This is a genomic window from Lichenicola sp. GTC18331 (genome assembly GCF_055386855.1).
Genome location: NZ_AP045015.1, coordinates 2,283,439 through 2,514,124, shown reverse-complemented (window position 1 = coordinate 2,514,124; position 230,686 = coordinate 2,283,439). Strand labels below are relative to the sequence as shown.

General features: G+C 66.8%; 198 protein-coding genes, 5 tRNA genes and 1 pseudogene (1 of these 204 cut by a window edge). 98 read left to right on the top strand and 106 right to left on the bottom strand.

Features of this window, described 5'->3' with window-relative positions; genetic code table 11:
* The 3 genes from ligD to ACZ5BM_RS11480 form a co-directional block, all read left to right on the top strand.
* A protein-coding gene (gene ligD, locus ACZ5BM_RS11490; protein WP_498908121.1) for a DNA ligase-like domain-containing protein crosses the window boundary here: on the top strand, positions 1-1,506 show its 3' portion. The gene continues 1,044 nt to the left of window position 1, outside the view; 1,506 of the gene's 2,550 nt are visible here — the last part of the coding sequence; its start codon lies beyond the left edge, outside the window; the stop codon is at positions 1,504-1,506.
* Positions 1,499-2,395, top strand: a complete 897-nt coding sequence (gene ku / locus ACZ5BM_RS11485) for a Ku protein (protein WP_498908120.1) — start codon at positions 1,499-1,501, stop codon at positions 2,393-2,395. The genes ligD and ku overlap by 8 nt, the downstream gene beginning before the upstream one ends.
* Before the next feature lie 78 nt (positions 2,396-2,473).
* A complete protein-coding gene (locus ACZ5BM_RS11480) occupies positions 2,474-4,063 on the top strand; it encodes a carboxylesterase/lipase family protein (protein WP_498908118.1) in 1,590 nt (529 codons plus the stop codon).
* 11 nt (positions 4,064-4,074) lie between these two features.
* On the opposite strand, the gene ACZ5BM_RS11475 is transcribed toward ACZ5BM_RS11480, so the two are convergent.
* The 3 genes from ACZ5BM_RS11475 to ACZ5BM_RS11465 form a co-directional block, all read right to left on the bottom strand.
* Positions 4,075-4,272: a sugar phosphate isomerase family gene (locus tag ACZ5BM_RS11475; RefSeq protein ID WP_498908117.1), complete on the bottom strand. Its 198-nt coding sequence runs from the start codon at positions 4,270-4,272 to the stop codon at positions 4,075-4,077.
* Between the two features lie 61 nt (positions 4,273-4,333).
* Entirely contained in the window at positions 4,334-4,855 is a 522-nt protein-coding gene (locus tag ACZ5BM_RS11470) for a MarR family winged helix-turn-helix transcriptional regulator (protein WP_498908115.1), read from the bottom strand.
* Positions 4,856-4,885: 30 nt separating this feature from the next.
* The gene (locus ACZ5BM_RS11465) at positions 4,886-6,157 is read right to left on the bottom strand and encodes an amidase (protein ID WP_498908114.1); all 1,272 of its coding nucleotides are present in this window, start codon (positions 6,155-6,157) and stop codon (positions 4,886-4,888) included.
* A 272-nt stretch (positions 6,158-6,429) separates the two neighbouring features.
* On the opposite strand from ACZ5BM_RS11465, the gene ACZ5BM_RS11460 reads away from it, so the two are divergent.
* The 13 genes from ACZ5BM_RS11460 to ACZ5BM_RS11400 all read left to right on the top strand — a co-directional run bounded on the left by ACZ5BM_RS11460 (position 6,430) and on the right by ACZ5BM_RS11400 (position 17,929).
* The gene (locus tag ACZ5BM_RS11460) at positions 6,430-7,689 is read left to right on the top strand and encodes an aromatic ring-hydroxylating oxygenase subunit alpha (RefSeq protein ID WP_498908112.1); all 1,260 of its coding nucleotides are present in this window, start codon (positions 6,430-6,432) and stop codon (positions 7,687-7,689) included.
* A gap of 15 nt (positions 7,690-7,704) precedes the next feature.
* Positions 7,705-8,190, top strand: coding sequence for an aromatic-ring-hydroxylating dioxygenase subunit beta (locus tag ACZ5BM_RS11455; RefSeq protein WP_498908111.1), 486 nt, complete (start codon positions 7,705-7,707; stop codon positions 8,188-8,190).
* A 23-nt stretch (positions 8,191-8,213) separates the two neighbouring features.
* Positions 8,214-9,167 (top strand): PDR/VanB family oxidoreductase, encoded by a 954-nt coding sequence (locus ACZ5BM_RS11450; RefSeq protein ID WP_498908109.1) that lies wholly within the window; start codon positions 8,214-8,216, stop codon positions 9,165-9,167.
* Positions 9,167-9,376 (top strand): hypothetical protein, encoded by a 210-nt coding sequence (locus tag ACZ5BM_RS11445; protein ID WP_498908108.1) that lies wholly within the window; start codon positions 9,167-9,169, stop codon positions 9,374-9,376. Before ACZ5BM_RS11450 ends, ACZ5BM_RS11445 begins: the two co-directional genes overlap by 1 nt.
* Positions 9,377-9,398: 22 nt before the next feature.
* The gene (locus ACZ5BM_RS11440) at positions 9,399-10,565 is read left to right on the top strand and encodes an acyl-CoA dehydrogenase family protein (protein WP_498908106.1); all 1,167 of its coding nucleotides are present in this window, start codon (positions 9,399-9,401) and stop codon (positions 10,563-10,565) included.
* A 2-nt stretch (positions 10,566-10,567) separates the two neighbouring features.
* Entirely contained in the window at positions 10,568-11,320 is a 753-nt protein-coding gene (locus ACZ5BM_RS11435; protein WP_498908104.1) for an SDR family NAD(P)-dependent oxidoreductase, read from the top strand.
* Positions 11,321-11,345: 25 nt separating this feature from the next.
* Complete coding sequence (locus ACZ5BM_RS11430; protein WP_498908103.1) at positions 11,346-11,873, top strand: PNPOx family protein; 528 nt, start codon at positions 11,346-11,348, stop codon at positions 11,871-11,873.
* Positions 11,870-12,463, top strand: coding sequence for a nuclear transport factor 2 family protein (locus ACZ5BM_RS11425; protein WP_498908102.1), 594 nt, complete (start codon positions 11,870-11,872; stop codon positions 12,461-12,463). Before ACZ5BM_RS11430 ends, ACZ5BM_RS11425 begins: the two co-directional genes overlap by 4 nt.
* The gene (locus tag ACZ5BM_RS11420; protein WP_498908101.1) at positions 12,460-12,855 is read left to right on the top strand and encodes a DUF4440 domain-containing protein; all 396 of its coding nucleotides are present in this window, start codon (positions 12,460-12,462) and stop codon (positions 12,853-12,855) included. Before ACZ5BM_RS11425 ends, ACZ5BM_RS11420 begins: the two co-directional genes overlap by 4 nt.
* A 24-nt stretch (positions 12,856-12,879) precedes the next feature.
* Positions 12,880-13,842 carry a ketopantoate reductase family protein gene (locus ACZ5BM_RS11415; RefSeq protein ID WP_498908100.1) on the top strand — a complete coding sequence of 321 codons (963 nt, stop codon included), beginning with the start codon at positions 12,880-12,882 and terminating at the stop codon, positions 13,840-13,842.
* Positions 13,832-14,596, top strand: coding sequence for a class II aldolase/adducin head domain-containing protein (locus ACZ5BM_RS11410; RefSeq protein WP_498908098.1), 765 nt, complete (start codon positions 13,832-13,834; stop codon positions 14,594-14,596). The genes ACZ5BM_RS11415 and ACZ5BM_RS11410 overlap by 11 nt, the downstream gene beginning before the upstream one ends.
* A gap of 400 nt (positions 14,597-14,996) precedes the next feature.
* Positions 14,997-16,358: an MFS transporter gene (locus ACZ5BM_RS11405; RefSeq protein WP_498908097.1), complete on the top strand. Its 1,362-nt coding sequence runs from the start codon at positions 14,997-14,999 to the stop codon at positions 16,356-16,358.
* Positions 16,359-16,417: 59 nt separating this feature from the next.
* A complete protein-coding gene (locus ACZ5BM_RS11400) occupies positions 16,418-17,929 on the top strand; it encodes a carbohydrate porin (RefSeq protein ID WP_498908096.1) in 1,512 nt (503 codons plus the stop codon).
* Positions 17,930-18,282: 353 nt separating this feature from the next.
* Here ACZ5BM_RS11400 and ACZ5BM_RS11395 read toward each other — a convergent pair whose 3' ends face one another.
* Both ACZ5BM_RS11395 and ACZ5BM_RS11390 read right to left on the bottom strand, forming a co-directional pair.
* Complete coding sequence (locus tag ACZ5BM_RS11395; RefSeq protein WP_498908094.1) at positions 18,283-18,876, bottom strand: SDR family NAD(P)-dependent oxidoreductase; 594 nt, start codon at positions 18,874-18,876, stop codon at positions 18,283-18,285.
* A 169-nt stretch (positions 18,877-19,045) separates the two neighbouring features.
* Complete coding sequence (locus ACZ5BM_RS11390; RefSeq protein WP_498908093.1) at positions 19,046-20,032, bottom strand: SDR family NAD(P)-dependent oxidoreductase; 987 nt, start codon at positions 20,030-20,032, stop codon at positions 19,046-19,048.
* Between the two features lie 180 nt (positions 20,033-20,212).
* Here ACZ5BM_RS11390 and ACZ5BM_RS11385 point away from each other — a divergent pair, with 180 nt between their 5' ends.
* Positions 20,213-20,698 (top strand): TetR/AcrR family transcriptional regulator, encoded by a 486-nt coding sequence (locus ACZ5BM_RS11385; RefSeq protein WP_498908092.1) that lies wholly within the window; start codon positions 20,213-20,215, stop codon positions 20,696-20,698.
* A 191-nt stretch (positions 20,699-20,889) separates the two neighbouring features.
* Here the strand turns inward: ACZ5BM_RS11385 and ACZ5BM_RS11380 are convergent.
* The 9 genes and pseudogenes from ACZ5BM_RS11380 to ACZ5BM_RS11340 form a co-directional block, all read right to left on the bottom strand.
* Positions 20,890-21,069, bottom strand: a pseudogene (locus ACZ5BM_RS11380) (Arm DNA-binding domain-containing protein); the annotation flags it as partial.
* A gap of 168 nt (positions 21,070-21,237) precedes the next feature.
* Positions 21,238-21,327: transfer RNA gene (locus ACZ5BM_RS11375), tRNA-Ser, on the bottom strand.
* A gap of 74 nt (positions 21,328-21,401) precedes the next feature.
* Entirely contained in the window at positions 21,402-23,204 is a 1,803-nt protein-coding gene (gene lepA, locus ACZ5BM_RS11370) for an elongation factor 4 (RefSeq protein WP_498908090.1), read from the bottom strand.
* Between the two features lie 236 nt (positions 23,205-23,440).
* Positions 23,441-23,722, bottom strand: coding sequence for a hypothetical protein (locus ACZ5BM_RS11365; RefSeq protein WP_498908088.1), 282 nt, complete (start codon positions 23,720-23,722; stop codon positions 23,441-23,443).
* Positions 23,723-23,915: 193 nt separating this feature from the next.
* Positions 23,916-24,146, bottom strand: coding sequence for a hypothetical protein (locus ACZ5BM_RS11360; protein ID WP_498908086.1), 231 nt, complete (start codon positions 24,144-24,146; stop codon positions 23,916-23,918).
* Positions 24,143-25,147: a hypothetical protein gene (locus ACZ5BM_RS11355; protein WP_498908084.1), complete on the bottom strand. Its 1,005-nt coding sequence runs from the start codon at positions 25,145-25,147 to the stop codon at positions 24,143-24,145. The genes ACZ5BM_RS11360 and ACZ5BM_RS11355 overlap by 4 nt, the downstream gene beginning before the upstream one ends.
* A gap of 6 nt (positions 25,148-25,153) precedes the next feature.
* Positions 25,154-25,306, bottom strand: coding sequence for a hypothetical protein (locus ACZ5BM_RS11350; protein ID WP_498908082.1), 153 nt, complete (start codon positions 25,304-25,306; stop codon positions 25,154-25,156).
* 108 nt (positions 25,307-25,414) lie between these two features.
* Complete coding sequence (locus ACZ5BM_RS11345) at positions 25,415-27,436, bottom strand: DNA/RNA helicase domain-containing protein (RefSeq protein WP_498908080.1); 2,022 nt, start codon at positions 27,434-27,436, stop codon at positions 25,415-25,417.
* 1 nt (position 27,437) lies between these two features.
* Positions 27,438-28,736, bottom strand: coding sequence for a restriction endonuclease (locus ACZ5BM_RS11340; RefSeq protein ID WP_498908079.1), 1,299 nt, complete (start codon positions 28,734-28,736; stop codon positions 27,438-27,440).
* A gap of 209 nt (positions 28,737-28,945) precedes the next feature.
* On the opposite strand from ACZ5BM_RS11340, the gene hpnA reads away from it, so the two are divergent.
* From hpnA to ACZ5BM_RS11290, 10 genes are all read left to right on the top strand, one after another.
* Positions 28,946-29,938: an NAD-dependent epimerase/dehydratase family protein gene (gene hpnA / locus ACZ5BM_RS11335; RefSeq protein WP_498908077.1), complete on the top strand. Its 993-nt coding sequence runs from the start codon at positions 28,946-28,948 to the stop codon at positions 29,936-29,938.
* Positions 29,939-29,943: 5 nt separating this feature from the next.
* Positions 29,944-31,107, top strand: coding sequence for a glycosyltransferase (locus ACZ5BM_RS11330; RefSeq protein ID WP_498908075.1), 1,164 nt, complete (start codon positions 29,944-29,946; stop codon positions 31,105-31,107).
* Entirely contained in the window at positions 31,104-32,003 is a 900-nt protein-coding gene (gene hpnC, locus ACZ5BM_RS11325) for a squalene synthase HpnC (protein WP_498908073.1), read from the top strand. The genes ACZ5BM_RS11330 and hpnC overlap by 4 nt, the downstream gene beginning before the upstream one ends.
* On the top strand, positions 32,003-32,863 hold the full coding sequence (gene hpnD, locus ACZ5BM_RS11320; RefSeq protein ID WP_498908072.1) for an isoprenoid biosynthesis enzyme family protein: 861 nt from the start codon (positions 32,003-32,005) through the stop codon (positions 32,861-32,863). Before hpnC ends, hpnD begins: the two co-directional genes overlap by 1 nt.
* Positions 32,860-34,185, top strand: coding sequence for a hydroxysqualene dehydroxylase (gene hpnE, locus ACZ5BM_RS11315; protein WP_498908071.1), 1,326 nt, complete (start codon positions 32,860-32,862; stop codon positions 34,183-34,185). Before hpnD ends, hpnE begins: the two co-directional genes overlap by 4 nt.
* Before the next feature lie 101 nt (positions 34,186-34,286).
* Positions 34,287-36,254 (top strand): terpene cyclase/mutase family protein, encoded by a 1,968-nt coding sequence (gene shc, locus ACZ5BM_RS11310; protein WP_498908070.1) that lies wholly within the window; start codon positions 34,287-34,289, stop codon positions 36,252-36,254.
* 16 nt (positions 36,255-36,270) lie between these two features.
* Complete coding sequence (locus ACZ5BM_RS11305; protein WP_498908069.1) at positions 36,271-36,927, top strand: nucleoside phosphorylase-I family protein; 657 nt, start codon at positions 36,271-36,273, stop codon at positions 36,925-36,927.
* Between the two features lie 51 nt (positions 36,928-36,978).
* Positions 36,979-38,331: a discoidin domain-containing protein gene (locus tag ACZ5BM_RS11300; RefSeq protein WP_498908068.1), complete on the top strand. Its 1,353-nt coding sequence runs from the start codon at positions 36,979-36,981 to the stop codon at positions 38,329-38,331.
* A gap of 63 nt (positions 38,332-38,394) precedes the next feature.
* Complete coding sequence (locus tag ACZ5BM_RS11295) at positions 38,395-39,684, top strand: glycosyltransferase family 61 protein (RefSeq protein ID WP_498908067.1); 1,290 nt, start codon at positions 38,395-38,397, stop codon at positions 39,682-39,684.
* A 67-nt stretch (positions 39,685-39,751) separates the two neighbouring features.
* Positions 39,752-42,298 (top strand): glycosyltransferase, encoded by a 2,547-nt coding sequence (locus ACZ5BM_RS11290; RefSeq protein WP_498908066.1) that lies wholly within the window; start codon positions 39,752-39,754, stop codon positions 42,296-42,298.
* 42 nt (positions 42,299-42,340) lie between these two features.
* Here ACZ5BM_RS11290 and ACZ5BM_RS11285 read toward each other — a convergent pair whose 3' ends face one another.
* From ACZ5BM_RS11285 to pdxA, 9 genes are all read right to left on the bottom strand, one after another.
* Positions 42,341-42,616 (bottom strand): putative quinol monooxygenase, encoded by a 276-nt coding sequence (locus ACZ5BM_RS11285; protein ID WP_498908065.1) that lies wholly within the window; start codon positions 42,614-42,616, stop codon positions 42,341-42,343.
* A gap of 29 nt (positions 42,617-42,645) precedes the next feature.
* Positions 42,646-44,427, bottom strand: a complete 1,782-nt coding sequence (locus ACZ5BM_RS11280) for an alpha-glucosidase/alpha-galactosidase (RefSeq protein WP_498908063.1) — start codon at positions 44,425-44,427, stop codon at positions 42,646-42,648.
* Positions 44,424-47,426, bottom strand: coding sequence for a glycosyltransferase (locus tag ACZ5BM_RS11275; RefSeq protein WP_498908061.1), 3,003 nt, complete (start codon positions 47,424-47,426; stop codon positions 44,424-44,426). The genes ACZ5BM_RS11280 and ACZ5BM_RS11275 overlap by 4 nt, the downstream gene beginning before the upstream one ends.
* A gap of 75 nt (positions 47,427-47,501) precedes the next feature.
* Positions 47,502-48,701, bottom strand: coding sequence for an acyltransferase family protein (locus ACZ5BM_RS11270; protein ID WP_498908059.1), 1,200 nt, complete (start codon positions 48,699-48,701; stop codon positions 47,502-47,504).
* The gene (locus ACZ5BM_RS11265; RefSeq protein WP_498908057.1) at positions 48,698-50,026 is read right to left on the bottom strand and encodes a glycosyltransferase family protein; all 1,329 of its coding nucleotides are present in this window, start codon (positions 50,024-50,026) and stop codon (positions 48,698-48,700) included. The genes ACZ5BM_RS11270 and ACZ5BM_RS11265 overlap by 4 nt, the downstream gene beginning before the upstream one ends.
* Positions 50,023-51,882 carry a glycosyltransferase family protein gene (locus ACZ5BM_RS11260; RefSeq protein ID WP_498908056.1) on the bottom strand — a complete coding sequence of 620 codons (1,860 nt, stop codon included), beginning with the start codon at positions 51,880-51,882 and terminating at the stop codon, positions 50,023-50,025. Before ACZ5BM_RS11260 ends, ACZ5BM_RS11265 begins: the two co-directional genes overlap by 4 nt.
* 179 nt (positions 51,883-52,061) lie before the next feature.
* A complete protein-coding gene (locus ACZ5BM_RS11255; protein WP_498908055.1) occupies positions 52,062-53,042 on the bottom strand; it encodes an aldo/keto reductase in 981 nt (326 codons plus the stop codon).
* Between the two features lie 17 nt (positions 53,043-53,059).
* Positions 53,060-53,773: a pyridoxine 5'-phosphate synthase gene (locus ACZ5BM_RS11250; RefSeq protein WP_498908054.1), complete on the bottom strand. Its 714-nt coding sequence runs from the start codon at positions 53,771-53,773 to the stop codon at positions 53,060-53,062.
* Positions 53,770-54,717, bottom strand: a complete 948-nt coding sequence (pdxA, locus tag ACZ5BM_RS11245; protein WP_498908053.1) for a 4-hydroxythreonine-4-phosphate dehydrogenase PdxA — start codon at positions 54,715-54,717, stop codon at positions 53,770-53,772. The genes ACZ5BM_RS11250 and pdxA overlap by 4 nt, the downstream gene beginning before the upstream one ends.
* Before the next feature lie 95 nt (positions 54,718-54,812).
* Between pdxA and ACZ5BM_RS11240 the strand changes: the two genes are divergently transcribed.
* The gene (locus tag ACZ5BM_RS11240; RefSeq protein WP_498908052.1) at positions 54,813-55,301 is read left to right on the top strand and encodes a GFA family protein; all 489 of its coding nucleotides are present in this window, start codon (positions 54,813-54,815) and stop codon (positions 55,299-55,301) included.
* A gap of 71 nt (positions 55,302-55,372) precedes the next feature.
* On the opposite strand, the gene lpdA is transcribed toward ACZ5BM_RS11240, so the two are convergent.
* The 5 genes from lpdA to zapE all read right to left on the bottom strand — a co-directional run bounded on the left by lpdA (position 55,373) and on the right by zapE (position 64,041).
* Positions 55,373-57,121, bottom strand: a complete 1,749-nt coding sequence (gene lpdA, locus ACZ5BM_RS11235; protein ID WP_498908050.1) for a dihydrolipoyl dehydrogenase — start codon at positions 57,119-57,121, stop codon at positions 55,373-55,375.
* 72 nt (positions 57,122-57,193) lie between these two features.
* Entirely contained in the window at positions 57,194-58,441 is a 1,248-nt protein-coding gene (odhB, locus tag ACZ5BM_RS11230; protein ID WP_498908049.1) for a 2-oxoglutarate dehydrogenase complex dihydrolipoyllysine-residue succinyltransferase, read from the bottom strand.
* Between the two features lie 89 nt (positions 58,442-58,530).
* Positions 58,531-61,473 carry a 2-oxoglutarate dehydrogenase family protein gene (locus ACZ5BM_RS11225; RefSeq protein ID WP_498908047.1) on the bottom strand — a complete coding sequence of 981 codons (2,943 nt, stop codon included), beginning with the start codon at positions 61,471-61,473 and terminating at the stop codon, positions 58,531-58,533.
* Between the two features lie 335 nt (positions 61,474-61,808).
* On the bottom strand, positions 61,809-62,762 hold the full coding sequence (gene mdh, locus ACZ5BM_RS11220) for a malate dehydrogenase (protein WP_498908045.1): 954 nt from the start codon (positions 62,760-62,762) through the stop codon (positions 61,809-61,811).
* 145 nt (positions 62,763-62,907) lie between these two features.
* Positions 62,908-64,041 carry a cell division protein ZapE gene (zapE, locus tag ACZ5BM_RS11215; protein ID WP_498908043.1) on the bottom strand — a complete coding sequence of 378 codons (1,134 nt, stop codon included), beginning with the start codon at positions 64,039-64,041 and terminating at the stop codon, positions 62,908-62,910.
* Positions 64,042-64,224: 183 nt separating this feature from the next.
* Here zapE and ACZ5BM_RS11210 point away from each other — a divergent pair, with 183 nt between their 5' ends.
* The gene (locus ACZ5BM_RS11210; protein WP_498908041.1) at positions 64,225-64,506 is read left to right on the top strand and encodes a hypothetical protein; all 282 of its coding nucleotides are present in this window, start codon (positions 64,225-64,227) and stop codon (positions 64,504-64,506) included.
* Positions 64,507-64,579: 73 nt separating this feature from the next.
* Entirely contained in the window at positions 64,580-65,212 is a 633-nt protein-coding gene (locus ACZ5BM_RS11205; protein ID WP_498908039.1) for a 2OG-Fe(II) oxygenase family protein, read from the top strand.
* 36 nt (positions 65,213-65,248) lie between these two features.
* On the opposite strand, the gene zwf is transcribed toward ACZ5BM_RS11205, so the two are convergent.
* Positions 65,249-66,793, bottom strand: coding sequence for a glucose-6-phosphate dehydrogenase (gene zwf / locus ACZ5BM_RS11200; RefSeq protein ID WP_498908038.1), 1,545 nt, complete (start codon positions 66,791-66,793; stop codon positions 65,249-65,251).
* A gap of 230 nt (positions 66,794-67,023) precedes the next feature.
* Between zwf and ACZ5BM_RS11195 the strand changes: the two genes are divergently transcribed.
* The gene (locus ACZ5BM_RS11195; RefSeq protein WP_498908036.1) at positions 67,024-68,412 is read left to right on the top strand and encodes a GntP family permease; all 1,389 of its coding nucleotides are present in this window, start codon (positions 67,024-67,026) and stop codon (positions 68,410-68,412) included.
* A gap of 157 nt (positions 68,413-68,569) precedes the next feature.
* Here ACZ5BM_RS11195 and ACZ5BM_RS11190 read toward each other — a convergent pair whose 3' ends face one another.
* From ACZ5BM_RS11190 to ACZ5BM_RS11170, 5 genes are all read right to left on the bottom strand, one after another.
* Positions 68,570-69,058 (bottom strand): hypothetical protein, encoded by a 489-nt coding sequence (locus ACZ5BM_RS11190; protein WP_498908035.1) that lies wholly within the window; start codon positions 69,056-69,058, stop codon positions 68,570-68,572.
* Between the two features lie 5 nt (positions 69,059-69,063).
* Complete coding sequence (locus tag ACZ5BM_RS11185) at positions 69,064-69,936, bottom strand: hypothetical protein (protein WP_498908033.1); 873 nt, start codon at positions 69,934-69,936, stop codon at positions 69,064-69,066.
* Positions 69,937-70,064: 128 nt separating this feature from the next.
* Positions 70,065-70,373 (bottom strand): BrnA antitoxin family protein, encoded by a 309-nt coding sequence (locus ACZ5BM_RS11180; RefSeq protein ID WP_498908031.1) that lies wholly within the window; start codon positions 70,371-70,373, stop codon positions 70,065-70,067.
* Complete coding sequence (locus tag ACZ5BM_RS11175) at positions 70,355-70,618, bottom strand: BrnT family toxin (RefSeq protein ID WP_498908029.1); 264 nt, start codon at positions 70,616-70,618, stop codon at positions 70,355-70,357. The genes ACZ5BM_RS11180 and ACZ5BM_RS11175 overlap by 19 nt, the downstream gene beginning before the upstream one ends.
* Positions 70,619-70,698: 80 nt before the next feature.
* A complete protein-coding gene (locus tag ACZ5BM_RS11170) occupies positions 70,699-71,502 on the bottom strand; it encodes a helix-turn-helix domain-containing protein (RefSeq protein ID WP_498908027.1) in 804 nt (267 codons plus the stop codon).
* Positions 71,503-71,611: 109 nt separating this feature from the next.
* On the opposite strand from ACZ5BM_RS11170, the gene ACZ5BM_RS11165 reads away from it, so the two are divergent.
* The gene (locus ACZ5BM_RS11165) at positions 71,612-71,887 is read left to right on the top strand and encodes a hypothetical protein (protein ID WP_498908025.1); all 276 of its coding nucleotides are present in this window, start codon (positions 71,612-71,614) and stop codon (positions 71,885-71,887) included.
* Between the two features lie 70 nt (positions 71,888-71,957).
* Positions 71,958-72,140 (top strand): hypothetical protein, encoded by a 183-nt coding sequence (locus ACZ5BM_RS11160; RefSeq protein WP_498908023.1) that lies wholly within the window; start codon positions 71,958-71,960, stop codon positions 72,138-72,140.
* A gap of 38 nt (positions 72,141-72,178) precedes the next feature.
* On the opposite strand, the gene ACZ5BM_RS11155 is transcribed toward ACZ5BM_RS11160, so the two are convergent.
* Positions 72,179-74,374: a glycoside hydrolase family 15 protein gene (locus ACZ5BM_RS11155; protein ID WP_498908022.1), complete on the bottom strand. Its 2,196-nt coding sequence runs from the start codon at positions 74,372-74,374 to the stop codon at positions 72,179-72,181.
* A 262-nt stretch (positions 74,375-74,636) separates the two neighbouring features.
* Here ACZ5BM_RS11155 and ACZ5BM_RS11150 point away from each other — a divergent pair, with 262 nt between their 5' ends.
* From ACZ5BM_RS11150 to ACZ5BM_RS11115, 8 genes are all read left to right on the top strand, one after another.
* On the top strand, positions 74,637-75,668 hold the full coding sequence (locus ACZ5BM_RS11150; protein WP_498908021.1) for an aspartate-semialdehyde dehydrogenase: 1,032 nt from the start codon (positions 74,637-74,639) through the stop codon (positions 75,666-75,668).
* Positions 75,669-75,778: 110 nt separating this feature from the next.
* Positions 75,779-76,057 (top strand): hypothetical protein, encoded by a 279-nt coding sequence (locus ACZ5BM_RS11145; RefSeq protein WP_498908020.1) that lies wholly within the window; start codon positions 75,779-75,781, stop codon positions 76,055-76,057.
* The gene (locus tag ACZ5BM_RS11140) at positions 76,054-77,172 is read left to right on the top strand and encodes a hypothetical protein (protein ID WP_498908018.1); all 1,119 of its coding nucleotides are present in this window, start codon (positions 76,054-76,056) and stop codon (positions 77,170-77,172) included. The genes ACZ5BM_RS11145 and ACZ5BM_RS11140 overlap by 4 nt, the downstream gene beginning before the upstream one ends.
* A gap of 133 nt (positions 77,173-77,305) precedes the next feature.
* Positions 77,306-77,788 carry a succinate dehydrogenase, cytochrome b556 subunit gene (gene sdhC / locus ACZ5BM_RS11135; protein ID WP_498908017.1) on the top strand — a complete coding sequence of 161 codons (483 nt, stop codon included), beginning with the start codon at positions 77,306-77,308 and terminating at the stop codon, positions 77,786-77,788.
* A gap of 5 nt (positions 77,789-77,793) precedes the next feature.
* Entirely contained in the window at positions 77,794-78,222 is a 429-nt protein-coding gene (gene sdhD / locus ACZ5BM_RS11130; protein WP_498908016.1) for a succinate dehydrogenase, hydrophobic membrane anchor protein, read from the top strand.
* A 40-nt stretch (positions 78,223-78,262) separates the two neighbouring features.
* Positions 78,263-80,074 carry a succinate dehydrogenase flavoprotein subunit gene (gene sdhA / locus ACZ5BM_RS11125; RefSeq protein ID WP_498908015.1) on the top strand — a complete coding sequence of 604 codons (1,812 nt, stop codon included), beginning with the start codon at positions 78,263-78,265 and terminating at the stop codon, positions 80,072-80,074.
* A gap of 115 nt (positions 80,075-80,189) precedes the next feature.
* Positions 80,190-80,972 (top strand): succinate dehydrogenase iron-sulfur subunit, encoded by a 783-nt coding sequence (locus ACZ5BM_RS11120; RefSeq protein WP_498908014.1) that lies wholly within the window; start codon positions 80,190-80,192, stop codon positions 80,970-80,972.
* Between the two features lie 13 nt (positions 80,973-80,985).
* Positions 80,986-81,648, top strand: a complete 663-nt coding sequence (locus tag ACZ5BM_RS11115) for a protein-tyrosine phosphatase family protein (RefSeq protein WP_498908013.1) — start codon at positions 80,986-80,988, stop codon at positions 81,646-81,648.
* Positions 81,649-81,657: 9 nt separating this feature from the next.
* On the opposite strand, the gene ACZ5BM_RS11110 is transcribed toward ACZ5BM_RS11115, so the two are convergent.
* From ACZ5BM_RS11110 to ACZ5BM_RS11090, 5 genes are all read right to left on the bottom strand, one after another.
* Positions 81,658-82,149, bottom strand: coding sequence for a helix-turn-helix domain-containing protein (locus ACZ5BM_RS11110; RefSeq protein WP_498908012.1), 492 nt, complete (start codon positions 82,147-82,149; stop codon positions 81,658-81,660).
* 92 nt (positions 82,150-82,241) lie between these two features.
* The gene (gene lnt / locus ACZ5BM_RS11105) at positions 82,242-83,762 is read right to left on the bottom strand and encodes an apolipoprotein N-acyltransferase (protein ID WP_498908011.1); all 1,521 of its coding nucleotides are present in this window, start codon (positions 83,760-83,762) and stop codon (positions 82,242-82,244) included.
* Between the two features lie 13 nt (positions 83,763-83,775).
* On the bottom strand, positions 83,776-84,591 hold the full coding sequence (locus ACZ5BM_RS11100) for a GNAT family N-acetyltransferase (RefSeq protein WP_498911597.1): 816 nt from the start codon (positions 84,589-84,591) through the stop codon (positions 83,776-83,778).
* 29 nt (positions 84,592-84,620) lie between these two features.
* Entirely contained in the window at positions 84,621-85,154 is a 534-nt protein-coding gene (locus ACZ5BM_RS11095) for a Fur family transcriptional regulator (protein ID WP_498908010.1), read from the bottom strand.
* A 133-nt stretch (positions 85,155-85,287) separates the two neighbouring features.
* Positions 85,288-85,722, bottom strand: coding sequence for a Ros/MucR family transcriptional regulator (locus ACZ5BM_RS11090; protein WP_498908009.1), 435 nt, complete (start codon positions 85,720-85,722; stop codon positions 85,288-85,290).
* A gap of 124 nt (positions 85,723-85,846) precedes the next feature.
* Between ACZ5BM_RS11090 and ACZ5BM_RS11085 the strand changes: the two genes are divergently transcribed.
* Entirely contained in the window at positions 85,847-86,092 is a 246-nt protein-coding gene (locus tag ACZ5BM_RS11085) for a sulfurtransferase TusA family protein (RefSeq protein WP_498908008.1), read from the top strand.
* Here ACZ5BM_RS11085 and ACZ5BM_RS11080 read toward each other — a convergent pair.
* Genes ACZ5BM_RS11080 through ACZ5BM_RS11065 form a run of 4 tightly spaced genes read right to left on the bottom strand, consistent with a single transcriptional unit; the run spans position 86,079 to position 88,353 of the window.
* On the bottom strand, positions 86,079-86,522 hold the full coding sequence (locus ACZ5BM_RS11080) for a GNAT family protein (RefSeq protein ID WP_498908006.1): 444 nt from the start codon (positions 86,520-86,522) through the stop codon (positions 86,079-86,081). The genes ACZ5BM_RS11085 and ACZ5BM_RS11080 overlap by 14 nt on opposite strands.
* Positions 86,519-87,172, bottom strand: a complete 654-nt coding sequence (locus ACZ5BM_RS11075; protein ID WP_498908004.1) for a tRNA threonylcarbamoyladenosine biosynthesis protein TsaB — start codon at positions 87,170-87,172, stop codon at positions 86,519-86,521. The genes ACZ5BM_RS11080 and ACZ5BM_RS11075 overlap by 4 nt, the downstream gene beginning before the upstream one ends.
* Before the next feature lie 7 nt (positions 87,173-87,179).
* Entirely contained in the window at positions 87,180-87,758 is a 579-nt protein-coding gene (locus ACZ5BM_RS11070) for a nitroreductase family protein (RefSeq protein ID WP_498908003.1), read from the bottom strand.
* Between the two features lie 31 nt (positions 87,759-87,789).
* Positions 87,790-88,353 carry a NifU family protein gene (locus ACZ5BM_RS11065; RefSeq protein WP_498908001.1) on the bottom strand — a complete coding sequence of 188 codons (564 nt, stop codon included), beginning with the start codon at positions 88,351-88,353 and terminating at the stop codon, positions 87,790-87,792.
* 231 nt (positions 88,354-88,584) lie between these two features.
* On the opposite strand from ACZ5BM_RS11065, the gene ACZ5BM_RS11060 reads away from it, so the two are divergent.
* Positions 88,585-89,577, top strand: a complete 993-nt coding sequence (locus ACZ5BM_RS11060) for a YncE family protein (RefSeq protein ID WP_498907999.1) — start codon at positions 88,585-88,587, stop codon at positions 89,575-89,577.
* A gap of 97 nt (positions 89,578-89,674) precedes the next feature.
* Here the strand turns inward: ACZ5BM_RS11060 and ACZ5BM_RS11055 are convergent, their stop codons facing one another.
* The 11 genes from ACZ5BM_RS11055 to ACZ5BM_RS11005 form a co-directional block, all read right to left on the bottom strand.
* Positions 89,675-92,479, bottom strand: a complete 2,805-nt coding sequence (locus tag ACZ5BM_RS11055) for a TonB-dependent receptor (RefSeq protein ID WP_498907997.1) — start codon at positions 92,477-92,479, stop codon at positions 89,675-89,677.
* Between the two features lie 156 nt (positions 92,480-92,635).
* Positions 92,636-93,967, bottom strand: coding sequence for a two-component system sensor histidine kinase family protein (locus ACZ5BM_RS11050; RefSeq protein ID WP_498907995.1), 1,332 nt, complete (start codon positions 93,965-93,967; stop codon positions 92,636-92,638).
* Between the two features lie 8 nt (positions 93,968-93,975).
* Positions 93,976-94,710: a response regulator transcription factor gene (locus ACZ5BM_RS11045; protein WP_498907994.1), complete on the bottom strand. Its 735-nt coding sequence runs from the start codon at positions 94,708-94,710 to the stop codon at positions 93,976-93,978.
* Between the two features lie 88 nt (positions 94,711-94,798).
* On the bottom strand, positions 94,799-96,013 hold the full coding sequence (locus ACZ5BM_RS11040; protein ID WP_498907992.1) for a hypothetical protein: 1,215 nt from the start codon (positions 96,011-96,013) through the stop codon (positions 94,799-94,801).
* A gap of 3 nt (positions 96,014-96,016) precedes the next feature.
* Positions 96,017-96,454 carry an ExbD/TolR family protein gene (locus ACZ5BM_RS11035; RefSeq protein WP_498907990.1) on the bottom strand — a complete coding sequence of 146 codons (438 nt, stop codon included), beginning with the start codon at positions 96,452-96,454 and terminating at the stop codon, positions 96,017-96,019.
* A gap of 118 nt (positions 96,455-96,572) precedes the next feature.
* Positions 96,573-97,004: an ExbD/TolR family protein gene (locus tag ACZ5BM_RS11030; protein WP_498907988.1), complete on the bottom strand. Its 432-nt coding sequence runs from the start codon at positions 97,002-97,004 to the stop codon at positions 96,573-96,575.
* Between the two features lie 3 nt (positions 97,005-97,007).
* Positions 97,008-98,084, bottom strand: a complete 1,077-nt coding sequence (locus ACZ5BM_RS11025; protein ID WP_498911595.1) for a MotA/TolQ/ExbB proton channel family protein — start codon at positions 98,082-98,084, stop codon at positions 97,008-97,010.
* A 92-nt stretch (positions 98,085-98,176) separates the two neighbouring features.
* Complete coding sequence (locus ACZ5BM_RS11020) at positions 98,177-98,827, bottom strand: energy transducer TonB (protein ID WP_498907987.1); 651 nt, start codon at positions 98,825-98,827, stop codon at positions 98,177-98,179.
* 346 nt (positions 98,828-99,173) lie between these two features.
* Complete coding sequence (locus ACZ5BM_RS11015; RefSeq protein ID WP_498907985.1) at positions 99,174-100,991, bottom strand: glycosyltransferase family protein; 1,818 nt, start codon at positions 100,989-100,991, stop codon at positions 99,174-99,176.
* A 42-nt stretch (positions 100,992-101,033) separates the two neighbouring features.
* A protein-coding gene (gene prfB, locus ACZ5BM_RS11010; RefSeq protein WP_498907984.1) for a peptide chain release factor 2 occupies positions 101,034-102,165 on the bottom strand; the annotation gives its coding sequence in 2 pieces (ribosomal slippage) (positions 101,034-102,095 and positions 102,097-102,165; 1,131 coding nt in all).
* A gap of 41 nt (positions 102,166-102,206) precedes the next feature.
* Positions 102,207-104,999 (bottom strand): penicillin-binding protein 1A, encoded by a 2,793-nt coding sequence (locus ACZ5BM_RS11005; RefSeq protein ID WP_498907983.1) that lies wholly within the window; start codon positions 104,997-104,999, stop codon positions 102,207-102,209.
* A 148-nt stretch (positions 105,000-105,147) separates the two neighbouring features.
* Between ACZ5BM_RS11005 and ACZ5BM_RS11000 the strand changes: the two genes are divergently transcribed.
* From ACZ5BM_RS11000 to ACZ5BM_RS10985, 4 genes are all read left to right on the top strand, one after another.
* A complete protein-coding gene (locus tag ACZ5BM_RS11000; RefSeq protein ID WP_498907981.1) occupies positions 105,148-105,945 on the top strand; it encodes a Rossmann-fold NAD(P)-binding domain-containing protein in 798 nt (265 codons plus the stop codon).
* A 68-nt stretch (positions 105,946-106,013) separates the two neighbouring features.
* Positions 106,014-106,778: a TonB family protein gene (locus tag ACZ5BM_RS10995; protein ID WP_498907980.1), complete on the top strand. Its 765-nt coding sequence runs from the start codon at positions 106,014-106,016 to the stop codon at positions 106,776-106,778.
* Between the two features lie 57 nt (positions 106,779-106,835).
* On the top strand, positions 106,836-107,372 hold the full coding sequence (locus tag ACZ5BM_RS10990) for an MmcB family DNA repair protein (RefSeq protein ID WP_498907979.1): 537 nt from the start codon (positions 106,836-106,838) through the stop codon (positions 107,370-107,372).
* 84 nt (positions 107,373-107,456) lie between these two features.
* A complete protein-coding gene (locus ACZ5BM_RS10985) occupies positions 107,457-108,260 on the top strand; it encodes an inositol monophosphatase family protein (protein ID WP_498907977.1) in 804 nt (267 codons plus the stop codon).
* Positions 108,261-108,266: 6 nt separating this feature from the next.
* On the opposite strand, the gene ACZ5BM_RS10980 is transcribed toward ACZ5BM_RS10985, so the two are convergent.
* The gene (locus tag ACZ5BM_RS10980; RefSeq protein WP_498907976.1) at positions 108,267-109,331 is read right to left on the bottom strand and encodes an LLM class oxidoreductase; all 1,065 of its coding nucleotides are present in this window, start codon (positions 109,329-109,331) and stop codon (positions 108,267-108,269) included.
* Positions 109,332-109,425: 94 nt separating this feature from the next.
* Here ACZ5BM_RS10980 and ACZ5BM_RS10975 point away from each other — a divergent pair, with 94 nt between their 5' ends.
* Positions 109,426-110,502 carry a Gfo/Idh/MocA family protein gene (locus ACZ5BM_RS10975; protein ID WP_498907975.1) on the top strand — a complete coding sequence of 359 codons (1,077 nt, stop codon included), beginning with the start codon at positions 109,426-109,428 and terminating at the stop codon, positions 110,500-110,502.
* Between the two features lie 7 nt (positions 110,503-110,509).
* On the opposite strand, the gene ACZ5BM_RS10970 is transcribed toward ACZ5BM_RS10975, so the two are convergent.
* Positions 110,510-111,694 (bottom strand): MFS transporter, encoded by a 1,185-nt coding sequence (locus tag ACZ5BM_RS10970; protein WP_498907974.1) that lies wholly within the window; start codon positions 111,692-111,694, stop codon positions 110,510-110,512.
* Positions 111,695-111,752: 58 nt separating this feature from the next.
* Positions 111,753-113,993, bottom strand: coding sequence for a TonB-dependent receptor (locus tag ACZ5BM_RS10965; RefSeq protein WP_498907973.1), 2,241 nt, complete (start codon positions 113,991-113,993; stop codon positions 111,753-111,755).
* A gap of 195 nt (positions 113,994-114,188) precedes the next feature.
* Between ACZ5BM_RS10965 and ACZ5BM_RS10960 the strand changes: the two genes are divergently transcribed.
* From ACZ5BM_RS10960 to ACZ5BM_RS10945, 4 genes are all read left to right on the top strand, one after another.
* On the top strand, positions 114,189-115,043 hold the full coding sequence (locus tag ACZ5BM_RS10960) for a lipid-binding SYLF domain-containing protein (protein ID WP_498907972.1): 855 nt from the start codon (positions 114,189-114,191) through the stop codon (positions 115,041-115,043).
* Positions 115,044-115,061: 18 nt separating this feature from the next.
* Positions 115,062-116,279 (top strand): MFS transporter, encoded by a 1,218-nt coding sequence (locus tag ACZ5BM_RS10955; protein WP_498907971.1) that lies wholly within the window; start codon positions 115,062-115,064, stop codon positions 116,277-116,279.
* Between the two features lie 70 nt (positions 116,280-116,349).
* Positions 116,350-118,044, top strand: a complete 1,695-nt coding sequence (locus ACZ5BM_RS10950; RefSeq protein ID WP_498907969.1) for a methyl-accepting chemotaxis protein — start codon at positions 116,350-116,352, stop codon at positions 118,042-118,044.
* A gap of 2 nt (positions 118,045-118,046) precedes the next feature.
* On the top strand, positions 118,047-118,979 hold the full coding sequence (locus tag ACZ5BM_RS10945) for a type 1 periplasmic-binding domain-containing protein (RefSeq protein ID WP_498907968.1): 933 nt from the start codon (positions 118,047-118,049) through the stop codon (positions 118,977-118,979).
* A gap of 69 nt (positions 118,980-119,048) precedes the next feature.
* Here the strand turns inward: ACZ5BM_RS10945 and ACZ5BM_RS10940 are convergent, their stop codons facing one another.
* Both ACZ5BM_RS10940 and ACZ5BM_RS10935 read right to left on the bottom strand, forming a co-directional pair.
* Positions 119,049-120,371 carry an ammonium transporter gene (locus ACZ5BM_RS10940; RefSeq protein ID WP_498911594.1) on the bottom strand — a complete coding sequence of 441 codons (1,323 nt, stop codon included), beginning with the start codon at positions 120,369-120,371 and terminating at the stop codon, positions 119,049-119,051.
* Positions 120,372-120,430: 59 nt separating this feature from the next.
* Positions 120,431-120,769, bottom strand: coding sequence for a P-II family nitrogen regulator (locus tag ACZ5BM_RS10935; protein WP_498907967.1), 339 nt, complete (start codon positions 120,767-120,769; stop codon positions 120,431-120,433).
* 238 nt (positions 120,770-121,007) lie between these two features.
* On the opposite strand from ACZ5BM_RS10935, the gene ACZ5BM_RS10930 reads away from it, so the two are divergent.
* Positions 121,008-122,267, top strand: a complete 1,260-nt coding sequence (locus tag ACZ5BM_RS10930) for a UbiH/UbiF/VisC/COQ6 family ubiquinone biosynthesis hydroxylase (RefSeq protein ID WP_498907966.1) — start codon at positions 121,008-121,010, stop codon at positions 122,265-122,267.
* Between the two features lie 146 nt (positions 122,268-122,413).
* Positions 122,414-123,175 carry a serine O-acetyltransferase gene (gene cysE / locus ACZ5BM_RS10925; RefSeq protein WP_498911592.1) on the top strand — a complete coding sequence of 254 codons (762 nt, stop codon included), beginning with the start codon at positions 122,414-122,416 and terminating at the stop codon, positions 123,173-123,175.
* A 145-nt stretch (positions 123,176-123,320) separates the two neighbouring features.
* Here the strand turns inward: cysE and ACZ5BM_RS10920 are convergent, their stop codons facing one another.
* The gene (locus tag ACZ5BM_RS10920; RefSeq protein ID WP_498907965.1) at positions 123,321-124,415 is read right to left on the bottom strand and encodes a Gfo/Idh/MocA family protein; all 1,095 of its coding nucleotides are present in this window, start codon (positions 124,413-124,415) and stop codon (positions 123,321-123,323) included.
* 82 nt (positions 124,416-124,497) lie between these two features.
* Here ACZ5BM_RS10920 and ACZ5BM_RS10915 point away from each other — a divergent pair, with 82 nt between their 5' ends.
* From ACZ5BM_RS10915 to ACZ5BM_RS10905, 3 genes are read left to right on the top strand one after another with little or no spacing between them, the layout of a single operon-like run.
* On the top strand, positions 124,498-125,418 hold the full coding sequence (locus tag ACZ5BM_RS10915; protein ID WP_498907964.1) for a LysR family transcriptional regulator: 921 nt from the start codon (positions 124,498-124,500) through the stop codon (positions 125,416-125,418).
* Positions 125,419-125,465: 47 nt separating this feature from the next.
* Complete coding sequence (locus ACZ5BM_RS10910) at positions 125,466-126,407, top strand: NAD(P)/FAD-dependent oxidoreductase (RefSeq protein WP_498907963.1); 942 nt, start codon at positions 125,466-125,468, stop codon at positions 126,405-126,407.
* Positions 126,407-126,595, top strand: a complete 189-nt coding sequence (locus tag ACZ5BM_RS10905) for a DUF2256 domain-containing protein (RefSeq protein WP_498907962.1) — start codon at positions 126,407-126,409, stop codon at positions 126,593-126,595. Before ACZ5BM_RS10910 ends, ACZ5BM_RS10905 begins: the two co-directional genes overlap by 1 nt.
* A 54-nt stretch (positions 126,596-126,649) precedes the next feature.
* On the opposite strand, the gene ACZ5BM_RS10900 is transcribed toward ACZ5BM_RS10905, so the two are convergent.
* Positions 126,650-127,552 carry a TrmH family RNA methyltransferase gene (locus ACZ5BM_RS10900; RefSeq protein WP_498907961.1) on the bottom strand — a complete coding sequence of 301 codons (903 nt, stop codon included), beginning with the start codon at positions 127,550-127,552 and terminating at the stop codon, positions 126,650-126,652.
* 78 nt (positions 127,553-127,630) lie between these two features.
* On the opposite strand from ACZ5BM_RS10900, the gene ACZ5BM_RS10895 reads away from it, so the two are divergent.
* Positions 127,631-127,716 (top strand) — tRNA-Tyr (locus ACZ5BM_RS10895).
* A 152-nt stretch (positions 127,717-127,868) separates the two neighbouring features.
* Here ACZ5BM_RS10895 and ACZ5BM_RS10890 read toward each other — a convergent pair.
* Entirely contained in the window at positions 127,869-128,093 is a 225-nt protein-coding gene (locus tag ACZ5BM_RS10890; protein WP_498907960.1) for a hypothetical protein, read from the bottom strand.
* Between the two features lie 9 nt (positions 128,094-128,102).
* The gene (locus ACZ5BM_RS10885) at positions 128,103-128,780 is read right to left on the bottom strand and encodes a prohibitin family protein (protein WP_498907959.1); all 678 of its coding nucleotides are present in this window, start codon (positions 128,778-128,780) and stop codon (positions 128,103-128,105) included.
* 251 nt (positions 128,781-129,031) lie between these two features.
* Here ACZ5BM_RS10885 and ACZ5BM_RS10880 point away from each other — a divergent pair, with 251 nt between their 5' ends.
* Positions 129,032-130,108 (top strand): branched-chain amino acid transaminase, encoded by a 1,077-nt coding sequence (locus tag ACZ5BM_RS10880; protein ID WP_498907958.1) that lies wholly within the window; start codon positions 129,032-129,034, stop codon positions 130,106-130,108.
* Between the two features lie 43 nt (positions 130,109-130,151).
* Here the strand turns inward: ACZ5BM_RS10880 and ACZ5BM_RS10875 are convergent, their stop codons facing one another.
* Both ACZ5BM_RS10875 and ACZ5BM_RS10870 read right to left on the bottom strand, forming a co-directional pair.
* Positions 130,152-130,313: a hypothetical protein gene (locus ACZ5BM_RS10875; RefSeq protein WP_498907956.1), complete on the bottom strand. Its 162-nt coding sequence runs from the start codon at positions 130,311-130,313 to the stop codon at positions 130,152-130,154.
* Positions 130,314-130,374: 61 nt separating this feature from the next.
* Positions 130,375-130,448: transfer RNA gene (locus tag ACZ5BM_RS10870), tRNA-Gly, on the bottom strand.
* A 166-nt stretch (positions 130,449-130,614) separates the two neighbouring features.
* Between ACZ5BM_RS10870 and ACZ5BM_RS10865 the strand changes: the two genes are divergently transcribed.
* The 4 genes from ACZ5BM_RS10865 (at position 130,615) to ACZ5BM_RS10850 (ending at position 133,608) form a co-directional block, all read left to right on the top strand.
* Positions 130,615-130,691 (top strand) — tRNA-Trp (locus ACZ5BM_RS10865).
* 86 nt (positions 130,692-130,777) lie between these two features.
* Entirely contained in the window at positions 130,778-130,972 is a 195-nt protein-coding gene (gene secE / locus ACZ5BM_RS10860; RefSeq protein WP_422864578.1) for a preprotein translocase subunit SecE, read from the top strand.
* 36 nt (positions 130,973-131,008) lie between these two features.
* On the top strand, positions 131,009-131,539 hold the full coding sequence (gene nusG, locus ACZ5BM_RS10855; protein ID WP_422864577.1) for a transcription termination/antitermination protein NusG: 531 nt from the start codon (positions 131,009-131,011) through the stop codon (positions 131,537-131,539).
* 278 nt (positions 131,540-131,817) lie between these two features.
* Positions 131,818-133,608: a hypothetical protein gene (locus ACZ5BM_RS10850; RefSeq protein ID WP_498907954.1), complete on the top strand. Its 1,791-nt coding sequence runs from the start codon at positions 131,818-131,820 to the stop codon at positions 133,606-133,608.
* 576 nt (positions 133,609-134,184) lie between these two features.
* Here ACZ5BM_RS10850 and ypfJ read toward each other — a convergent pair.
* The gene (gene ypfJ / locus ACZ5BM_RS10845) at positions 134,185-135,093 is read right to left on the bottom strand and encodes a neutral zinc metallopeptidase (RefSeq protein WP_498907953.1); all 909 of its coding nucleotides are present in this window, start codon (positions 135,091-135,093) and stop codon (positions 134,185-134,187) included.
* A gap of 276 nt (positions 135,094-135,369) precedes the next feature.
* On the opposite strand from ypfJ, the gene ACZ5BM_RS10840 reads away from it, so the two are divergent.
* Complete coding sequence (locus tag ACZ5BM_RS10840) at positions 135,370-137,064, top strand: thiamine pyrophosphate-binding protein (protein WP_498907952.1); 1,695 nt, start codon at positions 135,370-135,372, stop codon at positions 137,062-137,064.
* Between the two features lie 18 nt (positions 137,065-137,082).
* On the opposite strand, the gene ACZ5BM_RS10835 is transcribed toward ACZ5BM_RS10840, so the two are convergent.
* Positions 137,083-141,186, bottom strand: a complete 4,104-nt coding sequence (locus ACZ5BM_RS10835) for a PAS domain S-box protein (RefSeq protein WP_498907950.1) — start codon at positions 141,184-141,186, stop codon at positions 137,083-137,085.
* A 5-nt stretch (positions 141,187-141,191) separates the two neighbouring features.
* Positions 141,192-141,386: a type II toxin-antitoxin system ParD family antitoxin gene (locus ACZ5BM_RS10830; RefSeq protein ID WP_498907949.1), complete on the bottom strand. Its 195-nt coding sequence runs from the start codon at positions 141,384-141,386 to the stop codon at positions 141,192-141,194.
* A 224-nt stretch (positions 141,387-141,610) separates the two neighbouring features.
* Between ACZ5BM_RS10830 and ACZ5BM_RS10825 the strand changes: the two genes are divergently transcribed.
* Positions 141,611-142,867, top strand: a complete 1,257-nt coding sequence (locus ACZ5BM_RS10825; protein ID WP_498907948.1) for an MFS transporter — start codon at positions 141,611-141,613, stop codon at positions 142,865-142,867.
* A gap of 34 nt (positions 142,868-142,901) precedes the next feature.
* Here ACZ5BM_RS10825 and ACZ5BM_RS10820 read toward each other — a convergent pair whose 3' ends face one another.
* The 3 genes from ACZ5BM_RS10820 to ACZ5BM_RS10810 form a co-directional block, all read right to left on the bottom strand.
* Positions 142,902-143,573: a PqiC family protein gene (locus ACZ5BM_RS10820; RefSeq protein WP_498907947.1), complete on the bottom strand. Its 672-nt coding sequence runs from the start codon at positions 143,571-143,573 to the stop codon at positions 142,902-142,904.
* Positions 143,574-143,581: 8 nt separating this feature from the next.
* On the bottom strand, positions 143,582-145,243 hold the full coding sequence (locus ACZ5BM_RS10815) for a PqiB family protein (RefSeq protein WP_498911590.1): 1,662 nt from the start codon (positions 145,241-145,243) through the stop codon (positions 143,582-143,584).
* An 89-nt stretch (positions 145,244-145,332) separates the two neighbouring features.
* Positions 145,333-146,790, bottom strand: coding sequence for a paraquat-inducible protein A (locus tag ACZ5BM_RS10810; protein ID WP_498907946.1), 1,458 nt, complete (start codon positions 146,788-146,790; stop codon positions 145,333-145,335).
* Between the two features lie 80 nt (positions 146,791-146,870).
* On the opposite strand from ACZ5BM_RS10810, the gene ACZ5BM_RS10805 reads away from it, so the two are divergent.
* Positions 146,871-146,945, top strand: a tRNA-Thr gene (locus tag ACZ5BM_RS10805).
* Between the two features lie 25 nt (positions 146,946-146,970).
* On the opposite strand, the gene hrcA is transcribed toward ACZ5BM_RS10805, so the two are convergent.
* A complete protein-coding gene (hrcA, locus tag ACZ5BM_RS10800) occupies positions 146,971-148,023 on the bottom strand; it encodes an HrcA family transcriptional regulator (protein WP_498907944.1) in 1,053 nt (350 codons plus the stop codon).
* A 145-nt stretch (positions 148,024-148,168) separates the two neighbouring features.
* On the opposite strand from hrcA, the gene rph reads away from it, so the two are divergent.
* The 3 genes from rph to ACZ5BM_RS10785 all read left to right on the top strand — a co-directional run bounded on the left by rph (position 148,169) and on the right by ACZ5BM_RS10785 (position 150,094).
* Positions 148,169-148,888: a ribonuclease PH gene (gene rph, locus ACZ5BM_RS10795; protein ID WP_498911588.1), complete on the top strand. Its 720-nt coding sequence runs from the start codon at positions 148,169-148,171 to the stop codon at positions 148,886-148,888.
* A 4-nt stretch (positions 148,889-148,892) separates the two neighbouring features.
* Positions 148,893-149,504 (top strand): non-canonical purine NTP pyrophosphatase, encoded by a 612-nt coding sequence (rdgB, locus tag ACZ5BM_RS10790; RefSeq protein WP_498907943.1) that lies wholly within the window; start codon positions 148,893-148,895, stop codon positions 149,502-149,504.
* An 89-nt stretch (positions 149,505-149,593) separates the two neighbouring features.
* Positions 149,594-150,094, top strand: a complete 501-nt coding sequence (locus tag ACZ5BM_RS10785; protein ID WP_498907942.1) for a hypothetical protein — start codon at positions 149,594-149,596, stop codon at positions 150,092-150,094.
* A gap of 73 nt (positions 150,095-150,167) precedes the next feature.
* Here the strand turns inward: ACZ5BM_RS10785 and ACZ5BM_RS10780 are convergent, their stop codons facing one another.
* The 4 genes from ACZ5BM_RS10780 to truB all read right to left on the bottom strand — a co-directional run bounded on the left by ACZ5BM_RS10780 (position 150,168) and on the right by truB (position 155,410).
* Positions 150,168-151,580: an NAD(P)H-dependent flavin oxidoreductase gene (locus tag ACZ5BM_RS10780; RefSeq protein WP_498907941.1), complete on the bottom strand. Its 1,413-nt coding sequence runs from the start codon at positions 151,578-151,580 to the stop codon at positions 150,168-150,170.
* Positions 151,581-151,777: 197 nt separating this feature from the next.
* Complete coding sequence (gene pnp / locus ACZ5BM_RS10775) at positions 151,778-153,970, bottom strand: polyribonucleotide nucleotidyltransferase (protein ID WP_498907940.1); 2,193 nt, start codon at positions 153,968-153,970, stop codon at positions 151,778-151,780.
* Positions 153,971-154,197: 227 nt separating this feature from the next.
* Positions 154,198-154,467 carry a 30S ribosomal protein S15 gene (rpsO, locus tag ACZ5BM_RS10770; RefSeq protein WP_422864064.1) on the bottom strand — a complete coding sequence of 90 codons (270 nt, stop codon included), beginning with the start codon at positions 154,465-154,467 and terminating at the stop codon, positions 154,198-154,200.
* Between the two features lie 22 nt (positions 154,468-154,489).
* Positions 154,490-155,410: a tRNA pseudouridine synthase B gene (truB, locus tag ACZ5BM_RS10765; RefSeq protein ID WP_498907939.1), complete on the bottom strand. Its 921-nt coding sequence runs from the start codon at positions 155,408-155,410 to the stop codon at positions 154,490-154,492.
* 340 nt (positions 155,411-155,750) lie between these two features.
* Here truB and ACZ5BM_RS10760 point away from each other — a divergent pair, with 340 nt between their 5' ends.
* Positions 155,751-156,794 (top strand): hypothetical protein, encoded by a 1,044-nt coding sequence (locus ACZ5BM_RS10760; RefSeq protein WP_498907937.1) that lies wholly within the window; start codon positions 155,751-155,753, stop codon positions 156,792-156,794.
* Between the two features lies 1 nt (position 156,795).
* On the top strand, positions 156,796-157,536 hold the full coding sequence (locus tag ACZ5BM_RS10755; RefSeq protein WP_498907936.1) for an ATP-binding cassette domain-containing protein: 741 nt from the start codon (positions 156,796-156,798) through the stop codon (positions 157,534-157,536).
* On the opposite strand, the gene ACZ5BM_RS10750 is transcribed toward ACZ5BM_RS10755, so the two are convergent.
* Positions 157,537-158,592 (bottom strand): saccharopine dehydrogenase family protein, encoded by a 1,056-nt coding sequence (locus tag ACZ5BM_RS10750; RefSeq protein WP_498907935.1) that lies wholly within the window; start codon positions 158,590-158,592, stop codon positions 157,537-157,539.
* A gap of 219 nt (positions 158,593-158,811) precedes the next feature.
* On the opposite strand from ACZ5BM_RS10750, the gene ACZ5BM_RS10745 reads away from it, so the two are divergent.
* Entirely contained in the window at positions 158,812-160,308 is a 1,497-nt protein-coding gene (locus ACZ5BM_RS10745; protein WP_498907934.1) for a peptide MFS transporter, read from the top strand.
* 287 nt (positions 160,309-160,595) lie between these two features.
* Here the strand turns inward: ACZ5BM_RS10745 and rbfA are convergent, their stop codons facing one another.
* The 5 genes from rbfA to rimP all read right to left on the bottom strand — a co-directional run bounded on the left by rbfA (position 160,596) and on the right by rimP (position 166,823).
* Positions 160,596-161,057 (bottom strand): ribosome-binding factor A, encoded by a 462-nt coding sequence (rbfA, locus tag ACZ5BM_RS10740; RefSeq protein ID WP_498907933.1) that lies wholly within the window; start codon positions 161,055-161,057, stop codon positions 160,596-160,598.
* Positions 161,054-163,789 (bottom strand): translation initiation factor IF-2, encoded by a 2,736-nt coding sequence (infB, locus tag ACZ5BM_RS10735; protein WP_498907931.1) that lies wholly within the window; start codon positions 163,787-163,789, stop codon positions 161,054-161,056. Before infB ends, rbfA begins: the two co-directional genes overlap by 4 nt.
* Positions 163,786-164,535 carry an RNA-binding protein gene (locus tag ACZ5BM_RS10730; protein WP_498907929.1) on the bottom strand — a complete coding sequence of 250 codons (750 nt, stop codon included), beginning with the start codon at positions 164,533-164,535 and terminating at the stop codon, positions 163,786-163,788. The genes infB and ACZ5BM_RS10730 overlap by 4 nt, the downstream gene beginning before the upstream one ends.
* Positions 164,480-166,069: a transcription termination/antitermination protein NusA gene (gene nusA, locus ACZ5BM_RS10725; RefSeq protein WP_498907928.1), complete on the bottom strand. Its 1,590-nt coding sequence runs from the start codon at positions 166,067-166,069 to the stop codon at positions 164,480-164,482. Before nusA ends, ACZ5BM_RS10730 begins: the two co-directional genes overlap by 56 nt.
* 67 nt (positions 166,070-166,136) lie before the next feature.
* Positions 166,137-166,823, bottom strand: coding sequence for a ribosome maturation factor RimP (gene rimP, locus ACZ5BM_RS10720; RefSeq protein WP_498911586.1), 687 nt, complete (start codon positions 166,821-166,823; stop codon positions 166,137-166,139).
* 320 nt (positions 166,824-167,143) lie between these two features.
* Here rimP and ACZ5BM_RS10715 point away from each other — a divergent pair, with 320 nt between their 5' ends.
* From ACZ5BM_RS10715 to ACZ5BM_RS10675, 9 genes are all read left to right on the top strand, one after another.
* Positions 167,144-167,992, top strand: a complete 849-nt coding sequence (locus tag ACZ5BM_RS10715; protein ID WP_498907927.1) for a DeoR/GlpR family DNA-binding transcription regulator — start codon at positions 167,144-167,146, stop codon at positions 167,990-167,992.
* On the top strand, positions 167,992-168,456 hold the full coding sequence (gene derI / locus ACZ5BM_RS10710; RefSeq protein ID WP_498907925.1) for an RpiB/LacA/LacB family sugar-phosphate isomerase: 465 nt from the start codon (positions 167,992-167,994) through the stop codon (positions 168,454-168,456). Before ACZ5BM_RS10715 ends, derI begins: the two co-directional genes overlap by 1 nt.
* 41 nt (positions 168,457-168,497) lie before the next feature.
* Complete coding sequence (locus tag ACZ5BM_RS10705; RefSeq protein ID WP_498907924.1) at positions 168,498-169,430, top strand: type 1 periplasmic-binding domain-containing protein; 933 nt, start codon at positions 168,498-168,500, stop codon at positions 169,428-169,430.
* 79 nt (positions 169,431-169,509) lie between these two features.
* On the top strand, positions 169,510-171,012 hold the full coding sequence (locus tag ACZ5BM_RS10700; RefSeq protein ID WP_498907923.1) for a sugar ABC transporter ATP-binding protein: 1,503 nt from the start codon (positions 169,510-169,512) through the stop codon (positions 171,010-171,012).
* Positions 171,002-172,018 carry an ABC transporter permease gene (locus tag ACZ5BM_RS10695; protein ID WP_498907922.1) on the top strand — a complete coding sequence of 339 codons (1,017 nt, stop codon included), beginning with the start codon at positions 171,002-171,004 and terminating at the stop codon, positions 172,016-172,018. Before ACZ5BM_RS10700 ends, ACZ5BM_RS10695 begins: the two co-directional genes overlap by 11 nt.
* A gap of 34 nt (positions 172,019-172,052) precedes the next feature.
* Positions 172,053-173,777 carry a dihydroxyacetone kinase family protein gene (locus ACZ5BM_RS10690; protein WP_498907921.1) on the top strand — a complete coding sequence of 575 codons (1,725 nt, stop codon included), beginning with the start codon at positions 172,053-172,055 and terminating at the stop codon, positions 173,775-173,777.
* The gene (locus tag ACZ5BM_RS10685) at positions 173,774-174,550 is read left to right on the top strand and encodes a triose-phosphate isomerase family protein (RefSeq protein WP_498907920.1); all 777 of its coding nucleotides are present in this window, start codon (positions 173,774-173,776) and stop codon (positions 174,548-174,550) included. The genes ACZ5BM_RS10690 and ACZ5BM_RS10685 overlap by 4 nt, the downstream gene beginning before the upstream one ends.
* A 71-nt stretch (positions 174,551-174,621) precedes the next feature.
* Positions 174,622-176,004, top strand: a complete 1,383-nt coding sequence (locus ACZ5BM_RS10680) for an NAD-dependent succinate-semialdehyde dehydrogenase (protein WP_498907919.1) — start codon at positions 174,622-174,624, stop codon at positions 176,002-176,004.
* 4 nt (positions 176,005-176,008) lie between these two features.
* Complete coding sequence (locus tag ACZ5BM_RS10675) at positions 176,009-176,434, top strand: VOC family protein (protein WP_498907918.1); 426 nt, start codon at positions 176,009-176,011, stop codon at positions 176,432-176,434.
* 479 nt (positions 176,435-176,913) lie between these two features.
* Here ACZ5BM_RS10675 and ACZ5BM_RS10670 read toward each other — a convergent pair whose 3' ends face one another.
* Positions 176,914-178,416, bottom strand: coding sequence for an ABC transporter substrate-binding protein/permease (locus ACZ5BM_RS10670; protein WP_498907916.1), 1,503 nt, complete (start codon positions 178,414-178,416; stop codon positions 176,914-176,916).
* Entirely contained in the window at positions 178,416-179,183 is a 768-nt protein-coding gene (locus tag ACZ5BM_RS10665; RefSeq protein WP_498907915.1) for an amino acid ABC transporter ATP-binding protein, read from the bottom strand. The genes ACZ5BM_RS10670 and ACZ5BM_RS10665 overlap by 1 nt, the downstream gene beginning before the upstream one ends.
* A 403-nt stretch (positions 179,184-179,586) precedes the next feature.
* On the opposite strand from ACZ5BM_RS10665, the gene ACZ5BM_RS10660 reads away from it, so the two are divergent.
* Positions 179,587-181,851 (top strand): glutaminase family protein, encoded by a 2,265-nt coding sequence (locus ACZ5BM_RS10660; protein ID WP_498907914.1) that lies wholly within the window; start codon positions 179,587-179,589, stop codon positions 181,849-181,851.
* Between the two features lie 141 nt (positions 181,852-181,992).
* Here the strand turns inward: ACZ5BM_RS10660 and zigA are convergent, their stop codons facing one another.
* Together zigA and ACZ5BM_RS10650 are read right to left on the bottom strand one after the other, a co-directional pair.
* Entirely contained in the window at positions 181,993-183,183 is a 1,191-nt protein-coding gene (zigA, locus tag ACZ5BM_RS10655) for a zinc metallochaperone GTPase ZigA (RefSeq protein WP_498911584.1), read from the bottom strand.
* Positions 183,184-183,200: 17 nt separating this feature from the next.
* Complete coding sequence (locus tag ACZ5BM_RS10650) at positions 183,201-183,821, bottom strand: hypothetical protein (RefSeq protein WP_498907913.1); 621 nt, start codon at positions 183,819-183,821, stop codon at positions 183,201-183,203.
* 224 nt (positions 183,822-184,045) lie between these two features.
* Here ACZ5BM_RS10650 and ACZ5BM_RS10645 point away from each other — a divergent pair, with 224 nt between their 5' ends.
* The gene (locus ACZ5BM_RS10645) at positions 184,046-185,809 is read left to right on the top strand and encodes a M24 family metallopeptidase (protein ID WP_498907911.1); all 1,764 of its coding nucleotides are present in this window, start codon (positions 184,046-184,048) and stop codon (positions 185,807-185,809) included.
* A 2-nt stretch (positions 185,810-185,811) separates the two neighbouring features.
* Positions 185,812-187,182, top strand: coding sequence for an MFS transporter (locus tag ACZ5BM_RS10640; RefSeq protein ID WP_498907910.1), 1,371 nt, complete (start codon positions 185,812-185,814; stop codon positions 187,180-187,182).
* Positions 187,183-187,185: 3 nt separating this feature from the next.
* On the opposite strand, the gene ACZ5BM_RS10635 is transcribed toward ACZ5BM_RS10640, so the two are convergent.
* The 5 genes from ACZ5BM_RS10635 to ACZ5BM_RS10615 form a co-directional block, all read right to left on the bottom strand.
* Positions 187,186-187,611 carry a YidB family protein gene (locus ACZ5BM_RS10635; RefSeq protein ID WP_498907909.1) on the bottom strand — a complete coding sequence of 142 codons (426 nt, stop codon included), beginning with the start codon at positions 187,609-187,611 and terminating at the stop codon, positions 187,186-187,188.
* 149 nt (positions 187,612-187,760) lie between these two features.
* Entirely contained in the window at positions 187,761-189,080 is a 1,320-nt protein-coding gene (locus ACZ5BM_RS10630; RefSeq protein WP_498907908.1) for an ABC transporter substrate-binding protein, read from the bottom strand.
* Positions 189,081-189,134: 54 nt separating this feature from the next.
* Positions 189,135-189,929 carry a sugar alcohol dehydrogenase gene (locus ACZ5BM_RS10625; protein ID WP_498907907.1) on the bottom strand — a complete coding sequence of 265 codons (795 nt, stop codon included), beginning with the start codon at positions 189,927-189,929 and terminating at the stop codon, positions 189,135-189,137.
* Between the two features lie 30 nt (positions 189,930-189,959).
* Positions 189,960-191,222 (bottom strand): D-tagatose-bisphosphate aldolase, class II, non-catalytic subunit, encoded by a 1,263-nt coding sequence (locus tag ACZ5BM_RS10620; RefSeq protein WP_498907906.1) that lies wholly within the window; start codon positions 191,220-191,222, stop codon positions 189,960-189,962.
* 13 nt (positions 191,223-191,235) lie between these two features.
* Positions 191,236-192,339, bottom strand: coding sequence for a tagatose kinase (locus tag ACZ5BM_RS10615; protein WP_498907905.1), 1,104 nt, complete (start codon positions 192,337-192,339; stop codon positions 191,236-191,238).
* A gap of 17 nt (positions 192,340-192,356) precedes the next feature.
* On the opposite strand from ACZ5BM_RS10615, the gene ACZ5BM_RS10610 reads away from it, so the two are divergent.
* On the top strand, positions 192,357-193,361 hold the full coding sequence (locus ACZ5BM_RS10610; RefSeq protein ID WP_498907904.1) for a LacI family DNA-binding transcriptional regulator: 1,005 nt from the start codon (positions 192,357-192,359) through the stop codon (positions 193,359-193,361).
* 77 nt (positions 193,362-193,438) lie between these two features.
* On the top strand, positions 193,439-193,969 hold the full coding sequence (locus ACZ5BM_RS10605) for a cupin domain-containing protein (protein WP_498907903.1): 531 nt from the start codon (positions 193,439-193,441) through the stop codon (positions 193,967-193,969).
* A gap of 89 nt (positions 193,970-194,058) precedes the next feature.
* Here the strand turns inward: ACZ5BM_RS10605 and acnA are convergent, their stop codons facing one another.
* Positions 194,059-196,752, bottom strand: a complete 2,694-nt coding sequence (gene acnA, locus ACZ5BM_RS10600; protein ID WP_498907902.1) for an aconitate hydratase — start codon at positions 196,750-196,752, stop codon at positions 194,059-194,061.
* Positions 196,753-196,956: 204 nt separating this feature from the next.
* Here acnA and ccmA point away from each other — a divergent pair, with 204 nt between their 5' ends.
* From ccmA to ACZ5BM_RS10585, 3 genes are all read left to right on the top strand, one after another.
* Positions 196,957-197,547, top strand: a complete 591-nt coding sequence (gene ccmA, locus ACZ5BM_RS10595) for a heme ABC exporter ATP-binding protein CcmA (protein WP_498911582.1) — start codon at positions 196,957-196,959, stop codon at positions 197,545-197,547.
* A complete protein-coding gene (gene ccmB, locus ACZ5BM_RS10590) occupies positions 197,544-198,227 on the top strand; it encodes a heme exporter protein CcmB (protein WP_498907900.1) in 684 nt (227 codons plus the stop codon). Before ccmA ends, ccmB begins: the two co-directional genes overlap by 4 nt.
* A 246-nt stretch (positions 198,228-198,473) precedes the next feature.
* On the top strand, positions 198,474-198,905 hold the full coding sequence (locus tag ACZ5BM_RS10585; RefSeq protein WP_498907899.1) for a CBS domain-containing protein: 432 nt from the start codon (positions 198,474-198,476) through the stop codon (positions 198,903-198,905).
* Between the two features lie 56 nt (positions 198,906-198,961).
* Here ACZ5BM_RS10585 and hpnH read toward each other — a convergent pair whose 3' ends face one another.
* Positions 198,962-200,101, bottom strand: a complete 1,140-nt coding sequence (gene hpnH, locus ACZ5BM_RS10580; RefSeq protein ID WP_498911580.1) for an adenosyl-hopene transferase HpnH — start codon at positions 200,099-200,101, stop codon at positions 198,962-198,964.
* 373 nt (positions 200,102-200,474) lie between these two features.
* Between hpnH and dxs the strand changes: the two genes are divergently transcribed.
* The 5 genes from dxs to hpnK all read left to right on the top strand — a co-directional run bounded on the left by dxs (position 200,475) and on the right by hpnK (position 206,952).
* Complete coding sequence (dxs, locus tag ACZ5BM_RS10575; RefSeq protein WP_498907897.1) at positions 200,475-202,490, top strand: 1-deoxy-D-xylulose-5-phosphate synthase; 2,016 nt, start codon at positions 200,475-200,477, stop codon at positions 202,488-202,490.
* 4 nt (positions 202,491-202,494) lie between these two features.
* On the top strand, positions 202,495-203,163 hold the full coding sequence (locus tag ACZ5BM_RS10570; protein ID WP_498907896.1) for an ABC transporter substrate-binding protein: 669 nt from the start codon (positions 202,495-202,497) through the stop codon (positions 203,161-203,163).
* A 103-nt stretch (positions 203,164-203,266) separates the two neighbouring features.
* Positions 203,267-204,502 carry a bacteriohopanetetrol glucosamine biosynthesis glycosyltransferase HpnI gene (hpnI, locus tag ACZ5BM_RS10565; protein WP_498911578.1) on the top strand — a complete coding sequence of 412 codons (1,236 nt, stop codon included), beginning with the start codon at positions 203,267-203,269 and terminating at the stop codon, positions 204,500-204,502.
* A 135-nt stretch (positions 204,503-204,637) separates the two neighbouring features.
* Entirely contained in the window at positions 204,638-206,062 is a 1,425-nt protein-coding gene (gene hpnJ / locus ACZ5BM_RS10560) for a hopanoid biosynthesis associated radical SAM protein HpnJ (RefSeq protein ID WP_498907895.1), read from the top strand.
* 47 nt (positions 206,063-206,109) lie between these two features.
* A complete protein-coding gene (gene hpnK / locus ACZ5BM_RS10555) occupies positions 206,110-206,952 on the top strand; it encodes a hopanoid biosynthesis-associated protein HpnK (protein ID WP_498911576.1) in 843 nt (280 codons plus the stop codon).
* A gap of 85 nt (positions 206,953-207,037) precedes the next feature.
* Here the strand turns inward: hpnK and ACZ5BM_RS10550 are convergent, their stop codons facing one another.
* The 5 genes from ACZ5BM_RS10550 to addB form a co-directional block, all read right to left on the bottom strand.
* Positions 207,038-208,159: a hypothetical protein gene (locus tag ACZ5BM_RS10550; RefSeq protein WP_498907894.1), complete on the bottom strand. Its 1,122-nt coding sequence runs from the start codon at positions 208,157-208,159 to the stop codon at positions 207,038-207,040.
* 117 nt (positions 208,160-208,276) lie between these two features.
* Positions 208,277-208,609, bottom strand: a complete 333-nt coding sequence (gene trxA / locus ACZ5BM_RS10545; protein WP_498907892.1) for a thioredoxin family protein — start codon at positions 208,607-208,609, stop codon at positions 208,277-208,279.
* Between the two features lie 26 nt (positions 208,610-208,635).
* A complete protein-coding gene (addA, locus tag ACZ5BM_RS10540; protein WP_498907891.1) occupies positions 208,636-212,340 on the bottom strand; it encodes a double-strand break repair helicase AddA in 3,705 nt (1,234 codons plus the stop codon).
* A 65-nt stretch (positions 212,341-212,405) separates the two neighbouring features.
* Positions 212,406-214,226 (bottom strand): S53 family peptidase, encoded by a 1,821-nt coding sequence (locus ACZ5BM_RS10535; RefSeq protein ID WP_498907890.1) that lies wholly within the window; start codon positions 214,224-214,226, stop codon positions 212,406-212,408.
* A gap of 203 nt (positions 214,227-214,429) precedes the next feature.
* The gene (gene addB, locus ACZ5BM_RS10530) at positions 214,430-217,411 is read right to left on the bottom strand and encodes a double-strand break repair protein AddB (RefSeq protein ID WP_498907888.1); all 2,982 of its coding nucleotides are present in this window, start codon (positions 217,409-217,411) and stop codon (positions 214,430-214,432) included.
* A gap of 221 nt (positions 217,412-217,632) precedes the next feature.
* On the opposite strand from addB, the gene ACZ5BM_RS10525 reads away from it, so the two are divergent.
* A complete protein-coding gene (locus ACZ5BM_RS10525) occupies positions 217,633-218,652 on the top strand; it encodes a catalase family protein (protein WP_498907887.1) in 1,020 nt (339 codons plus the stop codon).
* A 5-nt stretch (positions 218,653-218,657) separates the two neighbouring features.
* On the opposite strand, the gene ACZ5BM_RS10520 is transcribed toward ACZ5BM_RS10525, so the two are convergent.
* Together ACZ5BM_RS10520 and tsaE are read right to left on the bottom strand one after the other, a co-directional pair.
* A complete protein-coding gene (locus ACZ5BM_RS10520; protein WP_498907886.1) occupies positions 218,658-219,425 on the bottom strand; it encodes a nucleotidyltransferase family protein in 768 nt (255 codons plus the stop codon).
* Complete coding sequence (gene tsaE / locus ACZ5BM_RS10515) at positions 219,422-219,898, bottom strand: tRNA (adenosine(37)-N6)-threonylcarbamoyltransferase complex ATPase subunit type 1 TsaE (protein WP_498907884.1); 477 nt, start codon at positions 219,896-219,898, stop codon at positions 219,422-219,424. Before tsaE ends, ACZ5BM_RS10520 begins: the two co-directional genes overlap by 4 nt.
* A gap of 60 nt (positions 219,899-219,958) precedes the next feature.
* Between tsaE and ACZ5BM_RS10510 the strand changes: the two genes are divergently transcribed.
* Genes ACZ5BM_RS10510 through ACZ5BM_RS10500 form a run of 3 tightly spaced genes read left to right on the top strand, consistent with a single transcriptional unit; the run spans position 219,959 to position 223,366 of the window.
* The gene (locus ACZ5BM_RS10510; protein ID WP_498907882.1) at positions 219,959-220,996 is read left to right on the top strand and encodes an NAD(P)/FAD-dependent oxidoreductase; all 1,038 of its coding nucleotides are present in this window, start codon (positions 219,959-219,961) and stop codon (positions 220,994-220,996) included.
* Positions 220,993-222,102, top strand: coding sequence for an alanine racemase (gene alr, locus ACZ5BM_RS10505; RefSeq protein ID WP_498907881.1), 1,110 nt, complete (start codon positions 220,993-220,995; stop codon positions 222,100-222,102). The genes ACZ5BM_RS10510 and alr overlap by 4 nt, the downstream gene beginning before the upstream one ends.
* 4 nt (positions 222,103-222,106) lie before the next feature.
* On the top strand, positions 222,107-223,366 hold the full coding sequence (locus ACZ5BM_RS10500; RefSeq protein ID WP_498907878.1) for a D-amino acid dehydrogenase: 1,260 nt from the start codon (positions 222,107-222,109) through the stop codon (positions 223,364-223,366).
* Positions 223,367-223,375: 9 nt separating this feature from the next.
* Here the strand turns inward: ACZ5BM_RS10500 and ACZ5BM_RS10495 are convergent, their stop codons facing one another.
* The 5 genes from ACZ5BM_RS10495 to ACZ5BM_RS10475 form a co-directional block, all read right to left on the bottom strand.
* Positions 223,376-225,328, bottom strand: a complete 1,953-nt coding sequence (locus tag ACZ5BM_RS10495) for a hypothetical protein (protein ID WP_498907876.1) — start codon at positions 225,326-225,328, stop codon at positions 223,376-223,378.
* 141 nt (positions 225,329-225,469) lie between these two features.
* Positions 225,470-227,656, bottom strand: a complete 2,187-nt coding sequence (locus ACZ5BM_RS10490) for a glycosyl hydrolase family 28-related protein (protein ID WP_498907874.1) — start codon at positions 227,654-227,656, stop codon at positions 225,470-225,472.
* A 114-nt stretch (positions 227,657-227,770) separates the two neighbouring features.
* Complete coding sequence (locus tag ACZ5BM_RS10485) at positions 227,771-228,211, bottom strand: hypothetical protein (RefSeq protein WP_498907872.1); 441 nt, start codon at positions 228,209-228,211, stop codon at positions 227,771-227,773.
* The gene (gene pyk, locus ACZ5BM_RS10480) at positions 228,208-229,644 is read right to left on the bottom strand and encodes a pyruvate kinase (RefSeq protein WP_498907870.1); all 1,437 of its coding nucleotides are present in this window, start codon (positions 229,642-229,644) and stop codon (positions 228,208-228,210) included. Before pyk ends, ACZ5BM_RS10485 begins: the two co-directional genes overlap by 4 nt.
* 47 nt (positions 229,645-229,691) lie before the next feature.
* Positions 229,692-230,660: an SH3 domain-containing protein gene (locus ACZ5BM_RS10475; RefSeq protein WP_498907868.1), complete on the bottom strand. Its 969-nt coding sequence runs from the start codon at positions 230,658-230,660 to the stop codon at positions 229,692-229,694.
* Positions 230,661-230,686: the final 26 nt, after the last annotated feature.

Sequence of the window (230,686 nt, the reverse complement as noted above, 5' to 3'; positions counted from 1 at the left end):
AAGACGCTTCTGCGCTTCAGCGAGCATTTCGAGCAGACGGCGTCACGTGTGCAAAAAGAAGCCTGCGCGATCGGTCTCGAAGGCATCATCTGCAAGCGGGAAGACGCGCCTTATCGCGCCGGGCGCGGCGATGACTGGGTGAAGGTGAAATGCGAGAACCGCGAGGAATTCGTGGTGATCGGCTACACGCCGCCGAAAGGATCGCGTCGCGGTCTGGGCGCGCTGCAACTCGGTTTCCACGATCCGGACGGCGCTCTGCGTTTCGTCGGCGGCTGCGGCACGGGATTCTCCGGTCGCGTTCTGATCGATCTGTCGAAACGTCTCAAATCACTCCGGACGGAACAGCCTCCTTCCCTGCTCGGCACGGAAGCCCCGCCGCGCGGCACGATCCGGACCAGGCCGGAGCTGGTGGCGGAGATCCGCTTCGCAGGGTTCACCGGCGGCGGCATGCTGCGCCATGCCGCTTTCCTGGGTTTGCGCGAGGACAAGCCGGCTGCCGAGGTGGTGCGCGCCGCGCCGGAGGTGGAACAAGACCGGCGAGAACTCGATACCGAACGGCCTTGCTCCCCGGTCGTGGTGGCCAGAAGCAAAGTGCGAGAAACACACACGTTCGACGGACAGCGCCTCACGCACCAGGATCGTGCGCTATGGCCGAAGACCGAAACCGGGCCGGCCATCACCAAACGCGATCTGGCCCTCTACTGGCAGGCCGTCGCGCCATACGCCGCGCCCGAGATCGTCGGCCGGCCGCTCGCCTTCGTGCGCTGCCCGGACGGGATCGAAGGGGAGCATTTCTTCCAGAAACATCTCGGCCGCGGCATGCCGGACGCGTTGCGCGAGGGCGAAGCGGATGGCGCGCCGTTCGTCGCGATGCAGGATGATACCGGTTTCGTCGCGGCGGCCCAGATCGCCGCGGTCGAACTGCACGCATGGGGTGCCGGCGGCGACGATCCGTTGCATGCCGACCGTCTGGTGTTCGACCTCGACCCCGGCGAGGGTATCGGTGCGAAAGAGATCGTCGCTGCGGCGAAAGACGTCCGCGCACGATTGAAGACTCTGGGACTGACCGCGTTCTGCCGCACATCCGGCGGCAAGGGCCTGCATGTGGTCACGCCGATCCGCACGACGGCCGATTGGGATACGGTGCGCGTCTGGTGCCGGCGTTTCGCGGAACGGATGGAACAGGACGAACCTGCTCTCTATGTCGCCACCACACGCAAGAAGGATCGCAAGGGCCGCATCCTGGTGGACTGGCTTCGCAATGGTCTCGGCAGCACCGCCGTGTGTTCGTTCTCACCGCGCGCCCGCCCCGGCGCCGGTGTCGCGACGCCGCTGCACTGGCGTGAACTGAAGCCCGGCATGCGCTTCGACGCGCATACGATCCGGACGGTGCCGGAGCGACTGGAACGGCAGAAAACCAATCCCTGGGCGGATTTCGACGCATCGAGACGTGATCTTCCGAGGCTCGGTGAGTCGTCCAACACGAGGACACGCAAACATGGCTGAACGACCGATCTGGCGCGGACAGCTTCGTCTGGCACTCGTTTCCTGCCCCGTGGCCCTCTACAGCGTCCGACAGCCGAGCGAGTCGTTGCATTTCCACTTCATCAATCCCGAGACCGGCAATCGCGTGCGGATGGTGACGCAGGATTCGGAAACGGACGAGGAGCTGTCGCGCCGCTCGCTGCGACGCGGCTTCGAGTTCAAGAAGGATCATTACGTCCTGCTGGACGACGACGATTTCGAGCGCGCCCGCATCGACAGCTCCTCCGTGCTGACGGTCGAGAAATTCGTTCCCGGCGACGCGATCGACCCGGTCTATTACGACAACTCCTATTACCTGGTCCCGGACGGCACCGAGAAGAACCAGGCAGACGACGTGTTCGTTGTGCTTCGCGCCGCGATCGCAAAGACGGGACGCACCGCTCTGTCTCGCCTCGTCATCGCTCGGCGGGAGCGCGCCGTGGCGCTGATGCCGCTGGGCAGGGGCATCGTCCTGCACACGCTGCACGACATGCGCGAGATCGCAGCGCCGGACACGCTGTTCGACGCGATCCCCGACGACACGCCGGACAAGGAGATGGTGGCGCTCGCGGTGAAGCTGATCGATCGCCAGACCGCGACATTCGATCCGGCCGACATGGAAGACCGCTACGAGGCGCGTTTGCGCGACGTGATCGAGGCCAAGCTGAAAGGCGAGGATCTCAGCCTGCCGGACGAGGAGGAAGACCGCGGCAACGTGGTCGACCTGATGGCGGCTCTGCGCCAGAGCCTGGGCGACAAAAAAGGCGGCAAAGCGAAGAAGGCCGGGAAGGCGAAATCGCCCGCAAGCGCCGGACGGACCGGCGCTTCGCGCAAAACCAAAACCGCATCGTCCCGCCGCAGATCCGCCTGAGCGGCTTCGTTACACTTCGCTCCAGACAGTACGGGCGAACCCGGCCATCAAGGCCCGGCCACCGTCGATGGAGTTCCGATGCGCGTGCCGACATCGGCGAGACCGGCCTGTTTCTCGTTCGTCCTAGTCGTCCCGCTCGCAATGGCGCCGCTCTCGGCGCACGCGACGCCGGTCGAGACCAGCGAAGGTCCGGTCACCGGTGCCGATGATGGCACGGTAACGCGGTTTCTCGGCGTTCCGTTCGCGGCGCCCCCGGTCGGAGCGCTCCGCTTCGCACCGCCCGCCCCGCCCGCGGCGCATCGGGCCGTCGTTTCCGCCACACGCTACGGCGCGGCCTGCCCCCAGACCGCGTCGCTGGGAACGCCGAGCACGAACGAAGATTGCCTGACCCTCAACCTGTTCCGGCCGGACCGGCCCGGACCGGCGCACAGACCGGTTCTGGTGTTCCTCTACGGTGGCAGTTTCCGGTTCGGCGCCAGCGCGCCAGGCCGCTCCCCTGCAGGACCGGATTACGACGGGGGCCGGCTGGCCACAGGCGCCGATGCCATCGTGGTGACGGTGAACTACCGGCTTGGCGTTCTGGGCTTCCTCGCCTCGCCGCTGCTGGACCGCGCCGACCCCCGACGCGTTTCCGGCAATTACGGCCTGCTGGACCAGCAGGCCGCCTTGCGCTGGGTGCGTGCCAATGCGGCCGCGTTCGGTGGCGACCCGAATCGGGTGACGCTGTTCGGCCAATCCGCCGGGGCGCTGTCGGTGGTGGAACAGATGGTATCGCCAGCGGCGCGCGGCTTGTTCCAGGCCGTCGCGCTCGAAAGTCCCGGCGCGCTGCCATCGGAATCGCTCGATCGCGCCGAACGCCGGGACGCGCCGATCCTGGACGAGACCGGCTGCCGGCACGCCGACGACACGCTGGCCTGTCTGCGCGCGGCACCGGTCGACACGCTGCTGAAGAGCGGCGTGCCGGTCGGCCCCGTGGTGGACGGCGCGGTGATTCCGATCGCACCGGCCACGGCGCTGGAAACGGGTGCGTTCGCGGCGGTCCCGACCGTTCTGCTGACCGATCGCGACGAAGGAACCTTCTTCATCGCCGACGGCGTGAACCGGCTGGGACATGCGCTGACGGCAATGGAGTACGCGGCCACGCTGCGCGCGGCGTTCGGCGATGCCGATGCGCAGCTGATCGCACGGCGCTACCCGGCGACGACGAACGCATCGCCGGGGCAGACCCTGGCCGCCGTGTTGACGGATGAGTTCTTTGCCTGCCCGGCCCTGGCGTTACGCGCAAATCTGGCGCCGCACGCTCCGGTGCTGCAGGCCGAATTCCGCCAGAACGACCCGGTGCGCGATTTTCCGGTGCCGATGGCGCGCGGCATCGCCCCCGGCGATCCGCATACCGCAGAACTCGCCTCCGTCTTCGGACAGGACGGCGCCGGCCATGCCCTGTCCGAACCGTCCGAACGGCTGCTGTCGGATGCGATGATCGGCAGCCTCGGCGCCCTCGCGCGCAGCGCGGGCGCCGCGATCCCGCCCGGAAACGTGCTACCGTCCGGCACGGTGCTGTCGCTCCGGACGCCTGTAAGCCTGTCCGACGATTTCGCGTCGGTGCATCGATGCGCATTCTGGCAACAATCCGGCATCCCGCCGAAACTGCTGGATACGTTGCAATAGGAGTGGATGCCTCACACGAGATGGAGTTCGCGGGCGGACCGCATCAGATCCTCGCGGAAGGCGGGATGCGCCAGGCCGACCAGCGCATGCACCCGCTCGGTGGAGGACAGGCCCTTCAGGTTCGCGACGCCGTATTCCGTCACCACGTGGTGCGTATCGATGCGCGGCGTGGTGACCGGCCCGTCGAGACGCGGCACGATCCGGGACACGGTGCCCTTCTAGGCGGTGGATACAGGCCCGGTCGCCACGACGAGCCTCACGCCTGGACAGCTACAGAAGCATATTGCCGTGAATATGCCGCATCAGATCGACGACGAACGCGACCTCGCTATCGTCGACGCCATCCAGCGCCTGCTCGAAGATCACCGCCACAGTGTCCTGCACTTCGGCCAAACGGCGCTCGCCCTCATCGCTCAGCGCGAGTTCGGTCACGCGCGCGTCGGAGGTGGACCCGGTCGCCAGCAGCAAGCCCTCGTCCACCATCCGCTTCACCAGTTTGGTGGTCGTGGGCAGACGCATCACCGCGGTTTCCGCGAGCTTGCTGATCGGAATGTTCGGCGTCGTGCGAACCAGATTCAACACCCGCCAGCGCGCCATATCCAGCCCGCGCTTCTTCAGATGGCCGTCCATGCGTTGGCTGTACTGGCCCAGAACCCGCGCGATATGGAAGAAGGGCGACTGGTCCGGATCGAAATCCGGACTGGCCGGATTGGAACGCCGCAGCGACCCGCCACGCCTGATGCGCATTCTCGTGCCCGCTCTCGCCAGCACCCGTTCGCCGTCCAATGCCATGCGATTCAACCCTGCGCCAAGGTGCCGGACTCAGCCACCGGCTCCGATGCTCGCATGCAGCCTCGGGCGCGGCAAACGCGGCATCACCCCTTCGATCCAGGCGCAATGGTCGAGCAGAAGCTGATCCTCGCCCAGTCGCCCCAGGAACTGAGTGCCGATCGGCAGACGCGCGGTTCCGATCATGCCGGGCAAGGTCACGCTCGGCAGACGCAGCAGCGTCCAGAGCCGAGAAAAGATCGGATCGCCCGTCGCCTCCAGCCCGACCGGCGCCACGCCCACGGCCGCCGGCGCCATCAGCACGTCCACCTGATCGAACACCGCATCGATCCTCGCCCGTAGACGCTCCGCCTGACGCAACGCCTGACGATAACTATCGAACCCGATCCCGCACCCTGTCGCGATCAACGCGCGGATCGGCTCGCTCAACAGCGCATCGTGCTCGGCCGCCTCCCAGGCCAGTGCCTGCGCCGCCTCGAACGACATGATCAGCCTGTGCAACTCCGCACCCTCGGTGAACGCAGCAAGGTCGATCGGCACGATTTCGGTATGCGCCCCCAGCAGCGCACCGGCCGCGTCCAGCGCCGCGCGCATGTCGGCATCCCCCTGCTCCCACCACGGCGTCCGGCAGACTCCGATCCGGCCCGGTCGCCGGGGCGACAAGACCGGCTCCGACGCCACCGGCCGGCTCAACACCGCATCCGCCGCAGCGGCATCGCCCACCGAACCGGCGATCACCCCCAGCGTGTCGAAGGACGGTGCCAGCCCCTTGATCCCCGCCAGACCGTAGCGCCCGAAACTCGGCTTGAATCCGACGACGCCGCAGAACGACGCCGGCCGCGTCAACGACGCCGCCGTCTGCGACGCCAGCGCTAAATCCACCACCCCCGCTGCCACCGCCGCCGCGCTACCGCTCGACGACCCGCCAGGCGTGCGCGCCGGATCGAACGGGTTCACCGTCGGCCCGGGCCGGAAGAACGCGAATTCGGTCGTGTGCGTCTTCCCCAGGGAAACCGCCCCGGCCTGTCGCAGCAGCATCACGCAGGCCGCATCGGCCGTCGCCCAGTTGTCCGCGTAGATCTCTGAGCCATGGCGGGTCGGATAGGCCGCCGTATCAATGATATCCTTGATGCCGATCGTCAGTCCGGACAAAGGCCCGCGGGCAGCGGCGGCTTCCGCGCGGGCAAGGACCGGATCGTGAGCGACGAAGGCGCGCAGATGCGGCTCCAAACGCGTGAGCGTCTCGATCGACGCCTCCACCGCCTCGCTCGGGGTGCGCGATAGCCGGTTGCTGTGCGCCAACATCGTATCTCCGTCAGGTTTGCCGATTTGCATGCCGGTTTTATTGAAGTGTCAACATATGCGGGTCGAGTTAGGCCTGACGTCTCGCAGTTTGCACATGTTTTGGTCATTTTCGCGGGCATACGCCCGTTCTGCGATCTTTTTATCCGGTGCCATTCGGCAATAGGCCGGAATGGCCCATTTTTCGGGCTTGAACCAAAATTCTTACTTGAACTTTCAAGTTTCCTGGTCTTCCCTCTCCCCAACACCGCCGGACCAGCCGTCGAGGGATGACAATGAACCACTTCTCACCTGCCGCCGAGACGCCGCTCGTACAAGCCGATCGCGCCTCCTCGACGCTCTACACCGACCCCGCCATCTTCGACGCCGAAATGACCCGCATCTTCGAAAAGACCTGGGTCTGGGTCGCGCATGACAGCGAGATTCCCAAGGCCGGCGACTTCAAGACCGCACAAATCGGCCAGCAACCGGTGATCGTGGTGCGCGACCGCAAGGGTGTCGTGCACGTCCATCTCAATCGTTGCCGCCACCGCGCCGCGACCGTGTGCGAGTTGCCCAAGGGAAAGACCAACAGCTTCGTCTGCCCCTATCACGGCTGGGCCTACGGGCTCGACGGTTCGCTGCGCGGCGTCCCGTATGAAGGCGGCTACGCGGAGGGTCTCGACAAGCCCGAACTCTCGCTCCGCACCCTGCGCACCGAGCAGTACAACGGACTGATCTTCGCCACCTTCGATCGCGAGATCGAACCGTTGGAAGACTTCCTCGGCCCGGCCAAGGTCTGGATCGACCTGTTCATGAAGCAGGGGGCCGGCTACCCCATCACCACGCTCGGCGAACACAAATTCCGCTTTCCCGGCAACTGGAAAATCCAGCTCGAGAACACAACCGACGCCTACCATTTCCCGCTGGTGCACAAATCCTTCCTCACCGCCGCTGACGGCGAAACCGAGGAGCAATGGGACATCATGCGCAAGGGCGGCTATGTCGAGGATCTCGGCAACGGCCACTCGGTGATGGTGATGATGCCGGAACTGGTCGATCTGGAAGAGAATCTCGACGCGCCGATCCCCGAGCGCTTTGCAGAACTCGCCGCCGAACTCGGCAAGAACCTTCCCGACGAGCAGGTCCGGCGCATCGTCCGCGCCGTCGGCGGCTGCGGCTTCAACCTCAACCTGTTTCCCAATCTCGGATGCTCCGCCGCCTTCTTTCGCGTTCTCCGCCCCATCTCCGTGAACGAGACCGAAGTGCGTCACGTCGCTCTCGGCATGCAGGGCGGTCCCGACAGCGCCAATCGCGCCCGTCTGCGTCTGCACGAATTCTTCCAGGGCCCGATGGGTTTCGGCAGCCCCGACGACGCCGAAGTGTGGGATCGCGTGCAACACGGCGCCGGCGGCGGCGACGATCTCGCCATCATGCTCAACCGCGGCCTGTCCGACGAGATCACGACGGAGGACGGACACCGTCGCGGCGATGTCAGCGCCGAAACCGGTATGCGTGCGGCCTATGCACAATGGCAGCGGATGATGGGCGCCTGAACCATGGACATGATCATGCAAACCAGCTCCATCACGCTGGACGAAGCGGTTCGGTTCGCCTGGCACGAGGCCGATCTGCTCGACCACGCCGCTTATGACGAATGGCTGGCGCTCTGGGCCGAGGGATCGCACTACGTCGTGCCGATCGAGCCCGGCGTCGAGGATTTCGCCAACACGCTCAACTACGCCTATGACGATGCCGCCATGCGCATCAAGCGCGTGGAGCGCCTCACCAGCGGACAATCGGTCTCCGCGTCGCCCGTCGCGATCACCATCCGCTCGCAGTCGCGCTTCCGCATGCTCGACAGCGATTCGCAAAGCTGCTCCTTCCGCTGCGCGCAGATCATCACGGAGATGCGCCGCGGGCGCGAACGCACCTATACGGGCAACGTCTCGTATCGCCTGCGTCGCGGACCGAACGGGCATCTGCTGATCGCCGAGAAGGTCATCCGACTCATCAACGCCACCGAGGCGCTGATGGGCATCGGCTACATCCTATGAACGCCCTCCACACGATCCCGGCCATGTCCATGCTCGATCTCCACATCGCGCGTCTTGAAAAGCAGGCCGACAACATCGTGGTGCTGGATCTGTGCCGCCCCGATGGCGGGCCGCTGCCGCCGTTCGAAGCCGGCGCGCATGTGGATCTGCATCTCGCGGATGGATTCGTGCGGCAATACTCCCTGTGCGGCGCGCCGTCCGATCGGTCGCGCTATCGCATCGGCGTGCTGCTCGATCCCAACACGCGCGGCGGCTCGCAACGCGTGCATCGCGACCTTCTTCCCGGCAAAGCCGTGCGCGTCGGCCTGCCGCGCAACCTGTTCCCCCTCGCCCCCGACGCCACCCAGTCGTTCCTGATCGGCGGCGGCATCGGCATCACGCCGATCCTCGCCATGGCGCATCAGCTTGATGCGGCCGGGCAGAACTTCGCGCTGCACTACTGCGCCCGCACGCGCGGCAGCGCCGCCTTTCTCGGAGAACTGGCCGATTCCACCTTCGTCGATCGCGTTTCGCTACATTTCGACAACGAGGGCGAACAGGATCGCTTTTCCGTCGAACGCGCTCTGCCGCCGCCGAAACCCGGCGCGCATCTCTATGTCTGCGGCCCTACCGGTTTCATGGACTGGGTCATCGCGGAGGCGAAACGTGCAGGCTACATCGACGCGCAGATCCATCGGGAGTATTTCAGCGCCGAAATCGACACCGCCGGCGACGCGTTCGAGATCGTGCTCGCGAACTCGAACCGGGTCATCACGGTACCTGACGGCAAGAGCATCGTCGCAGCCCTGGCCGAGATCGGCACCAAGATCGACGTCTCCTGCGAACAAGGCGTGTGCGGAACCTGCCTCTGCACCGTGCTGGACGGCATCCCCGATCATCGCGACACCTACCTCACCGACGAGGAAAAGGAAGCGAACGACCAGATGCTGCTCTGCTGCTCGCGATCGAAAACACCCCGACTGGTTCTCGATCTCTGATGCAGCCGGTGCGAACCGAACTGGGCCGCTCTTACCTCTATGCCGGGCGGCAGGTGGTGGTGATCCAGCAATGGCGTGATCCCTACGGCACGCCCATGATTCGCGTGCGCACGACGGATGACGAGCCGGAGGGCGAGGAAGGCCTTGCCGAACACGTCTTCCTGCACGGCGCCGCACCGCTCGACCTGCCGCCTTTTCTTCCCGAATGACCCTCCAGACGCGAGGACCATCATGAACCATTTCCGGACCGATCCCGCCGCACACCAGATCGATGCCGATCGCGACGCAGCCCTCGACGCCTTGCTGCCCGAGATCCGCGCGCGCGCTTCGGAATTCGCCCGCATCGGCCACGTCCCGCGCGACATGGTGGAGAAACTAAAGCGCGTCGGCACCTATCGCGCCCTGGTGCCGCGCATGTTCGGCGGCGAGGAATGGTCGCCGGCACGCTTCTGTCGGCTGATCGAGACGCTTTCCACCGCTGACGGCTCCGTGGGCTGGGTCGCCAGCTTCGGCGTTTCGCCGACCTATCTCGCCGCCCTGCCGCTCGCCACGCAACAGGCGATGTACGCGGAAAGCGTCGATCTCGTCTTTGCCGGCGCACTGTTTCCGCTGCAACCGGCAGAGAAGACCGAAACCGGACTGCGCATCTCCGGACGCTGGCCGTTCGCCAGCGGCTGCAAGGGCGCGGCACGGATCGGCGTCGGCGTGACCGTCGCGGACGACCGGACCGGCGGACTGCCGCGCGTGGCGGTGATGCCAGCGGAAGCGGCCGAGATCCACGACAACTGGGACGTGCTCGGCCTGCGCGGCACCGGAAGCCACGATCTGGTGGTCAACGACGTCGCGGTCGACGATGCCTGGACCTTCGTGCGCGGCGCCAGGGCGCTCGTCGACGCCCCGCTCTACCGCTACCCCTCCATGATCCTCGCCGCCCAGGTGCTGGCGGTGGTCGGGCTCGGCGTCGCACGCGGCGCGCTGGACGATTTCGTCGCCAATGCCGCGCGTCAGGTCTCCATCACCGGCGCGCCGGGCCTGGTCGAGCGGGCGCATGTGCTGTCCGCGATCGGCGAATGCGAGGCCGCGCTGCGTGCCGCACGCCTGCTGTTCTATGCCGGTATCGACGATCTCTGGATCGAGCTGGAAGCCGGACGCGAGCCGGACCGCAAGCTGCTCGCCCTGTCCCGTCTCGGCGCCACGCAGGCGGCGCGCGAAGCCGCGCGCGTGGTCCGCATCCTGTTCGAGATCTCCGGCACCGCGGCGATCCGCAACGGACACCGCCTCAACACCGCCCTCACCGACAGCCTCGTGGTCAGCCAGCACGCCTTTCTCGGCGAGGCCACGCTGCAGAACACCGGCCGCGTGCTGCTCGGCCAACCCACGCCGCCGGGATTCATCTGATCATGGCGACGGACTCTCCTCAGGTCGCGATCGTCACCGGCGGCGGCGGCGGACTGGGCGCCGTGATCGTGCGCGCGCTGCATGCGGCCGGATACCGCGTCGCGAGCGCCGATCGCGATCGTGACGCCGCCGACGCACTGGCGAAATCCCTCGATCCTTCGGGTGATACCGCGATCGGCCTGTCGCTCGACGTGCGCGAGAAACACGCCTTCGACGCCGCGCTCGAACAGTTGGTCGCGCGCTGGGGCAGCGTCCAGGTGCTGGTCAACAACGCAGCGCTCACCGTCGCGCGCCCGGTGCTCGAGATCACCCCCGAAGAATTCGACGACGTCATCGCCGTCAATCTGCGCGGGACCTTTCTCGGCTCGCAGGTGTTCGGCACCCATTTCCGCGATCGCGGCTATGGGCGCATCGTCAATCTGGCCTCGCTCGCAGGCCAGAATGGCGGCACCGCCACCGGGGCGCATTACGCCGCGTCCAAGGGCGGCATCCTGACGCTCACCAAGGTGTTCGCGCGCGATCTCGCGCCGTTCGGCGTCACGGTGAACGCGATCGCCCCCGGCCCGCTCGATCTGCCGATGATCCACCGCACCTTGTCGCCGGAACGGATCGAGGCGGTCAGCAAGACCATCCCGGTCGGCCATATCGGCGAGGCCGGCTTCATCGGCGATCTCGTGGTGCAACTCGCCTCGCCGGCCGCCAGCTTCACCACGGGCGCCACATGGGACGTCAATGGCGGCCTCTTCATGCGCTGAACGCGCTTCGATCGGAACAACGCGAATGACCAGCGTCGCCTTCGACACCGTGGACCGCAACAGCTTCCGGCAGGGCATGGCCCGGCTCGCCGCGTCCGTCACCGTGATCACCACGGACGGACCGGCCGGGCGGCACGGCCTCACCGCCACCGCCACATGCAGCGTCACCGACACGCCGCCGACCCTGCTCGTCTGCGTCAACCGCAATGCCGGCGCGCACGACGTCATCCTCCGCAACGGCGTGCTCTGCGTGAACCTGCTGTCGGACGCGCACGAATCCCTGTCCGGCCATTTCGGCGGCGGCCGTCTGCCGCTGGAAGAACGCTTCGCCGGCGGCGAATGGACCACGCTCAGCACCGGCGCTCCGGCGCTGGAAGACGCGGCGGTCAGCTTCGATTGCGCCGTCTCTCGCAGTGCCGAGATCGGCACGCACACCGTCATCTTCTGCGAGGTCCGCGCCATGCGTCTGCGCGCCGCATCCCCGGTGCTGGTCTATGGCGACCGCGCCTATCACCGCGTCGGCGGCACGCCCGCCCTGGAGCTCGCGCCATGAGCGAAACCGACGCGCTGCTCCGCCGCATCGCGGCGCTGGAAGACAGGCTCGCCGTGCAGGAGGCCGAAGCCGACATACGCCGCATCCAGGCGCGCTACATGTGGCTGTGCGACACGCCCTGCCCGGAACACGGCGTCGACGACGACGAGGAGCGCATCGATCGGATCCTGTCGCTCTACACCGAGGATGCGGTGTGGGAAGGCGTCGGCGCCGCCTACACGAACCAGTTCGGGCGCGCCGTCGGCCATGACGCGATCCGCGCCCATTTCCAGCGCTTCTGGAACGAGAACCGCACGCCGCGCATGCTGCTCAACGTGCATTACCTCACCTCCGAGCAGATCACGGTGCAGGGCGACGAGGCGGAAGGGCAATGGGTGCACTGCCAGCCCTGGGTGTTCGACGACGGCTCCGCGCTGCTGCGTTCCAGCCGTCTCAACAACGCCTTCCGGCGCACCGGAAACGGCTGGCGCATCTCCCGCACACGCACGGAAAACCTCTTCACCGCGCCGCTGGCCGACGGCGCGCTCGGCACGCCGCCGCTGCGCTCCGTGCTGATGCAGCCCGACCCCGCACAAAGGACGACGCCATGAGCGATCCCGCTTTCCTTCGCGACGCGCTCGCCGCGTCCCCCGCCCTGCACGTGGTGCTGGAAGACTGGTTCAACGCCCGCGGCAGCGAGGATCCCGAGACGGTGCTGCGCTTCTTCGATCCCGGCTTCCGGATCGTCTCGCCGGCGGGCAAGGTGATGCATCGCGAAACCTTCGCCGCCGCCCTGCCCGCCCTTCGCGGCTCGCGCCCCGGCCTGGTGATGCGCATCACCGATTGCGAAGTGCTGCATGCCGGCACGGACGACGCCCTCGTCACCTATATCGAGCAGCAGGTGCAGGGCGACAGCGAAACGCGCAGGCGCAGCACCGTTCTGCTGGTGCAGGCCGCGCACGGGCTGGTCTGGAAACACCTGCAGGAGACCTGGGTTGGCTGAGGCCACCGCCGACCGGCATCGCGCATGACGGCACGGATCGCCCTGATCGGCGCCGGCGCGGTCGGCTGCGCGCTGGCAGGCATCCTGGCCCGCGGCGGCGTCGCCGTCACGCTGGTGGCGCGCGGCAACACGCTGGAGGCGCTCCGGCAAGACGGCCTCGTGCTCGAACAGGCGGATGGTCGCGGCGGCGTGTTTCCGGTGGAGGCCATGCCGCACCTTCCGGACACGCCGTTCGATCTGATCGTCCTGGCCCTGAAAGCGCAGGATCTGCCGTCCATCGCACCGCTCCTGGCCGGCCGGCCGGAGCCGGTGCTGCCGGTGGTGAACGGCGTGCCGTTCTGGTTTTCGCACGGCGGCGACGCGATGGATCCGGACGGCGCGCTCGCCCGCGCCCTGCCGCGCGACCGCATCCTCGGCTGCGCCTCCTTCATGATGGCCAGCACGGTCGGCCCCGGCCGGGTGCGCTGCGACGGCACCCCGAAACTGCGCCTGGGCGCCGTGACGCCGGCGCTGACGGAGCGGGCCGCACGGATCGCCGCGATCCTGCGCGGAGCCGGGCTGGCGGTCGATCTGCTCGACGATCCGGCCGAGGCGGTCTGGGGCAAGCTCATCGTCAACGCCGCCACCAACCCGCTTTCCGTGATCGCCGGGGCCACGCTGCGGGACATGCACCGCTCGCCCCATCTCTGCCTCTGCGTCGAGACGGTGGCGGAAGAGATGACGCGGCTCGGCCGCGCCGCTGGCCTGGCACTCGCGAGGGAGCCGGAGAACTGCGCACGCGCGCTTGCCGCCGCAGGCGACCATCTCACCTCGATGAAACAGGATTTCGACGCCGGACGGCCGCTCGAGATCGAGGCGATCTGTTCCGCCCCCCTTCGGATGGCCGAAGCGCTCGGCGTCGCGATGCCGGCCTCGGCCGCCCTGTTCGCTCTCACAATTCACCTGGCAGACAACCGCACGCAAGCGAGACGCCCCCATGGATCATGATCATCCCGACGCGGAAGAAGCGCGGCTGCGCACCCAGCTCGCCGAGTTCTATCATCTGGTGGATTTCTTCGGCTGGACGGAGTCCGTGTTCAACCACATCTCCGTCCGCCTCCCGGGCGAGGAGAAGCGCTATCTCGTGAATCCGTTCGGCCTGAACTACAACGAGGTGACGCCGGAGAACCTTCTGGTCGTCAACGCCAACGGCAAGATCGTCGGCAATCCGGAAAACAAACCCAACCCGGCCGGCTTCGCCCTGCACGGCGCGATCCACGCCGCACGCGACGACATCCACTGCATCGTCCACACCCACACCAACCCGGTCTGTGCGGTGGCGATGAAGAAGACCGGCTTCAGCCACGACAACTTCTATGGCGCGCAGCTCTTCGGCCGCGTCGGCTATCATGATTTCGAAGGCATCACCCTCTACGACGACGAGCGCCCGCGCATGATCGCCAGCCTCGGCGACAAGCACGTCCTGGTGCTGCGCAACCACGGCATCGCCGTCGGCGAATCCGACATTCCGCGCACGTTCATGCTGCTCTGGATCGCGCAGCGCGCGGCGGAGCTCCAGTGCCAGTCAGGCATGATCCCGGGCGAGGACGTGATCCTGTCCGACGAGATCCGCAGCGCCTGCGTGCGCGACGCCGCCCGGATCACGCGCGACGCCAAGGCGGCGGAACTGATGTTCCGCGCGGAAACGCGGCGGATGCGCAAAGCGCGTGGCCCGCTCTGGCCCGGAGACGTCGCGGACTGATCGTCCACCATCCGTCCCGGACTTTCTCGCCAGGGGGCGAGCGGACTCCCGTCCGCTCGCCCCTTCCGCATGTCCACGACAACGATGTTTTAACGAAACGACACGAAGTCGCCGTGCTCGACAACGATGATTGCGAATCGTCATCCCAGGATTCTTGTTTTCGCACAGACGACATTCCCGCTTCGCCATCGCCCGATCGGTTCGGCTGACCGTTTCCGCAGCAACGAAGCAGAGGCTGATCAATCCGCGATCAATTCCTGTCTGAACACCGCATTTAAGGGTGAATTTTCAACGGATTTTTCGTGCAACATCGTTGTTCCTGTGGCTGAGTCCGAGTGCTGAACAGAAACGAAGCAGAACCCGCGCTTCGGTCCGTCAACTCGCACGCAGGCGACGCAACATGCAGAATTCCCTTTCCCAGCCTCTGGAACCGGGCACGGTTTCGTTCGCGGCCACGCACACGCAGAACGCGACGCATCCCGCGTCCAGACGCTGGATCGCGGTCTGCCTGTTCCTGTGCGCCTATATCTTCTCCTATCTCGACCGGCAGGTGCTGTCGCTGCTGATCGGCCCGGTGCGCGCCACCTTCCATGTCAGCGACACGCAGTTCGGCCTACTCAACGGCCTCGCCTTCGCGCTGTTCTACGCCACGCTCGGCCTGCCGATCTCCGCATTGAGCGATCGCGCACCGCGTCAGATGGTGATCGCGGGCGGCATCGCAGTCTGGAGCCTGGCGACGATCGCCTGCGGTCTGGCCCAGAGCTTTCCCGAATTGTTCGCAGCACGAGTCTGCGTCGGTGCCGGTGAGGCGGTGCTCCTGCCGGCGGTCTATTCCTATATTGCCGACCTGTTTCCGCCCCGGAAACTCGGACGCGCGCTGGCCGTGTTCTCCATGGGCTCGTTCTTCGGCACCGGCATCGCCTTTCTGCTCGGCGGATGGGCCATCTCCGTCGCATCCCGCCTCGGCGACACGCGCGCGCTCGGTCTCGTGCTGCATCCGTGGCAACTCTGCTTCTGCATCATCGGCCTGCCCGGTCTTCTGCTCGCCCTGGTGATCCTGGGATCGGTGCGCGAAGTGCCGCATCGCACGATGCCGCGCACGGGACATGCGGTGCCGAGCCTGAAACAGGTTCTCGGCATGATCGCGGAACGACGCGGCGTATTCGCTCCGCATCTGCTCGGCTTCAGCCTGCTCGCGATGAGCGTGTTCGGCGTGCTGAGCTGGTCGCCCGCCTTTCTCGCCCGCCATTTCCATCTCGCGCCCCGCGAGGTCGGTCTGCTGCTGGGCGCCCTGGTCGGCGTGTTCGGCAGCGCCGGCATCGCCGCCAGCGGCGTGCTGATCGACGCGCTCGCCGCACGCGGCCATCGCGATGCACCGTTCAAGGCCGCCTATCTCGGCGCGACCGGCTCCTTCCTGCCCATCGTCCTGTTTCCCGCCGCGGGCTCCGTGACCCAGATCTCCGCGCTGATCGCGATCGCCGTGTTCTTCACCGCCTTCGCCCTGCCCACCTCGGTCACCATCATGCAGATCGCCTCCCCGGCCGCGATGCGCTCGCGCGTCTCGGCGATCTTCCTCTTCTGCAACTCGCTCGCCGGCCTCGCCCTGGGCTCGTTCCTGATCGGCGTCCTGAACGACCACCTGTTCCGCGGACCGGCCGGCGTCGGCGCGTCGCTGGCGGTGGTCGCGGGCACCGCCACCGCGCTCGGCGTCCTGGTCCTGTCCAGAGGGGCTCCGGCCTTCCGGCGGATCGCCGCCGATTAAGTTTCACCATGACAGTTAATGCCGAGACCTCGCGACACCCGCATCGAACAGGATCACGCGTGAACCACCCCCATCCCCAGGCCCGGCGCGGTTTCTCCCTCCGTTTCATCCTTCTGGCCGGCCTCGCCGTCCTGCCCGCCACCGCCCGCGCCCAGATTCCGATCGCCGCCGCCACCCCGATGCAGCGCGTCACCGTGATGGGCTCGACGCTGCCGGCATCGGAAGGATCGGCCATTCCCGGCCAGACGCCGAACACCATCTCGCCACGCATCGCGCCTGGCGTGATCGCGCCGTCGCGGGAAGCGGAACACCCGACCAACGGTCTGCTGACCGCCGTCACCCGGCCGCTCGCCGATCGCGGCATCACCTTCAAGGGGCTGGTGCTCGACGCCTTCGTGGACAATCTCAGCGCCGGCAGCGATATCGGACAGCGCCTGAACAACGGCATCGCCATGCTCGATACCGATATCGACACGGAGCGTCTGCTCGGCCTGCGCGGCGGCGCCTTCCACATGGAAGAAAGCCTGTTCTTCCTGCGCAACAACGAGAACATCTCGCCGCAGATCGGTGACAACACGCTGGGCTATCAACCGCCGCATCTGTTCCGCGGCAATTATCTCTCCGTACTGACCTACGAACAGAAACTGTTCGGCCATGTCGATACAGAGGTCGGCCGCTCCAACCTGACGCGCTATTTCCTGGTGCCGAATTGCGACCAGATGCTGACGTGCTTCAAGGACTCCATCGCCCTGAACGCCGGCATCAGCACGCCGATCTTCTCGTCCTGGATGGGCCGCGCGGCATTCACACTGGCGAACGGCGTGTTTTTCCAGTTCGGCGCGCAGGAATCGAACGCGAAGCTGATCCATACCGATGGCTGGCGCTGGGACACGCACAACGCCACCGGCGCGGTCGGCATGGGCGAGATCGGCTACAAGCGCGGGTTCGACAAGACGGCCTATCCGTCCACCTTCGAATTCGCCGGATACTACAACTCGTCCACCATCACCGATCCGCTCCTGACCGTGCGCGGCACCTCCCGCGTCGCCAATCCGCGCCTTCGTCCAGCGACCGAAACCGGCGTGTCGGGCGTTTTCCTGACCGGTCAGCAATATGTCTGGCGCAAGGATGGCGGCCGCACGCGCAATCCGCACGGCACGGCGGTCGCCGTCTATGGCGGTGCCGGTTCCGGCTTCGAGACCTACGACGCGATCAAGGCAGAAGCCTATCTCGGCGCGAAGATCCAGGCGCCGTTCGCGGGTCATCCGAACGACACCTACAACATGCAGATCCATTGGAGCACACTGGGCAGCCGGCAGAAGCGTTTCCTGGCGGAATCCAGCCAGGCGGCCGGTTACGGTTATCGGGTGCCGAGCGACGCCAAGATGGTGTTCGATCTGCACAGCCACACCTTCGTGCTGCCGTCGATCGCGCTGGAACCGAGCGTCCAGTACATCGTCAATCCCAACAACTACTATGCGCCACGCGCCCGGCCCTCTCGCGACGGGTTCGAGATCGGCATGACCGCCATCATCTATCTGCGGCCGCTGCTCGGCCTGGCGCATCCCTGAGCCGATCACCTGACACGACCGGGAATCCCCGGAAGCGTTCCGCGCGAACCGATGCGGGACGCCTCCGACCGTCTCGCGGTGTCGCAGGCGAACGGCGTTCGGTGGCCATCCATGCGTGGCCGCATCGGGATGCACACACGCGAGCCCCCTGGCCGGAGGTTTCTCCGCGATCGTCTGCCGATGACATCCGATCGCGAGAATGGACACCGCTTTTCGCTGCGATCACTCCACCTGGATCTGTCGATCCGCCGGCACACGCATCGCAGCCGCTTGTTTCCAGCCAGTGGAAACAAGCGAATCGCATAGGCGATCGGACGCGCATCGAAAGCCTTGCCGCCACAGCGCGCCGGGCGTCACGCCGTGACGTTGGCGCTGTCGCCGCCGGTGACGGCAAGGCTGGTACCCGAGACCATGGCCGCCGCGTCGGACGCGAGAAACACCACGGCAGGCGCGATCGCATCGGGTTCGAGCCACGGCACGCCGAGCGGGAGCTTGGCCGCCAAAGCCGCCGCGGCGGTCTTCTCGTCTTCGGTCTCGTTGCCGCTCGGCTGTTTGCCGCCGGCTTCGATCGCCTGCGCATAGCGGTCCTCATGCCGCGTCAGCGCCGTGTTGATCAGGCCGGGAATGACGGCGTTGACGGTGATCCTGTGTTTGCCGAGTTCCAGCGCGGCGGATTTCATCAGGCCGAGGATACCCCATTTCGAGGCGGAGTAGCTCGAACCGTTCAACGTCCCATGCTGCCCCTGCGTGGACGACGTGACGATGATCCGTCCGCCGCCGCGTTCGACCAGGAAGGGCGCCACGACGCGTATCATCCTCGCCGTGCCGTTCAGATTGATGTCGATCTGATCGTGCCAGTCCGCATGGCCCATTTCGAGGATCGGCTTGAACGCCTGGATCCCGGCATTCGCGAACAGGATGTCGATTCCGTCCGTCGTCTCCGACATGGTGGTGCGCGCGCTCAGCGCACGCCGGCCCGCTCCTCGTTACAGCGGCGGTCTCGGCGCGCGCCCGCTTCTGTTTCTGCGCCGACGGCTCAGCGACCGGATGTTCGATCGACTGATCGATCTTGCGTTCCGTGAACGGACATCGTGACGCGGTGCCGCCGTCATGCCTCTACCGTGTCGTGTCCAGCGTCACGCCCGAAAGGCGCGCGCAAAGAAGCGTCAGCGCGTCGGCCGTGCCGGGGTCAAGCGCATAGGGCCGAACGCCGACGCCGATCCGTTCCCGCGACGGCTCGTCAGTGACCACCGAGGCGACGTGGCAGTCCTCGCAATAGTGGCCGCCGACCTCGTCCGGCGGCGCGATCAGAGCCCATGCCGTCGTCGCGGTTCCTTGCGCGATGGATTTCATGCGGAAGGGCGGCTTTCCCTGAGAAGCGAGTTGCGCGTTGATCGCGGCGAGACGGGCTGCCAGCTCGCCTCCGGCCAGATGTCGTGAGAGTTCGGTGTTGATCCCGCCCGGATGAACGGCCACTGCCCTGATGCCCCGTCCGCGCAACGCCGTATCGAACGCGACGGCCAGCAAGACGTCGCCCGTCTTGGAGCGTCCGTAGGCAACCCAGGGATCATAGGGTGAGCGTTCGAAGTTCGGATCCTCAAGATCGAAGGCCGCGTAACGGTGTCCTGAGGACGAAAGCAGTACGATGCGGCCTCCGTCCTGGATGGACGGCGCAAGACGGGCGATCAGTGCGTAGTGACCCAGGACGTTTGTTCCGAACTGTCGTTCGTGACCGTCGGCAGTGTGTTCGAATGGGCATGCCATGACGCCGGCATTGGCGATGATCGCATCGAACGGCTGTCTCATGTCCAGCAACTGGTCCGAGGCGGAGGCGACCGAGGCGAGGTCGGCAAGGTCGAGCTCGACAAGCGTCAGCTGGCCGCCGCCGGTCGCAGCGGCCTGGCGCACGACGATGCAAGCCGTTTCCGCCTTTCCGAGATCGCGCGCGGTGCCGATCACGTGCGCACCGCGGGCAACCAGCGCCCGCGCCGTTTCCACACCGAGCCCGGCCGATACGCCCGTCACGACGATCCGTTTTCCGGACAGGTCGCGATCCGCAAGAACCTCGTCCGCGGTGGAGAATTCATCGAAAATGCGTGTCATGGCGAAACTCCCGTGCTGGCGCTCCGAGCATGGTCGGCGTATTCGGAGGGCGCCTCCATTTACTAAGTGGAGGATACCTCCGCTTGCAAGGGGAGAAGGGTTATTTCTTCACATTCGCGCCCGCGCCGGGCGGACGCCGTACGGAACCGTGCCCACCTGCTGTCGGTCGCCAGGTCCGCCGTGCTGGCGGGCGATATCGGCATCAGCCTGGAAGAGGTCGCCCGCCGCGCCGGGGTGGGAATCGGGACGCTCTACCGGCAATTCGCAAACCGCCAGGAGCTGCTCGAAGCACTCTACCGCGAAGAGGTCGGAACATTGGTGGAGTTGGAGACGACCCTGACGGCATCGGCGACGCCGGAAAGAGCACTTCGGGAATGGCTGTTGGCATTCGTGGATGTCCTTATGGCCAAGCGGATCATCGGGCCGGCGCTCACTGCGATCATCGGCCCGGAGACTTCGCTGCCGGCGTCCGGCGACACGCTCAAGGAAGCGATACGACGACTGACCGCGCGCGCAGCCTCCGCAGGCAGCTTCGATCCGTCGCTCGACCCGGTGGATCTCCTGCGCGCCCTTTCGGGTACGATCGGCATCGCGGTCGACGATCGTGCTTCCGAGCGCGCCCGGCGCATGGTCGACGTGCTTCTGGCCGGTGTGCGTCCGCCATAGGGAGCGCCGTTTCCGCATCGTGGAAAACCTCGGCCGGCTCCCTTCTCGCATCGGTGCGGGGCGATCAGGTTATGCCAGTCCCGCGCAACGGTCTCGAACCGGTTCTCCGGATTGGCGCTCATGGCGCGCCGCGCCTGTTTCACGGTGGCCGGGTCGTGGCCCTGCCGGAGTTGATCTCGCGCGTCGTCGCGGGCGTTCCTCGCCGCCGACAGGCTCACCGCTGGATAGGTGCCGAACGAGAGCAGTTTCTCTTTGCCGTGGAGCACGTAGCGCATGCGCCAGGGCTTCGACCCGGTCGGCTTCACAAGGACGTGCAGCCCACCACCGTCCGCCCGCTTGTATGGTGCTTGTGCCGGCTCCAGCCGCTGCACCTGAGGGGCGGTCAGCACGATACCCCACCCCGGGTTTCAGCACCTCGCATGACACCCCGCAATCGTTCCCGCTTGGTTCGATGCGGTTCGGATCGGAAAGCCCAATACGGGGAAAGCCAGCAGGCGCAAGAACGCGCGGTCTGGTTCGGAGAGGTTCTGAAAGGGGGTTGGCGGACAGGGTGGGATTCGAACCCACGGTACGCTTTCACGCACACACGCTTTCCAAGCGTGCGCCTTAAGCCGCTCGGCCACCTGTCCAGCCTTCGCATGAGCCGCACGCGGCGGCTCAGGGCGGCGGACCATAGCAAGGTCCGCCGCCAAATCAAGAGGGCTCAGTCCATCTTCAAGGCGGCGAGGAAGGCCGTCTGCGGAATCTCCACCTTGCCGAACTGCCGCATGCGCTTCTTGCCTTCCTTCTGCTTCTCCAGAAGCTTGCGCTTGCGGCTGATGTCGCCGCCGTAGCACTTGGCGGTCACGTCCTTGCTCATCGCCCCGATGGTCTCGCGCGCGATCACCCGGCCGCCGATCGCCGCCTGCACCGCGATCTTGAACAGCTGCCGGGGGATCAGATCCTTCAGCTTGCCGCAGATCGCACGGCCACGCGCTTCGGCCGCCGAGCGGTGCGCCACGAAGGACAGGGCGTCGACGGGCTCCTGGTTCACCAGGATGGAGATGCGCACGAGATCGCTCTCCTCGTAGCCGTCCATTTGGTAGTCGAACGAGGCGTAGCCGCGGCTCACCGATTTCAGGCGGTCGTAGAAATCGAACACCACCTCGTTCAAAGGCAGGCGATACACCGCCATCGCCCGGCCGCCGACATAGGTCAGGTCGGTCTGCTGCCCGCGACGCTCGGAACACAAGGTCAGGATCGAGCCGAGATAATCGTCCGGCACCATGATCGTCGCCTTGATCCAGGGCTCCTCGATCCGGTCGATATGCACAGGGTCCGGCATGTCGGCCGGGTTGTGCAGCTCCTCCATCTCGCCGTTGGTCTTGTAGAGGCGATAGACCACCGACGGCGCGGTCGCGATCAGGTTCAGGTCGAACTCGCGCGACAGGCGCTCCTGGATGATCTCCAGATGCAGCAGCCCCAGGAAGCCGCAGCGGAAGCCGAATCCCAGAGCCGCCGAGGTCTCCGCCTCGAAATGGAACGAGGCGTCGTTCAGCCGCAGCTTGCCCAGGCTCTCGCGCAACTTCTCGAAATCGTCCGCATCGATCGGGAACAGCCCGCACCACACCACGGGCACGGAGGGCTTGAACCCGGCCAAAGGCTCGGTCGCGGGGCGGCGGTCCTCGGTGATGGTGTCGCCCACGTTGCAGTCGGCCACCGTCTTCATCGCCGCGGTGATGTAGCCCATCTCGCCCGGGCCGAGTTCCTCGACCGGCCGCATGGCGGGGCTGAACACGCCCACCTGCTCGACATTGTGCACCGAGCCCTTGGCCATCATGCGGATCTTGGCGTGGCGCTTCAGACGCCCTTCCTTGATCCGAACCAGGATCACCACGCCGAGATAGGCATCGTACCAGCTATCCACCAGCAGCGCCTTCAGCGGCGCATCGGCATCGCCCACAGGCGGCGGCAGGCGCGTCACCAGCGCTTCCAGAACCCCCTCGATGTTGAGCCCGGTCTTGGCCGAGATCATCACCGCGTCGTCCGCCGGAATGCCGACCACGTCCTCGATCTGCTGCTTCACTCGGTCCGGCTCGGCCGCCGGCAGGTCCACCTTGTTCAGGATCGGCACGATCTCGTGGTTCGCGTCCAGCGCCTGATACACGTTGGCCAGGGTCTGCGCTTCCACGCCCTGCGACGCGTCCACCACCAGCAGCGACCCCTCGCAGGCCGCGAGCGACCGACTCACCTCGTAGGCGAAATCGACGTGGCCCGGCGTGTCCATCAGGTTCAGCACGTAGGTCTTGCCGTCCTTGGCCGGGTAGCTCAGCCGAACGGTCTGCGCCTTGATGGTGATGCCCCGCTCCCGCTCGATATCCATGTTATCAAGCACTTGGTTGGTCATCTCGCGCTCGGACAGCGCGCCGCAGGCCTGGATCAGCCGGTCGGCCAGGGTGGACTTGCCATGGTCGATATGGGCGATGATCGAGAAGTTGCGGATGGACGAGAGCGGCGTGTCGGTCATGCTGCTGCTTTACGGGAATGCGGGAGAAATGTCAGCCGTGCGCGCGAGGCACCGCATACGCCTCATGGAAGAGGGAAGCGGCCCCCGCCCTACCCCTGCCCAGCGATCGTTCACACAAACTCCACGCGACACTCGGCAAGCGGCATCTCGACGCCGTCGTTCCGCTTGAACACCGCACCCTCGATCGTCGCCAGCGTCCCGCCAAGCGCCTGCGCGCCTTGCGTGATCTGCTTCTCCTACCCGTCGAGATCGCCGTGATACCCCCAGCAGAAGAATGACTGACCGTCCGGGGTCGTGATCAGGCAACCGTATTCGGACGCTCCTCCGTGAGTCAGGAGCGGGGGATCAATCTTCCTGCTCACCTTTCTGAATTGATCGGGTGTCGGCGCGATTTTGCTGTCTTGGAGGTAGACGACTTTCACGCCTTCAACGTCGACCGTTCCGGGTATGGTGCGATTGTCGGTTCTTTCTATGGGTCCACCATATATCCGCCCGAGCTCGTCCAGGTAGTCTGCCATCTCTTCCCCTACTCCACTCGAGTTATAAAAAAACGAAATTTTGTAATGCCAGACCTTTTGAAAACTTCTGTGTATTGTTCAGCAAACTCAATGCTGTTCGTATGATAAATAACACCACCCGGAAAACCAGCAGGGTATTTTTTTGTCTGTTGTAGCATCGTTACTTCTTCTTTTTATGCCCAGGATTTGCTACTCACCGGACTGGCCGGATCCTGATCGAAGTTGCCCAATCATTAACGAATTTCGCCTCTATCGCCGTCCTTTTGCCACCCACGAGCATCACATCGTCGGCAGTACCATTGACCCACTTCCCATCGACAAAGACTTCGTACTGACGATCTGCCAGCGGAGCTCCCTTGTTCAGCCCGCGAATGCCTGCCTCATAGCTATTCGCCAGATCGCCGGATGGCTTCGTGCCAGTCACGGCAACCGCCTTTGTCGTCTCGAACGTCGTGCAGCTGCGGCAAGACGCTCTCCCTCCGCACCGACCTCGGCGGCGTGCACGACGTCCGCCGTCGCCGTCAGTCCCTTGATCTCGGGGGCTGCAACCATTTGCGCCGCCCCGACGACCGCTTCGCCCGCCTCGCCGCCGATGAACTCCGGCAGTCTCCCCGCCGCCTCGGCAGACCGGGCCTCGGTGACCAGCTGTTCGGCCCGGCCTTTCATCCCGTCGCCGATTGCCATCGCGGTGCCGACCGGATGCTGAACGGCGTTAGACACGGCATCCGCACCCCTGCGAGCCATCGTCACGGCATAGGCATTCGCCTGCGCGACCAGCGGATCGCCGGAACCATTCCTGGCAAGGTGGTAGAAATAACGGCCGGCGTCCCGGAGCGCATGCGCCGTTCCCGTGACGATCTGCTCCAGCGCGGCGGAGGAACTTTCCTCTTCGGCGTTTAGGTCGCGCCTCACGAAGCGCACGGCGTTTCCCAAAGGCGTACCGTTCGCGGGCTGCTCCGTTCGGTTTGTCGTGCCGCCGGCAATCGGCGCAATGGCCGGAGGTGCGACCGACGCCACCACGCCGGACGGCGGAGATACAGGACCGCTCTGTCTGGAACCGGTTGCCGCCGTCGACTGGCCGCGCGGCGCATGATCCAGCGACGCCGTGAACGCGCCGATATCCCCGCCCGGCGGCATGGCGCCCACGCCCGAGGCGCGCCAGCAGGGCGGCGGGAACGGCTTGCGCCGCACCGGGCGCGCCGCCGTCGCAGGCTCGTGGGCACGGGCCGAATCCGGGTGGCCGGGCGGCACCAGCCCGTGCTGCAACGCCATCGCCGCCGTGACCGTGATCGTGGTCTCGAACGGCATCGAGATCGTGTCAGGCGACAGCGGATCGGGCCCGTGCAGGGGTTCCGACGGCAATGCCACAGCGTGCGCCGCACTGGCGGCGAGATAATCGGCGTAGGCCGGGTGGTCCGGGTGCACCGGCTCTTAGCCGACGCCGGTCAGGAGCGCGAAGCTGACGGTCAGATCGGCCTGGAACTCGCTCGAGAGGTCGTCGAAGCGTGGCGTCCGGGGCGGTGGCGGCGGTTCGGATCCGTCCAGCAGCCGCGCCGTGCCGTGAAACACTGCCGGCAAACGCACCTGGCCCGCCGACGATCCGAACCGACCCAATCCGACATGCCGCCTCCACACAGGGGGCGGCATCATAGGATGTCCCAACGCGACCGATGCGGTGTCGATACGATCCCCTCAGCGGGCGAGCCAGGATGGCTCCGGTTCGCGTGGTTGAACGCTTTCCGCGTCCAGCTCCGTCACGCCGCACGCCCGCAGGAAGTCGGCAACGGCGTCGAACCGTTTCGGATCGCGCGTCGGATCGGCCGCGTCGCCGTGTGGCACCCAGATCAGCGTGTCGAACCGCGCACGCGTCAGGAGAACGCGGTAGGTGTTCAGCCGCCAGGCGATCTTGTCCGGATCGCGCGCTGTCTGCCAACGCGTGCCGCGGAAGGAGCGCACCTCCCAGCCGTTGGCGCCGTGTACGAGATCGCCGTCCCAGCACAACCCGACCTGGTCCAGTTCGAGTCCCTGCACGGAGAACTGCGTCGCCACCAGTTCCAGTGCGTCGGACGCGCGCACGTCGCGGTCGCGGACCCAACTGTCCAGAAACCAACGCGCCACCGCGTCCGCATCCATGTGCGGAACCTCGCAACCAAGCCCTTCTGCGCGCAGACGACGCGCACCGGCGCTGGCGACCAGTCCGGCGCGATGCCGGTTTCCGGCCCGCCGGCGCAGACCGGCGCGCAACGCGGCCAGATCGCGGGTGAGATGGAACGGCACTGGTCCTGCGGTCTGAATCACCGCGCGCGCACCATCGGCGTCGCCGCGCAGGACGCAATCCACCCAACGTGGCGCTGCATCATGTCGAAGCGTACGCACCGGCACATCCAGATGCAGGGAAGGCTCGATCTCAAGCCGGGGCAGTCTGGCAAGACGGTTGCGCGGCTCCGGCGCATCAAGAGTGGCCTCAGCCGCAACCACGCACCACTCTGGACGCTCCGCCAGCGCCTCGCTCCAGGTCGCCAGACCGCCCTCGCCGTCATGGATCTCCTGTCCATTGCCGATCAAGCAGAGAATAGCGGCGAAGCCGTCGTGACGCGCCATGATGTCGAGCAGATGCGCCGGCTCCGAGCGGTGCAGCGGCACCGACTTATCGCGCGTGCGCGCCACGGCATGCGCCTCGGTCCAGGACCGTTGTGCCTCGTCGATCACCACCACGCGTTCGGGCGGGGTATGACCGCTGCGAACACCGTCGTCGCGAAACTTCGGCAGGGCCTGGATCACGCCCTCCATGCGGTGCCGCGCGGCGCGCCGTTCGGCCGCCGTCGAGGCCACACTGCGCACCAGCGCTTCGCGCAGAACATGCACCAGGCTCGGATTGCCGGTCAGAAAAGCGGCGCGCGCAGTCTCGTCACCGGAAAAAGCGGCATTCAGGCCGCACAGCGTCTTACCGGCGCCGGGAATGCCGGTGACAAAGCAGATCAGCTTGGTTCCGGCATGTTTGGCCTGCACCAGAAGCGCGTTGATCCGGTCCGTGGTGGTGGACAGATTATGTGCATCGGCGCGCATCGTCAGCAGGTCGGCGACGTCGTGCCGCATGAAGAGATGACAGGCGGCGTCGATGATGTTGGGTACGGGCCTGTAGGCGGCATACTCCCAGCCTGCCCGATCCAGCACCCGGCCTCCCAGGGGCGGCGCGCGATGTAGAACCTGGATCAGCGCCGCGAGGCTGCGGTCATTGGCTTCCATGACCGGAGCGGCGCCACACAGGAGAAACGGCAGATCGGCGCTCGGACGGTCGGCATTCGTCGCAACCAGAATCGGCAGGATCGGATGTCGGCGCGAGCCGTCATGAAAATCCTGCAGGTCCAGTGCATAGCTTTCCAGTTGCACCCTGTCGGCCGGATCGAACCGATCCGCGCCGACCTTGAACTCCATAATGATAATGGCGTGCGGCAACAGAAGAACGGTGTCGATCCGTCCGCTCAGGCGTGGAATTTCGAACTCGAAAAGGACCGTCACCGCAGAGGGATCGTCGAACCCACGGCACACGATCTTCAATTGCCGGATCTGGTGCTGCCAGGCTCGCAGTTGCGCGTGTTCGTTGATGCGGTGCCGCCCCAGGGCACGGCGCGCCAACGCGGCCAGGATCGCCTCATCCGGCGTGCGCAGCAGGCTCAGCCCATTGCCGGACCACCAGGCCGGCATGGACGGCATGTCAGGCGGACAGCCCGCCTAACTCCTCGGCATCCAGCACATGCACGTGCAACCGCATCGCCTCGTCATGCGCGCGGCGCGTCATCGGCGCGGGCGTCGCCAGAACGGTCACATGCGCGCGCGCCTGCTGCCCCATCGCCGCCACCGCGCGGATCATGTCCGGCGTGATGGTCGTGTCGCCGGCCTGGCAGCGCACGGCGAGAACGGCGTCCTTCCGACGGGCCAGAATGTCGGGCGCGCCGTCCCGCGTCGCGCTCGCCGCGAAGCTGGGCTGGACGGTCCAGCCGCCGCCCTCCAGAACCTCGATGCAGCCACGCCGAAACGCCTGCGGCGTCGGTTCGGGCGACAGCCCGGCCTGCGGATGCGGGACGGCGCTGGCCAGCGGATCGACATAACGATCCTCCTTCTGCCAATCCGCGTCTTCCACATGGGCGAAGCGGCGTTGCTGCCGCGCGATCATCACGGCGGCGGCGATCAGACCCAGCAAGGCCAGCACCACGATCACGGCCAGGATCGAGATGCCCGAGGAGCCATGTGTCTCCGGCCTGGCCGCGTCCGACACCGGCGGCATCGCAGCGGCCTGCGTCGGCGCAACCGTCGGCTCGGCCTTCGGCGCCGGGGGCGGCGTAACGGCCGGTGGCGTCGGCGTCGCAGCGACCGGGGGAGTCGCCGGAACGGGCGAAAGCGTCGCGACAGACGGCGTCGGCGTCGTGATCACGTCGGGTGCCGGCGACGCCGTGGTCGCGGCTTGAGGCGGAGCCGCAGAGGGTTGCGGCGGCGTGGTGGCGGCAGGAGCAGGCGAGGGCTCGGCGGGAGACGTTTGTGCGGACGGGGCCGCCGGGCCTGGCGCGGCAGGCTCGGTCGTCACGGCAGGGGGCGACGCCGGAACGGCGTCGGGCATGGGAGCCGGTGTCGCCGCGGTCCCGGCAGCCGGCGCTTCCGGCGCCGTGGCGGCCGGTGCGGGCGCCTCCTCCGCGATCTCCTTCAGATCGGAAGACTGCGCATAGACCGGAGGCGTGTCGCCCCGGGCATCCGGCGCCTTCACCAGCACCAGCGGCCCCTGGTGCAACAACACCTCCAGCGTCCCCGACGCCGGCAACAGCACGCAATGCCCGGTGCGGTGCACGTAATCGACCCATTTCCGGTTGCGCAGACGGCCGTCGGGAATCGCCAGCGCCGTGGTCGCACGTGGGTCCACGCAGCCGTAGACCGCGCGTTTCGGCTGCACCATCGGCGCCGCCACAGCCGGAACGGCGCAACCGATCGACACCAGAATCGCCGCCGGAACCACATGTCTCATGGAAACCAATCCCCCCTGATCCTCCGACGCCCGGGACGCCGGTTCGTTCCGATCTCTGCACGAGAAGCTGTCGGAATCGAGGCGGATGCGTCGGGCCGCACGGTCGCACACCGCTCCCGGCACCGGAACCCGGTGCGTGGCCGCCCTTTGACCGCCCGGACGCGGACGGGCAAACAGACGCCGTTTCCCCCGATCGCGGAGCTGCTCCGATGTCCAAACCCGTTCTGGTGACCGGCGCCACCGGCTTCGTGGGGTCGGCCGTCGCCCGCACCCTGCTCGCACGCGGCCATGCGCTCCGCCTGCTGGCCCGCCCGAACGGCGACCGGCGCAACGTCGACGGGCTCGACGCGGAGCTGGTGGAAGGCGACCTGACCGATCCGGCCAGCATGCGGCGCGCGCTCGAAGGCTGCAGCGCCCTGTTCCACGTCGCCGCCGATTACCGCCTCTGGGTGCCGGACCCGGAGGCGATGATGCGCGCCAACGTCGAGGGCACGCGCGCGCTGATGATCGCGGCGCAGGAGGCCGGCGTCGAACGCATCGTATACTGCTCGTCCGTGGCGGCGCTCGGCCTCGTCGGCGACGGCACGGTGGCGAACGAACTCACCCCCGTGCACGAAGACAAGATCGTCGGCGTCTACAAGCTCAGCAAATACCGCGCCGAACAGGCGGTGCTGTCCCTCGTCCGCGACCGGCGCCTGCCCGCCGTGATCGTCAATCCGAGCACGCCGATCGGCCCGCGCGACGTCAAGCCCACCCCCACGGGCGCAATGATCCGCGACGCCGCCGCCGGACGCATGCCGGCCTATGTCGATAGCGGCCTCAATCTCGTGCATGTGGACGATGTCGCCGAAGGCCACGCCCTCGCCTTCGAGCGCGGCCAGATCGGCGAACGCTACATCCTCGGCGGCGAGGACCGCTCTCTCAAGGACCTGTTCGGTCTGGTCAGCGACATCGCCGGGGTGAAGGCGCCGCGCATCGAACTGCCGCGCCAGCTGCTCTACCCCGTCGCCGTCGCGTCCGAGATCCTGGCCCGCCGCGCCGGGATCGAACCGCGCGTCACACGCGACACGCTGGCGATGAGCAAGAAGAAGATGTTCTTCTCCTCCGACAAGGCCAAACAGGCGCTCGGCTATGCGCCCCGCCCGGCCCGGGAAGCGGTGCGCGACGCCGTGAACTGGTTCCGCGCCAACGGGATGATCTGAGCGCCGTGCTACTTCTTGCCGTCACCACCCTGCTGATCTGGTGCTGGTTGATCCTGTTCCACGGACGGTTCTGGCAGGCCGGCCCGGTGCTGCGCCCGGTCGCCCCGGACCCGGCGACGCCTTGGCCGCCGGTGCAGATCGTGATCCCGGCCCGCGACGAGGCGGAAGGCGTCGAAGCCTGCCTCCGCTCGCTTCTGGCGCAGGATTACCCCGGCGCGTTCCGCATCGTCCTGGTGGATGACCGCTCCACGGACGGCACCGGCGCCCTCGCCCGCGCGGTGGGCAACGGCTCGCCACGCCTGCTGGTGGTGGACGGCGCCGAACCGCCGGACTCCTGGAGCGGCAAGCTCTGGGCGGTGAACCAGGGCGTCTCGGCGGCGCTGGCCGCGCTGCCGGAGCCGAACGGCTACCTGCTGCTCTGCGACGCGGACATCATCCACGACCCGGCCCACCTCACCACGCTGGTCGCCAAGGCCGAGCGCGACCGGCTCGATCAGGTCTCGGAGATGGTGGAGCTGAGCACGATCAGCGCCGCCGAACGCGCTCTGGTCCCGGCCTTCGTGTTCTTCTTCCAGCTGCTCTACCCGTTCGCCCGGGTGAACGATCCCCGCGCGCGCACCGCCGCGGCCGCAGGCGGCACGGTGCTGATCCGCAAGGACGCGCTCGCCCGCATCGGCGGTATCGAAAGCCTGCGCGGCGCGCTGATCGACGACGTCACCCTGGCCACGCGGCTCAAGCGCGCCGGGGGACGCATCTGGCTCGGACACTCCATGCTGGCCCGCTCGGTCAGGCCCTATCCCGGCGCCGCCGATGTGTGGCGGATGGTCGCCCGCACCGCCTATGTGCAGCTGCGCTTCTCGCCCCTGCTGCTGCTGGGCACGGTGATCGGCATGGTGCTGGTCTGGCTGGCCCCGGTGCTGTGCCTGCTGTTCGCGCATGGCACGGCGCGCTGGATCGGGCTTGCCGCCTGGGTGCTGTCCACGGCCTCGTTCCTGCCGACGCTGCGCCGCTTCCGCCTGTCGCCGCTCTGGGCCCTGTTGCTGCCCTTGATCGGCCTGTTCTACACCGGGGCCACGATCGGCTCGGCGATCGATCACCACCGTGGACGCGGCGTGGTCTGGAAAAGCCGCGCCTATCGCGACCGCGAGAAAGGCAGAACCGTCGCATGACCGTCGCCGCCCCGCAGGCCAGCCTGGCCGAACGCGCGCCTCCCCCCACGCAGGCGGTCGAAATCGCCTCCGGCAAGAACAAGAACACCGAGAACTTTCCGGTCGGGTCCCTGCTGATCGCGCGACGCCTGCGGCCGCACGTCCACGCCTATTACAACTATGCCCGCGCCATCGACGACATCGCGGACAACGCCGTGTTGTCGCCGGAGGCCAAGATCGCCCGCCTCGATGCGATGGGCGCGCTGGTCTGCGGTAGAACCGCGGAACCCGGCCTCGTTTCGCCGGGGGAGGCCGCGATCGCAACACGTCTGCATCGGAGTCTCGGCGAAACCGGCGTCACCACCGCACGCGCCACCGACCTTCTGGTGGCGTTCCGGCGCGACTCCCAGGCGCCCCGCACCGCGACCCTGGCCGAACTGCTCGAATATTGCCGCTATTCCGCCAATCCGGTCGGGCTGTTCCTGCTCGACCTGCACGGCGAAGGCGCGGCCAGCCATGCCGCGTCGGATGCGCTCTGCACCGCGCTGCAGATCCTGAACCATCTCCAGGATTGCGGCGACGATCTGCGCGAGCTCGGCCGCTCCTACCTCCCCGGCGCGTGGCTGGCGGAAGAAGGCGAAACGGTGGAGAGCGTGCTCGCCCCGCGCTGCTCGCCCGGCCTGCGTCGCGTGATCGACCGTCTGCTGGACGAGGTGGACCGCCTGAACGGCATCGCTGCCGGGCTCGCCGGCCTGATCGCCGACCGGCGCATGCGCATGGAAGCCGCCGTGATCGTGTCCCTCTCGCAGCGCCTCGCCCGGCGTCTGCGGCGCAGCGACCCGCTGGCGCAGCGCGTGAAGCTGTCGCGCGGCGACATGGGCATGAGTTTGCTGCACAGCCTGAGGCACGTGTTCTGATGACGGACAACGCGCTCGGCTGCACCCAGGCCGATTTGGCCGGGGTGGAAGAGATCGTCCGCAAGGCCGGCACCTCGTTCGCGCGCGGCATGCGCGTGCTGCCGCCCGATCGCCGCTACGCCATGTATGCGATCTACGCCTTCTGCCGCCTGGTGGACGACGTGGCGGACGAGGAAAGTCCGCTCGCCGACCGCCTGCCCCGTCTCGATGCCTGGCGCGCCCGCATCGCCGGCCTTTATGCAGGGCGCACCGGAGACGCGCTCGACCGCGTGCTGCGCGCCGCCATCCGCCGCTATTCGCTGCGTCAGGCCGATTTCGACGCGGTGATCGACGGCATGCAGACCGATGCCGAGACCGTGGTGGTGGCGCCCAGCCCGGCCGAATACGATCTCTACTGCGACCGCGTCGCCTCCGCCGTCGGCCGCCTGTCCGTACGCGCCTTCGGCGACAGCTCGGCCGATGCCGACCGGGTCGCGCACCATCTCGGCCGGGCGCTGCAAACCACGAACATCCTACGCGATCTGGGCGAGGACGCCGAGCGCGGCCGGCTCTACCTCCCCGCCGACGTTCTGGACGCGCATGGCGTGCCGCACGACCCCGACGCGGCGCTTTCCTCGCCCGGCCTGCGCCCCGCCTGCCGCACCATGGCCGATCGCGCCGAGACGCATTTTCGCGAAGCCCGCGCCGCCATGCGACGCTGCAACCGGCGCGCCATGCGCCCGGCCCGCCTGATGGCGGCCAGCTACGCCGCCATTCTCGCCACGCTGCGCAAGGCGGATTGGCGGGAGCCGAGACGGCGCGTGTCGGTGCCGCTCTGGCGCAAGCTGCGAATCGCGGTCCGCGCGGCGATCCCGCTGTGAGCACCGTCCATGTGGTCGGCGGCGGTCTCGCCGGCATCGCCACCGCCCTGGCGCTGACAGCGCGCGGGCGTCGCGTCGCGCTCTACGAGGCAGGCCCAGCCTGCGGCGGGCGGGCGCGCTCCTACGAGGACAAGCAGCTCGGCTGCCGCATCGACAACGGCAACCACCTGCTGCTTTCCGCCAACGACACGGTGTTCCGCTATCTCGACGCGATCGGCGCGCGCGACACGCTGGTCGGGCCGGGCAAGCCGGTATTCCCGTTCCACGACCTCGCCGACGACTCCCATTGGAGCCTGCGCCTTTCGCGCGGACGCATTCCCTGGTGGGTGCTGAAACCGGGCAGCCGGGTTCCGGGCATGACGCTCGGCGAGATGAGCGGCCTCGTGCGACTGATGAATGCCGGCCCGCACGCCACGGTCTCGCAATGCCTGCGCCCCGGTGCCCTGGCCGACCGGCTGATGGTGCCGCTCGCCGTGTCCGTGCTGAACACGCGTCCCGAGACCGGCAGCGCCGCGCTGATGGGACGGGTGATGCGCGAAAGCATGGCCAAGGGCGGCGAAGCCTGCGTGCCCTGGTTCCCGGCGGAAGGCCTGTCGGAGAGCCTGATCGACCCGGCGCTGGCATTGCTGCGCCGCCGCGGCGCCGAGATCCGCACCGGCTGCCGCGTCGCCTCTCTGGAACCGGCCCAGGGCCGGGTCGGCGCGCTGATGCTGCCCGAAGGACGGCGCAATCTGGAACCGGGCGATTCCGTGGTGCTGGCAGTGCCGGCGCAAAGCGTGCGCGACGTGGCCGCCATCGTGCTGCCGGAGCTGCTCGTGCCGGACGAATTCGAAAGCATCCTCAATCTGCATTACCGCGCGGACGTGCTCGATCGCGTCACAGGCGACCTCAGGCGCGCCCGCTTCGCCGGCGTGGTCGGCGGCGTCACCGAATGGGTGTTCGTGAAGCCCGGCATCCTGTCGGTCACGGTCAGCGCCGCCAACCACCTGTCCGAGCGCGCCCCCGCCGAACTGGCCGAAACGATCTGGCGCGAAGTGCGCGCGGTGGTGCGGCCCTATCTGAAGCACGCCGATCGCGCGGTGCTGCCCGAGGCGGTGCCCCCGCACAGGCTGGTGCGCGAGAAGCGCGCCACCTTCGCCGCCACCCCGGCGCAGGAGAAACTGCGGCCCGAAAGCCGCACGCGTTTGAGCAACCTCGTGCTGGCAGGCGATTGGACCGCAACAGGCTTGCCGGCCACCATCGAAGGTGCCATGAGGTCCGGTCTGGCTGCGGCTGGAATTTTGTGCGCTGCACGAACGGGGTCGGTCGCGTTCCAGTCCTGACCCGGGCAAGCCGGGCGGGCCTTCTCGTCCTCCCGCACGCTGCCGCTTCGGATCGTCCCGGTCGGTTTTTCGCCGATCAGAACAGGAAGGAACACACCCCGTTGCTCACAACGACGCCGCGCTCGCCCGCTGCCGGGGAAAGGCTGGACGAAACCATCCGTCGCGCCCAGGCCGCTCTCGGCGCACGTCAGCGCGACGACGGCCACTGGGTGTTCGAACTCGAAGCCGACGCCACCATCCCGTCCGAATACATCCTGCTCGAGCATTATCTCGACCGGATCGATCCCGAGTTGCAGGAACGCCTCGCACGCTATCTGCGACGCATCCAGGGCGAGCATGGCGGCTGGCCGCTCTACTACAAGGGCCGGTTCGACCTGTCGGCGACGGTGAAGGCCTATTACGCGCTGAAAGCCGTCGGCGACGACATCGACGCGCCGCACATGGCCCGCGCCCGCGCCGCCATCCTGGACGCCGGCGGCGCCGAACGCGCCAACGTCTTCACCCGGTTCCAGCTCGCTTTGTTCGGCGAGATCCCCTGGCGCGGCACGCCCTGCATGCCGGTCGAGGTGGTGTTCTTCCCCAAGTGGTTCTTCTTCAACATCTGGAACATGGCGTACTGGTCGCGCACCGTGGTGGTGCCGCTGCTGGCGCTGGCGGCGATGCGTCCACGCGCGCGCAACCCGCGCGGCGTGCACGTACCCGAGCTGTTCCGGGACGATCCTTGGCGGATCACAGACTGGACGCGCGGGCCCTACCGCTCCGCCTGGGGTCCGGTCTTCGCCCGTCTCGATGCCTTCATCCGCCCGATCGAGGCGCAGATCCCCGGCTGGCTGCGCCGTCGCGCGATCCGGCGCGCCCGCGCCTTCATAGAGCCGCGTCTGAACGGTCTGGACGGGCTGGGCGCGATCTACCCCGCCATGGCCAACAGCGTGATGTTCTTCGACGCGCTCGGCATGTCGCCGGACGATCCGCGCGCCAAAACCGCCTGGGAGTCCGTGCGTGCGCTGCTGGTGAACTCCGACGACGCCGAGGGCGAGGCCTATTGCCAGCCCTGCGTGTCGCCGGTCTGGGATACCGGCCTCGCCAGCCACGCCATGGCCGAAGCCGCCGCCGCGATCGGCGGCGAGATGCACGCCGAGACCAAGCGCCGCCTGGACGACGCCGCTTCCTGGCTGCGCCCCAAGCAGATCCTCGACGTGGTCGGAGACTGGGCGGTGCGCCGCCCCGGCCTCAAGCCCGGCGGCTGGGCGTTCCAGTACAACAACCCGCACTACCCCGATGTGGACGACACCGCCGTGGTGGCGATGCTGCTGCACAGGCACGATGCCGAAGGCAATGCCGAGGCGCTGGAGCGTGCCAGGCACTGGGTGATCGGCATGCAGAGCACCAATGGCGGCTGGGGTGCGTTCGACATCGACAACGACCACGATGTTCTGAACCACATCCCGTTCGCCGATCACGGCGCGCTGCTCGACCCGCCCACGGCCGATGTCACGGCGCGCTGCCTGTCCATGCTGGCCCAGCTCGGCCACCCGGAAGACCGCCCCACCATCGAACGCGGCATCGCCTATCTGCGACGCGAACAGGAAGCCGACGGCTCCTGGTTCGGACGCTGGGGCACCAACTACATCTACGGCACATGGTCCGTGCTGTGCGCCCTCAACGCGGTCGGCATCGCCGAGGACGACCCGATGGTGTCGCGCGCGGTTGACTGGCTGATCTCGATCCAGCGCGAGGATGGCGGATGGGGCGAGGATTGCGCCACCTTCGAAGGCGCCGCCCCGGGCCGTTACAGCGAAAGCCTGCCTTCACAAACAGCCTGGGCGGTGATCGGCCTGATGGCCGCGGGACGGCGCGACCACCCGGCAGTGGCGCGCGGAATCGACTATCTCACCGCCACACAGGACGAGAACGGCGAATGGCAGGAGCAGCCCTACAACGCCGTGGGTTTCCCCCGCGTGTTCTATCTGCGCTACCACGGCTACCGCTTGTTCTTCCCGCTGCTCGCCCTGTCCCGCTTCAAGACGCTCCAGCAAAGCAACACCAAACGGGTCGCGTACGGGTTCTGAATCAGTGAAGGCCTCGATGGATCGTCTTGGCATTCTGGTGGGGCTGGAAAGAGAGGCACGCCTGGCACGGCGATTGGTGCCAGCCGAACGCGTCGGTATCAGCGGTGCGACGGAGACGGGCGCACAGATTGCTTTGGATCGTCTTTCGCGTGCCGGCGCCGCCCGATTTCTCAGCTTCGGCTTGGCCGGTGGCCTCGATCCCTCACTTGCCGCCGGAACCGTCATCATCCCTGACGCTGTCATGGTCGGTGAGGAGCGCCTCGAAACCGACCCCTCTCTGACCGCCCTGCTCCGTTCCGCAATTCCCGCCACCTCCACTCCGATCCTGCACAGCGCCGAGATTGTCGGCAGTCGCGAGCGGAAAAGATCGCTGCATCGATCGTCCGGATGTGCCGCCATCGACATGGAAAGCGGAATCGTGGCGCGTTCGGCAAAAGCCGCCGGGCATGGCTTTGCGGCTCTTCGGATCATTTGCGATACGTCAGAGCGGCAATTGCCACCGGCAGCCTGTCTGCCACTGGGGCCGGGCGGTCAAGTTCGCCTCCGAGAGGTCTTCTTCTCTGTGCTCCGTCAGCCTGGGCAGATCCCGGACCTGATCCGACTGGCATCCGACGTCTCGACGGCCCAACGCAGGATGCAAACTTGCATCGACACGTTGGCTCGTGAGACATAACAAAGAGAAGTGCGTCCTTCCCCGGTATTGGGTCATTTTTTGGATAGGCTGATGATGCCTCGATACAAGAACGTGATCATGACTCCATGCCGGTGGGAGACGTCATCCATCGTTGAATTTGTTAATTTCTATAAAGCGATTGGTTTCGACCATATATACATCTATTGCAACGATGATGAACCATTTAGTTTATATTCCACGCTCCTGCCATTCATAGACACGGACGCTCCATTCGTCACGTTCACCTATTTCGGCCTGCTCGGACAACACCGGCAGATGATGCTTCATTGGCTCACAAACTACCGGCACGAGGCCGAACGTGTCGCATTTTTTGACGCCGATGAATTCCTCAACATTGCCGATCAGAAGGGCATAAACGGGCTCCTGACGGGAGATCTTGCCGAGACAGATGTCCTGTACTTCCACTGGTCGACGTTCGGGCCAGGCGCTCATATCGTGCGACCAGAAGGCAGTGTTCTTCTCAATTATGAGAAACGAGAGGAAAGACTACACCCTTTCACGAAAATCCTCGTCAAAACAAATATATTCTCGAACGAGTGGCTCGCGACCAACCCTCTTCACGATCTGATGCACGGAAACAGCACCTATCTCGACCAATTCAAATGCCGCAACGTTCTCGGCAAGGACATGGCAGGTTACTACTCCACGTTTCCCGAAGGTGGTCAGGCCTATCTCGCATCTCCCGAGATCGACCAGAGAATGCGAAGCAGGGCGGTTCTCAACCATTACGCACTCCGCTCCGAGGCCGATTGCCGGCGGCGTCTCATGCGAGGTGTGGCTGGCGAATTTCACAGCCAGGGCATCTGGGACAGAATGCATGCGGACGGACATTATCGTGACGTCGCCGCAAGGACCTCAGCCGTAACCGATACGATCTTGTCGGATTTCTGGCGAAACCACCTCGAAGCCAGCATGCGTGGTGCAGTTTGTATCCCCACGCCATTGCAGAACGTCGCACGAGGCAAACTCGCCACACAGAGTTCGATCGGAAGCTGGTCTTGCGGAAAGACGCCGGAGGAGGATGCGTGCAATGCGGTGAACGGCAAGATTACGGGGAGATACCAGTTTCATACGGAGGTGGAAGATCGGCCTTGGTGGCAGGTCGACCTCGGTGATTTACACAATGTGCTGGAGATTCGGCTCTACAACAGACTGGACGTCGCGCGTGAGCGAGCACGGCATGTGGAATTGTGGTCCTCGAACGATGCCAGAAGTTGGACTCTCATCGAACGACGCACTTCGTCGGACGATTTCGGTGGTGCCGATGGAACGCCACATATCTGGCGGGGAAATGTCTCCCTACGTTACCTACGCATTCTCGTGCCGGAACGGACTTACTTCCACCTTGATCAGGTCGAGGTATACGGAGATGGCAATCGTTAGGACATTCTATACGGAGTTCTGATAAAGCTTTTGCAACCTCGTTCTCCAGGATAACCGTCGACCATGCAGTATGTCTCGTGCGCCAGATCGAACATGTACCGCAATGGATCCTGGTATGACGACCCTGCCCTGCTGAATGAACTGCATGATGGCCCCGCATCATCCCAGGGGCCTGATATCGTCGCCGAGATTTATCCGCCTTACAACTACGAACGCCCGGAACCACTCCTGCTCGGCGGCGACGCGTCGGCACTGAACGAAGTCAACACTGTCGCACGCTCGACCAATCAATTGTTTCGAAGCGGCGCAGCAAGCGTCCTTGCACGCGCGGAGCAGGCTTGTCTCAGCCGGGCCGTCATCTACATGCTCGATGACAATCACGTCAAAGTAATCTACGAGACGCATCGGCCCAACGACCGTCTCGTTTGCGGTCTCTGGAACGACCATGAGATTCGAGTCGTCAGCGAATACAAGAAAGCCGATCCATTCATTGCATATCTCTGGGTCGGATCTCCTGGCAGTAAAAATTACGGTCACTGGCTCGTCGATGATCTGCCCAAGCTACGCGCAATTGGTGAATTGCGTCGTCAGCGTCCCTATGCCCGCATCGTGATCGTCACGCTGGAGTCTGGAGAAGAACACAACAAGGTACACGCCGAAAGCGCCAGCCTCGTCGCCGCGGCGCTTGAGGTGGAGAACGTCGAACTCATCACCGTATCCTGGGAGGATCGGATATTTTTCCAGGAACTCTACTTCGTCACCCCTGTCTCCAATCATCCGGTACTCAAATCACCACTGGCAATGAATTTCATCGCCGATCACGTCGTTAAAACGATCGACGTTGCGGAGCACCTTCCTCATCTTGATGCGCTTCCGAAGCGCCTCTTTGTACAGCGCGGCTGGACGGGATATCGCGACCTCGCGAACCAAGCCGAAATAGCCGATCGCCTTGGAGCGGACGGTTTCGTCTCGATTGATGCCGGCAAAATGCCCGTCCTCGTCCAAGCCATGCTCTTCAGCGCCGCAAATCTCGTGGTCGGCTGCATGGGAGCGTCGATGACCAACACGGTCTTCTGCAAACCGGGTGCAATAACAGGCTACCTGGCGCCTCAAGGTTGGATCGAGACGTTCTACTGGGACCTTGCCGCAACCCGGCAGCACGCTTACGGCGCCTGCTACGGCCTCTCCACACCGCAAGATTCACCGGCATGGCATAAGAACTATCGCGTGAATCCGGCCGACCTCGATCGGATGCTCGCATCACTGATGGACACGGACGACTCGGCCCATCACAACGAGATGCGCACGCCGTCGGTCCCCTATGACATCTTCGATCCCTTCGCGGCGCGATGACGAACGCTTTCTGTCGGGCTACACTCTCGCGAACGGCTGCAAAACCGCGAACAAGGATGACAGGACGATGAGCAGGGCTGCGCCGAGCGTGCGACAGAGCGACAAGACCACACCGAAAATTAAGTCCAACTTTTTGGGATATTTCGACGGAGTAGTCGATCGGGTCGTACGCGGTTGGGCTCTGAGCCTCCTCGCACCGGGCGAACCGACACACCTGCATGTCATCGTGGACGGTCAGGAGATCGCTACCGTCCTGGCGGACGAAAAACGAGAAGACGTGCAAAACGCACTTGCCCATCCCACAGGGAGGGTGGGATTTTCCTATCCGATCCCCGTTGAACTGATGGACGGCGCGCCGCACACGATCGGCATACGCTTCGCCGATCGCAGCATCGTTCCTCTGATCGATACCGAGAACCCCGACAATCCGCTCGATTCCCTCACCTTCACGCTGCACCGCGAATACGAATTCCAGAGCTTCATCGACGGCATGAAAGCCGGCGCCCTGCGCGGCTGGGTGCAGCGCGTCGACCCCGTCGACCAGACACGGCTCGGCGGTTGCCATATCCTGGTCACGGCGAACGGCACGCGGGTGGCACAGATCAAAGCCGACCGCTATCGTGGCGACGTCGCCGCCGTTCTGGGCGGCGATCCGAATTGCGGCTTCGAACTGATCCTGCCGAATGCCTTCCGTCGCGGCGGCCAGCAGACCTTCCGTTTCGTCATCACACCCGACGACGTCGAGCTCGCCGGCAGCCCGCTCACCACCACTCTGGTGGACGACCAGCTCGAAGCGAAGCTGATCGAGATCCAGACCAAGGTCGACCGCCTCTACAGTGAGATCAACCGCCTGCGCACCGACGTCTCTGACGTGGTGCCCAAGCCCTCCTTCAATCTCGGCGATTACGATCGCTGGGCACGCCGCTACTACGACCGTCTACGCGCACGCGTGGCGACGGAACGCGCGCAGGATGCGCCGGATGCGCCGCAGCCATTGGTCAGCATCCTGGTGCCCACCTACAAGCCGATGATGTCGGACTTCACCGCGGCGGTGGATTCCGCGATCGCCCAGACCTATCGCAACTGGGAACTGATCATCGTCGACGACGGCGCCAAATCGCCGGAGATCGCCGAACGTATCAAGCAATATTGCGCGCAGGACTCGCGCATACGCTGCATCACCCTCAAGAAAAACCGCGGCATCAGCGGCGCCACCAATGCCGGTCTCGAAGCCGTGCGCGGCGAATACGTCGCCTTCTTCGATCACGACGACCTGTTGGTCGATGTCGCGATCGAGATGATGGTCCGCGCGGCGCAGCGCACGGGCGCCCGCATGCTGTATTCCGACGAGGACAAGATCGATCAGGCCGGCTATTTCCTGGAGCCGAACCTGAAACCCGACTACAACTACCGTTACCTGCTCGGCTGCAACTACATCTGCCATCTGCTGTTCGTGCGGTCCGACGTGCTGCGCAAGGTTGGCGAACTGCGCGCCACCTATGACGGAGCACAGGACCACGATCTGATCCTGCGTCTGGTGGAGGAAATCCCGGCGTCCGAGATCCACCACATTCCGGAAGTGCTGTATCACTGGCGCAAGACGCCGAACTCGACCGCGGTGAACATCGGCAACAAGGGTTACGCGATCGACGCGGGCGTACGTGCCGTCGGCGACCATCTTGCCCGTCGCGGCATCAAGGCCAAGGTGAACTCGATCCGAGGCCTGACGCTGTATGGGATCAACTGGCAACAGCGCAAGCAACCGCACGTCTCGATCATCATTCCGTTCAAAGACCAGATCGACATCACGCAGCGCTGCGTCGATGCCCTGCTCACCTTCACCGACTACAAGGCGTTCGACATCGTCCTGGTGAACAACTGGTCGATCACGCGCGAGGCGGAAGCGTTCTGCCGGCGCATGGACAAGCTCGACCGCGTCCGCGTGCTCACGGTGGAAGAGGATTTCAACTATTCCCGACTGAACAATCTCGCCTGCGCCGACAACAAGGCAGATCTGTTCTTCTTCATGAACAACGACGTCTTCGTGCAGGACAAGGACTGGCTGCGCACCATCGTCGGCGAGATGCTGTCCTCGCCGGACATCGCCATCGTTGGCGGCAAGTTTCTTTATCCCAACGACACCATCCAGCACGCAGGCGTGGTGGTCGGCCCAGCGGGCGTGGCCGCGCACGTGCATCGCGGCGCCCCTCTGACCGATTACGGCTATATCGGCCGCGCCATGCTCAGCCATGACGTGTCGGTTGTCACGGCTGCAGGCATGCTGGTGCGCGCCTCGGTGTTCCGCGAAGTCGGTGGATTCGATGAGGAGAAGCTGAAAGTCGCTTACAACGACGTCGATTTCTGCCTGAAGGTCGGCGAAGCCGGCTATCGTATCGTCTGGTGCGCGGAGTTCGTCGCCTATCATCACGAAAGCCTGTCGCGCGGCAGCGACGACCGTCCGGAACACGAAGCACGGTTCCGCGCGGAAACCGAAACCATGCAGGAACGCTGGGGTCGCAATCCGCGCTATCTGCGCGATCCGTTCTACAACAAGCACTTTACCGTGGATCGCCAGCCCTTTTTCGATCTGGTCGACCCTGCCGACGGTATCTGAGCACCGTACGGGCCGGTTCTCGCCGGCCCGTACGTGATCGCGTCAGATTTCTTTCAAGCTCAACACCTCGATCGGGGCCGCCGCCAGCTTCCCGACCACATCGACCAGCGCCTTGAAATGCGGCGTCTGGTTATGCTGCTCGAGCGCAGCGGCGTTCCCCCACAACTCGACCACGGTGATGCGATCCGGCGTATCGTCTGCGCGATAGGCGGCATATTCGATGCATCCGCTTTCCTTGCGGCTTTCAAGAACGCAATCGCGCATCGCCGCGACCGCCTCCTCTCCCGTGCCGGGTTTGCAATGGATGGTGGCGACCACGCGAAGCGGCTCTGACATTGTCTTCTCCCTCAGGCGAACAACGCTTCCGGCAGCCATGGACGATGCGCGTTCAGCATGTCGTCCACGAGATGCCTGATCTGATCCAGATCGAGCTCGGCCGCCGTGTGCGGATCCAGCATGGCGGCATGGTAGATAGCATCCCGCTTCCCGGTCAGGGCCGCCTCGACCGTCAGTGCCTGAACGTTGATGTTGGTCTGCATCACGGCCGCAAGCTGTGTCGGCAAACGGCCCACCTTCACGGGATGCAGGCCGGTGCCATCGATCAAACACGGCACCTCGACACAGGCATCGCCCGGCAGGTTGTCGATGAGCGCGTCGTTCGGAACGTTGCCGTAGATCACGACCGGACGACCGGTTTCGCGCGCCTGGATGATCTGCGCGCCGTATTCGTTCGACCGCGCAACCTGGAGCGGCTGCGCCGGATCCTGCAAGACCTTGGCCAGACCGGTCCAGTCGGCGATCTGCGATTCGCAACGGCGCGGATACTCGTCCAGCGGAATCGCGAACCGTTGTATCAACTCCGGACGCGCGCGCTTGATATACCAGGGCACGTATTCGGCGAAATGCTCGCTGGATTCGGTCACGAAATAGCCAAGCCGGTTCAGAACGTCGTAGCGCACACGATCATGCGCCGGCACCCGCCCTTCGGCTGCGACGCGCCGGATGAGCGGATACAGATCCTCGCCCCGGCGTGAGAAACGCAGATAGAACGCAACGTGGTTGATACCGGCGCAAAGATAATCGATCTCATCCAACGGGACGTCGATCGCACGCGCGAGTTCGGCCGCCGTCCCCTGAACGCTGTGACACAGACCGATCGTACGGATCGTGCTTGCTTCCGCCAGGGCACGGCAGTTCATCGCCATCGGATTGACGTAGTTCAGATGCAGAACATCCGGGCATCGCTGCTGCATCTCGCCCGTCATCTGCAGAAGAACCGGGATGGTGCGCAAAGCCCGCATGATCCCGCCCACACCCAAGGTGTCGCCGATGGTCTGGCGCAGACCGTAGCGGTTCGGGATATCGAAATCGGTGACGGTGCAAGGCTTGTAGCCGCCGACCTGGATCATGTTGATGGCGTAGGACGCGCCATCCAAAGCACGGCCGAGATCGGTCGTGGCCTCCACCGTAGCCGACACGCCCAGTGTCCGCACGATCCGGTTCGCCACCACTTCCGACACGCGCAGGCGCTCGGCATCGATATCGTAGAGACAGATGCGGCTCGTCGACAAAGCTGGCTCGAGCAGGATATCGCCCAGAAGGTTCTTGGCGAACACCGTGCTGCCAGCACCCAGAAACACGATCTTGGCCGCACGCGAAGGGCTGGACCGGGAAGCAGCGGCCTCGAAGACCACCGATCCGCTCAGTACCTGCTGCTCGACGTCCCGTTGTTTCAGCGCCGCCTGCTTTTCCGCAGCCTGTAGCGCCGTCAGCGTTTCCGTCGCCGCCGCCCGCACCGGCTCGTAGATCGGCAGAACGTGCTCGTGACCATCCGGGGCGATCGCAACAACACAAACGCGACCGTCCAGCATCTCGGACGCATCCGCTTCCCCGGCCAAATTCAGCGAAAAGGCGAGATCGATCGGCGTCTCCGTCAGATCGGAACGACGTCCATTCGGCACCAGGGATCGCAACACACCCGCACCACGACGCACTTCCAGCCGAACGCCCGGGAGATAGGTCTCGTTGACCACCAGACCGGCCCAGCCGTTCATCGGCCCTTCCACGGACAGACCGTCGACGATACCGACGATCCTCGCCGCGTACGGCTTGCGGTCGGTCTCCATCATGCCGGCCGCGCAGAGCGCATCGCGCCATCGAGGATATCCTCCAGCGCCGCCTGATAGCTCATCGGATCGTGCTCCAGCCTGATGCGGGACAAAGCGGCTTCACGCAGCCTGCACCAGAGAGTTTCGTCATCGTGAAGAGAAAGAACCCGCGTCGCGAAACGTTCGGCGTCATCGGTGCCGGCGCAGAGGATATCCTCACCATCGACCCATCCGGTCTGGCGACACAACGTCGCGCTGGCCACGACCGGCAGACCATACGACGCCGCTTCGTGCAGCTTGAACGGGATACCGCCGGCAAAGCGCGTCGGCGCGATGAAAACGCGATGGCGCTCGTAGAGAGGCTCGAGATCCTCGACGGGGCCGAGAAGATCCACGCGCGGATGCCGCAAGGGCGCCACATCCAACCCTGGCGCGACGAACCCGGCAATCGTCACGCGCGCATCCGGCGGCAGAAGCGGGTCGAGAACCGGCAGCACCTCGGAGACGAACCAGATCAGACTATCGAAATTCGGTGCTGCCTGGTCATGCAACGCGCCCACGAACAACAGACCGGAACGCTCGTGCCAGTGCCTGCCGGTCGGGCGCGGCGTCTGCATATGCCCCAGGATGTCCACGGTCTCGATCCCGGTCTGGCGGATCAGGCTGGCGTCGACCTCGTTCACCGCAATCACGCGCTGGCAAAGACGGGCCGGCTCCAGCTCCTCCACCAGCATCTCCGGCAGCGTTCCGGACGGCGGCAGGCCCAGAAGCCGTGCCTGTTCGATCGTTCGCGGCGCCGCAACGGCTTCGGTATCGAGGATCAGGCCGCGTTCGGGAATGGCCGCACCGGCCTCGTCGAACGTTTCCCGCAACCGGTGCAGGTTATGCGTACGACCAACCCAGATCAGATCGAAGAAACCCACCCGCTGCTGCAGGAACTCTGGCAGATCCTCCAGGCCCCGGTCGAAAACGATTTCGACGTCGTCCGGGAAGGCCCGTAGAACATCGAAGAGCGCGAGCCCCGAAGGGAACAACGGGAAAACGGTAACGGCATAGCCCGACGCGGCCATGCAATGGACCAGGTCGTTCGACCGCACGAAGCCGGCGCCGATCGTCCGCAAGGGTACCTGGTCCTCGATGAACAGAATGCGTCCCGCGGACGCGCCCGGCCGGCTGGCGGCAACCGCCGTGCCGTCGGCATGGTCGAATTTGTCGCGCAGCCAATCCGCATGTTTGCTGACGAAGATCTCGTGATTGCGTGCGATCAGATCTTCCGATTGCAGAATACCGGACGTGCCGTATTCGAGATGCTCGATCACGATCGCCGGATCGTAGAGCACCCGGTATCCGGCCTTGTGCAGCCGCACGCAGAGGTCGGTTTCCTCGTAATAGGCCGGCGCAAACGCCTCGTCGAACCCGCCCAGGCGAAACAGACAATCGGCACGCACCAGCAGAAAGGCGCCGGAACAGAAATCCACGTCACGAACGACATTCGCTTCCGGCGAGTCCGGATCACCGTCGCGCATGAAGCCGCTGGTGGCGCCGTTGCGCCAAACGATGCAGCCCGCCTCCTGCAACATTCCGTTGGTGCGGATCACCTTTCCGCCCACCGCGCCCACGCCGCGCCGGCCGAACAAACGCGCCAAAGCGCGCCTGATGGCATCGTGCCCGAGCACGACATCGTTGTTCAGAAACAAGACCGCCGGCGCGGTGACATGGGCGAGCGCCGCATTGCACCCCAGCAGAAACCCGAGATTCTCCTCGAACCGGAGCCGCTTGGCGCCCACCAGCACCCGGTCGAGCGCAACGGACCGATCGGTCGAACCTGAATCCACCAGGATCAGCTCGATCGGACCAGGAAAGTTGGCGCGAAGCGAACCCAGTGCAGTCATCGTCAAGGCGAAACGGTTGTGCACCACGACGATGACGCTGAGTTCGGGCACTCCCTTCACGGTGAAGTCGAGACCACCGCGCGCGAACTGCGCAAGCCGCTTTTCGGCCATGCGACAGAAGGTCTCCTTGTCGTGCTGCTCCGCATCAAAATCCGCGAAGGACGCGTCCGGATTTTGCGTGCGGTTGGCGATCCAGTGCGCGAACGCATCGCGAAACTTCACCGCTTTCAGGGAAGCGCGAACCTTGGGATTGATCAGATGCCGGGCGAGATCGACATCCTGATGCGGACGGCGACCCTCCGCGGCACCGAAACGGAGAAAATGGTCGTAGCCATTGCGGAAATGGCCGTCACCGATCTCGCGCACCACGTCCGGATAGGCGGCAGTATAGAAATCCTCGGAAAACCACGGATTGGGGGAATAGCGCCACGGCAGACGGTTGCCGAGATAATGATGCAAGGCGGACGACCACGCCCCGTTGCGCACTTCGCCGGCGACTTCCGGATATGTCCGAAGATACCAGTCGGGATCGAAATACCAGGACAGGCGGGCGATGCTGCCGGCAGCTCCACCGGATCGCAGAAAGCGCTGCATCGGGCCGCCAGAGAGCGCGGCCACCTCCGGCGCTTCCTGAACATTGGCGTCATACAAAGCCTTGTCGAAGAAGCGATGTCCCGAGCGGCCCTCGCGGTCGCCATGGTCGATGTAATGGTCGTAACCGTTCACGAAACCCGGCGGCGGCTCGTTCGGATCGCCAAGATCGGGATGGATGCTCCGATAGCGCTGCTCGTCGAACAACCAATGCGGCGAACGGCTGCTGAACCCGTGCGTCAGATAATGCGCGAACCCGCACGGCGCACCGCCGGCAGCGACATGCGCGGCCACGTCGGGATAGATGGAAAGATAATAGTTCTCATCGAAGAAGATGTTCGGCGAATGCCCGAGCCCGGCGCCATACTGCCAGTAGTACGCCTCCACATCGGCAATGCCGAGACGCTCCATGTGCTGAGCCGCATCCGGATGGCGCGCGAGATACCAGACCGGATCGAACGCGCGCCATGCCGCAACACGCAGCGGTGCTGCGGCCTGCTCCGCCCGATCCTCCGTCACCTGCCGGCCCTCGTCCATCGTCCCAACAATCCCCAGCCGTCTCGGGCAAGATCGGGGCCTGCCGGTTCCGTACGCCCAGGAATCAGGTTGCCCTCACCCCCGTGGAGACGCAAGACGCGCCATCCCCAGCCTCGCCGCCACGACAGCGCCATGGCGGCGCAAACGGTCGGCGAACACCATGTCGTTCAACCACGCCAGCAGGCCGATCGTTGCGAGCGCGATCATAACATAGATCCCCGCCACCCATCCATGCGGCGCCGTCCCCGGCCGCCACCGGAACCAGAACTCGTGGAACGACAGATAAACCGGGACATGAATCACGTAGATCGCGTAGGACCGCGCAGCCAGCCATAGCAAAGGCCGACGCAGCCAACCGGGCGCACAGACGTAGCCCCGCCCGTAGGAGGCGAGCCACACCAGCACCCCGGACAGGATCGCGATCAGACCGACCCGGCACTGGCTGATGTAGTTCCCGTCGATCCCCACCGCCATCAGCAGGAACACGAGCCCACCGACGGCGAACCAGCGCGCGACACGGTTCCGCCCCAAAACCGACGGCGCGAGCAGCCGCCAGCTCTCGCTCCCCTCCCACATCGCCAGCAGAACGCCCAGGCTGATCGCCCCCGGACGCACCATCATGCCGGTCGTGGTGACTCCGCTGTCGAACTGCAGCACCACCAGGGCCAGAAGCGGCAAGGCCAGCCAGCGCCGGAACAGGAAGACCGCCACCGGCAGCAGCAGATAGAACTGCTCCTCCAGGGACAAACTCCAATACGGAAACGCCACCCCGATCGGCTTCACCCCATACAGGGCACCGACCCGGAAATTGGCCACATCCATCACGCTGGCCACCAGCGCGGCGAAATTGGCCCTGACGTCGTACAGCACGCCGCTCCGGTTCCAGACGACGCACAACAGCAGCGGCACTACCAGCCATAGCCACGCGGTCGGCAACAGCCGCCATGCCCGCCGCAACCAGAACCGGGCCGTCTGCAACACGAAGGCGGTGGTGTCGCGCTCGTTGACCAAAATCGGCAGCAGGCTCCGCGCGATCACGAACCCGGAAATGGCGAAAAACAGGTCCACCCCGACCCATCCGCGCAGAAACGCCGACACGCCCCACAAGGCCTCGCTGTGCCAGAACACGAGATTCAGCGGCATGTGCTCGTACAACACCATCGAGACGGCCAGCGCACGCAGCACCTCGATATCGGCGATGCGCCGGCTCGGCTGACCGCTCTCGATCGCGAACGGTGCCGGAACGGCGATCCGTTCGCCGGCCGGCACGCTCACAATCCGACCACACCGGGCACGGCGGGCCGTTCGCGCGGCGACAGATCGCGGACGGGCGGCACGGACAGGATCGGCCGCAGCTTGCGCAGCGCCTCCGCTTCCGAGCAATGCGCGCCCAGAGCCAGGTGAGCCGCCTCCGACATCGCGGCATAGCGACGCGGATCGCGCTTCGCCACGCGGAACGCGTCCGCATAGGCCTGCACGAGGGATTCGAACCGCAAGCGCTGCCGCAACGTCCGGTACGCGTTGCGCGGATCGTGCGGCCAGGCGGTCGGCTCCGGTGCCGAGGCCACGATGAACGCGTTGCGATCGGCGATGTAGTCGGCCATCGCCGTATGGTCGGGGGTCACGGCCGGCTTGCCGGCGCTCATGAACTCCATCAGCGGCAGACACTGCCCTTCGCCATGCGAGGTGTTCACCGTGAAGGTGGTCGCTTCGATCAGACGACGGTAATCCTCGTCTTCCAGATAGCCGTCGATCAGAACCACGCGGCAGAAGAACGGGGTCAGCTTGCACAGCGTTTCCAGGATGGCGCTGATCGCGTTGTCCGGCTCGCGATGCGTCAGCTTCAACACCAGCGTCGCATCCGCCTGATCGCGCAGCGCCCAGACGAACGCCCCGATCATGTCGAGCCAGTTCTTGCGCCCGTCATTGGGGTTGAACACCGTGCAGAACACCACGCCGTCCAGACGCAGCAGGCTGGTGCCGCTCGCAGGCGGTTCCGGCAGAGGCGCGAAGCCGAAGGCGCGACGCGTCGGCGAATTGTAGAGCGACAGATCGACCGTGCGCGTGTCGATCAGCCGGCCGGCGACACTGAAACGCACGCCGCGCGTCAGAACCGGCCCATCGGTCGCCGCGCGATACAAGGCGGCGTGGCGATCCCACACGGGTGCCGGAATGCTCTCGATCGGATACGCCGCCCCCATCGCCGCCCGGGTCGCGTTCACGGCGGAACCGGAATGGGTGATGGCGCGGCCGGTCCGTTCGAGCACGAACCGCCAATCGTTGCGCGGATCGTCGTCCCACACCTCGTTGGGCAGGGTGTCGAACTCCCAGGCGAACACGGGAATGGTCGGACAGGGCAGGCCCAGCGGCGTGTTGTGCGGGGCGGCGAAAGACAGGAACACGCAGCTTTCGCCATGCTGCTCGGCATTGGCGGCGATCGCCCGCACGTCGCGGGCCGGGTTGCGCACCGGCACCACGATGCCCAGCCGTTCCAGCACCGGCTGGAAGGCGCGACGCACGAAATAGTACGAATACTCGGCCTGGCCGAGATTGCGCATCAGGCTCGAATCGTCGGTTTCGGAATGGACCAGGACGATCATGCCGCACGCTCCAGCTCGGTTGCGGCCCGGGCTTCCAGGAAACGCCGCAAGGCGCCCTCCACGCGATCCATCGCGCAGAATCCCGCCATGGTCTCGCGCGCATTCGCCGACATCGCCGCACGACGCTCCGGCTCGTCCCGCGCGACGCGGTAGGCCTCGCGGAAGGACAGCATCAACGCGTTCCAGTCGATCCGGTATCGCGTCGTCCGGAACAGGTCGCGCCCGTCGAACGGCCACACCGTGTTCTCGATCCCGGACGGAATCACGAACGCGTTCTCCGGCGTCACGTAATCCTCGAACGCGGTATGGTCCGGCGCGATCGCCGGCACGCCCGCACTCATGAATTCCAGCACCGGCAGGCACAGACCTTCGCAATGCGACGCGTTGACGTAGAAGGTCGTGGACGCGATCAGCGCCCGGTAGTCCTCGGTTTCCAGAAAACCGTGCAGCACCACGACCCTGCATCGGAACGGCGACAGCTCGCTCAGCATCTGGCGCAGATTGGCCTCGTACGCGTAGTCCGGCGACACGATCTTGATCACCAGCGTGGCATCCGGTGTGTCGCGAAAGGCCCAGCAGAAGGCGATGACGATGTCGCTCCAGTTCTTGCGCCCGTCCCGGGGCGAGAACATGGTCGTGAACACCACCCCGTCCAGAGCGACATGCGCCACGGGCAACGGCGCCTCGACCGGCGCCGGGCTCGGTCGCGCCACGGAAACGCTCGTCGCGGACGGCGCGTCGTCGTCCGGCGTCGCTTCGGCGTCCTGCACCGGCAACACCCCGTCTTCGGAAGCGCCGGCAACGGCGATCATCGGGTCGGACGGCGCCTCGACCGCCACCAGGCTTTCGTCCGGCGACGGCATCGCGTTGCCGAGAGCCAGCCCGCCTTCACCCGCCGGAACCGGCACGGCATGGCGCGATCGCAGCAAACGATAGGTGCGATACATCGTGCGGCCCGCCAGCGCGTTCGCCGAGCGCAACGGGCGCGGCAGCAGATCGCGAACGGCGAGCCGATACCATTCGAGGCCGAAATGCTTGGTGATCTGCGCCCGGCGACGCCAGTCGATCCGTTCCGGCACCAGGCCGCCCGAACCCGTCTCGACCGAACCCATCCCGACCGGCTCCGCCACCGCGGCATCGTGTTCCGCCACCGCCTGGTCGGCGACACAAGGCGACGCATCCTCCGGCGCCATCGGCTCCGGTTCGGCCAGCGCCACTTCGACCGGCTCGGCGACGACCGGCAGGATCAGCGCCGGCAGCGGTCCCGGCGTCAGAAGCGGCGCGACCGGCTCGGGAGGCCAGACCGGCGCGGAACGGAACGCCGCGATCCGGGCGGTATCCAGCACCGTGCCGGCGATGCGAAGCGTCATGCGTTCGTCCAGAGCCCGGCCGCCCTCGCGCCGGTAGCGCTCGAACACCGGCGCCGGAACCGCCACGATCGGGTAGTCCTGTCCCATCGCCTGCTGCACGATCCGGACGGTATAGGACGACAGCGCGATCGCGCCCGCGCTGACGGCGAACACCGCGCGCCAATCGTTGCGGATGTCGTCGCCCCAGACCTCGTTGGGAATGGTGCTGAATTCCCATGCGAACACGGGCACCACGGGACAACGCAGGCCCAGCACCGTCTTCTGCGGCGGCGCAAAGGACAGGAACAGGCAGGGTTCGCCTGCCGCTTCCGACGCGGCAAAGATCGGATCGACCTCCGTGGCCGGGTCCGACACCTCGACCACGTCGGCGAACCGGCGCAGCGCTTCGGAAAAGAACAGCCGCACGAAATAGTAGCTGTAGTCTTCGGTCCCGAGCGAACCCTTTATGGTCCGGTCGGCGACCGTGGAATGGACGATTATTCTCATTGTCGGCCGCTTTTCGCTTCCCTTGCCGGGACGATACACCCGGAAAGCGGCCCGGCACCATTCCTCAGTCAAACGACCGCTTCAAAAGGCGGTTAGATCCCCCGGAGCATCGTCCGACCGAGCGGACCCATCCGGCCGATCGGGATATTCGTGAGAACGATCAAGGAGCGGGCGCCGCGCTAGAATCCCGCCACGGCGTGCGGCACGTAGTTCCGCTCCAGCCGCGCCACCTGCTCCGCCGACAATCGCAGCGTCAGTGACGCCAGAGCATCCTTCAGGTGATGCGGCTTCGACGCACCAATGATCGGCGCCGTCACACCCGGCTTGCCCAGCAGCCACGCCAGCGACACCGCCGCACGCGTGGCGTCCAGCTCCTCCGCCACCTGCCCCACCGCATCGATCACCCGGCGATCGGCCTCGTCCGTCGCCGCGTAGAGCTTGCGCGAGAACGCGTCGGTCTCCGCACGGGCCGTGCCGCCCTCGCCGCTCGCCCGCGCCAGACGCCCACGCGCCAGCGGGCTCCAAGGGATCACGCCGATCCCTTCCTCCACGCACAGCCCCATCATCTCCCGCTCCTCCTCGCGATAGAGCAGGTTCACGTGGTTCTGCATCGACACGAACCGCGTCCAGCCATGCCGCTCGGCGAGCATCAGCGCCTTGCAGAACTGCCACGCGAACATCGACGACGCGCCGATGTAGCGGGCCTTGCCGGCCTTCACCACGTCATGCAGCGCTTCAAGGGTCTCCTCGATCGGCGTGTGCGGATCGAAGCGATGGATCTGATAGAGATCCACGTAGTCCGTCCCCAGACGGCGCAAACTGTTGTCGATCTCGGCCAGGATCGCCTTGCGCGACAGACCGCCGCCATTCGGCCCCGGACGCATCTCGCCATGCACCTTGGTCGCCAGCACGATCTCGTCGCGACGGGCGAAATCGCGCAGCGCCCGTCCGACGATCTCCTCGCTCGACCCCAGCGAATAAACGTTCGCCGTATCGAAGAAATTGATCCCGGCCTCGATCGCCTCGCGGATGAAAGGCCGGCTCGCCTCTTCGTCCAGCGTCCATTCGTGGTTGCCGCGCTTCGGCTCGCCATAGGTCATGCAGCCGAGACACAGGCGCGAGACGGACAGGCCCGTGCGCCCCAGATTGGCGTATTCCATCGATCCCATCCCCGCCTTCAGCGTGCAGCCCGGATCAGCGCCTTCATGTGCGCGACCACGGCCGGCAACCCGTCCAGGATCGCCTGTCCGATCAGGTAGTGGCCGATGTTCAGCTCCGCCACCTCCCCGATCGCCGCCACGGCGGACACGTTCTCGTAGGTCAGCCCGTGCCCGGCATGAACTTCGAGCCCCAGCGAGGCCGCCAGCGCCGCGCCGTCCCGCAGCCGCTCCAACTCGCCTTGATGCCCCTCCGCATACGCCCCGGTATGCAGCTCCACCACCGGCGCACCGAGCCGCGCCGCCGCCTCGATCTGCCGCACGTCCGGATCGATGAACAACGACACCCGGATGCCGGCCGCGCGCAGCGCCGCCACCCGCGGTCCCAGCGTCTCCACCTGCCCGGCCGCATCCAGACCGCCTTCGGTCGTCACCTCTTCGCGACGCTCCGGCACGATGCAGGCGGCATGCGGACGATGCCGCAACGCGATGCGCACCATCTCGTCGGTGGACGCCATCTCCAGGTTCACCGGCGCGGTGACGCCCTGGCAGATCGCCGACACGTCGGCATCGCGGATATGCCGCCGGTCCTCGCGCAGATGCAGCGTGATGCCGTCCGCCCCGGCCCGGATCGCCGCCAGCGCGGCGTCGAGCGGGTCGGGATGCGCCCCGCCACGGGCGTTCCTGACCGTCGCGACATGGTCGATATTCACGCCGAGACGCGCCTGGCTCATGCGATGCTCCTGTTTCGGGCGATCCGGTCGGCCAGCCTCAGCGCCGCCACCAGACTGGACGGATCGGCGATGCCCCGCCCGGCAATGTCGAACGCGGTGCCATGGTCCGGCGAGGTCCGCACCAGCGGCAACCCCAGAGTGACATTCACCCCGTTCGCCATGTCGATGGTCTTCAACGGGATCAGCGCCTGATCGTGATACATGCAGATCGCCGCGTCGTAGCGCGCCCGCGCATCCGGCGTGAACATGGTGTCGGGCGGCAGCGGATCGCTGGCGTCGATCCCCTCGGCGCGGAGCTGCGCGATCGCCGGGCGGATCAGTTCGATCTCCTCCCGGCCCATATACCCGTCCTCGCCCGCATGCGGATTCAGCCCCGCGATCGCCAGGCGCGGCGCGGCGATCCCGAAATCCCGGCCCAGCGACTCCGCCGTGGTCCGCGCCACGCGCACGATCTCCGCTGTCGACAAACGCGCGATCGCGTCCCGCAGCGACAGGTGGATCGTCACCGGCACCACACGCAGGCTCGGCCCGGCCAGCATCATCACCTCCCGGCCCGGCGCGTCGTATAGCGCAGCCAGAAATTCGGTGTGGCCCGGATGGGGAAAACCGGCCTGCTTCAACACCGCCTTGGCGATCGGGTTGGTCACGACCCCCCCCACCTCGCCGTCGCGGAACAGCTCCACCGCCCGCGCGATGCTCTCGATCACAGCCGGCGCATTGCGCGTGTCCGGCCGGCCCGGCACCGGCGCCACCGGCAGCGCCACCGGCAGAACCGGCAGCGCCTCCGCGAACACCGACGCCGCCTCCGCCACGCTGTCCACCGGCCGTCCCATCGACTCGTCGCCGATCAGCACGAACGGCAGTTCGTCCCGCAGCGCCTGCCACGCGCCCAGCGCGATCTCCGGCCCGATCCCCGCCGGATCGCCCATGGTCAATGCCAGCATCACCCGAACCTTTCCCGCCCGCTGGTAACCTCTCGGAAACCGGAACGCCCTATCGTGCCTATCCCGTCAGACCCCACGGAGAAAGAGGCCGTCCCATGCGCCTGGAAGGCTCCTGCCATTGCCGCACGATCCGCTTCTCGCTCGAAAGCCGGAACCCGGTGCCCTATCAGCGCTGCTATTGCTCGATCTGCCGAAAAACCAATGGCGGAGGCGGCTACGCAGTCAATCTGAGTGGCGATTACGAATCGCTGGACGTCGAGGGCAAGCGCCATATCCGCGCCTATCAGGCCATTCTGCGCGCCGAGGACGGCACGGAAACCCGGTCGGAAGCCCAGCGCATGTTCTGCGCCCATTGCGGCAGCGGCCTCTGGCTCTACGACGAGCGCTGGCCCGAACTGGTGCACCCGTTCGCGTCCGCCATCGACACGCCCCTGCCGGTGCCGCCGGAGCACACGCATCTGATGCTGCGCCATGCCCCGGATTGGGTCGAACCGCAGGTCGGGGAGAACGACAAGCGGTTCGAGGAATACCCGGAGGAGTCGATCGCCGATTGGCATCGGCGGACGAATACCGAAGCGGAGTAATCCAGGGCGCTGCCCATCGAGCCGCTTCGCGGCTCGATCCACCAGGGACAGTCGTCCCTGGACCCTGATCGTTAGATGTGCAGGGCGCGCTTGTCGGCGTCCAGAGCGGCTTCCTTCACCGCCTCGCTCAGCGTCGGATGCGCGTGGCAGATGCGCGCCACGTCCTCGGCACTGGCCCCGAACTCCATCGCCGTCGCCAGTTCCGCGATCAGCGTGCCCGCATCCGGCCCCAGAATATGCGCGCCCAGCAGGCGGTCCGTCTCCTTGTCGGCCAGGATCTTCACGAACCCGTCGGTCGCGTTCATCGCCCGCGCACGCCCGTTCGCCGTGAACGGGAACTTGCCGACCACATATTCGACGCCGTCCGCCTTGAGGTCTTCCTCGATCCGGCCCACGCCCGCGACTTCCGGCCACGTGTAGACCACCGCCGGGATCACCCCGTAATTCACATGCCCGGCCTGACCCGCCAGCATCTCCGCCAGCGCCACGCCCTCGTCCTCGGCCTTGTGCGCCAGCATCGGCCCGTCGATCACGTCGCCGATCGCATACAGGCCCGACACGTTGGTCCGGTAGTGCTTGTCCACCACCACCTGGCCGCGCTTGCTCAGCTCGACGCCCAGCTCCTGCAAGCCGAGCCCGTCCGTCACCGGACGGCGGCCCACCGCCACCAGGACGATATCGGCCTCGACCGTCTCGGCATTGCCGCCGGCCGCCTTCTCGATCGTGACCTTCGCCTTGTCGCCGGCGGTCTCGACCTTTGTCACCTTGTGGCCCAGCTTGAACTGCAGACCCTGCTTGCCCAGCACGCGCTGGAAGCTCTTGGCCACCTCGCCGTCGATGCCCGGCACCAGACGGTCCAGGAACTCCACGACCGTCACCTTCGCACCGAGACGGCTCCACACCGAGCCCAGCTCGAGCCCGATCACGCCGCCGCCGATGACGACCATCTTCTCCGGAACCGTCTCCAGCTCCAGCGCCCCGGTGGAGCTGACCACACGCTTCTCGTCGATCTCGATCCCCGGCAGAGAAGTGCTGTCGCTGCCCGTAGCGATGATCACATGCCTGGCGGTGAAGCTCTTGCCGTCCACCGCCACCGTGTGCGGCGCGGTGATCCGGCCCGCCCCCTTCAGCCAGGTCACGTTGTTCTTCTTGAACAGGAACTCGACGCCCTTGGTGTTGGCGGCCACCACTTCCTGCTTGCGCGCATGCATCCGCGCCAGATCGAGCTTCACCTCGCCCACGACGATGCCGTGATCGGCCATGCCGTGCTTGGCCTCGTGGAAGCTCTCCGAGCTCTGCAGCAGCGCCTTGGACGGGATGCAGCCGATGTTCAGGCAGGTGCCGCCCAGCGTCGCACGCTTCTCGACGCAGGCCACCTTCATGCCGAGCTGCGCCGCACGGATCGCGCACACATACCCGCCGGGACCGGCACCGATCACGATCACATCGTAATCCGTGTCGCCGATCGCGGCCGGCTCGGCCGCCGGCGCCTTGGTCGGCTCGGGCGGGTTCGGCTTGGCCGGGCTGCCCAACGAGGCCGGTTCCGCCTTGGCCGCCGGCTTCGCGGGCGCGGCGGCGCCACCGCCGGCTTCCACCGTCGCCAGCACCGCGCCGACCTCGACCTCGTCGCCCTCACCCACCAGATGCGCGCCGAGCGTGCCGGCTTCCGGCGCGGACACTTCCACGCTGACCTTGTCGGTCTCCAGCTCCACCACCGCCTCGTCCGCGGCGACAGCTTCGCCCGGCTGCTTCAGCCAGCGTGCGATGGTCGCGCTGGAAACGCTTTCGCCCAGGGTCGGAACCTTGATCTCGGTCGGCATGAAGCAACACTCGCAATCAATCAGAAGCGGAAACGGGCCGGCCCGCGGACCGGCCCCCGACGGAACGCGGGATCAAAGACCCAGCAGCAGGCGGCGCGGATCTTCCACGCTCTCCTTCACCCGGACCAGGAAGCTCACCGCCTCCTTCCCGTCGATGATGCGGTGGTCGTACGACAGCGCCACATACATCATCGGACGGATCACCACCTGGCCGTTCACCGCGATCGGACGGTCCTGGATCTTGTGCATGCCCAGGATCGCCGATTGCGGCGGGTTCAGGATCGGCGTGCTCATCAGCGAGCCGTAGATACCGCCATTGGTGATCGAGAACGTGCCGCCAGCCAGCTCGTCCAGCTTCAACTGACCGTCGCGCGCGCGCTTGCCGAAACCGGCGATCGCACTCTCGATCTCGGGGAAGCTCATCCGGTCGGCATCGCGCAGCACCGGCACGACCAGACCGTTCGAGCCGCCCACGGCGATGCCCATATGGACGAAGTTGCGATAGATGATGTCGTCGCCGTTGATCTCAGCATTCACCGCCGGGAACTGCTTCAGCCCCGCCACGCAGGCCCGCACGAAGATCGACATGAAGCCGAGACGCGCACCGTTATGCGCCTTCTCGAACTGCTCCTTGTAGTCGGCGCGCAGCTTCATCGCCGCCGACATGTCGATCTCGTTGAACGTCGTCAGGATCGCCGCCGTGTTCTGCGCGTCCTTCAAACGGTTGGCGATGGTCTTGCGCAGGCGCGTCATCTTGACGCGCTCTTCGCGCGGATCGTCCGAACGCGGCGCGCTCGGCGCCGGGGCGGGCTTGGCCGCAGGCGTCGCCGGACGCTCCAGGAAGGAGATCACGTCGCCCTTGGTGATGCGGCCATCCTTGCCGGTGCCCTCGCCCACATCGGCGGCGAACACCTTGTTCTCGGTCATCATCTTGGCGGCCGCCGGCAACGGCGCCACGTCGGCACGGGCCGCCTCGCGCTGAACGTCGGCCGGCGGAGTCGCCGGACGCGCCACCGGGCCCGAGGTCGCGCGCGGAGGCTGCACGCCGCCAGTCTCCTTCGGAGCCGCCGGGGCGGCCCCCGCACCCTCTTCGACTACGGACAGAAGCGCACCCACCTCGACCTCGTCACCCTCGGCGACCTCGTGCGGGCCGAGCTTGCCGGCCACGGGAGCCGCGACCTCGACGCTGACCTTGTCGGTCTCGAGCTCGACCACCGCCTCGTCGGCCGACACGGACTCGCCCGGCTGCTTCAGCCAGCGTGCGATGGTCGCGCTGGAAACGCTTTCGCCTAGAGTCGGCACCTTGATCTCGGCAGGCATTCGTCTCTTCCTCGGTCGTTCGAACTTATAAGCTTGGGAAACACGAAAACGCCCGGCTGAAACCGGGCGTCCGTCACGTCACTCCGGCGTTATGCCGCCTTCTCGCCGGCCACGGCCTGCACGCCCAGCGCGTCGCGCACCAGGGCCGCCTGTTCGGCCGTATGGGTCCGGGCCAGACCCGTCGCCGGGCTCGCCGCCGCCACGCGTCCGGCGTAGCTCGGACGGCCGGCCTTGTGGTTCAACCGCTTCAGCACCGCCTCGATGCGGCGATCCACGAAGAACCAGCCGCCGGCATTCTCCGGCTCTTCCTGGCACCAGACGATCTCGGCGTTCTTGTAGGGCGCCAGCACCGCCGCCAGCTCCTCGGCCGGGAACGGATAGATCTGCTCCATCCGCACGATCGCCACGTCCTGCAGATCACGCTCGCGACGCTCGGCCAGCAGATCGTAATAAACCTTGCCCGAGCAGATCACCACGCGGCGCACCTTCGCCGGTGCCGCGATCGCATCCACCTCGCCGATCACCGGCAGAAAGCGCGTGCCATCCGCCATGTCCGACAACGCGCTCACCGCCAGCTTGTGACGCAGCAGCGATTTCGGCGTCATGATCACGAGCGGCTTGCGGTAGGAGCGATAGATCTGCCGGCGCAGCGCATGGAAGTAGTTGGCCGGCGTGGTGATGTTGCACACCGCCATGTTGTTCTCGGCGCAGAGCTGCAGATAGCGCTCCAGACGGGCCGAGGAATGCTCCGGACCCTGCCCCTCGTAGCCATGCGGCAGCAGCATCACCAGGCCCGACATGCGCAGCCACTTGGTTTCGCCGGACGCGATGAACTGGTCGATGATCACCTGGGCGCCGTTGGCGAAATCGCCGAACTGCGCTTCCCACAGCACCAGCGTCTTCGGATCGGCCAGCGAATAGCCGTATTCGAAGCCGAGCACGCCGAACTCGCTCAGCAGCGAGTTGTAGATCTCGATCCCCGCCTGTCCGCCCTGGTCGCGCCCGCGGATGTTGTTCAGCGGCACGTATTCGTTCTGGTTGTTCTGGTCGATCAGAACCGCGTGGCGCTGAGAGAAGGTGCCGCGCTGGCAATCCTCGCCGGACAAACGGACGCGATGCTGGTCCAGCAGCAGCGTGCCGAACGCCAGCGCCTCGCCGGTCGCCCAGTCGATGTTCTCGCCGCTCTCGAACATGGCCTGCTTGGCCTCGAGCTGGCGGGAGATCTTCGGATTGGCGTTGAAATCGGTCGGGACGGTGGCGAGCGCACGGCCCACCTCGCGCAGCGTGTCGACGGCGACGCCGGTCACATGCTCGGTGCGCGGCGTATCGTCGCCCGGACGCTTCATGCCGGACCAGCTTCCTTCCAGCCAGTCCGCCTTGTTGGGACGGTAGGACTGGGCGGCCTTGTAGGCTTCCTCGAGCTGGTTCTGGAACGCGTCCCAGCCCTGCTTCGCCTCGCTCTCGCTCAGCACGCCTTCCTGCACCAGTCGCTGCGCATACAGCGTGCGCGTGGTCGGGCGGCTACGGATCGCCTTGTACATGGTCGGCTGGGTGAAGGCCGGCTCGTCGTTCTCGTTATGGCCGTGACGGCGATAGCAGACGATGTCGAGCACGATGTCGGCCGCGAAACGGGCGCGGAACTCGGCGCAGAGTCGGGCGCCGAACATCACCGCTTCCGGCTCGTCGCCGTTCACGTGCAGGATCGGCGACTGCACCGCCTTAGCGATATCCGTGCAGTAGAGACCGGAATAGGCATGCGCCGAGACGGTCGTGAAGCCGATCTGGTTGTTCACCACCACATGCACGGTGCCGCCGGTGCGGTAGCCGATCAGCTGGCTCATCGCCATGGTCTCGTAGACCAGACCCTGGCCGGCGAAGGCCGCATCGCCGTGCAGCAGGATGCCGAGACCGCTCTGCCGGGTCTTGGTATCGCCGATCATGTCCTGCCCGGCGCGGATCTTGCCGACCACCACAGGGTCCACGGCTTCCAGATGCGACGGGTTCGGCTGCAGGGAGATATGGACCTTGTGCCCCTCGATCTCGACATCGGTGGAGGTGCCGAGATGGTATTTCACGTCGCCCGAGCCCTGCACGTCGTCCGGCTTGAACGACGCGCCGGCGAACTCGCTGAACAGCGCGTGGAACGGCTTCTTCACCACGTTCACCAGCGTGTTCAGACGCCCGCGATGCGGCATGCCGATCGCCACCGACTTCACGCCGTCGCGCGCCGCCTGGTGGATGATGGTGTGCAGCGCCGGAATGGTGACCTCGCCACCCTCCAGGCCGAAACGCTTGGTGCCGACATAACGCTTCTGGCAGAACGCCTCGAAACCCTCGGCCTCGTCCAGCAGACGCAGGATGCGTTTCTTCTCGTCGGCATCGGCGCCGTTGGTCCAGGCGCGGCTCTCGATCCGGGCCTGCATCCATTCGCGCTGCGCCGGGTCCTGCACATGCATGAATTCGGCGCCGATCGGGCCGCAATAGCATTCGCGCAGTGCCGCGACGATCTGGCGGACGGCGGCGATCTCGACGCCCAGCATCACCGACAGGGCCTTGCCGACATACACAGGACGATCCAGATCGGCCTCGGTGAAGCCATAGGTCGCCGGGTCGAGATCGGCGTGCTTCTTCGGAACCTGCAAGCCCAGCGGATCGAGCTTCGCTTCCAGATGGCCGCGCACGCGATAGGCCCGCACGAGCTGCATGGCGCGCAGGCTGTCATCGGCAGCGGCACGGACCTGCTCGGCGGTTTTGCCCGCGGCGGCAGCATTTGCCTCGGGGACCGGCGCCTTGCCGCCCTTGCCCGCAGGCGCCGGGGGCGGTGCGACCTCGATCTCGAAGCGGCGGGGCGCCCAGGACGCGCCGGCCGCATCCTGCAGCACCGCGACGGCCTGCTCGTCCATCTGCTGGAACAAATCGGTGTAGCTGGGATCGACGCTGGCGGGGTCCGAAACCCAGCGTGCATAAAGATCCGCCAGATAAGCGGCATTGCCACCGCTGAAGGCCGTGGCCAGAAAGTCGACGCCCGCCATGGAGCTCTCCTTGGTCGGTCCGCCGCACCCGAATGCGCGGACCTTATCGTTCTGGGTCAGATAACGCGTTGACGGCGCACGTCATAATGGCCCCCTGCGTGATCAGGGATGCTTTAAACGCATGGTGTGCGTCGTTTTTGTGGTGAAAAAACAGAGCTGCGGTCCGCCAACGACGTGGTGCGCCCCAGGCTCGCCGAAAACCATCAAGATTCAATGAACGCAGCCGCTCTTCGCCGAAGCGGCGGACCTCCGACCCGGACAGTCCGGGCCGGAGGTTAGCAAAGCACGGGCCAACCGGGCGGGGCATCGCGCGGAAACCCCGCGCCGGGGGCCGATCAGGCGCCGATCGCGCGGAAATCGGCCAGAAGCTTCTTCACGGCATCGCAGGACTTGTCGAACGCGGCCTTTTCCTCTGCCGTGAACTCCACTTCCATCACGCGCTCCACGCCGCCGGCGCCGATCACCACCGGCACGCCGACATAGAAATCGCTCTGGCCGTATTCGCCGTTCAGCTTCACGGCGCAGGGCAGGACGCGCTTCTTGTCCTTCAGGAAGCTTTCCGCCATCGCCACGGCGGACGCCGCCGGCGCATAGAACGCGGAGCCGCGCTCCAGCAGCTTCACGATCTCGCCACCGCCATTGGCGGTGCGATGCACGATCGCGTCGATGCGCTCCTGGGTGGTCCAGCCCATCTTGATCAGATCGGTCACCGGCACGCCGGCCACGGTGGAATAGCGGGTCAGCGGCACCATGGTGTCGCCATGGCCGCCCAGCACGAAGGCGGTGACGTCTTCCACCGACACCTTGAACTCGTCGGCCAGGAACAGGCGGAAGCGGGCGCTGTCCAGCACGCCGGCCATGCCGACCACCTTGTGCGCCGGCAGGCCGGATTTCTCCTGCATCACCGCGACCATCACGTCGAGCGGGTTGGTGATGACGATCACGAACGCGTCCGGGGCGTGGGTCTTGATGCCCTCGGCGACGGCGGTGATGACCTCGGCATTCTTGCTCAGCAGGTCGTCGCGCGACATGCCGGGCATGCGCGGGAAGCCGGCGGTGACGATCACCACGTCGGAGCCGGCGATGGCGGCGTAGTCCGAGCTGCCGGTCAGCGCGCAGTCGAACCCGTCCACGGGGGAGGACTGGGCAATGTCGAGCGCCTTGCCGGCCGCGACACCACCGAACACGTCGAACAGGACGACGTCGCCCAGTTCCTTCAGTCCGATCAGGTGCGCCAGCGTTCCGCCGATATTGCCGGCGCCAACCAGGGCGATCTTGTTGCGAGCCATGTAAGCGAATCCCCGAGACGGGTAAGGAAAACCGAAACCCGCCGGAGAAACCCGGAACTCCCCGGAAGGCGTCTCGTGCTAGACCCGTCCCGCGCCCCCCGCAAGGGCGTGCGGGCGCGCAAAACGCCCGGCAGAGGTGCGTTCCTCAGGCGATGTGCTCGGCGCCGAGATAGGCTTCGCTCTGCATTTCCTCCAGCCGGGAGGCCGTGCGCTCGAACGCCACCGCCCCCTCGCCACGCTCGTAGATCCGGTCCGGCTGGTCCGCGGCGGAGGCGATCAGCTTGGTTTTGGCCTCGTAGAGCGCATCCACCAGAACGATGAAGCGTCGCGCCACGTCGAAATTCTCCGGGCCCAGACGCGGCACGCCGTCCAGAACCAGAGCGTCGAACCGGTTCGCCAGAGCCAGGTAGTCGCCCGCTCCCAGCCATGCGCCACAAAGTGCGTCAAAGTCGAAACGGGCCACGTCGCCGGCCGCCATCGGCACCCGCACCGCACGCCCCATCACCGTCAGAACCTCCTCCGTGGGGGTGCGACCGCCGCTCAGGCGGCGAAAAGCGTTGTCCAGCGCCCGCTCCGCCCGCCCGTCCGCAGGAACATGCCAGGTCACGAGCCCGCGCGCGCCGCCGCGACGGTAGTCGCGCGGGCTGTCCAGCAGGATCGTGTCCACCTCCTGCTTGATCCGGGCAATGAACGGCTTGAAGGCATCGGCGCCGGGCCGGTTCTGGAACAGATCGTCCGGCACGGTGTTCGAGGTCGCGACGATCACCACGCCGCGCGCGAACAAGGCGTCGAACAAGCGGCCCAGGATCATCGCATCGGCGATGTCGTTGACCTGGAACTCGTCGAAGCACAGCAGGGTCGCCTCGGCGGTAATGCTGTCGGCCAAAGCCGGGATCGGGTCGGCCAGGCCCGGGTCCGCCCGCTTCATCGCATGCACCTTGGCGTGCGCGTCCTGCATGAAGCGATGAAAATGGATGCGCCGCTTGGCGCTCACCGGCGCCAGCTCGAAGAACAGATCCATCAGCATGGATTTGCCGCGCCCGACCTGCCCGACGAGGTAGACGCCGCGCGGCCGGGGCGGCGCCTTTCGGCCCAGAAGCCGCCCGAACAACGATCCGCCGGACGGTGCCGCCGGCTGCGACAGTTCCTCGAACAAGCGCTGCAGCCGTTCGGCCGCGCGGACCTGTTCAGGGTCCTCGTCCAGCGCGCCGTCCCGCACTCTTTCGCGATAAGCCGGCAGCGGGCCACGAAGGTCGGGCAGGGTTTCGGTCTGGGACATGTTCATCGCCGATACAGAGAGTCGTGCGCCCGATCAATGGCTTATGCCGCATCGCGGAAAAGCCTCCGTGCGACGCCGCCGCAACCATTGCGATCGGGGTTCAACGAAACGCGAGCGATGTAACCTTCTCAATCGCTTGCCCGTTCTTTCTGCAGTTCATGTTCGAGGCCGGAAAAAGCCGCCATGCGCAAGATCAGCACCCTGTCCGCCCTGTTCCTGATGGTTCTGCCGGTCGCCGTGACCGGCGCGCACGCGGCCGAGCTGCGGATGACCGTCGAGAAGCCGCATTTCACCTGCGAGGGCCGCAGCACCCTGCTCAGCAAGGCCGCCTATCTCCCCAACGCCGAGAAGCGCACGGTGACCGATCAGGATGCACCGCTGCCCTGCTGCGACGGCCAGATCGGCTGCGCGCAGTACATGGGCACCAACACCATCCTGCGTCCGAGCCGCGCCCTTCGCGGCTGATCCGCTTCGTTTGCGCTTGCGTATGAACCGCAACGGGACCTTATAGGCGGCACGATTGCCGGAACCCGTTGAGATGCCTGACAGCCTCGATTACGCCGCCCTGGACCGCACGCCGGTTTCCACGGACCCCTTTCCCCACATCGTCGTGCCGAATTTCGTGCCCGCCGCGGTGCTGCCGTCGGTGATCGAGACGCTGCCGGAGATGGGCAGCGGCGGCTCGTTCCCCCCCTCCTCGCTGCGCCTGCGCGGCGCCGCGCGCGATCTGGTCGCGGCCATGGAAAGCCCGAAGCTCCGCCAGCATATCGCCGCCAAGTTCGGCCTCGATCTGGCCGACAGCCCGACCATGCTGACCGTTCGCGGCCGCACCCGGGAAAAGGACGGCCAGATCCACACCGATTCCACCGCGAAGCTGGTGACGGTACTGCTGTATCTGAACCCGGCCAGCGCCGATTGGGCGAAGAAGGATGGCTGCCTGCGTCTGCTGCGCGGCCCGGACGACTTGGAGAACTACGCCGTCGAGGTGCCGCCCGTGGACGGGACCCTGCTGGTGTTCCCGAACGGTCCGACCACCTTCCATGGTCACCGGACCTTCGTCGGTCGCCGCTACGCCATCCAATTAAATTACATGGCGAATGATAATAAGGCCCGCTACGAGCTGCGCCGCCATAAGATCTCGGCGGTGATGAAGCGGTTGCTGCCGGCCTGACCGGAAAGCCCGGCCTTGCGGCCGGGCTCCATGACCTCAGCCGTGGTCGAGCGGGCGCCAGCTATGCCCGCTCTTCGCGAGCAATTCCTCCGCACCCTTCGGCCCGGCGCTGCCGGCTTCGTAGAGTTCCGGCCCGTTCTTGTCCGCGGCCCAGCTCTTCAGCGCCGGATCGACCACCTTCCAGGCGGATTCGATGTTGTCGGCACGCTGGAACAGGGTCGCGTCGCCGGTCAGGCAATCATAGAGCAGGGTTTCGTAGCCGACATTGGGCGTCAGCTTGAACGCGTCCTCGTAACGGAACTTCACCTGCACGCCGGCCAGATCCATCTTCGGGCCGGGGATCTTGGCATTGAGACCCAGGGTCAGGCCCTGGCTCGGCTGGATGTTGAGGGTGACGATGTTGGGCGCGAGCTTGTCCACCGGGGTATCGGCGAACATGGCGTAGGGCGCCGGTTTGAAATGCACCACGACTTCGGTGCGTCGTCCGGTCATGGATTTGCCGGTGCGCATGTAGAACGGCACGCCGCTCCAGCGCCAGTTCTCGATCTCCAGCTTCAGCGCGACATAGGTTTCGGTATCGCTGTGCGGATCGACGCCGGGGCTGTCGCGATAGGCCTTCACATCGCGCCCCTGCACCTTGCCCCCGGTGTACTGGCCGCGGATGGCGTTTTCCGGCTTGACCGGCTGCACCGCCTCGAAGAGCTGTTCCTTGGCCGTGCGGACGGTTTCGGCGGAGAACGAATTCGGCGGCTCCATCGCCACCATAGCCAGGAGCTGGAACAGGTGGTTGGGCACCATGTCGCGCAGCGCGCCGGTGGGTTCGTAGAAGGCGCCGCGGCCTTCCACGCCGACCGTTTCGGCGGCGGTGATCTCGACATAGTCGATGAACTGGCGGCGCCAGAGCGGCTCCATGATGCCGTTGCCGAAGCGCATGGCGAGGATATTCTGGACCGTTTCCTTGCCGAGGAAATGGTCGATCCGGTAGATCTGGCTTTCGTCCACCACGTCGAGCAGGCGGGCGTTCAGCTCGCGGGCGCTCTGGAGATCGGAGCCGAACGGCTTCTCCACCACGATGCGTCGGAAGGCGTCGTCGGTCTGCTTGGTGAGGCCGGCCTTGCCGAGATTCTCGACCACGGTGGCGAAGAAGCGGGCGGCGACGGCGAGATAGAAGATGGCGTTGCCGTCGATCTTGCTTTTCAGCCCTTCGAGCTGGCTCACATCGGTGAAGTCGGCCTTGTAGTAGCTCATCCGGCCGGACAGATCGCCCCACCAGTCCTGGTTGATCTGCGGCGTGTAGAATTCGGCGTTCGGGTCCTTGGTGAATTCCTGCATCGTCTGGCCGAGTTCCTCGCGCCAGCTTTCGTCGGAACCGTCCACGCGGTCGACGCCGATCACCTTGAACTGCTTGTCCAGCAGCCCGCCGCCCAGAAGATTGTAGAGCGCCGGGGTGAGCAGGCGCTTGGTCAGGTCGCCATGGGCGCCGAAGATCACCAGCGTGCAGGGCGGTGCCGGCTTGCTGGCGGGGGGCGCGATGCGCTCGTCTTTGCGTTCGTTCGAGGAAACCTTGCCGACCGGATCCATGCGGATGCTCCTGCTCCGTTGATGTCGCTCGCATCGCAACGCAGAAGAGCCGGATACGTCCCCCACATTTTTGTGACCGCTCCGAAGGGCTGTTTCGGCCCCTGCCCGGCCGCCGATCGGGGCTTGCGGCCTGCCGGCGCGCGCGGTCCCTTTACGCAAACCCGAAGGGGCCGGATCAGCGCCGAGACAGGCGTGCCGGCGCGGCCCGACCGGGTGTGGAGAGACGCGTCATGACCGGATGGACCGCGCACGACACCGCGCTTGTTTCCTGTTGCGCAGCCGCGCTTCTGTTGATCGTCGTGCTGATCGCCTGGGTCCGGATCACGCCGTTTCTGGCCATTCTGATCGCGACTTTGGGGTTCGGTCTGGCGGTGGGTCTGCCTGTGCCGTCGATCCTGCATGCGTTCCAGGCCGGGGCGGGATCGCTTCTGGGCGAGATCGGTTTGATCCTGGCGCTAGGGGCGATGCTGGGCGGCGTGCTGATGGAGAGCGGCGCGGCGCAGCGCCTGGTGGAGGCCTTGCTGCGCCCGGTGGCGACGCGGCCGCGTTTGTTGCCTGCTGCCCTGGTGACGGCGGCGATGCTGGTGGGGCTGCCGTTGTTCTTCGAGGTCGGGCTGGTGATCCTGCTGCCGATCCTGTTCGAGCTGGTGCGTCGGACGAGGCTGCCCGTGGTGAGTATCGCCGTGCCGGTTCTGGCGGGGCTGACGGCCTTGCATGCGCTGCTGCCGCCGCATCCGGGGCCGTTGATCGCCGTCTCGACGCTGCATGCCGATCTGGGCACCACCATGGCGCTCGGCTTCATGGTGGCCGTGCCGGCGGCGATCCTGGCCGGGCCGGTTTATGCCGCTTTGCTGCGCCGCTTGCCGTCGATGCGGGCCCTGGCTCTGCCGCCGACGCCCCTGGCGGAGGGACATGCGCCGGTCGCCGGAACGTCGCCGGCCAGACAGCCCGGTCTGGGCGTTTCTTTGCTGGTGATGCTGATGCCCGTTGTGCTGATGCTGGGGCGGAGTGCGGCGGAAACGCTTCTGCCGCCGGGCGGGGCGTTCGGCCGGACGCTGATCGCGCTCGGATCGCCGGTGATGGCGCTGCTTCTGGCGCTGGTGACGGGGATCGTTCTGCTCGGCTGGGGGCTTGGGCGCGATCGCGCGACGATGGGGCGCATCCTGAGCGGGGCGCTGCCGCCCTTGGCGGTGCTGTTGCTGACCATCGGCGCCGGGGGCGGTTTGAAGGGCGTGCTTCTGTCGGCCGGGATCGGCCAGACCGTGGCGCGTGTCGCGGATGCGTCCGGGATGCCCTTGTTTCTGCTGGCCTGGCTGGTGGCGGTGGCGCTGCGCCAGGCGACGGGATCGGCCACCGTGGCGACCAGCGCCACCGCCGGTCTACTGGCGCCGCTTCTGGTGTCGGGCCATGCGAGCACGGTCCATGGCGCGCTGGTGGCGCTGGCGATCGGGTCTGGCTCGGTGTTCTTCTGCCATGTGAACGATGCGGGGTTCTGGATGGTGAACCAGTTCTTCCGCTTGTCCCTGAAGCAGACCGTTCTGATGTGGTCGGTGTTGCAGACGATCGTGTCGGTGTGGGGGCTGGCAGCGACGGCGGGGCTGTGGTGGGCGCTGGGGTGAGTTAGGATTGACCGATAACCAAGAATTGCGACTAGTGCACGCAAAATCCGACTTTAGAAAACTACAAGCCAATTCGTAGGAATAGATTGAGACAACAGGAAGCGTATAATTCGGCACTATCCTATCTGATAGATATGCAAACTTTCCTCCGCGACATCTATCTAGCTCCCATGTCTTTTGGAGGGCTACGTTCAAAAACCATGAATAACTTTGGGCCCACCCTGACAAATGCCGCTAAACAGTAGATTGTTGATCCAAACCACAAAGACACAATCAACCGTATCGGAAAAGATGAGACTATATTTACTGGTGTAAATATCATCATTGGTACAGAGATTATTGTTAAAATGAATCCAGCAATTGTTGCTTCTTTTATCTGCAATAAAAACCGCTCAAAAAATTTAGTTTTTGATATTCTGCGCAGCCTTGTGTCTGCGATAGATTGAATGCTCCCATAAAAAGAAGCCAAGAAACCGGCAATAATAGCAAATATGCCCCCAACCGGGACATAAGCAGTATCAAGCTTGACTTGGTTTAACTGCATCCATCGGCTAATTAACGGTGCAGCTACAATGAAGATGGCGGCAGTCAGGACGCCAAGAAGAGGAGGGTAGCATCTCTCCCAAACATGGTGCACCCGAACCATGTGCGTCAATCATCTCCAAAAAGTGATTCCAACTCGGATAGCTTACGCCTAAGCGCACCATCCGCAAACGACCTTCGACGGGCATAGTTCACGTCTGGGTCGTCATCAGGGAGGTCAAGCTCTTCTCGTTCGCTCATATGAGACTCCAAAAAATCCAAGCTCTTGTGAACACCGTCCTCATCAATGATATCGGCTTCTATTTTTTTGATCTCACCGCGATCAGCTTGCTTCTCACCCCTAAAAAAACGAATAAGAGAGCTTATGCGAGAAGGCGTTATATCGGGATCGCCAACCCCCAGAGAGAAACGCACCTCAAGTTGTGTACCAACTCGGGCACCCATTAGCGTCGACATACCTGTCGATACCGCAGTTTGCTCAGGAGAAACATATTGAAGATCTTGAGGACAAGCGATTTTTACATTGAGACCTCGGATCCTATTTTCTCGCAGGCGCTGTAGGTCTTCAAGCCCAACAATTGGAATGCCTGCGTAACCCCGACAGTCACATATTCCGCGCACATACCGCAAGAATTGCGGCAACCCAACACCACCCCGGCTGGCCTCGAACACCAACACACTCAGGTCAGCATGATATCGCCAAGCGCTGGTCTGACCGATGGACCCTACTCCCAATGGAGCGAGCCGAGCCCCGTCAATCGCTCTTGGAGGAAGATTATTCGATTGCTTTCGACAAAACCTTCCGCTCCAAACTCCCGCATTTTCTACAAGATTATCTACCCAAAAGGGTACACCGTCGAACGTGCGCTCCCTTTCGTCGTCTTCGATCGTTGATAGCCTTGTGAGCATGGTCGAGAAAGCTTCAACTGCCCCCTTCCCCTGCTCAATACGGAAGAATTTCAAAGTGACAAATTTGTCCAAGACATTTTCCCGGCGTTAACACGAATTTCCCTGCTAGCGACTCGGCGCAGGAAACATATCGATACCGTAATCGAGACACCCGACATTGTCTGCCCAATAATCCCCTTTTCCAGTAAGCTGTCGCTGAGTTATATGGTATCCAGAACGGCCCGCCGGAGCGCGTCGTTGATCCGGGTTTGCCAACCTGGACCGGCGCTCTTGAAAGCGGCGATCACGTCGGCATCCAGGCGCACGGAGACCGGCACCTTCAACGGGGCCTTTTGGCGGCCGCGTCGCCGGATCGCCGTCGGGACCAGATCGGGCGGGGCGGTCTCGAAGCGGGTCGCGGAGGCGAACCACGCCGCAGTGAGTTCCTCCGTGTCGGGATCTTCGGCGATGCCGCGATTGATCGCTTCGTCTTCCGCGTCCGTCGGTAGGATCAGGTCGCGTCCTGCCATAGACCAATCTCCCTCCTGTTGGCGCGTCGCAGGCTGATGACCCGGACGGCGCGTGTTTCGATGCTGTAGACCAGCACATGAAGTCGCCCTGCCAGCGGTGCGAACGCTTCGATACGCGGCTCACCGGGGTTGAGAGAGGCGCGAAAGAAGCCCTCTTCCCACTCGAACAACTCGACCGAGGCGAAGTCCACGCCGTGCTTGGCAAGATTGCTCGCGCGTTTCGCCGGATCCCACTCGAACAACATGACTGTTTGTAGTGACGAACGTCCGCCGAAGCAATCGGATTGTGTATGCGATTTGGTTCAGTATCTGTCCGGCTCACCACCTAGCGGGGCCGCCGGTCGACGGCATCGCCCGGCTCCGTATCGCGCCGGTAGCGTCCCGGTGTATGGCCCGTGGCGCGCTGGAACATGGCGATGAAGGCGCCCGAGTTCGCATAGCCGTGGTCGAGCGCGACCGTCGTGACGGGTACGCCTTCGGCCAGTTGCGCGATGGCGTGCAGAACGCGGGCGCGTTGGCGCCATTCGGCGAGGCCGAGACCGGTTTCGGTGCGGAAGCGGCGCGCGAGGGTGCGGGGCGTGGTTCCGGCCCAGCGTGCCCAGGCCTCGACGGGGCGTGGATCGGCGAGATCGGCGAGGATGGCGTTGGCGACGAGGGCGGCGTGCGGATCGGACGGTTCTGCGAGGCCGAGAGGAGCAAGGGGAGCGGCGGCGATCTCGTCGAGCAGCACGGTCGCCATGCGCCGGTACGCCGCGGTCCAGGGCTGATCGGTCCATCCTGCCGCGCGGCGCACGAGTTCGACGAGAAGGGGCTCGGCGCGCAGCGTGCGTGGCGTGGCCGGAACGGTGGTACAGCGTAATCCATCGATATGGACGCTCCAGCCCGCGAACGGGCCGTGCGAGCGGAGCGCATGCGGCACATTGGGCGGCACCCAGACGGCGTGCGCCCGCGGGACGATCCATCGACCGGCCGGCGTGACGACGGACAAGGCGCCGTCGAGGCTGCCGAGAAGCTGTCCCTGTGGGTGCGCGTGGGTGTTGGTGTCGCGCACATCGCGCTGGACGCGCAGAACGGCGCGGAGCCAGCGATCGGCCCGGATCGTGCCGAGATCGAGCAGGGGGTCGGGCATGGCGGAGCGATCGTTTGGCACGTTCGGCGGGTGTTTTGGCAGAAAGGCGGACGCGAGGGCAGCGTTCGGAGGCGTAGACGGGGTGGGTCATCATGGAAAGGGACCGTTCATGCCGAACGACGAAACGTGGATCACCAGACCCGAAGACGTTCTGCCTGCGGGGGTCGAGCATGTGACGCTCGGCGGCGTTGCCCTGCGCAAGGGCACCGTCGCGGCGTTCGTTCAGAACGCACGGCGCTGGCTCGATCCGCACACGCCGGACAACGAACGCGCTGCCTTGACCGGCGAGATGGTGCGGGCCGGTCCGGCGCTGCGGGCCGTGGGCGTGCTCGACATCTTCGCGATCCGGGACGCGCGGTTGGCGGCGCTGATCGCGCAAGACTGAGCAAGCGGACGCATGGCTCTTCTTCCGCCACGGCGTCCGTTTCGGGCGGAGCGCCTGCTATGCAGCACGGATGAGCTATCTCCTCTCGACACGGCACGTGTTCGTCCGCTCCGGGCTGTCCCAGGTCTTCGTGCGTCTGCCCGGCGGATGGAGCGACGATTCACGCTATCTGAGCGACGCGCAGCATGCGGAAGAAGGGTGGATCTACGTGCGGCCGGTGAGCGGCGAGGCGGCCGGACCGGTGGGCGACTGACGAGGCGTCTCGCGACGTCGTGCCATTGGGCGGATCGTTCAGGAAACGATATCGATCGCGTGGTCGATGCCGTGCCAGATCTCTCCGTCGCGATCGCGCCATGTGAAGGTGACGCGGCTGCCGGAGGGGACTGTCTCGATCGGCAGTTCGGCCACGGCGAGGCCGGGGGCCAGCGTTTCCGTGGGCGTGTTGCGCACGCTGGCCCAGTCGTCGCTGCTCCAGTGCAGTTCGGCGGCTGTGGGCAGTTCGATGCGCAGGCGCTTGCCGTGCGGAACGGTGTTGACGGGGTTTTCCGGGCGCCAGCGGAGGATTCTGGAGGCCGGGACGGCGCCTGCGCCGTAGCGGAGGGCGGCCTGCGGCGGTTGATCGAACAGGGCGCCGTCGGCGATGGCGCGGATGAGTTTGACGTGTTCGGCGTGGGTCCAGAGATGCGGCATCACCACGCCGCCGCGCTTCTCGGGATCGTCCACGCGTTCCGGGAGGAGGCCGCCGGCGCCGGCGACGGTTTCCACGGCGGCGAGCAGGGTACGCGCCTCGTCGAGCCGGCCTGCCGCAACGGCAAGGAGGGCACGCTCGATGGTCAGCACCGGACGCGTGGGGCGGGCGGAGCGGCCGCTGCGCTGCCAGCCCGGAACGCCGAGGATTTCGGTGCGCAGATGGGCGTCGATCGCCCCGATGGCGCGCAGCAGGCGCGGATCGTCGGGGGGCAGGACGCCGAGACGGACCAGGGAGACCATGTCGGTTTCCGGATCTTCCGGGTCGTGCTCGTCCACCTGCTGGATCAGCGCTTCGCGTGCCGCGTCGGCGCAGTCGAGAAGATGGTGTTGCAGACGGTCTTCGCCGACGCGGCCGGCCCATTCCGCCGCGATCAGCATGGCGGCGAGACGGGCGCCCGCCGTGTGGATGGCCGAACCGTCCGAGCGTCCCCAGCGGTCCTGCCCGTCCTGCGGATCGTGCCTGGCCAGGAACAGCGCGGCATCGCGCACCATCGGCCAGAAGCCGCGGAGAGCGGCGGGGTCGAGAATGCCGCGACGGAGCGCCAGATCGGCCAGAAGCACGGGCTGTGCGGTTTCGTCGAGTTGGAGGCCCTGCCATGCGGGCATGCCATCGAGCCAGAAATTCTGCGGCCAGTGACCGTCCGGCTCCTGCACGGAGCGGAGATAGTCGAGGGCCTCGCGAGCTGGGACCGCCGATCCGGCCGCCAGGAGGGCGCCTGCGCCGGAGACGACGTCGCGGGCTCGCACGAGGTGACACGCAGCGGGATACCCGTCGTTCTGCAGCGCCGCCCAGGGCACGCCGAGGCTGGTGATGCGCGCGCCGGGCACGGACGGGCATTCATGCGTACGGATGGCGGCGAGGCTGGTACGGTAGAGGCGGTCGGTGATGGAGCCTGCGCCGCCGACCTGCGCGCCGAGCGGCATCATCGCGTGCTGGAAGCGACGCCATTGCTCGGCGTAGTCGTGAGCGATGGCGTCGAAGCCGCCATCGAGGGCGGCGCGCGCGCGCATGGCGGCTTCGGTCCAGATGCGTCCGAAACCGAGGGCGACCACGAAGTCTTCGCCAGGCACGCAATCGAGTTCGCCGGTGAGGGCGACGTTGCCGTTGAAGGCGCGGTCGTATTGCCATTCCATGCGGCGGTGGCGGGACAGATCCTGCCAGCCATCGCTGATGCCGGCATAGCCCGCAGAACGCGCGCGCCAGCCGCAATCGGCGGCCAGCGCGACGGCGGAGCCCTGCGCTTCCGCGAACAGCATCTTCACGCCCTTGTACTCGCCGATCCAGGCACTGCCCATGCCATTGTTGTTGACCAGATGCGGCGCCAGCAAGGCGTGGACCCGGAGGGGCGAGGCGGTATCGCCGCCGTGGTCGATGATCTGCACGTGCTGGAGGATGGCGGGGCGGTGCGGGTCGGCGACGATTCGTTTGCGAAGCGAGAAGCGGCCTTCGGAATGGGTGCTGTCGACCTCGAAGGACGGAATGCCGGGCTCGATGGCGGCGACGTCTGCCGTGCAGTCGCGCCGTTCCTCGGCGAAGAAATCCTCGCCGTCGGTGAGGATCAGGCCGAAATCGCGGACGGCGGTTTGTTCGATTCGAGGATAGGCGATCTCGTTGAGGATGCCGTTGCCGATGGTGAACCAGACCCGGGCGTCGGTGCTGAGCGCGCGTCCGACGCCGTCCTTGCCGATCGGCAGCCAGCGCGGCGGTTGCCCAGGTTCTCCAGGCGCGTCCGCCATGTCACGCTCCATCCCGTTGCTGCCGTTACGAACGCCCGGCAGGCGGACCGCGTTCCCGGTGAGGAGAACGGCTTTTCTTCCAAAGCATGGATGCTAGGGGCGAAGGGGGGCCTGCGACACGGAGCATGCGTGGGGAGCAGGGTTGTCGTTCCGGTTGTTGCGCGAAAGGCCGGTGCGAGGGTAGCAGAATGGTTCCACCCTTTTCCGCCGGCATGCGGACCCGTATCTGAACGGCATGCTGGTTCATGCCGAGGATGAAGCCATGGGTTATCGCGTCGCCGTTGCAGGAGCCACCGGAGCGGTTGGACGCGAGATTCTGAAGATTCTCGCCGAGCGCGATTTCCCCGTGGACCAGATCGCCGCCCTCGCCTCCCCCCGCTCCGTGGGCCAGGAGATCTCGTTCGGCGACAAGCGCGTTCTGAAGGTGCAGAATCTCGAGACGTTCGACTTCACCGGCTGGGATATCGGCCTGTTCAGCCCCGGCGCGTCTGTGTCGGCGGTGCATGCGCCGCGCGCGGCGGCCGCGGGCTGTGTGGTGATCGACAACACCTCGCAGTTCCGCATGGAGCCGGACGTGCCGCTGGTGGTGCCCGAGGTGAATGCCAACGCGCTGAAGAAGCTGGGCCGCCGCCGGATCATCGCCAATCCGAACTGTTCCACCATCCAGATGGTGGTGGCGTTGCAGCCGTTGCACGAGCTGTTCACCATCAAGCGCGTGGTGGTGTCGACCTATCAGGCGGTGTCCGGCGCCGGCAAGGAAGGCATGGACGAGCTGTTCGCGCAGTCGAAGGGGTCGTTCGTGGGCGATCCGCCGACGGTGGAGCAGTTCAGCAAGCAGATCGCCTTTAACCTGATCCCGCATATCGACCGCTTCATGGAGGATGGCTCCACGAAGGAGGAGTGGAAGATGGCAGTGGAAACGCGCAAGATCATGGGCTCCGACATCGCCGTGTTTGCGACCTGCGTGCGCGTGCCGGTGTTCGTGGGCCATTCCGAGAGCGTGGTGGTGGAGTTCGAGGAGAAGGTGGATCTAGAACGTGCCCGGGCTGCCCTGCGCGAGGCGGATGGCGTCGTTCTGCATGACAAGCGCGAGGATGGCGGCTACGTCACGCCGATCGAATGCGTGGGTGAGGATGCCAGCTACGTGAGCCGTTTGAGGATCGATCCGACCGTGCCGAACGGCCTCGCCTTCTGGTGCGTGTCGGACAATCTGCGCAAGGGCGCGGCGTTGAACGCGGTGCAGATCGCCGAAGCGATGATCGCGCTCGACCTCCTGCCGGCGAACGCCAGCTGATCAGGCTTCCCTTCCTGCGGTCCCCGCCGCCGGCGGAGGACCACTACGTCTGGCGGCCGGGTGCCGAGCCGGCCCGCCCGCCGCGTCCGCTCTGGCCGCGGGTCACCGGGGTGGCGGTCGCGATCGGCGCCCAGATCGGGCTGTATCTGATGCTGCGGCATATCGCGATCGCGACCATGCCGGCCTGGGCGCATTCGCTCGGGCATCACCATGCGGCGCCCGTGTCCACCGGGCCGGTCGTGGTGGGCGTGGATGTGGTCGCCGCGGCCAAGGCGCCTTCGCCGGTTGCCCTGCCGCCGTTCCCTGCTCCGCCGATGCAGGCCGTGCCGCTGGTTCCGGTGCCGCCGCCCGTCCTGCCCGGGGAGCGTACGGACGGCGGCGCGCCGTGAGCATATTCGCGCCGCGCGCCGGGCTGTCGCGTGCGACATGGCTGGCCTTGCTGTTCGCCGTATCGCTTGGCGTGGATGCGCCGGACGCTCTTCCGGCGGAGGCGTGGGCGCGCGTGACGCGATTCCTCGGACGCAAGATGGCGCCGGACGAGCCGCAGGATCCGCTCACGCCGGCAGAACGGGCCCAGATCTCGGCGCGCGCAGACTGGATCGAGACGATGCTGCCGGACTGGCGGGAAGCCGGGTGGTGGCTTTTGGGGCAGGCAGATCCGGGCTTCCCCCGACGGCTTCGCCGGCGGCTGGGACCGGAAACGCCGGCGTTGCTGTGGGGCAAGGGTGCGACCGAGCCATGCGGGCGGGGTGGCGTCGCACGGGTTCGGGGCAGCGCCGCGACGGAGCCGGTTGTCGCGCTGCCGGGTGCGGCGTCGATCTTGGTGGACGGCGCGCGGATCGTGATCGCGCCGGAAGGATCGCCACCGACCGAACTGCTGCTGTCTCCACCCGGCGCCGCCGTCGGGAACGGCGACGCGCTGAACGAGACCGCCTGGGCTTTGGCCGACGCCGTGGTGATCGATGGAGTGCGGCGGGGCGATTCCTGCTGGGCCGGGATCGTCGCGCTGATCGCCAGTGACCGGCAGCCGGTCTGGCTGGCCGGCATGGCGGGGGATGCCGAACTCCTGCTTCGTGCGGGGGCGCGACCGGTGCCGCCGGACGGCGTAAGGGCCTCGGTTCTGTTGGCGCCCAAGCCGAGCCGGGAAGCGCGTGCCTTGATGCATGGGGCGGGCATGCCGGACATCGCCGGCTTCGCGGAAGCGCAGGCGGCGTTCGGAGGCGAAACGGAACGGCTTCGCGCCACACGCACACCACATCTGCGTTTGGTGTCGGGCACGCCGCGGGAGTTGCCGGAACGCGTGCCCGACTTCGCCGGTCCACCCTTGTTCGAGGTGTTTCTCGAAAGGCTGCTGGTTCTGCTGCGCGGCGGCGGTCTCGGGGCGGGTCCGATCGCGGAAAGCATGGGCTTGCTACGGGAACAAACCGATTTGTGGCTTCTGCGCGCGGTGCAGGAGAATGCGGTGCGGTTCGACCCTGCCACGGTGCTGTATTCGGCTGTGTGACAGAGCCTGTCCGTGAATATTGTGCACTGCACAGTCGCCGCGTTGACCGGGTCCGACGGCGGGCGTAGGACCGTTGCACATCGCCGGGCAACGGATCTGCCGAAGCCGCATCAGGAAAGTCACTATCGGTCCGATGAAGGATGTTCGTGACGCGCTGTTCGTGGCGCAACGCAGCGACGGGACTCTCGTGCGCCGTCCGCTTTCCCCGCACCTTCAGGTGTATCGCTTCCAGCTTTCGATGTTTCTGTCGATTGCGAACCGGATCGCCGGTGTCGCGGCGTCCGTCGGCACGCTGCTTCTGGTCTGGTGGCTGGTGGCCGCGGCGACGGGGCCCGTCTCGTTCGCGACCGTTCAGAACGTGGTGGGCAGCCCGATCGGTCTTCTGGCCATGTTCGGCTGGACGCTGGCGCTGGTGTATCATTTCGTCGCCGGTCTGCGTCATCTCGGCTGGGATGCCGGCTACGGTTTCGACAAGAGCACGATCAACAAGCTCGGCCCGGTCACGGTGGCGGTGACGCTGGTTCTGACCGTTCTGGTGTTCGCCATTGGTGTGAGCTTCTGGAGCACCGCGCCGGTGATTGCCGTCGTGCCCCTCGTTCCGTCGGCCGGGAACTGATCGCCATGTCCAACGCGAAGCTCCAGCATCAGATCATGCGCTCGCAGCTCGGCCGCGTGCGCGGGCTGGGTTCTGCCAAATCCGGCGTCGAGCATTGGTGGGTCGAGCGCGTCACCGCGATCGCGCTGATCCCGTTGACCCTCTGGTTCGTGGTGTCGCTGATCACCCTGCTCGGCCTGCCGCAGATCGTGGTGGTGCACTGGGTCGGCCGGCCGGTGAACACCGTGCTGCTGCTGGCTCTGGTGGTGCTGACCTTCCACCACATGCAGCTGGGGCTGCAGGTGGTTCTGGACGACTACGTGCACGACAAGAAGTGGCATCTGGCGTCGACGCTGTTGAACAAGGGTGCGGCGCTGATCCTGGCTTTGTTCGCGGTGGTGGCGATCCTGAAGATGGCTTTCTGGGCGCCTGCCCTGGTCGTCCCCGGCGCCTGAACCCGCTTCTTCCCATCCGCTTCGATCCGATCGGGACATCATGAACGCGATCACGCAGCCTTCCACCGGCGCCTACACCATCATCGACCACGCCTATGACGTGGTGGTGGTCGGAGCCGGCGGGTCCGGTCTTCGCGCCACGCTCGGCATGGTGGCAGCGGGCTTCAAGACCGCCTGCATCACCAAGGTGTTCCCGACCCGCTCGCACACCGTGGCCGCCCAGGGCGGCATCGGCGCCTCGCTCGGCAACATGGCCGAGGACAACTGGCGCTGGCACATGTACGACACCGTGAAGGGGTCGGACTGGCTCGGCGACCAGGACGCGATCGAATACATGTGTCGCGAAGCGGTGCCGGCGATCCAGGAGCTGGAGCATTTCGGCGTGCCGTTCTCCCGCACGGAAGACGGGCGTATCTACCAGCGTCCGTTCGGCGGCCACATGTCGGATTACGGCAAGGCCCCGGTGCCGCGCGCCTGCGCCGCCGCCGACCGCACCGGCCATGCCATCCTGCACACGCTCTATCAGCAGAGCCTGAAGCACAACGCCGAGTTCTTCGTCGAATATTTCGCGCTCGACCTGATCATGGACGAGGAAGGCGCGTGTCGCGGCGTGATGGCCTGGTGTCTGGAAGACGGCACCATGCACCGGTTCCGCGCCAACCAGGTGGTGCTGGCGACCGGCGGCTACGGCCGCGCCTATATGAGCTGCACCTCCGCGCATACCTGCACCGGCGATGGCGGCGGCATGGCGATGCGCGCCGGCATCCCGACCCAGGACATGGAGTTCGTACAGTTCCACCCGACCGGCATCTTCCCGGCCGGCTGCCTGCTGACCGAAGGCTGCCGCGGCGAAGGCGGCTATCTGACCAATTCCGAGGGCGAGCGCTTCATGGAGCGCTACGCGCCGACCGCCAAGGATCTGGCGTCGCGCGACGTGGTGTCCCGTTCGATGACCATCGAGATCAACGAAGGGCGCGGCTGTGGTCCGAACAAGGACCACATCATGATGCATCTGGAGCATATCGGCGCCGATCTGCTGCACGAGCGTCTGCCGGGCATTTCCGAGACCGCGCGCGTGTTCGCCGGCATCGACGTGACCAAGGAGCCGGTGCCGGTGTTGCCGACCGTGCACTACAACATGGGCGGCATCCCCACGAACTACCATGGCGAGGTTCTGCGCCCGACCGCCGCCGACCCGGATGCGGTGGTGCCCGGCCTGATGGCCGTGGGCGAAGCGGCCTGCGTGTCGGTGCATGGCGCCAACCGTCTTGGCACCAACTCGCTGCTCGATCTGGTGGTGTTCGGCCGCGCCGCCGCCAACCGCGCCGCCGCCACCATGCGTCCCGGCGAGGCGATCCGCCCGCTGCCGGACCGTGCCGGCGAGCATTCGCTGGACCGTCTCGACAAGCTCCGCCACGCCCATGGCGGCACGCGCGTCGCCACCATGCGCGAGGAGCTGCAGCGGACCATGCAGGCGCATGCCGCCGTGTTCCGTTCCTCCACCAGCCTCACCGAAGGCGTGGGCAAGATCGAGAAGCTCTGGTCCGGCATCGGCGACATCTCGGTCAGCGACCGTTCGCTGATCTGGAACAGCGACCTGATGGAAGCGCTGGAATACGAGAACCTGATCGCCAACGGCACCGTGACGATGGTGAGCGCGGAAGCGCGCAAGGAGAGCCGCGGCGCGCAGGCGCATGACGATTATCCCGATCGCGACGATGCGGAGTGGATGAAGCACACCGTGTCGTATCTCGGCGATCGGGGCCAGGTGGATCTGTCCTACCGTCCGGTGCGGATGCAGACGCTGACGAACGACGTCCAGGTGTTTCCGCCGAAGAAGCGGGTTTACTGAAGAGCCTCCGGCGGCCAGGGACAGTCGTCCCTGGACCCTATTCGTTTGGGTTTCCAAAGGGCGCGCCCTTTGGCGGGTCCAGGGCAGAGCCCTGGCCTAAAGAAGGGTTCCTCTGATGGTCGAATTCTCGCTCCCCCGGAACAGCAAGGTCGGCAAGGGCCGCACCTTCAAGGCACCCGCCGGCGCCAAGAACGTGAAGGCGTTCAAGATCTATCGCTGGAGCCCGGACAAGACCGAAAATCCGGTCACCGACACCTACGAGCTCGATCTGGACCAGATCGGCCCGATGGTTCTGGACGCGCTGATCCACATCAAGAACGAGGTGGACCAGACCCTCACCTTCCGCCGCTCCTGCCGCGAGGGCATCTGCGGTTCCTGCGCCATGAACATCGACGGCGTGAACACGCTGGCCTGCCTCAAGCCGATCGAGGAGGTGAAGAAGGCGGTCAACATCTATCCGCTGCCGCATATGCCGGTGGTGAAGGATCTGGTGCCCGACCTGACCGCCGCCTACGCGCAGCTCCGCTCGATCAAGCCCTGGCTGCAGGCCGACACCAACCCGCCGCCCGACGCCGAGCGCCGCCAGTCTCGCGAGGAACGCGCGGAGCTGGACGGGATGTGGGAGTGCATCCTGTGCTTCTGCTGCACCACTTCCTGCCCGAGCTACTGGTGGAACGGCGACAAGTATCTCGGCCCGGCCACGCTTCTGGCCGCCTATCGCTGGATCGCCGACAGCCGCGACGAGCATACCGGCGAGCGTCTCGATGCGCTCGAAGACCCGCTGAAGCTTTATGCCTGCCGCACGATCATGAACTGCACCCAGGCCTGCCCGAAGGGGCTGAACCCGGCCAAGGCGATCGGCAAGATCAAGCAGCTTCAGCTCGAACGCAAAGGCTGATACGAAGCCGTCCATGTTCGATCGCGCCCTCAGCGACGGGCCGTCCCGACGGGCGGCCTGGCGCGACAGCTTGTTCGTGGACCACGCCATCTTCCGGCTGGTCTGGACCAATTTCGCCGCCGTCGTGCCGGGCAAGGTCTATCGCATCAACCATCCGGCGCCGTTCCGCCTCGCCCGCGTGGCGCGACGTTTCGGCATCCGCACGCTGGTCAATCTGCGCGGCCATCGCAAATGCGGCTCCGACGCGCTCTCGCGTGAGAAGGCGCCGGCGATCGGCCTGCAGCACGTGGACATGGCGTTCGAAAGCCGCGGCGCGCCGCATCGCGATCGCATCCTGCGTTTCGCCGGGCTGTATCGGGAGTTCCAGTTCCCGATCCTGATGCACTGCAAATCCGGCGCCGATCGCGCGGGACTCGCCTCCGGGCTGGTGGTGCTGTTCGAAGGCGGCACCGCCACGGAGGCGCTGAAGCAGCTGTCCTGGCGCTTCGGCCATTTCCGGCGTTCCCGCACCGGCATCCTGGACGCGTTCTTTCTGCGCTATCGCGCCGAAGCCGAGGGGCGCATTGCGTTTCTGGACTGGGTGGAGCACGAGTACGACGAAGCCGCGTTGAAGCGCGATTTCGTCGCCAACAAGCTATCCTCGTTCCTGACCGACAAAGTTCTGCGTCGCGAATAGGCGCCGGGCTTAATCCGGCCCCATGGTCTTGATCAGGTCCAGCACCTTGCGGCGCTTGGTCGGTTCGTCGATGCGGTAATAGGCGCGCACCAGTTCCACCGTTTCCTTGCGGCTGAACAGATCCTCGGCCGGTGCGCTGTTGCCGAAGCCTTCCTGTGCTTCCGCGAAGCCGGTGGCGTTCTTGCTGCCGAACGAGGCATTGCCGCCGGGCAGATCGTCGAAGAAGAAGCTGACCGGCACCTCGAGCACGCGGCCGAGATCGAACAGGCGCGACGCGCTGACGCGGTTGGCGCCGCGCTCGTATTTCTGCACCTGCTGGAAGGTGAGGCCGAGCGCGTCGCCTAGCTTCTCCTGCGACATCTGCAGCAATGTGCGGCGCAGCCGGATGCGATTGCCGACATGAACGTCGACGGGGCTCGGTCCGGCCGGTTTTTCCGACAGGGCTGCAAAAAGAGGCGAATCGAAATCGGGGGCCGATTTTGGCCCGCGTCGGCTGTTCATCGAACAACTCCGGTTGGAGGCGATGTCTGTCGATATACAACCTGGGAGGGAAGCTTAAACGTTAGGCACGCCCGGGACGGGAGTTTTAGCGTTTATTTACCGTTTTCACGGAAGCGTGGCCCGAAAGCCGACAGAACTGCACAAATTGACAGCAGCAACGGCAAAGCGAGACCCAAACGGGCGAACAAGGTGGGCGGCAATGGTCCTGGCAGAGGCACCACCAGCGTTCCGGCCACGCCCCAGCCGAGCCTTGCGATCGGCCGACCCACCGCGTCGAACGCGCCGGAGATGCCGGTATTGGCGGCGCGGGCCAGCGGCAGGCCTTCTTCCACCGCCCGCATACGCGCCGCCATCAGATGCTGGCGCGGCCCGGCGGAATCGCCGTACCAGGCATCGTTGGTGATGTTGAGCAGCCAGTCCGGACGGTCGTTCGGGTCCACCACCCGGCCGGGAAAGATGGCCTCGTAACAGATCAGCGGGCCGAACGGGGTGGCGCCGCCGACCCGCAGTGTGCGCAGGCCCGGACCCGGCACCATGCCGCCGCCCGGCACCACCTGGAACGGCAGGATCGCGGGCTGATACTCGCCGAACGGCACCAGATGCGCCTTGTCGTAGATCGGCCCCACCGCGGCATCCGGCAGCACGGTGACGAGGCTGTTGCGTGGGTGGCCGGCCGCATCGAAGCGGATGGAGCCGATCAGACCGGCGGCGGCCTGCGGCACCTGCGCCATCAGCACCTCGCGCGCCTGCGTGTCCTGGTCGAGCAGGCCCGGGAAGGCGCTTTCCGGCCAAGCGAACAGGATCGGCCGGTTGGGCTGCCCGAGGCGTTCGCGCAGCGCCGCGGCCTCGCGCACGCCTTCGCTGCTGAGGCGGACATAGGTGCGGTAGGTGTTCAATGCGCGTCCGCGATCCTGCTTGTCTTCCTCGGGGATATTGCCCTGGACCAGAACCATGATGGGCCCCTGCGGGCCGAGCGGCGGCAGCAGCGCCAGACGTGCGGCGCCTGCCGCCATCCAGACCAGGAGAAAGGCGGCAGCGGTCGCCATGCCGCGCCGTCCCGCCGCCGGGGACGCGGCGATCAGTACCGTGAACAGGGTCAGCCCATGCACCGAGACCCAGGCGGCCGGTTGCAGCATGACCGTGCCGAACCAGCCCGGCATCGCCCAGACACTGCCGAGCAGGTTCCAGGGAAAGGCGAAGAACTCGAACTGCCGGAACAGATCGGTCAGACACCACAGGCCGGCGAACAGGACCACCCTGCGCCATCCCGGCGGCGCCAGCCGGCAGCCTGCCGCGACCACGCCGATCAGCAGGGCCAGCAGCAGCGACACGCCCGGGGCCGCGAAGGGAACCAGCCACCAGAAATCCGCGGCCCGCACCAGGATCGCGTTGGTGAGCCAGTACAGCCCGGCGGTATACAGACCCATGCCGAAGCAGAAGCCGCGCCAGAACGCGCCTTTCCAGCTCCGGGCATCGCCGGCGAGCGCGATCAGGCCGGGGATGGACACGAGCAGCACCGGCAGCAGATGCACCGGCGGCAGGGCCAGGGCGGCGAACGCGCCCAGCACGATGGCGCGCAGCCAGGCGGGCACGCGCAACCAGCGGCTCTTCATCGGGACAGGCCGCTCAGTAGATGGCTTCGCGGAGCTGACGCTCGTAATGACGGTAATACTTGTCGGTGATCAGATCGGTCTTCACCACCACCGCCACGTCCGTTGTGTTGAATTGGTGGTCCACCACGGCGCCGTCGCCGATGAAGCCGCCCAGGCGCAGATAGCCCTTGATCAGCGGCGGCAGGCCCTGCTGCACACGCCTGTGGTCGAACGAGGCCGGATCGATCCGGTCCATCGAGACATAACGATCCTCGACCGCGCGCAGGCGCAGCGCCGGCGGGGCGAGGTGGTTGTGATGCAGATAGGTGAGTTCCGCATCGAGACGGTCGGGGTCGGTGCCGGGCAGCGAGGCGCAGCCGAACATCACGTCGATCCTGTGCAGGAACACATAGGCGGCGATCCCGCGCCAGAGGAGCTGCATCGCCGCGCGGCCGCGATAATCGCGGTCGATGCAGGAACGCCCGAGTTCGAGCAGACGGCCCTGGAAGGCGGTGATGGTGCTGATGTCGTATTCGTTGGCGCTGTAGAACGAGCCGATCTTCGCCGCCGCCTCGCTCTGCACCAGACGATAGGTGCCGATGATGCCCTTGGGGCCGGAGCCGAGGGCGTGGTCGATCACCAGCAGGTGGTCGGCCACGTCGTCGAACTGGTCGATGTCGCGCTTCAGTGTCCTGGCGCGGGCATCGGGCTCCGCGCCCATTTCCTCGTAGAAGATGCGGTATCGCAGCGCCTGGGCGGCGTCGCGTTCGGCATCGTTGGCGGCGATGCGCACACCCAGATGTCCTGCGCGCAACTCGCCGAAACCGCCCGGCGGGGGCTGGATCGGCATCAAGGGCGCGGTGATCGGCTTGGTGATGGTCAAGTTCCGTCGTCCCCTGATCCGGTCCGGCCCGGACGTGTTCTGTCGGCCGGGTCCGTTGCGGTGGCGGTTCTCGTGCGTCCGGTGCGCGCGGAGCCGGCCTCGTCCGGCGCGGCGTCCGCCAGCTCCGGCTTGCGCCGCGCGAACAGTTCCATGCGATGCGACACCAGATCGAAGCCCAGCCGGGTCGCGATGCGACGCATCAGCTGGTCGTGCTCCTCGTCCTCGAACTCGATCACCCGGCCGCTGTCGATGTCGATCAGATGGTAGTGGTGGCCGTGCTCGGTCGCCTCGTAGCGGGCGCGTCCGCCGCCGAAATCGCGGCGTTCGAGGATGCCCTTCTCTTCCAGCAGGCGAACGGTGCGATAAACCGTCGCCACCGAGATCTTGTTGTCGAGTTCGGAGGCGCGACGATACAGCTCTTCCACGTCGGGGTGGTCGTCCGCGTCGGACAGCACGCGGGCGATCACGCGGCGCTGGCCGGTCATCTTCAGCCCGCGATCGATGCACAGGCGCTCTATTCGCGATTCCATCGCTCTACCAACACCGGACATCAAGACGCACGTAGCCGATTGCGGCGGGAGATGTCCAATCGGACACCGTCCAGGCGATGTTCGTCCGGCAGGGGCGTGTCGATCGGCGTGGTCCCGTCAGGGTCGGCGTCGGTCATTCCGCGCCGTCCGCCAGGGTCTTGCGGCGGCCGAGGCCGATCTCGCGCGCCAGTTTGGAGCGGGCGCTGGCATAGTCCGGGGCCACCATCGGGTAGGTGGAGGGCAGACCCCAGCGCTCGCGATACTGTGCCGGCGTCAGGCCGTAGGCGCTGGACAGATGACGCTTGAGGGTCTTCAGCTTCTTGCCGTCTTCCAGGCAGACGATGTGATCGGGAAACACCGAGCGCTTGATCGGCACCGCAGGCTCGGGACGTGGCGGCAGGCCGGACGCGGCGGCCCCGTCCTCGGCCGCCGCGGCGGTCTGCAGCGCCTCGCGCACCGTGGCGATCAGCCCCGGCAGTTCCTCGGCGGCGAGCGCGTGGTGGGACAGATAGGCCGAAACGATCTGGGCGGTCCGGCGCAGCAAATCCTGTTCCGTTTCAGCCGCCATCACGCTTCTCCCTGCGCCCGGCGGATTCGTCGCCCGGGCGAAACCGTTTCGTTTATCCGATCAGCTTATAATGATCCCCGCACCCGCCTCGCAACCACGCCACGCAGGCTTCATACTCGGCGTCATGACCACCGGCCCCGATGCTCCACCCGCCCTTCTGGATGTGACGGGCGACACCTGCCCGATGACGTTCGTGCGCACCCGTCTGGCGCTGGACCGGCTGCCGTCCGGGGCCACGCTGCTGGTGCGGCTGCGCGGCGAGGAGCCGCTGCGCAACGTGTCGGCCAGCGCCGCGGCGCTGGGGCATCGGGTCGAGGCGGAAACGGCGGAAGCGGACGGGGTGGCCGTTCTGCGGATCATCCGGCGCTGAGGGGCAGCCGGGCCGCCAGCACCAGCGCATCGTCGCCGTCGGGGTAGTAGCGTCGGCGCAACCCGGCCTGCTCGAAGCCCGCGCGGCGGTACAGGGCGCGGGCGGCGGCGTTTCCGGTGGCGACTTCGAGGAACAAGCGTTCGGCACCGCGTGCAGCGGCTTCGGCACCGACGGCCCGAAGGATGCGCGCGCCCTCGCCGCCCCGCCGAGACAAGGGGGAAACGCCGATGGTCAGCAGCTCGGCCTCGTCCGCGGCGACCCGGACCAGCGCCAGGCCGGACGGTTCTTCCTCGTCCGGGCCGATCCAACCGAAGCAGCCCGGCATCAGCAGCAGCTCGCGCATCGCGGCTTCGGACCAGCGCTCGTCCGGCGGAAAGCAGCGTTCATGCAGCGCGGCCAGAAGAGCTGCCGCCGGGACGCCGACGATCACGGCCGCGCGGCGGGCAGCTTGGCCTCGGGCGGATCGACATAGAGCGGCTGTGCGTCGCGCGGCGGGAGGGCGCCCCCGTGCCGTCGCAAGGCGGCTTCGGCGATCAGGAGCGGCGCGGCCTCGGACGGCCCTGCATGCCAACCGATCCCGCGTCCGGCGAGGATGGCACCGGCGACCGCATTGGCGTCGCCGGCCAGAACGGGCTCGCCATCGGGATCAGGCAGCGCGTCGAGCATGACCGACAAAGGGGGAGCGACGGTGCCATCGGCGCAGACGATCTCGATGAAGATGCGGTCGCGTCGGGCCTGGCTGACGCACCAGAGCGGGGCGTCGGTTCGGAACGCCAGCAAAGCGGGGGCGAGCGCCTCGCCCATCGACACGCCGATCACGTCGGCGCCCGTGCCGGCGGCGATGCCGTGCGCGAGGGCGAGGGTTGCACGCAGGCCGGTGAAGGAGCCGGGACCGGTGATCGCGGCAATTAACGCCGGCGTGCGATCCAATGCCTGCGACAGCAGCGCGGGCAGGCGGACGGCGGCGCCCTGCCCGGTTTCGCGATGCTGATGCAGCAGGGTCAGCCCGTCCGGGCCGCTTTCGACGAGGCCGAACCCGGCGCTGGAGGCGGACGCTCCGTCCAGCGTCAGGATCAACATGATCGGATCACAGCAGCATGCAGGCTTCGTCGAAGCCGAGGCGCGGCGCGCGGGGACGATCCGGTGCACCGTCCGCATAGCCGAGGCCGAGCAGGAAGTTCGAGCGCCAGCCGCATCCGGCCAGGATGATCTCGTCCACCTTGTGATTGTCGAAGCCGGACATCGGCCAGGCATCGAGCCCCAGGGCGCGGGCGGCGAGGATCATGTAGCCGCCCTGGATGGAAGCGTTGCGGAACGCGGTTTCCTCGGCAAAACCGTGATCGGCGGCGAACCAGGAGCGCGCTTCCTCGTCCGGGTGCAGGCGCGGCATGTTGTCGAAGAAGAACGGGTCCTGCGCCACGATCGCCAGGACCGGGGCGGACAGGGCCGTCTCGACATTGCCGGCGGACAGAGCCGGACGCAGCCGCTCCCGGCTGTCCCGGCTGTGCAGGAACACGAACCGGGCCGGCTGGCAGTTGCCGGAGGTCGGCCCCAGCTTCACCAGCTCGTAGAGCTGCTGCAGCACGGTCTGGTCCACAGGCGTTTCCGTCCAGCGCCCGGGGGTGCGGGCGTTGCGGAACAGCGTATCGAGGGCGGCCTCGTCCATGGCGCGTCGTATCCGGTCGGCGTGCCGTGTGTCAGCCTTCGACCTGTTCCACCGACTGCACTTCCGGCACGTAGTGTCGCAGCATGTTCTCGACGCCGTGCTTCAGCGTGGCGCGGGAGGACGGGCAGCCGGAGCAGGCGCCCTGCATGTGCAGGCGCACCACGCCGTCGCGATAGCCGCGGAACACGATGTCGCCGCCGTCGCTGGCCACGGCCGGACGGACGCGGGTGTCGAGCAGTTCCTTGATCTGGTCGACGATCTCGCGATCGGCGGGAAGAACGTCCTCATCCGGCTCGGACTCGTCGGCGGCGCCTTCGAGCACCGGACGGCCGGACACGAACTGATCGACGATCACGGACAGGACCGCCGGCTTGAGCGTGCTCCAGGCCACGTCGTCGGATTTGGTGACGGCGATGAAGTCGCTGCCGAGGAAGACGCGGGCCACGCCGTCCTGCGCGAACAGAGCGGAGGCGAGCGGCGAGCGCGTGGCGGTCTCGACCGAGGTGAAATCGGCGGTGCCGCCGGGCACCACGTCGCGTCCCGGAAGGAATTTCAGGGTAGCGGGGTTCGGGGTGTCCTCGGTTTCGATGAACATGGCGGCAGGTCCTCAGTGCATCGGCCGCCGGCATCCCGTCGGAAGGGAAGCGGAACCGGCCTGGTTGGGGACCACATGTGGCAAGTGCGGGGGTGGAGGCAAGTCTCGGTTGCGCGCCGGGACGCAGTTTCCCGTTGACAGCGGGGCGCCCGGTCTGGCCATCCATGCCCCGGCTGGGCGGCCGGAAATCGTGCCGGCCCGGCGACTTATCGGAGCAGGCTGGTGCGTCGGATGAACAAAACCCTTTCCCGTCCTCCGATGGCGAAGCGCCGGATCGCCGGGCTCGCCGCCCTGTTGCTGGCCGCGACGCCGTTCGCCGCCGACGCGCGTCCGATCGCGTTCGTGCTGAATTCGGCCGACGCATCCATCAGCGAGTTCGACATCAATACCCACCAGGAGATCCGCCGCATCCCGGTGCTGCGCGAACCGCACCACATGGCTCTGACGCCGGACGGGCAGTCCCTGGTGGTGGGCGACACCGCGGGCAACGCGGCGTTCTTTCTCGACCCCGACACGGGCGAGGTGCAGCGCCATGTGACGATGAGCGATCCGTATCAGCTGTTCTACAGCCCGAACGGCAAGTTCCTGACCACCGCCGGTCTGGCGCGCGATCAGGTCGACATCTACGACGCCGCGACCCTGCAGCTGAAGTTCCGCATTCCGGCGAAGTCCATGCCGAGCCATGCGAACTACGCGCCCGATTCGTCTGCGGTCTATGTCAGCCTGCAGGATACCGGCCGGGTGATGGCGATCGACACCGCCACCGGCAAAGTGTTGTGGAACGCGAAGGTCGGCAGCACGCCGGCCGGCGTGTTGTGGCACAACGGCCAGCTGCTAATCGGCGACATGGGCGAGAAATTCGTGGCCGTGCTCGATCCGACCGACGGGCATATCGTGCGCAAGCTGCCGATGGCGCCCGGCCCGCACAATCTGTTCGTGTCGCCGAGCCGCAAGCTGCTCTACGTGACCTGCCGCATTTCCGGCAACATCGAGCAGCTCGACTGGGACACGCTCCAGATCAAGAACACCTACCACCTCGCGGGCGGCCCGGACGACATCGTGATCGCGCCGGACGGCAAGCTCTGGGCGACGTTGCGCTGGCGGCAGAAGGTGGCGATCCTGGATCCTGCGACCGGGTCGGTCGACTATATCCCGACTGGCCGTTCTCCGCACGGGATCTGGCTGAATACGGTGGCGCGTCCGCAGCGGATCAGCGCGCGCTGATCCGAAACGAGAACCGGGCGGCCCGCGAAGGGCCGCCCGGTTTGTCTGCGATCGCCATTCGGCGCCCGCTCCCGGACCGGGGAGCGGGCGTTCCGCGTCAGAAATGCGCGCGCACGCTGAAGGTGATCGACGCCGGCTGACCGGGCAGTCCGTCGGCGAAGCTGGGCGAGCAGCCGTAATTGCTGACCGACTGGTTGGCGAAGCCGGGGCGCTTGTCGCTGGAAGAGAACTTGCCGCACGAGGCCGGCGAGATCTGGCTGTAGAAATACTGGAAGTATTTCGTGTCGAAGATGTTGAGCACGTTCAGGTCGAAATCGATCGTCTTGAGCGGGCCGACATTCTGCACCGGCAGCTTGTAGTTCAGGTCGAGATTGAACACGGCGAAGGGCGAGATGCCGCCGTTCTTGTCGTAGGTCGTCTGGCCTGCGGTGAAATTATAGTAGTCGTAGGAGCCGAACGGCGCCGCGAGGCCGGGGATGGCGCCGAGATTGGCGAAGCCGTTCACGTCGTAGGTGACGTGCTGCTTGCCGGTATACTGGCCTTCGAACCGTACGTTGAGGTCGTCGCCGCGAAGCGCCAGATCGTGATGGTCGTAGTCGACGCCGAAGGTCGAGACCCAGTCCGGGATGCCGGTGATGGGCGCGCCGCGCACGGCGAGGCCGAACTGGTCGCCCTGCACGGTGACGTTCGCCAGCGAGGTCGCGAGATACTTGGCCAGCGTGTAGGACACGTTGCCGAACAGCTGCCAGCGCGGCGTGACCTGCCAGATGCCGGCGGCCTCGAAGCCCTTCATCTCGCGCTGACCGGCGTTGGTGTAGATCTCCTGGCCGGTATACGGACCGGACTGGTACTGGAAGAAACCGAAATCGCGCGTGATGTGCTGGTAGAAATAGTCCAGCGACAGCGTCAGGTTGCGCCGGTTGTATTTGATGCCGCCTTCATACATGCGCACGATCGACGCGTTCGGCGGTCCCGCGCCCGGGATCGAGTTCGGGCCGTAGTCGCTGACCGGCGCGAACAGGGACGAGGTGCCGTAGGACGCGTAGAGCGACACGCCTTTCAGGCGCGGGAAGATTTTGTCGAGATCGTAGTCGACGTTCATGAACGGCAACCACTCGCGATCCCATTTGTGCTTCTTGTAGGCGCCGTACTGGCAGCTCGATCCGCCGTTCAGACTGCCGTAGTTCTGGCAGTAGTCCGATGCCAGCACGGCGTCGGTGGGGGTACCGTTCAGCACCTGGCTGCCGAGCAGGGAGGAATCCGAGGTCTGCAGGGTGACGCCCGGCGTCAGATGCAGCGTGTTGTCCAGCAGATCGATCTTGTCCTGCGCGTAGAGCTGGTAGATCGTCCGTTGCATTCCGCCGTCGAAACCGTAGCCGGCCGAGGGGGCGACGAGCCTGTCCCGCGTATGCGGAAACTCCGAGTCCGTTCCGAGATATTGCAGATTGGACGGTTCCGTTTCCTTGGCGATCAGGCCGCCGACCTTGATGGTGTTGTCGATCCCCCAGATGCGCGGCGGGGTGATGGTCAGGCGCGGCTGCAATCCATACGTATCGGTGTGCTGGACGATATACTGGGAATTGTAGCCGCACGGGCTGGTCTGCTGGGCCGCCGCCCAGCGCGCGGTGACGTCGGCGGGGCAGCCCGCCGTCTGGTCCGGATTATAGGGATAGGCGACGGGGTCGTAGAAGGTGTTGCCGAAGCCGTAGCTGCCCTGCTCGCCGAAGCCGGCCGGGGTCTGGTTGAACGGGTTGGCGCCGCCCACCGCCACTGAGCCGGGACCGCCGTTGATGCCGAAGATCTCGGGGTTGCCGTAATTCGAGGTGTAGGTGTCGGAGTAACGGTAGAACCCGGTCAGGCCGGCCGTCACGTAGTCGTTGATGTAGGTGTCGTTCTTCAGGATCAGCGAGAAATAGTCGTTGTACTGCCTGGAGAACTGGTCGGCCGGCGCATAGTTGCTAAAGCGGCCGTTCTGCTGGAGGTAGGGTAGCGGCACCGGTTCCGGCGTGGTGAGGCCGCTGCCGGTGTTGTACAGCGCGGTCGCCTGGAACAGGGACAGGCCCTGGCCGTACGGCTTGTCGAAGGCGAACTCCATCGAGTTGTAGCGCGCCGGCGTGTAGTCGATGAAGCCGCTGGTCTGCAGGTTGGAGTATTTCAGCATCATCTTGGGCGCATCGACGCCCTTGCCGAGCCAGCCATCCATGCGCCCGGAATTGAGATCGAAACCCTCGTTATAGGTGCCGAACGAACCGACCGAGCCGAACAGGTCGCCGCCGAACTTGTTGTCGGGGCGCAGGCTCGTATAGGCGACCGTGCCGCCGATGGTGCCGAAAGTGCTCTTGTCGGGGTAGGCGACGCCCGGATAGATCGACACGCCGCTGATCTGGTCGAGGTTGAACGGCCCGCCCAGGATCCCCTGGAGATAAGCGCCCGAGCCGCCGCTCAGCAGATCCTGCATCGGCACGCCATCGAGCGTCGACGCGACCTCGGTGCCGCGCACGCCGCGAATGGTCATGACCGGTTCGTTGTTGCCGATGCCCTGCTGGTAAACATAGACCGACGGGGCCGAGCGCAGCAGCGTGGCGACCGATCCCTGCACGCCGGTCTGCGCGATCTGCTGTGCGCCGAGTTCGGTGACGGCGGAGGGCGAGTTCTTTTCGCGCATAAGCTGGCGCTGGGCACGGACGGTGATGGATTCCGGGACGCCGGCGCCAGACGCGGCTGTCGCGCCGCCTGCGGTGTTGCCGGTGGCGCCCGGCGTTCCCTTGTTGCCGGCCTTGGCGGGAACCGATTTGGGCACCGTGTCGGCGGGAACCTGTGCGTAGGCGAGCGGCATGGTCAGCGCCATTGCCGTGGCACCCGTCAGAAGGGTGCGAAGAGGCAAGCGGGGAAGGAATTGCAAGGGTTTCGTCTCCTGGCACGACCGTTCGGCCGTTGCGCGGGATCATGACGAAGGACGGCAGTTTTGTGTCGTTCTATGTATAGGATCGAAAACGGAATGGCTGACCTGTGTCGGCAGCATCACAACTCTGATACAGACCGTTACATATCTGCCTAATCAGCAGGCATTCTCGAGCAGAACCTCGACGGAAAGACCGTGCGGATGACGGTTCTGTAACGTCACGCTGCCCTGCTCCCGACCGACTTCGCGTAGGACGATCGCCAATCCGAGTCCGAGGCCGCCCGTTGCGCGGGATCGGGAAGATTCGACCCGGTAGAACGGGGTCATGACCCGTTCCAGTTCGGCGGCGGGGATGCCTGGCCCGTCATCCTCGAACCGGACCCGGACACGGTCGCCGTCGCGCGACAGCAACACCCGCACGTTGCCGGCATAATCCAGCGCATTGGACACCAGATTGGCGAATACGCGCTTCATCGCCAGCGGCCGGATCCGCACTGGCAAGTGGTCGGGCCCGTAATAAAGCGCGTTGCGCCCGGCATCGGTCGCATCATCCACCAGCGTGGCCAGCATCGCGGCGAGATCGACCGTGCGCTTTGCCTCGGAATCGGCCTCGCCGGCGAGATAGGACAGGACGGAGCCGACCATGGCCTCCATCTCGTCGAGATCCTCCTCGATGGCGTGCTGCACCTCAGCATCGTCGAGAAAGCCGGCGCGCAGACGGAGCCGGCCGAGCGGCGTGCGCAGATCGTGCGACACGGCGGCGAGCGCCTCGGTGCGATCGCTGATCAGACGATGGATGCGGTCCTGCATGGCGATCATCGCCCGCGACAGGCGACGCACTTCGCCTGGGCCATGTTCGGGGATCTTGACCGCCGGGCCTCGCCCGATCGCATCGGCGACCTTGGCCAGAGCGCGCAACGGCATGCTCATGGTCCGCACCAGCATCACGGCGGCGAGCAGAACGCATCCCGCCAGCACGGCGGCGGAGCGCAGTCCGCGCGTGAACGGATGCGGCAGCAGCAGGGACGGCGCCTTGAAGCGCAAAAGCGACCCATCCTGAAGCGCGATCGACCCGGTGAGCCCCCCCTCGCCCACCGTGCCCGTGCTGGGAGCGGCGCCGGACAGGTGGAAACGGACGTTCGGGCCCAGATGCGCGGCCAGAGCGCGGTGCAGGCTGTGCAGCCGCGGCGGCTCGTTCTGCGGCGCGGTCGACGGATCCCAGGCCAGCACCAGATCGCCATCCGAAAGCAGCCCTGCGATCCTGGCGCGCTGATCGGGCACCGTCGCGTCCAGCAGGCGCATATCGGCGGAAAGCTGCCCGGCCGTGCGGGTCAGGCGCAGATCCTCGGCGGAATAATTCTCCGCCTGTTCGTAGAACATCGTGCTGCCGATGAACTCCAGCACCACGGCGGCCAGCAGCACCAGGATGACCCGGCTGACCAGCCCGCCCGGCCAGAGCGTTCGCGCCCGGCCCAGCAGCCCGCGCAAAGCGGGGCTCAGTCCCGCTCGACGGCGGCGGTGAACACGTAGCCGAGACCGCGCACGGTGCGGATCAACGATTCGGAATCGCTGCCGAGCTTGCGACGCAAGCGGCTCACCAGAACGTCGACGCTGCGATCGGACACGTCGCCGAGTCGCGTCCGGGACAATTCCAGCAGCCGGTCGCGGCCGATGACGCGCTGGGGGTTTTCCAGGAACGAGGTGAGCAGATCATGCTCCGCGCCGGACAACTCGACGGCGGCGCCACCCGGATCGGTAAGTTCGCGGCGACGCAGATCGAGGGTCCATCCGTCGAAGGTAAGCACCTCTCGCCGTGTGGTGCTGGGGGTGTTGGCGTTGGTGCCACGGCGCAGCACGGCGCGTACGCGGGCCAGAAGCTCCTTCTGGCCGAACGGCTTGGCGACGTAGTCGTCGGCGCCGGTTTCGAGGCCGGACACGCGATCGAGTTCCTCGCCGCGTGCGCTGACCATGATCACCGGCACCTGGCTGCGCGTGCGCAACGTGCGGCAGAGATCCAGGCCGTTGGCGCCCGGGAGCATCACGTCGAGGATCACCAGATCGAACGGCGTGCTCTCGATCGCCTGCCACATCTCGCCGCCATCACGCGCGCCGCGTACGGCGAAGCCGTTCGCCTGCAGCACGCGCAGGATGAGCATGCGCATCCCAGGATCGTCTTCGACGACGAGGACGCGGGCGGGGGGATTCAGTTCTGTGGACATGGCAGCAGACATGGTTGCGCAGTGTGGCCGATCTGAGATCGTCTGACACTTTTCAAATCATGGCGGAAGCGCATGTCCGTCGCTTCCGCCATGTGTCTCGTCAGTGCTTGTTGATCTGAAGGATCCAGAGCTGGGCCAGTTCGGCGGCGCCGTCGTTGCCGCCCACCGTCTTCAGCGTGCGGATGGCGTCGGCCTTCATGCCGGCATCCATCTCGGCCAGGCCAAGGTGCAGCGTGGCGTCGTCCTTGGAGGCGAGGCCGCCCTTGGCGATACCCTGCTTCATCAGGTCGATGCCCTTCGCGGCCTGTCCGGCGTCGACGTAGTTGTAGCCGACCGTCAGCAGCTCGCCGCCGGTCTGGGACGCCAGGGCCGCCGCTTCGCTCTTGCCGAGATTGGCCTTGGTCTCGGCTGCCGTACGGTCGATCAGCGCCTTGAGGCGCGCCTCGCGGGCGGCACCGGCGTCCTTGCCCAGCGCGCCGGACGCATAGCCGGCCGCCATGACTTTCTGGCCCTGCATGGGCAGGCCCTGCTGGGTGGCGAGCTCGGCCATGTCCATGAAATCGGCCGTGGAGGTGAGCAGGCCCACCGCCAGGCGGATACGGTCGATATCGTAGGTCAGGCGATCGGACACGTTCGGGTTGGTGCGGAGCCCGTGGATCAGGTTCGCCCAGTAATCCGGCTTCGGATAATCCTGCACCAGCTTGACCATGGTGGCGTTGAAGCCGTCCATGTCCTTGGCCTGCTGCTGGGTCGAGGCCAGGAGCTGGAGCTGGTTTTCGGTCGGCTTCTGTCCGGCCTTCTCCTCCATCGCGATCTGGCGCTGCTGCGCCTTGGCCGCGTTCGGATAGTCCTTCTGCAGGTAGTAGGACTGGATCAGGATGGTGTGCATGGAGGCATCGGTGCCGCCGGCCTTGAAGTAGCGCTCGATCGCCGTGACCGCGCGGGGATAATCCTTCGCGTTGTAGGCCATGCTGGCTTCGGCCATCAGCAGGCGCGTCTTCTCCGCAGCGCTGGTGCGCGAGGAGCCGATCAGCGCGTCGTCCGCCTTGAAGGCATCGGCCACGTTTCCGGAAGACTGCGCCACCGCGGCGCGCATCTGCGCGATCACGTAGCTCTCGTCGGCCGTCTTGTTCTTCACATCGTCGGCGATGTTCACGTCACGCATGGCGGCGGCGTAGTCGTGCTTGCGCAGTTCGGCCTGCGCCCTCTGCAGCGGTTTGCCGACTTCAGGCCGCAGCGGGTCGGCGAAGGCCGGCCCCGCGACCACGGCGGAGGCGAGAAGAAGAAGAGCGGCGTGCGAAAGGCGGACGGTCATGTGTTAGTTCTGCCCCATGAACTGTTCGTTGCCGACGATGCCCAGCTTGGTCATGCCGAGACGCTGTGCGTCTGCAAGGACGTGCGCGACATACTTGTAGTTCGCCAGCTTGTTGGGACGCAGGTGGATTTCCGGCTGATCCGGCATGGCGGCGGCTGTGGCGAAGTGCGACAGCAGCGACGATTCGTCGGGGATCGGCTCGCCGTTCCAGGAGATCGCGCCGTCGAAATCGACGTCGATGGTAACGACCTGCGGCGGCACCGGCGGCGGGGGCGGGTTGCCCTGCGGCAGGTCGAGCTTCACGGCGTTGGTCTGGATGGGAATGGTGATGATCAGCATGATCAGCAGCACCAACATCACGTCGATCAGCGGCGTGGTGTTGACGTCGACCATCACTTCCGGATCGCCACCTTCGGAGCCTGATCCGACATTCATTGCCATGGCGGGAATTCCTGCTTCGCCGAGGCGGGCACGCCGCGGCGATTGAACTGGGTGATTGGATCTATAGGGACGGAGGATCAGGAGCGGACCAGGGGCCCGCTCCGAAACCCGTTCCGAACTAGCCGCCGCGCGGCGGCGGTTCGGTGATGAAGCCGACCTTGGAGATGCCGGCCTGCTGGCAGGCGAACACCACCTTGCCGACGCTCTCGTAGCGCGACATCGCGTCGCCGCGGATCTGCACCTCAGGCTGCGGCTTCTTCACCGCGACCTGCTCCAGACGATGGAGCAGATCCTTGGTGCCGGTCAGCGGCGTGGTGTCCCAGAAGATCGTTCCGGCTTCGTTGACCGCGATGGTCACGTTGTCCGGCTTGGTCTGGGCCTCCTGGTTCACGTCCTTGGGCAGGTTCACTTTCACCGTATGCGTCACCACCGGAATGGTGATCAGGAAGATGATCAGCAGCACCAGCATCACGTCGACCAGCGGCGTGGTGTTGATGGCCGAGACGACCTCGTCCTCGTCCCCGTCCGACGAGCCGACATTCATCGCCATGGATCAGGCGACCCGGGTCACGCCGGCGGTGGTGGCCATCGGAGCGGCAACCGCACCGCCCGTCTGGGCACCGACGCGCACACCGCCGAGCAGCACGGAGTGCAGGTCGGAGGAGAAGTTGCGGACGCGCTCGATGGCGCCCTTGTTGCGACGGACCAGCCAGTTGTAGCCGAGCACGGCCGGAACGGCGGTGGCGAGGCCGATGGCGGTCATGATCAGCGCTTCACCCACCGGGCCCGCGACCTTGTCGATCGAGGCCTGGCCGGCGATGCCGATGGCGGTCAGGGCGTGGTAGATGCCCCAGACGGTGCCGAACAGACCGACGAACGGAGCGGTCGAACCGACGGTGGCGAGGAAGGCCAGGCCGCCCTGGAGACGCGACTGGATGGTTTCCACCGCACGCTGGATCGACATGGTGACCCACTCGTGCAGCGCGATGCTCTCGGTGAGCGTGCCTTCGTGGTGCTCGGTGGCCGCGATGCCGGTGTCGGCGATGTAGCGGAACGGCGAGGAGGTCTTCAGCGCCTGGGCGCCTTCCGACACGGTCGGCTTGGTCCAGAAATCGCGGGTCGCGGCCTTGGACGCGCCGAACAGGCGGGCCTGCTCGAAATACTTGGTGATCATGATGTACCAGGTGCCGAGCGACATGATCACCAGAATGATCAGAACGCCGCGGGAGATGAAATCACCGCCCTTCCAGAGAGCGTTCAGACCGTACGGGTTGGCCACCTCGGTGGTCGCGGGCGCGGCGGCAGGCGGGGTCGCATCGGCGGCAGGCGCCGCAGCGGTGGACGGGGTCGCGCTGGCGTCGGGGGCCGGGGTGCCGGCAGCCGGAGCGGCAGGGGTGGCGCCGGCATCGGCCGGAGCAGCAGCGGCCGGCGCAGCGGTGGCCGGCGCAGCGGTGGCCGGGGCAGCGGCGGGAGCGGCCGCATCGGGGGCCGGGGTCGCGGCGGGCGCCGGAGCGGCGGCCGTGGCAGGGGCGCTCGCCGGAGCGCTCTGGGCGAACGCGGGCGCTGCCACGCCCAGCGCCATGGCGAGGGCCGGTCCTGCGAGAACGGGGAGGCGATGCAGTCTGCTCATCATGGGTTCCTCATGTGGCGGCCGGTGCCGCTTGCGGTCCGTGCCGGCACGTGTGCGGGAAGAGTCGTGGCGATCCGAACGAGCCTGTCGGCTCACTCCGAGTCGGGCAGGGTGTAGTTGATGCTCCAGGTGTGGTTCGGCTGGGCCACCGGCACGCCATTATGGATGGCGGGCGCGTAACGGGCCTTGCGCACGAAATCCAGCGCGGAGCGGGCAAACGCCTGACCGCCGGTGACGCTGACCACGCGGCAGTCGCTGGTGGAGCCGTCCACGTTGATGGTGCACGACATCACAACAACGCCCGAACGCTGTGCTTCTTCCATCTCAGGGGGAAACTCGGGCTGCACGTTGTTCAGCGGACGCACGCCGGCCGAGTGGTCCGGCGGTCCCGGAGGGGCCGGCGGAGCGTTGCGGAACGGCGCCGGGTTCTGCACCGGCGGCGGGGTGTGCGTCACGGTCTGGATCGCATGCGGCGGCGGCGGCTGCTGGATCTGGATGTCCGGCGGCGGGATGTACGGCGGCGGCGGCGTCATCATCTGCGGCGGCGGCGGCGGCGGAGGCGGCGGCGGAGGCGGCGGCACCTCCTTGACGATCTTGGTGGTGATGGGCGGCTTGATCACGTCCACGACGGCGCGACCGAGACCGTTCAGCAGCGCATAGATCAGCACCACGTGCAGCAGCACGACGATGCCGATACCGACGATGTGGCGCATCGGGCTTCGTTGCTGTTGCGCGTAGTCCATTCAGCAAACTCCTCGCATCCCGCCTTGGGACGGGTCACAAACGGGTCACATGCAGCGTTCCGGCCCGTTCGCGCTCCCGCCGCGAAAGCGGTTCGGAGCACGCGCGTGCCGTCCCTGTTTCACAAAGAACGGGGCAGACCGGGGTCATGTCAAGAACGTTGTCCAGCCATTCGTAGATTGCCGCACTAGGGGCAGATCGTTGGTCATTGCCTACAAATAGGGCGGCACTTCCGACCACCGCTTAACCCTTCGTCCGTGCGGCGAAACGGAAAGCGCTCACCACCGTAGCGATAGATCTGCCTAATTAATGGGCTGAAATCTGTTTGTTAAATTTAGACGCCAGCGCTCAGCAGCCGTTCGACAGCCAGAGCCGGCGCAAGAATGAACGCGGCTGGACGAGCCAGAACCGAGCGTTCGATTCGGCCTCGAGACTAACGCCCATGCCTTCGATGGTGATGTTTCTCACAGCGTCCGCGGTGCATTTCACCGTCACGATCTGGTTCGCCGGCTGTGTGGAGACAGATCCAGACCCGCCGTCCACCGAGCGGACGTCGAACATCTCCGGGCTTTCCGGCGTGAACCAGGTTTCATAGTCGTGCCCGAACTGGACGACCGGCTGTTGAAGCGGGGTTCGTAGCGTCACGACGAGCTGCGAAGGTGTGGCTTCGACGATATAGGCTGCCGGCGAGATGCGGCGTGCCCGAGCCGTGTCCATGGTTCCGGCCAGAAGGAGCAATGCCGGCAAGCCGGCCCAACGCCAGCGCAGCGATAACGCGAGCAGGACCGTCAGGCTGGCTGCCACCAGCGTCAGTCTGGTCGCTGCCGCCGCATTGGCTGGCGTTCCGGTCTCGACCGGCAGAATAAGGCTGGGATCGAGATGGCCATACCGCTCGAAAAATCCGTCGTATGTTGCGCTGGTCTGTCGATCCTCGATGAACTTGTTGGGATAGGATACGAAAACCGCTGTGTTGGCCGCAGTGACAGCAAGCAGGACAGCCAAGCAGGAAACGGGTAGGACGCCGCGTATGCGATGCAACACATAGGCGAACCCGACGGCCAACATCGGCACCGAGAGCACCCAGAAGCGCGCCGGCCAGCATTCGCCCGGATTGACGCCGACGCCCGTCACCGCCGCCACGGTCGCGAGCAGCGATGCCTGACGCAGGATCGTGTGGGCCGAACCAATCGAACGAGCCGGCAGCAGGGCCCAGAGCAGGCCAGCATAGCCGGCGATCCATACGGGCGCATAGGCGAAGAGCCCATGTCTGACATTGAACAGTTGCATGGAGATCACTGCAAACCATTCGGCCGGTGAGGGAGGCCGCGCCGTGTTCACCGGCCCCGTGATCGCCCCGTATATACGGAGGTTGAGCACGATAAAGGTGAGACCCACCGCGCCAGCCAGAAGAACCAGAAGCCCGATGCGGCCCCAGCGCCGACGCTGCACGAGTTGCATGAGCAGCATCAGAAACAGTGCAGCGGCGACCACCGAGCCGCGCATGTGCACGAACGGAACGAACACCAGTAATCCGCCGGTCAGAAGATCGCCCCAGAAGCCTCGGTCCATCCGTTGCAGTCGCTCCCAGCAGCAACAGACCAGGGCGAACAGGAACGTCTCCATGTAGAAAAGATGGAGATAGGGTAGCAGCGGCAGAGAGAACGCCGTGACGAACAACGCAAGGATGGCTGCGGTGGAACCCGCCACGCGCTGCAGGAGTCGAAGAAGAAACCAGAGTCCGACCACTCCCGCCAGGAGCGTGGCCGCACGGAGTCCCGCCAGCGAAAACAGACCGGCAAGCGGGGAAAGGAGAACCGGCAGATAGACGCCGTTCATCACCACCACGCCGCCGCCGCCTGCGGGCAGACTGGCGAATGCATAGTGCGCGGCGCGCATGGATATGCGATTCCATTCCGACAATGGCATGACGAAACTGCCGTGACGGATGAAGCTCATCGCGTAGAGAAGGTAGCGCGGCTCGTCGCCGGTCATAGCCTGCGCGTTGCCGAACAGAACGAACAGCAAGAGCAGCAGCATCGCCAGCAGACAGAGAGTCTTGTGTCGCTCGATCCATCGGGCCGTTGCCACCCGAGTGCGATCAAGCAAGGTGACGGGTTCGGCGATGAATGACTGCTTCATCGCCGATGAATGTAGCGCGATCTCCAACCCGTCAACCTGAGCGGTCCCGCGATCGGTCGGAACGAAGCCCTACTGCGCGCTGGCGCTTGCTTCGGAGCGGGTGGCGCTGACGCGCAGTGCCAGGGAGGCGGCCATGAAGTCGTCCAGCCCGCCATCCAGCACCGCGTCCGGATTGCCTTTTTCCACGCCCGTGCGCAGATCCTTTACCATCTGATAGGGCGCCAGAACGTAGGACCGGATCTGGTGACCCCAGCCGATATCGGTCTTGCCGGCTTCGGTCAGTGCGGCGGCTTCCTCGCGCTTCTGCAGTTCGGCCTCGTAGAGGCGCGCCTTCAACATGCCCATGGCCGTGGCGCGGTTGCGGTGCTGGGAGCGGTCGGTCTGGCAGGCGACGATGATCCCGGACGGGACGTGGGTGATGCGGATCGCGGATTCGGTCTTGTTGACGTGCTGACCGCCGGCACCAGAAGCGCGGAACGTGTCCACCTTCAGGTCGGCATCATTGATCTCGATCTCGATGCTGTCGTCGACCACAGGATAGACCCAGACCGATGCGAACGAGGTCTGGCGTCGTGCGGCGCTGTCGAACGGGCTGATGCGCACCAGACGATGCACGCCGGCCTCGGTCTTGAGCCAGCCATAGGCGTTGGGGCCCGTGACCTGGAGGGTGGCTGATTTGATGCCGGCCTGCTCGCCCTCGGAGCTTTCCATCAGAGTGATCTTGTAGCCGTGCTGCTCGCTCCAGCGCGAATACATGCGCAGCAGCATCTCGGCCCAGTCCTGGGCCTCGGTACCGCCTGCGCCGGCATTCACTTCCAGGAAGCAGTCATTGGCGTCGGCTTCGCCCGAGAGCAGGCTCTCGATCTCGCGTCGCTTCGCTTCGTCGGCGAGCATGCGCAGCGAAGCCACGGCGTCCGCCACCATGGCAGCATCGCCTTCGGCCTCGGCCATCTCGGCCAGTTCCATCGCGTCGCGCACCTCGGCTTCGAGGCGCAGCACGCCCTCCACCTGATTGGCCAGCGTGGTACGCTCGCGCATCAGCGCCTGCGCGGCGGTGGCGTCGTTCCAGAGATCGGGGTCTTCGACCCTGTTGTTCAGTTCCGCGAGGCGGCCTTCGGCGACATCCCAGTCAAAGATGCCTCCTCAGCAGCGACACCGACTGCTTGATCTGTTCGTTGAGGGCTTCGGTCTCGGCGGACATGGTCTCGATCGCGCTGGAGTTTGGAGGAAATCAGGGGCGGCTCAATACAAGCCGCCCATGCCGATGTCACCCCCCGCGGGAGCGGCGGGCTTCTGCGGACGCGGTGCGCCGTTGGCCAGCGTTCCCGGCGGGGCGCCGATCACGGTGCCGGGCAGACCCACCTGACCAGGCAGCGTAGCGCCAAGCTGGGTCGGATCGGCCGGGGAGGCCAGACCGGATCCGTCCACCTCGGTCTGCGATGCGTCCGGCGCCAGCGGGGTCGGCGTCTCGGTCATGCCGCCACCCATGTCGGATTCGGCATCCGGAAGGTTCTCCGCGCCCGTATCGGCGGCGCTGAGTTCCTGGCTCTGGCTGGCAGCGCTGGGATGGAGGGAAACGCTGACGCCCGGCACCTGACCCGGCTTATAGGCGTCGGTATCGTCGCCGACCCGCACCACGGAAACACCGTCCGGCACCCGAAAGTCGAGCTTTTCGCGCGTGGCCAGGGCAGCCTTCATGTAGCTGTTCCAGATCGGACCCGCGACGGTATCGCCGTCCTGCTTCGGACCCAGCGTTTGCGGGGTGTCGAAGCCGACCCACACCACGGTCAGCATGTTGGGCGCAAAGCCTGCGAACCAGCCATCGTGGAAATCTTGGCTGGTGCCGGTCTTGCCGGCGATCGGCTGATCGATGCCCGCTCCGGCCTTGCGACCCGTGCCTCCCGGGCCGACCACGCCGCGCATCATCTCCACCACCTGGAAGGCGGATGCCGGATCGGCGATCTGGCTTCGGGTGTCGACCAGCTGCGGCGGCTTCGACGGGTCGTCGCTCCGCGCCACGGCCAAGCCGGCCGGACGCCAGATCACGTGCCCATCACGGTCCTGGACGTCGTCGATCAGCGACGGCAGCACTTCCTTGCCGCCGGATGCGATGGAGGCATAGGCGCCGGCTTCGCGCAGCACGGTGGTTTCCACCGCCCCCAGAGAGGCCGGCAGCACCTTGGGCATCGAGTCCACCTCGTGCAGGGCGATCGCGAGCTTGGCCACGGCGTCCATGCCGATATAGGCGGCAAGACGGATGGTCACGAGGTTGAGCGACTTCTTCAGCGCGTCGTGCAGAGAGGTCGGACCGCCGAAGGTCATCTCGTAGTTGTTGGGATGCCAGTTGCCGTTGGAATACGGCGCGTCATCGAATTGCTGCGACGGCGAGATGCCGTCCATCATGCCGGCCAGATACACGATCGGCTTGAAGGAGGAGCCGGGCTGGCGCAGCGCCTGCGTGGCGCGATTGAACTGCGAGCTTTCGAAGCTCCAGCCGCCGGCCAGGGCCAGGACGCGGCCCGTATTGGGGTCGAGGCTGACCAGCGCGCCTTCCACCAGCGGGATCTGGCGCAGCGGCACCGGAGCGTTCGGCTTGGCGGCGTCCGGCTCGACCATCACCACATCGCCGGCATGCACGCCCTTGTAGGCGCGCATCCAGCTCAGATCCTCGCCGCGCAGCGATCCCGTATGGGCGACCGGGCCGCTACCGTCATTCTCGATCCAGCCGATCTGGCCGCCGGAGGACAGAAGCACCGCCAGACGCCAGTCGGGCAGCATGCCGGCCGGCTTGTTCACCTTCCGCAAAGCCGCTTGCCAGACGGGCGTACCTTCCGGCTCCGGCTCGACGGTCTTGCCGTGTTTCTTCGCGGCACGCACCGGACCGATCCCGTCCAGGTGCGCCACCGGGCCGCGCCAGCCGCCATGCAGGCGATCGTAATGCATCAGCCCGTCGCGCAGATCGCGCGTCGCCTCGTCCTGCAGCTTGGGGTCCAGCGAGGTCTGCACCACCAGGCCGCCCTGCATGGTCTGGTTCTGGCCGTAGCGTTCGACCAGTTCGCGCCGCACCTCCTCGGAGAACCATTCCGTGTCCGGCGCCGGCCCCGGGCGCACGAAGTTCTTCGGCACCAGCGGCTCGGCCTTGGCGGCGGCGGCGGCTTCCGCGGTGATGGCGTGGGTCTCCACCATGTTGTCGAGAACGAGGTCGCGACGCGCCCTGGCGGCTTCGGGGAAGCGGTAGGGATTGTAGTTGGTCGGCGATTTCGGCAGCGCACCCAGGAACGCGGCCTCGGCATCGTCGAGCTGGTCGAGCGGCTTGTTGAAATAGGTCTGCGCCGCCGCCGTCACGCCATAGGCGCCGGCGCCGAGATAGATCTCGTTCAGATAGATCTCGAGGATGCGCTCCTTGGACAGCGTCTGCTCGATGCGCATCGCCAGCACCGCTTCCTTCGCCTTGCGGTCGAAGGTGCGGGCGTTGGAGCCGAGCAGCATCACCCGGGCCACCTGCTGGGTGATGGTGGACGCGCCGATCGGCCGACGCTTGTGCAGCGTTTCCAGATCGAACACGGCGGCGCGCAGGATCGCCAGCGGATCGACACCGCCATGGGTGTAGAAGTTACGGTCCTCGGTGGAGATGAAAGCGGCCTTCACCCGGTCCGGAATCGCGGAATAGGGCACGAACACGCGCCGTTCGGCGGCGAGTTCGGCGATCACGCTGCCATCGCTGGCATAGATCCGGCTCATCACCGGCGGCTGGTAGTTGCGCAGAACGCCCACGGTCGGCAGGTCGGCGGTGATCTGCTCGTATTTGTGCCAGACGACGAGGGCGCCGACCCCGCCCACCAGCGCCACGACGGCGAGCGTGCCGCCGGCCAGCGTGCGGACCATGCGGAAACGGGGACGGAAGCGCGGCCGGAACGGGCCGCGCGGCGGAGGCGGTGCGCCGTTGCCGCCGGGCGCACGGCTGGTTTGATCCGACGCCAGGGGCCGCCCCGCGCGCAGGCTAGGTCGTTCCGGACGATCGAAAGGGCCGCTCATGCGGCTCTTCCTATCATCCGTCCGCCCGCTCGTCGCCCCCCACCCGACGCGGCGCACGTGACAACGGGGAAAGCCTGCGGGCCGAACCGGGCCGGAAGCGCGACGTTGGTTCCTGGGCCGGTTGGGCCGAACAGAACCGGAGGGTTTCATGGACTGCCGCATCGACAATCAGGTGGCGATCGTGACCGGCGCCAGTTCCGGCATCGGCATGGACGTCGCACGCGCTCTGGCGCAATCCGGCGCCGCGGTGGCGATCAACTACAACTCCCAGGCCGAGCCTGCGGAGAAACTCGCTGCCGAGATCGAGGCTGGCGGCGGCCGCGCCTTCGCCATCCAGGCCAATGTGAGCCGGGAAGACGACGTGGAACGGTTGTTCGCCGAGACCGTGTCGCGCTGGGGCGGGGTGGACATCGTCGTGGCCAATTCCGGTCTGCAGAAGGACGCGCCGACGGCGGAGATGACGCTGGAGGCTTGGAACACGGTGATGGGAGTGAACCTGACCGGGCAGTTCCTGTGCGCCCGCGCGGCGATCCGGCAGTTCGAGGCGCAGGGCGATCGCGGCCTGTCACGGGCGCGCGGCAAGATCCTGCACATGAGCTCGGTGCATGACGTGATCCCCTGGGCCGGGCATGTGAACTATGCCGCCACCAAGGGCGGCGTTTCGATGCTGATGAAGACCCTGGCGCAGGAGATGGCGCCGAAGCACATCCGCGTAAACGCGATCTCGCCGGGGGCCATCGCCACCGCCATCAACCGGGAAGCGACCGAGGGCGAGGCCGGGAAGAAGCTGCTGGAATTGATCCCCTACAAGCGGATCGGCGAGGCGCGGGACATCGCCAATGCCGCCGTGTTCCTGTGCTCCGACATGGCGGACTACATCACCGGCGCCACGCTCTACGTGGATGGCGGGATGACGCTGTTTCCAGGGTTCGAGGATAACGGCTGACAAACGGGCCGAGTGGACAGGAGAGGCGGCTCGATTACACTTCGTTGCGAAAGCGATGAGGTCCATGCGTGCGAGCACGTTCGATTGTTCATGGGTTCAGCTTGTTGCTCGCCGCGTTTCTGAGCGGCTGCACCGCGACGGCACCTGAACAGAAAGCACGGGCTCTCCCGAACGGAGCTCCGGCGTATCCCGCCAAGGCCATGCTGGAAGGGCGGGCAGGCTGGGCCAAGCTGGACTGCGCCATCACCGCCGCAGGCACCACGCAGGATTGCAAGGTGACCGGCGCAAGCGCACCAGATTTTGCTGCAGCCGCCCTCGATTTCACCCGGCACGCCCGTTATTCGCCCGCGATGCGCGATGGCGTGGCCGTGGAGCAGAAGCACCATACGTTCACGATCAACTACACCTTGCCCCCGCAAACGATCAAAACGAACGTCGTCTGTGGCGTGCAGGCTTCAGGTAAGGTGCACGATTGCCGCTTGCCGGCCGACATCGCCAAATCGGCGTTGGGGCGGGGACTCCAGAGCATGCTGGAGCGGATGACGGTGACACCGATCATCAGGGACGGACGGCCGATGGCCGATCCCGATCGCACGATGACCGTTCAGATGGAGATTGTGCCGCTTCCGGTGGCTGAGCCGTTGACGCCTTTGAGCGGGGATATCGTGAGCGAGGCGATCATGACATGCCATCCGGCATCAGGGCCGCAGAAACGCTGTGTCATCGACAGAGCGAGGAGCGAGACCCCAGAACAAGCTGACACTGCCCAGTTCCAGATCGAGATGGCCATCAGCGGTGTTGTGCCGCCGCAAACCGGTGATTTCAGCCAGTAAGCCAGACGGCATCGATCCCGCTTGCCGTTCCAGCCCAGAACAGGGCATGAACATCTGATGGATATGCTGCCGCCTGCCCCGCTGACGCCCGAGCTGCCGCCGCTCGGCCTGCCGGAAAACCAGTTGGCGATCCGCCGTGCAGCGGCGCAGCTTTGTTTGATGCTGGGTTGGGTGGTGCTGCACGAGATGCCTCTGCCCAACAGTCGGCGCGCCGACATCATGGCGCTGCGCCCGGATGGAGGCTTCGTGTGCATCGAGGTGAAATCCGGGCCGCGCGATTTCCTGACCGACACCAAGTGGCCGGACTACCGGGACTGTTCGGATGCGCTGATCTTCGCCGTCGATGACAAGTTCCCGCTGGAGCTTCTGCCGGAGGATGTGGGCGTGATGGTGGCGTGCGTCGGACCGCATTGCCGTCCGGGCGGGGTGGTGGAAGCCGCGTCGCTGGAACGCGAGGCGGCGACGCACAGACTGGCACCGGCAACGCGCCGGGCGATGATGCAGCGTTTCGCCACCCTGGCGGCGGCGCGGCTGGCGATGCTGGAAGATCCGGCGATCACCCAATCGCTGCGCGCGGCGCTGCGGGTGGAGTAGCGCTCCGCGACCGTCCCGAAACGGTCATGCCGTTCACGGTTCCGGCGCTGGAATCGGCTCCGCCGTCATGCGAGTGATGCGCGCATGAACACGCTCGCCCCCTCCCCCGCCTTGCTCGAACGCGTTCGGGTCATGCAGCCGATCATGCAGGAGGCGGCGGCCCTCGCCATGCGCATGCGTCCGCCCGCGGGATCGCCTGCCGCGACCCAGAAAGGCGCGCAGGACTGGCTGACGGAAGCCGATGGCGCGGTGGAGGCCTTCCTGGCCGCTCGGATCGGCGAAGCGTTCCCGGAAGACGGGTTCCAGGGCGAGGAAGGCGGCGAAGCGCGCCAGGGCCGGATGCGCTGGGTGGTGGACCCGATCGACGGCACCTCGAACTATGCGCGCGGCCGGCCGCGCTGGTGCGTGTCGCTGGGTCTTCTCGACGGAAACGAGCCGGTGGCGGGCATGCTGGTGGCGCCGGTTCTGGGCGAGACCTTCCTGGCCGTGCGCGGTGGCGGCGCCACGCTGAACGGCGCGCCGATCCGCGCTGCCGACACCACCGATCCGGCGCGGGCGATGGTGGAGATCGGCTGGGGCTCGCGCGTGGCGCAGCCGGATTACCTGTCCATGTCGGACCGGATCATGGCGCTGGGCGTGGCACCGCGCTGCGGCGGCTGCGGTGCGCTGGCCTTGGCCGACGTCGCCTGCGGCCGGCAGGACGGCTATGTCGAGATCTCGATCAATCTGTGGGACGTCGCGGCGGCGCTGGTGCTCTTGCGCGAGACCGGCGCGCGCGTGTCGCCGTTCCTGCGCGATGGCGGACTGCATGGCGCGATCCCGATCCTGGCGGCGGCGCCGGGTGTGGCCGAGGCGCTGTCCGCGGCGTCGGGGTTGGCGCTGGGCTGAACCGTTCTATCGCCCGATCGGCGCGTGGTTCAGCCGCGGCAGCACGTGGCGGGCGAACAGGTCCGCTTCGGCGGCGTGCGGATAGCCGGAGAGGATGAACGCGTCGATCCCGGCCTCCTGATAGGCGCGGAGCTTGGCGAGGACCTGATCCGGATCGCCCACGATGGCGGCACCGCAGCCGGATCGGGCACGGCCGATCCCGGTCCAGAGATGGGCCTCGACATAGCCGTCGCGGTCCGCGTCCTCGCGCAGTTCGGCCTGCCGGGCGACGCCGGCGGAGGCGCTGTCCAGAGAGCGCGCACGGATCGCGGCCCCTTCGGCCGCATCGAGCCGTGACAGCAACCGTTCCGCCGCCGCGCGGGCCAGATCCTCGGTTTCACGCACCACCACATGCACGCGATAACCGAAGCGCAGCGAGCGGCCTCGCGCGGTGGCCCGTCGTCGCATATCGGCGATGATGGCGCGTACGGTCTCGAGCCGGTCCGGCCACATCAGATAGATGTCCGCGCCGGCGGCTGCAGTGTCCCGCGCGGCCTCCGACAGGCCGCCGAAATAGAACAAGGGAGAAGCGCTGCCGGGTGGGCAAAGGCGCGGCGGCTCCACCGCGAACCGGTAATGCTCGCCATGGTGGTCGAGCGCACGTCCTTCCAGCAGCGCACGCAGGATCTGCATCGCCTCAAGCGTGCGCCGATAGCGCGGCGCGCTGTCCAGGGTCTCGCCGGGCAAGTCGGAAGAGATGATGTTGATGTCGAGCCGGCCCTGCAGCATCTGGTCGAGCGTGGCGATCTGGCGCGCCTGTTGCGGCGGCCACAGCTCTCCGGTGCGGATCGCCAGCAACAGGCGGAGGCGGCTGAGCAGCGGCGCCATGCCGCCTGCGAAGGCGGCGCCGTCGATGCCGAGCTTGTAGCCGGAGGGCAGCAGAATGCGGTCGAAACCGCCGCTCTCGGCAGCGAGCGCGATGTCCCGGCAATGGGTCCAGCTCGATCGCAACGCCGGATCTGCAACGCCCAGGAACTCGTAGTCGTCGTCGCACAGCGCCGCGAACCAGGCGACCTCGCAGCTTCTCTCCATCCGTTCGATCTCCGTTCCACGCTCTTTCGTCGTGCATAGACCATTCCGCGCTCGGACGGTATTGCACGCACTACAATCGAGGGAAGAAACCAACATGCGCTTCGGCATCGTGGGTACGGGTCTGATGGCCCAGGAGCATCTCCGCACTCTGGCTCTGGTGCCGGGCCTGCAGGTCGCGGCTCTGGCCGATCCCGTTCCTGACTCGATCGCCTGGGCCCGTCGCACCCTCGGCGACGGCGGCGCGCAGGTTCCGGCCTTCGACGGGGTCGAGCCGATGCTCAGCGCGGGCGGCCTTGATGCGGTGATCGTGTGTTCGCCCAACCATACCCATCACGGCGTGCTGGACAGGCTGCTCGACACCGATCTGCATATCCTCTGCGAGAAACCGCTCTGCACCACGGTCGCGGATGCGCGCGCCGTCGCCGATCGCGCGGATGCCCGCAGCCGGGGCGTGTTCTGGGTGGCGATGGAATACCGCTTCATGCCGCCCGTGCGGTCGTTCATTGACGACCTGCATGACGGGCGCGCCGGAACTCTGCGACGCGTGGCGCTGCACGAGCACCGTTTTCCGTTTCTTACCAAAGTCGGAGACTGGAACAGGTTCAATCGCAATACCGGAGGGACCATGGTCGAGAAATGCTGCCATTTCTTCGATCTGATGCGTCATATGGTGCGTGCCGAGCCGGTGCGCGTGTTCTGTTCCGGCGCCGCCGACGTGAACCACCGCGACGAGCGCTACAACGGCCAGACTCCCGACATCATCGACAACAGTTTCACCATCGTCGAGTTCGACAACGGCGTCCGTGCGATGCTGGATCTGTGCATGTTCGCGGATGGCGCGCAGGAACAGGAACGCATCACCGCGATCGGAGACGCGGCCATGCTGGAGGTGGGCATTCCAAGCGGCATCAAGACCGTCTCGCCGCGTGTGGCGCTGGATGCGCCGAAACGAGTTGAGCGCGAACACGTCGCTGTGGATGCGCGCGCCCTGGCGGCCGGCAACCATCATGGCGCCAGCTACGGCCAATTGCTGGCGTTTCTCGATGCGGTGAACGGGCACGGCCCCGTTCAGGTCACGGCGCGAGACGGGTTGCTGGCGGTGGCGATGGGTGTTGCCGCAGAACGCAGCGCGGCCGAGCATCGCGCCGTGGCGATCGACGAGGTGTTGTAGCGTTGTTTCAGCGCGCATCTCGCGCGGGCACCAGCGCGGCGAACGAAACGGCCGCGACCGCATAGGCCAAGGCGGCATAGAGCAGGATCGGCAGCAGACCACCGCCTGCGCCCAGCAGGCGGCTGGCGCCCCAGAGCGCCGCGGCCCCGGCGGCGTTGCCGCAGAACGCGCCCAGCCCCGCCACGCGGCCGACACGCGCGGCGGGAATACGCTCCGATACGAAGCTGAACAGGGACGTGGCGAAGGCCTGGTGGCCGAACAGCGCCAGCCCGATCAGCGCGACGGTGATGACGAGTCCCGCCGACGGCAGCAGGCAAAGCGGCAACGGCATCACCACGAACGCGGCGAGGATCTGCATCCGTCGACGTGCTGATTCCGGAGTCATGCCCGTACGCACGAGCCGCGCCGGCCAGAGCCCCGACAGCAAGGACCCTGCTGCCGCGGCCGCGTAGATCGCCACCAGCGGCAGAGGCAGATGTGCCGTGTCGAGCCCGAAGCGGCGATGCAGCAGATCCGGCAGCCAGTACAGCATGAACCACCAGACCGGATCGGTGAGCGTCTTGCCGAGCGCGAATGCCGCCACGGGACGCCATCCCCTCGCCGGGTTCGCTATCGCGGCGTCCGACGGAGCAGGCACGGAGTCTCTCTTAGCCTGCAACGTATCGAGACGCAGAGCGAACCAGAACACGGCCAGGACGAGTCCGCTGGCGCCGATCGCCGCCACCGTTCCGGTCCAGCCGACCTGGGGAAACAGCATACCGACCAGGACGGGGGTGAGCATCGCCGCCGCGTTCGGCACGGCATTCAGCAACCCGATCACCCGACCGCGCAGGGTGTCCGGAAACAAGGCCGCCACCGCTGCCATGGTCGCCGGCGTACCCACGGCTTCGAAAACGCCGAGTCCGCCGCGCAGAACAACGAATACCGGGACGGTACGGGCCAGTGCATGCGCCGCGGCGAACAGGCTCCAGCCGACCAGACCGGCGCCCAGCGCCAGACGTGGCCCGATCCGGTCCACGATCCATCCGGCCAGAAGAAGGCTGAAAGCGAGCGCGATCTGGAATGTGGCGGAGATCGCGCCGTACTGCGCCGCACTCCAGCCGAGCTGACGATCCAGCACCGGTTTCAGCAACGCCAACACCTGGCGATCGGCGTAGCCCACCATCGTCGCCAGCACGAGGGCCGCGATCACCGCCGCGCGTAACCGTCTCTGCCTTGTTTCGGACTGTGCAGTCACGATCGGTGTCCGATCAGAAATCCTTGTGCAGCGTGAAGCCGCCGTAGCGGCCATAGTCGCGGCCAAGCCACGCCACGGTGCCGCCGAGATTTCCCAAGGCGCGGTAAGCGGAATAATGCGTATCGAGCGTATTGCGCAGGATGCCAGTAATGCGCCAGCGCGCATCGAGATCGGCGAAGGTGACGTAGAGATTCCAGATTCCGTAGGCGCCCTGCACGGTACCCGGCGTCTGCGCCAGCGAGAATTGCGTACTGCTCTGCCAATCATAGGTACTGCCGCCGGAGAGCTGGTAACGCTGCGACAGAGGCTGGGTATAGTCCGCGGACAAATGCGCCTTCCAGCGCGGCGCGAACGGCAGGCGCTGGCCATTCACGTTGCAGGAGGTCGGCGCGCCGAGCGGGCAGGCGAAATCGTCGATCGCCGCGTAGGTGTAGGCGACGTTGGCACCGAGCGTCAGATGCCGGTCGACCCGGAACGAAAGGTCGCTCTCGACACCTTTCGTGGAAACGCTGCCGGCATTGATCAGTCGCGTGACCAGGCCGCCGGCGATCTGATCGGTGAAATTGGCTTGATAGTTCGAGAAGTCCTCGATGAAAGCAGCGAAGTTGGCGGTGAGTCGCTGGTGCAGAGCCTGCGTCTTCAAACCGATCTCGAAGCTGTTATTGGTTTCCGGTTTGAGCGCCCCGGTATCGGATTTCTGCATGTTGAAAAAGACGTTGTAAGCCGGACCCTGATAACCACGCGAGTAGGTGAAATAGGCGTGGGTGTTCGGCGACACGTCGTATTGCAGGCCGATCCGATCCACGTAACCGACATCGTCCGTGGTGCCGCTGGAAGCGAAACCGGGCCGGATGCCCGTGACCGCCACCGCCGAGGAGGAGCGACGGGTGAAATCGTAGTCCACGTCCTGATAGATCACGCGTGCGCCGAGGATGGCGCGGAATGTCGGGGTGAAATTGACGTTTCCTTCGGCGAAGGCGGCCGCATTATTGGTGCGCGTGTCGAACACGGCGTGCCCGTCGGCGGTTTGGCCGGTGACGGTGCCGAATGCGCGATCGTAGGATTCGTCGTCGTCGGTATGCAGGTAGAAGACGCCACCGGTGTAATCGATCCAGCCCCCCTTGCGGGACTGGAAACGCAACTCCTCCGACACCTGCGACAGGTCCAATGTTCCGTGATCGGCGATCTGCGGCAGACCCGCGAACGCGGATGCGAGCTGGTCGTAATCCTGGTCCTGGGTATTCTGCCAGCGTCGATAGGCGGTGATCGAGGTCAGTGTGGCGCCGCCGCCGAGATTGCGTTCGGCCGTGAGCGACACGCCACCTTCCCGATCGCGCGACCGGCTATCGAGATTGTTCGCCACCGTGTCGTTGTTGCGCGACGGCGCGATCCCTGCCGAAGCGAGCGCACGGGACAACGACGCGTTGTTGGTGAAGATGCCGGTCGGATAGGCGATCTGACCCGAAGATACGAACACGCCGTTCGGAACAGGATCGTTCTCGTGCAGAAAGTCGAGCCCGAGCGTCACGCGCGTTTCGGTATCCGGCGTCCAGAGCAGCTTGGAGCGGAAGCCCTGATGCGCATATCCGTTCACCTGGCGCCCAAGCGTGGCGTTGTCGACGTTACCGTCGAACCCGCCGGCCATGATTCCGAGATTGGCGACGAGCCGGTTCTCCACCAGCGTTCCCGAGACGCCGGCCGCGACGCGATACTCGTTGCCGGAGAAATAGGATGCGTCCGTATAGGCGTGGAATGCGCTGGTGGGTGCGGCGGTGGTGATGTTCACGGCGCCTGCGGTGGCGTTCTTACCGAACAAGGTGCCTTGCGGGCCGCGCAGCACCTCGATCTGCTGCAGATCGATCAGATCCTGCGTCGCCTGCCCCGACCGCGCCATCACCACCCCATCGATCACGGTGGACACGGAGGGCTCCACGCCCGGAGATGTGGAAATGGTGCCGATGCCGCGCACGAACACGGTCCGGTCCTTGCTGGAGCTGTTGGTGCGGAAGCTGGCCGAGGGCACTGCGGCGAGGATGCCCTGGAGGTCATGCGTATCGGTCGTCGCTGCTTGCTTCGCCGTGATCACCGTGACCGCGACGGGCGTCTTCTGCAGCGGCTCCGCGCGTCTTCGCGCCGTGACGGTGACGGTTTCGCCCGCATCTTCCGGCGGCGTGGCGGCGGACGCGTCGAAGCCGGAAATCAAGGCGAGGACGGACGCGCCGCCGAGAAACGCAGGGGAGCGGAGGCCGCGCATGGGATCGTCTCGTATTACGTATTCGTTTCGTTGTTTTGATATTGTCCTTTCGGCACGCGGTCAATCTCGCGTCGTCTGATACCCGATGGGCATATGGGCTACCGGGTGGGCAGCTTGCGTGAAGCACGTCGCGGAGGCCATTGTTTCGGCACAGTTTGCTCGTCTGCTGAGGCGGCGATGGGGAGAAGAACCGAGATGGCTTTCGTGCTGGGCAGGAGCGCCATGCGGTCCGCTGCTTTGGTGATGGCGCTGGCGGGGCTGGCGGGCTGCGCCGACAGCAGCATGCCGACCGCCGAACGGCAGCAGAAACAGCAGGCGTTGGTGGATCGCTCGACGTTGACGGCGCAGGACGTGCTCGACTGGCACCAGAATGGCGGCCAGGCGCAGCGGTATCTCGCCCGCGCCAAGGCGGTGATGATCTGCCCGAGCATCTTCCGCATGGGCTTCCTGTTGGCCGGATCGGGCGGCGGCTGCGTGATGCTGGCACGCGACGGCGGCGGCTCCTGGTCCGCCCCGGCCTTCTATTCGATGAGTTCGGGCAGCCTCGGGTTCCAGGCCGGCATCCAGGATGCCGAGCTGATGATGTTCATCATGACCCGCAAGGGTCTGACGGCGATGATGGACAGCCAATTCAAGATCGGCGCCGACGCCTCCATCGCCATCGCGACGTTGGGTGCCGGCATGGAAGGCGCCACCACGGCCGCGCTTCGCGCCGATATCGTGGCGGTCGAGAAGGCCAAGGGACTGTTCGCCGGCATCGCGCTGCAGGGCTCGATGATCAGCTCCGACAGTGCCGGAGACCGCGCCTATTATGGCCAGCCGGTCGGCCCGGAAGATATTCTTGTGGCGATGCGGGTGAACAATCCCGGCGCCGACCCGCTGCGCTCGACCCTGATGCGCTTCGGCTCCGCGGCCGCCACGCCGGCGGCAGGACTGCCGTCTACGGCGCCCGGCAGCTATGGCGCCACGACGCCGACCAACGCCAACGGGCCGATGCAGATCGCGCCCACCGGTGCCGTCCAGGAACAGAGCCTGCCGCCGCCGCGCTGATCCAGGACGATCGGCATCATGGGCGGCGCGATCGTCTATCTGGCGCTGCTGAACGTCTTCGCCGGCGACATCCAGGGCGGGCTCGGCCCGTTCCTGGCCACCTATCTGACCGCCCACGCCCATTGGGGGCCGGGGCGGATCGGCATCGTCACTACCGTGGTGGGACTGGCCGGGCTCGGCATGAACGCGCCGGCCGGCTTGCTGGTGGACCAGACCCGGTCGCCGCGCCTGCTTCTGGCCGCTTCCTGCCTCGCGATCGTATGCGGCACGCTGATGGTGCTGCTGGCGACCGGCATGCCCGGCGTGATCGGCAGTCTGGCGATCGCCACGGCAGGCGGTGCGCTGGTGGTACCGGGGCTGACGCTGCTCACCTTGGGCACCGTCGGCAAGAAAGGTTTCCCCCGCCAGCAAGGCATCAATCAAGCTGCGAACCATGCCGGCATCCTTCTGGCTGCCGGTCTGGTATTGGCGCTGGACGGGGCGCTGGGCGCCGGCGCGGCATTCTGGGTATTGGCCGGCATGGGTCTGGCGGCCGCCCTGATCGCTGCGCTGCTGCCGCGCGGCGGGTTCGACACCGAACGCGCGCATGGCCCGGGCGAGCCGTCCGCCCGGACGAAACGGGGGCAGCGCGTATTCGCGCTTCTGCGCAACCGCAAGCTGGCGCTGATGGCGCTGACCCTGGGGTTGTTCAACCTGTCCAACGGCGCGCTGCTGTCCCTGATGGGACAGCGCCTGAGCGTGGGCGAGGTGGAACGGCAGAGCTGGATGGCCGTGTTCGTGATCGTGGCGCAGGCGACCATGATCCCGGTAGCGCTGTGGGCCGGGTCTCTGGCCGATCGCAAGGGGCGCCGCCGGCTGCTGCTGATCGCCTGCGCCGCGACCCCGCTGCGTGCCGTTCTGTGCGCGTTCTGCATCGGCCCTTGGAGCCTTTTGCCGGCTGAAATACTGGATGGGATCTCGTCCGGCCTGATCGGCGTGGCGATCCCGATCCTGGTGGCGGACATCACCTGGGGCAGCGGCCGGACGCAGACCGCGATCGGCCTGCTGAATACGCTGTCCGGTATCGGCGGCGCTCTGTCCGGCGTGTTCGGCGGCATGCTGGCGCATGCGGCCGGCTGGCGGATCGCGTTTCTGTTGATGGGCGTGCCGGCCCTGATGGCGACGGCGCTGGCGTTTCGGCTGGGCGAGACACGCGGGATGGACGAACGCCGCGACGACGCGGTCGGCAGAACTTAATTCACCGACATAACGAAATCTTCATTAATTCGGGACCATCCTCGCTGTGCTTCGTTACGGGATGGCTCACGTGGTCAATCGCTTTTCTTTCCATGGCTGGACTGTTCGCGCGGTCATCAACGCGGCACTTGTGCTCCTGTGTTCGCTCAGCGTCGTCCTCGGCCTGTTCGCGCTGCTGCATATCCATCGGATCGGAAGCGCATCGCATGCCTTGGCGGTCCGGTTCGCGGAAGTGCAGGTGTTGAGCCGGATGGCCAACGAAAGCCAGCAGATGCGCAATGCTGCGCTGCTGATGCATGAAAGCCCATCCGCGGAAGAGCGCGCGAACAATCGCCGTGAGTTGAAACGGTTGGAGGGCTCGTTCTCGGAAGGCTGGAGCCGCTACGCGCCGACGATCTCGGGCGCCGAGGAACAGGCCATGGCGTCCGATCTCCATGAGAAGTGGCAACACTTCATGGCGGTCGAGCAGGATATCGTGGCTTTGGACGATGCGGGCGAACATGCCATCGCGGATGCGGTGGTCTTCGAGGACCTGCATGACGATGCCATCGCATTTGCCGGTGCCATCGCCCGTTTGCTCGCGATGAAGAACGCCGAGGCGCAGCAGCAGACCGACGATGCTGCCGCCGCGACCCGATCGGCCGCCATCGGCATCCTCGTGGCGATGGCGGTGATCGCCGCGGCCGGAATCGGGATCGCCATGATGATGTCGGCGCGAATCACCCGGCCGATTCTGGCAATGACGGCGGTGATGCGGCGCCTCGCCGGCCACGATACCGGGGTGGAAATCCCGTTCACCGCGCGCGCCGACGAGATCGGCGACATGGCGCGTGCGGTGCGGGTCTTCCAGTGCGGGCTGATCGAGAACGAGACGCTCGGTGCCGAACGCACGGAAGCGCAAAACATCAGGGAAGCGCGCGCCGCCCGAATGGAGCGCGTCGCCGGCGAGTTCCAGACGCGATTCTCCTCGCTGATCGGAACGCTCGATATCGCGTCGCGGGAATTGGGCGAAAGCTCCGCCTCCATGTCGACCGCCGCGTCGCAGACGCGCGAACAGGCCGGCGAAGCCTCCCATGCCGCGATCGAGACCGACGGCGACATGCAGAACATCGCGGCCGCGACGGAAGAGCTTTCGGCGGCGATCGCCGAGATCGATCGTCAGGTGACGGATACCGCCCAGGTGATCGTCAATGCCGCGACCGAGGCCAGAACGTCCGATGGTGCGGTTGCGACCCTGGCCGAGGAAGCGGAACGAGCCAGCACGATCGTGCAGATGATCCTGGGCATCGCGCAGCAGACCAACCTGCTGGCGTTGAACGCGACCATCGAAGCGGCCCGCGCCGGCGAAGCCGGGCGGGGATTCGCCGTGGTCGCCTCCGAGGTCAAGCAACTGGCACTGGATACGGCCAGGGCGGCGGAACAGGTGACCGGCGGCATCGACAACATTCGCCAGGGCGTCGGTGCCGTGCAGCATTCCACGCAGCGGATCGTACGCCATATCGATACGGTCAGCGCCACCTGCGGCGCGATCGCCGCCGCCATGACGGAACAGAATGCCACTACCCAAGAGATCGCGCGAAGTCTGAACAACACGACGCAACGCTCCCGCCTTGTGGCGCGCAATACGGATTCGGTGCGTGTGGCGGCCGTGCAGAACGGCGAGACCGCCGATCGCGTCAGCCATTGCGCCCGCGACATCTCCACCCAATCGACCCTGCTGTCGAACGAGATCGGCGGCTTCATCGACCAGATGCAGGCGGCCTGATCATGCGCAGCGTATTCCGGATGTCGTTTCCGCTTGGTGCAGGCCTGTTCGCGCTGGTCATCTCGATCGTTCCCGTCGCCGCGCAGGCGGAGGAGACCCCGACGATCGGCCTGTCGATCCCGACCCTGGACCCGTTCCGCACCCGCATGCGCGACGCCATCCAGCGGAAGGTGAGCGAAACTCCTGGGGCCACGCTTCGCGTGGCGATCGCGCCCGATGGCGATGTCGACCGGCAGAACGCGGACATCGCCGACATGATCCGGTCCGGCGTGACCGGTCTGATCGTGATCCCGATGGATGCGGACAAAGCGGGAGGCTTCACGGCGCGAGCGCGGGCGGCCGATGTCCCCGTTGTCCTGATCAACAACGGTCCCCAGGTGGACTGGCTGCCGGGCCGGATCGTGATGGCGATTCCGAACGAGCTGGTGGCAGGACGGCTGCAGATGCACATCCTGGCCGCGCGCATGAGCGGGCACGGCAATCTCGCCATCATCACCGGTCCCAGCAGCTTCACGGCGGCGACCCAGCGCACGCGCGGTATCCGGGAGATCCTGCGTCGCTATCCCGACATCCATGTGGTGGAGCAGGGCGAAGCGGGCTGGAACCGCGCGAAGGCCGCCGATCTGATGGCCGGCTGGGTGCGGAGCGGCACGCGGATCGACGCCGTGGCTGCCAACAACGACGAAATGGCCTTGGGCGCCTATGCCGGCTGGGTCGCGGCGGGCGGACAGGGCGCGGCGCCGCTGATCGCCGGCGTGGACGCCAGTCCCGAGGCGCTGCAGGCGATGGCGGAACACCATCTGTCCCTGACGGTCAGACAGGACCCGGTTCAACAGGGCGAGGAAGCTGTGGTGGATGTGTTCAAGCTGATCGGCCACCAGCCCGTGCCGCAATATGATTGGGCGCCGTTCCAGCTGGTGGCGAGTACGCCGTAAAACGGGCCGCAACGAAAAAGGGCGGCCCGAAGGCCGCCCTGTCCCGCATGCGGACGAGAATCGCCCGGATCAGTTGATGCGTTCGCCGTGCAGCGTCATGTCCAGACCTTCAATCTCGTAGTCGTGGCTGACGCGCAGCCCGACGGTGAGGTCGATGATCTTGAGCAGGATGAAGCTGATGCCGCCGCTCCAGACCAGGGTGATGAGCACCGCCTTGGCCTGGATGATGAGCTGCGCGAAGCTGCCCACCGTGCCGGCCGGGCTGGCGTCCGTGGCCGAGAGCGGGCCATAGGCGAACACGCCGGTCAGCAAGGCGCCGATGATGCCGCCCACGCCATGGACGCCGAAACAGTCCAGGCTGTCGTCATAGCCGAGCGCATGCTTCAGCGTGGTGGCCGCGAAGTAGCAGCCCACGCCGGCGGCGAGACCGATGATGATCGAAGCCCCCGGCAGCACGAAGCCGGACGCCGGGGTGATGGCCACGAGACCCGCCACGGCGCCGGAGATGATACCCAGCACCGTCGGTTTGCCCTTGACGATCCATTCCACGAACATCCAGCCGAGCGCCGCCGCCGCGGTGGCGATCTGCGTCACGGCCATCGCCATGCCGGCGCGGCCGTTGGAGCCCACGGCGGAGCCGGCATTGAAGCCGAACCAGCCCACCCAGAGCAGCGACGCGCCGATCACGGCGTAGGTCAGGTTGTAGGGCGACATGTCGTCATGGCCGAGGCCCTTGCGCTTGCCGAGCACCAGCGCGCACATCAGGCCGGCGATGCCTGCATTGATGTGCACCACGGTGCCGCCCGCGAAGTCGATGGCGCCGAAGCCGGCGACCCAGCCGACCGGGCTCCAGACCCAGTGCGCGATCGGGGCGTAGACCACGATCGACCACAGCACCATGAAGATGCACATGGCGGAGAACTTCATGCGGTCCGCGAACGCACCGGCGATCAGGGCCGGGGTGATGATCGCGAAGGTCATCTGGAACATCATGTAGACGCTCTCGGGGATCGTCATGACCGTCGCGTTGGACGATCCGAGCCCGAGGGTGAATCCGATGTCGCTGCCCTTGGAGATGTTGGCGCCGATACCGTTGAGCATCACGCGCGAGAAATCGCCGATATAGGGGTTTCCGGTGGTGAAGGTGAGCGAATAGCCGACCACCGTCCAGACGAGGGTGATGAGGCAGCAGATCGCAAAAGCCTGCATCAGCGTGGCGAGCACGTTCTTCTTGCGCACCATGCCGGCGTAGTAGAGCGCCAGGCCCGGCACGGTCATCAGCAGAACCAGCGCCGTGGACGTCAGCATCCAGGCGGTGTCGCCGCTGTCGATCTTGGGCGGCGGCGGGGGCGCCACGGCGGCCAGGGCCGGAAACGCCGCCAGCACGGCGATCGCGCCGGCACCGGCGCCGAGCGCGGTGCGGCCGAGGCGGGAAGACGCGGGACGATGGCTCACAGCGCGTCGTCTCCCGTCTCACGCGTGCGGATACGGACCGCGCGCTGGATGTCCGTCACGAAGATCTTGCCGTCGCCGATCTTACCGGTATGGGCGGATTGGAGGATCGCCTCCACCACCTGGTCCACCAGATCGTCGGACACGGCCACTTCGATCTTCACCTTGGGCAGGAAGCTCACGTGGTATTCGGCGCCGCGATAGATCTCGGTCTGGCCCTTCTGTCGGCCGAACCCCTTCACCTCGGAGACGGTCAGGCCCTGGACACCGAGCGGCGTCAGCGCTTCCCTCACGTCATCGAGCTTGAAGGGTTTGATGACTGCTGTGACGAGCTTCATCGCACCTCTCTCTTATGCCAACCGATCGGCGACACCGTTTTGCGATGCCTGTCGGGCTTGTTTCTCCAACGCCGCGCCGGAGTTGTCCCGATTTGGCACGCTACCGTTTCAAAATCCATGCCACTTGACGCGGTCGGCGCCGGCTGGTGCCTACCACACGGCCGCAATCGCGGGGCCGGGCGCGCCATTGCCTGTAAAACGGGCATTGGCCCCCAGATCAATCTAAGGTGAAGTGTTGATGTCCCAGGGAACCATCGAAGTCGCGGTCTGCGTGGTGGGTGCCGGTCCGGTCGGCGCCACCCTGGCCTGTCGCCTCGGCGCTGCCGGCGTGCCCGTCGCGATCATCGACCGCGCCGCCCTGCCGCCGATGGAGCACCCGGATTTCGACGGCCGCGCCTATGCGATCGCGTCCGGCAACCGGACACTACTGGAAGACGCGGGGGTCTGGGCCAATCTGCCGCTGCCCTCCTGCCCGATCGAGGATATCCGCGTGTCGGACGGCAAGCCCGGCCGTCCCGCCTCGCCCCTGTTTCTCCATTTCGATCATCGCGAGGTGGGCGCGCCGTTCGGCTGGATGGCGGAAGCCCGCGCGCTGCGTGTGGCGCTGAACGCCACGCTGCACCAGCACCCGAGCGTGCAGGTGATCGCCCCCACAGAGGCTCACGTGCAGCGACGCGCAAGCGGCGCCCTGCTCCGCACCACAGATGGACGCGAGATCGCCGCCCGGCTCGTGGTGGCGGCGGAAGGACGGGAAAGCCCGCTGCGGAAACAGGCCGGTATTCCGGTGACGCGTCTGCGCTACGGCCAGCGCGGCCTCGTCTGCGCCGTCGCGCACGAGAAGCCGCACAACAATCAGGCGCTGGAACATTTCCTGCCCGGCGGACCGTTCGCACAGCTCCCCATGGCGCCGACCGAAGGGGCACCGAACCTGTCGGCCATCGTCTGGAGCGACGCGGATGCGCTGATCGAGCGTTTCGCCGCCCTGCCGGAGGACGCCTTCGCCCGGGAGGTGCAGCGTCGGCTCGGCGACCATCTGGGCCAGGTGCGTCCGCTCGGGCGACGCTGGACCTATCCGCTCAGCGCCATGTACGCCCATCGCTACGTGGATACGCGGCTGGCGCTGATCGGCGACGCCGCGCACGGCATCCATCCGATCGCAGGGCAAGGGCTCAATCTCGGCTTCCGAGACGTCGCCAGCCTGTCGGACATTCTGATCGCGTCGCATCGGGCCGGCGGCGATCTGGGCGATCCGGCGCTGTTGCGCCGGTATCAGGCCGAGCGCCGTCCGGCCAATCTCGCCATGCTCGCCGCGACCGACGTGCTGGACCGCCTGTTCAGCAACGACAATCCGGTGATCCGTCTGGCGCGCGATCTCGGCATCGCCGGCGTGCATCGCCTGCCGCCGCTGCGCCGGGCCTTCATGCGCGCGGCGATGGGCGACCGACGGCCGGCCACCCTGGCCGGACCGGCTTCGGCTCCCCATCTGCCCTCTCCTTGATCAGCGATTCGGGTTTCCCGCTCATGGACGACGCCGCCTCTTCCGCCGCACTCGCCGAGACCCGCGAACAGGGCGGCTCCACACGCGCTTCCGCACTCGGCCCCACCGGCGCCGCGCCGATCGATCAGGCGCTTCTGTGGCGGCAGATGATCGACGAGGCGGCGTGCTGCGGCGACCCGATCATGGGCCGTCTGATGCGCACGTCGATCCACGCGCATGACGGTTTCGCCAACGCCCTGGCGGGGTTGATCGGACGCAAGCTGGCCGATCTCACGGTGCCGGCCGAAGCGCTGTGCGAACTGGCGGCGTCGGCGCATGCGGCCGATCCGGACATCGTCGCGGCGGCGGCGGCCGATCTGGTGGCGATCCGCGAGCGCGATCCGGCCTGCCCGGATTTCGTCACCCCGTTCCTGTACTTCAAAGGTTTCCAGGCGCTGCAGATCTATCGCGTGGCGCATTTCCTGTGGGTGAACGGACGCCGCCATCTGGCGCAGCACCTGCAGAGCCGCTGCTCGGAGATGTTCGGCCTCGACGTGCATCCGGCCGCGCGCATCGGACGGCGCGTGCTGATCGATCACGGCACCGGCATCGTGATCGGCGAGACCGCCGTTCTGGAGGACGACGTGTCCATGCTCCAGGGCGTGACGCTCGGCGGCACGGGCAAGAATGTCGGCGACCGGCACCCGAAGATCCGACGCGGCGTGCTGATCGGCGCGGGCGCCAAGATTCTCGGCAACATCGAGATCGGCGAATGCGCCAAGGTGGGCGCGGGCGCCGTGGTGTTGGAAGCGGTCAGGCCCTACACCACGGTGGTCGGCAACCCGGCCCGCCCGGTGGGCACGCGGCACCTGAACATGCCCTCTCTCACCATGGACCAGACCCTGCCTCCGGTGGACTACATGATCTGACCCTCGGGAACCGGCGAAGGACCACGCACCGCCGCCGACCCGCCCCCGCGGGCGCGAACGGCGCCCGGTCCCCGGTCAGGCCAGACCCCAGGACGCCCGCCGCGGGGTCCGTGCAGCGCGGCCGGGCGGGACGCGCCGCCAGGTCTCAGGCGAGCGGCCAGGATCCGGCCTCGACACGCTCCCCGCTCGCGGACGAGCGCTGCGCGTCCGCGATCAGCGTCGCCAGCCGGGCGGCATGGTCGAATCCGACGCCGGCGCCAATGTCCCTGCCGCCGAGAATCGCATCGCGCAGCGCGGCATAGCTGGCCGCCACATTCAGCGCGGCGTCCGGCAGCGAAGTCAGCGCGCCCTCGTCCACCGCCAGCTCGACGCCGTCGATGCGCAGAACCAGCCGACCGGCCTGAAAGCCGCGCGGCGCGCCGCCTTCCAGCTCCAGCGTACCCCGCTCGCCGATCACTTCCAGATGGAACGGCGTGCTTTCGCCCCGACCGCCGGCAACCTCGATCGACAGGGGCGCGCCGTCGGCCGTTCTCGCCTGGACCAGCAAGTGATCGAACGTTCGTCTCGGTTCCGCGTCGCCGTCATCGATGCGGATGCGTGGGAACTGCCGGCTGGCAAGCGCCTGCAGCCTGTCCAGTCCGCCCAGTAGCGCGATCGTCGCGTCGATCGTGTGCGCGGCCTGGATGCTGACCAGAGTCACGCCGTTCGTCGGCTCCTCCGTGTAAGCCAGCGATCGCGACACCTCCGGGCCGAAACCTGCCGTGGTGGACAGCACGCGCGCCGACAGCACGCGTCCGAGCGCGCCGGACGCCAGCCGACGTCGCGCGTCCCGCAGCGCAGGGTTCGCCCGTGCCTGCAGGCCGATCATCCCGAAACGGTCACAAGCCACGGCCGCGTCGGCCAGATCGCGGCTTTCACCCGCATCGAGACCCAGCGGATATTCGCAATACACATGCTTGCCGGCTTCCAGCGCCGGCAGCAGCAGCGCCCGGTGCGAAGGCAGGGTGGCGGCCACCGTGATCACGTCGATCTCAGGGTCGCGCGCCATCTCCTCTACGCTGCCATACGCCTTCGGAACGCCGAACGCCCTCGCGGCCGCATCCGCCCCGGCCTGGTTTCGTCCGGCAACGGCCGCCAGCGCGATCCCGTCCAGCGCCTGCAGCGCCGGGATATGCGAATCGCGCGCCCAGCCACCATCCGGATTGGCGCCGATCAGACCGACACGTACCGTTCTCGACATTCGTTTCATCCTTTCGAACAGGTTCGAACGGAGAATTCGGACGCCGAGGCAACGGTGAAAAGAACTCCGTCTTATTCATGGAATGATGAGCCTGGACTCACCGATCGCCGATCCGCCCCTCGCTTCGCTGCGCGTGTTCGTGGCCGTGGTGCGCCATGGCAGCTTCCGTGGCGCGGCGGCGGAACGCGGCGTCGATCCGTCCGCGATCAGCCACCTGGTGCGCAGCCTGGAGGACGGGCTGCGGCTGCGGCTGTTCCACCGCACCAACCGCACGATCCGCCTGACCGAGGCCGGGCGGGCGCTGCACGACCGGATCAGGCCATTGCTGGACGAATTGTCCGACGCGCTGGACAGCGTCCGCACCTCAACCGACACGCCGTCGGGCACGCTCCGGCTCAACGTGCCGCGGATCGTGAACGAGATGATCATCGCGCCGATGCTCGGCCGCTTCCTGCACACCTATCCCGGCATCACGGTAGAGATCGCGAGCCATGACGGGCTGGTGGACATCGTCGCGGACGGGTTCGATGCCGGGATCCGGCGCGACCGACGCCTGTCGCCCGGCATGGTGTCGGTGCCGATTGGCCCGGCGCGACGCTTCGCCGTGGTCGGGGCGCCCGGCTATCTCGCCGGTCGCGACCCGCCGCTGCGGCCCGAGAGCCTGCGGGCGCATCGCTGCATCGGCCGGCGCTATCCGACCGGTGCGCGCTATGGCTGGGAGTTCAGGCGCGGCGACGAGGCGGTGGAGATCGACGTGCCCGGCGCGCTCGTGGTGGACGACACCGCGCTGATGATCCGGGCGGCGCGCGACGGGGCGGGGCTCGCCTTCCTGTTCGAGGAGCTGGTGGCGGAGGAGCTGCGAACCGGCGCCCTGCTGCGCGTGCTGGAGGATTGGTGCCCGCCCTTCGCGCGTTTCCACCTCTATTATCCCGGCCGGCGCCTGGTTCCGCCCCCGCTGCGGCTGTTCATCGACGCGCTGCGGGAACAGGACGCCCGAACCTGATCGGGCGGCCGCCGTTGTCCGGTTTCCCGAACGCCGGACGGAACAGCATGCGGATCGCGATCATCGGTGCCGGTTTGGCTGGCGTGAGCTGCGGCGACCAGCTCCGCAAGGCTGGGCACGCGGTCGTGCTGTTTGAGAAAAGCCGCGGGGTGGGCGGCCGTATGGCCACGCGACGCGTGTCGACCGCCGGACGGGAGATCGGGCTCGACCATGGCGCGCAATACATGACCGGGCGGGATCCTGACTTCCTCGCCATGCTAGAACGCTGGGAGGCCGCCGGCGTGGCGGCGCGCTGGCCGGACGCCGGACAGGATGCCTGGGTGGGCGTTCCCGGCATGACCTCGACGGTGCGCCTTCTGGCCGAAGAGCTTGTCGTGCGGTACGAAACGCGCGTGTCCGCCGTGAACCGCGACCGGAACGGCTGGCGCGTCCACAACGGCAACGATATAATGACGGATCCGTTCGACGCGGCGATCGTCGCCCTCCCGGCCGAACAGGCGGCGGCGATGCTGACGCCGATCGCGCCGGACTGGGCCACCCTCGCGGCGGACACGCCGTCCGACCCGTGCTGGACGGCGCTCGCCAAGTTCGATGGCGCGGTGCCGATCGCGGCCAACATGGTGGCGAAACGCGCGCCGATCGTCTGGGCAGCCCGCAATTCGGCCAAGCCGGGCCGAGGCGGGCCGGAAAGCTGGGTGATCCAGGCCGACCCGAACTGGAGCCGTGCGCATCTCGAGGACGCGGCCGACGCGGTCGCTCCCGTGCTGCTGCGCGCCTTCGCGGAGGTGACCGGCGCCGTGCTGCCCCCGACGACGTACCTGTCCGCGCATCGGTGGCGCTATGCCCGCTCCGGCCGCGCCGAACGAACGGCCCTTTGGAACCCGGGCACACGTCTCGGCGTCTGCGGCGACTGGCTGCAAGGCCCACGTGTGGAAGGCGCGTTCATCTCCGGCCGCGCCCTCGCCGCGCGCATCCTGGAAGAAGGCTGATGCCACGCGGGGTGAAGAAGCAAAACCTGCCGCAGAAAACCTGCGCCGCGTGCGGCCTGCCCTTCACCTGGCGCAAGAAATGGGAGCGCGACTGGGAACAGGTCCGGTTCTGCTCCGACCGCTGCCGCCGGGCGGGCGCAGCGCGCACGGCGCAGCCGGCGGGACCGGAACAACGATCGGGCTCCTGAGACCGTCACCGCCGCTCGCAAGGCCCGGTCTCGCCACAGGCCGATCACCCGCGTTCAACCGACGCGGGTGAGCTCGTAGAGCGCCACGGCAGCGGCGTTGGACACGTTCAGACTTTCCATCTCGCCCGGCATGGCAAGGCCGGCGATCTCGTCGCAGGTTTCCCGCGTGAGCCGTCGCAGCCCCTCGCCTTCCGCGCCGAGCACCAGCGCCACGCGACGCTGCTTGAAGGCCGGGCCGTCCAGCGTGCCGCCACCGGCATCCAGCCCCACCGTCCACAGACCCGCCGCCTTCAGCGCAGCCAGGGTGCGAGCGAGGTTCACCGCACGCAGCAGCGGCACCGTTTCCAGCGCGCCGGAGGCGGCCTTGGCCAAAACGCCGGTTTCGTCCGGCGCGTTGCGGTCCTGCACGATCACGGCGGCCACGGCGAAGGCGGCGGCGGAGCGCAGGATGGCGCCGACATTGCGCGGGTCCGTCACCTGATCGAGCAGCAGGATCGGGCCGGGGCGCTGGAGAATCTGGTCGAGCGAGGGCGTCGGCAGCGGATCGGCCAGCAGCGCCATACCGGAATGCACCGCATCGCGGCCCAGAAGGGCATCGAGCTTGGCGCGGTCGGTGCGCTCCGGCGCCAGCGGCAGCGGGCCGCCGAGACGCGATGCGAGCGAGGCCTCGGCTTCCTCGGTCAGCAGCAGACGGCGCAGACGGCGGGCCGGATTGCCGAGCGCCGCCACCACCGGATGGGTGCCGTAGAGCCAGTTCGCGCCGCCGGTATTGCCTGCGGCCGGCGAGGGGCCGCGCCCGCCACGCTGCGGACGATCGCCACGGCCGCCCGAGCGTCCGCCGCCATCCTGCGCCCCTTGCGCACCACGCCCGCCGCCGAAAGACGGTCGCGCATCGGCGTTTCGGTCGTTGCGGGGCGCGCCCCTGCGGTCGCCGCGATCGGGAGGTCTGGAAGCCATGGATCGATCTTATCCCGTATCGAGACCAACGTCGCGGATTGACAGCGGCCCCGTTCGGCCGTAGGTCCGGCGCCGGCCGGAAGGGTGCCCGAGTGGCTAAAGGGGGCGGACTGTAAATCCGCTGGCGTACGCCTACGTTGGTTCGAATCCAACCCCTTCCACCATTTCCCGAATATTACGATACTGACGGTGTTTTCGGTACGCGCGAACGCGATCGCCGCCGGATCGTCACAAGCGAATTCTGCTGAATCCCGGCCCTCGCCACCTCTTTTCGCCGAGGAGATCGAGCGATCCATGGTGTGGGATGGAGCAGGATTTATTTCCCGCTCGTGGCCAGAAACGGCAGCGGCGCGCTGGCGCCCATGTAGGTCGGCAGAATGCCGTTCCAGCGCTGGACCGCCGTCAGTTGCAGAAGCTGCGGCGTGAGGGCGGCTTCCTTCACCTTGTAGGCTTCCGCATCGGCCTGGGCCTGCAGCACCGTCGCGCGCGCCTGTCCGGTCACCGTGGCGATGGCGGCATCCGCTGCGGCTTTTGCCTGCACCACCTGCGCCTACGACGATGTTTGGGTTTGTTCCAGCGTGTAGCGCGCCTGGAGCGCCTGTTGCTGCGCGATCTGCTTGGCCTCGATCACCTGATCGTATTGGGCGGAGAATTTCAGGTCGGTGATGTTCACGCCGCCCACCGAGACGCCGACATGGTAGCGGGTGAGATCGGTGGAGATCAGCGTGGCGATCTCGGTCGATACGGTCGCGCGGTCGGTGATGAGCTGCTGCGCGTCGTATTTGGAGATGATCGCCTTCATGTCGTTGGCGACGATGGGGGCGATGATCACGGTTTGCAGCGTCGCCGCGGTGCGGAAATCGCGATAGATCACGTCGGCGAAGGCGGGCATCACGCTCCAGGTCACCGCCGTGCGGGTGGTGACGTTCTGCTGGTCGTGTGTGGCCGCGGTCTCGTCCGTGATGCTGGTATCCGGCTGCACGCTGATCTCGTGGATCGCGGACACGAAGGGGAGGCGCAGATGCAGCCCCGGCTCCAGCGGCTCGTGCTGGATCGCGCCGAACACAGTCTTCACGCCGATATACCCGGCATCCACCGTGTAGAACGGGTTCAGGATCAGCAGCGCCACCAGCAGAACCGGCGCCAGCACCAGCAGACTGAGGCGCGGCAGCCGGAACCGTCGGCTTCCCTCCGCGGGTTCGGGGGTGGGCAGCTTGGGAACACGCATGATCCTGTCTCCCGGCATCATGGCCACGAACCGCAGCCCGTCGCCATGGCGGAACGGTACGTTACCGTCCCGGGCTTTCACAACCGCCTCGGTCCTCCGCGCCGCATGCAACGCGGCACTCCGGCCATCGCGGGACGGCGCTTGTGCGATCGGCTGCGATGGCGGCAAATCGGGACAGCAGAGGAGCGTTCCGGCCGGAGCGTCCCGTTTCCCGTTCTCCCCAACGCCGATCGCGCGGCGAAAGGTCGTCCATGCATTTCGAAGTGAGCCCGAACGCCAACCCGGTTCCGGAAGCGGAGCGCTCGGCGCTGATCGCCCAGCCGAGCTTCGGCTCCGTCTTCACCGACAACATGGTGATGATCCGTCACTCGGTCGATAAAGGCTGGCACGATCCGGCGCTCACCGCCCGCAAGCCGATCCCGATGGATCCGGCCTCCTCCGTGCTGCATTACGCGCAGGAGATTTTCGAGGGCATGAAGGCCTATCGCATCGCCGACGGCAGCACGGTGCTGTTCCGTCCCGATGCCAACGCAGCCCGGTTTCGCCAGTCGGCTGCGCGCATGGCGATGCCGGACCTGCCGCCCGACCTGTTCGTCCAGGGCGTCGAAACGCTGGTGCGGCAGGATCGCGCCTGGATTCCGACCATGCCAGGCGGCAGCCTGTATCTGCGCCCGTTCATGATCGCCACCGAGGCGTTCCTGGGCGTGCGTCCGGCGCGCGAGCACCTGTTCCTGGTGATCGCCTCGCCCGTGGGCGCGTATTTCAGCGGCAAGACCGAGGCGGTGACGCTCTGGGTATCACAGACCTATACCCGCGCCGCGCGCGGCGGCACCGGTGCTGCCAAATGCGGCGGCAACTACGCGGCGGGGCTGCTGGCCCAGGCCGAAGCCACGCGCAACGAGTGCCAGCAGGTGGTGTTCCTGGATGCGGCCGAAGGCAGGTGGATCGAGGAGCTGGGCGGGATGAACGTGTTCTTCGTGCGCCGCGACGGGTCGCTGATCACTCCGCCGCTCGGCACCATCCTGCCCGGCATCACCCGCGATTCGATCATGACCCTGGCCAGCGACATGGGCATGAGCGTAACGGAACAGCCCTATGCGTTCGAGCAATGGCGCGCGGATGCGGAAAGCGGCGCGGTGGTGGAAGCCTTCGCCTGCGGCACGGCGGCGACGGTGGCGCCGATCGGGCGGGTGAAGTTCGAGGGCGGCGCGTTCGAGATGCAGTCCGGCACCACCGCCGGCCCGGTGACGGAGGCCCTGCGCCGCGCCCTGTTTGACATCCAGTTCGGCCGCGCGAACGACGAGCGTGGCTGGGTGCACCGGGTCTGAGGACCGGAAACCCCGGGCGCGAGAGCGTCCGGGGTTCGTCGTGTCACTGGCCGGGTTTGGGCGTCTCGACATTCTCGGCGCCGGCGCGCGTGCCGCCATGCTTGTCTGCGCCGCCCGAATCGGGCGTACCGGGCTTCTTGTGATTGCCGGTATTCTGCTGATCGTCCGTGTGACGGACCGACTGCTCGGTATGATCCTGCTTCATGGCGTCGCTCTTCCCTGTGTTCGGGAAAACCAACGTGCAGGGTTACGGCAGGTTCGGGAGATGGAGCGGGCGAAGGGAATCGAACCCTCCTCGGTAGCTTGGAAGGCTACAGCATTACCACTATGCTACGCCCGCATCCTCGGCGTTCTTCCTAGCGCCAACCCAGGTGTCGCAGCAAGAGCGAGCGGTGCCGGAACGGCCGGCTCTTGACATCCAGGCGCGTACGCCCTCTTTACGTCCCTCGCGGCGGTTCGCCGGCTTCGGTTCCCGTTTCGGGCGCCGGAACCCGAGGTGGCGCTGCAGGGGCGTAGCTCAATTGGCTAGAGCGCCGGTCTCCAAAACCGGAGGTTGCGGGTTCGAGACCCTCCGCCCCTGCCAGCCGCCCGCCTTTCCGTGTCACGGATCGGCGTTTGGCGCAGCGTGATCAATCTCGTCCACCCTCGAAAAACCGATGAAGGTGCTCCTTGGCGGTCAGTCCTGCGAAATTCGTCCGCGAGGTGCGCTCGGAAGTGACCAAGGTCACGTGGCCGTCGCGCCGCACGACCCTGATCACCACCGGTCTAGTGGCGGCGATGGCGACGCTCACCGCCGTGTTCTTTTTCGCGGTGGACCAGATCATCGGTCTGGGCGTGCGCGTTCTGTTTGGCCTCGGCGCGTGATGCGCGTCCTGGCATTGGGAGTCTGAGGAAGCGGTCATGGCGAAGCGTTGGTACGTCGTCCACGTTTATTCGGGCTTCGAGAAGAAGATCGCGCAGCAGATCAAGGAACAGGCCGAGCAGAAGGGCCTGGCCGATCATATCGACGAGGTGTTGGTGCCGTCCGAGGACGTCACCGAGGTGCGTCGCGGCCAGAAGGTCTCGTCCGAGCGCAAGTTCTTCCCCGGCTACGTTCTGGTGAAGATGGAGCTGACCGACGATGCCTGGCATCTGGTCAAGGACACCCCCAAGGTCACCGGCTTCCTGGGTTCCAAGACCCGTCCGACCCCGATCTCGAACAGCGAGGCGGAGCGGATTATGAAGCAGACCCAGGAGGGCGTGGAGCGTCCGCGTCCCGCCGTCCAGTTCGAGATCGGCGAACAGGTGCGCGTGGCCGACGGCCCGTTCACATCGTTCAACGGCACGGTCGAGGATGTGGACGAGGAAAAGGGCCGCCTGAAGGTCAGCGTGTCGATCTTCGGCCGCTCGACCCCGGTGGATCTGGAATACGCGCAGGTCGAGAAGGTCTGAAGACGGGCTCTTGCACCAGCCCTGACGGACAGGAACGCCTTGTGGATTCCTGTTGGCGGGGCGTCCTTCTTGCCCGCGAGCCTGATCCGGCGGACCGGCAAGGCGGTCACGTCTGAACCGTCTCTGGCTTTCTCGGCGGATGACGGCAGTCGCGCTCCTGCGGGCGGAGTCGCACCCCGAACGAGATGCTTCTGCCCACCCCGGACCTGCCATATCGTTCCGGTCCGACTCCAACCGGTAGGGACGCGTAGACTGCTGCCTTTCTCGCGGGAGGCGGCATGTCAGACTGGCTCGGATCGTTGTCTTCCGGCGAAGTGCGCATTCCCGCCACGTTCAAGGGCACTGCGCGCCTGCTGGACGGCACTGAAATGCCGAGGTCGCCCAGGCCCGCCCGACACGATGACCTGCCGGGCCGGTTCGAGGCCGATCTCGACATCTCCTTCGCACTGCTGATCGGGGCTGGCTACCAGTCGGTCGATCCCTCGCATCCGGCCTATCCGCTTTATCTCGCCGCCAGGGCAGAACATGAGCGGGGTCCGCAGGCCGCCCCCGCTCCCGCGATGAACCCGCACGACCCCGACATGGTGGTGATGCCGTTCGAGACCACGGTGACCGTTACCGAGGCGATGGCACTGCGACACGGGTTAATGGCGCCCGGACGGGCGGGATCGGCGGGCGATGAGGCGGACCCAGTGCGGCCGGTCCGGCGCAAGCCCGCGCCGCCGATCTGGCATCGTGGCGCCCGGATCGGCGCGGGCCGGGACACGGCCCGGCTGCCGTCGATCGACGATTTCGGTGCATTCCTGGCGGTCCTGGGCGATTCCGAACGGCATCCGATGCCCATCGCGGGCGCCGCGCGTCCGCCGGCGCCACAATCGGGTGTCGACGCGCAGGCGGTGGGCCAACCCTCCGCGGCAGGCCCGGGAGCGGATTCGATCGATGATCGGCGTCCGACGGTTGCGGCCACCTCGTTCGAGACGACGCGACACGAGCCTGTCGGGCCCGACCTGACGGACACGGGGCCCGCCGCGCCAACCCCGACGCCGCCGGTGCCGGTGCCGGGGAACGGGTCCGCCAACGCTCCGACCCGAGCCGTTTCTGGCGCTCCCATTCGCGGCGCGTGCGGCACCGGACGGTTCGGCCGGGACCGGATGTCCCATGCCGATCTGAACGTTCTGGGCCTCGGCGACACCCTGCGCGCGATGTCGGCGCCGTCGTTCAAACGGGCGCCGGTCGCGGAAGCCGAGCCGGCGATCCCGGAGGATTTCGCCGCACTGCCCGGCGCCACGCCCTCCGCCAGCATCGGTCACCGGGTGCTGGACCTTGTCATGAGGCCTGACGCTCCACTCCCGCCCGCGATCCGCGCTATCATCGGCGCTCCCGGCGGCAGCGAAGCAGGGCGGGCCTCCGTCGCCAGCGCCGGTTCGTCCGGAACCGTTACGACCGGCGAAGTTGCCGCCCTGCTGCGGGGCATGCGGGAGGCAGAATTGTCGCCGCCGTCCGGCAGGGTGCAGTTGGCGCAGGCGGGTGCGAGCGACGTTCCGACGGTGCCGCGCATGGAGGGCAAGTCGGCCGCGGCCTCGCCACGGGAAGATACGAAACCGGTCCTACTGGTCGATGACCACGGCAACCCCGTCATGTCCCAGGGCCGCACGGTTGAACGGCCGGCGAGCCTGGACCCGGAAATGTTCGTCAAACAGGGATTGGCCGATAAGGTCGAGTATGACGCCTTGGGTACCACGGATGGTGGTGCCGCTGCGCAACTGGTGTATCTGGTGGGCAAGTTATCGAAGTTCGGGCAAGGCCATGAATGGGATGCCCAGCGGGTCAGTGGAACGTTCAACCCTGCCTATGTCGACTATGCGACCATTGCGATCGGGCTGTATTGTGCGGCGTTGGGACTCAGTCAGAGCGAGATCCTGCATATCGAAGATGGATATGCGAAATATTTCAGCAGGTACAAGCAGGGCACAAAAATGGATGGCGCATACAAGCATCTTCCAGTAAGAAATGTCGTTAATACGCAAATTGGCTACGATCTGTATAAAGATTATATAAGAGGGAATTGATCAAGGGTGTATGCCAGGAGAACATCTCGACTCTCGATCGCTTCTTTAGGCGGATTGGCTGTTTTTTACTTCCTATTTTGGGCCGTTTTGGTGGCCTATTCGTGTGCGACTCCACCATGGGATCGTTACACTGTCCCGATTGCCGTGGGCTTTTCGATCTACGAGGCAGCCATCGCGCTCCCGCGGACTGTCCTGATAGGTTTTCCCCTGTTCTTCGCGAGTCTAGCGATCTGTGAAACCCTCACATCCCGCCCTCATCTGAGCGTCGCGTGCAACGCCGTTCTCGCCGTCCCCCTGTCCGGTCTGATCTTGGCATCAAGCGCTTGGCTCGGTCCCAGCATCTTGCAGGATTGGCACGAGATCGTCCGGCTGGCTATGAAATGGCCTGAAGCGTCCCTGCCCAGCGGGGCGATCGCGGGCTATGCGAGTTGGAAGCTCCATCGGCCAAGCGCGTGCAGTGGGCGTTGATCGCTCATCCAGCTTGTCGGTTTGGGCACATGCTATCATGCGCACTTGAACCAAACGGACAAAGTCTTTTTGCTTCTTTTTCTTCAGAAAAAGAAGACTTCGCCGGACTCAGAGCTGCGTCGCGCCGAACGTGTCACACTGGTGGATGTCGCCGGAGCTGAGGCCGCGCTTGAACCAGCGCACGCGCTCGGCCGAGCTGCCGTGGGTAAAGCTGTCCGGCTCCACCGTGCCGGTGGCGCGCTTCTGCAGGCGGTCGTCGCCGACCGCCGCCGCAGCGTTCAGCCCCTGCTCCACGTCGCCGGTTTCCAGGATGTGGCGTGCGTCGTCGGCCTGCTTGCCCCACACGCCGGCGAAGCAATCCGCCTGTAGCTCCACCTTGACCGACAAGGCGTTGCGGTCGTTCTCGCCGAGCTGCGACCGGGCCTGATCGACCTTGTCCATGATGCCGAGCTGGCTCTGCACGTGATGGCCGATCTCGTGCGCGATCACGTAGGCACGGGCGAAATCGCCACCTGCGCCGAGCTTGTTCTGCAGCTCCTGGAAGAAGCTTATGTCCAGATAGACCTTGTGATCGGCCGGGCAGTAGAACGGCCCCACGGCGGTCTGGGCGAAACCGCAACCGGACCGGATACCGCCGGTGAACAGCACCAGGATCGGCTTCTGGTAGGTTCGGCCCATGTGCTGGAACTGCGCGCTCCAGACATCCTCCGTGGAGGCCAGGATGCGCGACACGAACCGTTTCTGGTCGTCGTTCGCGGTCGAGGCGGTCTGCGTCGGCGCGGCGCCCGATGGCGTGCCGCTCGGGGGCGCGGATTGTTCGGTGCCGCCACCGCCATCCAGCACGCTCAGGACCAGACGCGGATCGACGCCGAAATACAGCGCGCCGAGAACCACCACCAGCGTGCCGATGCCGCCGAGCTTCAGACCACGCCCGCCGAAGCCGCCGCCTCCAGAGGAGCCGGTCGCGCCGCGTTCGTCGTCGATGTTGCCGCTTTCGCGTTCGTCGCCCAGGCGCATGGCTTTCCTCCATCCGCGCTCGATGGCCGCGGTACTCTGCCGCAAACGCCGGGCACGCCAGCTTCGTTGCGAAGGCGCAGCATGTCGAACCATTGCTGGCGCCGCGTTCGATTGTTGCTTGCGCATGTGGCCGATCATGGTTCCGGACGTCACGCGAACCGCTTCGGCGCACCGACCGTTTCGATCTGCACGAACCGGTTTCCACCGGGCGGAAACCCGTCCTACCGTCCGGTTTCCCCAGCCGGAGAGATCGCGATGCCGTCCAACGACGCCCCCATGTCCACAGGCATCCGTCCGCTGGACGCAATCGCGCCCCGGCGCGGCGCGGCGGTTCTGCTGGAAGTGCTGCGCTCGGAAGGGGTGCGCTACGTGTTCGGCAATCCCGGCACCACCGAATTGCCGCTGATGGATGCGCTCACCGGCTGTTCCGATCTGAGCTACATCCTGGGTCTGCAGGAAGCGAGCTGTGTCGCCATGGCCGACGGCTATGCCAAGGCGGCCGGACGCCCGGGCTTCCTGAACCTGCACACGGCGGGCGGGCTCGGCCACGCCATGGGCGCGCTGATCAACGCCCAGGTCGCTTCCACGCCACTGGTGGTCACCGCCGGCCAGCAGGACATGCGCCACAACCTGACCGATCCCCTGCTGTTCGGCGATCTGGTCGGCATCGCCCATCCGGTCTCGAAATGGGCCAGCGAGGTGGTGGATCCCGACCAGATCCCGGTGCTGCTGCGACGCGCCTTCCATGACAGCATGGCCGCGCCGTCCGGACCGGTGTTCCTGTCCCTGCCCATGGACGTGATGGAAAAGGAGAGCACCGTGCCGGTGCCGCGCCCATCGCGGATCGACCGCGCCCCGGTGGCCGGCGCGCTGGAGGAACTGGCGCAGCTTCTGGCCGCTATCGAGCCCGGGCGCATCGCCATCATCGCCGGCGACGAGATCCTGTCGTCCGGGGCCGGCGATCTGGCCGCCGCCGTCGCCGATCTGCTGGGCGCGCCCGTCTTCGGCTCGTCTTGGCCGGCGCATATCCCGTTCCCGACCTCGCATCCGCTCTGGCGCGGCAACCTGCCCACGCGCGCCTCCGACATGCGGGAGGTGCTCGATCCGTTCGAGGTGATCTTCGCGCTGGGCGGCAAATCGGCCATCACCATCCTGTATTCGGAAGGCTCGGCCGTACCCGAGCATTGCCGCATCCACCAGCTCACCACCGATGTGCGCGATCTCGGCCGCACCTACAGTACGCCGCTCTCCTGCGTGGGCGATATCCGCGCCTCGCTGAAGGCGATGCTGCCGATGCTGGAACGGATGCTCGATCCGAACCGCGCCCTCTACAACGCCCTGCGCGAGCAGGCGCAGCTCGACCGGGCCGCCCGCCGGGCCGCACAGCGCGACCGGGTGCGCGCCGAGTTCGACGCCGCCATGACCACGCCGTTCGTCGCCTGCAACGAGGTTCTGCGCGCGATCGGCCCCGAGGTGGCGATCGTGGACGAGGCCGCGTCGCTGATGCCGCTGACCCGCTCGCTGCTGGATTCGCCGTCCTGGCGGCAATATTCCTCCTGCCGTGGCGGCGGACTCGGCTGGGGCATGCCGGCCGCCGTGGGCATGTCGCTCGGCCTCGACCGCAACCCTGTGGTGTGTCTGGTCGGCGACGGGGCCGCGATGTATTCGCCGCAGGCGCTGTGGACGGCGGCCAACGAGAAGCTGCCGGTGACGTTCGTGGTGTTCAACAATCGCGGCTATCGCATCCTGAAGAACTTCATGGCGGCGCAAAGCCATTACCTGAGTGTCCAGGCCAACCGCTATATCGCCATGGACATCGACGATCCGGCGATCGACTTCATGGCCCTGGCCACCTCGATGGGCATCCCCAGCCGCCGCGTCGAGCGCGCTGCCGACATCGCCGGCGCGGTGGAAGCCGGCATCGCCTCCGGCCTGCCCAATCTGATCGAACTGCCGATCAGCGCGAGCTGACCGCAGGACCGGGCGCGGTCAGCGCCCGGTCGTCAGTTCCTTGATCCGGTTCGCCAGCATGTCCATCGCGAACGGCTTGGTCATCACATGCATGCCCGGTTCGAGATGGCCGTTTCCGACCACGGCGGTTTCGGCATAGCCGGTGATGAACAGGATCTTCAGATCCGGACGGCTGAGCCTGGCGATATCGGCCATCTGCCGCCCGCTCATGCCGCCGGGCAGGCCCACATCGGTCACCACCAGATCCACCCGCGCATCGGATTGCAGCACCGCCAGACCGGCGGCGCCGTCCTGCGCCTCGATCGCGGCGTAGCCCAGCTCTTCCAGGACCTCCGTGATGAGCATGCGGATGGTCGGCTCGTCGTCGACGATCAACACGGTTTCCCCGGCCTCCGCGCGCGGTACGCCGGCGGGCCCGGCCTCCGCATCGGCGTCTCCGACCGTCCCGGCATGGCGTGGCAGCAGCAAATGCATGCTGGTGCCGACCCCTTCTTCGGACTGGATCCTGATCTGGCCGCCGGATTGCCGGGCGAAGCCATAGATCATGCTCAAACCGAGCCCCGTCCCCTGACCGAGCGGCTTGGTGGTGAAGAACGGATCGAATGCCTTGGCAATCACGTCGGGCGGCATCCCGGTGCCGGTATCGGTCACGCAGAGCGACAGATACCGTCCGGGCAGCATGGTACGATCCCGCGCCTCCGCCTCGTCCAGCATCCGGTTCGTCATCTCGATGGTCAGGCGCCCGCCATCCGGCATCGCGTCGCGCGCATTGATGCACAGGTTTAGAACCGCGTTCTCGAGCTGGTTCGGATCCACCAGCACCGGCCAAACGCCCGGCGTCGCGGACACATGCAGATCGATCGCCGGACCGATCGTACGCCTGATCAGCTCCTCCATATCGGCGACCAGCCGGGTCGCATCGGTCGGCTTGGGGTCGAGCGTCTGCTGGCGCGAGAAGGCCAGCAGACGGTGCGTCAGCGAGGCAGCCCGCTTGGCGGCCCCCTGAACCGCCTGCACATAGCGGTCGACGTCCTTCAACCGGCCCTGCGCGATGCGTGTGCCCAGAAGTTCGAGCGCGCCGGTGATACCGGTCAGCAGATTGTTGAAGTCATGCGCTAGGCCGCCGGTGAGCTGGCCCACGGCTTCCATCTTCTGGCTCTGCCGCAACGCCTGCTCGGTCCGGGCCAGCGCCGCCGCGGCCAGCTTCGCTTCCGTCACGTCTCGGGCCGAGCAGTAGAGCCGGTCGTCGGCTGGAACGATCACCCAGGACAGGACGCGAAAATCGCCGTCCGCCGTTCTGAACCGCGTTTCGAACGTTCCCGGTTTGCGCCGCGCAGCGATGCGGGCGATCTCCCCCGCAGCCCGGACGCCGTCGTCGGGATCGCCGATCCAGGCGAAACTCCGGCCGACGATTTCTCCGGGCTGCCAGCCGAGGCGCTCCGTCCAGGCCGGGCTGACGTTCAGCCAAACGCCCCGGTTGTCGGCGACGCCCAGAAGATCCTGCGACGCGTTCCAGATACCGTCGCGCTCCCGGGTACGGTCGGCCACCTCTGCTTCCAACCCCCGGTTGATCCGCAACAGCTCGTTCTCGGCCCGCGCCTGCTTGATCGCCGCCCAGGTCCGGTCGGCGACGGCCCGGGTGAAGGAGATCTCCTCCTCGGTCCAGGCATGGATGTCCGCCGTGTGTGCGAACACGATCGCCTGCGTCATGCCGGCATCCATCAGCGGGACGTTCAACAATCCGCGGACCTGCACCGCCTCCAGGGCGGCAGCGCCGTCGCAGGTGCGCGGATCGCAGGAGATATCGGCGATGGCGACGACCTCGTTGCGTTTCAGGTTCTCGATATAGGAGCCGAACGACCGGAACCCATGCAGCCCGGCGACGGACCGGATGGACGGGCCGGCACACCAGTCGCCCTCCACCGCGACGATCTCGCGCGCCGCATCCACCATGCCGTATCCGGCGCGATCGACCCCGAGGGTTCGTCCCAGAAGAGACGACGCGACGGCGACCATGCAGGCCGGCTCGTGCAACTCGCGCAGCCGGTTGCCGAGTTCGATCAGCGCCGCCTGACGCAGCTCCTGACGCTTGCGCGCATCGATATCGATCAGCACGCCGGGAAAGCGTACCGCCTGACCGGTCTGGTCCAGATCGCACGTGCCGTTGGCTTCGATCCAGCGCCAGGACCCGTCGAGCTGACGCACCCGGTATTCAGCGCTGTAGCGGCCGCCCGACGACAGGGTCCGGCGGATCAATGCCTCCACCGGCTCCAGATCGTCCGGATGGATCGACTGAACTACCTCCCGCAGCGGCAGACCCGCTTCCAGCGCCTCCGGTTTTAGCGAAAAGGTGAGCGCGAAACGGCGATCCGCAGTGAACCGGTCCCGAACCACGTCCCAGACCCAGGTGCCGAGCACGGTTCCGGTGTTCAGCGCCAGCTCAATGCGTTCCGCTGCCCTGTGGGCCTCGGTCACGTCGCGCGAGATGGACAGCAGACGCTCGGGCTTGCCATCCTGGCCCAGCATGGGCGTGACCACCACATCCCAGTAGCGCTGGTTTCCCTTGGCCGTATTGGCGTGCCCCCGGAAATGCCCGCGCCCCCCATTGCGGGCGATCTCCAACGCCCGCAACGCGTCGGCATTGCCAGCGCCGTCCCAGAAACTCGGCCAGGGGCAGCCGGCGAAATGGGAGAAATCCGCGATTTCCATGATGCGCTGACCGCCCTCGCTCATGAATTCGAGCGTGCCGTCGAGCCGGAGCACCTTGATGCAATCGGAGGAGCTGGCCAGGATTTCCCGGTTGAACGATTCGCTGGCATGCAGCGCGGCGCGGGCATCCTCGGCGGCAGAGATGTCGATGGCGATGCCGGTGAATCGACGCGCCTGCGTGTCGGCGCGATCGTAGCAACGCCCCCGCACCAGCAGGCTGCGCGGCGTGCGTCCGCTGCCGACGATGCGGCACTGGGTGGTATAATCCTCTCCCCGCCGGATCGCCGCGTCGAGCGTGGCCGCCACCGCGTGCCGGTCGGCAGGGTGGATGGCGTCCATCATCGCCAGAAGCGAAAGCCCCTCGGCCAGACGGCGGGGATCGAGCCCGAACAGATCGGCATAATGGGCATCGCCCTGGATGGTGTCGGCGCTCACGTCCCAGTCGAAGAACCCGACTAGGCCGGTCGACAGCGCCGTTTCGATACGATCCTCGCTGAAACGCAGCGCCTGCGAAGCGCGGCGCTGCTCGGTCCGGTCCCGCAGCATCTTGATGAAGCCCGCGAGGGCGCCGTTCTCGTCGCGCAGCACCATCATCTCGCCGGCGGCGAAGAAGCGGGATCCGTCCTTGCGCATATGCCAACGTTCGTCGTTGCCGCGCTCGTTTCGCAGCGCGTCGCCCATCTCCAGGGCCGGCCGTTCGGCCGCGACGTCTTCCGGCGTGAAGAAGCGATCGGCCGGCTCGCCCAGCATCTCCTCCTCGGTCCAGCCGAGAATGCGGTGCGCGCCCTCATTCCAGCTCGTCACCCGGCCCGCGACGTCGAAGCTGACGATGGCGTAGTCGATCGCACTATCCAGGATCTGCCGGCTGTGCGTCTGGCTGCGCTCTTCGGCAGCGAGCGCCCGGTCCCGCTCCGCCAGTGCCTTGCGCTGCTCGAACCGCGCCATTACCGCCCGCGCCAGCGCCTTGAGGATGAACAGCTGCTGCTCGTTCAGCGCTCGCGGCTTCTGGTCCATCACGCAGAGAACGCCGATCGGCAGCCCTTCGGGCGTCCGCAGCGGAACGCCTGCATAGAGACGAACGAAAGGCGGCCCCAGGACGAGCGCGTTGTCGGCGAAGCGCGGGTCGGCCAGCGTGTCCGGCACCATCAGCACGTCGGGCGCATCGAGCGCATGAACGCACAGCGACGGTTCGCGCGGGATTTGGCGCGCGCCGAAGCCGATCTCCGCCTTGAACCATTGCCGATGGCTGTCGATCAGGTTCAGGAACGACATCGAGGCGGCGCAGGCCTGCGCCGCCATCTGCACGATGTCGTCGAACTCGGTTTCGCGCACGGTGTCGAGAATGTCGTAGCCATGCAGCGCCTGCAGGCGGTCCGCCTCCGTCCAGCCCGGCGCGGAGATGAGATCGGGCATCCAGGTCAGTCCGATACGGTCTCGGGCGCCGTCACGACGGCCGGCCCGATCGCGTGGGGCGGATCGATCCGGGTCAGGAGCCGCAGACCGGCACGCACGACCTCGCTCGCCGTCTGATACCGGCCGCTCTCGACCTGCGCAGCGATGAACCGGCGCAACTCGGGCGTCAGGGACACGGTCAAAGGATCGCTGGACGGCATCGCTCCACCCCGGACAAGCTGCTCGGGGTATGAGAACTTCATCCCGACCGCGCAGTTTCGATGCGATGTCGTTATAACGCCCCTCGAACAGCTGCGGCGATGTCCGGCGCGGCTTGCCGCTTCCGTCCGCCTCGCCCAAACTCAGACAAAATACTGCCAAGAGTGACCGGCCGCCAGCGGCGCAACCGAAACCAAGCGGCGCAACAAGGGGACGGAAACGAACCGTGGCGATCGATCGAGAAGCATCCAGCCCTCTGCGCGACCTCGCGCCGTTCTGGCGCGTCACTCTGGCCGCCTTTCTCGGCTGGTTCCTGGATGCGTTCGACCAGGTCGTGCTGCTGCTTGCCTTGCCGGATATCGGCAAGAGTTTGCATGTCTCGCTGGTGGCGATGGGGCTGGTGATCACCTCGCAGAGCGTCGGCCGCATTCTCGGCAATACCGGCTGGGGCTGGCTGGCGGATCGCTACGGGCGAAAGCTCACCTTCATGATCGGCGTGATCTGGTTCGCGGTGTTTTCCGGTTTCTCGGGACTGGCCTGGAGCTACGCCGCGATGGTCGTGATCCAGTTCCTGTTCGGGATCGGCTTCGGCGGCGAATGGACCGCCTCCGCGGCGCTTCTGATCGAAAGCGTGCCGCCGCGCAGCCGTGCCTTGGCGTCCGCGATCATGATGTCCGGCTACGAGTTCGGCTTCTTCGCTGCTGCTGCCGCGCAGGCGGTGATCCTGCCGCATTACGGCTGGCGCGTGCTGTTCTTTATGGGCATCGCTCCGGCGATCCTAGCGATCTTCATTCGTGTCGGCGTGGCGGAAAGCCCGGTCTGGCTGCGGATGCGCGCGGAGAAGGCCCAGGCGGCGAACCGTCCTGCCGAGGTTGCGCCCCGTCCGCGCTTCCGGCTCGACGCCGCCGCGCGTCAGGCGCTGCTGTTCATGTGCTTCCTGTTGTTCCAGAATGCGGCGATCTACAGCTTCTATCCGACGCTGCTGCGCGAGGTGCATGGCTTCACGCCGTCCATGGTGTTCCCGGCCATCGCCGCCTATTGCCTGGGCTCCATCGTCGGCAAGCCGGTCTGCGGCTGGTCGGCGTCGCGCTTCGGCGAGCGACGCACCCTGCTCGTCTATCTGCTGCTGACGGTTCTGGACGTGGTGCCGTTCGCGTCCGGCGGATCGATGCCGGTGCTGCTGGCGGCGTCCCTGTTCATGGGCTTCTTCGGCAACAGCGTGTTCGCCCTGGTGCCGCATTTCCTGGCGCAGCGCTTCCCGTCGGACGTGCGCTCGTTCGGCATGGGGCTCGGCTACGCCGTGGCCTCGGCCGGACAGGGCGTGGCCAGCTTCCTGGTGCCCTGGGCCGGCGGCGTGGTCGGTCTGGCCCGCTCGATCGAGCTTTGCGTGCTGGGCGGATCGGTGATCACCGCCTTGGTGGCTGCGCGCGAGCCGGCACACCTGCCCGGCGCCCGGATGGAGGGCGACGCGGACGCGATGTAAGCACAAGGTCACGGGCGGAAACGCCCGCGACGGTTCAACGCGGCGCGAGCGCCACCGGCACGCCGTCCGCCGCCGGCACATTCGTTGTTCCAGCAGAAGGCTGAACCGGCGGCAGGGTCGTTCCGATCCGGCGCGCCTCGATCGCCGCACGGTCCGCCACCTGCCCCAGAAGCTGGCTCAGAGCCGCCACCTCCGCCGACACGCCGCTGCCGGCCGGCGTCATGGTGAGATGCAGCGGGATGCTGGCCGTCGGCAGGACGGGGCCGTTCCCCGTATCGTCGCGTTTCACCGACAAGGCGCCGCCCAGTTCGACCAGCCCGTCATGGGTCCGGGCGAACTGGGTGATGTCGAGTTCCACCGTGCCTTGCGCCTCGGTGGAGATGGCGCCGGCCTGCGTGAACACGTTGGTGCCGGGCAGACGCTGTTGCAGGTCGCTGGCCAGGGTCTGGCCGATCATGTCCGCCAACGGCTCGCCCCAGGCGCCGTCCTTGTTCAGCTTGAGCCGGTAATCGCGGTCGCCGGCAACGATGTAATCGCGGTCGAGATAGCCGGCCACGGACGGGGTGCGTATCTTGAGGCTGAGCGGCCCGCCCGCCTGCGCCACGCCGGGCCAGGCGCGCAGCGTGTAGTAGTCCGGATCGGTCGAGCCGCATCCGGCGAGAGCGACGAGAACGGCCAGGGCGCCCAGGCGCTTGAAGGAACGCATCGGACCTCTCACGGCTTGTGCCGGCCGAGCAGAAGCGCGCTCGGATGTCGGCTGATGAAATCGGCCAGCAAGCGAACCGAGCGCGCGGTCTCGTTCAACTGGTCCAGCGTCTGCTGAAGGCTGTGATGGAAGTCGGAATCGCCGCCATAGGCCGCCAGCGCGGCGTTGGCGTGCGTGACGGCTCCCTGGAGCTGATCGGCGATCGCAGGCAGGCGCTGCATCAGCGGCGTCATGCCCTGATCGGCATGCTGCGACAGGTGCTGCACGCTTTTCAGCGTTTCGGTCAGGCTGGCGAGGGCCTGGCGCATCTGCGGCCCGTTCACCGTGCTGTCTGTGTGCGCCAGCAGGTTGTTCACGTTCTCGCCGATCTGGGTGAGCGGCATGGCGGCGATCTTGTCGGCCACCGCGGACACCGATTCCATGATGCCCGACACGCCGCCCGCCTTGCTGGGCAGAACCACGGCATCGCCTTCCATCGAGATCGACGCCTTGGTGTCGTTGGGCACGAAGGCGAGCGAGATCTCGGAGGACCCGGTCAGCAGATTGCCGGTGCCGGTTTCGGCGCGCAGACCGTTGTTGACCAGGGCGCGCGCCGTGTTCTCGATGGTGGCGGGCGTGTCCGGATCGTCCGGCAGAACGCGCTCGGGCTGGATCTCCATCGCCACGCGCACGCGTGCGGTGCCCTTGGCCTTGTTGAGCTGCAAGCTCACGCCGGTGACGCTGCCGACCTGAAGACCGAACATGGTCACGGGGCTGCCGGCGTCGAGACCCTTCACCGAATTCTCGAAATAGGTGACCATCGGGATGCGGTCGCGATACCCGGCGCTGTCGGCATCGTCCTTGCTCGCATAGAGCTTGAACACCGCATTGTCCGGCGCGTCGGGCGCATCCTTGCCGCGACGCTGTTCCGGCAGGCCGAAGGCGACGCCGCCGGACAGCAGCGCCTGCAGCGATTCCACCTCGATATGCAGGTTGCCGCCGTTGAAGTTGGCCCGGATGCCGGACACGTTCCAGAAGCGGGTGTCGGCCCGGAGATAGCGATCGTACGGCTCGCGCACGAAGACCTGGATCGGGATCGGGCCGCGCCCGCCCGGCGGCATGGTGTAACCGAGCACTTCGCCCACCACCACATCGCGGAAGAACACCGGCGCGCCCTGGCTGATGGAGCCGATCTCGCCGGTCATGAGCGTGTAGGTGCGGCCGGGCTCGTCTGAGCGGACGCCGGGCGGGGCTTCCTTGCCTACGAACTCGCTTTGCTGCGCGCCGCCGGGCGCACCGGGATCGACGGCGATATAGGCGCCAGACACCAGCGTATCGAGACCACTCACCGTGGCGCCGCTGAGGCGGGGGCGCACCACCCAAAACTGGGCATTGGAGGTGAGGAACGGCTTGGACTGCGCGTTCATGCGCACGCGGATCTCGACCGTCTTAAGGTCCTTGCTGAGGCCCACATTCTCCACCGTGCCCAGCGCCACCGCCTTGTGCTTGACCTGGGTCTGGCCGGCGGTGATGCCGTCGGCGGTATCGAAGGTGATGGTGATCTCGGGGCCGCGGCTCGACAGGGTGGTCCAGCCCAGCCACGCGGCGACGACGACCACGACGATCGGGATCAGCCAGACCAGCGAGAAACGCGTGCGCCGGATGGAGGCAGAGGACGCCTGCTCGTCCATGGTGTCGCGCGTATGCGGCCGCGCCGCATCGCCCGAACTCTGTCCGCCATCCCGGTCGCGACCGTGGGCGGGATCGTCCTGTTGTCCACTCACGCGTTTACGGGCTCCGTTCGGGGGGAGGAGGCGGCTTCATCCGGACGGCCGTCCGGAGCCATGGCGGCGCCGTTCATGCCGGCCGCGTCCCACATGGTGCGCGGATCGAAGCAATCGGCCGCGAAGATGGTCAGCACCACCACCGCGGCGAAGGCGAACACGCCCGGATCGGCGCTGATATGCGCCAAACCGCTGAAACGGACCAGCGCCACCAGGATCGATATCATGAACACGTCGATCATGGACCATCGGCCGATGAACACCACCAGCCTGTAGAGGCGCGTGCGGTCGCGCAGCCGGACGGCGGACCGGCGCCACGTGCCGAAGCACATCAGGGCGAGGCCGGCGATCTTGAGCACCGGCACGGTGATGCTGGCGAAGAACACCAGCAGCGCCAGAGGCAGCATGTCGGCCTCGTAGAGCTCGCGTACGCCGGCCAGGATGGTGTGTCCGCCGCCCCGGTTGAGCTTCACGATCGTCATTACCGGATAAAGATTGGCCGGGATGTAGAGCACCACCGCGCAGGCCAGAAGAGCGACGCAACGCCAGAAGCTCTGCGGCTTCCGCACGCTGACGGAGGCATGACAGCGCGGACAATTCCCGAGCACGTGCTCCTTGGGCAGTACCCGTTCCGCCGCGCAGACCAGACCGCAGGAGGTGCAGGACAGCAGGTGTCCGGCCGGCGGCAACGGGTGTTCGGAGGAATCCACCGTCGACACCACGACGCGCCGCCCGTCCGGCAGGCGCACGAAGCGCGACACGCGACGTTTGCGCCAGACCTTGTCGACGTCGAAGGTGGAATCCGTCGCCGCCTGGGTCAGCATCAGCGCCGCCAGCGCATAGACGGCGGGCCCCACCTCCACATGCGCCAGATCGATCAGCTTGGTGTAGGCCACGAAGATCCCGAGCATGTAGACCTCGATCATTGACCAGGGCCTGAGATGATCGTAGCGGCGCATCAGGCGCGGCGCCCAGTTCGGCAGCGCCTCGCGCGATGCGCCCACCAGAATGAACAACATCAACGCGATCACGATCGGCGGCACGATCACCGTCGCCGCCATCACCAGGATCGCCACCAGACTCCAGCCTTCCCGCCAGAGCTCGAACGGGCCGGTGAGCAGGGTGACGGTATGGACGCGCCCGAACAGGTCCAGCGTCATCAGCGGCTGGGTGATGGCGACGAAATACAGCACCGCCGAGGCGATGCAGAAGGCGAGCGGGGTGGACACGGTCGGGTTTGGCCTGCGCCGGCCGAGCTGGCCATGGCAGCGGCGGCAATCCGCAACCTGTCCCGGATCGAGATCCGGGATTCGCTGGAAGAAGCCGCAGCTCGGACACTCGCACAGACCGTCGATCGCGTGGAGATGGATCGAGCGGCTCTTGCGCGGCGCCCCGAGCCGGAACCCGGTGATGGTTCGGCGACCCGGGCGCGCGGAGACACCAGCATCAGGCATGCGACGCTCCATGCGTTCGGGTTGGACGGGGAAAGGCCATGTTGCAGGAAGCCCGGGGGTTTTGTATAGGGCTGCTCGATGCCGACATAGCTCAGGGGTAGAGCAACTGATTCGTAATCAGTAGGTCCTCGGTTCAATTCCGAGTGTCGGCACCATTCTGTAGTGCCTGTTGCTTGCGCCCTACCCCAGCAACCGCCCGATCACCCGCGCCGTGTAATCCACCACCGGGATGATCCTCCCGTAATTGATCCGCTGCGGGCCGATGACGCCGATCGCGCCGACGATGCGGTTGCTCTCGTTGCGGGCCGGCGCCACCACCATCGACACGCCCGACATGCCGAACAGCCCGCTTTCCGCACCGATGAAGATGCGCACGCCGTCGCTCTTCTCCGCCAGATCGAGCAGGCGCAGCATGGTCTCCTCCTTCTCCAGCCGGTCGAACAGGAGCTGGATCGCGGACAGGCGCTCGATCTGCGTCACGTCCGACAGCAAACGCGACTGCCCGCGCAGGAACAGCGAGCCGCCCCTGCCCTGATCGCCCCAGGTCGCCAGACCGGACTCGACGATTCCGGCGGTGAGCTGGTCCAGCTCCGAGCGGTCCGCCGCCAGCTCCTGCGCCACGCGGCTGCGCAGTTCGGCCACGGTCAGGCCACGCAGACGCTGGTTCAGGTAGTTGCCAGCCTCCACCAGACGCGAAGGCGGCAGGCCGGGAGGCGTTTCGATCACCCGGTTCTCGACCTGGCCGTCTGCGCCGACCAGGATCACCAGCGCCCGTTCCGGCCCCAGCGCCACGAACTCGATATGCTTGATCTGGCCGTCCGTCTTCGGGGCCAGAACTAGGCCTGCGGCGGAGGACAGGCCGGACAGCATCGCCGAGGCGTCGGCCAGCGTATCCTCCAGCGATCGTCCGCGCGTTTCCAGCGACCGCACGATGGTGTCGCGCTCGTCTTCCGCCAGTTGTCCGAATTGCAGCAGCCCGTCCACGAACAGGCGCAGGCCCTTTTCGGTCGGCATGCGCCCAGCCGACGTGTGCGGCGCGTAGAGCAGTCCGGCCTCGGTCAGCTCGGCCATGACGCTGCGGATGGTGGCGGGCGAAAGCGGATCCGGCAGACGCTTCGACAGTGTGCGCGAGCCGACAGGATCGCCGGTTTCCACATATTGCTCGACGATCTCGCGCAGGATCGAGGCTGCGCGCGGGTCGAGGCCGGGCGGGAGGGGGCGAGGGCGTTGCACGCGCGGAAGCCTACGGACAGCGAGGGGGGAGTGGCAACAGGATGTGGGCCCCGCCCCGCCCGCCAAAGGGCGGTCGCCCTTTGGGAACCCAGGGTTTAGGAGAGGCGACGAAGAACGGGAGGAGACGCGGGTGTCGGATGTTCTGGTGCGGCCGTCGGGGCGGGCTGTGGATGCGTTGCGGGTGGTGTCGATCGAACCGGGGTTCTCGCATCACGCCGAGGGGTCGGCTCTGATCCGCATGGGCGGCACCGAGGTGCTGTGCACAGCGACGGTCGAGTCCAAGGTTCCGGGCTTCCTGCGTGGCCAGGGTCTCGGCTGGGTGACGGCGGAATACGGCATGCTCCCGCGCGCCACGCACAAGCGCGGCCAGCGCGAAGCGGCGCGTGGCCAGCAATCCGGCCGCACGCTCGAGATCCAGCGCCTGATCGGCCGTTCCCTGCGCGCCGTCACCGATCGCAAGGCGATGGGCGAGCTGACGATCACGGTGGATTGCGACGTGCTGAACGCAGATGGCGGCACGCGCTGCGCCGCCATCACCGGCGGCTGGGTCGCCCTATATCACGCCCTCAGCAAACTCGTGCGCAACCGCGTGCTGCCTGCCGTGCCGCTGCTCGGTCAGGTCGCGGCGGTCTCGTGCGGCTTGACCGGCGCGGGTGCGGTGCTCGATCTCGACTATATCGAGGACAGTGCCGCCGAGGCGGATGCCAATTTCGTTCTGACCGACAGCGGCGCCATCGTGGAGATCCAGGCCTCCGCCGAGGGCGCGCCGTTCACGGACGCACAGTTCGCCGAACTGCATGGGCTGGCCCGCGCCGGCATTTTCGCCCTGTTCGCGGCTCAGCGCGCCGCCGTTTCGGAGTCCTGACACGATGATCCGTCTGCAGTCCGGCGACCGCCTGGTTCTCGCCAGCCACAACAAGGGCAAGCTGGCCGAATTCGCCGCTCTCCTGGAGGGCACGGGCGTGAGGCTGGTGTCCGCTACCGAGTGCGATCTGACGGAGCCGGAGGAAACCGAAACCAGCTTCGTCGGCAACGCGCGCCTGAAGGCGCATGCGGCGGCGAAGGCGTCCGGCCTGCCGGCGCTGGCGGACGATTCCGGCTTCTGCGTTGCGGCGCTGGACGGGCAGCCGGGAATCTTCTCCGCGCGCTGGGGCGGTTCCGCACGCAATCCGATGGTGGCGATGCAGCGCGTACACGACGAGGGTGGCGCCGCCCTGGAAGCGGACCCGTCGGCGTGGTTCGTGGCGGTGCTGTGCCTGGCTCTGCCGGACGGGCGCGACGCCGTGTTCGAAGGGCGCATCGACGGCACTGTGGTCTGGCCGCCGCGCGGATCGGGCGGGCACGGCTACGATCCGATCTTCGTGCCGAACGGCGACGGGCGCAGCTTCGCGGAGATGCTGGAAGCGGAAAAGAACGCGATCAGCCATCGCGCCCGTGCCTTCGCGGCATTCAAGGAGGCCTGCCTCCCGGCGCAAGCGTGACGGCAGCGGCGCCGCCTTTCGGGCCGGCTGCCATTGTCCCGCCGTCCCGCGCGCTTCACTCTGCGTGTTGCAACGCTGTTGGAGCACGCATGACTGGTTTCCGTGGGGCCTGTTTGGTTCTTCCCGTTCTTTTGTCCGGTTGCGGTTACGGCGCATCCAAGCTGTCTCATCAGGCGCAGATCAGCATGATCGGCATGTCGCAGGCTGATCTGGTGGCGTGCGCTGGACCGCCGGACAAGACGGTCCAGCTCAGCGACGCCACGCAGATCTTCAACTACGTCTACAAGCCGAGCGGTACCGGCGGCTTCAATGTCGAGCTGCCGCTGAATCTGGGTGGCGTGTCCCTGGGTGGCAGCGGCACCTACTGCTCGGCCAATATCCGCGTGGTGAACCATCGCGTGAGCGAGGTGCACTACACGGGCGACAACGACAAGGCGATCGGCCAGGACGGCGTGTGCGCACCGATCCTGCGTGGCTGCGTGCGTCAGCCGGAACCGACCATGGGTCCGGTGAAGGACAACGGCGCCTCCGCCTTCCATTCGCCGCCCGTTCCGCAGCAAACCACGATTGGCGAAACCGTCACCAAATAAACGAAAAGGCCGCCCTTCCGGGCGGCCTTAACATTCAAAATGTCTTTTGCCTCTTTTCTTCAGAAAAGAAGACTTACCTGCCGCTCAGAATCCGCTCGACCAACTGTTTCACCGTCGGCACGAACCCGTTGGAGTAGAACGGGTCGGACCCGAAGCGATATGCGTTGTGCCCGCTGAACAGCAGGTTGCGCTCGGTGGCTTCCACGTCGTCATCCGCTGCATGGCCGATCGCCTGGAGCGTCTTCTGGATGCAGAAGGAGCGGGGATCGGCCTTGTGGCCGTTTGTGTAGGTCGGCCCCTTCTGGCTCCAGGAGGAGAAGCGGCATTCCGACAGGCAGCCCATGCACGCGGTCTGATCGGCGTTGATCTCGGCCGCTGCGGCGCGGGTCTCGAACACCAGCGTGCCGTCCGGGGTGCGCAGCGCTTCGGTGAAGCCGCTCTGCTCCCAGGCGCGGGCCCGATCGAGATCGTGCGGGGTCAGGAACACCTGACGACGGCCGCTGATCAGATAGGCTGCGGTGTGGTCGCCGACCGGCTCGGGCGAGAAGGCCACCTGGCGCTCGGAGCGACGGCGCAGATCGTTCAGGAACTCGTTCTTCACCGCAGAGGAGTAGAATCCGGTCGGGCTGAACTTGTTCAGGAAGATGTCGCCTTCCTTGAGCTGCATCAGCCGCTGCTTCCAGGCCTCGGGGATCGGGCTTTCGCGCGTCAGCAGCGGGCGGGTGCCGAACTGGAAGGCGATCGGGCCCAGATCGGGGTTATCGATCCAGTCCTCCCATTCCTCCAGCCACCACACGCCGCCGGCCATGATGATCGGCACCCGATCCAGCCCGAACAAACGCATGGTGCGGCGCAGCTCGAGCACGCGCGGCAGCGGCGGCTCAGGACGATCCGGGCTTTCGCTGTTGGACAGGCCGTTATGGCCACCCGCGAGCCAGGGATCTTCGTAGACCACGCCGCCGAGCAGCTCGGCGGTCTTGTGATAGGCGCGCTTCCACAGCGCGTTGAAGGCGCGGCCGGAGGACACGATCGGGTAGTAGTGGATGCCGAACCGGGCGGCGATGTCGCTCAGGCGATAGGGCATGCCGGCGCCGCATGTGAGGCCATGGATCAGCCCCTTGGCGCCTTCCAGCACCCCGGTGATGACGCGCTCGGCGGCGCCCATCTCCCACAGGATATTGGCGTGGATGCGGCCGCGCCCGCCGGCCAGCTCGTGTGCCTGCTGCGCCTGGGTGATGCCGCCGGAGATGGCGTATTCGACCATCTCCTCATGACGGTCGCGGCGGGTGCGTCCCTTGTAGAGCTGCGGAATGACCCGGCCCTGCTCGTCGTAGCTGTCGGCATTGACGACCGAGATGGTGCCGGCGCCGTCGGCGGCAGCCCAATGGCCGGAACAGATGCCGGTGGAAACCGACACGCCCTTGCCGCCCTCGACCAGCGGCAGGACGTCCACTCCGCCCATCCGGATCGCGTTGATCGTCTTCATCGCTCGGTGCCGCCGTTTCCCACCTGGGCGCGGGCATTGAGCCCGTTTTCTTCGCCCGCTCTCGTTCGCGTCTCATCGACGCCTGCGTCCCATGGAGCGGGTGCGGCGTCAGAACATGGTCCCTGTCTCAGATTGCAACGCCGGCCCGGCACCGCAAGACGTGCGATGGCCGGGCCGTTTTGCAAACCTTGTCAGGCTCAGTCGTCGTTGCGCTCGCGACGCGGGCCGCGCTCGCGACGCTCGCCGCCTTCGCCACCCTCGCGGCCGCCGGATTTCGGTCCGACCTGCTCGGAGATGTCGGCGCCGGTGGCCTGATCGACCACGCGCATGGACAGCTTGACCTTGCCGCGATCGTCGAAGCCCAGAACCTTCACCTTCACCGCGTCGCCATTGTTGACCACGTCGGTGGTCTTGTTGACGCGGCCCTGGGTCAGCTCGGAGATGTGCACCAGGCCGTCGCGGGCGCCGAGGAAGTTCACGAACGCGCCGAAATCGGCCGTCTTCACCACCTTGCCGTCATAGATCGCGCCCACTTCCGGCTCGGCCACGATGCCACGGATGCGGTTGATCGCCTTGTTGGCCTGCTCTTCGGAGGTGGCGGCGATCTTGATGGTGCCGTCATCGCCGATGTCGATCTTGGCGCCGGAGAACTCGACGATCTCGCGGATCACCTTGCCGCCGGTGCCGATCACGTCGCGGATCTTCTCCTTCGGCACGTTGATCACGGTGATCTTCGGCGCGTTGGCCGCGACGCCGCCGCGATTCTCGGTCAGCGCCTTGCCCATCTCGCCCAGGATGTGCATGCGGCCGTCGCGGGCCTGCTCCAGGGCGATCTTCATGATCTCCGGGGTGATCGACGTGATCTTGATGTCCATCTGCAGGGCGGTGACGCCGTTCTCGGTGCCTGCCACCTTGAAGTCCATGTCGCCGAGATGATCCTCGTCGCCCAGGATGTCGGACAGAACCGCGAAGCCGCGATCTTCCTTGATCAGGCCCATGGCGATGCCCGCCACCGGACGCTTCAGCGGCACGCCCGCATCCATCAGCGCCAGCGAGGTGCCGCACACGGTCGCCATCGAGGACGAACCGTTGCTCTCGGTAATCTCCGAGACCACGCGCAGCGTGTACGGGAAGGCTTCCTTGCCCGGCAGCAGCGGGTGCAGCGCGCGCCACGCCAGCTTGCCATGGCCGATCTCGCGACGGCCCGGCGAGCCCATGCGGCCGGCTTCACCGACCGAGTACGGCGGGAAGTTGTAGTGCAGCATGAAGTTGGAGCGGTATTCGCCTTCCAGCGCGTCGATCACCTGCTCGTCCTGGCCGGTGCCGAGCGTGGTCACCACCAGCGCCTGGGTCTCGCCACGGGTGAACAGCGCCGAACCGTGCGCGCGCGGCAGGATGCCGACTTCGCTGACGATCGGACGGACGGTCTTGGTGTCGCGGCCGTCGATGCGCAGGCCGGTATCCAGGATGGCGCCGCGCACCACGTCGGCTTCCAGCTCCTTGAGGAAGCCCTTCGCCTTGTCGGCGTCGAGACCCTCGGCGGTGAGCTTGGCCGCGATCTGCTTCTTGGCGGCGCCGACCTTCTCGTAGCGGCTCTGCTTGATCCGCTCCCTGTAGGCTTCGGCGATGTCCGCACGGCCCAACGCGTCGACGCGGGCCTTGAGGGCGATCTCCTCGGCGGAGGGCTCGGCCAGGGTCCAGGGCTGCTTCGCGGCATGCTCCGCGAGCGCGATGATGGCGTCGATCACCGGCTGGCAGGCGGCATGACCGAACGACACGGCGCCCAGCATCACCTCTTCCGACAGCTCGGAGGCTTCGGACTCGACCATCAGCACGCCTTCGGCGGTGCCGGCTAGAACCAGGTCCAGCTCGCTGTCCTTGATCTCGGCCAGGGTCGGGTTCAGCACGTACTCGCCGTTCTTGTAGCCGACGCGGCAGCCCGCGATCGGGCCGAAGAACGGAATGCCGGACAGGGTCAGCGCGGCCGAGCAACCGATCATGGCGACCAGCGCCGGATCGTTCTCCAGGTCATGCGACAGCACGGTCGCGACCACCTGGACCTCGTTGCGGAAATTGTCCGGGAACAGCGGACGCAGCGGGCGGTCGATCAGGCGCGAGTTCAGCACCTCGGCCTCCGACGGACGGCCCTCGCGCTTGAAGAAGCCGCCCGGGATCTTGCCGGCGGCGAACGCCTTTTCCTGGTAGTTCACGGTGAGCGGGAAGAAATCCTGGCCCGGCTTCACGCTCTTCGCGCCGACGGCGGTGCAGAGCACGATGGTGTCGCCGTAATGCGCCAGCACGGCGCCGTCGGCCTGACGGGCGATCTTGCCGGTTTCCAGAACGAGGGTGCGGCCGCCCCACTCGATTTCCTTGCGGTAGAAGTCGAACATCGGTTTGTCCTTGAGGTTTGGGACGGACGGCGACGTTTCGGACGGCATGGAGAGGGGACCCCATGTGGCCTGAAACGCCGGACTGGTCCGCCGTGGTTGTGCCAGGGCTCCGCCCTGGACCCGCCAGAGGGTGAAGCCCTCTGGACACCCAGTTGTTCTAGCAATTGGGTTTCAAAAGGGCGACTGCCCTTTTGTGGGGTCCAGGGGCAAAGCCCCTGGATCGGCTGTTAGCGACGCAGACCCAGACGGGCGATCAGCGCCTCGTAGCGCGCCACTTCCTTGCGCTTCACGTAGTCCAGCAGGCGGCGGCGGCGGCCGACCAGCATCAGCAGGCCACGGCGCGAATGGAAGTCCTTCGCGTGGGTCTTCAGGTGCTCGGTCAGGTTGGTGATGCGCTCGGTGAGCAGCGCAACCTGCACTTCGGGTGAGCCGGTATCGGCTTCGCCGGTCTTGTAGTCCTTGATGAGAGCGGTACGGCGCTCGGCAGTGATCGACATCGTGGTTCTCCGGGAACGATGGTTAGAGAAGGCGTTCCGGACGCAGCCACCCGTCTTCGAGTCGGCAGAGTCCGATCACGCGCCTGCCGTCCATGGCCCGGGCGATCCCGCCTGCGGGATCGGCCGTGTCTGGAATCCGGCCCATCAGTTCGACCAGGCTGATCGCCTGGCCATGCTGGAGGCTTGCCGCTTCGCTGCTGGTCAGGGCCAGCGCCGGGATGTCGGCCAGCGCGGTCGCGACCGGCAGCAGCAGCTCCGGCGAGGCGGGCGCGTTGTCCTCCGTCGCCAGGATTTTGTCCAGGGAAATCGCATCCTTCTCGTGGAACGGCCCCACGCGCAGGCGGCGCAGACCGGCCACATGGCCCACCGTACCGCAGGCCACCGCGAGGTCGCGGGCCAGCGAGCGCATGTAGACGCCTTTGCCCGACTGCACCTCGAAGATCGCCGTGTGTTCGTCCACGCGCTCAATCAGCTCGAACCGGTCGATCCGCGCCGGGCGCGGCTCCAGAACCGGTGGCCGGCCCTCGCGCGCCATGTCGTACGCGCGCTCGCCCGCCACCTTGATGGCGGAGAAGATCGGCGGAACCTGCATGATCTCGCCCCGGAACGCCGGCAACGCGTCGCGGAACTGCTGGTCAGTCGGCCTGACGTCGGAGGTGGCGATCACCTGCCCGTCGGCATCGTCCGTATCGCGCGCCTCGCCGATCCGCAGCGTGAAATGGTACAGCTTGGTGCCGTCCATGATGTAGGGCACGGTCTTGGTCGCCGCGCCGAACGCAACCGGCAACAGCCCGGTGGCGAGCGGATCGAGCGTGCCGCCATGGCCGGCCTTCTGGGCGTCGAAGCCCCGTCGCACCTTGTTCACCACATCGGTGGAGGTCATGCCCGCGGGCTTGTCGACGATCAGCCACCCGTCAAGGGCGCGTCCGCGCTTGCGTCGCATTCTGTTCGGTCCCGCGTTCGATGGTTCGGAAAGCGGGTGCGTGTAGACGAGCCGCGTGCGGGGGGCAAACGAAACGGAGACATGCCCGAGACGCGTCGGACGAGCATTCCGGCTCGAGGCAACGCGCTCCTCCGGTCTGGAGCTTCCCTTCTCGTCGGGAGACCGCCTCGCAATGACGGCCGTTCATCCGTTGCGATGACGGATTGTCGGGTTCCGCCCGTTCTTCCATCCTGTCGCCGTGATCAGGCCCGCCACCCTTTTTCTGCGCCTTCGATTGTCGCGCTGGCGGCTCTTCATCGGCAGTTGCGTCGGCACCTCGGTCCGGCAGCGGCTGAGCTTCGTGCTTGCGCTTGTCCTGGTCTGCCTCGCGTTAGCCGGAAACCTTTGGGACGACCGGAACGCGATCGCATTCTTCATCGTCCAGCGGACGGTTCTGGTCCGTGCTCTGGCCTCGACGGCGGCGCTGCTGGCCGGCTTCTGGATCGGACGCTCCACGACCCGGACCGCACGGCAGGAACTGGCGGCACCCTGGCTGGCGAGCCTGCCTTGGTCCGCACAGGATCGGCACCAGGCTCTGCTTCTGTGCTGCCTGCCCTCCTATGGCTTGCTGGTCGTCTCGATGCTGTCGGCGGTGACGCTGGAAGGCTGGCTGGTGCGCTGGACGGACATGGCCGAAACCGCGCCGGTGGGATTGATTCTCGTCTCCATGGGTTTCGCGTTCGGCTGCTTCTCCGTGTCGCCCTATGTCGCGACCTATCGCGGATCGCGGACGGTCCGCTTCCGGCACGCCACTCTTCTGCCCCTGCTGGACCAAAGGCGGCCACGCTGGCTCGGCAACTGGGCCCTGGAAGGCTTTGGCCCCGGCAACATCAGGATCTGCCTCCTTCTGCTCGCGATCCTGGGCGGGACGGGCATCGCCGGCAGCCTTCAAACCGGCACGGCCTGGCCGGCCGCTCTCGTGGGGGCCGTCGGCGGCCATGTGACGTTCTTCTACGCCCTGCGCTGCCATCCTCTTCGCGCGACGGCGCTCCGCGTGCTGCCGGTTCCGTTCGCGCGTGCTGCATGGGGCGTCCTCAGGCTGCCTCTCGCCCTGTCGCTCGGCTGGTTCGTTCTGCCGGGTCTGGCCGCCTTCGCCGTGGCGCCCGACGACCCGACCACGGCCGGATGCCTGATCGCCTTGCTGTCGCTCGACGGGCTGTTGATCGTCACCGCTCTCTGGCTGGCCGATTCGCCGACCGCCGGCCGATTGCTGCACTTCGTCGTTCTTTTCATGGCCGCCCAATACGCAGTCCGGCTCGGGATCAGCGAGACCTTCCTGCTCATGATTCTGATCGCCGTCCTGTGGCGCGCCGCCCGCCGCCGCTTCGTCCGGGGAATACGCTGAAATGCCACCCGCACTGCTCGAACTCTCCGGCCTGGCGGCCGGTTATGGCGGCCGGACCGCGATCGAGGACGTGTCCCTCCGCCTCGACGGCGGACAACTGCTCGGCCTGATCGGTCCGAACGGCTCCGGCAAATCGACGATCCTGCGCGCCATCGCCGGTCTGATCCCGGCGATGGCAGGCACGGTCGCGATCGGGGGCCATCCGATCGTGACGGAGCGGGAGCGCGCGCTGTTCACTCTCGGCTATGCCGTGGACCCGGCAGAGCTGCCCGCCGCACTGACCGGCCGGCACTATCTGGAGATGGTCGCCTCCGTACGCCGCTGCGCCGTGGACGACTGGCCGGAGCCCGAACTCGACACGGTGCTCGGGTTTCGTCGATGGCTCGATACGCCGCTGGCCCATTGCTCGCTCGGCACCCGGGCCAAGCTCTCCCTGGCGGGGGCGTTGCTGGGTGCGCCAGCCCTGCTGGTGCTGGACGAATCCCTGAACGGGCTCGATCCCGTCTCGAGCTGGCGGCTGCGACAGATTCTCCAACGCATGGTGGCGACCGGACGACACGCCGCAATCCTCTCTACCCATCAGATCGAACTGCTCGGCAGTCTGTGCACCGATCTCGTTTATGTGGAGGACGGCCGCATCGCCCATCGTTGGGATCGGCTCGATCTCCAGATCGCAGGCCCGGGTGGGGTCGAGGCCATGGTCATGGCCGCCGTCATGGGCACATCGGCCATGATTGGCTGATCAGTCGATCACCATCGGCCCGGAACCCGGCAACCGCTCCACCAGATCGGCGCCGACCAGCCTGGACGGCGTGTAAGCGCCCCCAGCCGGGGCGGTCTCCAGCACGTACTGGACCACCGTCAGCGATCCGGTCACGGTGAGCGCATAGCCGTTGGCGGTGCGGATCCGTGCTGTGCGCGTCTTTCCTTCCGTGTTGCGCGCTTCGCCCCAGACGAAGGACGGCAAACGTTCGCGCTGCTCCGCGTCGGGCCCGATCGCCTTGCCGCCGATGCGCTGCTTCAGGAAACGCTGCACCGCCGGGAGACGCAGCACGGGACGCAGCAGGTTGGCGATCCGCGCGCCGCGCACGATGCGGGGCGAGGTCGGCACGAACACGGCGATGTCGGGGATGCCGGTGCTGTGGAACGCGGTGGACACGTCGCCCCAGGCGATCGCCATGGCCAGCTTCTCGCCATGGCCGAAATCGATCCGCCGCGTCTCGTGCGCCAGAGGTACGGAGACGATATGGCCGCCGCGACGGATGCGCCCACCCAGGGCGAGTCCCTCCACCGTGGTGCGCGCCGTGCCGGGCGACAGGTGCGAGCGTGTGTCGAAGCCGAGCGCCAGGGTGGTGGCGTCCGGCAGCGCCTTCTTCAGCGCAGCGGCGACGCAATCGGTGGGGATCACGTCGAAGCCGACGCCGGGACACAGAATGATCCCCGCCTCGCGCGCCTGACGGTCGAGCGACTGCGCATGCTCGAACACGCCGATCTCCCCGGTGATGTCGAGATAATGCGTATGCGCCAGCAGACAGGCCGCCATCATCGGCGCGGCCGTGGCCGAGAACGGCCCGGCACAATGCAGCACCAGGGCGATGTCGTGCAGATGATGCGCCGTTCCTTCGGGAGCGCCCAAGGCGAACACGCGGCAAGGCAGGTCGAGTTCGGCGGCCAGCGCCTCGATCCTTGCCCGGTTGCGACCTCCCAACACCGGCTTTAGGCCGCGTCGTGCCGCTTCGCGGGCGATCAGCTCACCGGTATAGCCATTGGCGCCGTAGATCATCCAGTCGCCGGACATGCCATGTCTCCTCTTATCGGGCGCGTTCTTCGCGCCTCCATCCGGGGATGGTCGGGCGGGAAACGGCGCGGAGCAAGCAGGGTTCGGCGCCGCGCCGACATCGCTCGGACGGAGAACGGCCTCGCGGCAGAAACGCAGCTACTGGCTGCAAAGGTCTGACGGAACGGCAGGAAGAGGTGCCATCGACGCCCCTCTCGCCGGGCGCTAGCATTGTCCCCCATGCAAACCACCATTGCGGGGCCAACCCGCACGCAGCAATTCTCCGTCGTTCTCGCGATCGAGTTTTGGGAACGCTTCGGCTATTACGGCATGCAGGGTCTTCTGCTGCTGTTCCTGGTGCAGAAGCTCGGCTTCAACGATGGCGCCGCCAATTTGCTCTGGGGCGCCTTCGCGGCGCTCACCTACGCCGCGCCGGCGATCGGCGGCTGGCTGGGCGACCAGGTGCTGGGATCGCGCAGGGCGATGGTGGCCGGTGCCACCTGCCTCGGTCTCGGCTACGCGCTGCTGGGGATTCCCACTGCACAGCATTGGCTGCTGTATCTCGGCATGGGCACGATCTCGATCGGCAACGGGATGTTCAAGCCCAACGTCGCCAATCTGGTGCGCCGCATCTACGAAGGCGACGATAGCCGGATCGATGCCGCCTTCACGCTCTACTACATGTCGATCAATGTCGGTTCGGCGATCTCGCTGCTGTCGTCTCCGGTGATCGCCGCGCATTTCGGCTGGCATGCCGGGTTCGGCACATCGGCGATCGGGCTGGCCGCCGGTCTGCTGGTGTTCTTCTTCCTGCGGACGCGGCTGTCCGCGATTGGCTCCGCGCCCGATTTTCGTCCCCTTCCCGGCCGCACTGCCCTCTTCACCCTTCTGGGCGTCATCGCCGCCATTCTCGTCGTGATGATCGTGCTGCAGCACCCGGAAGTGGCACGATTCACCATCTGGGTGGCCGGTCTCTGCACCGCCGGAATCCTGGCATGGCTGTTCGGCCGTCTCGCCCCGCACGAACGCCCAGGCCTGCTGATCGCCTGCCTGCTGATCGTCGAAGTGATAGCCTATTTCATCTTCTACCAGCAGCAGGCGACGTCGCTGACCTTGTTCGCGCTGCGCAATGTCGATCCGGCGCTGTCGATCGGCGGCGTCACGCTGGTGCATATCTCAGCGGCACAGTTCCAGTCGCTGAATCCGATCTGGATCATGATCTTCAGCCCGGTCCTGGCCTGGCTCTACAGCACGCTCGGCAAGCGTGGCCGCGATCCACAGATCTCCACCAAATTCCTGCTCGGTTTCGCGCTGGTGACGACGGCCTTCCTGGTCTGGTGGCTAGCCACCGGCAGCGCCGCGCCGGCACGTGTGTCCCCCTGGGTGATGGTGCTGGCCTACAGCTTCATCTCCGCTGGAGAGCTGATGATTAGCGCCCTGTCATTGGCGATGATCTCCCGCTACACGCCGCAGCGTTTAAGCGCTTTCATGATGGGCGCGCTGTTCGTGGCCTATGGTGCTGCGCTCTATATCGGCAGCGCCGTGGCCAATCTGGCCGCCCTGCCGCCGGCCTTGCGCACCGCGCCGCCGGAGGAAACCCTGCCGATCTACCATCACCTGTTCCTGGGTCTGATGGAGTTCGGCATCGTGGTGACGCTGCTGGCGGCTCTGCTGATCCCGGTGATGCGCCGTCTCGAGCGGGCGCATGCACGGGGCATGCAGACGATCGCGTCCTGAAGCGGATAGAGCCGTTCTCAACGGCAGGGTTGGATAGGATCAAACCTGCCGATTGACGTCGACGGCCGATCAGTCGTCGCGTCTGCCTGCCGAATCTACCCGTTTGTCGGCGCCTGGGGTGCAAACCTCACACATATGGAGCGCAAGCTGGTGGCCGAGATTTGCGTCGGTCATTGCGACCGCCAGCCGCCTCGGCGGCGACAACGTGTTCAGCATCTTCAATCTGTGCCGGCGCTACACCGGCCAGAATCCGAGCACGTTGGCACGGAACACCTCACGCTGATCCTTCAGTCCAAATCCTTGGCCACATCGGGCGAACGGAGCAGAGCGTCGATCTCCATCGCGTAATCGAGTGCGGTGTCGGGCTGGAAATGGATTTCCGGCACGCCCCGCAGGCGCACGGCACGGCTGAGTTCCGAACGCAGGAACGGCGCGGCGCGGCGCAGGGCCGGCAGGATCGCGTCGATATCGGTGCGACCCAGACGCGCCACGAAGGCGGTGGCGTGCTTCAGATCCGGGCTGATCCGCACCTCGGTGACGGTGACGTGCACGCCGGCCAGCTCCGGGTCGCGGAACTCGGTGCGGGTGAACAGATCGGCCAGAACGTGACGCACCTCCTCGGCCACACGCAGCTGACGTTGCGAGGGGCCCTTGGCGCCACCCTTGCCGCCGGCGCCGGAATAAGAAGAACCGGCGAGTTGCCCCGCCGGTCCCTTCAGTTCCGTCCGGCTCCTGGAGCCGCGGCTCATGCCGGCACCAGCTCCATCTCGTAGCACTCGACCACATCCCCTTCCTTAAGGTCGTTGTAGCCGGCGAAGGAGAGGCCGCACTCGTAGCCGCGGGCCACTTCGCGGACATCGTCCTTGAAGCGCTTGAGCTGCGACAGATCGCCCTGATGGATGACCACGTTGTCGCGCAGCAGACGCACGCCGCAACCGCGCTTGACCACGCCTTCGGTGATGTAGCAGCCCGCGACCATGCCGGTCTTGGTGATGTTGAACACCTTGCGGACCTCGGCGTAGCCCAGGAACTTCTCGCGGTGCTTGGGCGCAATCTTGCCCTTCACCAGCTGCTCCACGTCGTCGGCCACCTGATAGATGATCGAGTAGTAGCGGATCTCGACCCCATCGCGCTGCGCCATCTCGCGTGCCTGCGACGTGGCGCGGACGTTAAACGCCACCACCACCGCATCGGACGCCTTGGCGAGCTGGATGTCGCTTTCCGTGATCTGACCCACGCCCGCGATCAGCACGCGGACCTTGACCTCCTCGTGCTCGAGCTTGAGCACGGTGGCCTGGATCGCCTCGGACGAGCCCTGCACGTCCGCCTTGATGACCAGGGCGACTTCCTTCTGCGCGCCAGCCTGGATGCGGGCGAGCATCTGGTCCAGCGTGCCACGCGCGGCGGTGATGCCGGCAGCCTGCTTTTCCTTGATCTTGCGCTGGCGGAATTCGGAGATCTCGCGGGCGCGGTTCTCGTTCTCCACCACCACGAAGGGTTCGCCGGCTCCCGGCACCGACGACAGGCCCAGCAGTTCCACCGGCACGGACGGGCCGGCCTGCTTGATCTGCTTGTTCTTGTCGTCGACGATCGCGCGCACCCGGCCCCATTCGGCGCCGGCCACCACGATGTCGCCCTGGTTGAGCGTGCCCTTCTGCACCAGCACGGTCGCCACCGGGCCACGGCCGCGATCGAGACGGCTTTCCACCACCGTGCCTTCGGCGGCGCGATCGGGATTGGCGCGCAGGTCGAGGATTTCGGCCTGCAGCATGATGGCTTCTTCCAGCTTGTCGAGGCCGGTCCGCTTCAGCGCGGAAACCTCCACATCCTGGGTTTCGCCGCCCATCTGTTCGACGACGATGTCGTGCTGCAGCAGCTCCTGACGCACCCGGTTCGGATTGGCGCCCGGCTTGTCGCACTTGTTGATGGCGACGATGATCGGGGCGTCGGCCGCCTTGGCATGGCGGATCGCTTCGATGGTCTGCGGCATGACGCCGTCATCGGCAGCGACGACCAGGATCACCACGTCCGTCACCGACGCTCCGCGCGAGCGCATGGCGGTGAAGGCCTCATGGCCAGGCGTGTCGATGAAGGTGATCTTCGAACCGCTCGCGGTCTCGACCTGATAGGCGCCGATATGCTGGGTGATGCCACCGGCTTCGCCGCCCGCCACGTCGGTGGTGCGCAGCGCGTCCAGAAGCGACGTCTTGCCGTGGTCGACATGGCCCATGATGGTCACGACCGGTGCACGCGGCAGCAGGAGGATGTCTTCGTCCTCCTCGCCCTCGATGCCGATCTCCACATCGCTTTCGGCGACGCGGCGCACGCGATGGCCGAATTCCTGGATCACCAGTTCCGCGGTGTCGGCGTCGAGAATCTGCGTGACGTTGGCCATCACGCCCATCTTCATGAGCGCCTTGATCACGTCGGCGGCACGGGTCGCCATACGGTTGGCCAGTTCAGCCACGCTGATGGTTTCCGGCAGCACCACGTCGCGAACGACGCGGACCTGATCGGAGCGCAGACGCTCCAGCTCGGCCTGACGGCGCTCGCGGTCGCGCTGGCGACGCACGGAGGCGAGCGAACGCGTCTTGTCGTCATCGCCCTCGATCGCGGCCTGCACGTCGACGCGGCCGCTCATGCGGCGGTCGCCGACCTTGCGGGCGGTGGTGGCCGGCACCTTGCGGGCCGGCACGGCGGCACCCGGACGGCGCACCGGACCGCCACGACGGTCGTCTTCCTCGGGACGCGCCGAACGAAGACGCAGGGTCTCGGACGGGGCGGCAGTGGAAGAGGAACCCGGGCGGGTATTGATCACCGGCGCATGACCGACGGCGCGCGACGCGATGGTGCGCAGCGGTTCGGTCGGCAGGATGGTGATGCCGCCCGTGGTGATCGGGCCGGTCTGCACCGGCGCAGCCGGCTCGGCAGGCGCCTGCGGGGCAGCCGGCTGAGACGCCGTCGTCCTGGCGGCTTCCACGCGCTCGGCCTCGGCACGGTCGGCCTCGGCGCGACGTGCGTCTTCCGCTTCTGCACGGGCGCGGGCCTGTTCGGCCTCCGCGGCGCGTGCGGCATCCTCGGCGGCCCGCTTGGCTTCCTCGGCCGCGCGACGCGCTTCCTCGGCGGCGGACAGGATGCTGATCTTTTCCTGCTCGCGGCGTTCCGCCTCCCGGCGGGCGGCTTCCTTCTGCTGCTCTTCGAGCACGCGCTGGCGAGTCGCCAGCTCGGACGCGGTCAGCGCGCGACCGGCGCCGGCCGGACGGCCTGCACCGGCACGCACCGGACCACCGGCGGGACCTGCACCCGGCGTCGGGGTCGGGCCGCGCTTCTTGCGCACCTCGACCTGCACAACCTTCGAACGGCCATGGCTGAAGCTCTGTCGAACCTGCCCGCCATCCACCGTGCGTCCCACTTCGAGACGCGACGCCGGCCGGAGGGAAAGACGCCCCTTGCCCTGATCCTGATCGTTACCTTCGCTCATACACCCGCCCGTTCAAACCCACCCGGCTGCTCGTCGACCGCGCTTGTCTGCGTGTCGTCCGCCTGCCGGACCGGAACCGCCAACCCGGCGAGCCCCGCAAATCGCCCACTCTCCACGACGAGGCGATCGGCCAAAGCCCCTCGCGACAGCGCCGCATGCACCACATGGTCGCGCCCGAAGGCGGCGGCCAGCCTCGTCGCGGTCATCACGGACACCACCGGAAGCGATCGCGCTCCCGACACTATCCTGCGCCGCTCGTCCGGACTTCCGTCGATCGCCTGCACGATCACCGCCGCACGCCCACCGACGATCCATTCGCGCGTCTTGGCGTAGCCGCAGACGGTTTGTCCCGCGCGCCTCGCCAGGCCGAGAAGATCGGCGATACGGTGGAGCAACCCGGCTTGCAGAAGGGCAGGAAGATCCTGGGGGATCGTGACCTGCCCACGAGCGGCCCTGGCGAACGCTCCACGCGTCCGGGCGGTTTCTAGCACATCCCCATTTGCACTCAACCAGATTCCCCGTCCGGGCAGACGCGCGCCCAGGTCCGGGGTCAACACGCGATCGGGCGACAGAACGAAACGGATCATCCGCTCCTTCTGCAACCGCTCGCGCGTGACGATGCAGCGCCGCAGCGGCCCGGTCTCGGGCTCCGCCGCGGCATCGGCCGCGTCATCCGGTTCGGGATCAGGATCAGACGTGGGAAGTCTCCCCGTCTTCCGCAACCTCGCCCTCGGCGACGTCCGCATCGTGCTCGCCGGTCTCGGCCGCGGCCGCACCCTCTTCACCTTCGAACCAGTGCGCGCGGGCCTGCATGATGATCTCGTTGGCCGCATCCTCGTCGATCGCGTCCGTGCCCAGGATCTCCACCAGCTCGTCGCCGGCGAGATCGGCCAGATCGTCGAGCGACTTCACGCCCTTCTCGCCCAGCGTCACCAGCATCTGGTTGGAAAACACCTCGAGCGCGATCAGATCCTCGGTCACGCCGAGCGCCTGGTGCTTCTCAGCGAGTTCTTCCTCGCGACGGTTCAGGAAGCCCTCGGCGCGACGGATCAGCTCTTCGGCTACCGTCTCGTCGAAACCCTCGATCTCGCCCAGCTCCTCGACCGGAACATAGGCCAGCTCTTCCACCGTGTTGAAGCCTTCGGTCACCAGCAGGCCGGCGATCACGTCGTCCACGTCCAGCGCCTCGACGAAGGTGCCGGTGCGACGGCGGAACTCTTCCTGGCGGCGCTCCGATTCCTCGGCCTCGGTCAGGATGTCGATGTCCCAGCGGGTCAGCTGCGAGGCCAGACGCACGTTCTGGCCGCGACGGCCGATCGCCAGCGAAAGCTGCTCGTCCGGCACCACCACTTCCACGCGGCCGGCTTCCTCGTCCATCACCACCTTGGACACTTCGGCCGGCGCCAGCGCGTTTACCACGAAGGTTGCGGCCTGCGGGCTCCAGGGAATGATGTCGATCTTCTCGCCCTGCAGCTCCTGCACCACCGCCTGCACGCGCGAACCGCGCATACCGACGCAGGCGCCGACCGGGTCGATCGCGCCATCGCGGGAAATCACCGCCATCTTGGCGCGCGAACCCGGATCGCGGGACACGGCCTTGATCTCGATGATGCCGTCGTAGATTTCCGGCACTTCCTGCGCGAACAGCTTGGCCAAAAAGGCCGGGTGCGAACGGCTGAGGAAAATCTGCGGCCCGCGCGGCTCGTCGCGCACGTCGTAGATATAGGCGCGCACGCGGTCGGAATTGCGGAAGCTCTCGCGCGGGATCAGCTCGTCGCGACGCAGCAGCGCCTCGGCGGAACCGATCTCCACCATGAGATTGCCGTACTCGGTGCGCTTGACCGTGCCGTTGACGATCTCGCCCACGCGGTCCTTGAACTCGTCGTACTGGCGCTTGCGCTCGTATTCGCGCACGCGCTGCACGATCACCTGCTTGGCGGTCTGGGCGGCAATGCGGCCGAAATCGATCGGCGGCAGCGGGTCCACCAAGTGCTCGCCGACCTGGATGCCCGGCTTGAACTTGGCGGCGATATGAACGGGAATCTGCGTTTCCTCGTTCTCCACCACCTCCACGGCCTCGGTCCAGCGCGACAGGCGGACGTCGCCGGTCTTGCGGTCGATGGTGGCGCGGATGTCCTTCTCGTGGCCGTACTTGGCGCGACCGGCCTTCTGGATGGCCTGCTCCATCGCTTCCAGCACTTCTTCGCGGTCGATCGCCTTCTCGCGCGCGACGGCGTCGGCGACCAGAAGCAGTTCGGGGCGGGAAACGGCAGTGTCCATGGTGACCTCTGTGTTTCTTAAACGTCGGACGTTGCTGATGAGTTAAACGAGAGATCGCCCAGGGCGATCAATGGACCTTGCGGCCCGGCTTCGGCCCCGGACCCGCCTTCGGCTTGCGGGCCGTCTTCTGCGCACCGACACGGGCGCCGCCCACCTTGGCCCCCTTCTGGCGGCCATCGGCCTGACGCGGCGCCTCCGCCGCGCCGTCGGTCGCAGCCTCCTTGCTTTCGCCCTCGGCCGGAACGCCGAACATCTGCGCGGTGGCGGCGATCAGAGCATCGGTCAGCACCAGACGCGCCTTGCGGATCTCGGCCAAAGGCAGCGACACCTCGGTGCCATCCTCGACGCGCAGCCGGGCGACGCCGTTCTCCGCCCCCATGGCGGTGCCGGCGAACCGCTTGCGCCCGTCGATCGGCATCAGCGTCTCCGCGCGGGCCAGATGGCCGGCGAAGCGGTTCCAGTCCTTCTCCCGGGTCAGCGGACGGTCGATTCCGGCCGACGAGACTTCCAGGTTCCAGGCGCCGGGGATCGGGTCGTCCACATCCAGGACGGCGCCGACGGCATGGGAGATCGCCTCGCAATCCTCCACGCCAATCAGCGAACCGTCGGCGCGGTCGGCCATGATCTGCACGGTCGGGGTGTCGCGGCCCAGAACGGACACGCGCACCAGTTCGTAGCCCATATCGGTCAGGGTCGGCGCGACGCTGTCGGCAATGCGCGCTTCGAGGCCGGTGAGATGAAGATCGGTGTCCAAAGCCAAAAAGGCGGCCCGCGAAGGCCACCCCCCAAATAATCGGAGATTTCAGTGAATGACCCGATACCTAGTTCGGCCGGCTCGTTCTGGCAAGCGTTCCGTTGGCCACCCGCCATAGCCCCATCCGGCGTCCCTGCTTGCCGTACTACGGCAGCGCGCACGAGGGGCGAATTTCTCTCCCTTATCAAAAATGTATCATCGAACGACCGGACATTGCGCGGGAGGCCAATCTAACGATATAAGGATGATACATTTGATACGTTGATCCGCCGATTTCACCAGACGATGCCGATCCACCCTCCCACCATCCGGACCACCCCGTGAGCAGCCGCACCGAGACCGGCATCGTCGCCACGCGACGCCGCGCCATTCTCGATTTCGTGGTCGAGCACGGCAGCGCGCAGGCCGAAGAACTGGTGCGTCACTTTTCGATTAGCCGCATGACCGTGCATCGCGACCTGGAAGCCCTGGCGAGCGATAATCTGGTCCGACGGGTGCATGGCGGCGTGACCACACTGTCTGATCCGCGCGTAGAGGCCAGCGTGCTGCATCGCGCCCGGCGGGGCACGGGGGCAAAGCGCGCCATCGCCGCAGCAGCCGCCCGGCTGATCGCGCCCGGAGAGATCGTCGTGCTGGACGACTCCACCACGGTCTCGCTGCTGTGCGACCATCTGGGCCGTCTGGGCGATCTGACCGTGATCACAAACAGCCTCGGGATTTCAGGCCGGCTTTCCGGCATGAAGCCAGTGACCTTGATCGGTCTCGGCGGCCAGTACGAACCCCGCTTCGACGCCTTCTTCGGCACGCAATGCGAGCAGGCCATCGCCATGCTGCGCGCCAACACCCTGTTCATGTCCGCCTCGGCCATCCACGGCAGCACGGCGTTCCATCAGGAACAGGGGGTGATCCGGGCCAAGCTGGCGATGATGGAGATCGTCGAACGGCGCGTGCTGCTGGCCGACAGCTCCAAGTTCGACCAGAGCGCGCTGAACCTGCTGGCACCTTTATCGGCATTCGACGTCGTGATCTCCGACGACGCGCTGCCCCAGCCCATCCGCCACCGGCTGCTCGATGCCGGGATCGTGTTGCGGATCGCCCCCTCGCCCGCTTCCCCGGACGGTTTCCCATCCCCCGTATCGGCGCCCCACGCGCCTGAAGGACATTCGTGATGCGTATTGCAATCGGCGGCGACAGCGCCGGAGACTCCCTGGCCGCCATCCTCGCCGCCCATCTGGGCAAGAACGAGGGCTGGACGGTGGACGACATCTCCAAGCCGGACAACGGCGAAGCGGAACTCTACCCGTCGCTGGCCGAGCGCGCCGCACAGGCGGTGCTGGCCGGCCGCTACGACCGCGCCATCCTGTGCTGCGGCACCGGCATCGGCGTGTGCATCTCGGCCAACAAGATTCCCGGCATCCGCGCCGCGCACACGCACGACACCTATTCCGCCGAACGCGCCGCGCTCAGCAACGACGCCCACATCATCACCATGGGCGCCCGGGTGATCGGCCCGGAACTGGCCAAGGCGATCGCCGACGCGTTCCTGCGTTGCCGGTTCGACCCGAACAGCGCTTCGGCGCGCAATGTCGCAGCCATGGAGGCACTCGACCGGAAATACAACGCCGACAGGTAAGCGTGCTCCCCTCTCCATAAAAACCATAAGGAAAAATCGGGATGAAACGTCACACTTTGCTTTGCGCCGCCGCCCTTCTCGGGATCGCCGCCATGCCGCTCGCCGCACAGGCGGCGGATGGCGGCGGCCCGTTGCGTTTCGTGCTGATCCCCAAGACCGTCCATCCGTGGTTCGACAAGGTCAATGACGGCGCCAAGCAGGCCGCCGCCGTGCTCAGCAAAGCCGCCGGGCGCACCGTGACGGTGGATTATGCAGCACCGCAGACTGCCGACGTGGCAGCGCAGAACGACATCATCGAACGCTCCATCGCCACGCATCCGGCTGGCATCCTGCTCGATCCGCTCGACGCGAACGGCAATCGAGCCGCGATGGAAGAGGCGATCCAGCAGGGCGTCGGATTGACCATCTTCGACTCTCCCGCCCCGGCCGGCCTCGACGTCACCGCGGTGGGCGCCGATTTCTGCGAACAGGGCACCATGGCCGCAGAGCGTCTGGTGAAGCTGATCGGCGAGAAAGGCGAGGTCGCGATCATGATGGGCGTGCCAACCGCACCCAACCATGCCGTGCGCGCCGAATGCGAGAAGAAGGTGTTCGCCCGCTATCCGAACGTCTCGGTGGTCGCCACCGGAATCGATAACGACAACATCGAGACGGCGCAGAAGCAGGCCTCCGCGATCATGCAGTCGCATCCGAAGCTGGCCGGCTGGGTCGCCTGCGACGCGGCGGGTCCGGTCGGCATCGGCCAGGCCATCCGCGAGAGCGGCGCCACCGGTAAGGTCAAGGAAGTGGGGATGGACAACCTCAACGACATGATCGCGCTGATCAAGGACGGAGTGGCAGACTCTTCGGCATCGAGCCGGCCGGAGATGCAGGGCTACTGGGCGGTGATCGCCGCCTGGCAGAAGGCGATCGGCCAGAAGACGCCGAAATTCATCGACACCGGCATCGACGTGCTGACGAAGCAGTCCCTGTAACCGTGAACGCCGCGCCGTCGCGATCAACGGCGGCGCGGCATCGCGAACGCTTCCCGTATCGCGGAACAGGAGGACGTCCATGGCGGAGATCGTCGTCGTCGAGGCCGTGCGTAAAGCCTATCCCGGCGTGGTCGCCCTGGACCATGTCGATCTGACGCTCGAACCCGGCAAGATCCATATCCTGGCCGGCGAGAACGGGGCCGGTAAATCGACCCTGATCAAGACCCTGACCGGACTCGTCACCCCCGACGAAGGCCGGGTGCTGATCGGCGGACGGGACGCCGCGAGCGACCGGACCCTGTTCGAGAAGATCGCCTATGTGCCGCAGGAGTTGAACCTGTTCGGCTCCATGAGCGTCGCCGAGAACCTGTTCATTCCGTTTTCGCGGCACAATTTCGGCCGGATCGTGCAGTCGCGCACGGCGATCCGCACCGCGGCGGATGCCACACTGAAGCGCTTCGGCATCCGCGCCCGCCCGGACGATCGGGTCGGCCGGATCAGCGTGCCGGACCAGCAGCTTCTGCAGATCGCCCGCGCCGCCAGCCGGAACAGTTTCGACGTGCTGATCCTGGACGAGCCGACCTCGTCGCTGACCGCGTCCGAGACCGCCCATCTGTTTTCCATCGTGCGTGGGTTCCGCGACGAAGGCGTCGCCATCGTGTTCGTGTCGCATAAGATGGAGGAGATCTTCGCGCTCGGCGACACGGTGACCGTGCTCCGCAACGGCCGCAGCGTCGGCACGTTCGACATGGAAGGCATGACCGAGCGACGCCTCGTGCAACTGATGTCCGGATCGGACATCGTGCTGGAGGAACGGTTCCAGCCGAGAACGGCGCCCGGCGCCGTGATGCTGTCGGTAGAGAACCTGAACGGCCCCGGCTTCCACGACATCTCATTTCAGCTTCGCCGCGGCGAGATCCTCGGTTTCGCCGGGCTGGTCGGCGCCGGCCGCTCCGAGATCATGCAGACCATGTTCGGCTACCGGCGCGCCCGGTCGGGACGCTGCGTGCTGGACGGGACGGAAATCCCTGCCGGCCGCACCGACCGGGCGGTGGCGCGCGGCATGGTCTACCTGTCGGAAGAGCGCAAGCATCACGGCATCTTTCCGCTGCTCAGCGTGCGCGAGAACATCGGCGTCTCGATCCTGGATCAGCTGTCTCGCGGCGGCCTGTTGTCGCCGTCGCGCGAACGCGACGCGATCGGCGCGGTGATCAAGCATTTCGACGTACGCACCGCGTCGCCGGAAAAGAAGATCCGTTTCCTGTCCGGCGGGAATCAGCAGAAAGCGATCATCGGCCGGGCCATGGCGCGCCGCCCGCGTCTGCTGATCTTCGACGAGCCGACCAAGGGCATCGATATCGGCACCAAGTTCCAGATCTACCGGATCATGCAGCAGCTGGCGGAGGAGGGCGTGGGCATCATCCTCGTCTCGTCCGAGATGACGGAGCTGCTGCGCTGCGCGTCGCGCATCGTCACCCTCCATGCTGGTCGCATCAACGGCGATTTCGATCCCGCCACCACACCTACCGACACCCTGGTCGGCGCCATCATCGGCGCCGGGGAGAGCCGCCATGTCGCCTGAGACCGTGCCGCACACCCTCGAACCGTCCCCCCGGCGCTCCTTCGACGCCCGCGCCCTGCTGTCGCACCTCGCTGCGAATCCGCTGGCGGGCGTCGTCACGGCGCTGGTCGTCATCTTCGTGGTCGCCTCGCTGGTCTCGCCCTATTTCCTGACCCGCTTCAACATGATGATCATCGCCCGGTCGCTCGCCTTCATCGGCTTGGTGACGATCGGCCAGTCGGTGCTGATGATCCTGGGCGAACTCGACCTGTCCGTCGGCGCGATCGGCGGCCTGTCCGGCATTGCCGGCGGCACGCTGATGGTGCAGTTCGGAGTTGATCCGTTCCTGGCATTCGGACTCTGCCTGCTGCTCGGCGGGCTGTGCGGTGCCGTCAACGGCACGCTGGTGACGCGGCTCGGACTGCACTCCCTCGTGCTGACCATCGGCATGGCCGGCGTCTTCGGCGGCACCATCCTGGTGGCGACCAAGGGCGTGGCGATCACCGGCATCCCGTCGGCCATTTCCGTCCTGGGCAGCGGCACGCTGGCGGGCGTTCCGCTGCCATTCGTCATCATGCTGGCCTGTCTGGTTCTCACCATGCTGGTGATGCGGCGAACGCCGCTCGGCCGTTACGTCTATGCGATCGGCAGCAATCCCGAAGCCGCGCGCATGCTGGGCATACGCGTGAACGCGATCCGCACCGGCGCCTTCGCTTTCGCCGGGTTCCTGTCGGCGCTGGCGGGCATCCTGATGGTGGCGCGGCTGGGCAGCGCCCAGCCCTCCATCGGCGACAACTGGGTGCTGGCGCCGATCGCGGCGGCGGTGATCGGCGGCGTCGCCACAACCGGCGGTCTCGGCAGCCCGTTCGGCGCGGTGCTGGGCGCCGTGATCATCGGCATCATCGAGAACATCATCGTTCTCTTCGGCATCTCTCCCTACTGGCAGTCGATCGTCAGCGGCGGAATCGTGGTGATCGCGATCTCGTTCGACGCGATCGCCCGACGCACCATCCTGCGCGACGCCTGAACCTGCACGCCCTTCCGGCAAGGATCCTGTTCTCATGGCCCATATCTGCGGTGAGCCCGCCGAATTCGCAGCGACCGCTTTGAGCGGCTTCGCCCTTGCCCACGCCGATCTGGTGTCGCCCGTGCGCGGCGGCGTGGTGCGGACGACACCGGGGCCGCGCGGCAAGGTCGCCGTGGTGGTGGGCGGAGGCTCCGGCCATTACCCGGCCTTCGCCGGCTATGTGGGTCCGGGCTTCGCCGATGCGGCGGTGGCCGGGGACGTGTTCGCCTCGCCCTCCACGCAGGCGATCTTCGGCGTCGCCCGCGCGGCCGAGCTGGGCGGCGGCGTGATCCTGGCCTACGGCAACTATGCCGGCGACGTGCTCAATTTCGGGATCGCCGCCGAACGGCTGCGCGATGCCGGGATCGACACGCGCGAGCTCAGGACCACAGACGACGTGGCGAGCGCATCGGACGAGCAGCGGACGCGCCGTCGCGGCATCGCGGGCGGACTGCCGGTGTTCAAGATCGCCGGCGCCGCCGCCGAAGCCGGGCTGTCGCTGGACGAGGTCTGGGAAATCGGACAACGCGCCAACCACCGCACCCGCACCTTCGGCGTGGCGTTCGACGGCTGCACCATTCCCGGCGAGGCCGATCCGCTGTTCACCGTTCCGACCGGCCGGATGGCGCTGGGTCTCGGCGTGCATGGCGAGCCCGGCATCGGCGAGCAGCCGATCCCCGCCGCCGCCGACCTCGCTTCCGTGCTGTTCGACCGCGTGATCGCCGAGGCGCCCTCCGGACATGGCCCGCGGATAGCGGTGCTTCTGAATGGACTCGGCAGCACCAAGCAGGAGGAGATGTTCGTCCTCTGGGCGACTCTGGCCGAACGGTTCGGCGCGGCCGGCTACACGCTGGTGGCGCCGCTCGTCGGCGAATACGTCACCAGCCTGGAAATGGCCGGGTGCTCGCTCACCGTCACCTGGTTGGACGACACGCTGGAACGGTTCTGGCGCGACGCCGTGCACAGCCCCGGTCTGGTGCGTCCACGCATCGACGGCGACGCACCCGCGTCGCTGCCGCTCCTCGCGGAGCCGGAAGCCGTCGTCACGCCGGCCGGCACCCTTTCGGGACGCGAAGCAGGACGCTGCACCAGCGCCGCGCTGGATCGTCTGGCCGCGGCCCTGGCGCAGGCGGAGGCCGAGCTCGGCCGCATCGACGCCCAAGCCGGCGACGGCGACCACGGCCAGGGCATGGCCCGCGGTTCGGCGGCAGCGGCCAGGGCGGCACAACAGGCGGCGGAACGGCAGGGCGGTGCCCGAACCGTGCTGGCGGCGGCGGCCGATAGCTGGGCCGATCGCGCAGGCGGCACCTCCGGCGCGCTGTGGGGCGAGGGTCTGCGCGCCTTCAGCGCCGCGTTCGACGACGAGACACGGCCGAATGCGCGCCAGCTCGCGGATGGTGCGCGCCGCATGCTGGACCGCATCCAGGCGCTCGGGGGCGCCAAACCGGGCGACAAGACGCTGATCGACGCGCTCGCCCCCTTCGTGGACACGCTGGATGCCGGGCTCGCAGCGGGGCAAGCGTTGCCGCTGGCATGGCAGAAAGCCACGGAAGCAGCGCACGATGCGGCGGAGAAGACGCGCGATCTGTTGCCGCGTCTCGGCCGCGCCCGGATTCATGGCGAGCGCAGCAAAGGTCACCCGGACGCAGGCGCGCTGTCCATGGCGCTGGCGGCACGGGTGATCGGCGAAGGTCTCGCGACCACCGGACCTGCGGCTTGAGCGCCGCGTTCTGGCTCGGCACCAGCTGGAAGATGAACAAGCTGCTCGGCGATGCCGAGCGGTTCTGCGATACGGTGCGCGACGCGGAGGTGCTGCGCGATCCGCGCCTCCAGCCGTTCGTCATCCCGCCTTTCACCGCCGTGCTTCCGGTCAGGCGATCTCTGGCGGACACGCCGGTCCGGGTCGGCGCGCAGACGATGCATTGGGCCGATTCCGGCGCCTGGACCGGCGAGATCTCGGCGCCGATGCTGCGCGATTGCGGGCTCGATCTGGTGGAGCTGGGCCATTCCGAACGACGGACCCATTTCAACGAGACTGATGCGCAGGTCGGGCTGAAGGTCGGGGCCGCGCTGCGGCACGGCTTGATCCCGCTGATCTGCGTCGGTGAAACGGAGGCGGAGAAACGCGCCGGCCAGGCGGATGCCGTGCTGGAGCGGCAGGTGCGGACGGCGCTGGCCGGCGCAGGCACGCTCTCGCCGACGCTGCCGCTGCTGCTGGCCTACGAGCCGGTCTGGGCGATCGGCGAGCACGGCACACCGGCCAGCGCCGACTATGCCGAGGCGCGGCACCGGCACAGTCTCGCCGTGGCCCGCGACCAGTGCCCCGGGCGCGTCATCCGTTGCCTCTACGGCGGCTCGGTGAACGAGGGGAACTGCGCGGAGCTGGCTGCGTGTCCGCACGTGGATGGCCTCTTCATCGGCCGCGCGGCCTGGGCGGCGGACGGATTCCTCCGGATCGCCGCACGCGTGCAGGCGGTGCTGCCGCCCGGCTGAACCCGCGATCGCACTTTGCCGCTTCCGGTGCGTTGAACGGCGTGGATACCGATCGAACGGAGCTCGCCCCGATGCCCGACACCCATGCCGTCTCCCGCAACCCGGCCACAGGAGACGAGATCGAGCGGTTCGCCTTCCAGACGCCGGAATCGGTCGAAGCGCTGCTGCAAGACGCCTCCGATGCACAGAAGGTTTGGGCCGGGACGCCGATCGAGGACCGCGCCGCGATCATGGCGCGACTGGCAACCGTGATGCGCGAGCGGGCGGAGGGCGCCGCCGCGATCGCGACGGCGGAAATGGGCAAGACGCTGCGCGAGGCGCGGGCGGAAGTCGAGAAATGCGCGGCGACGGCGGAGTGGTTCGCCCGGAACGGCGCGCGCCATCTGGCCGACGAACCGGCGGACACCGACACGGCGGACGAGGCCTATGTGTCGTTTCTGCCGATCGGCGTGGTGCTGGGGGTGATGCCCTGGAACTTCCCCTACTGGCAGGCGGTGCGCGCGGCGGTGCCGATCCTGCTCGGCGGCAACGGGTTCGTCCTGAAACACGCACCTAACGTGATGCGTGCGGCGTTTCTGATGGAAGAGATGTTCCGCGCCGCCGGTCTGCCGGAACACGTCTTTTCGGTTCTGAACGTGGACACGCCGGCGATCGAAGCGGTGATCGCCGATCGGCGCATCGCCGCCGTGACGCTGACCGGCAGCACGCGCGCAGGCGCCGCCGTGGCATCTCTGGCCGGCCGGCATCTGAAGAAATCGGTGCTGGAGCTGGGCGGTACGGATGCGTTCATCGTCCTGGACGATGCCGATCTGGACGGCGCGGTGCGGTTCGCGATCTCCGGGCGCTTCGCCAATGCGGGTCAGGTCTGTCTGGCCGCCAAGCGCATCATCCTGGAAAAACCGATCGCGGCTGCGTTCACCGCGCGTTTCGTGGAGGCGGCGAAACAGCAGCGTGCGGGCGACCCGACCGACCCGCGCAACACCATAGGACCGATCGCACGCGCCGACCTACGCGACGGCGTGCACGAGCAGGTGCAGAGAAGCGTGGCAGCCGGCGCCTCTCTGCTGCTGGGCGGCATGCTGCCGGACGGGCCGGGCTTCTTCTATCCACCGACCGTCCTGGCCGATGTAACGCCCGGCATGACGGCGTTCGACGAGGAGGTGTTCGGACCGGTCGCGGCCTTGATCGTCGCCGAGGATGCAGAACACGCCTTGCTGCTTGCCAACAGGAGCGAATTCGGGCTGAGCGGCAACATCTGGACCGCCGACGAGACGAAGGCGCGTTCGATGGCACGACGCATGGAGACAGGCGGCGTCTTCATCAACGGCTTCACCGCCTCCAATGCACGCGTCCCCGTGGGCGGGGTGAAGAAAAGCGGTTACGGGCGCGAATTGTCGTATTTCGGCCTGCGCGAGTTCACCAACGCGCAAACCGTCTGGACGCGGCGGGGCTGATTCGATGACAGGCACGCCGCGGCTGAGCCACCTGCTGGAAACCTCGCTCTACGTGTCCAATCTGGATCGCTCCGAGCGGTTCTATCGGGACATCTTCGGGCTGGAGCTGTTTCTCCGCGACGATCGCATGTGCGGCCTTGGCCTCCCGGGCGACGCTGTGTTGCTGCTGTTCCTGCGCGGCGGCTCGACCGAGCCCTCGCCCACGGAAGGCGGCGGAGCCATTCCGCCGCATGACGGCAGCGGCCATCTGCATCTGTGTCTGGCGATCCCGCTCGGCGAACGGGATGCGTGGGAGCAGCACCTGCAACGGAACCGGATCGATATCGAAAGCCAAATCACCTGGCCGCGCGGCGGCACCAGCCTTTATCTGCGCGATCCGGACGGGCACTGCCTCGAACTCGCGACGCCCGGGCTCTGGCCGAGCTGGTGACGCGGATCTTCCTGACCGGCCCGACCGGAAGCGGCAAGAGCACGCTCGCACGACGCCTCGGAACGCATCTGGCTGTAGCGGTCTGGCCGCTGGACGAGATGCACTGGATCCGGAAACCGGCCGGCGATGAAAGGCGCGATCCGGAGTCCCGCCACGCTCTCCTGGAACAGACCGTGGACCGGCCGGACTGGATCGTCGAAGGCGTGCCAGTTCAAATGGGCCGGCCTCGCCATGGAACGAGCCGATCTGATCGTCGTGCTCGATCCGCCACGCCATGTCGTGTTGATGCGGCTACTCCGCCGTTTCCTGTCCCGGCGCTTCCGGGGGCCGCGCGGCACACTGCGCGCCCTGGCGGAGGAATTGCGCTGGTGCGGCGACTGGTTCCGCGCCGAACGGTGCATGGTGCTGGAGCGACTATCGCCGATGCAGCACAAAACGATCATTTACCGGGACAGATGCTGCGCTTCTGCGCCGGATGATCAGCCGGTCCGGCGTGAAGCCGAACGCGCCAGCCGCTTCTCGGCCACCCTGGCCAGACGCACGAAGGGAAGACCCAGCAGCAGATAGGCCGCCGCGATCATCAGGCCGGTGCCGAGATAATCGTAATAGGTGGTCGAGAGACGGATATAGGCCTGGGTCAGTTCGCTCAGCGTGATCACGCTGACCAGCGACGAATCCTTGAGCAACGAGATGAAATCGTTGGTCATTACCGGTACCACGAAGCGGAAGGCCTGCGGCACCATCACGTGCCGCACCGCCTGCGCCTGGGTCAGGTTCAGCGCCATCGCCGCCTCCATCTGCCCATGCGGCACGGATTGCAGCCCGGCCCGGTAGTTCTCGGCTTCGTAGGCGGCGTAGTTCAGGCCGAGCGCCACCACGCCGGCCAGAAACGGATCGAGCCGGATGCCGAGCGACGGGAGCCCGTAGAAGATGAACAGAACCTGGATCAGCAGGGGCGTGCCGCGAACGACCTCGATATAGATCGTCGCCGCCCAGCGCAGCGGCGCGGCGCCGTAGCGACGCGCCAGGGCCAGGACGAGCCCGCCCACCACCGCCAGCACCATGGCGCAGGCCGATACCGCCAGCGTCATCAGCGCGGCGCGGCCGATCAGCGGCAGGAACCCGGCGTAGCGCGTCAGACGCGCCCCGAACGTCGCGGCGGGGCGGGTCGATTCGAGCCAGTGATTCCATTGCACGGGAGGCACCGAATAGGTGGACGGATCGTCGAGCGCGGCGGCCATCTGCGGCGTCCACATTGCCCAGCTTTGCAGGATGCGCCGCAGAGACCCGTCCCGCCGCATCGCCTCCAGGCCGTTATCCACGGCTTCCAGCAGAGCGGGATCACCCTGGCGCATGGCGATGCCATAGGAGAGACCGCCGACCGGCGCGCCGACCAGCTTCAGGCGGTCGTCGGGCACCGCGTAGTACTGCGCGATCGGCGCATCCAGCATCACCGCATCGAGGCGGCCATTGCTCAGATCGGAATAGGCGTTGGTTTCGTCCTCGTAGGTCCGCAGCTCGATCCCGCCGGCCTTTTCCAGCAGACGCATGCTGGTGGTGTCCTTCAGCGTGCCGACGACATGGCCGCGCAGGTGATCCACCGTATCGAGACCATCCGTACCGCGTCGCACGGCGATGCGCTCGGCCGTGCGATAATACGGCGTGGAGAACGCCACCACAGCGCGATGCTCGGGCGTGATCTCGATGCCGTCGATCACCAGATCGTAGAGCCCGCGCTGCAGGCCCGGGATCAACCCGTCCCAGTCGTTCTGCACGAAGACCGGCTTGCGGCCCATCCTCGCCGCCAGCGTCTGCATGATGTCGTATTCGAAGCCGGTCAGCTTCGACTGGTCGGCCGGATCGTGGAACACGAACGGCGCGCCGGATTGCGCATCCGACGCCCAGCGCAGCACGGGAAGGTCCGCCGCTTGCGCCGCCCAGACCGGAAACAGCAGCAAGAGCAGCACCAGCAGGCGGCGCATCACAGGAAATTCCGCAGGAACTGACGCGTGCGTGGATCGGACGGCGCCGTGAACAACTGCTCCGGCGGCGCATCCTCGACGATGCGGCCGCCATCCATGAAGATGATCCGGTCGGAGGCGGCGCGGGCGAAACGCATCTCGTGCGTCACCACGATCTGCGTCATGCCTTCGTCGTCGAGCTGACGCATCACGCCCAGAACCTCTTCCGCCAGCTCGGGGTCGAGCGCGGAGGTCGGCTCGTCGTACAGCATTACCGAGGGCGCCATCGCCAGCGCACGAGCGATGGCGGCACGCTGCTGCTGCCCGCCGGACAGGGTGACCGGATAACGATGCGCGGCGGCGGCGAGCCCTACCTTCTCGAGCAGGGCCATGGCGGTCTCGGACGCCTCGCGCCGGGCGGTGCGACGCGCCACCATCGGTGCCAGGATCACGTTTTCCAGCACGGTGCGATGGGCGAACAGATTGAAGCCCTGGAACACCATGCCGACATGGGTGCGAAGCTGATGCGCGAGACGTTCGTCCTGCCGGCTCCAGCGCGCCTCCCGTCGGTCGATCGCGTGACCCGCGATCCGGATCTGGCCGCCGTCCGGTACTTCCAGCAAATTCAGGCAGCGCAGCAGGGTGGACTTGCCGCAACCGGATGGACCGATCACCGAAAGCAGATCACCCGCTTCCACGTCGAGCGACACCCGCTCGAGCACGACATGGCCGTCGAAGCTCTTATGCAGGTCGCGGATGCGGACGATCGGCTCGGGCGCTGGGGTCAATCGGGATCCGCACGGAAACGGCTTGGGAACGATTTTTTGCTCATGCCAAATCCGGGGATTGCTGGCAATCCGCCTCCGGGCGGCGCAACAGCATCGTCATTCGAGCAGGCTCACCTCCAAACGCACCTCAGTTGCAGCATCGCACACATTTTCGTGATCAGCTGGTAACGCCGCGCCGGGCCTGGTTTTCGGCAAGTTGCAACGGAGCATGACAAAGCGCAGGTTATTGTCTGACAATTGAACGGCTCGACAGAATGCCGACGGCGTCACGGTTTTTCCTTCGCTTTCCATTTTCTCGTTGCCGTTTCTTTGTCGTTCGCGTCCCGCGCCCAGGCTCGCGCGCGGTGCCTGACTGAACAAAGCCGTCCGAGAACGGCGAAACAGGAAACGCCAGGAGAAACCGATGAACGGTCCAGGCCTACGCCCCCTTCTGATGGCGGGCGCCGCCGCGCTCGCGCTTGCCGGGAGCGCCCTTCCCGCCAGCGCGCAGACAGGCGTGAAAATCAACGCCCTGTCCGGCAGCAGCGCCTTCACACCGATCCGGCCGCCGGCGGCGCCACTGATCACGCGCGCGCCCTACACCAATGTCTGGCTCGAGAACGCCACCGGGCAAGCGGCCCGTACATGGCCCGCGCACTGGAACGGCACGGTCAAGGCGATCACCGGCATCGCCATGATCGACAACAAACCCTATCTGTTCCTGGGCGCGCCCAACACGGCCGGGCTCAACGCCATGACGCAAACGTCGCTGAAAACCACGGCAACACAATCGATTTTCACGTTCGAGGCCGGCGGTGTGCTGTTGACGATGGACATGCTGTCGCCGGTGGAGGCGAACGACCTGAAACGGCTGTCGATGCCGTTGGGGAACATCGTCACCAGCGTCCGCAGCACCGACGGCGGTTCGCATACCGTTTCGGTCTATTACGACATCAGCGGCGAATGGGCGCACGGCACCAACACGACGCCGATCGTCTGGTCGAAGGTCGGCGTCAACCGCAACGCGGACGGATCGACGCGTTCCGGCAGCCTATCTGCCTGGGAGATCACGCCGAGCACACCGACCGTTCTGCAGCAGACCTATGATTACCCGTCCTGGGGAACGGCGCTCTTCGCCACGGAGAACAGCGGAACTCTGACCACGCAATCGGGCTCCGACGCCGCGGTCAGAACACAGTTCGCCACCTACGGGACACTGGCCAACACGAACGACACCAACCAGCCACGCGCGATCAACAACGCCTATCCGGTATTCGCCTTCGCCAACGATTTCGGACGCATCGGTGCCACGCAGACAGCACCGTTCAAGATCGTCGTGGGCCATGTGCGCGATCCGGCCGTGAGCTTCCACGGCACGCAGGTCAGCGGTCTGTGGCGGCAATATTTCCCGACGCAGGAAGCTATGCTCGCCTTCGACTACAACGATATCGGGGGAGCCTTGTCACGCGCCGATGCGCTCGACAAGAATCTGAGGCAGGCATCGAAATCGGTCGGTAACGCGCACTACGCGGCCATCACCGCCACGGTTCTGCGTCAGGCCTTCGCCGCCACCGAACTGGTCGGCAGCACAAGCAATCCATTGCTGTTCCTGGAAGAGATTTCGTCCGACGACAACGTGCAGACGGTGGACGTGATGTATCCGTCGATGCCGGCCTTTCTCTACATGAACCCGGAGCTTCTCCGCTACATGCTCGAACCGGTCATCGAGTATTCGGAATCCGGATACTGGCCGGAACCGTTCTCGCCACACGATCTCGGTAGCACCTATCCGAACGCCGATGGGCATGACGATGGCGGCGGCGAGAACATGCCGGTGGAAGAAACCGCCAACATGCTGATCATGGCGGACGCCTACATGCAGCACACCACACAACCGAAAGCGGCCGCCTACGCGCTGCAGCATTATCGCCTGTTCAAACAATGGGCCGACTACCTGCTCTCCTATCCTGCGCCGAACGCGAAGGAGTTCCCCTATCCGAACGCGCTCGACCCTCAGTACCAGAACCAGACCGACGATTTCACCGGCCGGATCGCGCACAGCGTTAATCTGGCACTGAAGGGAATCGAAGCGGTGGGTGCCATGGCGCAGATCGCCGACTATGCCGGCAAGACGGCACAGGCGAAGCATTACCGCAGCCGCGCAGAAACCATGATCGGCAAATGGGCGACCATGGCGCAAAGCAGCGACGGCTCCCACCTTCTTCTGCAGTACAAGGAAGCCGCGAACTCCCAGAGCCCCGACACCACGAGCGAACCGGACAGCTATTGGAGCCTGAAATACAATGCCTATCCGGACAAGCTGCTCGGCCTGAACCTGATCCCGCGCGCGATTCTGGCGGAGGAAGCGGCCTGGTATCGCACGCAGGAACATCCGACCGGCATTCCGCTTGATCCGCGCACGCTGACCGACAACAACGTGGCGCACGGATTCACCAAGGCCGATTGGCAGATCTGGACCGCCGCCAGCACGAACGATGCGACGCTTGCGAAGGACATCTATGACGAGGTCTACAACTACGCCAATACGACCCAGTCCGGCGAACCGTTCTCGGACTACTACGATCCGACAAGCACCTATGTCTCCGGCTTCCGCGCCCGTCCTGTGATGGGTGGTGCCTTCGCGCCTCTAACCCTGACCTTGCTGCCTGGCAAGGGCAGCGGTCTCTGAAGAAATAGAACAGGAACGGTCTTCTTTTTCTGAACACAATAAGCAAAAAGGCTTCTGTCCGGATGGTGAGGGAAGACCGGTCCCGGGTGAATTCCAATGAACAGAAGCTCTTTTGTTCTCCCTTCCAAGGGAAAACATTCTTCAACTTCCCCAAGAAGGAAATGGATCCGGCAACGCATCCCAGGACGCAGGACCGGATTCGTATTCTTTTTGAGTAAGCAGACAGAGATCCAGATCAGCGCGCAGGGTGGCTTCGTCCATGTCGATGCCGATGAAGACCAGTTCCTGCCGGCGATCGCCATGCTCGCCATCCCACAACAGCTGCACGCGTTCACGCCATTCCGAGTCGGCCGGCCAACGCTCTTCCGGCACCGCCGCATACCAGCGCCCGGCCAACTCGTGGCGACCGATCGCGCCGGCCAACTGCCACGATCCGGCGTAGTCCGGCCGTGTCGCCAACCAGAAGAACCCTTTCGCACGGACGACGCCCGGCAATGCGCCACCGAGGAATGCGTGCAGCCGGGCCGGATGAAACGGTCTACGTGCGCGATACACGAAGGAGCGGATTCCGAACTCCTCGCTTTCCGGCAGATGCGCCCCCAGCAGCGCTTGATGCCACCCGGCCGCGTTTTGCGCCCGTGTGAAATCGAACAATCCAGTCTCCAGAACAGCGGAGAGCGGAACCCGACCTTCCACGCTCGATACGATCCGCGCCCCCGGGTTGAAGGTGGAGAGCAGCACACCCAGGCGCTGCAACTCCTCAGCCGTGACCAGATCGGACTTGTTGACGACCAGAACGTCGGCGAACTCGATCTGCTCCACCAGCAGGTTCACCAACTTGCGATCGTCACCCTCGCCCGCCGTCTCGCCGCGCGTGGCCAGATCGTCGGTCGAGCCGTAGTCCCGCAGGAAGCTTTGCGCATCCACCACCGTCACCATGGTGTCGAGACGGGCCACGTCGTCCAGAGAGACGCCCAGCGCGTCGCGGAAATCGAAGGTCGCTGCAACAGGCATCGGTTCCGAGACGCCAGTGCTCTCGATCAGCAGGGCATCGAAACGCTTCTCCGCCGCGAGGCGCGCCACCTCGCGCATCAGATCCTCGCGCAAGGTGCAGCAGATGCAGCCATTGCTCATCTCCACCAGCTTCTCTTCCGTACGCGACAAGCCGCCGTTCGCTTCGACGGTCGACGCATCGATATTCACCTCGCTCATGTCGTTGACGATCACCGCCACGCGCCGTCCGTCCCGGTTGGCCAGCACATGGTTCAGCAACGTGGTCTTTCCCGCGCCCAGGAAGCCGGACAGCACCGTCACCGGAAGGCGAGGATCGATGGATGAAGGGCGATGGTTCACGAAAACGCTCCTATCTCGGGTTCGATCAACAGCACCGGCCCGGCGGTGGTGCACGCAGGATCGGGTTGGAGGCGAAGGGCGCGGCGGCGGCGGATGGAGGAGCGCGCGCCTTTCAGAATCAGCACGGCAAACGGGTCCGCCTCGCCTCCCGCGACGATCCCGTGCAGATCTGGATGCCGCCAGCACATCGCACCGTCCCCGTAGCGACAGAACAAGCGGACGTCCTGCGGCTCGCCATCATCGATGAACGCGCCGAACCGGACGCGAAGGCGCGGGGCCGCCGCGACATCGGCCAGAAGCGACGCGAATCCAGTCACCTCGCGCTCGAACCAGGATGGGCAGCCATTCGGCAGCGATTGCGCCAACCGCCGGCCCAGGATGTCCGGCTCTCCTGACACGACCAAGGGCGCATGGTCGGGGGGAAGCGCCAGGGAGATCGAATCAGCCAGCCATTGCGGGTTCGGTTCGCGCGCCCAGATCGCCAGGCCGACGGCAGGCCGGACAATGTCCAGCAGAACGGCCGGATCTCCTGCGGCAACCACATGCAGGGTCGGCGAAACACCCGGCGGCGCGGGGGAAAGGTCTGGTCCACTTTCCATGCGGAGAAACAAGGACAACCGAACCTCACAGGAAGATCGAACATAGCGCAACGTTATACTGTTTCAATTCTTCCTGGCAACCATAGCTGGCAAGACGCCTCACATCACACATTCTTCGGCTCTGGATATCGTATACGACTAGCGGTCCAGCGATCCATATGCTTGAACCACAAGCTTTGCGCTGCCTGACTAACCCCGTCACTTGCATGCTGACCGTCTCCAGACCCAATGGACCCAACGCGATGACCGTCACCCCCCTCGACGCTCTGCGACGCTGTTTCCCCGCGCACGGCATCGACGGCTATCTGGTGCCGCGCGGCGACGAGCATCTCGGCGAGGACGTGCCCGCCTGCGCCGAACGGCTCATGCTCCTGTCCGGCTTCAGCGGCTCGGCCGGGCTGGCGATCGTCCTCCCCGATGCCGCGCTGCTGTTCACCGATGGCCGCTACACGCTGCAGGCCCCCGTCGAGACCGGCCCGGCCTGGCAATGCCTCCATAACGGCGAGAACCCGCCGGCGGACTGGCTCGACGCACAAGGCCGTGCGCCTCTTCGGTTGGGTTACGACCCGATGGTGATCGGCCGCGCCGCCCTGGACGCCCTCGAAGGCACCTGGGGCACGCTGGTGCCGATCCGCCCCAATCTGGTGGATATGGTCTGGCCGGATCGCCCTGCCCCGCCCGCCACGCCGATCCGGATCCAGGACGCCGCGCTGGCCGGCCGCACGGTGGCCGAAAAACTCGCTCTGGTGGCCGAAACGCTCCGTGCGGCGAAAGAGGATGCGGCGGTGCTGAGCGACCCGGCCGCGGTCTGCTGGCTGCTGAACCTGCGCGCGCGAGACCTGCCTTACACCCCTGCGTTGCTGGCGCACGCCTTGGTGCGCAGCGACGCCACCGCCACCCTGTTCGTCGACGCGGCACGGCTGGACGATCCTCTGCGCGCCCATCTCGGCGACGCGGTGCGCATCCTGCCGCCGGACGCGATGCCGGGCGAGATCGGCGCTCTGGCCGGCGCCCGCGTGCGGATCGACCCGGCTCGCACCCCGGTGTGGTTCGAGCAGACGCTCCAGGACGCGGGCGCCACCCTCTCGGACGCGCCGGACCCGTGCCTGACGCCGCGGGCCTGCAAGACCGACGCCGAACTCGACGCGTTCCGCGACGCGCACCGCCAGGACGGCGTCGCGCTCACCCGCTTCCTGTGCTGGGTGGAGCAGAACGGCATCGGCCAAACGGAGATGGCCGTCTCGGACACGCTGCTCGGTTTCCGCATGGCAACGAGTGGCTGCTCCGGCGCGTCCTTCGCCTCCATCGCCGCCACCGGCCCGAACGCGGCGCTGATGCACTACCACCCCGCCGCCGAAGGCAGCGCGCCGCTCGCGGCGAACGCCCTCTTTTTGATCGACAGCGGCGGGCAATATGCGGGCGCCACCACCGACGTGACCCGCACCGTCTGGCTCGGCGACGCCACGCCCCCGGATGCATGGCGCGACCAGTTCACCCGCGTGCTGCAAGGGTTGATCGCCTTGAGCGAGGCGGTGTTTCCGGACGGCACCAGCGGCCACAGGCTCGACATGCTGGCGCGCGAACCGCTCTGGCGCGCGGGTCTCGACTTCGACCACGGCGCAGGCCACGGACTCGGTTCGTTCTTCGGCGTGCACGAATGGCCGTCCGCCTTCTCGTTCAGAGGACCGAACGGGCCGGTGCATCGTTCCATGGTGCTGACCAACGAGCCCGGCTACTACAAGCCCGGCTCGCACGGCATCCGGCTGGAGAATGCGATGGCGGTGGAAGCCCGCGCGGTCGGCGGCGAAAAACCGGTCTGCGGCTTCGAGACCCTGACCCTGGCGCCGATCGACCGACGTATGATCGACGTGGCTCTTCTGGACGACGACGAGCGACGCTGGCTGGATCGCTACCATGCCCGGGTGCTGAAGGAGATCGGTCCGCATCTGGACACGATGGAACGCGCCTGGCTCGAACGCGCCTGCGCGCCGCTGGACCGGCGCTGAACGTGCGGGCGCATCCCGCGCAGGAACGGTCGTTCCTGGGCCACCCAAGCGGTCTGGCCGTGCTGCTCAGCACCGAAATCTGGATGTCCTTTGCCCAGTACGGCCTGCAATCGATCCTGGTTCTGGCCTTGTCCATGTCCATTCTGCGCAATGGCGGCGCGCAGCAGGTGCTGGGCCTGCCGACGCTCGAGCACTGGCTCGGGCTCGGCGCTAGCGCCACGCCGCAGGCGGGTGCCGCGCTGATCGCGGGCCTGTTCGGCGGCCTGATCTATGCGGCGCCGATCGTCGGCGGCGTCGTCGCCGACCGTTTTCTGGGTCACCGCCCGTCCATCATCGTCGGCCTGCTGGGCGTCTTCTGCGGCATGCTGCTGCTGACGATGCGGCCACTCTTGCTGGTCGGCCTGCTCTTGTTCGTCATGGGCGTCGGACTTGCCGGCACCACCAAGGCCCAGCTCGGCGAACTCTACACGACCGAGGACCCACGCCGCTCCAACGGGTTCCAGCTCTACAACCTGGCGCCCGCGATCGCGGTGTTGTTTGCCCCGATCGTCTGCGGCACGCTGGGCGAGAGCTTCAGCTGGTCGCTGGGCTTCCTGGCCGCCTCGGCCGGCGCATTGCTGGCCTTCCTGACCTATGTGACCTTCAACCGTGCCATCCGCCCGGCCAGCGAAACCGGCGCGCCAGTCTCCGACGACAGGCCCGCCGGCCGGCTCGCCGATCTGACCCGCCGCGACTGGCTGATGGTGCTGGGGCTGGTCCTGCTACTGCCGGTGCTGGCACTCGACTCGGTCGGCAACATGGAGATCTTCGACGGCTATCTGCTCTGGGCCAAGCAGCATTACGATCTACGCTGGTTTGGACACCAGATGCCGGTGAGCTGGCTTCTTTCGGCCGATGCGTTCATTTCCATGGGTGCAACGACGCTCTCGATCGTGACATGGACCTATCTGGAACGGCGCGGGCGTCCGGTACCGGATATGGTGAAGATCGCCATCGGTACGGCGCTGTGCGCCCTCGCGACCCTGCTGCTGGCGGCGGCACCCACCGGCCGCGTCGGGCTCGGCTGGGGGCTTGCCTTCCACATCATCAACGATATCGGCAACACCAACACCTACATGGTGTCGATGGCGCTCTATTCGCGTCTGGCGCCAGCGCCGTTGCGTGCAACGATTACCAATGCCTGTGCGCTGCAGATCTTCCTGGCGAACATGGTCGTTGCTCAACTTGCCAGCCGGCTCGGCACACTGGGCCCAGCCCGATTCTGGATGCTGCACACGATCCTGATCGCCTTCGCAGCGGTTGTACTAACAGGAATTATCGTGGCCGGGCGCGTTCTGCGCACGCGACGCCCGGTCGCCGGTTTGGCTGCCTGATCCTCAGCTCTTGGCTGCGCCGCCCGTGACGTCCTGCACCGTCTCGTGCGCGGCCTGCTGGGGCGTCTCGTTCTTCTTGGCCATCTTCTCGATCGCGATCGGCAATAGCTTGGCGATCACCGGCAGCAGCGGCGCCAGCGGTAGGCCGGTGCAAGAGGCCAGAAACTTGGCCTGATCGCTGGTCAGGACGCGCTGCACTTCCTCGGTGGTCAAAGGTTGTTTCGGGCCGGGCCCTGTCCAGGATCGTGCCTTGTCGCCGAGACCCGCCTTGTCGAACTGCTGGTAGAGCTTTTCCAGCCCGGCCTTGCCGCCCTCGGACTCGAGCATGCGCGTGAGAACGCCGGCCAGCGCCTCTTCGCCGCCCGCCATCGCCATGGCCTTGCTCTTCAGACCGTTCAGAAATCCGCTCATCGTTCCGCCCCTCTCCACAGGTGCCGGATCTCGCCCGACACGGGAAAAGACGGAAAAGGCCGTCCAAAAGTTCCAGGGCCGGTGCCCACAAGCACCGGCCCTGGTTTCGATGCGATCGTCACGAGGCCCGGAGGAAGCCGTGCTGCATCTCCGGGCCGTTCTCCGCCTTACTTGTCGTAGCCGGCGCGGCGCATGGTCCGCTGAGTGGCGGCGTTCGCCTGAGCCAGACCGCTATCGACCGAGGTGCTGCCCACCAGGGTCGCTGCCACGGTCTGTCCGACCTGGGTGCCGATGCCCTGGAACTCGGGGATGTCGACGAACTGGGCGCCGACATAAGGCCGCGGCTGCGCGGTCTGGCCGTTCGGGTTGGAATGCTCGATCGCCTGGAGCACGAAACCGGCGAACGGAGCAACCTTGGTGTATTCGGCGTCCTTGTAGGACGAGGTGCGGGTTCCGGGCGGGATATTCACCCAGCCATCGGTGTCGCCGACCAGCTTGATGTAGTCCTTCGAGGTTGCCCAGGTGATGAAAGTCTTCGCCGCCGCGACGTTATGCGAAGTCGAGGGGATTGCCAGGTTCCAAGACCACAGCCAGGTCGGACCACCCTTGAACGAACCGCTCGGGATCGCGGCGAAACCGACCTTGTCGGCGACCTGGCTCTGCTTCGGATCGTACAGCGTGCCGGCGGCGGAGGTGGCGTCGATCCACATCGCGCAATGGCCGGAAGCGAACAGAGCGAGGTTCTCGTTGAAGCCGTTGCTGGCGGCGCCCGGCGGGCCATCGTTCTTCAGCAGCCCGTCATAGAAGGTGATCGCCTTCTTCCAGGCGTCGGTGTCGATCGCCGGCTTCCAGTTCTGGGTGAACCACTGGCCGCCGAAGGACGTCACGAGCGTCGTGACATAGGCCATGTTCTCGCCCCAGCCCGGCTTGCCGCGCAGGCAGATGCCGTAGGTGCCGGCCGATTTGTCGGTGAGCTTGTCGGCGAACTCCTTGATCTGATCGTAGGTCGGCGCCTCGGGCATGGTCAGCCCGGCCTTGGCGAACAGATCCTTGCGATACATCGTCATCGCGCTCTCGGCATAGAACGGGAGCGCGTAGACATGGTCCTGATACGAGATGCCCTGGCGAACCGCGCCGATGATATCGGACATGTCGTAGGACGCCGGCACGTCGTCGAAATTGACGAGCCACTTCTGCTTCGCCCAGATCGGAACCTCGTAGTTGCCGATGGTGAGGATGTCGAACTGGCCGCCACGGGTGGCGATATCGGTCGTGACGCGCTGGCGCAGCACGTTTTCTTCCAGCGTCACCCAACGCAGATGGATGTCGGGATGAAGCTTCTCGAACTGGGGAGCCAGCTTCTGCATCTCGATCATCTGCACGTTGTTGACCGTGGCGATGGTCAAGGTCGTGTCCGCGTGTGCCGCCACCGGCGCGGCGCAGCCGATCGCAGCGCTGACGGCCAGCGCGATAGTCCTGTTCTGCATGACGTTTCCTGTTTTTTGGTTTGTTTTTGCAGTCATTCGGTTACCGGCAAAGGATCAGCTCATCCAGTTGCCTCCATCGATATTGTAGCACTGCGAAACCACGTAGTCGGCATCGGCGCTGGCGAGAAAGGTTGCGAGACCGCCGATCTCGTCCGGTCGCGCCATGCGGCCGAACGGCACCGAGGCGCCCACCACCCGCTTCTTCTCGCCGGGTTCGAGCCCCTCGTAGCGGGCGAACATCGCATCCACGTGCTCCCAGTGCTCGTTATCGACAACACCCGGTGCGATCGCGTTGACGTTGATGCCATAGCGTATCAAATCGAGACCGGTGCTCTGGGTCAAGCTGATCACCGCCGCCTTGCTGGCACAATAGACCGCCACCAGCGGTTCACCGCGACGCCCGGCCTGAGACGCGAAGTTGATGATCTTGCCGGCAGCGCCGCCGGATTCGGGACGCCCCTGCCGGATCATTTGCTTCGCCGCCGCCTGGAGCGTGAACAGCAGCCCCTCGACGTTCACCGCGAACACGCGAGCATAGCTCTGGCGGCTGATCTCCACCGTCGGCCCCATGTCGAAGATGCCGGCGTTGTTCACCAGAATATCCAACCGGCCATGACGCGCCACCACGGTCTCGATCAACGAATCGATCGATTCCTGCTTCGTCACGTCGAACTCGACTCCGGAACAGCGGCCGCCGATCTCCAGCGCCGCCGCTTCGGCGCCCGCGCGGTTGAGATCGGCGATCACCACGATCGCCCCTTCCGCGACATAGCGTGCGGCGATCGCCCGTCCGATGCCGCGCGCGGCGCCGGTGATCACCGCGACCTTGTCCTGCAACGTTCCTGCCATGTTCGTGTCCTTCTCGTTCTGGTTCGGCGTTCAGTTCGGCGCGACGCAAGCACGCGCATAGGAGCGCAGCACGTCCCGCACCGCCTCCATGGCAAGACGCTTCGGCGTCGCTTCCACCGTTCCGTTCGCAACACGCTCCGCCAGGAGCGGCAGATACTGGCTCAGCAAGGTCGGCGGAATGGCGCGACCGGCGAGCCGTTGCTCCAGAGCAGCGACAGCGGCGACAGCTTCCGGTTCCGGCCAGTAGTATCGAATACGGTCGCTATAGGAGAAATGGCGCAGTACCCGCTGTTCGTCGGGCGATCCGGCGTAATGCGACCGCCACTGCGCCGGCCGCGCCAGCATCAGCTTTTCCATCGCGTCGAACAGGCGTTCCCCGCCCGGCGACAGAACGGCAGCGATCGCATCCAGCCCATACAGCGTCTCGCGAAGCGCGAAACTGAGCCCCGGTCCGACCTTCAGGATCGGGTAGCCGGTCTCGACCAAGGCCCTGAGCGCCCGGGCCGGCTGGTAATCCGTGGAATGGGCCTCGAACACCAGCCCGGGCAACCGCCCGAGCGTCGCCGACAAGGCTCGGGCCGCCTCGGGGCGGAAGATCGCGACCTCGTCGTGTCCGAACTCGACACCCGGCTGCACCACCATGGCGATCACCCGGTCCCAGGCCGAAGGCGCCAGGGCCTGGAACGCGCGCTCATGCACCGCATGGGTTTCCAGCACCGCCTCCGGCGCCGTCGGCACCATATGGTCCAGCCCCTCCGTCGCCCCTCCGGGCGTCGGTACCTCCGTGCCGATCACATAGGCCGCGGCGCCCGGCGCCACACTTTCGGCACGGGCGGCGAGGCGGGCCGCACGCTCGGCCACCACCGCATCGCCGAGCGCCGCAGGCTCCCCCGCGCATCCCATCGAACAATCCAGATGCAGCTTGGTGAAACCCGCCCGCACGTAGCTCTCCACCATGGCCTCGGCGCGCGCCATCGCCTCCTCAGCCGGCAGGGATTTCCAGGGATTCGGCCCCAGATGATCGCCGCCCAGGATCACCCGGTCGCGCGACAGCCCGGCACGATCGGCCAGACACCAGACCAGATCGCGGAAATCGGCCGGGCGCATGCCGGTATAGCCGCCCTCCTGGTTCACTTGGTTGCAGGTGGCTTCGATCAGGGCGACCCCGCCATCGTCGCGCGCCTGTTCCAGCGCCGCCTCGATCACCCAGGGATGCGCCGAACACACGGAGGTCACGCCCCGGAACGTCGTTCCCTGTCGAAGCGAGGAGAAACGTTCGAACGTCGTTTCCATAACGGATCCTTCTCTAGCCCTGCGCCGCGATCAGCTCATCGAGTTCCGCGAACCCGGCCGTGCCTTCCATCGGCCCGCGCCGCCCTACCGCCAGGGCGCCGCTGGCATTGGCGTAGCGAAGGCTCGTCTCGACCGTGCGGCCCATCAAACGGCAGGTCGCGAAGGTGGCGCCGAAGCAGTCGCCGGCACCGGTCGGGTCGATCTCATCGGCCGGAAAAGCCTTCTGGAAACGCACGCCGTCGCGATCGTGAAAGCTCGAGCCCTCGGCACCGCGCTTGACCACGATGCCGCCGATGCCGAGCCCAAGCAGTTCGGCGATGGCCGCGTCTTCCGTCTTCGCATCGCTCAACAGAAACAATTCCGGTCCGCTCGGCATGAACAGATCGCACACGCGCAACATCGCCTGCAGCGCATCCTTCATCCCAGGAGCCTGCAGCATCTCCTTGCGCATGTTGGGATCGAACGACACCGTTCCATTGCGCGCCTTGACCCGCGCGATGGCCGTCTGCGCCGCATCGCGCAGAGCAGGAGAAAACAGCGACGACCCCATCACATGCAGGTGCCGGGCGCGATCGAGCAGCGCATCGGCTTCGGGGGTCAAACGGGTCATGCCGGCGGCACTATTGCGGATGTTGAACACGAAATCCCGCTCGCCATCGGGTCGATAGCGCACGAACGCACTGCCGGTCGCCTGACCGGGCATCACGGCGATGGCGCTCACATCGACCCCGTCCGCGCGCAGCCGGTCGATGTTCAGCCGTCCGAAATCATCGTCGCCCACGCAGGAGATCAGACCGCAGGGATGGCCAAGTCTGGCGACCTGATCGATGAAGATCGCTGGCGCCCCGCTCGGATAGGGGCCGGACAAAGGCTGGGATTCGCGAAAACCGTGGCCGCGCGTCTCGGCCAGGATCTCGACCACGATTTCGCCCAACGTGACGATCATCATCCAACCTTTCGCCAGCCCGGAAGAACGCCCCATCACCCGTTCCCTGCCGGAAACAAAAGGAATGAACGGGGGACGCCGAGCCCAAGCGTGGCTACCGCGCCGCCGGGTTTCCGTCAACGAAAGTTTTCGCGCGTAAACTTCTTGTTCGCCTTGCTCCCCAAGCGCCATGCGATAGGCTCCCGGTCATGAAGACGCCGCTTCGCAGCATGGACGAACTCGCGAGGGCTTCCGGTCTCTCCCGCCCCACCCTGTCCAAATTCTTCCGCGATCCGGACTCGGTGAAACCGGCCACACGCGCGCTGATCGAGTCGAGCCTGGAACATTACGACTACCGGCCCAACCTGATCGCGACCAATCTCAGCCGCCCGACATCCCGGATCATCGGCATCGTCGTCCCGTCCGTCACCGATCCGTTCTACGCGGAGGTGACCCGGCTGATCGACATGCGCTGCATGCGCGCCGGGTATCTGCCGATGCTGCTGCAAAGCCATGGCGATCCGGCGATCGAGAAGCGCGCGCTGGAGACCCTTCGATCGCTTCGTGCGGCCGGCGCCATCGTCGCGGCGTTGGGCACGAAAACCGAGCGAGCGGCCCGGCCGCCTGCGCAGGCGCTTCCCATCGTCTATCTCGACACCCCGGTCCGAAGCGGCGTGTCGTTCGTCGGCACCGACAACAGGCAAAGCATCGGCCTCGCCGTGTCGCATCTGCTGCACACCGGCACGCCGCCGGTCTTCGTGGCGATGCCGCCGGTGAACCGCAATGCGACCGAACGACGCGAGGCTTTCCTCGCCGCCATGCACGCAGCCGGACATGAGGGCGAGGTGCTCGATCCGACCGGCCCGCATCATTGGGATTTCGAGCGCGCGGGCCAGGAGATCGCGACACGTTTCCTGCGCCAAACGGCGGACGGGCAGAGAACCGTGTTGTGCGCCAACGATCGTCTGGCTTTCGGCGTTCTGTCTGCCGCAGCACAGGCCGGGCTGTCCGTCGGGCGTCACGCCGCCCTGCGCGTCGCCGGGCACGACGACCACCCGCTCAGCCGCTACACCTGCCCGTCGCTGACGACCGTCGCCCAGGATTATGCCGGTCTCGGCGAGTTGGCGATCGACAATCTCTGGAACATGCTGGCGGGCGGACCGCCGGAAGCGCGAAAACTGCCCGCCCGCCTGATCGTCCGGGACTCAGCCTGACACGACCCGGACGCCGATGAAGGCGGAACTTCGATCCGGCCCACGCTCTCTCCCGCATGATCCTGGGAGACCGCGCGATGACCGACACGACGCCGCTGATCGTCAACATGCACACCGCGCCGGAAACCGAACCGGACATGCCGCCGGGATGGACGCATTACCGGCGCGCCCTGACGCCGGCTTTGCGCCAGGCCGGGCCGGGGCGCTTCGGGATGGGGCGGCTCGGCCTGAACGCGCGTCGCGTTCCGCCCGGACACAGCGCCTGTCCCGCGCACACCCATCTCATGGCCGACGAGATCTTCGTGGTGCTCGAAGGACACGGCGTGTTCCGCTACGGCGACGAAATGCACCCGATCGGACCGGGCGACTGCATTTCCTGCCCGGCCGATACCGGCATCGCGCACCAGCTCGCCAACCCGGCCGACAGCACGAGCGATCTCGTTTATCTCGCCATCGGCGCCGAACCGCCTGCGGAGATCTGCACCTATCCCGATAGCGGTGCGATCGGCATCGACGCCTTCGGCCGTCACGGCTTCCTCCGCGACGCCGATTACTACGAGGGGCAACCCGTCCCCACCCCGCCGCTGACACGCGGCACCGCCGGCTGAGGCCGGATACGAAAAAGCCCGCATCGCCACGAGGACGATGCGGGCTTTTCGCGTCACGCCGGGCCGTGTGGCCCGGCGCGCAATCGATGTCAGGCCGCCTGAGCCATGCCGCGCAGCACGTATTGCAGGATGCCGCCATGGCGGTAGTACTCGACCTCGTCCAGCGTATCGACGCGGCAGATCACCGGCACGTCGATCTTGGAGCCGTCGGCGCGGGTGATCGCCAGGGTCAGGGTCATGCGCGGCGTGATCTTGTCCAGGCCGCGAATGTCGATCACCTCGTCGCCCTTCAGACCCAGCGTCTGGCGGGTGGTGCCCTCCTCGAACAGCAGCGGCAGGACGCCCATGCCGACGAGATTGGAGCGGTGGATACGCTCGAAGCTCTCCGCCACCACGGCGCGGATGCCGAGCAGGACGGTGCCCTTCGCCGCCCAGTCGCGCGACGAGCCCATGCCGTATTCCTTCCCGCCGAACACGATCAGCGGCGTCCCCTCTTCCTGGTACTGCATCGCCACGTCGTAGATCGAGGCCTGCTTGCCGTCCGGGTAGTGCTTGGAGATGCCGCCTTCGACGCCCGGCACCATCTCGTTCTTGATGCGGATGTTGGCGAAGGTGCCGCGCATCATCACTTCATGGTTGCCGCGGCGCGAGCCGTAGGAGTTGAAGTCCTTCTGCGCGACCTGATGCTCTTCCAGATACACGCCGGCAGGCGCGCTCTTCTTGATCGCACCGGCAGGCGAGATGTGGTCGGTGGTGATGTTGTCGCCCAGCAGCGCCAGGACACGGGCGCCGACGATGTCGCCCTTGTCCTTCGGCTCCATGGCGATGCCCTCGAAATAGGGCGGGTTCTGCACATAGGTGGAGCCGCTGTTCCACTTATAGGTCTCGGACCCGGTCGCGACCTGCAGCGCCTGCCATTCCTTGGTGCCCTTGGTCACCTGGCCGTAGCGCTCGATGAACTGCTCGCGGGTGATGGAGGTCGCGATCAGATCGGCGATCTCCTTGTTGGACGGCCAGATGTCGCGCAGATAGACCGGCTTGCCGTCCTTGGAGGTGCCGAGAACGGCGGTGGTGATGTCCTCGCGGATGGTGCCCAGGATCGAATAGGCCACCACCAGCGGCGGGCTCGCCAGATAGTTCGCCCGCACGTTCGGGCTGATGCGGCCTTCGAAGTTGCGGTTGCCGGACAGCACGGACACGGCGATCAGCTTGTTGTCCTCGATCGCGTCGACGAGATTGTCGGCGATCGGGCCGGAATTGCCGATGCAGGTGGTGCAGCCATAGCCCACCGTGTTGAAGCCCATCGCATCCAGCTCCGGGCTCAGACCGGCGCGGTCGAGATACTCGGTCACCACCTGCGAACCCGGCGCCAGCGAGGTCTTCACCCACGGCTTCGGCGCCAGCCCCAGCGCACGTGCCTTCCTGGCCACCAGACCGGCGGCGATCAGCACGGCGGGGTTGGAGGTGTTGGTGCAGGAGGTGATGGCGGCGATCACCACGTCGCCATGACCGATCTCGTAGTTGGTGCCGGCGACGGCGACCTTCTTATGCGCGTCGTTGGCGGGCACGCCGAGCGAGCCGGCCAGCTCGGTCTCGAACGCGCTGGCCGCGTTCTTCAGCGCCACACGGTCCTGCGGACGCTTCGGACCGGCCAGCGACGGCTCCACCGTGCCGAGATCGAGTTCCAGCGTGTCGGTGAAGACCGGGTCCGGCGTCGTGCTGTCGCGGAACATGTTCTGCGCGCGCAGGTAGGCCTCGGTCAGACGGACGCGATGCTCGTCACGGCCGGTCTGGCGCAGATAGTCGAGCGTCAGCGCATCGACCGGGAAGAAGCCGCAAGTCGCGCCGTATTCCGGCGCCATGTTGCCGATGGTGGCACGGTCGGCGACCGGCAGCGTGTCCAGGGCCGGGCCGTAGAACTCCACGAACTTGCCGACCACACCCTTTTTGCGCAGCATCTGTGTAACGGTGAGCACCAGATCGGTGGCGGTGGCGCCTTCCGGCAGCTTGCCGGTCAGCTTAAAGCCGATCACGTCCGGGATCAGCATGGCGATCGGCTGGCCCAGCATGGCCGCTTCCGCCTCGATGCCGCCCACGCCCCAGCCCAGCACGCCCATGCCGTTCACCATGGTGGTGTGGCTGTCGGTGCCGTAGAGCGTGTCCGGATAAGCGAAGGTCTCGCCGCCGACGGTCGCGGTCCACACCGCCTGGGCGATGTATTCCAGGTTCACCTGATGGCAGATGCCGGCACCCGGCGGCACCACGGTGAAGTTCTCGAACGCTTCCTGGCCCCAGCGCAGGAACGCGTAGCGCTCGCCGTTGCGCTCGAACTCGATCTCGACATTACGCTGCAGGCTGTCCGGCGTGCCGGCCACGTCCACCATCACCGAGTGGTCGATCACCAGATCCACCGGCACCAGCGGGTTCACCTTCTGCGGATCGCCGTTCAGCGCGGTGATGCCGTCGCGCATGGCGGCCAGATCGACCACGGCGGGAACGCCGGTGAAATCCTGCATCAGGATTCGGGCAGGCTTGAACGGCACTTCCTGCGTGCTCTGGCCCTTGGCGAGCCAGCCCGCGACGGCCTTGGCGTCGTCGACAGTGTAGGAACGCGCATCCTCGAAACGCAGCACGTTCTCCAGCAGCACCTTCAGGCTGACCGGCAGGCGGCTCACGTCGCCGATGGCGGCCTCGGCTTTGGGGATGGAGAAATAGTGGTAGGTCTTGCCATCCACGTCGAGCGTGCTGCGCGTGCCGAGATTGTCCTGACCGACCGATTTCATGAAGCTGTTCCCTTCCGAGGCATTCACATCCACGCCCCTGAACGACACACCGGGGCGACCGGCATCGTGGGTCGCTGGACCGGAACAGGCAGGAAAACGCGTGGCTGAATTTCGATGGGCCTAGAACATACCGACATGCCGAACCGAGACAAGCGCGCCGCCCGCTCGGGTGACCTGCCCGGCGCGCTCGACAGCTCGGCTCTCATGGCCGACGCGCTCACCGTGCTGCGGGCCGATCGGCTGGTGCTGGACCGGATCTCTTTCGCCGTTCCGGCAGGCGGCGCGCTGCTGATGGTCGGGCCGAACGGCGCCGGCAAGTCCACCCTGCTGCGCGCTTTGGCCGGTTTGTGTCCGCTCGCCGCCGGCACCTTGTTCTGGCACGGCGACGACGCACTGCGCGATCCGCCTGCCCACGCCGCCCGGATCGGCTTTCTCGGCCATGCCGACGCGCTCAAACCCGGCCTGACCCTGCGCGAGAATCTCCACCTGGCCGCGATCCTGTCCGGCCGGCCGACCGATCCCGTGCTGGACGCGTTCGATCTCGCCCCCCTCGCCGATCTCCCCGCCCGTCTCCTATCGGCCGGACAGAAACGCAGAACCGCCCTTGCCCGTGTGGCGCTGAGCGGAGCGCCGCTCTGGCTGCTGGACGAACCCTCGCTCGGCCTCGACGCCGCCGCGATCGAGCGGCTCGGCGCGGTTCTGGCCGCGCATCGCCGGACGGGCGGGCTGGTGATCGCCACCACCCACGTGCCGCTGCCGCTGCCGGGTGCCGAAACGCTGGTCCTGAGCCCATGACCCCGCCCGGCTCCCTGCGCCGCTGGGGCGCGCTGCTCGAGCGCGACCTGCGCCTGTCTCTGCGCCACGGCGCCGACACACTCGCTTCCGCCTTGTTCTTCGTGCTCGCCGCGTCCCTGTTTCCCCTGGCGCTCGGCCCTTCGCCTGAACTGCTGCGCCGCATGGCGCCAGGGATCGTCTGGGTCTGCGCGTTGCTCGCCGCCCTTCTGCCGCTGGACCGCCTGTTCGGCGCCGAACTGGAAGACGGGTCGCTCGATCAGCTCATGCTGTGCGGCCTGCCGGCGCCAGCGGTGGCGTCCGCCAAGATGGCGGCGCACTGGCTGGCAACGGGACTGCCTCTGCTGATCGCCACCGTGCCGATCGCCCTGATGTTCGGCCTGCCCGGCGGCGAGATCGCCGTGCTGGAAGCAGGACTCGTTCTGGGTACGCTGATCCTGTCGCTGCTGGGCGGCATGGCGGCATCCGTGGTGCTCGGCGCGCGCCGCGGAGGCGTGCTGCTGCCGCTGCTCGTGCTGCCCCTCGCCACGCCGGCGCTGATCTTCGGTGCCGCCGCCGCTGATGCCGCCGGGGCCGGACTCGATTGGCGGCCGGAACTGCTGCTTCTGGGCGCTTTCGCCGCGCTGGCCCTGCCGCTCTGCCCGCTGGCGGCAGGGGCGGGATTGCGCGGGGCGGTGGAATAGCGGCATGGAAAACCGTCCGCCTGCCGCATGGAGGCCCATCCGCACCCCTGGCCCGCATCCTCGTTCGTCTTCCGCCTGGGCCAACCCATATCCGGATCGGACGGTCAGGACGGAATGACGCGATCGAGATCCGGCAGCACGCGACCCCCACCCGTCAATGCGCCCGACTGGCCCCCGTCATGCGTCGGGGGAACAGAACTCTCGGGCCGAAACGAACGTCATGTTTCGTAGCAAAGGAGCACCAAGATGCTGATCGCCCAGATTCTCGAACAGAAAGGCCCGGAAGTCGCCAGCCTGCGCCCGACCCATAGCGTGGCCGATGCGGTGGCGCTGATGGCGGAGCGTCGCATCGGCGCGGTCGTGATCGAGGACGGCGACGCGATCGTCGGGATCTTCTCCGAGCGCGATCTGGTGAAGCTGCTCGCCCGCGACCGTCACACCGCGCTGGATTCCGCCCTGCGCAAGGTGATGACCGCGCCGGTCATCACCTGCCATGCCGGGGACCGCATCGATCAGGTCATCGCTCTGATGGGCCAGCGTCAGGTGCGCCACATGCCGGTGATGGACGGCAAGCGCATGATCGGCATCGTCAGCATCCGCGATCTGGTGCGGGCGCGTTTCGCCGAGAAGGAGCTGGAAAACGCCACGCTGCTGGACATCTCCCGCATGCATGGCTGAGCCGGGGCTGAACCGGGGCGGGAGGGACGGCGAACCGCCCCTCCCGGACTCGCGTCTTACTCGGCCGCTTCGGCCGGAACCCGCCGCACGGTGGTCTTCTTGTTGGCGGCGATCTCCGCCATGCGCTGATCCACGTGCTCGGCGTAGTTGTATTCGGCCGGGCGCTGGTTCTCGAGCGAGATCTCCGGCGCCATCGGGCCTTCGGTCTGCGGACCGCCCAGCGCCACCTTCACGAAGTGCAGCGGGCGCTTAAAGGCATCCACCACGGCGCTCGACTCGTAGCCGGAATGCACCATGCAGTCGGCACATTTCTCGTAGTTGCCGGTGCCGTACTGATCCCAGGCCGTGTCGTCCATCAACTCCTTGAAGGTCTTGGCGTAGCCTTCGCCGAGCAGATAGCAGGGCTTCTGCCAGCCGAACACGTTGCGGAGCGGCTTGCCCCACGGGGTGCAGTGATAGGTCTCGTTGCCGGCCAGGAAGTTCAGGAACAGCGGCGACTGGGTGAACTTCCACTTCTTACCTTTGCCGAGGCGGAAGGTGTCGCGGAACAGCTGCTTGGTCTTCTGACGGTTCAGGAAGTGCTCCTGGTCCGGCGCGCGCTCATAGGCATAGCCCGGCGCGGTCATGATGCCGTCCACGCCCAGCGCCATCACCTCGTCGAAGAACTTCGCGAGACGCTCCGGCTGCGCGCCGTCGAACACGGTGCAGTTGATCGACACGCGGAAGCCGCGCGCCTTCGCCTTACGGATCGCCGACACGGCGCGGTCGAACACGCCATCCTGGCAGACCGAGGCGTCGTGCATGGCCTGATCGCCGTCCAGATGCACGTCCCACGAGAAGTACGGGCTCGGCTTGTAATCGTCGAGCTTCTTCTCCAGCAGCAGCGCATTGGTGCAGAGATAGATGTATTTCTTGCGCGCGATCAGCTTGGTGATGATCTCGGGCATGTCCTTGTGCAGCAGCGGCTCGCCGCCGGCCACGGCGATGATCGGCGCGCCGCATTCGGTGTCGGCGTCCAGACATTCCTGCACGCTCAGACGCTGGTTCAGGATCGGCGCCGGATAATCGATTTTGCCGCAGCCCGCGCATGCCAGATTGCAGCGGAACAACGGCTCGAGCATCAGCACGAGCGGATAGCGCTTACGGCCGGTGACGTGCTGCTTGATGACGTAGGAGCCGACCCGGACGGCCTGCATGATGGGGACCATGCGTACTTCTTCTCCTGCTTGCGCGCGACCGAGCTCGCCCGGCGCGATCCCATGAGGATGGAGGCGGTTGGCCGAACTCCACAATCACGGAATCGAGAACACAGCGCGTCGATAGGCTGATCGACGGATAGAACACCGCCATTTGCGCCGCGTATAGGACGATCTGCACCAGTCCGGCAAACGAAACCCTGCAAACCCATGGCAAATCGGCAACAGGTTTCGCGACAACACTGTTGCAAGGAGCCGATTATGTCTAAAGCAGGTCCGCATCGGTCGGACCGCGTTCGCGCCCTCCGACCCGCAACCAGACCGGCCTCATGACGAAAAAGCGCGCGGCCGGCGCAGTTGGATACGCTGGACCATGGCAAATTCCGTTCCGGGCTCCTCGAAATACCCCTTACTGGACCGTGTTTCGTCGCCGCTGGATCTTCGCAATTTGAGTGCGGAGCAGCTTCGTGTGGTTGCGGACGAGCTTCGGGGCGAGACGCTGGACGCGGTTTCGGTGACGGGCGGGCATCTGGGTGCGGCTCTGGGCGTGGTGGAACTCACCGTCGCCCTGCATGCGGTGTTCGACACGCCGTATGACCGGCTGATCTGGGACGTGGGCCACCAGACCTACCCGCACAAGATCCTCTCCGAGCGCCGCGACCGCATCCGCACGCTACGCCAGCCCGGCGGCCTGTCCGGCTTCACGCGCCGCTCGGAGAGCGAATACGACCCGTTCGGCGCGGCACACTCGTCCACCTCGATCTCGGCCGGCCTCGGCATGGCCGTGGCACACGAGCTGCTGTCCGATCAGAGCGAGGCCGCCGGCCAGGGGGCCCTGCCGCAGCGCAACGTGATCGCCGTGATCGGCGACGGGTCGATCTCGGCCGGCATGGCCTACGAGGCGATGAACAATGCCGGCTCGTCCAAGGCCCGGCTGATCGTGATCCTGAACGACAACGAGATGAGCATCGCGCCGCCGGTCGGCGCGATGTCGGCCTATCTCAGCCGCATCATGTCGTCGCGCTCGTTCCTGAGCTTGCGCGAACTCGGCGGCAAGGTCGCGCGCCGCCTGCCCACCACCATCGAGCGCACCGCCAAGCGCGCCGACGAATACGCCCGCGGCATGCTCACCGGCGGCACGCTGTTCGAGGAGCTGGGCTTCTACTATATCGGCCCGATCGACGGCCATAACATGGACCACCTGCTGCCCGTGCTGCGCAACCTGCGCGACGCGGACGAGCAGGGCCCGGTGCTGCTGCACGTGATCACCCAGAAGGGCCGCGGCTATGCGCCGGCGGAAGCCTCGGGCGACAAGTATCACGCCGTGCAGAAGTTCAACGTGGTCACGGGCGAGCAGACCAAGGCGCCGCCCGGCCCGCCCTCCTACACCAACGTGTTCTCCCGCGCCCTGCTGGCCGAGGCCGAGCACGACCCGCGCATCGTGGCGATCACCGCCGCCATGCCGTCCGGCACCGGGCTCGACGCCTTCGCGAAGCGCTTCCCCGACCGCTTCTTCGACGTGGGCATCGCCGAGCAGCACGCCGTCACCTTCGCCGCCGGCATGGCGACCGAGGGCATCAAGCCGTTCTGTGCGATCTATTCCACCTTCCTGCAGCGCGGCTACGACCAGGTGGTGCACGACGTCGTGCTGCAGAACCTGCCCGTGCGCTTCGCGATCGACCGCGCCGGCCTCGTGGGCGCGGACGGCGCCACCCATGCCGGCGCGTTCGACCTGAACTATCTGTGCTGCCTGCCCGGCATCGTGGTGATGGCGCCCGCGGACGAGGTCGAGCTGATGCACATGACGGCCACGGCGGCGGCGCACGATGCCGGCCCGAGTGCCGTGCGCTATCCGCGCGGCAACGGGCTCGGCCTGGCGCTCCCCGCACGCGGCGAGGTGCTGCCGATCGGCGTGGGCCGCATGGTGCGGGAGAGGCCGAAAGGCGAGAAGGGCGGCATCGCCATCCTGTCGCTGGGCACGTCGCTGGGCGAGGCGCTGAAGGCCGCCGACGAGCTGGCCGCCCGCGGTCTCGCCCCTACGGTCGCCGATGCGCGCTTCGCCAAGCCGCTCGACACCGCCCTGATCGACCGTCTCGCCCGCGAGCACGACGTGCTGATCACCATCGAGGAAGGCGCCGCTGGCGGCTTCGGGGCGGCGGTCATGCACCATCTCGCCCACGCAGCCCTGCTCGACGGCGTGCGCATGCGACCCCTCACCCTCCCCGACCGCTTCATCGACCACAACACACCCGCAGCCCAAATCGCAGAAGCCGGACTGGACCAGAAAACCATCGTCCAGACCGCTCTGGAGGCGATCGGTCTGAACGGAGCTGGTAGCAGCGATGCAGGCGAGGGCTTGCCTTTGCACCGCGCCGCGCCGAAATGCTGAACCCATGCTCGTTACAATGATGTTCCCGACCCTTCGCGCCGCGACGATCCGTCTCGGTCTGGCCGCGTCCGCGGCGCTCCTGCCCATGGCGGCGCAGGCGCAGATCCAGCCCGCCACGGCTGCCGTCGCTTCCGCTGCGGCCGGTTCGCCCACGGCGCCGATCGACACGCTCTATGCGGGGCTGGGCCGGATCGAGCATTCGCGCGGCAGCTTCGCCGAACGCGCCCAGATCCTGGCCCCCTCCATTGAGAACGCCTTCGATCTTCAGACCGTGCTGCAGAACTCGGTCGGCCTGCGCTACCGCACCATTCCGGACGCGCAGAAGACCGAGCTGTTGAACCAGTTCCGTCAGTTCACCGTCGCGCGCTACGTGTCCAATTTCGCCCCGGGCGGCAACGACACGTTCAAGGTCGATCCGGCCGCCACCCCGGCTGCCGTGCCGGGCGAGCAGATCGTCCACACCCACATCATCGCCGGCGGCGCCACCACCGACGTGAACTACGTGATGCGTCAGGGCCCGCAGGGCTGGCGCGTGGTCGATGTGCTGTTGAACGGCAACATCAGTCAGGTCGCGGTGCAGCGCGCCGATTTCAGCTCCAGCCTGGCATCCGGCGATGCATCCGCACTGATCGCCAGCCTCAAAAAGAAAACCGCCGCCTTCCAGGGCGGCTGATCCTCCCCCGAAGCGCCGCTCCCCAATCGGGCGGGATCTGCGCCCGATGTCGACCAGAAAGGACGGACAGCGACGCATGACGCCAGCCAGCGCTCCGTTCGAGATGACGGGACGTGCGATCGCGGCGCTCTGCGGCATGGTGGCCACGTTCGGCTGCATCCAGGCCGGCGTTGGCGCCGTGCTGCTGCGCCGCTTCGTGCGCGGCGCCGCCCGACGCCGTCACGAGACCGCGCCGGCCTCTCCCATCACCGTGCTCAAGCCGCTGCACGGCGACGAGCCGATGCTGGAACAGGCGCTGGAAAGCTTCTGCCGTCAGGACCACCCCGATTTCCAGATCGTGTTCGGCGTGCAGAACCCGGCCGATCCGGCGATCGCCGTGGTACGCCGCCTTCAGCGCCGTTTTCCCCGGCTGGCGCTCGATCTGGTCGTGTCCGCCGAGCAGCACGGACCGAACCGCAAGATCGGCAATCTGATCAATATGCTGCCGGCCGCACGCCACGACCTCCTGGTGATGTCGGATTCCGACATCCATGCCGAGCCGAACTATCTGCGCGCCGTTTCCGAAGCCCTGCACCGGCCGGGCGTCGGTCTCGTCACCACGCTCTACGGCGGCATCCCGTCCGACGGTACCCTCGCCCGCCGGCTGGCAGCGGCGCAGGTGAACCATAATTTCCTGCCCGGTGTGCTGATGTCGCGCCTGCTGGGGCGTCAGGATTGCCTGGGCGCCACCATGGCGCTTCGCCGGGACACGCTCGCTGCGATCGGCGGCCTGTCGGTTCTGTCGCCGCATCTGGCGGACGATTCGGCATTGGGTCAGGCAGTGCGGGCCGAGGGTGCCACCATCGCCATCGCAGACACCATGACCCGCACCACTGTGTCCGATGCCTCGCTCGGCGCCATGTATGCGCACGAGCTGCGCTGGGGCCGCACGGTCCGCAGCGTCGAACCGCTCGGCTACGCCTTGTCGTCGATTCAGCTTCCCTTGTTCTGGGCCACGCTCGCGGTGCTGGCAGCGCCTTCCGCCGGTTGGAGCTGGGGCATCCTGGCCGGGGTATGGATCTGGCGTGCGGGCGCGGCCCATATCATCGACGGCGCCGTCCGTTCGCAGCCGGTTCTGTCCACCGCCCTGCTGCCGCTGCGCGACTGGATCTCCGCCGTGGTGATGCTGAACAGTTTCCGCGGCGGCACCGTGGCGTGGCGTGGACACGTGATTTCCGTGCCGGCACGCAGCCGCATCGCAGCCCGGCCCGCGACGCCCGGCACGCCCAGCCATGCCGCCGAGCCCGTCGCCACGGTCACGGACCAGCCCGCCCGACCGTTTGCTCAGACAGCCGAGTGAGCTTTACGCGCCACGGTTCCGGCCCATATGCGGGAAAGAGCGTGACGCGCGCGCGAACCCGTCGTATTGAGCCCGGCTGCCTCCGGCCCCCGCCCGCCCGGACGCTCGTTGCGCGATCCAAGGACGACTAGCACCATGATGAAGACCCTCTTCCTGCAGCCGCCCTCGTTCGACGGTTTCGACGGCGGCGCCGGCTCCCGCTATCAGGCCAAGCGCGAGATCAAGTCGTTCTGGTATCCGACCTGGCTGGCCCAGCCGGCCGCCCTGATCGAAGGCTCGCGTCTGATCGACGCGCCGCCGGCCAAGCTCGGCATGGAGCCGATCCTGGAAGACATCAAGAATCGCGACATGGTGGTGCTGCACACCTCCACCCCGTCCTTCGCCTCCGACGTCCGCGTCGCGCAGATGCTGAAGGACGCCAAGCCGAGCCTGAAGATCGGCATGGTCGGCGCCAAGGTCGCCGTGCAGCCGGACGAGAGCCTGTTGAAGGGCGCGCCGATCGATTTCGTCGCCCGCAACGAGTTCGACTTCACCATCAAGGAGATCGCCGAAGGCCGCGACCTGAAGGACGTGGACGGCATCACCTGGCGCGACAACAACGGCACCATCGTCACCAACAAGGACCGCGCGCTGATCCACGACATGGACAGCCTGCCCTTCGTGACCGACGTGTATGCCCGCGATCTGCGCATCGAGGACTACTTCATCGGCTATCTGATGCACCCCTACATCTCGATCTATTCGGGACGGGGCTGCAAGTCGCGCTGCACCTTCTGCCTATGGCCGCAGACCGTGGGCGGCCATGTCTACCGCACGCGCTCGCCGCAGCACGTCGCGGCCGAGATCGCGCACGCGCAGAAGCTGTTCCCGCAGGTGCGCGAGTTCTTCTTCGACGACGACACCTTCACCGACGACCTGCCGCGTGCCGAGGCGATCGCCCGCGAGCTCGGCAAGCTCGGCGTCACCTGGAGCTGCAACGCCAAGGCCAACGTGCCGCGCTCCACGCTCAAGGTGCTGAAGGACAACGGCCTGCGCCTGCTGCTGGTCGGCTACGAGAGCGGCAACCAGCAGATCCTGCACAACATCAAGAAGGGCATGCGGATCGAGGTCGCGAAGCAGTTCACCAAGGACTGCCACGAGCTCGGCATCAAGATCCACGGCACCTTCATCCTGGGCCTGCCGGGCGAGACCAAGGAGACCATCCAGGAGACGATCACCTTCGCCAAGGAGATCAATCCGCACACGCTGCAGGTCTCCCTGGCCGCGCCCTATCCCGGCACGTTCCTGCACAAGCAGGCGACCGAGAACGGCTGGCTCGACGCCGCCAACGCCGAGCTGATCGACGAGAACGGCGTGCAGATCGCCCCGCTGCACTACCCGCATCTCTCGCACACCGAGATCTTCGACAGCGTCGAGACCTTCTACCGGAAGTTCTATTTCCGGGCGCCGAAGATCGCCTCCATCGTCGGCGAGATGGTGCGGTCGCCGCAGATGATGAAGCGCCGCCTGCGCGAAGGCGTGGAGTTCTTCCAGTTCCTGAAGGACCGGCACGCGGCTTGACGACCCCCAGGGGCGCCGCCCCTGGACCCGGCCAGGGACGGTCGTCCCTGGTCCCCGATCGTTCGGTTATTTTCTCGGCCGACGATTTCGGGCTCAGCGAGCAGGTCAACGAGGGGATCGAGCGGGCGCATCGCGACGGGATGCTGTCCACCGCCAGCCTGATGGTCGCGGGGGATGCGGCCGAGGATGCGGTGCGGCGCGCCCGGCGTCTGCCCGATCTGCGCGTCGGGCTGCATCTGGTGGCGATCGAAGGCCGTGCGACGCTGCCGCCTTCGGAAATCCCGCTCCTCGTGGACGAAACCGGCTGGTTCCCCTCCGACCAGCTCCGTCTCGGCGTGCGCTACTTCTTCCGCCCCGATGTGCGACGTCAGCTCCGGCGTGAAATCGGTGCGCAGTTCGGCGCCTTCGCCGCCACCGGCCTGCGGCTCGACCACGCCAACGCCCATAAGCACATGCATCTGCACCCGACCGTGGGGGCGCTGATGATTGAGGCCGGGCAGCGTCACCACCTGCCCGCCATACGGATCCCCAGAGAGCCTGCAATGCCGCTTGGGACAACAGAAAGCGTCGGCGATGCCGCCCTGCGCCGTTGGACCGGCCTGCTACGCTGGCGCGCCGAACGCGCCGGTCTGCGCACCAACGACCATTGCTTCGGCCTGCGCTGGAGCGGTGCCATGCGTGCCGACCGCATCCGCGCCCTGCTGCCCGACCTGCCGCCGGGCCTCTCCGAGATCTATTTCCACCCCGCCGCAGGCCGCGACCCCGTGCTCGACCGCTTCATGCCGGAGTACGACCACGAAGGCGAAATGCAGGCTTTGTGCGATCCTTCCTTGCCGACGCTGATGCAGGCCGAATCGATCCGTGCGGCCCACTGGGCGGACGCGACCTGACGCATCATCCGATCGAACGGAATTCCAACTGACGGCTCGACAGACTGGTCGAGCCGGCGTCGCCGGACGCCGGAACCATCCCTGATCAGCTATACATCTCCGACAGAAGCTGACGCAGTTCGAAGCCTTCCTGCTGATCGGCGGAATGGTGCGTGTCCACCAGACCCAGACGCTCCGCGATATAGCGGTGATGGAAGTTCACGAACCGCTTCTCCCGGAAGTCGGACACGAAATCGCTGCCGTAATACGGCGTCTTTCCGACGAAATATTTGGAGCGCCCACCCGATCCGGTCTCCTGGAACGCGTGGGAAGACGCGTAATGACTGTCCTGCTTCCCGACTTCCTCCATCAGGCTGTAGTAGTAATCGAGGATCGATTCCATCTGCAGCTTGTAGGTTTCCAGGAAGTCGCGCCTGAGGTTGATGTCCTGGAACAATCCGAGGAACCGGATCGCCAGATCCATGGTCAGCTTGCCCGGGTCGCCGGCCGACGTCTTGACCACCTCGCTGTGGTTTCCGGGCATCGGCAGGATGCCGATCTTGGTCGCGGAACCATCGACCTTGCTCGGCAGCAGGGGTCGGAACGCCTTTCCCACCAGCCCCTTCAGATCCATCGCCATGATATGCAGGAACGTCCGCACATTCGCGGTGACGGTGTATTCCTTGCTGCTGGTGAAAGCGTCTTTCCAGCCATCATGACGGCCGAACCCCGGCACGGGATCTCCGGCGAAGATATGCACGGGAATGTCCGGCATCACACGGTCCAGCGCCTGCGCGAGCCGCACGCAGGTCACGGCGCCCCGGCTCCAGCCGACCATCACGATCGCGTCGGGCGCCATTCCCTCGCGCTTCATCGCGTCGAGAAACGTCAAGGCCCGCTCGATATTCCCGCCGATACCGGCACCGTCGACCATGTGCAGCAGTGATGACACCGCCAGCCCCCAGGCCGGAGCCAGCCGGTGCTTGTCGACCGAACCGAGCTCGTCGCCGCTCTCCTTTAGAACCGAATGCCGCGGGTCGACACCCGAGCCGACGCCTTGCAGCAGCAATTTGCCGCCGTTCAACGTCAGTTCCTGATCCGCGGTCGGAATCCTGAAATTGCGTTCCAGAACGCGAACGAGTTCTCCATCCGCCTCGACGGCCGGATCGAGGAACGCCTCGTCGGAATAGGACTTGGTGCCATGGCAGAAGATGGTGATGGCCGGCATCTCGACTCTTCCCTGTGGGGAAGAAACGATATGGCGACGGTGCCGGATCGCCAACCCGGGACACCTCCACCGAAAGACCGCTGGCGGGTCACTCCCCGCCAGCGGTCCCGGTCGGGATCAGGAGGCGAGCGACTCGCGCACCCAATCCTTGAGCTGGCTCTTCGGCAGCGCACCAACCTTGGTGGCGACCGGCTTGCCGTCCTTGAACAAGATCAGGGTCGGCACGCCACGCACGGCATAGTTGTTGGGCGTGGCGGGGTTCTGGTCGATGTCGACCTTCGCCACCGTGAGCTGGTCCTTGAACTCCGCGCCGATCTCTTCCAGCGCCGGGGCGATCATCTTGCAGGGGCCGCACCAGGTGGCCCAGAAATCCACCAGAACTGCACCCTGCTTCTTCAGCACGTCGGTCTCGAAGGTGTCGTCGGTAACGGCGACCGTATTCTCGCTCATCTGTGCGGTGTCCTTTGAACTGCGCGTCATCCGAGATGGGCGACGGGTGGCGGCTGGTCAAGCGGCGCCGATCCGTCCCCGTCACGCAGCCGGTATGTTCCGGGCCGATGCTGCTCCAGCAGGGCCTCCGGCAGAACCATCACGCTGGCGTCCTCCGTCCAGACCAGGGCGCAGCGGATCGGGCGGTCCGGATAGAGTTGCGCCAGAAGGGCACGATACGCAGCCATCTGCCGCAGATAGGGGAGAGGCGCCCGCTCCGGCGCCGACGGCATGCGCCGGTTGGTCTTGAAATCGCACAGCAGAACGCGGTCGGGCAGGACGCGCAGACGGTCGATCCGGCCCGACACGACCACCCCGTCCACCAGCCCGGACACGGGCTGCTCGGCCAACGCGTCCGGAGCGAAGAGCGGTGCCAGAACCGGATGGCGCAACACGGCGTCCAGCCGGTCCGCTGCATCCGAGGCCTCTTCTTCCGAAAGCCCGTCCGCCCCGGCCCGGAGAAACCGTGACGCAGCCGCCATCCGCGAATCGTCCGGCAGATCCGGCAGATGCTGCAACAACGCATGCAGCAATCGCCCGCGCCGAAACCCGCCGGCCCGGCGCGCGGCGCGCTGGCGTTGTTCCTCGCCCGCTTCCGTCTCCAGCGGCGACCGCAGCGCCGGCACCGGCCCCAACTCCACGTCGTCCGGCCGGCTCGGCGCCAAAGGCTGCGGCAGCAAGGGCTCCGGCGGCAAAGGCGCCGCGCGCCAGTCCGGCGCCCGTCCGGCCCAGGACGGCAAGGCCACCGGAGCGGTCTCCATCTTCGCCGCCGGTGGCACTAACGGGCGAGACGCCACCTGTTCGGCGCGGGACAAAACCTGTTTCTCGCCGTCCCAGGACAGTGCGAACGGCTCCGCCACGGCCCCCGCCGCTTCGAACCCCGCCCGGCAGAGCGCATACCAGCTTCCGTCCGGCGCCCCGCCCTCCGTCTTCCGGCCGCTCTCCCAGCCGCACACCACCAGACGATCGGCCGCGCGGGTCAGCGCCACATACAACAGCCGATTGCTTTCCGCCGTGGCGTCGGCGCGCATCCGGTCGCGCAGCAAACGCGTCGGCGCGGAGCCCAGCTCGGCGCGCGGCACCCAGATCGGCGCCACCAGCGGTTGCTCGAACGCGTTCCCGGACGGCGCATCCGGCTTTACCCAGAGCAGCGTATCGTCCACCGGGCGATTCCCCGTCGTGTCCGGCAGGATCACCAGACGCGCCTGCAATCCCTTCGCGCCATGCACGGTCATCACCCGCACGGCGTCGCCGGCCGCGTCCGGTTCCCGCTTGATGCTTTCCTCCGACCGGCGCAGCCAGTGCAGGAAGCCTTGCAGCGAGGGGGGATGGGTTTCGGCATGGCGCAGCGCCGCCGACAGAAGCTCGTCCACCGGCTCCGCCGCTTCCGGCCCCAGCCGCGCCAGCAGCCGCGCCCGCGCGCCGAACCGCCCCAGCGCCTCGGCCAGCAGCGCATGCGGCGTCACGAAATCCACACGCGCGAACAAGGACGACAACAGATCCCAGGCCCGGCCCCAATCCGGCCGCTCCCCGGCCCGCGCCCGCAACTGCTCCCACAAGCTCCTCTCGCCGCGCTCCGTCGCCAGCGCCATCAGGCTGTCGTCGCTCAGACCACCGATCGGACTGGTCAACACGCAACCCACGGAGAGATCGTCCTGCGGTAGCAGAAGCGCGTCGCACAGAGCCATCAGGTCGCGCACGGCGATCTGATCGGCCAGACCGGTCCGCACCAGCGTCGCCACCGGCACGCCCTCGCTCTTCAACGCACGGATCAGCGCGCGCACGAAGGCGGAGCGGCGCGGCACCAGCACCAGAACATCGCCGGCCATCAGCGGCGCCCCGCCGGTCTCGTGCACGCGGCCGATCTCGCCGGCGATGAAGCGCGCGAGCTGCTCGGCGAGAAGCTGCTGCGCCGAGCCCTGGCTGCGGTTGCGGCGCGGCGCGCTCCACGGATCGGCCGGATCGGGCGCATCTCCGGCCGCCGCGGGATCGCCGCCACGATCCACCGGCACCAGCGGCCACAGCTCCACGCTGCCCGGCGCGTCCGGCCTGGCCGACACGTGGCGGATCGCACCGTCGCGCCCGGGCTCCAGCACGCCGCGCGCCGCATCCGGCGCGGCGAACACGGCATCCACCAGCGCCAGCACCGGCACCGTGGAACGGAACGACACCGTCAGCTCCGGTTCGCGCCATTCCTGCCCGCCGAGCCCGACACGGTCACGGAACCGCCCGTGCCAGTGATGGAACGCGTCCGGATCGGCATCCTGGAACGAGTAGATCGATTGCTTGTAGTCGCCCACGGCGAACACGGTGCGCGGCAAAGGCCGCTCCTCCGCACCCGCACCGCGTCCGGAGAAGAACTCGTCCGTCAGCGCATGGGCGATGCGCCATTGCAGATCGGACGTGTCCTGCACCTCGTCCAGCAGAAGATGGTCGATGCCGCCATCGAGCTTGTAGAGCACCCAGGCCGAACCCGGATCGCGCAGCAGCGACAGGGTGCGGCCGATCAGATCGTCGTAATCCACCAGCCCGAGCGCGCGCTTGCCATCGGCGTAGCGACGCAGAACCGGGCCGGCCACTTCCAGCAGCGCCAGGGTCAGCGCCACGGTGCGGATCGCCCGCCTGTTGTCCTCCACGGCGACGATGCGTTCGGCTTCCGCCACCAGCGTCTCGGCGATGTGCGGATGGTTCTGCCCGAGCTTGCCCCGCACGAACCCGCCCGGCGCACGCGGCTCGTTCTTGCCGGTCAGGAACATCCCGCACCAGCGCGTCCAGCCGGCGACGCGCTGTTCCGGCGTCTGCGCCAGCCAATCGGCCATGTCCTCCGACTGTTTCCGCAAAGACGGCGTGCCGATGGCGATCGCTTCCCGCAGCACCGACACCAGGGCAGGCTCGTTCGGCGGCGACACGCCCGCCAGAACGCAGGCCTCCTCGTCCGACTGACGCAGCGCGACGAGCCGGCGCAGATGGCGCCCGACCCGCTCGGGATCGTTCTGCAAAGCCTCCAGCGCCGGTTGCAGCGCGGGCGCCTTGCTCTGCAGCGTCTGCAACAACCGCAACGCGTCGGAGGCCTGCACCTGCCCGGCCAGCAGGGACAGCGCCGCATCCTCCGCGCCGCCGCGGGACCGTTCCGACAGCACCTCTTCCCAGGCGCGGTTCAACGCCGCGCGGGAATCCGTATCCTCCACCAGACGGAAATGCGGGCTGACCTCCGCTTCCACCGGAAAGCGACGCAGAAGCGACTGGCAGAAGGCATGGATGGTGCCGATGCGCATCCCGCCCGGCAGATCCAGCACCCGCGCGAACAGGGCCCGTGCCGGCTGACGCAAGGCGGCACCCCCCTCGCAGCCTAGACGGCGCAGGCGCTCGTCCAGCCGCGCATCGTCCAGCGTCACCCAGCCACCCAGTTCGCGCTGCAAACGGATCGCCATCTCCGCCGCTGCCGCCTTGGTGAACGTCAAACACTGGATGCGCGCCGGATCGGTGCCCGGCACGAGGCGCCGTTCCCCATCGCCCGGCGCCACGCGGGGCAGCATCAGGCGCAGCAGACGGTCGATCAGCAGCTTGGTCTTGCCGCTGCCGGCCGAGGCAGACACGAAGGCCGAAACGTCCGGATCCGATGCCAGCCCCTGCTGGCGGTTGGCGAGCGCGATGGCGCTCCGGGTCGGATCGGCGTGCGTCGGTTCGGTCATGAAGCACGCAGCATCCCGGTGCGCGCTTCCGCTGGCAAGCGACCCGGCCGGCGGAAGCGCCCGGTTCAGTTCCCGGCCAGGCTCAGCACGCCCAGAGCGTCCACCAGCCGCACCCCGTCCAGCACGCCAAGCCCGGTCGCGTTGTCATAGCCGGGCGACGCCGCATAGCCCCAGTTTCCACCGGCGGCGATGTCGCGGGACACGGCCCCGCCCAACCCGTACAGCACCGGATTCAACGCGCCGACGCGGCCGTTCCGCTGCACCGCCAGAGCCGTGACCGCGTTCAGCTGCGGCGCCACGAAGCTGGTGCCGCCCCGATGTGTCAACAAGGCGCCGCCGATGCCGATGAACTGGTAGCCGCTGCGGGGATCGGCATCCGCGGACAGGTCCGGCATGTTGCGGCCGTCGAAACCGGAAGGCAGGGTCAGCAGGGTTTCGGGACCCGAACCGGTATCGCGGGTGAAGCGCTGGCCCGGCCGGGTGCGCGTCATGCCGGCCGTCCCGGCCTGGTAGAACGGACGCGCGAAATAGCTGCTGACGCCGCCGCCGCCGCCCTTCGGATACAGGGTATCGAACGCGATCGGCGCGTTCTGCCCGGCCGACTGGGTGAACACGTAGCGGGTGCTCCAGCCCTGCTCCTGGTCCACATGGAGCACGACACCATCCGCCAAGGTCGTGGAGAACGGGACCGTCGTGCCGCCGGCCGCGGTGACGGCCGGATCGCTCGCCGGCGCCCCCACGGCGTAGGGCGCGTTCCAGACCGGATCCTCCACCGTCGGCGTCCCGAACACGCGGTCGAGCTTGGCGGTATCGAACGCACCGTCGTCGCCGCCCGACAGGAACACGCTCTGACCCTGGATGCCCATCTCCAGAAACACGTCGTGGAACGCGTCCAGCAGGAAGGTGCGCGCACCTTCGTGCAGACCCGGATGGGCGAAGTAGTCCAGCTCGGCCTGTCCCCAGGAGGCGGACACGGTGTCGGCGACGTTCTCGGATGCGGCGGCTTCGAACCCGTCCAGAAGACCGTTCGACGACGCCTCGTAGATACGCAGATCCGCCTGGGGCGCGACGCCGCCCGCTTCCTCCACGTCGAGAAAGGTCTCGTTGGACGGTGCGCCCGGACCGGCGCCGACACGCACCAGACTGATCCGGTCGGGCTTCACCGCGATCCCGGCATCCTGCCAGAAGCGCCGGGCCGCGGCCGGATCGAACCCGCCCAGGGTGACGATGCCGATCGTGGCGCCACGACCGTCCAGGCCGCGCGCGTAGAGTGGCGTCACGTCGTAGCGCGCGGCGAAATTCTGCGGCAGCAGGAAGCCAGGCTTGCCGCCCGCGAGCGCCTGTCCGGCCGTATGGAGTTGCGGCGCCGCATCCGGGACGCTTTCGACTTGCGAGACCGGCACATGCAGCGTGTCGAGGCCGCCCATGCCCCTTACCAGATCGCGCACCGACACCGGCAGAACCGGCTCTCCCACCGGCACGATGCCGGTGCGGCCGCCCTGGCGCACGCGCGCGAACGCGATCTCGAGCGCCCTCTGCGTGGTCGAGACCGGCGCAGACACGGCAATGGCGAGATGGTTCGGGTACACCGTGCGGATCGTGTAGCCGAGCTGTTGCAGCGCCGATTCCACCTGGGCGATCTGAGCGTCGGTCGGCGCGAAACGCTGCACGAACGCGTCCCGCGACAGGAAGCGATGGAACAGCGGCCCCGGACTCTGCACGGCGCGCGCGTAGCGATCCTCGCCCTGGGGGTCGCGCGGTTTCAGGAACACGGTCTGTTCGACGGCCGTGCCATCGACCGCCGTATCGGCTGCCCATGCAGGTGTCCGCAGAGCGAGTCCCGCCGACAGAACCGTGCCGGCAAGCAGGAAACGGATGGCATTCATCCAAGACGCTCCGGTCGCACACAGCGAGATCCGGAACGGGCACCAACGGTTGTTCCGATGACGGCTCCGTGCCCGTGGACGCGGCGCGTTCCCCGGCGATCCACGCTGTGTTGGTTATTGCGCCGTCGTCTTAGCAAAGGGACGCCGCTCTGCGCGGGGCGCTGCGGTTTCGAATTGAACTGGAATGTTACTGGCGGCTCCGCTCAGGCCCCGCCGCCCTCGTCGCGGGCCGCACTCCATTCCGCGACGCGCGCGAGCTGGGCGTAGTCCGGATAAGGCGGTGCGTGTTCCGGCCGCGGATGCGACAGATAGGGCTGGTTCGGATCGTCATAGGCGGCGATCAAACCCTGCAGAGCGCCCCAGCACTGGTCCACCAGATCCTGCAACGCCTCGTCCTCGGCGGGGCGGCTTTCCTCGCCCGGCGTGTGGCCGCCGGACAGGCGCCAATAGGTGATCTCGCCGGCCGGGGCCCGCAACGCGTCGCCGAACGCGCAGCGCAGCGCCATCGCCGCTTCCAGAACCAGCTGCGACGACCAGCCCGCCTGCACCGACGCCTTTCCCGGCAAGGTTCCGGTCTTGTAATCGAACAAGGCGAGTTTGCCGTCCGCGCGCAGATCGATGCGGTCGGCACGGCCGCCCAGAACGAACGCCCCGCCCGGCGCGCCTTCCAGCGTCACGCGGCCGGCGATCTCGGTGCATACAAGCGCCGGCCCCGCCTCGCGACGACGCGCCGTTTCCGCCTCGGCCACCCAGGCGGCGATGCGACGCAGACGCGGCCGCCACCATGCCGCCAAAGCCGGACGCAGCCGCGCCGCAGCCAGCGAACCGTCGAACGCGTCCGCCAAAGCCTCGGCCGCGTTCGCGGGCCAGTCCGTCGGATGTTCGGCGAAGAACCGCGCCAGCGCGTCATGCACGATCATGCCGTAATCCGCCGCATCCGCGGCCTGCTCCAGTTCCGGCAACGGGCGCAAACGCAGAACATGCCTGGCATGGATCGCGTAGGGGTCGCGCATCCAGGTCTCGATCTCGGTGATGCTTAAACGGCGCGGACGCAACGAAAGCGCCGGGCGCGGTTCCGGCGGAGAAACGGGCTTCGCCGGGCCCTTCGGCTGATCAAGCTGGCGCAGCCAGGCGCCGGCCGGGTCGATCGGCAAGACTTGGTCCTGGCCTTGCAGAAACGCGTCGAGCCGCACCAGCCAGCGCGCGGGCACCGACGGCGCCCCGTCGCGACGACCCGGGCAGGACAGCACCACGCTCGGCGCGGAACAGCAGCAGGACAGGAAATCATGCGCTGCCTGCCCGACCGCTTCTTCCGGAGAGGGCAGACCGACGCGCTTGCGCATCGGCCGGCTCATCCACGGCCCCGGATCGACCGCCTGCGGCCACGCCGTTTCCGCCAGCCCGCCCAGGATCAACAGATCCGCCGTCTGCAGCCGCGCTTCCAGCAGGCCCCAGATGAACACGCGCGGATGCTCGGTCGCCCCGACCGGCAGACCGCGCAGGGCGCGCCGGCTGCGCACGGCGATGCCCTGGAGGGACGCCTCCAGCAACCCAGGCAGAACGCGTGGCGCCTGGGGCGGCACCGCCGCCGTCGCGTCGGACAATTCCGCCAGATGCAGCGCCAGGGCGTTGCCGTCCTCGCCCGACCACAGGATCGCCGCGCCGGACTCGTCCTCGGTCGCCGCCAGCGACTCCGTGGCCTGAAGCAAGGCCCGAAGCAGCGCCGGCACCGGCGCCTGACGCTGCGCGAACTGAACGGAAAGCGGTTCGAGCCGCCCCAGAACCCGTTCCAGGAACGCCGACACCGCCGCATCGCCGCCGGCCCGGTCCTGCACCGCCTCGCGCAGGCCCGCCGCGCCCGGCGCCGGCGCCGGCCCACGCAGCACCGCCAGCTCCAGCGCACGCGCCTGACGGCGGCATTCGGCTGGATGCAGACCGGCCGCGCAGAGCGGATGCTTCAGCAGAGATAGGAACGAGACCGGCGACAGCCCCTCCGCCACTGTGGTCGCCACCAGACGCAACAGCAGCGCCGGCGGCGTTCCGGCAAGGGCCTCGCCGGCGCTGTCATCCACCGCCACGCCCCAACGGAACAGTTCCACCGCCACGCGACGCGCCAGACCACGATCCGGGGTCACCAGAGCGGCGCGCTTGTTCGGCGTCTCGATCGCGTCGCGCAGCAGAAGGGCGATGGCGGCGGCTTCCTCCTGCTGATCGGCCGTGTGCAGACGGCCCAAACCCTCCACCGACACCGCCTCGTCGCGACGCAGCCAGTCCCCCAACACCTGTTGCGGCAGCAGCGCCCGGCCCAGCGCCGCGACGCGCGCTTGCGGCACCACAGGCGCGGCATCCTCGCCCCAGACGACGAAATCAGCGCGACGCGCGCCCAGCTTGGCGAGCAGACGCGCCAGACCGGCCTGCGGATGGCTGTCCGGCAGGGTTTCCCAATCGGCATCGGCCAACGGGTCGTCGAGACCAGGCAGCACCAGCATGCCGTTCGGCAGATGCGCGATCGCATTGAGCAGGATCGTCGCGGCAGGCGAAAGGGTCGTGAACCCTGCCGCCCAGATCGGCGCCGCGGGCGGATGGTCGCGCCACAACCGGCTCTGCGCGTCCAGCAGCGCCATCTGGCGCGCCACCGGATTGCTCTGCCCGCGCTCAATTAGAAGGGTCGGCCAGATCTCGGTGACGATCCGCAGGAACCGGAGCGTGAGCTGCCAATGCTCGGCCTGTTCTTCCGCCGCATCCGGCAGGGTCGCGGCCAGATCGCAGCCGGCGCGCTCGGCCTCGTCCATCAGATCGGCCAAAGCCTGCGCCAGTCCCCAGGCCTGATCCAGACTCGGCGCGGTGCCGAACGAGGTGCCGGCCTTCAACACCAGCTCGGACAACAAGGCGAGCCGGTCCAGCACGCCGATCGCCGGCGGCGCGTCCAGCCAGTTGCCCAGCGCCAAAGGCGCCTCGTCCAGTGCGCCCAGGGCCGAGATCCGGGGCTGCAGCATCGCATTGCCGCCGGACGCGCGCAGGAACGCCTCGCTCAGCGCACGCGCGGCGCGGCGCGTGGGCAGCAGGATGGTGCCGCGCGCACCGGCCAACGGATCGGCGGCGCTCGCATGCGCCTCCAGCCAGCAACGCGCGAGCACGTCGAGAAACGGCAGATGCAGCGGAATGGTGGCGAGGTTCGGTGTCACGGCAGGGCAGAAACCTAGAGGCTGGTGCGACGATACGGAAGCGAACACTCGCACCGGCTTCGCAACGACGCCGGCCAGCCGGGGATGAACCGTCAGCGACGACGCGACGTTGTCGGAACCCAAGCCCTCCCGGAGCCGCCGCCGTGCCCGTCAACACCCCGCTTCCGTTTCACCCTGAATTTGAACAACCGGAACCGGACGAGGAACAGGTTTTCGCCGAGATGCGCGACGCCCTGCGCTCCATCGTCGAAACCACGTCGAAGGATTACGGCCACGCCGTACGCGCGGTGCACGCGAAGAGCCATGGGCTTCTCGACGGCGTTCTGGAAATTCCGGACGATCTGCCGCCGGTTCTGGCCCAGGGCGCGTTCGCGAAACCCGGCACGTTTCCAGTGGTGATGCGCTTTTCCACCAACCCGGGCGACATCCTGGACGACAGCGTATCCACGCCGCGCGGACTCGCGGTGAAGATCATCGGCGTCGACGGCGTGCGCCTGCCCGGCTCCGAAGACCAGCACAACCAGGATCTGGTGATGCAGAACGCACCCGCGTTCTCGGCACCCAATCCGAAGAAATTCGCCGGCAGCCTCAAGCTTCTGGCGAAGACCACCGACACGCCGCAGGTGCTGAAGAAGGCGCTGTCCGCCGTGCTGCGCGGGGTGGAAAGCGTGGTGGAAACCGTGTCCTCGCCCAGCCCGACCCTTCGCAGTCTCGGCGGCCATCCCAACACGCACATCCTGGGCGACAGCTTCTACACCATGGTGCCGCTGCTCTGGGGAGAACATTTCGGCAAGGTGAGCGTGGTGCCGGCGACGCCGGAATTGCTGGCGCTGAAGAACAAGCCGATCGACGTCGCTGGACACCCGGACGCGCTGCGCGACGCCGTGCGCGCCTTCTTCGCCGAACACGGCGCCGTCTGGGAAATCCGCGTGCAGCTCTGCACCGATCTCGACGCCATGCCGATCGAGGATGCCTCCGTGGTCTGGCCGGAAGACCAGAGCCCCTTTCTCACCGTGGGCCGGATCGTGGTGCAGCCGCAGAACAGCTGGAGCGAGCAACGCGCCGCGGTCGGTGACGACCGTCTCAGCTTCAGCCCCTGGCACGGTCTGGCCGCGCATCGCCCGCTCGGCGGCATCATGCGCTCGAGGCGTGCGGCCTACAGCGAGCTGAGCGGCCTGCGCAGCCGGATCAACGGTTGCCCGCTGCACGAGCCGAGCGGTCCGGTCTCCCTGCCGAACTGACCGGCTCAGGTATTGGACGGCCCATAGAGCGGATCGCGGATCGCCCGTTCGGTGTCGGTGATGTCGGACGGGCGGCTCAGATGGAACCAGGGCCCGTCATGCACCAGGGCGCCGATCCGGCCGCTCTCGATCGCCCGGTCCCAGATGAGGTTCATGCTGAACGGCTCGTCCGGCACGTCGGCGAACAAAGACGGCGACACCACCTGCACCCCGGCGAACACGTAGGGCACGATCTCGTTCTCGCCCCTGCGACGCAGCACGCCGTTCTCGTCCATGGCGAAATCGCCCGCGCCGACCTCGCCGATCACCGTCGCGGCACGTGCCACCAGAAGCAGAACGTCCAGCTCGGCCGGGTCGAATTTTCGGCGCAGGCGCTGCACCGCCGGGATCGGTCCATCCAGCCACAGGCTGTCGCCATTCACCATCAGGAACGCTTCGCTTTTCGGCAGGGTGCCCAGCTCCAGCGCCTTCACCACGGCGCCGCCGGTTCCGAGCAGCTCCTGTTCCGGCTGCAACACCAGCTCCATCCGTCCGGCCTCGCGCGCGGCACGGGCGCGAACGCGGTCGGCCACCTGCTCGGCGTGCCAATGCGCATTCACCACGGCGCGACCGATTCCGGCCTCGCCGAGACGGTCCAACGCGTAGTCCAGCAGCGTGCGTCCGGCGACCGACAGAAGCGGCTTGGCCGTATCGGCGGTGAAAGGCTGCATGCGCGTGCCGAGTCCGGCCGCCAGCACCATGGCCGCATGCGGCGGCTTCGAAACGGCACTCACGCCGTCACCAGACGATCGGCCCAGCCGCGAACGTGGACGCGCCTGGGCGCAGGGGCGTCCGGATCGGGGTCGGACGAGGGAAGCAACGCCAGATCGAGCCGCAAGGCGTCCTCCGGCGCCAGAGCACCGAGCCGGTCCGGCCATTCCACCAGAACCACCCCATCCCGCGCCTCGTCCCAGCCCAGCTCCTCCAAGGCCGCAGGACCGTCCAGCCGCCAGAGATCGAAATGATGGATCGGCAGTCCGGCAGGCGTTTCATAGCCCTGCACCAGCGTGTAGGAGGGGCTCGGCACGTCCATGGCCTCCCTGCCGCACGCTTCGCGCAACAGGGCGCGCGCCAGGGCGGTCTTGCCGGCGCCGAGCGGCCCGTCCAGCAGGATGCAGTCGCCCGGCCGCAGCAGCGATGCGAGGATGCGGCCGAACGCTTCGGTGGCCGCTAGATCGGGCAGGTCTCGTGTCAGCGCCGGGCTCATGGCGGCATCTTGCCGTAGCCCGGCCATGCTTCACAATGGATGCGAGCGGGAAGGGATACGATGGACGGCGCCGATCATCAGCCGGAGGCACACGGGTTCGATGTCGCGATCGTGGGGGCCGGGCCGGTCGGGCTGTTCGCGGCCTTCCAGTGCCGGATGCTGCGGCTGAGCTGCGTGCTGATCGACGCGCTGGCCGAGACCGGCGGCCAATGCGCGGCGCTCTACCCGGAAAAACCGATCTACGACATTCCCGGCCTGCCCGAGATCGAGGCCGGCGCGCTGATCGGCAATCTGGAACGGCAATTGATGCCCTTCGCCGTACCGCGCCGCCTGAGCCGGCGCGTCACCGGCCTGTCCGGTGCGGCGGGCGATTTCACCCTGCTCACCGATGCCGGCGACAGCATCCGCGCCCGGACGGTGCTGATCGCCGCGGGCGCAGGCGCCTTCGGCCCGAACCGCCCGCCGCTGTCCGGCATCGAGGAATTCGAGCGCTCGGGCGCGGTGCATTACCTGGTGCGCCAGCGCGAATCCCTGCGCGGCCGCTCCGTGGCGATCGCCGGCGGCGGCGACAGCGCGGTGGACTGGGCCCTGGCCCTGGTCGGCGTGGCCGAGCGCATCTGGCTGATCCACCGTCGCGACCGCTTCCGCGCCGCGCCGGAATCGCTGCGTCGCCTGGACGAGGCGGTCTCCGCCGGACTGGTCGAACGGGTGGTGCCGTTCCAGCTCCAGGCGCTCGACGGCACGGACGGCGCCTTGTCTGGCGTGATCGTCGCCTCGCTCGACGGCGAACGGCGCACCCTCCCGGCCGACCGGCTGCTGGCCTTCTTCGGTCTCAGCACCGATCTCGGCCCGATCGCCGGCTGGGGCCTGGACACCGGGATGCACGGCGTGATCTCGGTCGATCCGGCCACGATGCGCACCTCGCTCCCGGGCGTGTTCGCGGTGGGCGACGTCGCCTCCTATCCCGGCAAGCTGAAACTCATCCTGCAGGGATTCAGCGAAGCGGCGATGGCCGCACACGCGATCCATGCGGTCGCCAGACCGGACCAGGCGCTGCGCTTCGAACATTCCACCACCAGCGGCCTGCCGGTCTCGTGAGCACGCTCCCCGATCCGCATGGCGGGCTGCTGAGGATCGATCTCGGCGCCATCGCCGCCAACTGGCACGCTTTGTCCCGGCGCGCGGCCGGGGCGGAATGCGCCGCCGTGGTGAAGGCGGATGCCTACGGTCTCGGCATGGACCGGGTCGCGCCCGCGCTGCATGCAGCCGGAGCCCGCTGCTTCTTCGTCGCCCATCTGGCCGAAGGCATCGCGTTGCGCGCCATCCTGGGATCCGAGGCCGCGATCCATGTGCTGAACGGCATCCCACCCGGCACCGCCGCCTTGTTCGACGCGCATGCGTTGCTGCCGGTCCTGAACTCGCTGGATCAGATGACGGAATGGGCGGCGCTGGCCGCAGCGCTCGGCCGCATCCTTCCGGCGGCGCTGCAATTCGATACCGGCATGTCCCGCTTCGGCCTGTCGCCGGAAGATGCCGACACGCTGGAGCGCGAACCCTGGCGCCTCGAACGCGTGTCGGTCGGCCTCGCGATGAGCCATCTCGGCTGCGCCGACACGCCGGACCATCCGGCCAACGAACAGCAGCGCATGGCGTTCGAGCGGCTGCGGATACGCTTCCCGTTTTCGCGCTGGAGCCTCGCCGCCTCCTCCGGCATCTTCCTGCCGCCCGCGTTCCATTTCGATCTCGTGCGTCCGGGCGCGGCCCTCTACGGCGTACCGCCCACCGCCGCCCGGCCCAACCCGATGCAGCCGGTGATCCGGCTCGACGGCCGCGTGGTGCAGTGCCGGGAGGTTCCGGCCGGCGCCTGGGTCGGCTACGGCGCGACCCATATCGCCGCGCACGACAGCCGGATCGCCACCGTGGCGGTGGGCTATGCGGACGGTTTCCTGCGTGCAGGAAGCAGCCGAGGCGCCGCGACGCTGCCCGGCCGGGGGGAAGCGCTGCCGATCGTCGGCCGCATCTCCATGGATTGTCTGGCGGTGGACGTCACCGGCATCGATCCAGCATCGCTGCCGGAAGGTGCCGCGCTGGAACTGATCGGTCCGAACCGGCCTCTGGAAGACGTGGCCGAAGCGGCAGGAACGATCGGCTACGAGATACTGACCGCGCTGGGCCATCGCTACGGCCGAACTTACGAGGGATAGGATTATGAAGGTTCTGGTGCTGGGCGGCGGTGTGATCGGCGTGAGCTCGGCCTGGTATCTCGCCAGGCTCGGGCACGAGGTGGAGCTGATCGATCGCCAGCCCGGCGTGGCGCTGGAAACCTCCTTCGCCAATGCGGGCCAGGTCTCGCCCGGCTATTCCACCCCCTGGGCCGCACCCGGCCTGCCGCGCAAGGCGATCGGCTGGATGCTGCAAAAGCACAGCCCGTTGCAGATCCGGCCGCGCTTCGACATCGCCATGATGCGCTGGTGCGCCGCCCTGCTCGCGAACTGCACCGAGGAGGCCTACGATTGCAACAAGAGCCGCATGTTGCGTCTGGCCGAATACAGCCGCGATTGCCTCGACGATCTGCGCCACCAGACCGGGATCACCTACGACGACGGGCAGAAAGGGCTGATCCAGCTCTTCCGCACCCAGGCGCAGCTCGACCATGCCGCCGACGACATGCGCATCCTGGCCGAAAGCGGCGTGGCGCACGAGTTGCTGGACCGCGAGGGCATCGTTCGGCACGAGCCTGGGCTTCGTCACTCCGCACATCTGCTGAAAGGCGGTCTGCGCCTCCCTGGAGACCAGTCCGGCGACGCGCATCTGTTCACGCGCCGTCTGGCCGAAATGGCGGAAAAGGATGGCGTGACGTTCCGCATGGGCGTCGGCATCCGACGCGTGCTGTTCAGCGCCGATCGCGTGGAAGGAATCGAGACCAGCAAGGGCGTGCTGCGCGCGGACGCCTATCTGGCAGCGACCGGCGTACACACGGCGCGTCTGCTGCGCCCACTGGGGCTGCGTCTGCCGGTCTACCCGGTAAAGGGCTATTCGCTCACCATCCCGCTCACCGACCCGGATCGCGTCCCCACCTCCACGGTGAACGACGAGACCTACAAGGTGGCGATGACCCGGCTCGGCGACCGCATCCGCGTCGGCGGCACGGCGGAACTGGCCGGCTACGATCTCACGCTCCGTCCGGCCCGGCGCGAGACCCTGGCGATGTCCTTCAACCAGCTCTACGGCGGCGGCGATCTCGACCGCGCCACCTACTGGACCGGCCTGCGCCCCAACACGCCAGACGGCACGCCCATCGTCGGCGCCTCGGGGCGCTATTCCAACCTCTGGCTCAACACCGGCCACGGTACGCTGGGCTGGACCATGGCCGCCGGTTCGGGGCGCCTGATCGCCGATCTGATTTCCGGTCAGCGCCCCAATATCGAGCACGCCGATCTGGCGCTGAGCCGCTATCGGGCAGCGTAACGAACGCCCTCATCCCAGACTGGGCAGGACATTCCTCAATGCGCCCTCCGGCCGTTCGGCCAGGAGGGTCTCCACGAACCGGCCGATCGCCGAAAGCACCGCATCCTCATCCAGACGGAAATTGAAGAAGCTCGGCTGTCCTAGCCCGACCGGCACCAAAGGCGGGCTGTCCGGCAGGTCCGTCACCAGAGCCGGATCCACGAACTCGATCGGTGCCGGCGTCTCCATGTATCGCGGCGAATGATAGATATCGATGTCGCCGCGATGAAGCAGGTTGTGCCGGCTGCTGATCACGAACCCCGGAAGATTGCCCACCCAGCGATACTTGGCGAGGCTCGCCCCCCAGATAGAAACGAACCCGACGCTCCGGTCGGCCCAGGCCAAACTGGCGCTGACCGGCTGCATGATGGTGTCGTGGATGCGGTCCCGCTGCGAGGCGAACCGCTCCCGCAGACGGGACACGATCTGGGCTTCCACCAGATCGGGCGCGGTGAGCGCCATGGACTCGCCATGGCTGCCGATCGGGCCGCCGTTGCGATCGCCGGAATTATGCCCGTCGAACACCAGCTGCAGCGTCGGATGGACGCCGAACAGCATCTCCACCAGACGCGTCAGGAACCCGTCCAGGTCGGCCAGGGTACGGTTCTCCACACGCAACCCGATCAACAGCACGGGTGCGTCCGGAAAGCGTATCCCGAGATGCTCGCTCTGGCTGCGGGCGCGCTGCAGCAGCCTTCGGCGCAGCGACGCCGACACGTATTCCTGCGTCACCCGGAACACGACGCGTCCGGTGCTGTAAGACTCGGCCTTCATCGCCGTCAGACCGTCCGAATCGCGGTCGACCCGGCCATGCAGGGCAGGAAAGATGGCGTCGATTGGACCGTAGAGTTCCAGCCGGTCGTGCCGCCCCATCACCAGATGGCCAAAGCACGGCTCCGGCACCTGATGCAGCAGCGTCTCGATGCCACTCAACTCATTCCAGAGTTGATGGCCAATATGCACCGCCGGATCGCCGCGCAGGAGATTGGATAGTGTTCTGGGAGGAGTAGAAAAATAGGCGCGCAGGCTCGGCGCCCAGTCGAGCAGATGCGTCAGCAACAGATGGGGCAGAGCGTTCCGCAGTTTCTCGCCCAGCGGACGCGCGGCATCGTTCTCGACCATCAGCACGCCGCAGCCGGGAAACCAGACACCGGCCACCACGGAACGGTGCTCGCTCGCCAGAACATAGAACACCAGCCCGAACCGCTCGTCGACGAAACGGTAGGCAAACACGAAATCGTCGAAGATGATGGAGCCGCGGCACGGAAGCGGCACGCCATCCACCGGGCTCGGCCACAGCAGCGCCCCTTCGCGTGCGGCCTCGATCAGTTTCTGCTGCCAATCGCCCCGGAATCCGGAGGCCAATGCATCGCCGTCGAAGTTATAGCGCGCGCCGTCCGCGCCGCGCACCGTGGGCGGTTGGCCGCCCGCAAGATCGGCGCAAGGGTAGATGGTTGCGAACGGCACGAGTTCGTCCGCGAAAAGGGCAGCGACCTGCCGCCGGGTCGGGGCCGCCAAACCCAGAAACGCTTCGATTTCTGCAGTGAATCGCGGCGGGCGCGCGTCATGGATCACAGCCATGATGTCGCGCAGGATCGGCATGGCGCCGGCACGCACGACGTCGCGCAATTCGCGCGAGAGTTCGGCCGCCGATCCGCTCAGATGCGTGACCTTGTGGTCCAGGAACCAGATCGCGCTACCACCGTCCCGATGCCGGAACTCCAGCAGCAGCACAGGAGCAAAACCGAGAAACGCCTTGGACGGAAACCAGCCTTCAGCGAAAGCGGTGACGGGCGCGCCGCCGAGAAGGATGGGTTTGTGACCGCCTGGAAGACAAAGATGGAAACACCCGTCCTCGAACAGGACGGGATCGGCGATCAGCAGGCCAGGAAGGGGCTCGGCAAGCGGACGGTTCGACGGCACTCGGCCTCCCAGGTGAACAGTTCACACCGCATCAAGACGCCCGACGGTAACATACCGCAATCGGCCACTACAACGCGACGCAAGACGACCGGAACCGGATCACCGGCCGTACCCGACGGCACGACCGGCGATTCCGCCACGTCAGTTGCTGAGCGCGGAGGGCTGAACGGCGAACCAGCCGGTCGCGCCGCCCTTGGCGGTCGGCAGACACACCGCCGGCACACCGGAACCCGAACCGGACGCTTCGCCCGTCTTGCGGCCGTCGGACACGTAGATCATCGCACCCGCGCCGCAGGAACCGGGCAAGGCGGACACGGTGGTCGTCCCCAAGGTCAGGTACTGACCAACCGAGAGATTGCCGCTCACAGCGCCGCTCGCCATGGAAGCGGCTCCGCTGATCTTTATGCTGGGTGCGGCCACAGGGCCATTGCTCACGTTGAGGCCGCCGGTGCCATAAACATCCAGCGTCCCCTGACCCGAGGTACCGGCCACTCCGCCATGCGTGGTGACGCGCACATCGAAATCGTTCAGGGCCGCGGCCGTGCTGCTGGGCGTGGAATGGAAATCAATCTGTCCCTGATAGCCGGTCACGCCGCCCGGCGACCCAACGCCCGGCATGCCGAGCTCCAGGCTGCCATTCATGAAGCGCTGCACCCCCCAATCGTAGATCGCAGTGGTGCCGACCCCGTCATGCAAGTTCAGAAGGCCGCCGCAATAGATTCCGTCGAACTGACCGCGCATGTTCGTGGCCGTGGCGCCGGACGTGTCGCGATAGCAGGTGGTCGTGTCCGAACTGACCACGTTGTTGGTGAAATTCATGGTACTGCCGCCGCCATACAGGATGCCGGTGTCGAAATGCGCGACGACGTCGTCAGAGATATGCGACGGCGCCGTGTCCAGCGAACCGTAACCGGTCACGAACATCGCGGTAGCAGAATGGCCACTCCCGATATAACCGGCGATCGGCCCGTAGAACTGATCGTGATGGCTGACAACGGTATCACCGCCCGTCACATAGAAAAAAATCGGGTCAGTGTTCTTTGGGGGAGCCGTATTGTAGTAGAAGTTGTCGTGACTGAAGATCGTGCTGGCATTCGCGATACGTACCATGTACCGCGCGGCGCTCACCGAGCCATCGGCCATCACCACGCTGCCGGACAGACTGCCGGGATTGGCGAGCCAGGTCACGCCGTCCTGCACGCCCACCATGACGGAGTGGCTGATGGTGATGCCCTGAAAAGCATTCCCGTCGATCTGGATGCCGGTCAGGCCGCCCAGAATGGTTGGATAGTCGATGTTCAGGAAGTTGTGTCCCGGGCCGGAAACAGGAGCCGTGGAATGCAGCCAGATCGGAATGCTGGTCCGGTTGCAGTCCAGGCTGTGATCGACGAAAGCGACCCTGTCGACATAGAGATTGTCCGGATCCTGGAGATAAAGCGCGCCCTTCCAGTTGTTGGCTCCGTCGTTCCAGCCGCCGGAATTGGAGAACTGGAGATCCTTGTAGACCTGGAAGGGCGGCATCGCCGCGTTGAATGCCGCAAGGGCGATGGTCTTGATCGCCGTGCCGCTTTCACCCTGCGCTGTACAGCTGTTGGTGCCGCTGCCGGCCGATTTGACGATTCCCGTGTTCGCGATGAAGTGGATGCCTTCGATCTCGATGCCCTGGCCCTGCCAGGATCCGCCGATCGTGCGCGACACCTCGTTGCCGTTGGCATTCGCGGCGAACGTCGTCACGATGCCGTCCACGCCACCGCGAAACTCCAGCTCCGTCATGGAAGAGCCGTCGCCCTTCCAGTGGATCGCCGTGTTGGTCTGATAGTTGACCGCGATCGGCGCGCTCAGAATGTAATGCCCGGCCGGAATGTCGATCTCCACCGCGCTGTTCAGGCGTGGACCGATACCCAGAAAGCCGCTCAGCGTCGATAGATAGGAGGACAACGACGCTCCGATACCGCCGGGAATACGCCCCGTGGCCACCGCGGCGGCGTTCTGGAACGCCAGCGTATCGTCCGTCACGCCGTCGCCCTTGGCGCCGAAGGCCTTGACGTTGAGCCGGTCACTCATCCGGTCGGCCAGCGAACGGGCGATATCGTCGAAATTGGCCCGGATGGTGGTGGAAGGCAGCGCCGCCGCAGGAAGCGCCGCGTTGGCGCGGCTTACCGCGTCACCCAGGGCGGTGCCGTTCACGGTCGCCGCGGCGCCGATGGAGCCGGCCGTCAGTGTATTGAAAGTGCCGCTACCCGATTTGGTGAAGATCGGTTGCGACCAAGCGGGAAAGACCGTGGCGGCGACCAGCAGGCTGGTCAGGGCGAACAATGATCGTGTCATGTAATCCCCGGAATGCGACGACGCGCGATTGCAAGCGGGGATCATGATACGGCGTCTCAACACGAAACCGGCCCGTTTTCGACTTCCCTGCCCGTAGCGGACGGGGGCAGGAGGTTAGTACGGCCGCGTCAGCCGGTCGCGTTCGAACCCGCCCATGATCGTGACGGTGGTGTTGTAGGGCAGTTCCGTGGTGACGCCAGCGGCGAAGGACTGGCCCTGGATTGCGGGCGTATTGTGCCAATGCGGCCCCTGCCCCGCCCCCACCGCCACGAAGGCGCGGGTGTGGCCGCCGATCAGCCCGCTATCGAGTTCCACCGAACTCGCACGCATGCCGTTGGAGCCGAACGAGGTGCTGGCGACGCCGCCAGCCACCAGAGGCTGGTCGAGAATGGAGGCAGGGCCGGCCGGTGCCAGGGAGTAGGAGCCTGGCGAGGCCAACGGATCCAGCGCGCGGGCCGCAGGGGAAGCCCCAGGAGACGCGGCGACGAGCCCGGACGCGACGGCGCGCGCGCCCGGGAGCAGACACAGAGCGGCGAGAAACGCCGCCCGCTTCACGGCTTCAGCCGGACAATGCGCAGCAGGTTGGTGGACCCGGCCTGACCGAACGGCACGCCGGCCGCGACCACCAGCAGATCGCCGGTATCGGCGATGCCGGCCTGACGCGCGAGCTGGGTCGCGGACTGGACGATGTCCTCCACCGTCTCGTCCGGACGGTCCTGATCGACCACCATCGCCTGCACGCCCCACGCCACCTGCAGACGGCGCGCCGCCTCGATGGTGCCGGCGATGCCCAGCACGGCGCAGTCCGGACGCTCGCGCGAGATGCGGACGGCGGTGCGGCCGGAGCGGGTATAGGCGACGATCGCCTTGGCGCCGGTGGTGGTGGCCACCTGTTGCGCGGCGCCTGCGATGGCGTCGGACACGGTGTGGTCCGGCACCTGGCGGGTGTTGTCCTGCACGGCGCGCCAGCCCTCGTCGGCCTCCACCTGCAGAGCGATGCGGTTCATGATCGACACCGCCTCGACCGGATAACGGCCCACGGCGGTCTCGCCCGACAGCATCACCGCGTCCGCACCGTCGAACACGGCGGTCGCCACGTCGGAGGCTTCGGCCCGTGTCGGCGCCGGGGCGGAGATCATGCTTTCCAGCATCTGGGTCGCGACCACGACCGGCAGGCCGCGCAGGCGCGCGGCACGGACGATGCGCTTCTGCTCCAGCGGCACGCGCTCCGGCGGCAGCTCCACGCCCAGATCGCCACGCGCCACCATCACCGCGTCGGACAGGGCCAGGATCGCATCCAGCTCGTCGAGCGCCTGCGGCTTCTCGATCTTGGTCATGATCCAGGCGCGGCCCTGCACCAGTTCGCGCGCTTCCTCCACGTCGGCGGGACGCTGCACGAAGGACAGGCCGATGTAATCCACGCCCTGGTCGAGCGCGTAGGCGAGATCGGCCTTGTCCTTGGTGGTCAGCGCGGGGATCGGCAGCACCATGTCGGGCACGTTCACGCCCTTGCGGTCGCTCAGCGGGCCGCCGGTGACGACTTCGGTGACCAGCTTGCCCGGATGGCATTCCAGGATGCGCAGACGCAGCTTGCCGTCGTCGAGCAGCAGGGTCGTGCCGGGGCTGGCGGCGGAGATGATCTCGGGGTGCGGCAGACGCACGCGGGTCGCGTCGCCCGGCGCCTCGTCCATGTCCAGAACGAAGCGGGCGCCGTTCTCCAGCACCACGCGGCCCTCCGCGAAGGTGCCGACACGCAGCTTCGGACCCTGCACATCGGCCAGGATGCCGATCGGACGGCCCAGGCGCTTCTCCACCGCGCGCACCGCCTGGATGCGGGCGCCGTGCTCGGAGTGGGCGCCGTGGGAGAAGTTGATGCGGAACAGATTCGCTCCGGCTTCGGCGAGGGCCAGGATGCCCTCCTCGGTGCCGCTGGCCGGACCGAGGGTTGCGACGATCTTGGTGCGGGCGGCGGTGAAGGCTTTGGTCAAGTCGAACTCCTGGTCGTCCGGCGCTCGGACCGGATCACGAACGCGTCTCAGGGCGGAAGGATCGTCTCGTCGGGCAGAAGACCCCAGAAGGCGCTGCGCGGTAGCCACCCGCTATAATCGCGGACGCTGACCTTGCACCAGCCCGACCCGGGGGGACAGCTGCGTATTCGGCCGACAATACCCGGCATCAGCACCGCCACCAAGTTACCATCCGGTTGGGGTTGGGCGCGCAGCGCCACCGAACCGGCCGGCAGGACGCTGTTCGCCGACGCGAGACGCCCCGTCACCGTGGGTACGTTGGAACTGCCGAGATTATGCACCTCGCCCACCGTGTCCGGGGCGGCGGTAGGCGTGTCCGAAGCGGCCGGCGCGGTGCTGCCGTCGGCGCCGGGGCCGCCGGGAATCACGAAGGTGCGGGTGCCCATCAGGGTCGCCTGATGCACCCAGCCCTTCACCCCGTCGGAATCCTCCACCAGACGCCACACGTCGAACTCGCGCTCGATCTTCACCGGCAGATCGCGTCGCTTGTACACCCACTGGATCGGGTAGCGCGTGCCGGGACCTCCGCGCAGGTTCACGGCATCGGCGCGCAGGGACGCGAAACGCGGCAAAGGCAGGCCGGTGGACGAGCCCTTGGCCGGAACCGGCGGCGGAGCGGGCACAGGCACGGCCGCCGCCGGGGGCGGTGCGGGCTTGGGTGCGACCACGGGTGCCGCCGTGACGGGCGCATGATGGCGCACCGGGGCGGTACGGCTATGCGCGGGCGCATGCTCCGTCCGGTGCGCGGCGGAATGGCCGGATCCGTGTTCCGGCGCATGACGCGCAGCGCTCTTGCCATGCGCCTCGTGCGCAGACTCGTGGCTGGTCTTGTGGGTCGCGTGATGCGCGGGCTGGTCCTGCGCCTGCGCCGATGCGCTGCCCAGGATCGCCAGCAGGCCCAGAACGGCCGCCGGCCGGCCGGACGGCAACGGAACACGGCCCGGACACGGGAACCGGCGGGGAAAGGCAGCTCGCATGGGCCATGCGTGCCCTCCCGGGAGCG

What these genes read in the sequence shown, in the direction of transcription:
- ACZ5BM_RS10625 (WP_498907907.1), bottom strand. Translation starts at nt 189,929, where the DNA reads ATGGCAGGAACGTTGCAGGACAAGGTCGCGGTGATCACCGGCGCCGCG.
- ACZ5BM_RS11180 (WP_498908031.1), bottom strand. Translation starts at nt 70,373, where the DNA reads ATGGCAGGACGCGACCTGATCCTACCGACGGACGCGGAAGACGAAGCG.
- ACZ5BM_RS10620 (WP_498907906.1), bottom strand. Translation starts at nt 191,222, where the DNA reads ATGGAAACGACGTTCGAACGTTTCTCCTCGCTTCGACAGGGAACGACG.
- ACZ5BM_RS11420 (WP_498908101.1), top strand. Translation starts at nt 12,460, where the DNA reads ATGAGCGATCCCGCTTTCCTTCGCGACGCGCTCGCCGCGTCCCCCGCC.
- ACZ5BM_RS11005 (WP_498907983.1), bottom strand. Translation starts at nt 104,999, where the DNA reads ATGAGCGGCCCTTTCGATCGTCCGGAACGACCTAGCCTGCGCGCGGGG.
- hpnH (WP_498911580.1), bottom strand. Translation starts at nt 200,101, where the DNA reads ATGCAGGCCGTCCGGGTCGGCTCCTACGTCATCAAGCAGCACGTCACC.
- ACZ5BM_RS10840 (WP_498907952.1), top strand. Translation starts at nt 135,370, where the DNA reads ATGTCCACAGGCATCCGTCCGCTGGACGCAATCGCGCCCCGGCGCGGC.
- sdhD (WP_498908016.1), top strand. Translation starts at nt 77,794, where the DNA reads ATGTCCAACGCGAAGCTCCAGCATCAGATCATGCGCTCGCAGCTCGGC.
- ACZ5BM_RS11225 (WP_498908047.1), bottom strand. Translation starts at nt 61,473, where the DNA reads ATGGCGGGCGTCGACTTTCTGGCCACGGCCTTCAGCGGTGGCAATGCC.
- rdgB (WP_498907943.1), top strand. Translation starts at nt 148,893, where the DNA reads ATGATCCGTCTGCAGTCCGGCGACCGCCTGGTTCTCGCCAGCCACAAC.
- hpnA (WP_498908077.1), top strand. Translation starts at nt 28,946, where the DNA reads ATGTCCAAACCCGTTCTGGTGACCGGCGCCACCGGCTTCGTGGGGTCG.
- lnt (WP_498908011.1), bottom strand. Translation starts at nt 83,762, where the DNA reads ATGAAGAGCCGCTGGTTGCGCGTGCCCGCCTGGCTGCGCGCCATCGTG.
- ACZ5BM_RS11000 (WP_498907981.1), top strand. Translation starts at nt 105,148, where the DNA reads ATGGACTGCCGCATCGACAATCAGGTGGCGATCGTGACCGGCGCCAGT.
- ACZ5BM_RS10605 (WP_498907903.1), top strand. Translation starts at nt 193,439, where the DNA reads ATGACCGACACGACGCCGCTGATCGTCAACATGCACACCGCGCCGGAA.
- ACZ5BM_RS10525 (WP_498907887.1), top strand. Translation starts at nt 217,633, where the DNA reads ATGCGCGACGCCCTGCGCTCCATCGTCGAAACCACGTCGAAGGATTAC.
- ACZ5BM_RS11085 (WP_498908008.1), top strand. Translation starts at nt 85,847, where the DNA reads ATGACCACCGGCCCCGATGCTCCACCCGCCCTTCTGGATGTGACGGGC.
- ACZ5BM_RS10730 (WP_498907929.1), bottom strand. Translation starts at nt 164,535, where the DNA reads ATGCGGACGTCGCCGAGGGCGAGGTTGCGGAAGACGGGGAGACTTCCC.
- ACZ5BM_RS10705 (WP_498907924.1), top strand. Translation starts at nt 168,498, where the DNA reads ATGAAACGTCACACTTTGCTTTGCGCCGCCGCCCTTCTCGGGATCGCC.
- pnp (WP_498907940.1), bottom strand. Translation starts at nt 153,970, where the DNA reads ATGTTCGACTTCTACCGCAAGGAAATCGAGTGGGGCGGCCGCACCCTC.
- ACZ5BM_RS11300 (WP_498908068.1), top strand. Translation starts at nt 36,979, where the DNA reads ATGATGCCTCGATACAAGAACGTGATCATGACTCCATGCCGGTGGGAG.
- ccmA (WP_498911582.1), top strand. Translation starts at nt 196,957, where the DNA reads ATGGCCGACGCGCTCACCGTGCTGCGGGCCGATCGGCTGGTGCTGGAC.
- nusG (WP_422864577.1), top strand. Translation starts at nt 131,009, where the DNA reads ATGGCGAAGCGTTGGTACGTCGTCCACGTTTATTCGGGCTTCGAGAAG.
- ACZ5BM_RS11120 (WP_498908014.1), top strand. Translation starts at nt 80,190, where the DNA reads ATGGTCGAATTCTCGCTCCCCCGGAACAGCAAGGTCGGCAAGGGCCGC.
- sdhA (WP_498908015.1), top strand. Translation starts at nt 78,263, where the DNA reads ATGAACGCGATCACGCAGCCTTCCACCGGCGCCTACACCATCATCGAC.
- trxA (WP_498907892.1), bottom strand. Translation starts at nt 208,609, where the DNA reads ATGAGCGAGAATACGGTCGCCGTTACCGACGACACCTTCGAGACCGAC.
- ACZ5BM_RS10615 (WP_498907905.1), bottom strand. Translation starts at nt 192,339, where the DNA reads ATGGCGCTTGGGGAGCAAGGCGAACAAGAAGTTTACGCGCGAAAACTT.
- ACZ5BM_RS11365 (WP_498908088.1), bottom strand. Translation starts at nt 23,722, where the DNA reads ATGGCAGACTACCTGGACGAGCTCGGGCGGATATATGGTGGACCCATA.
- truB (WP_498907939.1), bottom strand. Translation starts at nt 155,410, where the DNA reads ATGCGACGCAAGCGCGGACGCGCCCTTGACGGGTGGCTGATCGTCGAC.
- ACZ5BM_RS11295 (WP_498908067.1), top strand. Translation starts at nt 38,395, where the DNA reads ATGCAGTATGTCTCGTGCGCCAGATCGAACATGTACCGCAATGGATCC.
- ACZ5BM_RS11065 (WP_498908001.1), bottom strand. Translation starts at nt 88,353, where the DNA reads ATGTTCATCGAAACCGAGGACACCCCGAACCCCGCTACCCTGAAATTC.
- ccmB (WP_498907900.1), top strand. Translation starts at nt 197,544, where the DNA reads ATGACCCCGCCCGGCTCCCTGCGCCGCTGGGGCGCGCTGCTCGAGCGC.
- ku (WP_498908120.1), top strand. Translation starts at nt 1,499, where the DNA reads ATGGCTGAACGACCGATCTGGCGCGGACAGCTTCGTCTGGCACTCGTT.
- ypfJ (WP_498907953.1), bottom strand. Translation starts at nt 135,093, where the DNA reads ATGCGCCTGGGCGACGAACGCGAAAGCGGCAACATCGACGACGAACGC.
- ACZ5BM_RS11030 (WP_498907988.1), bottom strand. Translation starts at nt 97,004, where the DNA reads ATGGCGATGAATGTCGGCTCGTCGGACGGGGACGAGGACGAGGTCGTC.
- ACZ5BM_RS10780 (WP_498907941.1), bottom strand. Translation starts at nt 151,580, where the DNA reads ATGAAGACGATCAACGCGATCCGGATGGGCGGAGTGGACGTCCTGCCG.
- ACZ5BM_RS10910 (WP_498907963.1), top strand. Translation starts at nt 125,466, where the DNA reads ATGCGGATCGCGATCATCGGTGCCGGTTTGGCTGGCGTGAGCTGCGGC.
- ACZ5BM_RS10785 (WP_498907942.1), top strand. Translation starts at nt 149,594, where the DNA reads ATGACTGGTTTCCGTGGGGCCTGTTTGGTTCTTCCCGTTCTTTTGTCC.
- ACZ5BM_RS11440 (WP_498908106.1), top strand. Translation starts at nt 9,399, where the DNA reads ATGAACCATTTCCGGACCGATCCCGCCGCACACCAGATCGATGCCGAT.
- ACZ5BM_RS11480 (WP_498908118.1), top strand. Translation starts at nt 2,474, where the DNA reads ATGCGCGTGCCGACATCGGCGAGACCGGCCTGTTTCTCGTTCGTCCTA.
- ACZ5BM_RS11205 (WP_498908039.1), top strand. Translation starts at nt 64,580, where the DNA reads ATGCCTGACAGCCTCGATTACGCCGCCCTGGACCGCACGCCGGTTTCC.
- hpnJ (WP_498907895.1), top strand. Translation starts at nt 204,638, where the DNA reads ATGATGAAGACCCTCTTCCTGCAGCCGCCCTCGTTCGACGGTTTCGAC.
- ACZ5BM_RS11115 (WP_498908013.1), top strand. Translation starts at nt 80,986, where the DNA reads ATGTTCGATCGCGCCCTCAGCGACGGGCCGTCCCGACGGGCGGCCTGG.
- ACZ5BM_RS11275 (WP_498908061.1), bottom strand. Translation starts at nt 47,426, where the DNA reads ATGGACGAGGGCCGGCAGGTGACGGAGGATCGGGCGGAGCAGGCCGCA.
- ACZ5BM_RS10670 (WP_498907916.1), bottom strand. Translation starts at nt 178,416, where the DNA reads ATGCGCCGCCTGCTGGTGCTGCTCTTGCTGCTGTTTCCGGTCTGGGCG.
- zapE (WP_498908043.1), bottom strand. Translation starts at nt 64,041, where the DNA reads ATGTCCCAGACCGAAACCCTGCCCGACCTTCGTGGCCCGCTGCCGGCT.
- ACZ5BM_RS10535 (WP_498907890.1), bottom strand. Translation starts at nt 214,226, where the DNA reads ATGAATGCCATCCGTTTCCTGCTTGCCGGCACGGTTCTGTCGGCGGGA.
- ACZ5BM_RS10920 (WP_498907965.1), bottom strand. Translation starts at nt 124,415, where the DNA reads ATGTCGAGAACGGTACGTGTCGGTCTGATCGGCGCCAATCCGGATGGT.
- ACZ5BM_RS11250 (WP_498908054.1), bottom strand. Translation starts at nt 53,773, where the DNA reads ATGAGCCAGGCGCGTCTCGGCGTGAATATCGACCATGTCGCGACGGTC.
- ACZ5BM_RS10490 (WP_498907874.1), bottom strand. Translation starts at nt 227,656, where the DNA reads ATGACACGATCATTGTTCGCCCTGACCAGCCTGCTGGTCGCCGCCACG.
- ACZ5BM_RS10820 (WP_498907947.1), bottom strand. Translation starts at nt 143,573, where the DNA reads ATGCGTTCCTTCAAGCGCCTGGGCGCCCTGGCCGTTCTCGTCGCTCTC.
- ACZ5BM_RS10965 (WP_498907973.1), bottom strand. Translation starts at nt 113,993, where the DNA reads ATGCGCGGCCTCCGCTCCCCTGCGTTTCTCGGCGGCGCGTCCGTCCTC.
- ACZ5BM_RS10990 (WP_498907979.1), top strand. Translation starts at nt 106,836, where the DNA reads ATGGATATGCTGCCGCCTGCCCCGCTGACGCCCGAGCTGCCGCCGCTC.
- ACZ5BM_RS11460 (WP_498908112.1), top strand. Translation starts at nt 6,430, where the DNA reads ATGAACCACTTCTCACCTGCCGCCGAGACGCCGCTCGTACAAGCCGAT.
- ACZ5BM_RS11190 (WP_498908035.1), bottom strand. Translation starts at nt 69,058, where the DNA reads ATGGTTCGGGTGCACCATGTTTGGGAGAGATGCTACCCTCCTCTTCTT.
- ACZ5BM_RS11390 (WP_498908093.1), bottom strand. Translation starts at nt 20,032, where the DNA reads ATGACACGCATTTTCGATGAATTCTCCACCGCGGACGAGGTTCTTGCG.
- ACZ5BM_RS11240 (WP_498908052.1), top strand. Translation starts at nt 54,813, where the DNA reads ATGCGCCTGGAAGGCTCCTGCCATTGCCGCACGATCCGCTTCTCGCTC.
- ACZ5BM_RS11095 (WP_498908010.1), bottom strand. Translation starts at nt 85,154, where the DNA reads ATGGAATCGCGAATAGAGCGCCTGTGCATCGATCGCGGGCTGAAGATG.
- zwf (WP_498908038.1), bottom strand. Translation starts at nt 66,793, where the DNA reads ATGGATCCGGTCGGCAAGGTTTCCTCGAACGAACGCAAAGACGAGCGC.
- ACZ5BM_RS11340 (WP_498908079.1), bottom strand. Translation starts at nt 28,736, where the DNA reads ATGAGACATGTGGTTCCGGCGGCGATTCTGGTGTCGATCGGTTGCGCC.
- ACZ5BM_RS10675 (WP_498907918.1), top strand. Translation starts at nt 176,009, where the DNA reads ATGACAGGCACGCCGCGGCTGAGCCACCTGCTGGAAACCTCGCTCTAC.
- ACZ5BM_RS11100 (WP_498911597.1), bottom strand. Translation starts at nt 84,591, where the DNA reads ATGCCGATCCAGCCCCCGCCGGGCGGTTTCGGCGAGTTGCGCGCAGGA.
- ACZ5BM_RS11455 (WP_498908111.1), top strand. Translation starts at nt 7,705, where the DNA reads ATGCAAACCAGCTCCATCACGCTGGACGAAGCGGTTCGGTTCGCCTGG.
- ACZ5BM_RS10900 (WP_498907961.1), bottom strand. Translation starts at nt 127,552, where the DNA reads ATGGCTTCCAGACCTCCCGATCGCGGCGACCGCAGGGGCGCGCCCCGC.
- ACZ5BM_RS10880 (WP_498907958.1), top strand. Translation starts at nt 129,032, where the DNA reads ATGCATTTCGAAGTGAGCCCGAACGCCAACCCGGTTCCGGAAGCGGAG.
- addA (WP_498907891.1), bottom strand. Translation starts at nt 212,340, where the DNA reads ATGACCGAACCGACGCACGCCGATCCGACCCGGAGCGCCATCGCGCTC.
- lpdA (WP_498908050.1), bottom strand. Translation starts at nt 57,121, where the DNA reads ATGCCGACCGAGATCAAGGTTCCGACCCTGGGCGAAAGCGTTTCCAGC.
- ACZ5BM_RS11305 (WP_498908069.1), top strand. Translation starts at nt 36,271, where the DNA reads ATGGATCGTCTTGGCATTCTGGTGGGGCTGGAAAGAGAGGCACGCCTG.
- ACZ5BM_RS10905 (WP_498907962.1), top strand. Translation starts at nt 126,407, where the DNA reads ATGCCACGCGGGGTGAAGAAGCAAAACCTGCCGCAGAAAACCTGCGCC.
- ACZ5BM_RS10550 (WP_498907894.1), bottom strand. Translation starts at nt 208,159, where the DNA reads ATGCCGGCCATCACCATCTTCTGCCATGGCACCAAGTCCTATTCCGAC.
- ACZ5BM_RS11170 (WP_498908027.1), bottom strand. Translation starts at nt 71,502, where the DNA reads ATGCCCGACCCCCTGCTCGATCTCGGCACGATCCGGGCCGATCGCTGG.
- hpnC (WP_498908073.1), top strand. Translation starts at nt 31,104, where the DNA reads ATGACCGTCGCCGCCCCGCAGGCCAGCCTGGCCGAACGCGCGCCTCCC.
- ACZ5BM_RS11425 (WP_498908102.1), top strand. Translation starts at nt 11,870, where the DNA reads ATGAGCGAAACCGACGCGCTGCTCCGCCGCATCGCGGCGCTGGAAGAC.
- ACZ5BM_RS11345 (WP_498908080.1), bottom strand. Translation starts at nt 27,436, where the DNA reads ATGCCGTCCATGCCGGCCTGGTGGTCCGGCAATGGGCTGAGCCTGCTG.
- ACZ5BM_RS11040 (WP_498907992.1), bottom strand. Translation starts at nt 96,013, where the DNA reads ATGACCGTCCGCCTTTCGCACGCCGCTCTTCTTCTTCTCGCCTCCGCC.
- ACZ5BM_RS10935 (WP_498907967.1), bottom strand. Translation starts at nt 120,769, where the DNA reads ATGAAGCTCGTCACAGCAGTCATCAAACCCTTCAAGCTCGATGACGTG.
- ACZ5BM_RS11415 (WP_498908100.1), top strand. Translation starts at nt 12,880, where the DNA reads ATGACGGCACGGATCGCCCTGATCGGCGCCGGCGCGGTCGGCTGCGCG.
- ACZ5BM_RS11470 (WP_498908115.1), bottom strand. Translation starts at nt 4,855, where the DNA reads ATGGCATTGGACGGCGAACGGGTGCTGGCGAGAGCGGGCACGAGAATG.
- rbfA (WP_498907933.1), bottom strand. Translation starts at nt 161,057, where the DNA reads ATGAGCCGCGGCTCCAGGAGCCGGACGGAACTGAAGGGACCGGCGGGG.
- ACZ5BM_RS11260 (WP_498908056.1), bottom strand. Translation starts at nt 51,882, where the DNA reads ATGAGAATAATCGTCCATTCCACGGTCGCCGACCGGACCATAAAGGGT.
- ACZ5BM_RS11210 (WP_498908041.1), top strand. Translation starts at nt 64,225, where the DNA reads ATGCGCAAGATCAGCACCCTGTCCGCCCTGTTCCTGATGGTTCTGCCG.
- ACZ5BM_RS10930 (WP_498907966.1), top strand. Translation starts at nt 121,008, where the DNA reads ATGTCCCAGGGAACCATCGAAGTCGCGGTCTGCGTGGTGGGTGCCGGT.
- ACZ5BM_RS11020 (WP_498907987.1), bottom strand. Translation starts at nt 98,827, where the DNA reads ATGGACTACGCGCAACAGCAACGAAGCCCGATGCGCCACATCGTCGGT.
- sdhC (WP_498908017.1), top strand. Translation starts at nt 77,306, where the DNA reads ATGAAGGATGTTCGTGACGCGCTGTTCGTGGCGCAACGCAGCGACGGG.
- ACZ5BM_RS10500 (WP_498907878.1), top strand. Translation starts at nt 222,107, where the DNA reads ATGAAGGTTCTGGTGCTGGGCGGCGGTGTGATCGGCGTGAGCTCGGCC.
- dxs (WP_498907897.1), top strand. Translation starts at nt 200,475, where the DNA reads ATGGCAAATTCCGTTCCGGGCTCCTCGAAATACCCCTTACTGGACCGT.
- ACZ5BM_RS11395 (WP_498908094.1), bottom strand. Translation starts at nt 18,876, where the DNA reads ATGTCGGAGACGACGGACGGAATCGACATCCTGTTCGCGAATGCCGGG.
- ACZ5BM_RS10755 (WP_498907936.1), top strand. Translation starts at nt 156,796, where the DNA reads ATGCCACCCGCACTGCTCGAACTCTCCGGCCTGGCGGCCGGTTATGGC.
- ACZ5BM_RS11155 (WP_498908022.1), bottom strand. Translation starts at nt 74,374, where the DNA reads ATGGCGGACGCGCCTGGAGAACCTGGGCAACCGCCGCGCTGGCTGCCG.
- ACZ5BM_RS11465 (WP_498908114.1), bottom strand. Translation starts at nt 6,157, where the DNA reads ATGTTGGCGCACAGCAACCGGCTATCGCGCACCCCGAGCGAGGCGGTG.
- cysE (WP_498911592.1), top strand. Translation starts at nt 122,414, where the DNA reads ATGATCGACGAGGCGGCGTGCTGCGGCGACCCGATCATGGGCCGTCTG.
- ACZ5BM_RS10985 (WP_498907977.1), top strand. Translation starts at nt 107,457, where the DNA reads ATGAACACGCTCGCCCCCTCCCCCGCCTTGCTCGAACGCGTTCGGGTC.
- infB (WP_498907931.1), bottom strand. Translation starts at nt 163,789, where the DNA reads ATGAGCGAAGGTAACGATCAGGATCAGGGCAAGGGGCGTCTTTCCCTC.
- ACZ5BM_RS11035 (WP_498907990.1), bottom strand. Translation starts at nt 96,454, where the DNA reads ATGGCAATGAATGTCGGATCAGGCTCCGAAGGTGGCGATCCGGAAGTG.
- ACZ5BM_RS11045 (WP_498907994.1), bottom strand. Translation starts at nt 94,710, where the DNA reads ATGTCTGCTGCCATGTCCACAGAACTGAATCCCCCCGCCCGCGTCCTC.
- ACZ5BM_RS11265 (WP_498908057.1), bottom strand. Translation starts at nt 50,026, where the DNA reads ATGATCGTCCTGGTCCATTCCGAAACCGACGATTCGAGCCTGATGCGC.
- ACZ5BM_RS10830 (WP_498907949.1), bottom strand. Translation starts at nt 141,386, where the DNA reads ATGCCGTCCAGCGATCCTTTGACCGTGTCCCTGACGCCCGAGTTGCGC.
- ACZ5BM_RS10945 (WP_498907968.1), top strand. Translation starts at nt 118,047, where the DNA reads ATGCGCAGCGTATTCCGGATGTCGTTTCCGCTTGGTGCAGGCCTGTTC.
- acnA (WP_498907902.1), bottom strand. Translation starts at nt 196,752, where the DNA reads ATGAAATCGGTCGGTCAGGACAATCTCGGCACGCGCAGCACGCTCGAC.
- ACZ5BM_RS10475 (WP_498907868.1), bottom strand. Translation starts at nt 230,660, where the DNA reads ATGCGAGCTGCCTTTCCCCGCCGGTTCCCGTGTCCGGGCCGTGTTCCG.
- ACZ5BM_RS11165 (WP_498908025.1), top strand. Translation starts at nt 71,612, where the DNA reads ATGCCGAACGACGAAACGTGGATCACCAGACCCGAAGACGTTCTGCCT.
- ACZ5BM_RS10750 (WP_498907935.1), bottom strand. Translation starts at nt 158,592, where the DNA reads ATGTCCGGCGACTGGATGATCTACGGCGCCAATGGCTATACCGGTGAG.
- ACZ5BM_RS11290 (WP_498908066.1), top strand. Translation starts at nt 39,752, where the DNA reads ATGAGCAGGGCTGCGCCGAGCGTGCGACAGAGCGACAAGACCACACCG.
- ACZ5BM_RS11070 (WP_498908003.1), bottom strand. Translation starts at nt 87,758, where the DNA reads ATGGACGAGGCCGCCCTCGATACGCTGTTCCGCAACGCCCGCACCCCC.
- ACZ5BM_RS10975 (WP_498907975.1), top strand. Translation starts at nt 109,426, where the DNA reads ATGCGCTTCGGCATCGTGGGTACGGGTCTGATGGCCCAGGAGCATCTC.
- ACZ5BM_RS10815 (WP_498911590.1), bottom strand. Translation starts at nt 145,243, where the DNA reads ATGGACGAGCAGGCGTCCTCTGCCTCCATCCGGCGCACGCGTTTCTCG.
- ACZ5BM_RS11280 (WP_498908063.1), bottom strand. Translation starts at nt 44,427, where the DNA reads ATGATGGAGACCGACCGCAAGCCGTACGCGGCGAGGATCGTCGGTATC.
- ACZ5BM_RS11405 (WP_498908097.1), top strand. Translation starts at nt 14,997, where the DNA reads ATGCAGAATTCCCTTTCCCAGCCTCTGGAACCGGGCACGGTTTCGTTC.
- ACZ5BM_RS11025 (WP_498911595.1), bottom strand. Translation starts at nt 98,084, where the DNA reads ATGAGCAGACTGCATCGCCTCCCCGTTCTCGCAGGACCGGCCCTCGCC.
- ACZ5BM_RS11075 (WP_498908004.1), bottom strand. Translation starts at nt 87,172, where the DNA reads ATGTTGATCCTGACGCTGGACGGAGCGTCCGCCTCCAGCGCCGGGTTC.
- ACZ5BM_RS10700 (WP_498907923.1), top strand. Translation starts at nt 169,510, where the DNA reads ATGGCGGAGATCGTCGTCGTCGAGGCCGTGCGTAAAGCCTATCCCGGC.
- ACZ5BM_RS11090 (WP_498908009.1), bottom strand. Translation starts at nt 85,722, where the DNA reads ATGGCGGCTGAAACGGAACAGGATTTGCTGCGCCGGACCGCCCAGATC.
- ACZ5BM_RS11195 (WP_498908036.1), top strand. Translation starts at nt 67,024, where the DNA reads ATGACCGGATGGACCGCGCACGACACCGCGCTTGTTTCCTGTTGCGCA.
- ACZ5BM_RS11430 (WP_498908103.1), top strand. Translation starts at nt 11,346, where the DNA reads ATGACCAGCGTCGCCTTCGACACCGTGGACCGCAACAGCTTCCGGCAG.
- ACZ5BM_RS10570 (WP_498907896.1), top strand. Translation starts at nt 202,495, where the DNA reads ATGCTCGTTACAATGATGTTCCCGACCCTTCGCGCCGCGACGATCCGT.
- ACZ5BM_RS10960 (WP_498907972.1), top strand. Translation starts at nt 114,189, where the DNA reads ATGGCTTTCGTGCTGGGCAGGAGCGCCATGCGGTCCGCTGCTTTGGTG.
- ACZ5BM_RS10695 (WP_498907922.1), top strand. Translation starts at nt 171,002, where the DNA reads ATGTCGCCTGAGACCGTGCCGCACACCCTCGAACCGTCCCCCCGGCGC.
- ACZ5BM_RS10690 (WP_498907921.1), top strand. Translation starts at nt 172,053, where the DNA reads ATGGCCCATATCTGCGGTGAGCCCGCCGAATTCGCAGCGACCGCTTTG.
- ACZ5BM_RS11255 (WP_498908055.1), bottom strand. Translation starts at nt 53,042, where the DNA reads ATGGAATACGCCAATCTGGGGCGCACGGGCCTGTCCGTCTCGCGCCTG.
- ACZ5BM_RS10680 (WP_498907919.1), top strand. Translation starts at nt 174,622, where the DNA reads ATGCCCGACACCCATGCCGTCTCCCGCAACCCGGCCACAGGAGACGAG.
- ACZ5BM_RS10510 (WP_498907882.1), top strand. Translation starts at nt 219,959, where the DNA reads ATGGACGGCGCCGATCATCAGCCGGAGGCACACGGGTTCGATGTCGCG.
- ACZ5BM_RS10875 (WP_498907956.1), bottom strand. Translation starts at nt 130,313, where the DNA reads ATGAAGCAGGATCATACCGAGCAGTCGGTCCGTCACACGGACGATCAG.
- pdxA (WP_498908053.1), bottom strand. Translation starts at nt 54,717, where the DNA reads ATGCTGGCATTGACCATGGGCGATCCGGCGGGGATCGGGCCGGAGATC.
- ACZ5BM_RS10610 (WP_498907904.1), top strand. Translation starts at nt 192,357, where the DNA reads ATGAAGACGCCGCTTCGCAGCATGGACGAACTCGCGAGGGCTTCCGGT.
- tsaE (WP_498907884.1), bottom strand. Translation starts at nt 219,898, where the DNA reads ATGAGCCCGGCGCTGACACGAGACCTGCCCGATCTAGCGGCCACCGAA.
- ACZ5BM_RS11060 (WP_498907999.1), top strand. Translation starts at nt 88,585, where the DNA reads ATGAACAAAACCCTTTCCCGTCCTCCGATGGCGAAGCGCCGGATCGCC.
- ACZ5BM_RS10850 (WP_498907954.1), top strand. Translation starts at nt 131,818, where the DNA reads ATGTCAGACTGGCTCGGATCGTTGTCTTCCGGCGAAGTGCGCATTCCC.
- ACZ5BM_RS11160 (WP_498908023.1), top strand. Translation starts at nt 71,958, where the DNA reads ATGAGCTATCTCCTCTCGACACGGCACGTGTTCGTCCGCTCCGGGCTG.
- ACZ5BM_RS10915 (WP_498907964.1), top strand. Translation starts at nt 124,498, where the DNA reads ATGATGAGCCTGGACTCACCGATCGCCGATCCGCCCCTCGCTTCGCTG.
- ACZ5BM_RS11110 (WP_498908012.1), bottom strand. Translation starts at nt 82,149, where the DNA reads ATGAACAGCCGACGCGGGCCAAAATCGGCCCCCGATTTCGATTCGCCT.
- hpnD (WP_498908072.1), top strand. Translation starts at nt 32,003, where the DNA reads ATGACGGACAACGCGCTCGGCTGCACCCAGGCCGATTTGGCCGGGGTG.
- ACZ5BM_RS10585 (WP_498907899.1), top strand. Translation starts at nt 198,474, where the DNA reads ATGCTGATCGCCCAGATTCTCGAACAGAAAGGCCCGGAAGTCGCCAGC.
- ACZ5BM_RS11435 (WP_498908104.1), top strand. Translation starts at nt 10,568, where the DNA reads ATGGCGACGGACTCTCCTCAGGTCGCGATCGTCACCGGCGGCGGCGGC.
- ACZ5BM_RS10955 (WP_498907971.1), top strand. Translation starts at nt 115,062, where the DNA reads ATGGGCGGCGCGATCGTCTATCTGGCGCTGCTGAACGTCTTCGCCGGC.
- ACZ5BM_RS11150 (WP_498908021.1), top strand. Translation starts at nt 74,637, where the DNA reads ATGGGTTATCGCGTCGCCGTTGCAGGAGCCACCGGAGCGGTTGGACGC.
- ACZ5BM_RS11410 (WP_498908098.1), top strand. Translation starts at nt 13,832, where the DNA reads ATGGATCATGATCATCCCGACGCGGAAGAAGCGCGGCTGCGCACCCAG.
- ACZ5BM_RS11450 (WP_498908109.1), top strand. Translation starts at nt 8,214, where the DNA reads ATGTCCATGCTCGATCTCCACATCGCGCGTCTTGAAAAGCAGGCCGAC.
- mdh (WP_498908045.1), bottom strand. Translation starts at nt 62,762, where the DNA reads ATGGCTCGCAACAAGATCGCCCTGGTTGGCGCCGGCAATATCGGCGGA.
- ACZ5BM_RS10645 (WP_498907911.1), top strand. Translation starts at nt 184,046, where the DNA reads ATGACCGTCACCCCCCTCGACGCTCTGCGACGCTGTTTCCCCGCGCAC.
- hpnI (WP_498911578.1), top strand. Translation starts at nt 203,267, where the DNA reads ATGACGGGACGTGCGATCGCGGCGCTCTGCGGCATGGTGGCCACGTTC.
- lepA (WP_498908090.1), bottom strand. Translation starts at nt 23,204, where the DNA reads ATGACCGACACGCCGCTCTCGTCCATCCGCAACTTCTCGATCATCGCC.
- ACZ5BM_RS10630 (WP_498907908.1), bottom strand. Translation starts at nt 189,080, where the DNA reads ATGCAGAACAGGACTATCGCGCTGGCCGTCAGCGCTGCGATCGGCTGC.
- ACZ5BM_RS10885 (WP_498907959.1), bottom strand. Translation starts at nt 128,780, where the DNA reads ATGCGTGTTCCCAAGCTGCCCACCCCCGAACCCGCGGAGGGAAGCCGA.
- derI (WP_498907925.1), top strand. Translation starts at nt 167,992, where the DNA reads ATGCGTATTGCAATCGGCGGCGACAGCGCCGGAGACTCCCTGGCCGCC.
- nusA (WP_498907928.1), bottom strand. Translation starts at nt 166,069, where the DNA reads ATGGACACTGCCGTTTCCCGCCCCGAACTGCTTCTGGTCGCCGACGCC.
- ACZ5BM_RS10745 (WP_498907934.1), top strand. Translation starts at nt 158,812, where the DNA reads ATGCAAACCACCATTGCGGGGCCAACCCGCACGCAGCAATTCTCCGTC.
- ACZ5BM_RS10810 (WP_498907946.1), bottom strand. Translation starts at nt 146,790, where the DNA reads ATGCCTGATGCTGGTGTCTCCGCGCGCCCGGGTCGCCGAACCATCACC.
- odhB (WP_498908049.1), bottom strand. Translation starts at nt 58,441, where the DNA reads ATGCCTGCCGAGATCAAGGTGCCGACTCTAGGCGAAAGCGTTTCCAGC.
- ACZ5BM_RS11175 (WP_498908029.1), bottom strand. Translation starts at nt 70,618, where the DNA reads ATGTTGTTCGAGTGGGATCCGGCGAAACGCGCGAGCAATCTTGCCAAG.
- ACZ5BM_RS10835 (WP_498907950.1), bottom strand. Translation starts at nt 141,186, where the DNA reads ATGCCCGATCTCATCTCCGCGCCGGGCTGGACGGAGGCGGACCGCCTG.
- rpsO (WP_422864064.1), bottom strand. Translation starts at nt 154,467, where the DNA reads ATGTCGATCACTGCCGAGCGCCGTACCGCTCTCATCAAGGACTACAAG.
- ACZ5BM_RS10660 (WP_498907914.1), top strand. Translation starts at nt 179,587, where the DNA reads ATGAACGGTCCAGGCCTACGCCCCCTTCTGATGGCGGGCGCCGCCGCG.
- ACZ5BM_RS10980 (WP_498907976.1), bottom strand. Translation starts at nt 109,331, where the DNA reads ATGGAGAGAAGCTGCGAGGTCGCCTGGTTCGCGGCGCTGTGCGACGAC.
- ACZ5BM_RS11445 (WP_498908108.1), top strand. Translation starts at nt 9,167, where the DNA reads ATGCAGCCGGTGCGAACCGAACTGGGCCGCTCTTACCTCTATGCCGGG.